This is a genomic window from Polaromonas sp. AER18D-145 (assembly GCF_002379095.1).
Taxonomy (GTDB): domain Bacteria; phylum Pseudomonadota; class Gammaproteobacteria; order Burkholderiales; family Burkholderiaceae_C; genus Polaromonas.
Window position 1 is genome coordinate 1 of sequence record NZ_NBZV01000001.1, and the last position, 224,765, is coordinate 224,765.

Genomic DNA, 224,765 nt, shown 5'->3' on the forward strand with positions numbered 1-224,765 from the left:
AGCGAAGAACTTGGATGCATTCATGATGAAATTTCCTTGGAAGAGTGAATAAACATGTCCGGGCATGGCGGGCTCATTGATCCCGTCTGTCCAGCCTCGGTGAGTCGTTTATTGGTTGCGGCTCATCGATGTATGAACTTTACTGTTGCCTCAAACAAAGAAAAATAGCCAATCCATCAATTGCTAATTGCTGTTCATGGAACAATAAGGGCTTGAATTACTGGTAATTACCCTATGGACCGACTCTTATCCATGCGCGCCTTCCAGCAAGTCGTGGACGACGGCGGATTTGCCGCTGCCGCCAGGACGCTGGACATGTCGCCGGCGGTGATGACCCGCCTGATCACGGATCTGGAGCGGCATCTGGGCGCCCGCCTGCTGCAGCGCACCACCCGCAAACTGTCGCTGACCGAGGCCGGGCAGTCCTACCTGCAGCGGGTGCGCCACATCCTCAACGACGTGGACCAGGCCGAGGCTTCGACGCGCCAGCAGACCGACGAACTGGCCGGCTTGCTGCGTATTCACACCCAGCCCGTGATGGCGGTGCACATCATTGCGCCCCTGGTGGCCGAGTTTCGCCGCCGTTATCCCAAGGTGGTGCTGGACATCACGGTGGACTCCCCGCTGGTGCCGCCAATTGAGGATTACGACCTCACGATTCTGGGCGCCGGCCGGCTGTACGACGCCAACGTGGTGGCGCGGCCGGTGATTGTTTCAGAGGGCCTCCTGTGCGCGTCACCGCGCTACCTGCGCAGTGCCGGCACGCCGCGCCAGCCGGCAGACCTGAAGAACCACGCCCTGCTCAGGCTCAGCCAGGCCGGGATCCGCCAGCGCGAATGGCAGCTGATCAACCCCGAGGAGGAGGACCGCGAAGTGGCCGTGGAGGTCAAGCCCGTCATGATGGCCAACCACAGCGACACCTTGCTGCGGGCCACGCTGGACGGCACCGGCATCAGCGCGCAGCCGCTGGACCTGGTCGCCAATTACCTGCGCGACGGGCAGCTGCGGCGCGTGCTGGCACCTTGGATCACCGGCCGTTTCACCCTGTACGCGGCCCTTCCCAGCCGCAAATACGTGCCGGCGCGGGCCCGGGTGTTCATGGAGTTCCTGATCGAGCAGACCCGGCTGAAAGCCGCCGAGGCCGAGCGCACCTGGCCTTCCAGGGGCGAAGGCAAGGCGAGTGAGCCCGCCGCCTAAACGGGCGCGCCGGGCATGGCAAAGTGGTTTTGCCGCCAGGCTTCAAACACCGTGACGGCCACGGCGTTGGACAGGTTCAGGCTGCGCTGGCCGACCCGCATGGGCAGTTTCAGGCGCTGCGCCGGTGCAAACAGCTCACGCAACTCGGGGGCCAGACCCCGGGTTTCCGAGCCGAACACCAGCCAGTCGCCCGGCGCGAAAACGGCGTCGTGCACCAGCCTTGTACCGCGGGTCGTGAGGGCAAACATTCTTTGCGGGTCGGGCTGCTCGGTGGCCAGAAAAGCGGGCCAGTCGGCATGGCGTTTGAGCTCGGCGTACTCGTGGTAGTCCAGCCCGGCGCGGCGCATGTGCTTGTCGTCCATCGAAAAACCCAGCGGCTCCACCAGGTGCAGGCGGCAGCCGGTGTTGGCCGCCAACCGGATCACATTGCCGGTGTTGGGAGGAATTTCGGGCTCGACCAGAACGATATTGAACATCACCTGATTGTCGCCGCCTGGCGCTTGGGGCACCCTCGCGGGCACACTCTCCGGGGTGCTCTTCCTTCAAGCAGGGGCCGCGGAACCGGCTTGGCCGGGCCGCAGGCGCAGCGTCCCCCTCGGGGCTGGTGCCTGCGGCTCCGAACCTGCTTGAGCAGGTTTGGACAGGCATCAGAAGCGAAGCCTCTGGCGAGCGGCGGCCTGCAAGGTGCAGGGCGCTACACGCAGTGAGCAACCGTGGGGGCACATCATTCGGTGCGTGCAACCACGAGGCCGCTGACGCCGGCGGCGCCAGCATCGCGCAGGGCTTGCGCGGCGGCAAACAGGGACGCCCCGCTGGTCATCACATCATCGATCAGCAGCACGTGGCGGCCTGCCAATTCACCTGCGCGCAGGGGATCGACGACAAATGCGCCCTTGACGTTTTGCAGCCGCGCTTCGCGTTTGAGCTGGGACTGGGGTGGCGTGTTCCTGATACGCAGCAGCAGCCGCGCGTCTGGGTGTGCGGCCGTGCCGCTTTGGCCGGCCAGTGCCTTGGCCAGTTCCCAGGACTGGTTGAAGCCGCGTGTCTGCAGGCGTTCGGCCGACAGGGGCATGGGCAGCAGCCAGTCACCGGACTGCAGGGCTGCCAGCCGTCCCGCAAGGCCGGGTGTCCGCAGAAGCAGGCCGGCAAACACCGCGGCCCAGGCCGGGTCCTGGCCGAATTTGTAGACGGCCATCAGTTTCGACCAGGGATAGGCGTAACTCACGGCGGCAAAACACGCGTCCAGTGGCGGCGGCTGCCGCATGCAGGTGGCGCATTGGGTCTGACCGCTGACCAGACTGATGGCGCAGGTGCTGCAGCGCGCCGCCGGCTGGCCGAAGCGCGCGATGCAGGCCGCGCAGACACGGCACGCCGGCCAGCTGTGGCACACCGCGCACTGGCTGGCCAGATTTTGCAGTGTCAGGAAAGCCGGGGTGGTCAGGCGCAGCGACATCGTGTCAATATACTCGTCGCTCTGCCTGCTTGATTCCTTCCATGTCCCTCTGATGCCCAACGACCGCCCACCCACCCTGGATCCGATGGCTGTTGCCCGCTGGCAACGCGTGGCACCGGCGTCATCGCCCTGGCTGCATGAGGAAGTGGCGCAGCGCATGCTGGACCGGCTGCAATGGATCAAGCTCCAGCCGCAGGCCTGGGCTCACTGGGGGGCGATGCGCGGCGGCATGCAGGCGCATCGGCAACTCGCCGGCCGTTATCCGGATGCCGAGTGTTTCGTGGTAGAAGCCCAGCAGGAGCTTGCGCAGGCAGCTATAAAAAATATAGCGAAATCCTGGTGGAATCCGAAGCGCTGGGCAGGGCCGGCCGTGCATGTTGAGGCCCCGCCGCCGGCTGGGGTGGACATGCTCTGGGCCAACATGGCGCTGCATGAGGCCGCCGATCCGCAGGACCTGCTGGCGCAGTGGCATCGGGCACTGAAGGTCGGGGGCTTTTTGATGTTTTCCTGCCTGGGCCCAGACAGCGCGCGCGAGTTGCGCGAGCTCTACCGGGCGCTGGGCTGGCCGCCGGCCGGCCACGAACTGACCGACATGCACGACTGGGGTGACATGCTGGTGCAAACCGGTTTTGCCGAACCCGTGATGGACATGGAGCGCATCACGCTGACCTACGAGACACCGCAACGCCTGCTGCAGGAGTTGCGCGAGCTGGGCCGCAACTTCCATCCCGCGCGTTTTACCGGCCTGCGTGGACGCGCCTGGAAGGCGCGTCTGTTGCAGGCGCTCGAGCGTTTGCCGCGCCAGAGCGACGGCCGGCTGATGCTGACCTTCGAGGTCATTTATGGTCATGCCCTCAAGGCTCAGCCCAAAGTCAGGGTCAGCCCCATGAGTGCGGTGTCGGTGCAGGACATGCGCGCCATGTTGCAGGGCTCGCGTGGCATTTCCTGAGGCCTGCGGGACGCAGGCAGAACAGTCGGGACTGGCCCTTGTGGCGGCTTTGTGCAAAACAATCCCGGCTACAATCCAGACTCGAATTTTTAGCTATCCTACACAGCTGGCGGCCGAAAGTGCTTGATCAGCGTCAAAGTTGTTTCGTGTTGCTCACCACCCCGTCATTCCGATTTGCCAAGGCGCCCGGCCAGAGCGGTCAGGGGCGGCAGGCTGTCCAGTGGCTGCTCAAGCGCAACTGTTCCGTGACACCAGCGCAACTGGTGTGGCTGTATGTCTCGCTGTGTGTGGTCTCGCTGGGCATTGCCGGATTTTTCTGGGTGCAGGGTGCCACGATGGTGATGCCGTTCGCGTGGCTGGAGCTGGTGGTGGTGGGCGCGGCATTCCGGGTGTATGCCCGCCATGCGACGGATGGTGAACGCATCGTCCTGCAAGGCGGCCAGCTGGTGGTGGAGCTCGAGAGTGCGGGGCGTCTTGAGCGGGCGGAGTTCAACCGCGAATGGGTTCGTGTCGAGCCCAAAAACGGAGATGGCTCGCTGATCGAGGTATCGGGTCAGGGGCGTTCGGTCAGGGTGGGGCGGCATGTGCGTCCGGAGCTGCGGCCGGCATTGGCCCGGGAGATCCGTCACGCATTGCGTGGGTGTTGAGTTGGCCCGGACGACAGCGCGCCAGGCCGGGGCTGTCCGGACGGTGTCAGGCTGTCTTTATAATCAGTCGGTAATTGAGGCATTAAAAGTGATCACGATGAACGTACGCACAACAACAGGGTCAGGCATGAAGCACGCAGTCGAAGTTTTGAAGTCCCTGATCCTGCAAGCCGGCCGCAAGCTGGCTGCTGTCACGGCCCTGTCAGTCGCCTGGCTGAGCACAGCGGCCTACGCGGTCAACGACCTGCCTGGCGGCCCGGCCGTCAACCAGCTCAACCTGCACCCGGCCGTGACCAAGATCGCGCAAGAGCAGCACTGGCTGCACTGGTTCATGATGATCATCTGCCTGGTCATCTTCCTGGCCGTGTTCGGCGTGATGTTCTATTCCATCTGGAAGCACCGCAAGTCCGTCGGCCACAAATCGGCCAATTTCCACGAGTCCGCCACGGTGGAGATCATCTGGACCATTGTTCCCTTTGTGATCGTGATCCTGATGGCCCTGCCGGCCACCAAGGTGCTGGTGGCGATGAAGGACACTACCAGCGCCGACCTGACCATCAAGGCCACCGGCATGCAGTGGAAATGGGGCTATGACTACCTCAAGGGCGAGGGCGAAGGCATCGGTTTCGTCTCGTCGCTGGACAGCACGCAGCGCGAAATGTCCAACAATGGTGGTCCGAAAAAGGGTGAGGCGCCGGATGACTACCTGCTCAAGGTGGACAACCCGCTCGTGGTGCCTGTCGACCGGAAAATCCGCATCATCACCACCGCCAACGACGTGATCCACGCTTTCATGGTGCCAGCCTTCGGCATCAAGCAGGACGCGATCCCCGGTTTTGTGCGCGACACCTGGTTCCGTGCCGAAAAGACCGGCGATTTCTACGGCCAGTGCGCCGAGCTGTGCGGCAAAGAACACGCCTACATGCCCATCCATGTGAAGGTGCTCTCGGCCGAGGACTACAGCAAGTGGGTTGGCATCAAGGTCAAGGAGGCCGCTGCCAAGGCCGATGATCCTGCCAAGGTGTGGGCGCTGCCTGAGCTCAAGGCCCGCGGCGAAAAAGTCTATGCGGCCAATTGTGCGGCCTGCCACCAGGCCAACGGCAAGGGCGCCGGCCCGATCAAGCCGCTGGATGGTTCCGCCATCGTGGTCGATGCCGATCACGGCAAACAGATCCAGGTCCTGCTCAACGGTGCCGCCGGCGGTGCGATGCCGTCGTGGAAAGCCTTGAGCGATACCGATCTGGCGGCGGTGGCCACCTACACCAAGAACAGCTGGTCCAACCAGACCGGCCAGCTGGTGCAGCCCGCTGCAGTGCTGGCCGCGCGCAAATAAGCCGATTTACTCCCGCAGATTCTCAAGCAGCCGGCGACCCCCGGTCCGCCGCAAAGACAAAGCTACAGGCACAAGCCACCAAAGGAAGCCAAGATGAGTGCAGTTCTAGACCATCACGATCACGCGCATGACGACCACGACCATGCCCCGACGGGCTGGCGTCGCTGGGTATTCGCGACCAACCACAAGGACATCGGCACGCTGTACCTGCTGTTCAGCTTCACGATGCTGATGTTTGGCGGTGTGCTGGCGCTGGGCATCCGGGCCGAGCTGTTCCAGCCCGGCCTGCAGCTGGTCAACCCCGAACTGTTCAACCAGCTCACGACCATGCATGGCCTGATCATGGTGTTCGGCGCCATCATGCCGGCCTTTGTCGGTTTTGCGAACTGGATGATTCCGCTGCAGATCGGCGCGGCCGACATGGCGTTTGCCCGCATGAACAACTTCAGCTTCTGGCTGCTGATTCCTGCCGGTCTGATGATCGTGGGTTCCTTTTTTATGCCCGGTGGCGCTCCGGCAGGTGGCTGGACGCTGTATGCGCCGCTGTCGCTGCAAATGGGCCCGTCCATGGACGCCGGCATTTTTGCCCTGCACATCCTGGGCGCCTCGTCCATCATGGGTTCGATCAACATCATCGTGACCATTCTGAACATGCGCGCACCCGGCATGACGCTGATGAAGATGCCGATGTTCTGCTGGACCTGGCTGATCACCGCCTACTTGCTGATTGCCGTGATGCCCGTGCTGGCCGGCGCGATCACCATGACGCTGACCGACCGCCATTTCGGCACCAGCTTCTTCAATCCCGCCGGCGGCGGCGATCCGGTGATGTTCCAGCACATCTTCTGGTTCTTCGGCCACCCCGAGGTCTACATCATGATCTTGCCGGCTTTCGGCATCGTCAGCCAGATCATCCCGGCGTTTGCGCGCAAGCGCCTGTTCGGCTACGCCTCCATGGTGTACGCCACGGGTTCCATCGCCATCCTGAGTTTTGTCGTGTGGGCGCACCACATGTTCACCACCGGCATGCCGGTGACCGGCCAGCTGTTCTTCATGTATTCGACCATGCTGATTGCCGTGCCGACCGGCGTGAAGATCTTCAACTGGATCGCGACGATGTGGAAGGGCTCCATGACCTTCGAGACGCCGATGCTGTTTGCCGTCGGCTTCATCTTCGTCTTCACCATGGGCGGCTTCACCGGCCTGATCCTGGCGGTGGCGCCGATTGACATCCAGGTGCAGGACACCTACTACGTGGTGGCGCACTTCCACTACGTTCTCGTGGCGGGTTCGCTGTACGCGCTGTTTGCCGGCTACTACTACTGGTCGCCCAAGTGGACCGGCGTGATGTACAACGAGAAGCGCGGCAAGATCCATTTCTGGTGGTCGCTGATCTCCTTCAATGTCACCTTCTTCCCGATGCACTTCCTGGGCCTGGCCGGCATGCCGCGCCGTTACGCCGACTACCCGATGCAGTTTGCCGACTTCAACGCGATTGCCAGCGTGGGTGCCTTCTTCTTCGGCTTTGCCCAGGTTTATTTCTTCCTCTTTGTGGTCCTGCCCACCATGCGCGGCAAGGGTGAAAAAGCACCCCAGCGGCCCTGGAACGACCCGGACGGCGCAGGCGCTGAAGGTCTCGAGTGGGAAGTGGCATCGCCCGCGCCTTTCCATACCTTTGAGACACCGCCTCGCCTGGACGCCACAGCGACCAAGGTGATCGGCTACTGATCCGTTCGAAGCAACAAGCCGCGCGTCATGACACCTGAACAGAAAAAGCACAACCTGCGGCTGGGGCTGATCCTCGCCTCGATCGCGGTGGTGTTTTTCCTCGGCTTCATGGCCAAGCTGGTCTTTTTCGGCAAAGGCTGACGCATGGGCCTGAAGCGCGAAAATTTCAGAATGGTCGGCAAGCTGGGCGTGATTGTGCTTGGCATGTTTGCCTTCGGTTATGCGCTGGTGCCGATTTACAAGGCCATCTGCGAGATGACCGGCATCAACATCCTGGCGTTGGGCGACCGGCAGATTCCCGGCGCGACGCCAAAGTTGTCGGCCAACACGCAGGTCGACACCAGCCGCAGCATCACGGTCGAGTTTGACGCGAACGCACGCGGTCCCTGGATGTTCAAGCCGGCGCAGCGTTCGCTGCAGGTGCATCCGGGCGAATTGATGACGGTGATGTACGAGTTCCAGAATGTGCAGAACCGCACGATGTCGGCGCAGGCGATTCCGAGCTACGCGCCAGTGCAGGCCGGCGCGCATTTCAACAAGCTCGAATGCTTCTGCTTCAGCCAGTACACGCTGGCGCCGGGCGAGAAAAAGCAGTGGCCGGTGGTGTTTGTGATTGACCCCAAGTTGTCCAAGGATGTGACCACCATCACGCTGTCGTACACGTTTTTTGAAGTCGGCGGAAAAACCCCGGCCGCTCCGGCAGCAGTGCCTGTTGCCGCCGTGGATCTGGCGCGGCCCGCGCGTGAGCCCGGCGTATGACCACGCCGGTCACCCAGCGCAAAGGCTCCATCTGGCGCACCATCAAGGCGGTGAGCTGGTCGTTTGTCGGGCTGCGTAGCCGGGGTGACTACGAGAAGGATGTGCAGCAGCTCAACCCGGTCCACATCGTTGTGGTTGGCCTGGTCGGGGTGCTTGTTTTTGTCGGCGGCCTGATTCTTCTGGCCACCTGGGTGGTGGGCAAATAGACCGCAGGGTGCCCGCCAGGCCTTGATTATTGAATTTGAGAATTTAGCGAAACAGGAGTTGGAAATGTCTTCAGCAGCACATGCAGGAACCCCGTATTACTTCGTCCCGGCGCCTTCGGCTTATCCGGTGATGGCGGCCATCGGCCTGTTTTTCCTCTTTTTAGGCGCGGGGCAGTGGATCAACGGCTCCGGCTGGGGTGCGTACTCGCTCGCGTTCGGCCTGGCCTGGTGGCTGGGCGTGCTGTTTTTCTGGTTTCGTGCCGCAGTCAGCGAAAGCGAGGGCGGGCTTTACGGCCACAAGATCGACCTGTCCTACCGTTGGAGCATGAGCTGGTTCATTTTCTCGGAAGTGATGTTCTTCGGGGCTTTCTTCACAGCCTTGTGGTGGGCGCGCGTGCACTCCGTGCCTGCGCTGGGCAGTCTGGAAAATGCCTTGCTCTGGCCCGATTTCAAGGCGGTCTGGCCCAGCGTTGCCGCCGGCATGACCGGGTCACCGGCCGACATCATTGAGCCCTTCACGACCATGGGACCCTTCTGGCTGCCCACCATCAACACGGCCTTGCTGCTGAGCTCCGGTGTCACGTTGACCATCGCCCACCATGCGCTGCGTGAAAACCACCGCGGCAAGACGATTGCATTCATGTGGATGACCGTGCTGCTCGGCATCATCTTCCTGTGTGTGCAGGGCTACGAGTACTTTCATGCTTACTCCGATCTGAACCTGAAACTCTCGTCCGGCGTGTACGGTTCGACCTTTTTCATGTTGACAGGCTTTCACGGCTTTCACGTGTTTGTCGGCATGCTGATGCTGCTGTTCATCACGCTGCGCCTGCAAAAAGGGCATTTCACGGCAGACCGCCACTTCGGTTTTGAAGGTGCGGCCTGGTACTGGCACTTTGTGGACGTGGTCTGGCTGGGCCTGTACATCCTCGTTTACTGGCTCTAGAACGCAGGAGCTGCAGCAGGCATTCTTGCCGGGCAGCTTTTGTTTGCCGCGCGCCCTCAGCGGCGAGCACATGAAAGGCCGCTCACGCGGCCTTTGTTCTTTTTTGTTTCTTTTTTATTTGCCCGCCGCAATGCCGGTGGGCTGGATGTAGCCCATTTTCCAGGCGATCAGGATGCAGACAAACAGCACAATTGAAAAGCCGACGCGAAAGGCCAGCGCGCGTGCCATGTTGCCGCTTTTGGCTTTGCTGCCGCTGCCGCCTTTCAACATGAAGAACAGCGCGGATCCGAGGCTGGCGAGGATGGCCAAAAATGCAATGGCGACGAGGTAATTCATGAACCGGATTATCCGCGCATGAGGCCCCCCCTGCCGAGCGTCCGCTTTTGGGTCGTGACCCTGGCCGCCCTGCTGATGGCGGGCCTGACCTTTTCGCTGGGCCAGTGGCAATGGCGCCGCGCCACCGACAAGATCGCGCTGCAGGCTGCGATTGATGCCCAGAACAGGCTCCCTGCCCTGGACAACCGGGCATTGCTGGCGACCAGGGACTTGGCGACGGTGCTGCACCGGCAGGCGTTGCTGCACGGTGTCTGGCAGGAGGCGCACACGGTGTACCTGGACAACCGTCCGATGGGCGGCAAGTCCGGTTTTTGGGTGGTGACGCCGCTGGCGCTGGAAGGCGGGCGGCCATGGATCCTGGTGCAACGCGGCTGGGTGCCGCGCGACTTCAATGACCGCACCCGCCTGCCTGCTGTGCCAACGCCGTCCGGACTGGTCAGCGTGGCTGGCCGCATGGCCCCGCCGCCGTCCAAGCTATATGAATTCGCTGGCGAGACAGGCGGACGCATCCGGCAAAATATCGATGTCGCCGCCTTTGGCGCGGAAATCGGCCAACCCCTGATGGCCGTGTCATTGCTGCAGACCGGTGCCGCCAGTGAAGGCCTGCTGCGCGACTGGCCGGCACCCACCGTGGGTGTTGACAAGCATTATGGTTATGCCTTCCAGTGGTTTGGCCTGTGCGCCCTGGTCGTGGGCCTGTTTGTCTGGTTCCAGCTGATTTCCCCGCGCCGCAAAAAGCGGCATTTACCGCGTCCCCAATCCTGAACGGCGATTTCCAAAGTGCAACCTTCACAGCCCGATCTTTCCCCGTCCCCGACAGGCCCAGCCGGGCCGGGCGCTCAGGACCAGCCCCTGGGTCTGACCGTCCATGCCATGCCGCAGCTCGACGCGGCCGCGGCCGCACGCGCGCCCGATACCCGGGCGGGGCGCTGGAAAATGCTGGCCGTCCTGCTGATCTGCGCCGCGCCGGTGATTGCGTCCTACTTCACCTATTACGTGATCCGTCCGGAAGGCCGGCGCAACTATGGCGAGCTGATCGACCCGCAGCGCCCGTTGCCGGCCCTGGCCGCTGTGGCACCTGATGGCAGCCGCATCGAGCTGCCCGCGCTCAAGGGCCAGTGGCTGCTGCTCAGCGTGGCCGGCGGTGCCTGCGACACGACATGCCAGGAACACCTGTATTTCCAGCGCCAGCTGCGCGAATCCCTGGGCCGTGAAAAGGCCAGGCTGGACCGCGTCTGGCTGGTCAGCGACGACGCGGCCATTCCCGACACCCTGAAAACGGCGCTGCTCGGTTCCACCGTGCTGCGTGTGTCCGGCCTGGACCAGTGGCTGCAGGCCGCGCCCGGGCAGCGTTTGCAGGACCACCTGTATGTGGTGGACCCGCTCGGCAACTGGATGATGCGTTTTCCGGCGAACATGGATGCGGCCGGCGCCGCCAAAGCCAAACGCGACCTCGAACGCCTGCTGCGCGCATCCGCCTCGTGGGACAAGGAAGGCAGGTAATGGCCCCCACGTTCGCGCACTTCGTGTCGCTCTCTGCCCCCCGAGGGGGCCGCTGCGCCTGCTGGCCGGCGGAGCCGGACCCGCGGCCCCTGCTGGCCTGAAAACCCGCAATAACCAGCTCCTGTTAAACATGGACACGCAAGACCTCTACAACCTCAGCCCGGCGCTGCGGCTCATGGGCATGGGCCTGGTGTTGGCCCTGGGCCCGCTGGCCTGGGTCTGGCTGCGCAACAAGAACCAGCCGATGGCGCGGCGCCTGCGGGTGCTCACGCTGGTCACGCTGTTTCTGACCTTTGACCTGGTGCTGTTTGGTGCCTTCACGCGCCTGACCGACTCGGGCCTGGGCTGCCCCGACTGGCCGGGCTGTTACGGCCACGCCAGCCCGGTCGGTGCGCAACAGCCGATCAGCGCCGCGCAGGCAGCCATGCCCAGCGGGCCGGTCACGCATGGCAAGGCCTGGATAGAAATGATTCACCGTTACCTCGCGACCGGGGTCGGGGTGCTGATCCTGACGCTCGCTGTCGCCACCTGGCTGAGCCGCCGAAAGGGGCAGGGCACCGGGCGCATCCTGTCGCCCTGGTGGCCGATGCTGACCTTGGTCTGGGTCTGCGTGCAGGGCGCTTTTGGCGCACTGACCGTCACCATGAAACTGTTCCCGCTGATCGTCACCCTGCACCTGCTGGGCGGCCTGGTCCTGCTGGCCCTGCTGCGCGCCCAGGCCGTGCGTTATGCGCAGGCCCAAGGCGAAACCCTGCCGGTGCCCCTGCCTGCCGCCACGTGGCTGCTGCTGGCCGTGACCTTTGCCCTGTTGTGGGTCCAGATCGCGCTCGGCGGCTGGGTCAGCACCAACTACGCGGTGCTGGCCTGCACCGATTTTCCCGCCTGCCAGGCCAGCTTCTGGCCGCCGATGGACTTCCGGGAAGGTTTTACGCTGTGGCGCGCACTCGGTGCAGGGCTGGACGGTGACAACATCAGCTTCCAGGCGCTGACGGCGATTCACTATGTGCACCGGCTGACGGCCTATGTTGTTTTTGCTGCCCTGCTGTGGCTGGCCAGTCGCCTGCGGCAGATTTCTGCCATGCGTTCCCATGCCCTCTGGATCAGCGGACTGGCCCTGTGGCAGTTTGCCACCGGCCTGAGCAACGTCGTGCTGGGCTGGCCGCTGGTGGCGGCGGTGTCTCACACGGGCGGCGCGGCCGCCCTGGTGGTGGTGCTGACGGGCGCCATTTTTTCGAGCTACCGCACCCCTGAGTTGGCAAGTGCGTCAAAATTGAGGGCTTCCAGCCTATGAATCCCGCCGACTCCTCCGCCTCCGTGGCGGTCGCCCCTTTTGTGCCCTCCAAGTTTGCGCAGTTTTACGCGTTGACCAAGCCGCGCGTGGTGCAGCTGATTGTGTTCTGCGCGCTGATCGGCATGGTGCTGGCCGTTCCCGGCGTGCCCAGCTGGGCCGATGTGAGGTTGGCGCTGGTGGCCAGTGCCGGCATCTGGCTGGTGGCCGGTGCCGCAGCGGCCTTCAACTGCCTGGTCGAGCAGCAGATTGACGCCAAAATGAAACGCACCGCCTGGCGTGCCACCGCCAAGGGGCAGATCAGCAATCCGCTGACGCTGGCTTTTTCGGCGGCGCTGTGTGCGCTGGGCTCGTGGATCCTCTACGTCTGGGTCAACCCGCTGACGATGTGGCTGACCTTTGCGACCTTTGTTGGTTACGCGGTGGTTTACACCGTGATCCTCAAGCCGCTGACGCCGCAGAACATCGTGATTGGCGGGGCCTCGGGGGCGATGCCGCCGGTGCTCGGCTGGGCCGCCATGACCGGCGCCGTGAGCCCCGAAGCCCTGATCCTTTTCCTGATCATCTTCCTGTGGACACCGCCGCACTTCTGGGCGCTGGCGCTGTACCGCGTGGAGGACTACCGCAAGTCCGGCCTGCCCATGCTGCCGGTCACCCATGGCAACGAGTTCACGCGCCTGCAGGTGTTTCTGTACACGCTGGTGCTGTTTGCGGCCTGCCTGATGCCCTTTGTCTTCCAGATGAGCGGCTGGCTTTACCTAGTGGTGGCGATTGGCCTGAGTCTCGGCTTCAGCTGGTACGGCTGGCGCCTGTGGCGCAATTACTCCGATGCCCTGGCGCGCAAGACCTTCCGGTTTTCGCTGATCCACCTGTCTGTCTTGTTTGCAGCCCTGCTGCTGGACCATTACCTCGTATGAGCACCTTCCCCGCTTCTCTCGGCAAACGAAATACTATTAAATTAATAGCTGGAGGCGCTTTTTTGGCGGGCGCTGTGGGCCTTTTAAGCGCATGCTCCGGGGAAAAGAAGCCGCAGTTCACCAGCATCGACATCACCGGCGCCGACTATGCACGCGACTTTGCCCTGACCGACCACAACGGCCAGGCGCGCCGCATCAAGGACTTCCAGGGCAAGGTGGTGGTCATCTTTTTTGGTTTCACCCAGTGCCCGGACGTGTGCCCGACTTCCATGGCCGAGCTCGCCGAGATCAAGAAAATGCTGGGTGTCGACGGCGCACGGCTGCAGGGCCTGTTCGTCACGCTGGACCCCGAGCGCGACACGCAGCAGGTGCTCAAGGCCTACATGGGCAACTTTGACCCGACCTTCCTGGCGCTGCGCCCCGACCTTGACAAGCTGCCGCAGCTGGCCAAGGACTTCAAGATCTTTTACAAGAAGGTCGATGGCAAGACGCCCGGCAGCTACACGCTGGACCACTCGGCCGGCAGCTACATCTTCGATCCGCAGGGCCGAGTGCGCCTGTACAGCCGCTACGGCACCGGCGCGGCGCCGCTGGCTGCGGACATTCGCCTGCTGCTGCTGGGAAGCTGAAGCGCCGCCCGGCTCCGGCAGAGGGGCAAAAAAAAGCCTGCAGACGATGGTCGAATGCAGGCTTTGGCAATCGCCGCTTGCGCAGCGTTGCAGTCAAGGTATCAGGCACGGTCAGGCATAAGCGGCCAAGACCTTTTTCATTTTTTTCATCGCCGCCACTTCAATCTGGCGAATGCGTTCGGCGCTGACCTTGTACTCGGCCGCCAGGTCATGCAGCGTCATGCCGCCCGAGCCGTCGTCGTTGACCTTGAGCCAGCGCTCCTCGACGATGCGGCGCGACCGGTCGTCCAGGCCTTCCAGCGCAGTGGCGATACCGTCGCTGGCCAGATGGTCACGTTGACGCGACTCCATAAGCTGGGTTGGTTCCTGCGTGGCATCGGAGAGGTAGGCAATCGGACCGTAGGCCTCTTCACCGTCGTCGCTCGGGCTCGGGTCCAGCAACACGTCGCCGCCGGACATGCGCTGCTCCATCTCGATGACTTCCTCGCGCTTGACGTTCAGCGTTTTGGCCATCGAATCAATCTGGCCTTCGGTCAGCGTGTCGCGGTGCGTCGCCACATCGGCGTCGTCCTTGAAGCCCTGTTTCATCGAGCGCAGGTTGAAAAACAGCTTGCGCTGGGCCTTGGTCGTGGCGACCTTGACCATGCGCCAGTTTTTCAGGATGTACTCGTGCATTTCGGCCTTGATCCAGTGCAGCGCGTAGCTGACCAAGCGCACGCCCTGGTCCGGATCGAACCGTTTGACCGCCTTCATCAGGCCGATGTTGCCTTCCTGGATCAGGTCGGCATGGGGCAGGCCATAACCGAGGTATTTGCGCGAAGTGGCCACCACCAGCCGAAGATGGGACAGCACCAGCTTTCCGGCCGCGTCCAGATCGTTCTCGTCCTTCAGTTTCCGGGCAAATTCCTGCTCCTGCTCCAGCGTGAGCATGGGCAGGCGGTTCACCGCCGAAATGTAGGCATCCAGGTTGCCCAGCGGTGGCAGCAGCGACCACGGATTGGCAGGCGCCAACTGTGTTGTCGCGGGGGCCACTTGAGGGGACAGAGCGTAGGACATAGGGTAAAACTCCTTTATAGAAGTAATATTAGCACTCCATTGGATAGAGTGCTAAGCAATAGGTTCAATGGTTTTAATAGGGCAAGGCTAATAAGTAATAACCCTAGTTTGTGTCCTATTTTCCGCTTTAGTTCAACCGGTTTTGTAGGCCAAGGTGCAGTGAGCGCGGCGTCCAAAGGCACTGGTTCGCCAGTGCGTGCAGCTATCCTTGGGGTTGAAACAGGGCCGGGCGGGTAGGGGCCGGCTGCACCGAAATTGAGGCATCAAATCGGCCGCCAGCCCAATACGGGCAAGAGACGAAAGCTATTGTTTGGATAGCAAAATGGAGCCGGAGCATGGCTCCGAAAGAGGCAGAAGGGGACTGACGGCGGTTCAGGCCCCGGGCGTGACCACCCGGACCAGGGGCGCATCGGCCAGCCAGGCCTGCAGGCACTCGGTCACCCCGCCGGCAAAACGCTGGAACACGGGTTCGGTGACAAAACCCAGGTGCGGGGTCAGCAGCACATTGGGCAACTGGCGCAGCGGGTCGTCCAGCGGCAACGGCTCCACATCAAACACATCGAGGGCGGCAAAGCCAGGCCGGCCGCTTTTCAGGGCCTGAACCAGGGCGGGTGTGTCGATTAGTTCCGAGCGGGAGGTGTTGACCAGCAGGCTGCCGGGCTGCATCAGGCCCAGGCGCTGGGCATTCATCAGGTGCCGGGTCGCTGCCACCACGACCAGGTGCAGGCTGACCACGCGGGATGTCGCCAGCAGCTCTTCCAGCGGCAGGAAGGCCACACCCTGCGCGGCCGCCCGTTCGGCCGTCATGCGCGGGCTCCAGGTCACCACATCCATGCCCAAGGCCTTGCCGACCCGGGCCACACGCCCGCCGATCTCGCCCAGGCCAATCAGGCCCAGACGCTGCCCGACCAGGGTGCCGGGCAGGGGGCCGGCCGTGTCGCTGCGCCATTGGCCGGCCTGAAGGCGTGCAGCATGGCTGCCCAGTTGCTTGGTGGCGGCAAGAATGGCGGTCCAGGTGAGTTCGCAGGTGCTGTCTTTCGAGGGCCCGAACTCGGTGCAACTGACCGGAATGTGGCGGGCCGCCAGCGCCGCGAGGTCCAGCTTCGCATTGCGCGTGCCGGTGAACACCAGGTAGCGCAGTTTCGGCAACTGGGCCAGCAGTTCGGCTGTGAACGGCGTGCGGTCGCGCATCAGCACAACCGCATCGGCGTCTTTCAGCGCATCGACCAGCGCCGTGCCGCTCAGAGGTTCATGGTGGATGGTGACTTCCGCGCGGGCGTCAATACCGCGCCAGTCGGCCAAGCGGCGCAGGGCCCGTTCGCTGTCGTCGAGAACGACGACGCGGGGTTGGCCGCTACTCATGGCCGTGCCAGCGCGGTCAGCGCGCGGATGTCGCCGGCACCACCGACCGCCCAGCAGGCTTCGATCAGGGCCGCGGTCTGGGTGGCGCCCAGCACGGCGTCCGACATGCCCCGGAACTTGGCGTCCAGCATGGCGTCGGTCATCGGGTTCTGCAGCGAGCCGATCGCGTGTTCGACAAACACATGGACGCGGCGACCGTCGGTCAGCACCGCCGTCACGTCAGCGCTGGCTTCGTCGATCGAGTCATCGACGGTGGCCACGACCTTGCGGCGCAGCGCCACCATGTCGGCGCGGTTCACCACCTCATCGGAAAACTCTTCCTCGGCCGCGCGGCCGAAGGTGAGTCCGGCGGCACAGCCGTGGTACACGCTGAACTTGGCCTGCAGGCCATCGACCGGTTCCTTCTTGCCGGTCAGTTCCAGCACCAGCGAGTGCACCTTGAGTTCGATGCGTTCGACCTGCGCCGGCGTGACACCCTGCGCCCGCAACTGGGCGCAGGCATCGATGCTGGGGTGGATCACGATGCCGCAGGCAAAGGGCTTGTAGCTGTTGAACGAGATTTCGAAGCGCTGGCCCAGCTCGCCGGTGATCTCGTTCCAGTCGTTTTTGGTGGAAACGGTCTGCATCATGCCGCGCGGTGCTTCCAGGGCTTTCGGGCTGGCGGTGTAGCCGTGCTGGGCCAGCAGGGCCGACATCAGGCCGGCACGCGCGGCGGCGCCGGGGTGGAAAGGTTTGGTCATGGTGCCGAACTGCTCGCGCATGCCGACCGGCTGCGAGGCGGCGATGCCCAGCGCCATCGCGGTTTTCTGCGTGTCGAGCTTGAGCAGGCGGGCGCAGGCCGCCGCCGCGCCCAGCGTGCCGGTGGAGCCGGTGATGTGCCAGCCGCGGTCGTAATGCTCGGGGTACATCGCATTGCCGACCCGGCAGGACACGTCGATGCCCAGCACCAGCGCGTCGATCACGTCGCGCCCCGACGCGCCCAGCTGTTCGGCCAGGGCCAGCACGGCGGAGGCGACCGGGCCGGCCGGGTGGATGATGGTTTTCAGGTGGGTGTCGTCGAAATCGAAGGTGTGCGAGGTGATGCCGTTGACCAGTGCGGCGCTGGCCATGTCGACTTTTTCCTTGCGGCCCAGCACGCTGGCCTGCGCCGCGGGCTGCAGCATCTGCACGGCCGCCAGCGCGGCATCGGCGGCTTCGTGGTGGGCCGCGCCGACCGCGCAGCCCAGCCAGTTCATGAAGGTGCGGTGTGCTTCGTGGTCGACGGCAGCGCTCCAGCCGCCGGCCAGGTAGCCGGGATGGGTGGCGACATGGCGGGCCAGGATTTGCGTGACGGACGGGGCGTTGTGGTCGGCGGCGACCTGGGTATTGCGGGCCATGGGATCTTTCGGCAGGGGCGTGCCAGGGGTTGATGAATGCTATGAAAAAAGGAGCTGCTTGCGCCCGTATAACAAGGGCTGCAAGCACTTTTTATATATAAATCAGCTGTCGAGCTGGATGCCGCGCTCGCGCGCCAGTTTGGTCCAGCGTGCAATATCGGTGCGAATGAACTCGCCGAACTGCTCGGGCGTCATGACCAGGGGTTCGATCGCTTCGACCGACAGTTTCTCGCGCAGGTCGGGCGCCCGCAGCACGGTGGCCAGGGTTTCGTTGAGCTGTTTGACAATCGGCGCCGGGATGCCGGCCGGGCCGACTACGCCGTACCACTGCTGCGCGTCAAACCCCTTGAAGCCGGACTCGTCGAGCGTGGGCAGGTCCTTGAATTGCGGGTGGCGCTGCAGGCCGGTCACGGCCAGCGGCCGCACGCGGCCGGAGCGGATGTGCGGTACCGCGGCGGCCAGGCCGGGGAACATGGCCTGGGTCTGCCCACCGATCAGGTCGGTGAACGCCGGCGCGATGCCGCGGTAGGGAATATGCACCATGAAAGAGTTGAGCTGCTGCTTGAACAGCTCCATGGTCAGGTGGGTCAGCGAGCCGGCGCCGGCCGAGCCGTAACTGACCTTGCCGGGGTTCTTCTTGAGGTAGTCGACGAACTCCCGGAGGTTGGTAACCGGCAGCGCGGCATTGACCACCAGCACATTGGGCGTGCCGCCAATCATGCCGATCGGTGTGAAGTCCTTGACGGCGTCGTAAGGCAGCTTGCGGGTGGCGGGGCTGGTGCCGTGGGTCGCGACGTAGCCCTGCATCAGGGTGTAGCCGTCGGGTGCGGCACGGGCCGTGGCCTGGCAGGCAATCACACCGCCACCGCCGCTCTGGTTGTCAACAATGAAACTCTGCTTGAGCACGCTGCCCCAGCGTTCTGTCAGGGTGCGGCCCACCATGTCGCTGCCGCCGCCGGCGGACACCGGCACGATGTAGCGTATGGGTTTGGCCGGAAAACCGGTCTGGGCCAGCAGCAGCCCGGGGGCGCCGAGGAGGGCGGGGGCGGCTTGCAGCAGGGTGCGTCGTTTCATGGTGTGGTCTCCTGAAAAGTTGTTTGAGTGGTCTGAATCGTTGGAAGTGATGCGGGGGGCTCAGGCCGGGGCCGGGGAGGCTTGCAGCAGGCGCTCGTAGGCATCGCCCACGTGGTGGGCCATCAGCGCTTCGCAGCGCTGCGGGTCGCCCCGGCGCAAAGCCGCAACGATGTCCCTGTGTTCGGTGATCGAGGCCTGCATGCCGATATCGTGCGAGAGGTTTTTCAGGCGCGACAGGTGGAGCTTCTGCACGATGCCGCGGTAGGTTTCCGTCAGGGTCTGGTTGCCGCCGGCTTCGACAATGGCCCAGTGAAAACGCAGGTTTTCACCGTAGTAGCGCTGCACCTCGTGCTGCGCGGCGGCCTCCTGCATGGCGGCCACGGAAGCGTCGAGCACCGCCAGCAGCGCCGCCTGGCGGTCCACCGGCAACTGCGCTGCCTGGCGCCCGGCAAAACCGTCGAGCAGGCCGCGCATCTGGTACAGGTCGCGGATCTCGGGGGCATCGAGCTGGCGCACAAACACGCCCGAATGTTTGCGTGCCACGACCAGCCCGGAGCTTTCGAGTTCGCGCAGGGCTTCACGCACCGGCACGCGCGACACGCCCAGGCGGGCTGCCACATCGGGTTCGTTGATGCGTTGCCCGGGCACCAGCACCCCCTTGAGGATCAGCGCCAGCATGTCGCCCTTCACGAGCTTGGCCAGCGATGTGTCGCGCACGTCGTTGAAGCGGTCGGCAGAAGATTCGGCAAGCCAGGGCAGCATGGTTTTTCCGTTTTGGAACGAGGTTATATCGTATACGAAAGCTGGAAAGACCAATCAACCGGTCGGGAACAGTGGCCGGGCAAGGCGAAGAACAGGGGGGAGGAGGCGCAGCTTGCTGTGCTGGTGGCCGGTGCCGGCCGGGTTCAGGGCAGGCGCTTGTCGCCGCGAATCTCGCGCACCTCGACGTCCACCACGTCTGCCTCGCGCGCCGCGGCGCCGGGCTTGGTGGCGCCCGGCCAGGCGGGCTGGGACGAGAAGCGCTGGAAGCGGCCAAACACGACCGGTTTGGGTTTCTGGCCGGTGATCAGCGAGCGCAGCAGGCCCAGCGCCAGCAGGACGAGGCCGGCCAGCATCAGGCTGACCGCGAAAATCGCGGCGAAGGTCCACAGGACCAGGCGCAGGAAAAAGGACAGGACGCGGCTGAGGAAGCTGGGCACGTGAGGGTTTCCCGTAAGAGTCAGATTAATTTATATGCGGGCAGATGCCGCCGCTTCAAGCCGGGTTAAACGGGGTTAAACGGGGTTAAACGGGGTTAAGCGGGGTAGAAGCTACCAGCGGATGCCGAGTTTGCCAAACAGCTTGCTCAGCACGAACAGCGGGCCCACCCAGAGGTACTGGATGTCTTCGAAAAACGAAGGCTTTTTGCCTTCGAGCTTGTGGCCGACAAACTGCAAAATCCAGGCGCCGACAAAAATTGCCAGCGACAACGGCAGCACACGCTCGCCCATGGCATGCACCAGCGCCAGCAGGATGGCCGACCAGAGCATCATGGTGCCCAGAAAAACCAGCGACAGCCGCAGGTAATAAACCATGCTGGCGGCGACAAAAAGATAGGCGACCCAGGGGTGCAGCGCAAACATCATGCCGAGCAGGCTCAGCATGATGAGTGGGATCGCAATGAAGTGGATGAGCTCGTTTTTCGGGTGCAGGTGGCTTTCGCCGTAGTGGGCGAGCAGGCGGTCCACCTGGCGCGGACCTGCGGATGTGTCGGGTGTGGTGCTGGGGTTCATGTGGCCTCCGGTGCCGCGGTCGAAAAGCCGCCGGCTAGCAGGTCACTGTAAGGGATCCCTGCGGTTTGCGAAAGCAGGGGAATTACTGCATTTTCGCCAGCCGGTGCAGCTGTTCGTCCAGCGCATCGGGAATCGCCAGCCCCGACTGCCCGGCTTGCTGTTCCAGGGCGATTCTGCGCGCGCCAGCCAGGCGCACACCGTCGTCCACCAGCATTTCCGTGATCAGTGTTTCCATGCGTTCGTAATAAACGTCCTGGCCGGCCAGCGCGCCCGGGTTGATTACGACAAAGGCCTGGCCGAGGCGCGGCGCATTGCCCTCATCGACAAAAAACGAGGACGCTTCAAAGCCGAACTGCGCGCCGAGCAGGGCCGTGACCAGCAGCTCGACGATCAGCGCCAGCATGGCGCCCTTGGGGCTGCTGGCAGCGCCCAGCGGCAGCATGGAGCCCGCCAGGCCGGCTTTCGGGTCGGTGGTGGGCTGCCCCTGGCTGTCCAGCGCCCAGCCCAGCGGGATGGCCTGGCCCTCGCGGGCCGCCACCATCAGCTTGCCGCGTGCGACTTCGCTGAGGGACAGGTCGATCATCAGCGGGTCGGCGCTGCGCCGCGGAAAAACCGCTGCGACCGGGTTGGTGCCGAAGATGGCGTGTTTGCCGCCGGCCGCAGGCATGGCGGCCGGCGAGTTGGCAAAAGCCAGCCCGACCAGGCCGGCGTCTGCCACCGCACGCAGATGATCGACCAGCACACCGCAGTGGTGGCTGTTGGTCACGCCGGCGAAGCTCACACCCAGCGTGCGGACGGTGGCGATTGCGGTGGAGACGGCCAGATCGCAGGCCGGAAACGCCAGGCCTTGGCCGGCATCAACCAGCACGGCCGCGCCCTGGTGGCGCGTCACCCTGGCCACGGCGTTGCCGTCGGCCCGGCCGTTGCGCAAGTGGGTCGCGTACTGCGCCACGCGGATCAGGCCATGCGAGGCCAGGCCTTGTGCCTCGGCACGCACCAGCGCTTTCGCGGTGCTGGCCGCCATGGCCTGGCCCGCGCCGGCATGGCGCAGCGCCTGCACGGCAAGGCGGGTGGCTTCTTCGATGGACAGGTGGGCCATGGTTTCAGGTTCTTTCCGCTGATGGGGAGCGATGCACGCCGGCGCAACCGGCAGGTGGGAGATGCAGCGCCGGCAGGCTCAGGCCAACAGGGCCTGCGAAAATTCCCGGGCGTTGAAGGTTTCGAGGTCTTCGAGTTTTTCGCCGACACCGATGAAATAAACCGGCACCGGCCGCAGGCCGGGCGAGGTTTTGGCGCGCTCGCGCGACCACAGCGCAATGGCGGCCAGCACGCCGCCTTTGGCCGTGCCGTCGAGTTTGGTCACGATCAGGCCGGTCAGCTGCAGGGTCTCGTCGAAGGCCTTGACCTGGCTCAGCGCGTTCTGCCCGGTGTTGCCGTCTATGACAAGAAGTATTTCGTGGGGCGCCGTGGCGTCCGCCTTGCTGACGACACGTTTGATCTTGCGCAGCTCTTCCATCAGGTGCAGCTGGGTCGGCAGGCGTCCGGCGGTGTCCACCAGCACCACGTCCTTGCCGCGTGCCTTGCCGGCGCTGACCGCATCGAAACTCACGGCGGCCGGGTCGCCGCCTTCCTGGCTGACGATCTCCACCATGTTCCGGTTGGCCCAGGCTTCGAGCTGCTCCCGCGCGGCGGCACGGAAGGTGTCGGCCGCGGCCAGCAGCACCGACGCGCCTTCGTTGGCCAAGTGATGCGTGAGTTTGCCGATCGAGGTCGTCTTGCCCGCACCATTGACACCGGCCACCATGATGACCGTGGGTTTGTACTCGCCGATCACCAGTGGCTGCTCCAGCGGCTTGAGCAGTTGGGTGAGCGCCTCGGTCAGGATGTTCTTCACGGCCACCGGATGGGTGACGCCGCTGTCTTTCACGCGTCGCTTGACTTCATCGAGCAGGTAGGCGGTGGCGCCGGTGCCGGCGTCGGCCATCAGCAGGGCTGACTCCAGGTCTTCGTAGAGCGCGTCGTCAATGCGGTTGCCGGTGAACACGCCGGAAATGCTGGCGCCGGTCTTGTGCAGGCCCGAGCGCAGCTTGCTGACCCAGTGCTCGCGGCTCGCCGGCACCGCGCCGGGCAGCGGAATGTCGATGGGCGTGACCAGCGCGCTGCCGATCAGGCCGCCGCTGGGCAGCGCCGGCGCGGCTGCAGCCGGCGCCGCAGCGGGTGCCGCACCGCCGGACAGGGCAGGGGGTGATGCCGCTGCCGGCGCGGCTTCAGCGGGGGCAGGGGGCTTTTTTTTCTTGAAGAAACTGAACATTGGTTGTGCTTTGGAGTCACACTATTCTATGAAACACACCACACAGGATTTCATGGGCATGTTTATCCGGTTTCCGGCACCCTCGCGCAACACCCTTCTCCCCCTTGTTTCCCTGCTCTTCAGCTTCTTGCTGACCAGTCCCTCGGGGGCTCAGACCGCTTCCCCCAGCACCCCTGTCACACCCGTCACCCAGTTCCAGCTGGCCAATGGCCTCACGGTCATTGTCAAGACCGACCGGCGCGCACCCACCGCGGCCCACATGCTCTGGGTGCGGGTCGGCTCCATGGACGAGGTCGATGGCGCCACCGGCGTGGCCCATGTACTGGAACACATGATGTTCAAGGGCACACCCAGCCTGAGGCCGGGTGAATTTTCACGCCGTGTCGCGGCGCTCGGCGGCCGCGAAAACGCGTTCACTTCCCGGGATGCCACCGGTTATTACCAGCAAATTCCCTCGAACAAGCTCGAAGAGGTGATGCGCCTGGAGGCCGACCGGTTTGCCCGCAACCAGTGGGCCGACGAGGAGTTCACCAGGGAACTCGAGGTCGTCAAGGAAGAACGCCGCCTGCGCACCGAAGACTCGCCGCGCGCGCTGATGCACGAAGCCGCCAACGCCATGACCTTCGTGGCGTCGCCTTACCGGCGCCCCGTGGTGGGCTGGATGAGCGACCTCGAGGCCATGACGCCCGACGATGCCCGCGCGTTCTACCGGCGCTGGTACGTGCCGGCCAATGCGGCCGTGGTGATTGCCGGCGATGTGGATGTGGCGCAGGTGCGGCGGCTGGCGGAAAAATACTATGGCGCCGCGGCTGCCCGTCCGGTGCCGCCGCGCAAACCGCGCATCGAGCCGGTGCAGACCGGCCTGCGCAGGATGGACTTCAAGGCACCGGCCAGCCAGGCCTATGTGAGCCTGTCCTACAAGGTGCCGGGTTTGCAGTCGCCGGCGGACACCGCGCAGGGCACGGGGGATGCCTTCAACCGCGATGCGCTGGCGCTGACGGTGCTGTCTGCCGTGCTCGACGGTTACAGCGGCGCGCGGCTGGAGCGTGCCCTGACCCAGGGTGACAACCGGCTCGCCGACAGTGCCGGCGCGTCCAACGGCTTGATGGGTCGCGGTCCGCAGGTCTTTGTGCTCGATGGGGTGCCGGCCGCCGGAAAAACCGCTGACCAGGTGGCCGACGCCCTGCGCCAGCAGGTGGCGCTGATTGCCCGCGAAGGCGTCAGCGAGGCCGAACTCAAACGTGTCAAGACGCAGTGGGTGGCCAGCGAAACCTACAAACTCGATGCGCTGTTCAGCCAGGCCCGCGGGCTGGGCGCCTACTGGGTCAACGGCCTGCCGCTCGACACCGACGAGCGCCTGATCAGCCAGCTGCGCAGCATCAGCAGCGCCGAAGTGCAGGCCGCGGCGGCGCGTTATTTCAGTGACGACCAGCTGACCCTGGCCAACCTGCTGCCGCAGCCGCCCGATCCGGGACGCGCCAAACGTGTGCCTGCCGCGGGGCTGCGGCATTGAGCGCGGTCCGCCCGCGCCGGGCCTGTTCGTTCACCCTGTTTTCTCCGGGAACCTCTGTGTCAAATGCTATCAAAAAAAGAGCTGTTGGCGCCCTGTTGATGGGGGCTGCAGCCATTTTTTATCCCATGTTTTCATGGGCCACGATTCCGATACAGCACTGGACGCAGCCCGGCGGCGCCAGGGTCTACCTGGTCGAAAGCCCGGCCATCGCCATGGTCGATGTGCAGCTGGACTTCGATGCCGGCAGCCGGCGTGTCGCGGCCGACCAGGCCGGTCTGGCCGGCATCACCGCGTCGCTGCTCTCCAAGGGTGTGGTGGCACGCGGCGGCGAGCCTGCGCTCGATGAAAATGCGCTGGGCGAAGCCTGGGCCGATCTTGGTGCGCAGTTCGGCGCATCGGCGGGCTCCGACCGCTTCAGCTTTTCACTGCGCAGCCTGACCGAGCCGGAGCTGCTGAGCCAGGCCGTGCGGCTGGCCGCGCGCCAGATCGCCGAGCCCTCGTTTCCGGACCCGGTGTGGCAACGCGACCGCCAGCGCATGCTGGCCCAGCTCAAGGAGGCCTACACCCGGCCCGCCTACCGGGTGGCCCGTGCTTTTTCCGAAGCGGTATACGGCAGCCATCCCTACGGCCATGAAACCAGCGAAGCCAGCCTGGCGCGCATCAGCGTGGCCGACATGCGGGTTTTTCATGCGCGCTACATCACGCCCTGCCATGCCCGGGTCAGCATCGTGGGGGCCGTGACACGCGCGCAGGCCGACACGCTGGTGACGGGGCTGCTCGCGCGCCTGCCACAACGCGACTGTGCGGCAGCGCCGCCGCTGCCGGCGGTGGCCGAGGTGGCACCGCTGGAGCGCGCGCAGCTGATCACCATCCCGTTTGACTCGGCGCAGGCGCATGTGCTGATGGGCCAGCCCGGCTACAAGCGCAATGACCCTGATTTTTATGCCCTCACCTTGGGCAACTATGTGCTGGGCGGCGGCGGGTTCGTCTCGCGGCTGACCGAGGAGGTGCGCGAAAAACGCGGCCTCAGCTACAGCGTCTCCAGTTATTTTTCGCCGGGCCGCCATGCCGGTGCGTTCACGGTGGGCCTGCAGACCCGGCCCGACCAGGCCGCGCAGGCCACCGCGGTCGCCCGTGAGGTGATTGCGAAGTTTGTCGCCGAGGGCCCAACGCAGGCCGAACTCCAGGCCGCCAAAGACAACCTGATTGGCGGCTTCCCGCTGCTGATCGACAGCAACCGCAAACTGCTCGGCAACCTTTCCAATATCGCCTGGAACGATTTGCCGCTCGATTACCTCGACACCTGGACCGACCGGATCGCCAAAGTCAGCGTGGCGGAGGTCAAGGCCGCGTTTGCGCGCAAGCTGCAGCCTGAAAAAATGGTCACTGTTATCCTTGGTTCTACGCCATGAAATACACCCCAGCCTCCGACAACAAACCCCCCAAAACTGCCGCCCCGCGCCCGAAATCGGGCAAGGTGGTGGGCCGCAAGTCCGTGCCGCCGGGCGAAATCCGCATCATTGGCGGGCAGTACAAACGCACCAAGCTGCCGGTGGCCAACAAGCCCGGCCTGCGCCCGACGCCCGACCGTGTGCGCGAGACCCTGTTCAACTGGCTGGGCCAGGACCTGACCGGCTGGCGCTGCATCGACGTGTTTGCCGGCACCGGCGTGCTGGGCTTTGAAGCCGCCTCGCGCGGCGCTGCCGAGGTGCTGCTGTGCGAGCAGGATGCCGGCCTGGTGGACCAGCTCAAGGCACTGCAGGCCAGGCTGCACGCCGACATGGTGCGGGTCGAGCGCGGAGACGGCGTCGCCGTCCTCAGGCGGGCATCACCGGCCAGCATGCAACTGGTGTTCCTGGACCCGCCGTTTGACTCGCCTCTGTTCGAGCCCGCGCTCAAGGCGGCGGCGCAGGTGGTGGCCGACCCCGGTTATGTCTACCTCGAGGCACCGCAGGCCTGGACCGACGAGGCATTGGCCGACTACGGCCTGCAACTGCACCGTAGCGGCAAGGCCGGCGCGGTCCACTTTCACTTGCTGGTTCGCAAGGGCGTTTCGCCGGAAGGCGCGTAGCCCTGCAAGCGGCAGGGGCACGCGGCCCCACGGTCAGGCGGGCATAATTGCCGCATGGCGACAAGCACCCCGAGTTCCCGTGTGGCGGTTTATTCCGGCACCTTTGACCCCTTCACCCTCGGGCACCAGGATATCGTGCGCCGCGCGGCCGGGCTGTTTGACCGGCTCATCATCGGTGTGGCGGTAGCGCACCACAAGAAAACGCTGTTCAGCCTGGATGCGCGCCTGCAGCAGGTGCGCGAGGAAACGCAGGGCATGGCCAACGTCAGCGTCCTGCCTTTCGACGGCCTGATCATGGATTTTTGCGCGGCCCAGCAGGCGGTGGCCGTGGTGCGCGGCGTGCGCAACCTCACCGATTTTGACTACGAAGCGCAGATGGCCGCGATGAACCGCAAGCTGCGGCCCCAGGTGGAAACCGTGTTTTTGCTGCCGGACGCGCCGTTGCAATGCATCAGCGGCACCCTGGTGCGCGAGATCAGCAAGCTCGGCGGCGATGTCGGCCAGATGGTCAGTTCCAATGTCGCCATCGCCCTGCAGCAGGCGCAGAAGGAGGGCTGACCATGGCCTTGCTGATCACCGACGAGTGCATCAACTGCGACGTGTGCGAACCCGAATGCCCGAATCAGGCGATTTACCTGGGCAAGGAAATCTACGAAATCGACCCCAAGCGCTGCACGGAGTGCGTCGGCCATTTCGATGAGCCGCAGTGTGTGCAGGTGTGCCCGGTGGCGTGTATTCCCGTCAACCCGGCCTTCATCGAAGACCGTGAAACGCTCTGGCAAAAGTACCAGCGGCTGCAGGCGGAGCAGCCTGTGGCGGCGGTGGAATCGCGTTCTTCATAGTCTTTTGGTCTGTAGCCCTTATGTAACGGGCGCAAGAAGCTATTGAATTAATAGCAAAGTCTCCCTCGACTTTGTCATCCTGGACTTGATCCGGATCTGTGTGGACGTTCCTTCAGGCACCGTTCGGGCTGAGCTTGTCGAAGTTTTTTTCAATCCTTTTAGTTCGCTCATGTTTGTTGGCCGGGGGTTGCCCGGCGGCAACTCACTTTTCTTTTGCGTCGCCAAAAGAAAAGTAAGCAAAAGAAAAGGCGACCCGATGGTCTGGGTCCTTCCGCTTCGCTCCAGGCAGCCTGCGGTGCTCGCCGAAAGCGGGGTCGAGCTCGAACTCGCCTTCGGCTCAAACAATCGCTCGCCCTGATCCGCTTTCAGCTGCGCTCCTCGGCCCAGCCCGACGGGTGGGGGAACAAATGCGAGTTCGGGTGCAGGGAGACCTGACGCGCGTAGCGCGTCAGGTCAGCCTCAAGCGGCCGTGATGTTTGCACGCGAGCGCAGCACACGCGGCCAAATGAAGTCCCCCTCCATCGCCCAGCGGGGCGAGGGCAGGGGCTAGTGCAGTGTTGCATGCTTGATGGAACGAATAAAAGCGATGGATTTTGGGTCAGGGCAAGGCGCAAACCACAGCGATACCCTGGGTATCGCGCGGATTTGCAACGCCGCCATGGCGCAAAAGACGCGGTTTTATGTTCCAGATAGCGTGCAACACTGCACTAGGGGTGGGAGTGGGGAGTCCGCCCTACTGTCCAGAACGGACTACAGACGCAGCGTGACGCTCCTAATCGTTTACGGAGTCGTCAGCCTCGGGTTTGCGCGGCGGCTTGGGCCGAGGCGGCGCGCTGGTGTGGATCAGCATGGTGGCTTTTTCCATCTCGCCAGCCAGCAAGTCGGGCACGGCCTTGAGCGCGCGCGCGATGCTGTCCTCGATCGCCGCGCGGTGTTCCTGGGACGGTTTTTTCAGCACCCAGTTGATGACTTCGGACTTCACGCCCGGGTGGCCCACACCGATGCGCAGGCGCCAGTAGTCGCCCGTGCCCAGCTGGGCATGGATGTCGCGCAGGCCGTTGTGCCCGGCGTGGCTGCCGCCGAACTTGAGCTTGGCATGGCCGGGGACGATGTCGAGTTCGTCGTGGGCCACCAGGATCTCTTCGGGGGCGATCTTGAAAAAACGTGCCAGCGCCGCCACCGATTTGCCCGACAGGTTCATGAAGGTCATTGGCTCGAGCAGCCAGACGGTCTGGCCCTTGATGGTGGTGCGGGCGACGCGGCCGTGGTAGTTTTTGTCGAGGGCCAGGCTCAGCTTGAGTTCGCGCGCCAGCGCCTCGGTCCACCAGAAACCGGCGTTGTGGCGGGTTGCCTCGTATTCAGGGCCGGGGTTTCCCAAGCCTACAAAAAGTTTGATCATGCGGTGTGATGAGAGGGGAAAGCGGTCTGCAGGTGGGGCCCGCCACCGGATTATGGGTGCAGCAAGACCTTCGCCCAAGAAAAACGGCCCTTGACCTCCGGGGAGGACAAGGGCCGCTGGCCTTTTCAGGCCGATGCCGTCATGAATTACTTCTTGGCAGCAGGCTTGGCAGCGTCAGCCTTGACGCCGGCTTTGGCTTCCTTGGCGGCAGCGGCCTTGGCGGCCTTGGGATCCACAGGCACAGCTGCGGCAGCGGCTGCTGCGGCATCGGCTTCAGCTTCTTCCGAAACGGCAGAAACCGACACCAGCACCGGGTTGTCCAAGCCGCCTTTGGCGACAAACTTCACGCCTTTTGGCAGCGTGATGTCCTTGACGTGCAGCGAAGTGCCTTTCTTCAGGCCGCTCAGATCGACGGCGATGAATTCAGGCAGGTCTTTGGGCAGGCAGGAAATGCTCAGCTCGGTCAGCACGTGGTTGACCAGGCAGTTTTCGGCCTTGACCGCGGGAGACTCTTCCTGGCCGCTGTAGTGCAGTGGCACTTTCATGGTCAGGCGGGTCTTCGCGTCGACGCGCTGGAAGTCGATGTGCAGGATCAGTTGCTTGAACGGGTGCATCTGCAGATCGCGCAGCAAGACCTTTTGTGTCTTGCCGCCCAGTTCCATCTCGAGGACGGAAGCGTGGAAAGCTTCTTTCTTGATGGCGTGCCACAGTGCGTTGTGATCGAGTTCGATCAGCGACGGTTCACCGGTGCCACCGTAAACGATACCGGGCGTGCGGCCCGTGATGCGGAGACGGCGGCTCGCACCCGTACCCTGCTTGGCGCGCTCAAAAGCGACGAATTTCATAATCTTCTCCAAAAGAGGTGGGCCGCGACCAGCTCACCCCGACATAAAAAAGCTGCACGAATGCAGCCGGCTTTTTGCTCCGGATCAGAACAGGTTGTCCTGGTCCGAGAACAAACTCATGACCGACTCACCGTTGGCGATGCGCTGGATTGTCTCGGCAATCAGCGGTGCCACGGAGAGCTGGCGAATTTTCTTGCAGTCCTGCGCGGCCTGGCTCAGCGGAATGGTGTTGGTGATCACCACTTCGTCGAGGGCTTCGCCCTGCGCAATGCGTTCAATCGCGGGGCCCGAAAAAATCGGGTGCGTGCAATAGGCATACACCTTTTTGGCGCCGCGCTCCTTGAGCACCTCGGCGGCCTTGACCAGCGTGCCGGCCGTGTCGATCATGTCGTCCATGATGACGCAGTTGCGCCCGTCGATGTCGCCGATCACGTGCATGACTTCCGACACATTGGCCTTGGGCCGGCGCTTGTCGATGATGGCCATGTCGCAACCCAGCTGTTTGGCCAGGGCGCGGGCACGCACCACGCCGCCGACGTCGGGCGACACCACCATCAGGTCGTTGTAGTTTTTCTGGCGCAGGTCGCCCAGCAGCACGGGCGAGGCGTAGATGTTGTCCACCGGGATGTCGAAAAAACCCTGGATCTGGTCGGCATGCAGGTCCATGGTCAGCACGCGCGAGACGCCGACGGCCTGCAGCATGTTGGCCACCACCTTGGCGCTGATGGGCACGCGCGCCGAACGCGGGCGACGGTCCTGCCGGGCGTAGCCGAAGTAAGGGATCACCGCGGAAATGCGCTCGGCCGAGGCGCGCTTGAGCGCATCGACCATGATCAGCAGTTCCATCAGGTTTTCATTGGTCGGTGCGCAGGTGGACTGCACCACAAACACGTCACGCGCCCGCACATTCTGCTGGATCTCGACCGTCACTTCCCCGTCTGAGAAACGCCCCACATGGGCGGCTCCCAGCGAAATGCCCAGATGCTGGGCGATCTCGGATGCCATGGCCGGATTGGCATTGCCCGTGAAAAGCATGAAGTCGGAGTGGTGCGGTTGCATGTGTGGCCCAGCGGGTGTCTAGGAGGGGGAACGTTGCCGAATGGATAAAAGCAATAAACGCACTGAAAACACGGACGCCCTGTGTCCGTCCCATGTCAATGCGGCTTCTGGCCATTTCCTGCCCGGCCAATTCAGCGTCTGAATTGCGCAGGCATCGCCTTCACCGGAGACACTCAACAGTCAGCGAGCACGGCCCCCGTTGTCGGGTGGCCTAAAAACACGGGCCCCCATGGGACCCGAAAATTTTGGCAGGGGTGGAAGGATTCGAACCTGCGAATGCCGGAATCAAAATCCGGTGCCTTAACCAACTTGGCGACACCCCTACACAGGTAGATTGTCGGAGCTGAAAACTGTCAAAGACAGATGTCAGGGAACCGGCAACCAACCCTTTAATCGTTGTTTCTGGAAACACATTCCATGGCCCTTATCTTACCAACCGGCCAGAGGATGTGCATCCAGGTTGCTGCACTTGCGGACCTGCCAGTCGCCCGGGGCGACCGCAAGTTCCATCTCGTGCGGCATATGCGCAAATACAGCACTTCCCGAGCCAGTCATGCGGCCTTGCAAATGCTGCATGGAGAGCCAATCGAGGGATTGGCCAACCTGCGGACACAAGGCCTGCGCGACTGGCTGCAAGTCGTTATGGCCGAATTCGTAAACAGAGCCATTTGCGTTTGCAGCAAAGCCTCGGATTGTAGCAGTTTCTGTATCGCGTTTGAGCCCGGGCGAGCGGAAAATGGCGTCGGTCGGCAGCCCGGCGGCGGGTTTGACCACGACAAAACGGGCGGCGGGCAGGGTCAGCGGCGTGATTTTTTCACCCACACCTTCCACCCAGGCATGGCCGCCGCTGAGGAAAAACGGCACGTCGGCACCGAGGCCGAGGGCGATGGCCTGCAGTTGTTCCGCTGGCAGCCTGACGCCCCACAGGCGTTGCAGCGCCAGCAGGCAACTGGCTGCATCGGACGAGCCGCCGCCCATGCCGGCCTGCGACGGAATACGTTTTTCCAGCCCGATGTGCACACCCAGCGGGGTGCCGATAGCGCTTTGCAGCGCCCGCGCGGCACGCACCACCAGGTCTTCGGCGGGAAGGGCCTCGCTGGCCTCGCTGCCAAGGTCGGTGCGCGTGATCTGGCCATCCTGGCGCAGCTCGAAATGCAGGGTGTCACACCAGTCGATCAGCATGAACACCGACTGCAGCAGGTGGTAGCCGTCGGGACGGCGCCCGGTGATGTGCAGAAACAGGTTGAGTTTGGCCGGCGCCGCGACATCGTAGATCGCCTTCAGCGGCGGGGCCGAAGCAGGGTGCGGCCGTCCGGCTTGCATCAGGGCGCCACCAGCACGATACGCAGGTCGGAGCGCGGTTGCGGCATCGTCCGGCTGGCCGAAATCCGGCCCTCGGCCTGTTGCGAAAGATCGGCATTCCAGCCGTCCGCGGCGGTGTTTTTGCCGTCCAGCCAGTCAAACAGCGCGGGCAGCGGCACGGCTGCGCCGGTGGCTTTTTCAATCAGTTCGTCGACGGTGGCAAAGCGCTGGATCTGGTTGCCGGAATCGAGCACGGCCTCCTGCGGCGACCAGCGCAGTACGGCCAGACTGTTGCCCAGCGGGCTGTTCAGCGTCAGTTCGCCCTGCGTGGGGTTGCCCTTGAGTTCGAAGCCGGCAAAAAAGGCCTGGGGCGGCTCGCTTTGCACCTGCAGGCTGATGCGGCCTGCCCAGAACGAAATTTTGGCGTCATTCGGGCCGACCGCCCTGGGCGGGCTGGCGCAGCCGGCCATGAAAGCTGTCGCCATCAGCAGGCCTGCCAGCAGGGCGGCGCGCCGGCGCAAGGGGGTGAACGTGACGGTCATGGCGGTTTACAGCCTGACCCGGAGGCGTTTGAGGGTCTCCAGCAGCGTCTCGTTCTCGGCGTTGAGCAGCATGCCTTCCTTCCAGATGGACAGGGCCCTGTCGCGCTGACCCAGGCTCCAGAGGACCTCGCCGAAATGTGCGGCGATCTCGGCGTCTGGCTTGGCCTTGTAGGCGGCTTCAAAAATGGTCAGGGCTTCGGCCTTGTTGCCCAGGCGGAACTCCACCCAGCCCAGGCTGTCCTTGATGAAGGGGTCCTCGGGTGCGTACTCCAGTGCCTTGAGGATCAGCTGTTTGGCCTCGGGCAGGCGCACGTTGCGATCGGCCAGCGAGTAACCCAGCGCGTTGTAGGCGTGGTGGTAGTCGGGCTTGCGCTCCACCACCTGGCGCAGCAGGCGTTCCATTTCCGGCAGGGCATCGAGCTTCTCGGCCATCATGGCCTGGTCGTAGAGAAGTTCGGGTTCGTCCGGGAATTGCGTGACGGCCTGCGCCAGCAACTCGTAAGCGCTACGGTATTCCTTCTGCTCGCGCAGCAGGTTGATCTCGGCCATCAGCTTGATGCGTTTGTCATCGGGGTTGCGTTCGGGCAATTTCCGGATCATCTGGCGGGCCTCGTTGAGTTTGCCTTGCCGGGCCAGCAGCGAAGCCCGGCGCACCTGCGCCTGGACCAGTTCCTGCGCATCGGGGATCTTGGCGATCCAGCTTTCCGCTGCGGCGAAATCCCGGTGTTTTTCTGCAATCTGCGCGAGCGACAGGTAAGCCTGGGACAGGCCGCGGCTGGTCTGTGGCTGGGCTTCACCCTGGCCGGCCAGTTCGAGATAACGCAGCAGCGACGTCTGCGCTGCCGCCAGCTGGTTGTCCTGCAACTGCAGGGAACCCAGCACCAGCCAGCCTTCGGGGTAGTCGGGTTTGTCGCGCGTGACCAGCTGCAACTGCGCGCTGGCTTCGGCATAACGCTGGACATCGAGCAGGACGCGGGCATAGGCCATGCGGATTTCGGGCGCGGTCTTGGGGTTGCCCGCCAGGTTTTTCTGGACCAGGGCCTCGGCACGCGGCAGTTTGGGATCCATCAGTTCCAGTGCCAGCAAGGTCGGCCCTTCAGCCGCGGGGTCGATGGCCTGCCCACGTTCGGCAGCCTCCAGCGCGCCGGGCAGTTCGCCGGCGGCCAGCCGCATGCGCCCGACGGCGGTCCAGGCGGCTGCGCCTGTGGCGGGGGCCTTGAGCTCGTCGGCCAGCGCTTGCTCAAGCACGCTGGCGGCGAGTTTTTTGTCGCCGACACGCGCAAAAAACCGTGGCAGGTTGGTGATGGCCTGCGGGTGTTCGGGCTGGGGCGTGAGCTTCACTTCATTTTTCAGCGGCTCCGTGGTCTCGGTGATGCGGTTCAGTGCCAGCAGGATTTGCAGCACATAGCGGTTGGCTTCGCGCGAGGCCGGCTGGGCCTGGCGCCAGGCCTGCGCTGCCTGCAGCGCTGCGTCGCCCGAGCGCGATTGCAGGGCAATGTCGGCTGCGCGCTGGTACAGCTGGGCGTCGTTGGTTTTGCGGGCAGCGTCCAGCATCAGTGAAAAGCCGGTCGGGGCATCACCTTCCCGGGCCGTGAGTTCACCGAGCAGCACCTGGTAGAACAGCTCCCCGTCCAGGCTGGAGGGTACGGGGGCGAGGTCCTGGGCCGCGGCCGGCGCCTCAGGCTGGGCAGCGGGTGGCAGGGCCGGAGCAGGCTGGGCGGTCTGGGCCCACAGCACCGGAACCACCAGGCAAAGTGCACTGAAAACGCTGATAAGTTGTTTCATCGGACCATGATAATTGAAGCCCTGCGCCCATGTAGGCGTGTTCCCTGATTGACCCGAGTTGCCCATGCCTGAATTGCCTGAAGTCGAAGTCACCCGCCTGAGTTTTGCCAGCCGCATTGCCGGCGCAAAAATACTGGACCTGCAGATGGGCAAGCCGCTGCGCTGGCCCCTGGGCTGCGATGCTGCGCACCTGACCGGGCGCACCGTGCTGGAGGTCCGTCGGCGCGGCAAATACCTGCTGCTCGACACCACCGGCGGCCTGCTGCTAATCCATCTGGGCATGTCCGGCAGCCTGGGATTCGGGGCGGACTTGCCGCCGCCCGGCAAACACGACCATTTCGACATGCGCACCACGGCAGGCACCTTGCGGCTGCACGACCCGCGCCGCTTTGGTGCCGTGGTGTACGCGCCAGCCGAGCACGACGCTGCTGCGCAGAAGCTTCTGGGCCGGCTGGGCGTGGAACCGCTGACGGACGCGTTCGACGCTCTGGCCTTTTACCGCGCGCTGCAAGGCAGGCAGACGGCGATCAAGCAGGTGCTGCTGGCTGGCGAGATCGTTGTCGGTGTCGGCAACATCTATGCCTCGGAAGCGCTGTTCATGGCCGGCATCCGTCCGACCGTGCGGGCGGGGCGGCTGAGCAAGCCCCGCGCCGCCAGGCTGCATGCGGCGATCCGCAGCGTGTTGTCGCAAGCGCTTGCAAAAGGCGGCAGCACCCTGAAGGATTTTTCCAACGCCATGGGCGAGAGCGGCTACTTCCAGCTCGAAACCATGGTTTACGACCGGGCCGGCCTTCCCTGCAAGCTGTGTGCGGCGCCGATCCGCATGCTCCGGCAGGGGCAGCGTTCCACTTTTTACTGTGTCAACTGCCAGAAACCCTGAACACCCGTCCCGCCCGGGGCTGACCGTTTCCGGTGGGCGATGCTATATTGATTGATCTATGTCCACGGCGCACCATGTCTTTTAACGAACAATTTGACCAGCACGGCGCCTGGCGGCGCGCGTTTGCCTTGCGCCTCAAGCTTTTGTCCGAATGGATGAAGGGCCACGATCTGCTCAATGCCGCCGTGGAAGAGCGCCTGCTCCGGCTGGAGTCGCAGGTGCGCTCGGACAAGGTCATGGTGGCCTTTGTTGCCGAATTTTCGCGCGGCAAGTCCGAGCTGATCAATGCGATCTTTTTCGCCGGTTACGGCCGGCGTATCATGCCGGCCAGTGCCGGCCGCACCACCATGTGCCCGACCGAGCTGGGTTACGACGCGGACGCGCCGCCCTGCCTGCGCCTGTTGCCCATCGAGACCCGGCTCAAGCCGCAGGCCTTGATGGAGTGGCGCATGGTTCCCGAGAAATGGATACGGGTCGACCTCGATGTGAACGACCCGGTCAAGCTCTCGAAGGCGCTCGAAAAGGTGGCCGAAGTCCGTCATGTCACGCAGGACGAGGCGCGCGCGCTGGGCTTCTGGCATGACGACGCGCCGCAGGACAATCCGCGGGTCAATGCCGCCGGTCTGGTCGAGGTGCCCAAGTGGCGCCATGCGCTGATCAATATCGCCCACCCGCTGCTCAAGCAGGGGCTGGTGATTCTGGATACCCCGGGGCTCAACGCCATCGGCGCCGAGCCGGAACTCACGGTGAGCCTGATTCCGCAGGCCCACGCCGTGGTCTTTATCCTGGCGGCCGACACCGGCGTGACCAAATCCGACCTGGCCATCTGGCGTGAACACCTGATCACCGAGGGCGACGACAACGATGCCCGCCTGGTGGTGCTCAACAAGATAGACACCCTGTGGGACGCCCTGAGCTCGCCCGCGCAGATCCAGGCCCAGATCGACCGCCAGCGTGCAAGCTCGGCGGAGATTCTCGGGCTGCCGGTGGCCCAGGTCATTCCCGTCTCGGCCCAGAAAGGCCTGGTCGCCAAGGTCACAGGCGATGACAAGCTGCTGCAGGCCAGTTGCCTGCCCGGGCTGGAGCTGGCCCTGGCGCAGGGCGTGATGGGGCAGCGGCAGAAAATACTCCGCTCTGCGGTGGCCGCCGGCATTGTCGAGCTGCGTGCCGAGGCCGGCCGCGTCATCCACATCCGTCGCCGCGACCTGGCCGAGCAGATGATCGAGCTGCGCGGTCTGCGCGGCAAGAACGACTCGGTCATCAAACACATGCGTTCACGCATCGAGCAGGAGCAGGTCGAATTCAACGCCAGCGGCGCCAAGATACAGGCCGTGCGTTCCATCCACCTGAAACTGCTCAGGGAAGTGTTCCACCTGCTGGGCACACCGACCCTCAAGACGGAACTGGCCGAACTGACCCACGCACTCAAGCAGCCAGGCATCAAGCTGGGCGTCAAGAAAGCCTATGGCCAGACCTTTGCGCGGCTGCGCGAAGGACTGCAGAAAGCCCAGACCACCAGCGCTGACATCCAGCGCATGCTGGGCGGATCGTTCAAGCAGCTCAATGCCGAGTTCGGCTTTTCCCTGCAGGCGCCCAAAGAGCCCGAAATGAACCGTTTCCTGGTGGACCTGGAGCAGATCGAGCGCAGCCACCTGCAATACCTGGGCGTGGCCAACATCCTCAAGCTGGCGCAGCCGGATTTTTCCGAACGGCTGGTGCGGGCCCTGGCCACGCGCCTGCGCGTGGTCTACGAGACCGCGCTGGGTGAGGTCGAGCTGTGGAACAAGTCGGCCGCCTCGCAGCTCGATGCCCAGCTCAAGGAACGCCGGCGCAACTTCAGCCGCCGCATCGAGGCGATCGAACGCATCCAGCAGGCCGCCACCGGCCTGGACGAACGCATTGCTGAAATTGCCGTTCATGAACGCGCGCTCGATGAACTGGACGGCAAGCTCGACGAACTGACGAACCAGCTCGTGCATGCACCGGCGAGTCCGCATGACCCGGCTCTGGCGGCCCCGGCCGCAGCAATGATCCAGGCCGCCTGAGCGCGGGCATGGCCCTGACCTCCACGCCCGGCGCCGGTGTGCCCCCGCTGCTTTCCGGGGCGACCGAAACCGGTTTGCAGGCGGCGGCACTGGGGAGCCGGTTTTCCACGCAGGTCGTGCGCTGGCAGAAAAGCCACGGACGCCACAGCCTGCCCTGGCAAAACACGCGTGACCCTTACCGCGTCTGGCTGTCCGAGATCATGCTGCAGCAAACGCAGGTGGCCACGGTGCTTGATTACTACGCCCGCTTCCTGGCGCGGTTTCCGGCGGTGGCCGATCTGGCCGCTTCAGCGCAGGACGATGTGCTGGGTTTGTGGAGCGGGTTGGGTTATTACAGCCGGGCCAGAAACCTGCACCGCTGCGCGCAGGACGTCGTGTGCCTGCACGGCGGAGAGTTTCCGCAGACGGCGGAGTTGTTGCAAACCCTGCCGGGCATCGGGCCTTCGACCGCAGCGGCCATCGCCTCTTTCTGTTTTTCGGAGCGGGTGGCCATCCTGGACGGCAACGTCAAGCGGGTGCTGACCCGGGTCACCGCGTTTTCCGGCGATCTGGCCTCCAGCGCGCAGGAGCGCAAGCTGTGGGCCATCGCCACCGAGCTGCTGCCGCGCCGCCAGCTGCCCGAAACCATGCCGCGGTACACCCAGGGCCTGATGGATCTGGGCGCCACGATTTGCACGACACGCCAGCCCGCCTGCCTGCTGTGCCCGGTGCAGGGCATGTGCCGGGGCTTGGCCGGCGGCACGCCGGAAAGTTTCCCGGTCAAGACCCGCAAGCTCAAGCGCAGCGCGCAGTCGCTCGCGCTGCTGTGGGCAGAAAAAGCCGACGGCAGCGTGTGGCTGGAGCGCCGTGCTGCGCCCGGCATCTGGGGCGGTCTTTATTGTTTTCCGGTGTTCGGCAGCGAAGGGGATTTGCTGGCGGCCTTGCCCGCGTCCCTGCAGCCCCGCCTGACGGCGATCCAGCCCTTTGTGCATGTGCTGACCCACAAGGACCTGCGCCTGTCGCCCATGGTGCTGGCGCTGTCGGCCCGGGAGGCCAGCACCACCTGGCTCCCCGGCACCGGTGCCTGGTTTGCGCGCGATGCCTGGGAAGCCCTGGGACTGCCTGCACCGGTCAGAAAGTTGCTTGCGCAGCGCGCGGCCTGATTCCCCGTGGTTTGTGATGAAAAAGGCCTCCAGCCCTTGAGGGACGGTCGCAGGCAGCTATCAAAAAAAGAGTAAACCGGCCTGCGACGGCCAGGCTCACGGGGCGGCGTCGAGTTCCCGGTGGCGTTTGAGGGTGACCCAGTGCGGGCCGAAGGCCTGCGCCAGCTGCTCGACCAGGTACACCGAGCGGTGCTGGCCGCCGGTGCAGCCGATCGCCACCGTCACATAGCTGCGGTGGTCGCGGGCCAGCGCCTGCAGCCAGTGGCCGATGAACTGCTCGATGTGGCGGAACATGTCGCCCACCTCGGGGTGGCCTTGCAGGTAGCTCACCACCGCTTCGTCCTTGCCGGTCAGGCGGCGCAATTCCGGTTCGTAGTGCGGATTGGGCAACATGCGCACATCAAACACATAGTCGGCGTCGACGGGCACGCCGCGCTTGAAGGCAAACGATTCAAACACCAGGGTCAGCTGGGTGGCCGGTGAGGAAATCAGCGCCTTCACATAACCCTGCAGCTGGGACGGCCGGATCATGCTGGTGTCGATGACATGGGCATGCTCGCGCAACTCGCCGAGCAGCTCGCGCTCCTCGCCAATCGCATCGACCAGGGCCCGCTGCTGGTCCAGGTCGTTGCGCCGCGACAGCGGGTGCATGCGCCGGGTTTCCGAAAAGCGCCGCACCAGCGTGTCGGTGCTGGCGTCGAGAAACACCGATTGCACCGCCACGCCCTCTTCCCTCATTTGCGCCAGTTGCAGCGGCACCAGCGGCAGCGAGGTGGCGCTGCGCACGTCCATCGCGATCGCCACCTTGCTGGCGCCGTGCTGCTTTTCAAGCGCGACAAAAGGCAGCAGCAGCTCGGGCGGCAGGTTGTCCACGCAGTAGTAGCCTGCGTCTTCCAGGGCATGCAGTGCGATGGATTTACCGGAACCGGACATGCCGGTGATCAGCACCATGTCCATATCCGGGGCCGGATCCGGCGCGGGGTCGGCGGCGGCGTTCATTGGCCCAGCATCTCCTTGGCGTGGGCCAGTGTGGTGCCGGAGAGCTTTTCGCCGCCCAGCATGCGGGCCACCTCGGCCACCCGCTGCTCGCTGTGGACCAGCTCGACGGTGCTCACGGTCTGGCCCTTGTCCGGGCGTTTGGCCACCATCAGGTGATGGTCGGCACAGGCCGCGACCTGGGGCAGGTGGGTGACGGCCATGACCTGCCGGTCCTTGCCGAGCTGCTTCATCAGGCGGCCCACGGTTTCGGCCACGGCGCCGCCGACGCCGGAATCCACTTCGTCAAAAATCAGGGTTTGCGCCTGCCCGAGCTGGCTAGTGGTGACGGCAATGGCCAGCGCAATGCGCGACAACTCGCCGCCGGAGGCGACCTTGCCGACCGGCCGCGGCGTGCTGCCGCTGTGGCCGGCGACCAGAAATTCTGCCTGCTCCAGGCCGTGCTGCGCGGGCTGCTCCAGCTTGCCCAGGGCCACTTCAAACTTGCCGCCTTGCATGCCCAGGCCCTGCATCGCCTGGGTGATGGCCTTGGCCAGCAGGGGCGCGGCCTTGCTGCGCGCTTTCGACACCTGGCGTGCTGCGTCCAGGTAGGCGGCCTGGGCCAGTTGTTCGGCTTTTTCCAGGCCCACGAGGTCGGCTGCCGCATCGAGTTTTTGCAGCTCGCTGCGCCAGGCGGCCAGCAGTTCCGGCAACTCGGCCGGCGTGCGTTTGTAGCGGCGTGCCAGGCTGACCCACAGCGACAGGCGCTCATCGAGTTCGGCGAGCCGCTGCGGCTCCAGCTCGGCGTGCCGGGCGTAGCCATGCAGCGAATGCACGGCATCTTCAACCTGCGCCAGGGCACTGCCCAAAACCTCGGTCAGCCCTTTGAATTCGGGCTCGATGTGCTCCTGATTCTGTAGCGCTGTGAGCGCGCGGGCCAGCAGGGCAGTGGCGTTGTCGTCGGACTCCTGCAGCGCATCGACCGCCGTCTGCACCGCGTCGCGCAAGGCCTGCACATTGGACAGCCGGCTGTGTTGGGTGTTGAGTTCTTCCCACTCGTGCTCGCCCGGAGCCAGCTTGTCGAGCTCGCCGATCTGCCAGGCCAGGCGTTCGCGCTCGCGCTGCAGGCTGTCCTGCGCCTCACGCGCGTCAAGCAGGGCCTTGTGGGCGCTGCGCCAGGCCTGCCACGGTTGCGCCAGGGCCTGGGCCGGCACGCCGGCGTAGGCATCGAGCAGGCCGCGCACTGCATCGGGTCGGGTCAGGCTTTGCCAGGCATGCTGGCCGTGGATATCGACCAGCAGGTCGGCGATCTCGCGCAGCTGGGTGGCCGTGGCCGGGCTGCCGTTGATCCAGGCCCGGCTTTTGCCCTGGGCATCGATCGTGCGGCGCAGCAGCAAGTCGTCTTCGGCGGCAAAGCCGGCCTGGTCCAGCCAGGGACCCAGCTGGGCCGGCGCGTCAAAGGTGGCACTGATCTCGCAGCGCTGGGCGCCCTCGCGCACCACACCGGCGTCGGCGCGTGCGCCCAGGGCCAGTTGCAGGGCGTCGATCAGGATGGACTTGCCGGCGCCGGTCTCGCCGGTGAGGACGGTGAAACCGCTGTCCAGATCCAGCGCGAGTTCGCGCACGATGACAAAGTCGCGCAGGGCGATGTTTTTAAGACTCATACCGCACCTTCATTCCAGTGAAGTTTTTTGCGCAGGGTGTCGAAGTAGCTCCAGCCCTTGGGGTGCAAAAAGCGCATCTGGTACTCCGAACGCCTGACGCTGATACGGTCGCCGTGCAGCAGGCTGGCCAGCGACTGCATGTCGAAATTGGCGCTGGCATCGCGGCCCGCGACAATTTCCACGGTGACCTCGCCCGTGTCAGGCAGTACGATGGGCCGGTTCGACAGCGTGTGCGGCGCAATCGGCACCATGACCCAGCCGGAAATCGAGGGGTGCAGCAGCGGGCCGCCGGCCGACAGCGCGTAGGCCGTGGAGCCGGTTGGCGTGGCGATGATCAGTCCGTCGGCGCGCTGGTTGGCCACAAAACGGCCATCGACTTCGACCCGCAGTTCGACCATGCCCGAAGTGGCCCCCCGGTTGACCACCACATCGTTCATCGCGGTGGCGCTGAAGACGCAGCGGCCGTCGCGAACCACCTTGGCCTGCATCATCCAGCGCCGGTCTTCGTCATATTCGCCGCGCAGCATGGGCTCGAGCGCCGTCTGGAAATCCTCGAAGGCGATGTCGGTGATGAAGCCCAGGCGGCCCTGGTTGATGCCGACCAGCGGCACACCGAACTGGGCCAGCTGCCGTCCTATGCCCAGCATGGTGCCGTCGCCCCCGACCACCAGTGCCAGGTCGCAATGCGCACCGACGCCGGCCACATCGAGGACCGGGTACTGCGTCAGGCCGGTGTTGCTGGCCGTGTCTTTTTCCAGCGTGACCTCGCAACCCTGCGCGTGCAGAAAGTGGGCAATCTCCTCCAGCGCGGAGCGTGAACCCTGTGCGTGGTACTTCCCGATCAGGGCGACGTGACGAAATTGCGACTTCATCGCCAAATTACATCACAACATTCTTGCCAAGCTTCGTAGAATGGCTTCATGCTTGATGAACGTGCCCGACTGTTGTTAAAAGCGCTTGTGGAGCGCTACATCGCCGACGGTCAACCGGTCGGCTCGCGCACCTTGTCCAAGGCCTCTGGGCTGGACCTGTCGCCGGCGACCATACGCAATGTCATGAGCGACCTGGAGGACCTGGGCCTGATCGTCAGCCCGCACACCTCGGCCGGCCGCATCCCGACTGCTCGCGGCTACCGCCTGTTTGTCGACACCATGCTGACCATGCAGCGCGACCAGTATTCGTCGCTCGGCGCGCTGGGTACACCCCGCCTGGCACCGGACCAGCCGCAGAAGGTCTTCAGCAACGCCGCCAATATCCTGTCGGACCTGTCGCAGTTTGTCGGTGTCGTGATGGCCCCGCGCCGCACGTCCGTGTTCCGCCACATCGAATTTTTGCGCCTGTCCGAAAAACGCATCCTGGTCATCATCGTCTCGCCCGACGGCGATGTGCAGAACCGGGTCATCTTCACCGAGACCGACTACACCCAGAGCCAGCTCATCGAAGCGGCCAACTTCCTCAATTCGCACTACGCCGGCATGGCGATCGAGGAAGTGCGCGAGCGGCTGGGCAGCGAGGTCGAGGCCCTGCGCGGCGAGATCGCCAGCCTGATGCAGGCGGCGGTGCAGGTCAGCACCGAAGCGATCGAGTCGCGCGACGAGGTGGTGATCTCGGGCGAGCGCAACCTGCTGGCGGTCAGCGATTTTTCCAGCGACATGGGCAACCTGCGCAAGCTGTTCGACCTGTTCGAGCAGAAAGCCCAGCTCATGCGCCTGCTCGACGTGTCCAGTCGGGCCGAGGGCGTGCGCATCTACATTGGCGGCGAAAGCCAGGTCGTGCCCTACCAGGAGCTGTCCATCGTGACCGCACCCTACGAGGTGGACGGGAAGGTCGTGGGCACCCTGGGTGTGATCGGGCCCATGCGCATGCCCTATGAAAAAATGATCCAGATCGTCGACATCACCGCCAAGATGGTCAGTAGTGCACTGAGCCACAGCAAGTAGGGCCGGTACAATCTGCATTGGCGACGTGGGGCGTTAGCTCAGTTGGTTAGAGCAGAGGACTCATAATCCTTTGGTCGAGTGTTCAAATCACTCACGCCCTACCACCCACTTTTCATTCAAATCTCTGCCTCAGCGTCCGGTTTCGGGCTCTGGGGCGTTGTTGTTTCTGGGTTCTGGAAAACTGAAATTTGTGGCGGCTCGGTAAGCCCCCGACCGTCACAATGCGCCTCACCCCTTGGACATTAGCGCGAGCAGTAGTCCCAGCCCCACCAACAAGGCTGCTTTGTTGGTCTCGTCTTTGCGCGCAGGAACATCGACGCCGCTGATCTCAAGTTGCTTGGCCAGATCGTCTGCATCCTTGATGATTTTGTGCGGATCACAGTTGAGTTGAATAGCGATCAGCCTTATGGGCGAAAAAAATGCGCAGAAAATGGCGCTTTAGATAAAGAGGTTTCTGTGAATCACCCCGTTGCCCACGCCAAACTCATCGCTACTTACAGGAGGGCGGAGGCAGATGCCGCTCACAAGTTCGGATTGATCAAGGCTGTTGCAACCAAGGGACCCAAGGCGATTCAGGCAGCAGTCGAAACGGCGGCAAAGGCAGCAAAACGCAGGGATTCCTATGCGAGAAAGCTTGCTGAGCTGGGAGTGAACCTCAAGGATTGACCGACGTCACAGCCTGCCATCGTGGCTCAAGTAGAAAAGCCACCAGCGCTGGCAAAAAGATCAATTACGGCCATGATGTCTTCAGAAACAGGAAACCCGCCAGGCGGGCGGCGTGGGTTGCGGATAATTGGTGTTTAGAAAGAAAACTTCATGGAACAAGAAGAACCAGAGCCGATCGAGGAATACGTCCCCGGCGTAGCAAGCGGCCGGCACTACATGGTCAGGCTGTGCCACTTCCCTGACGGTCCTTGGTATATCGAAGTCATTCATGTTGAATCGCTGCCGCCGTTGCATGGCAGCGACAGGACCTGGCCCACGCGTGATGAAGCCGTTCAGGCGGCTGATAAGCTGGTTGCAGACTTGGGGCACTGATCTGAGAGCAAAGTATCAGTCTCCTTTGGTCGATTGTTCAAATCACTCACGCCCTACCACCCAATTAGTAGGCTATAATTCGAGGCTTAGCGGCTGTAGCTCAGTTGGATAGAGTACTTGGCTACGAACCAAGGGGTCGTGGGTTCAATTCCTGCCAGCCGCACCAAACGTCAAGCCCTGGAACCGCAAGGTTCCAGGGCTTTTTCGTTACGATGTCCTGATATGGACACGTTTTGACTGCCTCAGTCCCTCATGAGCAAAGCCTTCACCAAAGAAACCGACGCGGACGACGATGACGAGTTGTCGCTGCCGCCTTTGCCTGCGGGCGGCAAAAACTACATCACGCCCGAGGGTTACGCCCGGCTCAAGGCCGAGCTGCTGGACCTGATCGACAACGAGCGTCCCAAGGTGGTGGAGGTGGTGCACTGGGCCGCCAGCAACGGCGACCGCTCCGAAAACGGCGATTACCACTACGGCAAGAAGCGGCTGCGCGAGATCGACCGGCGCATCCGGTTTTTGACCAAGCGGCTTGAAATCGCCGAAATTTCCGACCCTGCCGTGCACCATGGCAGTGACCAGGTGTTTTTTGGCGCCACCGTCAGCTACATCGACAGCAGCGGATCCGGGCAGACGGTGACCATCCTGGGTATTGACGAGGCGGAAAGTGCGCGCAATCAAGTCAGCTGGATCTCACCGATTGCCCGTGCGCTGCTCAAGGCGCGGATCGGCGACGAGGTGAAACTGGCAACCCCGGGCGGACTCAAGGACATCGAGGTGATGCAGGTCAGTTATCCGGCGCCAGAGGCCACCGGCGCGCAGCACCGGACATGAGGTAAACCGCCCCGGGGCCGCTCAGACGCCTGGTTTGGCGCGCTGGACCCGTAAAACCGACGGCGTGCGCTTGACGCTGCGCATGACGGACGCCAGGTGGATGCGGTCACGCACGGCCACATCAAAGCGCAGGTCGGTCGCATCCTGCGCCGGATCCTGCCCCATGTCCACATGGGTGATCTCGGCCTCAGCGGCGGCCAGCGCCGAAGCCACGCGGGCGAGCACGCCTTTGCCATTGGTGACCGTGACCAGCAGGCCGGTTTCAAAGGTACGGGTGGGTTCGTCCGACCAATCGACCGCAATGAAGCGCTCGCTGTCGCGGTGCTGCAGCTTTTTGGCGACGGCGCAGTCGTCCGTGTGGACCACCAGCCCTTCGCCGCGGCCCAGATAACCCACGATGGCGTCGCCCGGAATGGGGCGGCAACACGCGGCAAACTTCACCGAGGCGCCTTCGCTGCCGTCCAGCACCAGGGCACCCTGCGAAATCGACTCGTGCGCGGTGTAACGCTCGCGGCTCATCAGCAAGGGGTCCGGTTTTTCGCCGGTTTCAGCCAGCAGGGTGACGATGCGCTTGGCGATCATGCTGGCGATCCGTTTGCCCAGCCCGATATCGGTGAGCAACTCCGCGCGTGTGCGGTTGCCGCTGAAGCGCAGGATCTTGTCCCAGGTGGCATGGTAGGCGTCGTCGTCTTCGGACAACCGGTCGCTGTCTATGCCCTCGGCCCGCAGGGCTTGTGCCAGCATTTTCTCGCCCAGGTCCTGCGACTCGCTCAGGGCCATGGTTTTGAGGTGATGGCGAATCTTCGATCGGGCTTTGCCGGTACGCACAAAGCCCAGCCAGGCGGGGTTGGGGCTGGAGACCGACGCGGTGATGATCTCGATGACGTCACCGTTGTGCAGCTCCGAGCGCAGCGGAACCTGTTCGCCGTTGACCTTGGCGGCCACGGCGCGGTGCCCCACGTCGCTGTGAATGGCGTAGGCAAAATCGACAATGGTTGCGCCGCGCGGCATGGCCATGATCTGGCTTTTCGGCGTGAACACATACACGGCGTCGGGAAACAGGTCGATCTTGACGTGGTCCCAGAATTCGGCGGCATCGCGGGTTTCGTGCTGGATGTCGAGCAGGGACTGCAGCCACTGGGTGCCCAGCCGCTGCGAAGCATCGCTGTCCGGGTCGGTGGCCTTGTAGAGCCAGTGTGCGGCAACGCCGGATTCAGCCACGATGTGCATGGCCTCGGTGCGCATCTGGAATTCGATGTTGGTGCCGAAGGGGCCGACCAGCGTGGTGTGCAGCGACTGGTAGCCATTGACCTTGGGAATCGCGATGTAGTCCTTGAACTTGCCCGGCAGCGGTTTGTAGAGCTGGTGCAGCACGCCCATGGCGGTGTAGCAGGCCGTGACGCTGGCGACAATGATGCGAAAGCCGTAGATGTCCGTCACCTGGGCAAACGACAGGTGTTTTTCGTCCATCTTGCGGTAGATCGAATAGAGCGCTTTTTCGCGCCCGTAGATATGCACCTGGATGCCGGCGCTGGCAAACGCTGCTTCCACTTCGGACTGAACCCGCTTGATCAAATCGCGCCGGCGGCCCCGGGCGCGGGCCAGGGCCTTGGTCAACGTGGCGTAGCGCCAGGGGTACAGGTGCTGGAAGGCCAGGTCCTGCAGCTCGCGGTAGGTTGCGTTCAGGCCCAGGCGGTGCGCAATCGGCGCATAGATGTCCAGGGTCTCGCGCGAGATGCGGTTCCACTTGCTGCGCGGCACGTCGCTGAGCGTGCGCATGTTGTGGCTGCGGTCGGCCAGCTTGATCAGGATGACGCGCACGTCGCGGGCCATCGCCAGCAGCATCTTGCGGAACGATTCGGCCTGGTTTTCCTCGCGGGTGTTGAACTCCAGCTTTTCCAGCTTGGTCAGGCCGTCCACCAGTTCCGCGACCGGCGCGCCAAAACGCTCGATCAGCTCCGGCTTGGTGACGCCGCAGTCCTCGATCGCATCGTGCAGCAGGGCGGCCATCAGGGCCTGCGCGTCCAGCTTCCATTCGGCGCACTGCTGCGCCACGGCGATCGGATGGGTGATGTAGGGCAGGCCGCCGTTGCGTATCTGGCCCAGATGCGCTTCATCGGCAAAGCGGTAGGCGGTCCGGACGTTGTTGACGTCCTCGGCGCTCATGTAGTCCAGCTTGGCCGTGAGCGCAGCAAAACTCGCCGCAGCTGCGTTGGCGGCAGCCGGGGTGGACTTGACGGTTGCGATGGGGAAATCCAGGGCGCTCATGCCTTAAATGTATCGTGGTGCCGATAAAACGTGCAAAAAGCGGGCATTACACGACGTCGGGAAAACAAAAAAGCACCGCAGGCGGTGCTTTTTGGAGGAGAGGGCGGGCGTCTCAGCTGGGGACTTTTTTCAGCATTTCGAGGCCGATTTTGCCTTCGGCAATTTCGCGCAAGGCGGTCACGCCAGGCTTGTTCTTGCTCTCGATTTTGGGGGCATGGCCCTGGCTGAGCATGCGCGCGCGGTAGGTCGCGGCCAGAACGAGCTGGAAGCGGTTGGGGATTTTTTCCAGGCAGTCTTCAACAGTGATGCGGGCCATGATGATCTCCGGGTTAAATGCAATAGGGGGAATGAAGCAGCAGCAGGTCAGGCAATGTGCAGGGCCTGGAAGGTCTCGGCGCGGGCACGTCTTTGGGCTGCAAACTTGAGCCGCTGGGCATGAACAATGGTTTTCAGATCGAAAACGGCTCGTTCAAATAACTCGTTGATTATAACGAAATCGAATTCGTGGGCCTGGGCCATCTCGACGGCTGCGTTTTTAAGCCGCAATTCGATCACTTCCGGCGTATCCTCGCCGCGCCGCTCCAGCCGCGAGCGCAACTCTTCCCAGCTGGGCGGCAGGATGAAGATCAGCACCGCGTTGTTGAAAATACGCTTGATGTTGATCGCGCCCTGAAAATCGATTTCCAGGATGACGTCGGCACCGGTCGCCACGCGTTCCTCGATCGTCTGCCGCGAGGTGCCGTAGCGGTGGCCATGCACATGCGCCCACTCCAGGAAGGAGTCCCGCAACACCATGCCGTCAAACTCCTCGGGCGAAATGAAGAAGTATTCGCGGCCGTGTTTCTCCTGCCCGCGCGGCGGCCGGGTGGTGTGCGACACCGCCGGCTGCACCCGCGCATCGAGCTCCATCAGGGCCTTGACCAGGCTGGATTTTCCGGCCCCACTGGGCGCGGCGACAACAAACAGGTTTCCGGGGTAATCCATCAGTGATCCTTTGTTCTGAGCACGCGGCCGCTGCGAAGGGCCGCCCCGAGCAAGGCCAGTCCCCTCGGGGGGCAGCGACCCACACGAAGTGGGGGAGCGTGGGGGCCCTGTTTCATTCGATGTTCTGGACCTGCTCGCGGATCTGCTCGATCAGCACCTTCATGTCCACCGAGACATGGGTGAGTTCCAGCGACCCGGATTTGGAGCCCAGCGTGTTGGCTTCACGGTGCAGCTCCTGGATCAGGAAGTCGAGCCGTTTGCCGACTTCGCCGCCAGCGGCCAGCAGCCGGTCGATTTCGTCCAGATGGGACGACAGCCGCGTGATCTCCTCCGCCACATCAATGCGTATCGCAAAGGAGGTGGCTTCCGTCAGGGCCCGGTCCTGTGCCGCTTCGGGCAGGGTGCTGCCGCCGCCCAACGCCATGGCTTCCTGCCAGCGCTCCATGAAACGGATTTTTTGCTGCTCGACCAGCTTGGGCACCATGGGCACGGCCGAGGCTGCCAGCGCCCGCAACTGGGCCGTGCGGTCCAGCAGCATCTGCGCCAGCCGGGCGCCTTCACGCTCCCGGGCCGCCAGCAGGTCCTTCAGGGCTTTTTTGGACAGCTTGAGCAACTCGTCACTGTAGTCGTGGGTGGTTTTGTCTTCGCCGCTTGCCAGTCGCAGCACATCGGCCACACTCAGGGCCGCGGCGTGGGGCAGCCAGGATTTCACCGTGTCTTCCAGCGAGCCCAGTCGCTGCAGCGTGCTGGCCGCCGGGGCGCGCAGGCTGCTGCCGGAGCTGCTCTCCAGCGAGACACGCATTTCTATCTTGCCGCGCTTGAGCTTGCCGGTCAGCAGTTCGCGCAGGGCAGGTTCGGTCTGGCGCAGCTCATCGGGCAGGCGGAATGCCAGATCCAGAAAGCGGCTGTTGACCGAACGTATCTCCACGCCCAAGCGTGCGCTGGCGTCCGTCCCGGCGTCCGTTTCCGGGGTATTTCGCGCAGGGGTGGATTGGACGGCTGCATAGCCTGTCATGCTGTAAACTGACATTTAGTAATACGCTTTTGTAGAGAAACAGGACTTGGTGATCCCGTCACCTTGCTTAATCCCGAATTATGTCAAAGGTCAAGCCCGCGCCACTTCCACCCGATACCGTCATTGGTGGCTACCGCGTGGTGCGCAAGCTGTCGGCTGGCGGGTTTGGGGTAGTTTACTTGGCTGTTGACAATGAGGGCCAGCAGGTCGCCATCAAGGAGTACCTGCCGTCCTCGCTGGCCAGCCGCCCGCCGGGCGAGTTGCTGCCCCAGGTGCAGCCCGAAAAGCTGTCGCTGTACCGGCTGGGACTGAAAAGTTTCTTCGAGGAAGGCCGTTCGCTGGCCCAGATCTCGCACGCGTCCGTGGTGAGCGTGCTCAATTTCTTCCGCGAAAATGAAACCGTCTACATGGTGATGAACTACCTGGAGGGCGGCACCCTGCAGGATTTCATCATCACCGCACGCGAGCTCAAGAAACAGAAGGTGTTTCGCGAGTCGACCATCCGCTCACTGTTTGACGAGATCCTGCGCGGGCTGCGCATCGTGCACCAGCACAAGATGCTGCACCTGGACATCAAGCCGGCCAACATCTTCGTGACCGATGACAACAAGGCCGTGATGATCGACTTTGGCGCCGCCCGCGAGGTGCTGAGCAAGGAAGGCAATTTCATCCGGCCCATGTACACCCCGGGGTTTGCTGCGCCCGAGATGTACCGGCGTGATTCGTCGATGGGGCCGTGGACCGACATTTACGCGATCGGCGCCTGCATTTACGCAACCATGCAGGGGTACCCGCCCAACGACGCGCCGCAACGCCTGGAAAAAGACCGTCTGTCGCTTGCACTCTCCCGTTTGCGCGGCGTGTATTCAGACAACCTCATTGAAGTGGTTGAATGGTGCATGTCACTCGATCCCTTGTCGCGACCGCAATCGGTTTTTGCCCTGCAGAAAGAGCTCAGCCGCGAGGGTGAGCGGCGCTACACCAAGCTGACCGTCGGCGAAAAAATGCGGCTGCAGTTTGACAACATGGTGTCAGACACCAAGAAAACCGCGCGCAAGGCCACTGGCTTTGCGACGAAATTCAAATGAAATTCTCGGTCTTTCAGGTCAGTCGCAAGGGCGGTCGCGAGAAAAACGAAGACCGCATGGGGTATTGCTACACCCGCGAGTCAGGCCTGTTTGTGCTGGCCGACGGCATGGGCGGCCACCCCGAAGGTGAGGTCGCGGCCCAGCTGGCGCTGCAGACCATTTCTGCGCTGTATCAGAAGGAAGCCCGGCCGCTGGTCAGGGACACCACCGACTTCCTCTCGTCGGCCCTGATGGCGGCGCACCACCAGATCATCCGTTATGCCAGCGAAAAAGGCATGCTCGATACACCGCGGACCACGGTGGTGGCGGCCATCCTGCAGGGCTCGGGCGCGACCTGGGCCCATTGCGGCGACTCGCGGCTCTACGTGGTGCGTGACGGCGAACTGCTGACCCGCACGCGCGACCACTCCTATCTGGAGCAGCAAAACGCTGGCATCATCAAATTCGAGCGCCTGAACCGCAACATCCTGTTCACCTGCCTGGGCTCCCCTTCCAAGCCGGTGTTTGACATCGCCGGCCCGGTGGTCCTGCAGCAGGGTGACAAACTGATGCTCTGTTCCGATGGCCTGTGGGGCACGCTGACCGACGCCGAAATTGTGCGCCACATGGCTGGCAACAGCGTGTCTGACGCTGTGCCCGACATGGTTGAACATGCGCTGCGCAATGGCGGCGAGCACAGCGATAACGTCACGGTGCTGGCCATGGAGTGGGAAACGCCCGACGCTTTCGAATCGACGCGCGGCGTCTCGACCGACAGCATCATGGATGGCGTATTTGCATCGACCATCCAGGCCGGCGTGCTCGACTCCAGCGTCGAAGACCTTGACGATGCAGCGATCGAACGCTCCATCGCCGAAATCAACGAGGCGATACGCCGCTCGGCGGCAAAAAAGGCCTGATTTTCCAGCCTGGCCGCCATGGGCCCAGGTGCTGTCTTGGGCCTGACTTTTCCCTTTCTTTCTTTTCTGTTTCCCGGGCGTAGTGACGCCAGAAAGCCCTGACCATGAGTTCATTTTCGCGAAGCAGCGCCCGTGCCGCCGACCAGTTGCGCCCGGTGCGCATCACCCGTGCCTACACCGCCTATGCGGAAGGCTCGGTCCTGATCGAGTTTGGCGCGACGCGCGTGTTGTGCACCGCCTCGGTCGAGGAAAAAGTGCCGGGCCACAAAAAAGGCAGCGGCGAGGGCTGGGTCACCGCCGAATACGGCATGCTGCCGCGCGCCACCCACACCCGCAGCGACCGCGAGGCCGCGCGCGGCAAGCAGAGCGGGCGCACGCAGGAAATCCAGCGCCTGATCGGCCGATCCATGCGCGCGGTGTTTGACCTGAAAAAACTCGGCGAACGCACCATTCACCTCGACTGCGACGTGATCCAGGCCGACGGCGGCACACGCACCGCCAGCATCACCGGCGCCTTTGTCGCGGCGCAGGACGCCGTCAACAAGCTGCTGGCCGAAGGCAAGCTCAAGGAAACGCCGATCATCGGGCACGTGGCCGCCATTTCCGTCGGCATCGTGCAGGGCACGCCCTTGCTCGACCTCGAATACATTGAAGACGTGAGCTGCGATACCGACATGAATGTGGTGATGACCGGCGCCGGCCATTACGTTGAAGTGCAGGGCACCGCCGAAGGCGCGGCCTTTTCGCGCCAGGAAATGGACGCACTGCTGCTGCTGGCTGAAAAAGGCATCAGCGAGCTGGTCGCGCTGCAACAGCAGTCGCTCCTGAATTGATAGCTGCTTGCGCGTGTATTGATTGGGCTGAGGCCATATTTTGTTTATGAAAATCGTACTTGCATCGAACAACCACGGAAAACTGGCCGAACTCCAGGCCATGCTGGCGCCGCTGGGCGTGACGCTGGTGAAGCAGTCCGACCTGGGCATCCCGGAGGCCGAGGAACCTTTTCGAACCTTTGTCGAAAACGCCCTGGCCAAGGCGCGTCACGCGTCGCGCCTGAGCGGCCTGCCGGCGCTGGCCGACGACGCCGGCCTGTGTGTCGATGCCTTTGGCGGCCTGCCGGGCGTGGACACGGCTTTTTACGCCACGCAGTTTGGCTACGACAAAGGCGACGACAACAATGTGCGCGCCCTGCTCGAGCAGATGGCGGGCATGGACCAGCGCCGTGCCGCGCTGGTCAGCACCCTGGTGGCGCTGCGGTCTGCCGACGACCCCGAGCCTCTGATTGCGGTGGGCCGGGTCAGCGGCGAGATCGCCCGCGAGCCGGTGGGCAGCAACGGTTTTGGTTTTGACCCGGTGATGTACATTCCGGCCTTCGGCAAGACCTTTGCGCAATTGCCGGTCGAGGTGAAAAACGCCAACAGCCACCGCGGCATGGCGGCACGCCAGATGATGGACCTGATGCGCGAGCTCTGGTTGTGAGCGCTTTCGCTTTCTTCTTATGACCTTCCCCATTCCTGTTGTCAGCGCGTCGCCCTTGGAGGAAACCGGGGCGGGGCTCAAGGACATCCAGCACTACATGCGCGACGGCACGCTGCAGCTGAGCGCCTTGCCGCCGCTGTCGCTGTATGTGCACCTGCCCTGGTGCCTGAAAAAATGCCCCTACTGCGATTTCAATTCGCACGAGGCGCAGGGCGAACTGCCCGAGCAGCGTTACCTCGACGCGCTGATGGCCGACCTCGAAGCCTCGCTGCCGCTGATCTGGGGCCGCACGGTGCACAGCATCTTCATTGGCGGCGGCACGCCCAGCCTGTTTTCGCCGCAAGCCATTGACCGCCTGCTGGGCGACATCCGCGCGCGGCTGCGGCTGGAGCCGGACTGCGAAATCACGCTCGAAGCCAACCCCGGCACGTTTGAGAAACACCGCTTCAAGGCCTTTCGCAGCGCCGGGGTCACGCGGCTGTCTGTTGGTGTGCAGAGCTTTGACGACAGGCACCTGAAAGCCCTGGGCCGCGTGCATGACCGCGCCCAGGCACTTGCCGCGGTCGAAGAGGCCGCGCAGGCCTTTGACACCTTCAACCTCGACATCATGTACGCGCTGCCGGGCCAGACGCTGGAGAACCTGGAGCAGGACATGCGGCAGGCGCTGGCGCTGCAGCCGCCGCATATCTCGATTTACCACCTGACGGTTGAACCGAACACCTACTTCGCCAAGTACCCGCCAGCGCTTCCGGAAGAAGACGACGCCTACGCCATGCTGGACCGCATCACCGAACTGACCGGCGTGGCGGGCATGGACCGGTACGAAGTGTCGGCTTACGCCCGGCCCGGCCACCGCTGCCTGCACAACCTGAACTACTGGAAGTTCGGCGACTATCTCGGCATAGGTGCTGGCGCCCACAGCAAACTCAGTTTTGCGCACCGCGTGGTGCGCCAGGTGCGCTTTCGGGAGCCCAGGCTCTACATGGACAAGGCGTTCGCCGGCACGCCCGTGGCGCAGGACACCGAGGTCAGCCGCGCCGACCTGCCGTTTGAGTTCATGCTTAACGTCCTGCGCCTGCGAGAGGGCTTCAAGCTGCAGGACTTTGCAGAAAAAACCGGCTTGCCGTTGACGGCGATCCAGGCCGGGCTGGACGAGGCCGAACGCAAGGGCCTGATCGAGCGCGACTTTGCGCGTGTCAAGCCGACCGAGCACGGCTTTGACTTCCTGAACGATTTGCAGATGCTCTTTCTCGGACCCGAACAGTAAAAACCGCAGCCGCCTTGTGGTCGGCGCCCAGATTTGACGGAAGCGATGTCCCCGAGGAGGGGGCATGGCAGGCAGGGATGCGCACCGAAAGACATTTGCCCAAGCATCCCTTGCGCATCTAGAGCTGTTGTTTTTTTGAAAAATGACGATAGTTGGTGTCATCTTCCTACAAATTGACGATTGAAGACAGATCACATTTGCGGTTGATTTCACTCTTGGTCTGACTCGAATTTGTCAAAAAACGAGCCCGGCCACCAATAAATCATCGGCTCTTTTTTTACAACCTGTCTCAACCTTTTAGGACGACATCATGACAGCATCAAAATTCCCCGCAGCCAGGCGCGGACTAGGGCTTATCGCTCTGGCGGTACTGGCAACTGTTTCCAGCTCCGGCGCCTTTGCGCAAGACGAGACCACCGGTCCGTATATTGGCGGCAACATCGGTCGCACCCGCGCCGACTTTAACAACGATTCCATCAACCAAACTCTGGCCGGTCAGGGCTTGAGGGCTACTTCCGCGACTGAAGACAACAGCGGCACCGGCTACAAGCTGTTCGGCGGCTACCAGCTCAACCGTAATTTTGCGGTGGAAGGTGGTTATTTTGATTTGGGTAAGTCTAGCTACACGGTTAACGCCAACCGAATTGTCGATAACGCAGCCGGCACCTTCAACGGTGAAACTCGCGTTCGCGGCCTGAACCTCGATCTGGTGGGCATGCTGCCGGTGTCGGATCGCTTTTCCGTCTTCGGTCGCGTTGGTGCGGCTTATGCACAAAGCAGGGCCAGCTTCAACAGCACCGGCGCCGTACCAGTGAACACTTCCAACACGCGTAAGAACGACACCAACCTCAAAGTCGGTGTTGGTATGCAGTACGCCATCACGCAAGCGTTGGCTGTGCGTGCCGAACTGGAACGCTACCGCATCAATGACCCGGTCAGGAACCGCGGCCACATCGACATGGCCTCAGTTGGCCTGGTCTACCGTTTTGGCCCCAAAGCCCAGACCCCTGTTGCGCAAGCTTACGTGCCAGCAGCCGTTGTCGCGCCTGCACCAGCTCCGGTGTATGTCGCGCCACCGCCACCGCCGCCTGCTCCTGTTGTCGTCGCGCCAGCCGCCGCGCCAATGCCCGCCTACGAGCCGCCAGTCCGTCCGGCTAAACAGGGTCGCAACTAAAGTCAGCTGTGGGGGTTACGGGGTTAAAAACTTCCGCGCCCCCCCTTGCTTGACCTGATACGGCGGAATGGTCCGCTGATTCAGCAATCGGCAAAGAGACAGCACGAACGAGACCCACACGACCCCTGCGGTTGTGTGGGTCCTCTGTCAAGGCATGGCGGGACAGGGTTACCATGAAAATGCCCTGACGTGTCAGGGTCAAGCCTGCATAATGCGACGATAAAGCCTGCCGTGACAGGTTACCGTCTCGCGCACAGGAACACCACGATGCCAACTCAGATAAATAGAGATGAACGCAGGTTTTGGGCTGAGCTGCCGCGAGCCAGCTTTACACGCTCGGTTGCCGTCTTTCTGGCCCGAGGCGTCCTTCTCGGCGCAGTCACGGTCAGCGCACTGATACTTCCAGCCGCGGCCGCGGCCGCACCGAACGCACCTTCCTTGAGCGCGCCAGACCCCGCCGCAGCCCCGCGTGACCATGGCAGCGCCTCGGCAGCCGTCGAACCGCAGGTCGCGCCCGCTCAGCTTGTCAGGTTGGCCAACTTTGGCCAGGAAATGTCATCGCCGGAGTCCCGGAAATTGGCCGAGTGGGTGGTCGACTCAGCCGACAACGGCAAGTTGCCCTTCATGATCATCGACAAGGTGCAGGCTCGTGTGTTCATGTTCGATGCACAGGGACAGCTTCGAGGCGCTGCTAACGCGCTGTTGGGGCTGGCCGTGGGTGATGACTCCGTTCCCGGTATTGGCCAGCGCAAGCTTTCGAGCATTCGTCCGGCGGAGCGCACCACGCCTGCCGGTCGTTTCGTGGCTTCACTGGACCGGGATATCCACGGCCAGGAGGTTCTCTGGGTGGACTACGACAGTGCCCTTTCGCTGCACCGGGTCGTGACGGGTCAGCCCAAGGAGCGCCGGGCCGAGCGCCTGGCCACACCGAGTCCACTGGACAACCGCATTTCCTTTGGCTGCATCAATGTGCCGGTCAAGTTCTACGAAAACGTGGTGAGCCCGTCGTTCACCGGGACAAATGGCATCGTCTATATCCTGCCGGAAACCCGCTCGGCCCGCGAAGTTTTCGGCTCGTACGATGTTCAGGATTCTTCGCGCAAACAAGCCGCGGCCAAGGTGGCTCCGGCAGCTGACGCCAGCGCCAGATAATCCCGCATTCGAGCGTCGCAGGGGCATTTCCCAACTCTGCAGGCGACCTTTCCAAGATCACAGGATGTTGGGTTGGCTCGCTAGCTGAAAAGCTGCATGAAGATGCCAGGCACTGGATGGCCATTGCGGCAATTGAGGCCGAGGCAGATAGTCCGCCTCGGGACAAATTCATCAAGTCGATAGGGGACTGGCGGAAGCGGTGAGATTCGAACTCACGAAAGGTTTCCCTTTGCCGGTTTTCAAGACCGGTGCAATCGACCACTCTGCCACGCTTCCAGTTGGGGTATTTTAGCCTCGCCTTCTTGCCGGACGGGGAAGGGTGAGAAAACTCTCTTTCAGGCGCTCTGCAGCATGCCCCTGCTTTCGATAAACGCCACCACCTCCGCCAAGCCCGTGTTGGTCTTCAGGTTGGTCATGACAAAAGGCTTCAAGCCTTTGGCCGTGGTGCGCATGCGGATGGTGTCGGCTTCCATCACGGCCAGGTCGGCGCCCACGTAGGGCGCCAGGTCGGTTTTGTTGATCACGAACAGATCGCTTTTGGTGATGCCCGGGCCGCCCTTGCGCGGGATTTTCTCGCCGGCGGCGACGTCGATCACGTAAATCGTCAGGTCGCTGAGTTCGGGGCTGAAGGTCGCGGCCAAGTTGTCGCCGCCGGACTCGACAAACACCACGTCGGCATCGGGAAAGTCTTCCAGCATGCGGTCGATGGCTTCGAGATTGATCGACGCATCTTCGCGGATGGCGGTGTGCGGGCAGCCGCCGGTTTCCACGCCCATGATGCGTTCGGCGTCCAGCGCGCCGCTGACGGTCAGGATGCGCTGGTCTTCCTTGGTGTAGATGTCGTTGGTGATGGCCACCAGGTCGTACTTGTCCTTCATGGCCTTGCACAGCATTTCCAGCAGGGTGGTTTTGCCGGAGCCGACGGGGCCGCCTATGCCCACGCGCAGCGGTGGCAGTTTCTTGGTGCGATTGGCGATGTGGTGCAGACTCATGGTGCCCCCACGTTTGCCGCCAAGGCGGCTGCACTGCCCCCCGAGGGGGCGTGATCTTGCTTGAAGCGGTTCTGCGTTGCAATCATGATCGGAATAACCTTGAGTATTGGGTTTCGTGTTGCGATGAAAGAATCGCCAGCATGGGCGAAAAGGCCTGGCGTTCGTGGTCTTCAAGCGCCATGGCCGTGGTGATGGCCGCCGGGATTTCTGCGGCCAGCCGTGCCAGGATGCGCTGGCCGGCGCTCTGGCCCAGCGGCACCGATTTGAGCGCGGCCTGCATCATGTTTTCGGCCCAACCGAAGGCATAGGCCGTCAAACAGTCGGACACTCCGGCGGTCAGCGGCGAAGCGGCCAGCGCAAAGGTGACGGGGTAGGTCGGTGGCAACTTCGCGCAGGCGTCGATATCTGCGTTGCTGACGCTGTGGTGGTTGCGCAGCCACTCGAGCAGCGAGCGGCCCATCTGCTCTGCCTGCGCCCGCAGCTCGCTGGTTTCGCGGGTCTGCAGCACCCAGTCGTTGAGGGCCTTCACCTGGTCGAGCGCGCCGCTGCGCCAGGCCGGAATCGCCTGTGCGATCACGGCCAGGTCGCCGCGCGCCAGACTCAGGTGCAACTGGTCGCTGAGCCAGTCCGATGCTATGCTTTCTGTAGCTACTCCCGACCGTTCCACGCCGGCTTCCAGCCCTTCTGAGTAGGAGAATCCGCCGACGGGCAGGGCCGGGGAGGCCAGCCAGATCAACTGCAGCAGGCTGGCGGCCGGCAGGGGCTGGGCCGTCGCGTTCAATGGCTGTGCGGCTTGTGTGGGTGGATCTGGATCGCGACCGGCTGCACTTCGTGGTGCGTGTGCTCATGGCCGTGATCGTGCCCATGCTTGCAGTCAGGACCGTGCACGTGCGGCGCGGGTGCCGCCACCGGCGCGTGCGCGTGGGAATGGCCGCCCTCGTGTGCATGGCCATGGCCGCCGGCGCTGTAGGCGCCGCCTTCGGGCTCGAAGGACTCGCTGACTTCGTTGACGATCAAATGCATGGAGCGCAGCATGTCGGCCAGCACATGGTCGGGTTCTATCTTCAGGTGGTCGGGCTTGAGTTCAATCGGCACATGGCGGTTACCAAGATGGTAGGCCGCGCGCGTCAGGTCGAACGGTGAGCCGTGGGTTGCACAAGCGGTGATGCGCAGCACGGTCTGCGGCGCGGAAATGACCTTCACCATGGACCCGTCTTCGGCAATCAGCACATCACCGCCGCGCACCAGCGTGCCGCGCGGCAAGAAGATGCCGAGCTGGCGGCCCAGCGAGTCGGTGGCCTCGAAGCGGCTTTTCTGGCGGATGTCCCAGTCGAGTTCGACCGTGGCCGCGCGCTTGAGCAGCACGGGTGCCAGGCCGGCGCCCTGCGGCATGATTTTGGAAACCTGAAGCATGGAGAAAATTCAGTTCAGAAAAGAAAGTAGCGTTGTGTCATTGGCAGGCTGACGGCTGGTTCGCAGGTGAGCAACTGGCCGTCCGCGCGCACCGAGTAGGTCTGTGCATCGACCTCCATTTTCGGCGCGTAGTCATTGTGGATCATGTGCCGCTTTTGCACGCCGCGTATGTTTTTCACGGCAGCCAGGTTCTTGGCCAGGCCGAAACGTTCCTTGATGCCGCCGGCCAAACCGGCCTGCGAGACAAAGGTCAGCGAGCCCTTGGCAATCGCGCCGCCGAAACCGCCGAACATCGGGCGGTAGTGCACCGGCTGCGGTGTCGGGATGGAGGCATTCGGGTCGCCCATGGGGGCCATGGCAATAAAGCCGCCTTTCAGGATCAGCGCCGGCTTGATGCCGAAGAAGGCCGGCTTCCAGACCACCAGGTCGGCCCATTTGCCGACTTCGATCGAGCCGACTTCGTGTGCGATGCCGTGGGCGATCGCCGGATTGATGGTGTATTTGCTGATGTAGCGTTTGGCGCGGTAGTTGTCACACCGAGGGCTATGGTCTGCCGTACTCGGCAGGCCACCAATCGCTTCCCTCTCCCCCCGGGAGAGGGAAAGAGGGTGAGGGCTGGCAGGGGGCGAAAGGTGGCCGCGCTGCAGCTTCATCTTGTGCGCGGTCTGCCAGGTGCGGATGATGACTTCGCCGACGCGGCCCATGGCCTGGCTGTCGCTGCTCATCATGCTGATCGCGCCCAGGTCGTGCAGCACGTCTTCGGCGGCAATCGTTTCCTTGCGGATGCGGCTTTCGGCAAAAGCCAGGTCCTCGGCAATCGCCGGGTCCAGGTGGTGGCAGACCATCAGCATGTCCACATGTTCGTCCAGCGTGTTGACGGTGTAGGGCATGGTCGGGTTGGTCGAGGACGGCAGGAAGTTCTGCTCGCCGACCACCTTCAGAATGTCGGGTGCATGGCCGCCGCCCGCGCCTTCGGTATGGAAGGCGCAAAGTGTTCGGCCCTTGGTGGCGGCAATGGTGTTCTCGACAAAACCGCTTTCATTGAGCGTGTCGCTGTGGATGGCCACCTGCGTGTCGGTCTCATCCGCCACATCCAGGCAGTTGCTGATCGCGGCCGGCGTGGTGCCCCAGTCCTCGTGCAGCTTCAGGCCGATCACGCCGGCATCGATCTGCTCGTGCAGGGCGGCCGGCAGGCTGGCGTTGCCCTTGCCGAGAAAACCGAGGTTCATCGGGAAGGCGTCGGCGGCCTGCAACATGCGTTCGATGTTCCATGGGCCGGGTGTGCAGGTGGTGGCAAAGGTGCCGGTGGCCGGCCCGGTGCCGCCGCCCAGCATGGTGGTCACGCCCGAGGTCAGCGCTTCCTCGATCTGTTGCGGGCAAATGAAGTGGATGTGCGAGTCGATGCCGCCGGCGGTGACGATCAAACCTTCGCAACTGATGATCTCGGTGCCGGGGCCGATGATCATGTCCACGCCGGGCTGGGTGTCGGGGTTGCCGGCCTTGCCGATGGCGGCGATGCGCCCGCCCTTGAGACCGATGTCGGCCTTGACGATGCCCCAGTGGTCGATGATCAGCGCGTTGGTCATCACGCAGTCCATCGCCCCTTCTGCACGCGTTTTCTGCGACTGCGCCATGCCGTCTCGAATGGTCTTGCCGCCACCGAATTTGACTTCCTCGCCGTAACTGCCGGCGCGCAGCGTGTAGTCGGCCTCGACCTCGATCATCAAATCGGTGTCGGACAGGCGCAGGCGGTCGCCCACGGTGGGGCCGAACATTTCTGCGTAAGCGCGTCTGCCAATCGTTGCCATCAACGGACTCCCGTAGGGCCGCCCCAAGGGAGGCCAGCGCCCCCTCGGGGGGCAGTGAATACACAAAGTGATGAACGTGGGGGCATCAAACTTTTCCCTGTACCAGGCCGCGAAAGCCGTAAATTTTTCGTTCACCGGCGAAGTCCACCAGCTCCACCGTGCGTTGTTGTCCGGGCTCGAAACGCACGGCGGTGCCGGAGGCGATGTTGAGCCGCATGCCCTGCGCGGCGGCGCGATCAAAAGCCAGCGCGCCGTTGGTTTCGGCAAAGTGGTAGTGCGAGCCGACCTGGATGGGCCGGTCGGCGCTGTTTTGCACCACCACGGTCAGGGTACGGCGCCCGGTATTGAGTGCGTGGTCGGGGCCGTCGGTTATCAGTTCGCCGGGGATCATGAAAACTCCTCTTTTTCAGGCGAAGCTGCCGAGCAGGGCCAGGCCAAAAATGGCGACGCCGGCGCCGGCCAGGCGCGGCACCCAGACGCTGGCATGGCGCAAGGCCCAGCCTGCAGCCACCCCGGCAGCGTGCAGCAGCGCGGTGGCGGCCAGCATGCCGGCCACGACCGGCAGGGCATTCGCATCCCCGGCCAGCTCATAACCATGGGCCAGGCCGTGGAAAACGGCAAACACGCCGACCAGGGCCGCGGCGGCGATGCCGGGAACGCGCCAGCGCGTCAGCACCAGCAGGCCGATCACCAGCAGCGAGCTCGCGATCATCGGTTCGACGGCCTGCAATTGCACGCCCTGCAGGCCGAGGAAGGCGCCGGCCAGCAGCATGGCGGAAAAACCGAGCGGCGCCCACAGCAGATCGGGCCAGGCACGGCGCGCGGCCAGCGCGCTCCACAGGCCCACCGCGACCATGGCCGCCAGGTGGTCCAGGCCGGTCAGCGGATGCAGGAAACCGCTCATGAAGGCGCTGGCGTGGCCGTGCGCGGCCTCGCCGACTTCAGTGCCAGTATGGGCGCTAGCCACCGCCGACAGGGCGCAAGCAGCTATCAAAAAAAGAGCGTTTTTGGCTTTGATGGACATGGTGTTGTTCTCGGGTGGGCTTAAACAATCGGCTGGTGCACGGTGACCAGCTTGGTCCCGTCGGGGAAGGTGGCTTCGACCTGGATGTCGGGGATCAGCTCGGGGATGCCGTCCATCACGTCGGCACGGGTCAAAATCGTCCGGCCTTCGCTCATGAGCTGGGCCACGGTTTTGCCGTCGCGTGCACCTTCCATCACGGCGGCGCTGATCAGCGCGACGGCTTCCGGGTAGTTCAGTTTCAGGCCGCGGGCCTGGCGCCTCTCGGCCAGCAGCGCGGCCGTGAAGATCAGCAGCTTGTCTTTTTCTCTGGGGGTCAGTTCCATGGGTTCTCCGGGGTCGGCTGCAGCAGTGGACGCTCTGCCGGGGTGCAAGAATGGTGCCACAGGAACAAGGCGTGCAGCGCTGGTTTTCCCTCTGTGGCATGGAATCTGCACTTGATGAGGCTCCGCCTTATGACGTATTGACACCCCATGGACGCCACTGCCACGCCGCCGCCCCTGCCGACCCAGGTGGTGCCCCCGTGGGCGCCTGCCGTGCCTGCGCAGGCGGAGCCCGAGGCGCCGGTGCAGCGCATCATCAAGGTCAGGCGTGACTACAACAGCTGGGTCGCCAGCGAAACCATGGAAGACTACGCGCTGCGCTTCACGCCGCAGCGCTTTCGCCGATGGTCCGAGTGGCGGGTCGCCAACACCGCGTTTGGTGCGGCCTCCTTCCTGATCCTGGAAGCGGTGGGTGCCACCTTGCTGGTGAAGTACGGCTTCACCAACGCTTTCTGGGCCATCGTCGCCACCGGCCTCATCATTTTTATGGCTGGCCTGCCGATCAGCGTTTATGCCGCCCGCTACGGGGTCGACATGGACCTGCTAACGCGCGGCGCGGGTTTCGGCTACATCGGCTCGACCCTGACCTCGCTGATCTACGCGTCGTTCACCTTCATCTTTTTTGCGCTGGAGGCGGCGGTCATGGCCTATGCGCTGGAGCTGGCACTGGGTATTCCGCCGAGTTGGGGTTACCTGATTTGCGCGCTGGTGGTGATCCCTCTGGTCACCCACGGGGTGTCGGCCATCAGCCGGCTGCAGGTCTGGACGCAGCCGCTCTGGCTGATCATGCTGGTGGTGCCGTTTGTGTATGTTTTGGTGCGTGATCCAGGCGCCTTCGCCGGAATAACGCACTACAAAGGTGAAAAAGGCACGAGTTCAGGGTTTGATCTGCACTTGTTTGGTGCTGCATTGACTGTGGGTATCGCGCTGATCACACAAATGGGCGAGCAGGCCGACTACCTGCGTTTCATGCCGGTGCGCACGGCGGCCAACCGTCGCCGCTGGTGGGCCGGCGTGCTGGCTGGCGGGCCGGGCTGGGTGTTGCTGGGCGTGGTCAAGATGCTGGGCGGCGCCTTTCTGGCCTATCTGGCGATCCAGCACATGGTGCCGCTGGAGCGCGCGGTGGACCCCAACCAGATGTACCTGGCGGCCTATGAATACGTGTTTCCGCATTACGGCTGGGCCGTGGCCGCCACCGCGCTGTTCGTGGTGATCTCGCAGCTCAAGATCAATGTCACCAATGCTTATGCGGGATCACTCGCCTGGTCCAACTTCTTCTCGCGTCTGACGCACAGCCACCCGGGGCGTGTGGTCTGGGTGGTGTTCAACACGCTGATCGCCTTCATGCTGATGGAGATGAATGTGTTCCAGGCGCTCGGCGATGTATTGGGCCTGTATTCCAACATCGCGATTGCCTGGATGATGGCGGTGGTGGCCGACCTCGTCATCAACAAACCGCTGGGCCTGTCGCCCAAAGGCATCGAGTTCAAGCGCGCGCACCTCTACGACATCAACCCGGTCGGCGTGGGGGCGATGGCGCTGGCCTCGCTGCTGTCGGTGAGCGCCCACCTGGGCCTGTTCGGCCCGCTGGCCCAGGCTTTTTCTGCGGTCATTGCGCTGGGCACGGCTTTCATCACCTCGCCGCTGATTGCCTGGGTCACGAAAGGGCGCTATTACATTGCCCGCCAGGGCGAGGCGCCCGCGACCGATGCCCAGGGCAATTACAAGCCCTATGCGCTCAAGCGCTGCGTGATCTGCGAGCGCGACTACGAAGGCCCGGACATGGCGCATTGCCCGGCCTACCAGGGGCCCATCTGTTCGCTTTGCTGCACGCTGGACGCGCGTTGCGGCGATTTGTGCAAACCGCAGGCCAGCCTGTCGGCGCAATGGTCGGCCACCCTGCGCTGGCTGCTGCCGCGTCGCATCTGGCCGTACCTGGACACCGGGCTCGGGCACTTCCTGCTGCTGATGCTGGTGATCGTGCCACTGCTGGCCAGTGTGTTCGGCCTGCTCTACCACCAGGAAATGCGCGCCCTGCTGGACCTGCAGGCCGCCTCCGAATCGGCGCTGCGCTCCGGCTTCCTGAAGGCCTACATGGCGCTGCTGGTGATCGCCGGGCTGGTGGCCTGGTGGCTGGTGCTGGCGCACAAGAGCCGGCAAGTGGCGCAGGAAGAGTCGAACCGCCAGACCCACCTGCTGATGAAGGAAATCGAGTCGCACCGCCAGACCGACGAGGCGCTGCAGCAGGCCAAACGTGTGGCCGACCTGGCCAACCAAGCCAAGAGCCGCTACATCAGCGCGATCAGCCACGAGCTGCGCACGCCGCTCAACAGCATTCTCGGTTACGCCCAGCTCATGGGGGAAGACACGTCGATTCCGCTGCACCGCCAGCAGGCGGTCGGCGTCATCAAGCGCGGCGGCGAACACCTGCTCTCGCTGATCGAGGGCACGCTGGACATCGCGCGCATCGAAAGCGGCAAACTCACGCTCAACGTCAGGCCCATGCACTTCACCGACTTTGTGCAGGAGATGACCGGCATGTTCGAACTTGAGGCCCAGGCCAAGGGCCTGTCCTTTCACTTCGAGTCCGAAGGCACGCTGCCGGTGGTGGTGCGCGCCGACGAAAAACGTGTGCGGCAGATCCTGATCAACCTGCTGGGCAACGCCGTCAAGTTCACGGCCCGGGGGCGCATCAACCTGCGGCTGAAATACGCGCGCGAGATGGCCAGCATCGAGATCGAGGACACCGGCCCCGGCCTGTCGGCGCAGGAGATCGAGCGCATTTTTGAACCCTTCACGCGGGCGGCCACACCGGGTCCCGCGGCGCCCGGCGCGGGCCTGGGCCTGACGATTGCCAAGATGCTGACCGACCTGATGGGCGGCGAACTCACGGTGGCCAGCACGCCCGATGTCGGCTCGGTGTTTCGCGTCAAGCTGTTCTTGCCCGAGGTGCGGCTGGCGCCCGGTGCCGCGCTGCCGGCGCCATCGTCGCGCGCGCTTAAGGCGCGTAACGGCTATGCGGGCCCGCGCCGGCGCGTGCTGGTGGTGGACAACGAGGAGGCCGACCGCGAGCTGCTGGTCAATGTGCTGCAGCCGCTGGGCTTCGAGATACGCACGGCCGCCAGCGGCCACGACTGCCTGGACCTGCTGGCCGCCGGCTACCGGCCCGAGGCTATCCTGATGGACCTGGCCATGCCCGGCATCGACGGCTGGGAGACCCTGCGCCGCGTGCGTGCGGCGGGCCATGCCGATATTCACCTGGCCATTGTGTCGGCCAACGCCTTTGACAAGGGGCTGGACAACGATGTGGGCATTCGCCTGGAAGACTTCATCCTCAAGCCGGTGCGCCACAGTGAGTTGATCGACTGGCTGGAGCGGCGCCTGGCGCTGGTCTGGCTGGAAGCGCCGCCGCAGACCCCGGCCGCACCGGCACCGGCTGGGCTGCCGCGCATCTACCCGCCCGCGGCGCAGCTCGACGCCTTGCGCGAGGTGGTCAACCTCGGCTATTTTCGCGGCATCATGAATACCCTGGACGAGATCGAAAAATCACAGCCGCAAAGCGCGGGGTTTGCCGCCGAGATGCGCGGCCTGGCCCGCCAGTTCCAGTTTGAAACCATGAGCCAGCAGCTCAGCCAGGTGCCCACATGAACGACCGCACACTCGCGCACACGCTGGACCGCGCCAACAGCGACGTGGTGCTGATCGTCGACGACGTGCCCGACAACCTGTCGGTGCTGCACGACGCGCTCGATGAATCGGGCTACACCGTGCTGGTGGCCACACACGGCGAAGCCGCCTTGCAGCGCGCCGCCCAGGCGCTGCCTGACATCGTGCTGCTCGACGCGATGATGCCGGGCATGGATGGTTTCGAAGTGGCCAAACGCCTGAAGGCCGACGCCCGCACGGCGCACATTCCCATCATCTTCATGACCGGGCTGACCGAGACCGAATACCTGGTCGCCGCGCTGGAATCGGGCGGTGTCGACTACGTGACCAAACCCATCAAGCCCAAGGAGGTGCTGGCGCGCATCGGTGTGCACCTGCAGAGCGCGCGCGAGAAGCGCCAGGCGCGCAACGCCCTGGACGCCTTTGGCTACGCCACCATCACGGTGCGCGCCAGCGACGGCAAGCTGATGTGGCAGACACCGCTGGCGCGCGAGCTGCTGCAGCAGTACTACGGAACCAGCGCGCCACAGACGCCTGAGGCCGTGCTGACCTGGCTGCGCCGCAACCTGGCCGATGCCGAGCGGCAGATCGAGCCGCCGCGCCTCGTGTGTGAGAGCGCTGCCTCGGTTGCGCGCCGGCTGACCTTTCGCCTGCACCAGCAGACTGGCGACGACGACTGGCTGATCATCATGCGTGAGGAGTCGGACGACACGGTCATCCAGGCCATGAGCCTGAGCTTCAAACTCACGGCGCGCGAAGCCGAGGTGCTGTACTGGGTGGTCAAGGGCAAGATCAACCGTGATATCGGCGACATCCTGGGCACCAGCCCGATGACGGTGAAAAAACACCTGGAGCGGGTGTTTGCCAAACTCGGGGTCGAAACCCGCACGGCGGCGGCCGGCATGGCCATGAGCCGGATCCGGCTGCTGCACCCGCAGTTTGAAGACTGAATCGCCCCCACGGTCGTTCACTGCGTGTAACTCCCTGCCCCCCCGAGGGGGCCGCTGCGCCTGCGGCCCGGCGAAGCCGGTTCCGCGGCCCCTGCTTGAAATGGGGCTTTCACGCTTGTCTGCGTGTACTGCGCAGCCCTTGGGCTGGCTTTGTGCACGCAGGCGTGGTAACGGTTACAATAAGTGATTCGGTAAAGCTTCAGCTTTTTACATCGAAGCCCCCTTACCACGCGGCTTCCTTCTCAAATGCGGCGCTTCCAAGAGCCCGAATTCACAGTGTTTTCAGTGCCCCCTACAGCGCTGAACCCTCTCAAACACTGTTCCATTTCCGGCGAGCACCTCCCCAACGGTGCCCACGCAAGGCTCAACCAGCCAGTCCTTTTTTGTAAAGCCTGGCGGTCAGGACCCGAACACGCGCGGGCTTGCTTGCAAGCCGTTATTTCCTTATTTATCAAGCCGGGAAAAATACCCGGCACGGATTTTATGAACATCGATCACACCAACATCGCGGTGGGCAAGTACCTTGTCTCGCCGCTCGCCAAACCGCAGGGCGAAGGCCTTTACGCGGCGTCGGTCTCCATCCGCTCCGGACGCGGCAGTGCCACGCACGACCGCGTGCTGCGTTTCAGCGGGCTTTTTGACAGCGCGGCGGCTGCCGTGCATTACGCGACGGAACACGCCCTGGGCTGGATTCACGAGCGCACGTCGCCGGTTTGCGCCTGACAGGCTCTGCCCCATCGCCTGCACCACAGATTTTTTTCAAATTCGCAAGGAGTTTTCATCATGGCCAAAGAAGAACTGATTGAAATGCACGGACTGGTCAACGAAGTGCTGCCGGACTCGCGCTTTCGCGTGACGCTGGACAACGGCCACAAGCTGGTGGCCTACACCTCCGGCAAGATGCGCAAGAACCACATCCGCATTCTGGCGGGCGACCAGGTGTCGCTGGAACTGTCGCCTTACGACCTGAGCAAGGGCCGCATCACGTTCCGGCACATTGCCGGCCGCGGCCCAGGCCCTTCGCGCAGCCACTAAGTTTTTTTAAATCATATTGGCCGCCAGCCCTTGAGGGATGGGCGCCAATAGCTATTTTATTGATAGCAATCAAAAGCCGGCTCAAGGCCGGGGCGCGTTGTCCGCAGACGTCGGCGGCCGCGCCATCCATGCGAACATCGACGAGCGCATCGCTTCCTCAACCGTCATTGCTATCGGTTGCACCCATTCGACAGGCACAAAGACGGTGTAGCCGCCAATCATGTAGCCCATCGGCAGATACACCGCCACACGTTCCCCCGGCAAAAAGCCCGCGGGCAGATCCGCAAAACTGCGGCGCGTGATCAACCCCACAATTTCGAGCCCGTTGTCCGGCATGCGCAGGATCACCACGCTTTGTTCGCCCTGCTTGCCCGTGGGTGAAAAGTAGTCGGCAAAACTCTTGAGCGACGAGTAAATGCTTTTGACAACCGGCAGGTTGGTGAACGGCAGCTCGACAAACAGCAGCGCCTTGCGCACGCGCGGGTTGGACACCAGGTAGCCAATCAGCACAATGCCCAGCATGCCGACCACCAGCCCCATGCCCGGAATGTAGAAGTCGCCGAACAGCGGCCGCAGGATCCACAGCGCCACAGTCTCCATCCATGCCAGCATGACGAAGAGCAGGTACAGGGTCAGGGCCAGTGGCAGGATGGTGATCAGCCCGCGGAAGAAATATTTGGAGAGCTTTTTCATGGTGGCTTCAAAAAAAGGAAAGTCTGGCCGGGCAGGGTGGTGAGCAAGGCCCCAATATACCGAAGCTCTGCGGCATGTGTCCCGCGCCCGGCTGTGGTGTTCAACGCGGCAATGTAGGTCTGGCCCTACCTTTGTTGGGGTTCGCTTCCGGCACTCGCGCCTGCGAGAGGTGTTTATCTTTGGGTCTCGTACTTAACAAGGAGAAATCACATGCCCATCATTGCCTGGTTACTCGGTGTGCCGATCAGCGTCATCCTCCTCTTGATGTTGTTCGGCGTTTTTTAAATCCGGGAGGCACCTCATGTTTCGTAAACTGCTTGTTTTCGCCATCACCTCCGGTCTGGCGGCCAGGCTTTATCGCCGCTATGCCAGCAGGCGCAACCTGCCTGTGACTCCGCTCAGGCAAGCGGCGACGCGGCGCCGGCGCGCTGGCGTTCAGAGCGATCAGGTCTGAGGCCTTGCTCCGACTTGGCTGGTCGAGTCGGGGCAGGTCTCGCCTGGCATTCCGCTGCAGGCCGGCGATCACTCCATCTTTGACACGGGCCCAAAGCAGGCCTTGAGTGAGGCCTTTTCGCATACCAGCATCTTGTCGCGCTGCGGGTTGAACTGGATGTAGCGGGTGATCTGTTCACCCGGTCCGTCCAGCAGCGCCCCGGAGCAGTCTCTCTTGTCGTTTTGCCGGACCACGGTTTCCACCAGCTTGTAGAAACCGCTGGCGTCGGCCAGCTTCGCGACCTCGTATGTTTTTTCGGCCACTTCCTGTCCGCTGGTGCTGAGCACCGTGCGGTTGCTGCGGTACCGCCACGTCTCGGTGCAACTGCCGCCGAACAGCGACCAGGACCAGGTGCCTGTCAGGGGGTGGGCGTTCGCCGGTGCGGGTTCGCCGGCAGCCTGCAGCAGGGGAGCGGTTATCAGCAGGCAGGCAATGAAAAACAGTTTTAGCAATCGGGACTTCCTCAGAGGCAAGGGATGGGTGGGGCGAAATAGCCAATGCTACTCCCTGGCAGCCTGGCCCCGTTCACCCGGGCGCCGGCCGGACAGCCCGCGCCGCCACGGAGGGGGCGTGGCTATAGTCGGGGATGTTCACGTTGAAGGAAATTCCATGAAAAAGTCCACACCGTGCGTCCTGTCCGCGTTGTTGCTCGGCATCTTTTCACCCGTCCAGGCGCAGGGCATTGGCGAGGTGGATACCGTGTTCAAGCTCATCGGGCCCGATCACAAGATAGTGGTCGATGCCCACGATGACCCCAAGGTCAGGGGTGTGACCTGCTACGTTTCGCGGGCCAAAACCGGCGGCATCAAGGGGGCCGTGGGTTTGGCCGAGGACAAGTCGGAGGCCTCCATTGATTGCCGCCAGGTGGGGCCGGTTTCGTTTGTCAAATCGCTGCCGCAGCAGGAAGAGGTTTTCAGCGAGAGGATATCGCTGGTCTTCAAGAAGATACGGATTGTGCGCATGGTCGATGTTGCCCGCAACACCCTGGTGTACCTGACGTACTCGGACCGGGTGATTGAAGGCTCGCCGCAAAACAGCGTCGCGGCGGTTCCCGTTGATCGCGCGATGAAGATTCCGCTGCAGCCTTGATGCAGGAGCTGCGGGAAGGGCTTTTCCGCGAAGTCTGCGGAGGCCTTTGCGCGGCGTGGCCGACACACACCACGGACTTATCCCTATTTCAAATCCCCCGCGGAGGCGCACACTCTCCTGCACGGCTGGCACACAGCCCGCAATACGCCCAAACCTTGTAATGAAAGGCGCAGACAAGGCATGAGGAAAAACTCTGTTCGTGAACCAATGGTTATCCGGTCGGACCGGCGGCGCGGGGGAGCACCAGCTTGCCTGCAGCAGGCTGCTGGCCACCCGAAGGCTCCAGCGTGAAGGGTAACGAAGACCTCGCCGAAGAAAACCGTCGCCTGAAGGCGCGGCTGCTTGAACTTGAAAGCGCCCACGACTTGCTTGATCGGGCGCTTGCCGAACAAAAGCGCGAGGCCGATTTGCTCAGGAGCGGCGCGCAGGGATTGCGCGATCTGGCCACGATATCGGCGGACTGGTACTGGGAGCAGGATGCGGAGCATCGCTTCGTCAGGTTTTCCGGCGAGCAGGCGGCCATCGAGCTCGATATCGAACGGGACAGCCACATTGGCAAGCGCCGTTGGGAGCTTGCCGGTGCGGTGCCTCTCAGCGGGTCCTGGGAAGCGCACCGCGCCTTGCTGGATGCCCATCAGCCGTTCCGGAATTTCGAATACATGCGCAAGCTCGGCGACGAACTGCCGCACTACCTGTCGGTCAGCGGCATCCCGGTCTTCGACGACCAGAACCGCTTCCTCGGTTATCGGGGGACGGTGCATGACATCAGCGCGATCAAGCGCTCGGAGGAAGCCGAGCGGCAAGCCGCGGGTTTCCTCGATGAAGTGGTTGACAACCTGCCGATCGCCCTGCAACTGAAGTCCGTGCAGGACGGGTTCCGGATTGTGGGCTGGAACAAGGCGGCCGAGGCCTTGTACGGGGTGACCCGCGAAGAGGCGATGGGCCGCACGGTGCACGCCCTCTGGCCGAAAGAGGACGCAGACCGCATGCACGCCGCCGACCTGGAGCTGGTCGCGGCAGGCGTCATGCAGGACTTGCCCGATCGCCTGGCCGCGACAAAACACCGCGGCGCCATCCGAGTTCACATGCGCAAGGTCCCGCTGAAGGACGCCAGTGGCGCCGTCACCCATGTCCTGGTCACCAGCGGGGATGTCACCGGACGTCTGGCCGCCGAGGCCCGCCTGCGCGACAGCCAGGAACGTTTTCGCAGCCTGACCCAGCTTTCCTCCGACTGGTACTGGGAGCTGGACGACCAGTTCCGCTTCACCCGGATGTCCAGCGGCGCGGCCCGCTTTGGCAGGCTTCCAGCCGGCTTGGGGGACCAGGCCCAGATCAGCGACTACATCGGCCGGACGCGCTGGGACATCGACGACAGCCCACGCAACAAGGCGGCGGCCTGGGCGGTGCATCGCGCGCAGCTGGAAAACCATGAAACCTTCCGCGACTTTGAATACGAGCGCGTGGACCTGGACGGCAAGCGCATCTTTTTCTGCATCAGCGGCGAGCCCGTGTTTGACATGGACGGGAAATTTACGGGCTACCGCGGCGTGGGCACCGACATCACTGCGCGCAAACAGACCGAAGCAGCGCTTGTAGCCAGTGAGGCACGCTTTCGCAGCGTGGTCGGTGCGCTGGCAGAAGGTGTCGTCATGCGTGATGCCGAGGGGCGAATCATCGACTGCAATGCCAGTGCCGAGCGCATTCTTGGCCTGACCCTGGCCCAGATGCGAGGGGAGACGCTACTCGGGCCGACATGGCAGACGCTGCGCGAAGACGGATCGTTGATGGCCGAGGATGAACGGCCCAGTGTGGTGGCCAGGCGCACGGGCTTGCCGCAGTCGAACGTGGTGGTTTGTTACCGCAAGCCCGATGGCAGTGATCTGTGGGCACTGATCAATGTGAGGCCGTTGTTTGACAGTGCCGGCGACGCCCCGTCCGGGTTTGTCAGCACCATCACCGACATCAGCAAGCGCAAGCGCGCCGAGATGGAAATTGTCCGGCTCAACGTCGACCTGGAAAACCGGGTCTCGCGCAGGACAGCCCAGCTGGAAGTGGCCAACACGGAACTGGAGGCTTTCTCCTATTCCGTGGCGCACGACCTGCGTTCCCCACTGAGTTCCATCGACGGCTACTGTGCCTTGCTGCAAAAGGCGGTGTCGCCGCAGGCTGACGAACGCGCGATCCATTACCTGAGCCGGATACGCGGCGGTGTGCGGCGCATGGGTGAACTGACCGACGGGCTGCTGCTGCTTGCCAAGCTGTCGCGCACCAGCCTGAACTGGGAGACCGTGGACCTCGGTGCCGAGGCGGCCCGGGTCGTCGCACAATTGTCGGAGACCGAGCCCGGCCGCGACGTTCAGGTGACCGTCGAGCCCGGCATGCTGGCCCGGGCGGACGTCTCGCTGATCCGGCAGGTTCTTGAGAACCTGATCAGTAACGCCTGGAAGTTCAGTGCGAAAAAGACCCGCACGGAGATCGTGGTCGGCAGGGAAACCGTTGCCGACCAGCCGCCGGTGTATTTTGTCCGGGACAAGGGCGCGGGATTCGACATGGCTTACGCCGACAAGCTGTTCGGCACTTTCCAGCGCCTGCATTCTCCGGAAGAGTTTGCCGGCAGCGGCATCGGCCTGGCCACGGTCAAGCGCATCATCATTCGTCACGGCGGGCGGATCTGGGCAAGTTCCGTGTTGGGTGAGGGCAGCACGTTTTACTTCACGCTCGGAAGCGACCAGGGCAATGCCTTGCCGGGGGAAGATGTTTCCGCAGAAGACGCGGGCATTGCGCTGGCCCTTCCCCGCTCACGCCATCTGTTCAGGGACACCGGCCAGGCGGCCCGGGATACGGCGGGTTCACTGATCAGCAGTGACAACGATATCTTCTCCGCCGGCGACCAGCAGTTCAGCAGTGCTTTCGAACATGCGGCGATCGGCATGGCGCTGATTGCCGTCGATTCGCGCCGGATCAAGGTCAACAGCGCCTTCTGCCAGATGCTCGGTTACTCCGAGGCCGAGATGCTGGCCCGCACCGTTCAAGACATCACCCATCCTGAGGACGTCGAATGGGATCTGCTGCAGCGAAAAAGGGCGCTGGCCGGCGAGATTGAAACCTACCAGTGGGAAAAGCGTTATCTCCACAAGTCCGGGCGTATTGTCTGGGCCTATCTGACGTGTTCGCTGGTGCGCGACCCCGATCGCAAGCCGCTGCACTTCATTTCCCAGGTGCAGGACATCACCGAGAGAAAAGAGGCCGAACGCACCCTGCGCGAGAGCGAAGAGCGCTTTCGCGCCCTGACCGAGCTGTCGTCCGACTGGTTCTGGGAGCAGGATGCGAACTTCCGCTTCGTGCGGATTTCCGCTGAAGGGCGCCGCACCCACACGGCGGCGTTCAAGGGTGACAAGTCCATCGGGAAAACGCGCTGGGAACTGCCTTATGTACACATGGACGACAGCATCTGGGCCGCACACAGGGCTCAACTGGAAAGGCACGAAGTTTTTCGTGATTTTGAAGTCACGCGGCTCGACACCCAGGGGAAGATCCGCCATGTCTCCATCAGCGGTGTTCCCGTTTTCGACGCCTCCGGCCGCTTCACCGGTTACCGCGGCACCGGCCGCGACACCACCGAGATGCACCGCGTCAGCAACGCGCTGCGCGCCAGCGAGATGCAGTTGCGCGAGATCACGGACACTGTGCCGGCCCTGATCGCCTATGTCGACAAGGCGCAGTGCTTTCGCTTTCACAACCGGGCCTATGAAGAAGGCTTCGGCCTGTCGCATGCGCAGATCGACGGCAAGACCCTGCTCGAGGTCATGGGTGAGGAGTTTTACCAGGTCGTGCGCGCCCGGGTCGACGAGGTCCTGTCGGGTTACCCGGTGGTCTACGAGCGCACCCAGAAGACCGCGCGCGGCGACTACCGCGACTACGTGGTGAATTATTTTCCACGTTACGGCGACGGCAAGGAAGAAGGTGAGGTCATCGGGTTTTATTCGCTGGCGACCGACGTGACCGAGCTCAAGCGCATCGACCGCATGAAAAGCGAGTTTGTCTCCACGGTCAGTCACGAGCTGCGCACGCCGCTCACCTCCATCCGCGGTTCGCTGGGTCTGATCTCCGGCGGCGTGGCCGGCGAGTTGCCGGCGTCCGTCAAGACCCTGGTGGACATTGCCAGGAACAACTGCGAGCGGCTGATCCGTCTGATCAACGACATCCTGGACATCGAAAAAATCGAGTCCGGCAAGATGCGCCTGGACTTGCAGGTGGTTGATCTCCAGCCCTTGCTGGCACAGGTGCTGGCGGCCAACGAAGGTTTTGGGGCGGCGCAGAACGTCAGTCTGAGCCTGGATTTCCCGGAGGGTGAGCTGCGGGTCCAGGTGGACAGCGACCGCCTGGCCCAGGTTGTGACCAACCTGCTGTCCAATGCGGTGAAATTTTCACCGCCGGGCGGGATGGTGGAGGTCCATGTCAAACGCGCCGGCCTCGGCGTGCGGGTGGAAGTGCGTGACCACGGGCCGGGTATTCCGGAAGAATTCCGCAAGCGCATTTTCCAGAAATTCTCCCAGGCGGATTCGTCCGACACGCGCCAGAAGGGCGGCACCGGGCTGGGCCTGAATATTTCCAGGGCGATTGTCGAACGCCTCGGCGGCAGCGTGGGTTTTGACAGCAAAGCCGGCATGGGCTCCACCTTTTTCTTTGAACTGCCCGAATGGAAAGAGGCAGCGCCGCGCCTTCCAGCCCAGGCCCGGGTCTTCACCCGGCCCTGCGTGCTGATCTGCGAAGACGACCGGGACATTGCCCGCCTGATCGCGATGATGCTCGACAAGGGCGGCTTTGACAGCGACATGGTTTACAGCGCCTCCGAGGCGATGGCCCATCTGGCGGCCAACCGGTATGCCGCGATGACGCTGGACCTCAAGCTGCCCGACCAGGATGGCATCTCGCTGATCCGTACCCTGCGCAGCCAGGACGGCACGCGTGATCTGCCCATTGTGGTGGTGTCAGCCATGGCCGGGGAGGGCCAGATCCAGTTCAACAACCAGCCGCTGACGGTGTCTGGCTGGCTCGAAAAGCCGATTGATGAAAACCTGTTGATCCGCAGTCTGCGCCATGCGATGGACGGCATGGCCGAGGGCAAGCCCCGCATCCTGCATGTGGAGGACGATCTGGATATCCAGCGCATCACGGCAGCGATCGTGCAGGACTTCGCCACCTTTGAATTTGCCGCCACGCTGCAGGAAGCCCGCGCGTGCCTGCTGGCGCATACCTACGACCTGGTCCTGCTCGATCTGACCCTGCCCGGTGAATCAGGCTGGGATCTGCTGGCCGACATCGAAGCGCTGGAGCGGCCGCCGCCGGTTGTGGTTTTCTCGGCCAGCGAGGTGGACCGTGCCCAGGGAACCCGGGCCGCTGCCGTGCTGGTCAAGGCGCAAACCTCGAACGATGAGCTGCTGCAGACGCTGCAGCGGGTGCTCAGCCAGACGCGCTGATCGAAGGAAGGTGGAGGGGCGCCTTCAGGCGGCGGGCCTGCTGCAGCAGCAAGCCCGCCTCAGGGCGTTTACATCCGGCCCAGATCCTGAATGGCGTCCACCACCATGCTGGTGCCCACGGCGATCAGCAGAATGTCGCTGGCCACGCGCACGTACTTGTGGCCGGAAGGGGGGGTGCCCAGCTGGATCAGCACGGAATTGGGCACCGGGTAAAACACCACATCACGCGGCAGCGGCTGGCCCATGGCCCATTTTTTGGCCTGGCCCGGAGGCATGCAGCCATTGTTTTTCTTTGCCAGGCCGGGAGGGCAGCGACCTGCCTTGTACTGCTTGCCGTAGTACTCGCGGATTACCACGCGCTGCTGGTCACCGAAGTAGGCGCCGACCCGGACATCCTGTTGCGCGGGGCGGGCCTGCTGGGCGCCCTTGTTGTTGCCGTTGCCCTTGTCGCCGCGGTCGGCCTTGTCCGACTTGCCGCCGGAACGTTCGTTTTGCTCCTGCTTTCCGCCTTTGCCCTGGCCGGCCCATTCGGGTTTCTGGGCCCATGCCGTGCCTGCCGCGACGGCAAACACCAGAACCAGAGGGAGTGTGCGCATGTGGGAAAGTGGGTTCAGTTTCATGATGTGACCTTGGTGGGTTGCAATCGGCCGGGCCCGGGCCCGGTGCTTGGTTGACTACTTTATAACGCGTCAGCCCTTGATTTCGTTGTCCTTTTGGCCGAAGCGTGACCTTCCGGCGACGTTGTCCTACAGCCCGACCGGGCCGTCTGTCGCGCGAGGCGCGCCGAGTCGCTCCCTGCGGTTTACAGCTTGGCCCAATCGGAATAGCTGACCAGGGCCGGGCGCGGCGCATGGCCCAGCAGCCGATGCAGCGCGACGCACAGGCTGCTGAGATCGTCCCCCTTGTTGATCACAAGCGCTGCGCCCTCGTCGTAGGCCCGGGCTTCGAGGGCACTGTCCATGTAGCCGGAAATGATGATGACGGGCAGATCGGTCCGCAGCAGCTTGACCTGCTTGAGAAGGTCTATCCCCGTGTGAGTCTGCAGCCGGTAGTCGGTCACCAGCACATCACAGCCGAAAGGGTCGGCCTGCAGGGCAGCCAGCGCCTGCCGGGCGCTTTCGTGACAGGTGACGCGAAAGCCCGTCTGGGGCAGCGTGTCGCTGACCAGCGCCCGCATGGCTTCATAGTCGTCTACATAGACGACATGGGGCGTTTCCTTGCCAGCGTCTGTACCGGCTGCGGTTTCCAGCGGCACGGCGGCCGGCAGGTAGATGTCGAAGGCTGTGCCGCGACCGGCCTCGGGCGACACGTTGATCATGCCCTGGTGCCGCTCAATGATGTCGCGCACCTCCGGCAGCGGCAGGCGGCGTGCGCTGGCAGGCCTCTCGTCGGTCTGCGCAGGCGCAGGCACAAGCGTGTGGAAGGGGCCGGTGGCCGCCCGGCTGCTGTTGCTGATGACCAGCCGTGCGTAACGCCGGGGTGGCAGGCCGCCCTGCAGCTTGTCGGCGTCGGGGTCAAGCACCACGTCATCCAGCAGCACCTCGGTCATCTCCACAACGATCTGTGTTGCCAGGCCCACCATCGACTGCCACGCGACGATACAGGCGCTCAGCAGGGCGTGCTCCAGCCGGTCGGCGTGTGCGCGCAGCCAGGGGTCTTCATGGGAGAGTTCCAGCGCCAGTTCGACTTCGCGGGGAAGCAGGGCGCGAAAGCGGTGCAGGGCCCGCAACACGATGGGCTCCAGCTTCTGATTGAGCGTTTCTTCGGCGTGCGGAGCGTCAGACGGCATGGATTTCTTTCCGCGGCAGGGGTCGGCAAGCGCGCTGGTGCGGCGTTGTGCGCGACGGGGAAAGACTAGGTCTTTTGGCCTAGGGCGTCAATGAGGCTTGTGGCGGCGGGTACGCCGCAGGCCGCGGAACGTGATGCCAAAAACGGCTGCAGCCCAATACAGGTAATCAGTAAGTGCTATCAATAAAATAGCGTTCTCGCAGTGGTCCCCTGTCAGCGGCTTTTGGCCTGGTTCAACGCGCTTTCGAACTCCTGATGCGACAGGGCGCGGTCCTTGTTCGTGTCGGCTTCATCAAAGTGCCTGGCCACGCCGCGAAAGCCGGAGGCCTCTTCGCGGCTGATCTTGCCGTCCTTGTTGGTGTCCATGAAGCTGAATGCCCGCGCGATGTCCCCGGAGGTGTATCTGGGGTCGGTAGCGGCCGAGGCCGTCGAGACCGCGGAGGCGGACGATGCGGAATCTGCCTGAACCGCTGGCGGTGGGGTTGGCGCTGCGGTGGCCGGCTGGGCGTGTGCCACGGGCGCCAGCAGCGCCGCTGCGGTGGCGAGGGCGAAGAGGATACGGGTTGGGGTACGGGATGCGCCCCGTGAGGCGGTGGTCAAAGTCATCGGTGTCCTGACGGTAGTGGCAAACATGAGCTCCATTGAACGCCAATCGACGTGTCGGCGCCAGCAAGGTTGCACGGTGTTGCGTGACTTTACATCGCAGAAGGAGCGGGACACATTTCTTTGCGCTGACCAGGCGGTTCGGGTTGCCCGCTGACAGCAACTGTCCGGCCTGTCCCACAGGCTGCAAACCTCTGGACTGGCGAGCGAGCCGTTCGATGGAGGCGATCATCAGTCAGAGCGTCACCGCGCAAACGGAAACCGGCCTTCCCGGTGCCATCTGTGTGGCAGGCGGCACTCATTCACCCAGCCAGGAACCGTGAACCCATGAACCTCCCCAACGCAGCGAAATCCACCACGCTTGAAGACAAGACCTTCCTGCTTCTGCTGCTGGCCGTCTCGGTGGCCTTCCTCTGGATACTCTGGCCGTTTTACGGCGCGGTGTTCTGGGGCGCGGTGCTGGCCATCATGTTCAAGCCGCTGTACCTGCGCGTGCTCAGGACCATGCCAGCCAGGCGCGTTGGTGCCGCGCTGCTCACACTGCTGATCATCCTGGTGGCGGTCATCCTGCCGGTGGGCATTGTGACCGGGCTGCTGATCCAGGAAGGCGGCAGCGTCTACCAGCGCATGCAGTCGGGTGAACTCAGTGTGGCGCGGTACTTCCAGCAGGTCTACGAGGTCCTGCCGGCCTGGATCACCAGTCTGCTCGACCGCTTCGGCATGAACAACTTCGGGCTGGTGCAGCAGCGGATCACCGAAGGGCTGACCAAGGGCAGCCAGTTTTTCGCCACGCAGGCGCTGAACATCGGTCAAGGCACCTTCGATTTTTTCGTCAGTTTTTTTGTCATGCTCTACCTGCTGTTCTTCCTGCTGCTCGACGGCTCGGCCCTGGTCATGCGCATCAAGGATGCCGTGCCGCTCAATGAGGATGTCAAGCGCAAGCTGTCGGCCAAGTTCACCACTGTCATTCGCGCCACGGTCAAGGGCAACATCGTGGTGGCCCTGATCCAGGGCGCGCTGGGCGGCCTGATCCTGTGGGTGTTGGGCGTGCATGCGCCGGTGCTGTGGGGCACGCTGATGGCCTTTTTGTCGCTGCTGCCGGCTGTCGGGGCCGCCATGGTGTGGCTGCCTGTCGCGATTTATTTCCTGGCGACGGGGGCCATCGTCAAGGGTGTGGTCCTGATCGCCTTCGGCGTGCTGGTGATCGGCCTGGTCGACAACATTCTTCGCCCGGTGCTGGTCGGCAAAGACACGCGGATGCCTGACTACGTGGTGCTGGTGTCCACGCTGGGCGGCATGGCGCTGTTTGGCCTGAACGGCTTTGTCATCGGCCCCGCAATCGCGGCGATGTTCATGGCGGCCTGGGGTCTGTTCGCCCGGGCGCGGCAGGCGGAGGATCCGGAGTCGCCCGAGGCACCTTGACGTCAGCCTGGCGGCAGCCCTGACGAAAAATTCGCAGGGTCAGGTGCCCGGAAATGCCCGAACCACCCTCAACGGGGAAGCACCTTGTAGGCCCGGCCATCCGCTGCGGAGCCCGAGCTTTCTCCCTGAACAATCAGCGGCGCAAACACGCGAATCTCGGTTGTGACCGGTACGGTGAATTGGGTTTCCAGCGTGGATTTTCCGTTTCCCTTCGTGATCACCTTGACATCCTGCCCGAGCTCCGAACTGTCGGCAGCCAGAACGAGAAGCTTGATCGTTCCCGATGCCGAGGTCAGGACATAACCGACGTCGACCTTCAGCCTGACTTGCTGACCCGGGTGAAGGACCTGGCTTGTGTCGGGTGAGATGGATGTGATTTGCGCCAAGGAACCGAAGGGCGGCTTGTTGGCGGGTTGCCCCGTGGACTGGCAACCGGGTAAAAAACTGGAAACAGCAATCGCCGCAAACAGTGAGGGTGAAAATTTGATGCGCATTGTTCCATCCTGAACCGGATGAAGATAAATGTCAAAGGAAGTGGGGGTGCCTGGCAAATGGAAAGGAGAAACACCCGTTCCAGCGTGGCTGCTGTCGATGCCTGGGCCGCCCTGTCAGGGAAGGCCAGGCCGGCGCCGGGAGAAGGGCCCCAGCTCCTGCGCCGCAATGGGCTTCAGCCTCCCTGAACCACGTTTGGCAGCGAACCGGCACTCGTTGTGATCCTCGCCTGCATACGCCACCCGGCGTATTCCCCAATCCTTTTCCGGTCCCCAGAATCGCTTCATCGCTTCGTAAAAACCTCCGTCTGGCGGTTGGGCGAGGCGAAACGCGAACTACCTACCAACCGGAGAAGCACACATGCAACGTCGTTTTACCCTCAAGGCGCTGAGCGCCGCCGTCGCCCTGGCGGGCCTCTCTGTCCTGCCAGCCCATGCCCAGTCGGGCGGCACCATCAAGGTGGGCATTCTGCACAGCCTGTCGGGCACCATGGCCATTTCGGAAACCGTGTTGAAAGACACGGTGCTGATGGCGATTGACGAAATCAACGCCAAGGGCGGCGTGCTGGGCAAGAAGCTCGAGCCGGTGATTGTGGACCCGGCTTCCAATTGGCCGCTGTTTGCCGAAAAAACCAAGCAGCTGCTCGGCCAGGACAAGGTCTCGGTGATCTTCGGCTGCTGGACCTCGGTGTCGCGCAAGTCGGTGCTGCCCGTCGTCGAGGAAATGAACGGCCTGTTGTTCTACCCCGTGCAGTACGAAGGCGAAGAGCTGTCCAAGAATGTGTTTTACACCGGCGCCGCGCCCAACCAGCAAGCCATTCCTGCCGTGGACTACCTGATGAGCAAGGCCGGCGGCGGCGCCAAGCGCTGGGTACTGCTGGGCACCGACTATGTCTACCCGCGCACCACCAACAAGATTTTGCGCGCCTACCTGAAGAGCAAGGGTGTGAAGGACAGCGACATCGACGAGAAATACACGCCGTTTGGCCACTCCGACTACCAGACCATCGTGGCTGACGTGAAGAAGTTTTCGGCCGGCGGCAAAACGGCGGTGGTCTCCACCATCAACGGTGACTCCAACGTGCCTTTCTACAAGGAACTCGGCAACGCCGGCCTGAAGGCCAAGGACGTGCCGGTCGTGGCCTTCTCCGTGGGTGAAGAAGAGTTGCGCGGCGTGGACACGAAACCGCTGGTGGGCCACCTGGCTGCCTGGAACTACTTCCAGTCGATCAAGAGCCCGGCCAACACCGAGTTCATCAAGAAGTGGTCGGACTACGCCAAGGCCAAGGGCATTGCCGGCCACAAGGACAAGCCTTTGACCAACGACCCGATGGAGGCCACCTACATCGGCATCAACATGTGGAAACAGGCGGTCGAGAAAGCCAAGTCCACCGACACCGACAAGGTCATTGCCGCCATGGCAGGCCAGACCTTCAAGGCTCCGTCGGGCATCGTCTCCAAGATGGACGAGAAGAACCACCACCTGCACAAGTCGGTGTTTATCGGTGAGATCAAGGCCGACGGCCAGTTCAATGTGGTGTGGAAGACGCCCGGCCCGGTGAAAGCCAAGCCGTGGAGCCCGTACATCGAAGGCAACGACAAGAAGCCTGACGAGCCAGCCAAGGTGGCTTCCAAGTAAGGTCGCCGCCGCAGGTTTTGGGCCTGCGGTGCGAGCCGCACCTGGTTTTGCAGAACAGGTGCGGCTTTTTGTGGTCTGGCCCACTTCTTGCACTACTCCGGTGCATGGTTTTCAAGGAAGTTGCAGCCTGGGCACAACGCCAAGCAAGTACCGGCTGGCTGCTGTGCCCAACCTACAGGTTCTTCTCATGATGATTCGCACATTCCTTCTGTCTGCTACGTTTTTTATAGCTACCGGCGCCCATGCCTTGAGCGCGGACGAGGTCAAAGGCATGGCACTTGGCGAGACCGAGGCGCGCGCCGAGGCGCTGAACAAGGCCGCTGCCAACCCCGACGACAAAACCGCCGCTTTCATCCAGGCGCTGGCCGACGATGCGGTCAAGACCGCGGACGACCAGGTGTTTGTGATCAAGGACGACAAGGGTTACGACCCCATCACTGGCGCCGAACTGACGGTGCCCGCCGACGCCGAAGACGTGATCAACAACAACATGATGCGCGGCGAGCTCGATACCGCGCTGGCCGCGCTCAAGCTGTTTTCCAAAGACGAGAAGGTGCGCGCCGACGCCATCAAGACACTGGCCAGCGGCAGCGACGAGTCGCGCCTGCCGCTGATCGAAAAAGCGTTTGCCGCCGAGACCGTGCCGGCATTGAAAAACCAGCTGGAGATGGTGCGTGCCACCATTCTTTTGAGTAGCAGCGACAAGGCCAAACGACTGGACGCCGCCGCCCGACTGTCCGGCAGCAACAACCCGATCAGCAAGACCGTGCTGATCGCACGCCTGGCGGAAGAGGACGACGCCGAGGTCAAGAGCGCGCTGCAGGCTTCGCTGCGGAAGGTCGAGTCCGCGCTGGCCTGGGGCGACAAGCTGGGTGCGGTGTTCAGCGGCATCAGCCTGGGCAGCATTTTGCTGCTGGTGGCGCTGGGCCTGGCCATCACCTACGGCTTGATGGGCGTCATCAACATGGCGCACGGTGAGCTGATGATGATTGGCGCCTACGCCACCTACGTGGTGCAGGGCTTGTTCCAGAAGTATTTGCCCGGCCTGTTCGACTGGTATCTGCTGGCGGCGGTGCCGGTGGCCTTCATGGCCTCGGCACTGATGGGCGCGGCGCTGGAGCGCGGCGTGATCCGTTTCCTGTACGGCCGGCCGCTGGAAACCCTGCTGGCCACCTGGGGCATCAGCCTGATGCTGCAGCAACTGGTGCGCTCGATTTTCGGCGCGCAAAACGTCGGTGTTGAAAACCCGGTGTGGATGAGCGGCGGCGTGCAGGTGCTCGGCAATTTGTCGCTGCCCTACAACCGCCTCGTCATCATCGGCTTTGCAATTGCGGTGCTGCTGGGCATGGCCTGGCTGATCAGCAAAACGCGGCTGGGCCTGTTTGTGCGCGGCGTCACACAGAACCGCCCGATCGCCTCCTGCATGGGCGTGAACACGGCGCGGGTGGACACCTATGCGTTTGCGCTGGGCTCGGGCATTGCGGGCCTGGCCGGCTGTGCGCTGAGCCAGGTCGGCAATGTCGGCCCGGACCTGGGCCAGGGCTACATCGTTGATGCCTTCATGGTGGTGGTGCTGGGCGGCGTGGGCCAGTTGGCCGGCAGCGTCTATGCAGCCATGGGCCTGGGCATCCTGAACAAATTCCTCGAAGGCTGGACCGGCGCGGTGCTGGCCAAGATAGCGGTGCTGGTGCTCATCATCATCTTCATCCAGAAGCGGCCGCAGGGTATCTTTGCGATGAAGGGCCGCTCAGCGGAAGCATGACATGACCCCATCCATACCTTCGATCACTCTTCCGGCCAAGGGCCCCTTGCTCACGCGCGCTGGCTGGAGCGCCTTCATCGTGTCGCTGCTCCTGGTTTGCGCGCTGGCGCCGGTGCTGAACCTGATGGTGCCCGAGACCAGCATGTTCCACATGAGCACCTACGCCGTAGCGCTGCTCGGCAAGATCATGTGTTACGCCATCGTGGCGCTGGCCATGGACCTGATCTGGGGCTACACCGGCATTTTGTCGCTGGGGCATGGCCTGTTCTTTGCGCTGGGCGGCTACGCCATGGGCATGTACCTGATGCGCCAGATCGGCCGCGACGGCAACTACAAAAGCGACTTGCCTGACTTCATGGTGTTTCTCGACTGGAAAGCGTTGCCCTGGCATTGGACCTTCAGCGACAGCTTTGTCGCCACGCTGTTCCTGATCGTGCTGGTGCCTGGCGTGGTGGCCTTCGTGTTTGGCTACTTTGCCTTCCGCTCGCGCATCAAGGGTGTGTATTTTTCCATCATCACGCAGGCCATGACGTTTGCCGCCATGCTGCTGTTTTTCCGCAATGAAACCGGCTTCGGCGGCAACAACGGGTTCACCGACTTCAAGCGTATCCTGGATACACCGATTGCCACACCCACCATGCGCATGGGGCTCTTTGTGATCACCGGCCTGACCCTGCTCGGCTTCTTCCTGTTTGCCAAGTGGCTGGTGCGCAGCAAGTTTGGCCGGGTGCTGCAGGCGATTCGCGATGCCGAGACCCGTGTGATGTTCTCGGGCTACAACCCGATCGGCTACAAGCTGACCATCTGGACCCTGTCGGCCGTGATGTGCGGCATTGCCGGCGCCCTGTATGTGCCGCAGGTCGGCATCATCAACCCGAGCGAAATGAGCCCGGCCAACTCGATCGAGATGGCAATCTGGGCGGCGGTCGGCGGGCGTGCCACCTTGATTGGCCCCATTCTCGGCGCCTTCATCGTCAACGGCGCCAAGAGCTGGCTCACGGTGGCCTATCCCGAGTACTGGCTGTATTTCCTCGGCATGCTGTTCATCGCGGTCACGCTGTTCCTGCCCAATGGGGTGGTGGGACTGGTCAAAAAACTCCGGAAAGGTGGTGAGAAATGAGCGACGCCGGGCCGCCCCAAGGCGCGAAGGCCCCCGCGGGGGGCAGCGTATTACGCGAAGCGAAAAGCGTGGGGGCCAAGTCATGACGCCAGATCTTCTGGAGCAGGGTGCCGCACGCATTGAAAAACGCCGCGCCGTACTGGAGGCCGGCAAGTCCAACACCGAATCGGGCGGGCGCAACGCCAGCACAGGCCGTGTTGCCACGCCCGGCGAGGTGGACGTGACGCACGGCCGTATTCTTTACCTCGAAGACGTGAGCGTGAGTTTCGATGGTTTCAAGGCCATCAACAAACTCTCGCTCGACATCGCGCCCGGCGAGCTGCGCTGCATCATCGGTCCCAACGGCGCGGGCAAGACGACGATGATGGACATCATCACCGGCAAGACCCGGCCCGACGAAGGCACGGTGTTTTTCGGCAGCACGATTGACCTGCTGCGCCACACCGAGCCGCAGATTGCCCAGCTTGGCATTGGCCGCAAGTTCCAGAAGCCCACGGTGTTCGAGCAGCTCACGGTTTTTGAAAACCTCGAGCTTGCGCTCAAGACCAACAAGGGCGTGAAGTCGTCGATGTTCTTTCGGCTCGACTCCGCGCAAAGCGACCGCCTGGCCGAGATCCTGGTGACGATTCACCTGGCCGACAGTGTGGGCCGCATGGCCGGAAATTTGAGCCACGGGCAAAAGCAGTGGCTGGAGATCGGCATGCTGCTGATGCAGGACCCGAAACTGCTGCTGCTCGACGAGCCGGTGGCAGGCATGACTGATGAGGAGACTGCACGTACCGCCGAGCTCTTCCTGACCTTGAAGGGCAAACATTCGCTGATGGTGGTGGAACACGACATGAGTTTCATCCGGACGATTTCGGAGATCGTCACGGTTTTGTGTGACGGTTCGGTGCTCGCGCAGGGGACGCTGGACCAGGTGCAGGCGGATGAACGGGTGATTGAGGTGTACCTTGGACGTTGAATTCCTGTCTGTTCGGGCTGAGCCTGTCGAAGCCTGTACAAGCTTGCGCTACGGTGGGACCTCCTGCAAGCCGGGTCTCGCCCCGGCGGGCGAGGCACTTTTCTTTGCGTCGCCAAAGAAAAGTACCCAAAAGAAAGGCGACCCGATGGTCTGGGTCCCCTGCGCTTCGCTTCGGGGCAACCTGCGGTGCGCGACAAAAGCGGGGTCTCGCTCGAACTCGCCTGCGGCTCAGACAATCGCGAGCCCTGATCCGCTTTTGCCTGCGCTCCTCGGCCCAGCCCGACGGGTGGGGGAAACGAATACAAATGCGGATGCGGGGAGGCGAGGACGCGCTTTGCGCGTCCTCGCCGGAGCCCGATTCCCTACCCGAATCCGAACCCGCTCTCGACCCCACCACCCTTCTGGCTGCGCCGAGGAGCGCAGGGCCAGACGGATCAGGACGGGCGATTGTCTGAGCGAAGCGAGTTCGAGCCCGGCCCCGGCTGGATCGAGCACCGCAGGTTGCCCCCGTAGCGCCAGCGAAGGGGGACGCAGACAGCAGGGTCGCCTTTTCTTTGCTTACTTTCTTTTGGCGACGCAAAAGAAAGTGAGTAGCCGCCGGGCTACCCCCGGCCAGCAGGTGCAGGCGAACCCACGGACCTTCGGGAAAGCCACGCATCTGACGAGAGACACACCATGCTGACAGTCAAAAACATCAACCAGTACTACGGCGGTTCCCACATCCTGCGCGACGTGAGCCTGCAGGCCCACCTCGGGAAGGTCACCGTGCTGCTAGGCCGCAACGGCGTCGGCAAGACCACGCTGCTCAAGTCGCTGATGGGCCTGGTGCCGATCAAGACCGGCACCATTGAATTCGACGGCAAGCCCATTCAGAACGCCACGCCTTACGAACGCGCCCGCGCCGGCATCGGCTTTGTGCCGCAAGGCCGCGAGATCTTCGCCCGCCTGACGGTGGAAGAAAACTTGCGCATGGGACTGGCTTACAAAAGCGCAAGCACACCGATTCCGGCCGAGCTGTACGAGCTGTTTCCGGTGCTCAAGCAGATGCTGAACCGCCGTGGCGGCGACCTCTCGGGCGGGCAGCAGCAGCAGCTGGCGATTGCGCGCGCACTGGCGGCCAAGCCCAAGCTGCTGATCCTGGACGAGCCGACCGAGGGCATCCAGCCCAGCATCATCAAGGACATCGGCCGTGTGATCCGCATGCTGGCCGACCGCGGAGACATGGTGATCCTGCTGGTCGAGCAGTACTACGACTTTGCGCAGGATCTGGCCGACGACTACCTGGTGATGGAACGTGGCGAGTTCATCGCGCGCGGTTTGGGCAAAGACATGCAGGCCAACGGCGTGCGGCAGCTGGTGTCCATTTAACAATTAGTTGTCTGTCATGCCGGACTCGATCCGGCATCCATGCCCGATGAACCACTGTCGAGAGTGTGCCTGCATGGATTGCGGGTCAAGCCCGCCATGACAAACGCGATACTCACTTCGACCGGAAAATAATCTCTTTCATGCGCTGGAGTTTGGGCGACACCACCGGCACCGTCAGCATGGTGCTGGCAATCGCCATCAACAGCAGGGCGGTGAAGGTTTCGTTGGTGATGATGCCTTTGTCCAGCAGGATGTTGACAAAGATGATCATGATCAGCGCCTTGGTTTGCAGCAGCCAGCCGATGATGGCGCTTTCGCCCGGCGCCCACTTGAGCACCTTGCCGGCGATGTGGACGCCGATCAGCTTGCCGGCCACCGAGGCCACCAGCAGTACCGCTGCGGCGATGAACACGGCTTCACCGCCCACCGACCAGTTGGTACGCAGGCCGGTGCTCAGGAAAAACACCGGCATCATCACCAGCAGCACGTGGTGGCGCAGCAGGTCCATGTGTTCCTGGTTGAACCACTCGCCGTCCATGACCGCGCCCGCCAGGAAGGCGCCCACCATGTAGTGCAGGCCGGCCCAGTCCGCACCAAAGGCGCAGATGATGAGCCAGATGAGTCCCGCGTACCAGCGGTCGCGTTCCGGCAGCCAGACCATGAGTTTGCGAAACGCATAAGCGAGGATGGCAAAGGCGGCCAGGAAACCGGCTTGCCGGCCGACACGCTCCCAGTCCATCAGGATCAGCGCGAGTACGCCCCAGATCGCGATGTCGTCCAGGCTGGCGTAACGCAGGATGCGCTGGCCGATGGGCTGGCGCAGGATCGCGAGCTTTTCCATCAGCAAAATCAGGATGGGCAGGGCCGTGACGGCGCAGGCCATGCCCACGCCCATGACAAACTGCCAGCGCATGCCTTGCGGGCCGACCCAGCCCTCGTACATCAGCATGCCGGCGGCGGCCGCGCAGCCGAACAGCAGCGGGGTACCCAGCGCCAGGCCGGCGGTGATGGTGCTCTCACGCCGGTGCGCCCAGGCTTTTTTCAGGTCGAGCTCGATGCCGGCGATCCAGACAAACACCATCACCGCCCACCAGGCGATGCCGTTGAGCGACTGCACGACAGGCGCGCTGAACACGAAGGCGTAGTAGTCGGGGTAGAGCTTGCCCAGGATGCCGGGCCCGAGCAGGATGCCGGCAATGATCTGCACCACCACCAGCGGCGCGTAGTAGTCGGTCTTGAAGACCCGCCAGATCAGGTAGGGCACCGTAAAGATGATCGCCATGGCGATCAGGTAGATCTCGGTCGTGGTCATGGCGGCAGGCATGGCTTTCCCCGTGTTGTTGTTGTTGTTGCTGGATGCGTGCACCGGGCGCGCCGTGCCTGACCCGAACGCGGCAACGTGGGGGCTTGCGCGTCAGGTCCGGAATGACAAGTTTAGCGGCGCGTTGCCTGGTACAGCGGCATCACCGTTGGCAGCAAGGCCTGGATCTGCTGCACGCGGCTGCTGTCGCTGGGGTGGCTGCTCAGGAAGTCGGCGCCTCCACCGGTGCTGCCTGCACTGGCCATTTTTTGCCACAGGCTCACGCCGGCCTGGGGGTTGTAGCCGGCGCGTGCCGTCAACTCCAGGCCGATGCGGTCAGCCTCGCTTTCGTGCGAACGGCTGAAGCGCGTGGCCACCAGCGCTTCGTAGGCGGCTTCCGTGATCTGTGAGGTGCCCCCACCCAGACCCAGCAACTGGGTGCCGATGCCGATGGCGGTCTGTGCGGCGGCGGCCTGGGACACCTGTTCGCGCGAGTGCTCACGCAGGGCATGGGCGATTTCGTGGCCCATCACCACGGCAATTTCGTCGTCACTGAGGTTGAGTCTGGAAACCAGGCCGGTGTAGAACATGATTTTTCCGCCAGGCATGCAAAAGGCGTTGAGCTGGTCGCTGGTGATCAGGTTGACTTCCCACTGCCAGCGCGGTGCGTCGGCGCGGAACACCGCCGTTTGCGGTGCTATGCGGGCGGCCACGGCGCGCACGCGGGCCAGCATGGTCGCATTGGTGTTGAGCGTGCCCTTGGCGCTGGCGTCGGCCTTGAGCTTGGCGTAACTTTGGGCCGCCATCTGGTCCAGTTCCGCGGACGACACCAGCAGGAGCTGCGAACGCGAGGCACCGACGGTACCGCCTTCGGTGGTGCTGGCGCATCCGGTGAACAGCAGGGAAACGGCCACCAGGGCAGGGGTCAGAAAGGTTTTCATGAGCGTCTCGCAGATCAAGGTTGTCAGGGGGGCAATGCCGACCCCGATTTTGCGCCGCTGGCGCCCACACCCGGTAGGACGGCCCGCAAACATGGTGTAGGCCGCAGGCGGCAGATGCAGCCTGACGATCAGGCCGACCAGATGCGCGGGCTGGGCGCGTCTTTTTCCCAGAAGTGCTGGCGCCAGACCTTCCAGACCTGCTTGAGCAGGACCATGGCCGGCTCCACCAGTGGCGCCAATACCCGAACCACCACCACCTGCGCATCGGGGCTGGTCGCGCCTGCGGCGGCGCTCAGCGGATGCGCCTCCAGCACCTGCCGCGCCAGATCCAGTGCCAGTTGCCGGCGCTGGCGTTCGAGCTTGCTGCCGGCGGTAAAAAACAAGGTGGCGATGCAGCGTTGACCGGCCAGGCCCAGGGGGCTGTTCATCAGCAGCAGGTCGTCGGCCCGGATGCGTGCGCGTTCCAGCCAGACGCCGGGCAACTCGATGTGCTGGCAAAAGCTGCCTTGCGCAAAGGGCTGGTTGGCGCTGGGCAGGCCCAGCGCGGTGATGTCCCAGCCCATCAGTTCGGCCCCGGGCGCCAGATCGAGCGTCAGGTGGTTTTCGGCCAGGCAGCCGCTGTAGCAAAGGGCTTCCATGGGCAGCCACTCGGCGCGGGCACCGGCTTCCAGGCGCAGGCGCGTGCGCTGCAGGGCGGTTTCGCCCGCCGACCGGTAAAAGCGCGTGGCACCGGGGGTGGTGATCAGGCCGTGGCTGCCGGCCGCAGCCGTGACCGCGATGTCCAGCGTATCGCCGCCCACCAGGCCACCCGGTGGATGCACCAGCACGTTGTGGCACACGGCGTCGCCTTCGGGGTACAGGCTTTGCAGAATGCGCAGCGGGCCGTCATGGCGGAAGTGGGCGACGGTCTTGCCGGCCTGCAAGGTGTAGTCGAGAGAGAGCGTTGCGTTCCAGGCCATCGGTGGAGTTTAACCTTTAGCCTGCGGTGATCCTGTCACGAAATTGCTATTGATTTAGTAGCTTGTTGCGCCCGTGTTTATTGGGGCTTGGCTACTATTTGCATAAATTTTTGCAGGCTTGCAAGCGACCCTCAAGGCGACCCTCGCCCCAGCTTTGATAGGCTGGCGGCCGAGGCGTCAAGGCTGAACCGGCGTTCAGGCCAGCGCGACTTGTTTGAGGTCGCTGGCTTCTTTCACCCGTTCAGCCAGGTGCGCCAGCGCTTCCTGCACCTGATCGACCAGGATCAGGCACAGGTCGCCCGGCTCCAGTCGGGCCAGCGCGGTGTCGATGGCCAGGAACTCGCCCCGGATTTCCTCGATGTGGGTGGTGCGGCTGGCGCCCAGCAGGCCGTCGCGCAGCAGGCCCATAACCTCGCCGTCGGCGCGGCCGCGCTGGGCGGCATCCTGGTAGAGCAGCACATCGTCGAAAGCGTGGCCGAGAATGATGGTCTGGTCGCGGATGTCGTTGTCCCGGCGGTCGCCCGCGCCGCTGATGACCACGCTGCGGCGTTTGGCCGGCATCGCTTCCACGGCGCTTACCAGCGCGCGCATGGCGTCGGGGTTGTGGCCGTAGTCGGCAATCACGGTGGCGCCGCGGTAGTCCATCACGTTGAAGCGGCCGGGTGCGTTGTGCGCATCGTTGACAAAACTGGCGAGCCCGCTTTTGAGGGTTTCCCAGGTCACGCCGACGGCCCAGGCGGCGGCCAGTGCCGCCATGACGTTTTCGACCTGGAAGCCGATGCTGCCGTTGCGCGTCAGCGGAATGCTGTTCAGCGGCACACGTTCGCGCCACGCGCCTTCGGCCGCGACCAGCGCGTTGCCGTCGACGTAGACCGTGCGTTTGCCCTGGGCGCGGTGGGTGGCCATCAGGGGGTGGTGCCGGTCGGTGGCGAAAAAGATCACGTTGCCCGGGCAGGTGGGCGCCATGGCCGCAACGATGGGGTCGGCCGCGTTGAGCACGGCGTAACCGGTCGGTGCGACGTTCTGCACGATCACGCGCTTGAGCACCGCCAGGTCTTCGACCGTGGTGATGTAGTTCAGGCCGAGGTGGTCGCCGGTACCGATGTTGGTGACAACGGCCACCTGGCAGCGGTCAAAGCCCAGGCCTTCGCGCAGCACACCGCCGCGCGCCACTTCAAACACCGCGGCGTCCACGTCGGGGTGCATCAGCACGTTGCGCGCGCTTTTCGGGCCGCTGCAGTCGCCGCTGTCGGTCTGGCGGCCGTTGACATAAACGCCGTCGGTGTTGGTCATGCCGCAGCGCAGGCCGCTGGCGGTCAGCAGATGGGAGATCAGGCGGGTAACGGTGGTCTTGCCGTTGGTGCCGGTCACGGCCACCACCGGCACGCGGCCGTCATCGCCCGGCGCAAACAGCTCGTTGATCATCGCGTCGCCAACGGCGCGGCCCTTGCCGTAGGACGGCGACAGGTGCATGCGCAGGCCGGGCGCGGCGTTGACTTCGACCACGCCGCCGTTTTGCGCTTCGAGCGGACGCAGCACGCTTTCGCAGACCACGTCCACGCCGCAGATATGCAGGCCCACCATCTGCGCGGCGGCCACGGCACGTGCCGCGACCTCGGGGTGCACGTCGCCGGTCACGTCGGTGGCGGTGCCGCCGGTGCTGAGGTTGGCGTTGTTGCGCAGGATCACGCGGCGGCCGCGCGCCGGAATCGATTCCGGGGTGAGGTCTTGCGCGAACAGGCGGGCCACGGCAATGTCGTCAAAACGGATCTTGGTCAGCGAGGTGGCATGGCCTTCGCCGCGGCGCGGGTCCTGGTTGACGATGTCGACCAGTTCGCGCACGGTGTGCAGGCCATCGCCCAGCACCTGCGGGGGCTCGCGCCGCGAGGCGGCCACCAGCTTGTTGCCGACGACCAGCAGGCGGAAGTCGTTGCCGGGCAGGAATTTTTCCACCATGACGGTGCCGTGTTCGGCCGCTGCACGGAAGGCGATCTCGAGGTGGTCGCGGTCCACGATGTTGACCGTGACGCCCTTGCCCTGGTTGCCGTCCTGCGGTTTGAGCACCACCGGCAGGCCAATCTGCAAGGCGGCGACCCAGGCTTCGTCAGGGTCGGCGACGGGCCGGCCCATGGGCACCGGCACACCGGCGGCGAGCAGCAGCTTTTTGGTCAAATCCTTGTCCTGGGCAATCGATTCGGACACCGCACTCGTGGCATCGAGCTCGGCGGCCTGAATGCGGCGCTGGCGCGAGCCCCAGCCGAACTGCACCAGGCTGCCCTTGGTCAGGCGCTTGTACGGAATGCCGCGGGCGACGGCCGCGTCCACAATGGCGCCGGTGCTGGGTCCGATGCGTTCGTCCTCGTCGAGGTCGCGCAACCGGGCAATCGCGGCTTCCATATCGAAGCTGGTTTCATTGAGTGCGGCGTGGATCAGCGCCTGGGCCAGCTCCAGCGCCAGCCGGCCGACCGCTTCTTCGCTGTATTCGACCACGGTCTGGTAAACGCCATCCTCGAGCGTGGTGGCGGTATGGCTGAAGGTCACGGGGCAACCGGCCTGGGCCTGCAAGGCCAGTGCCGCCGATTCCAGCACATGGGCCAGCGACACGGGGCCAATATAAGCACTCGGACGCAACGCGCCTATCGCGGGAAACAGTGAACGCACGCGCGGCTCAAAGCCGGGCAGGGCGTCGATGGCGCACTCGGCCTGCGTGCAGGTGATGACGGCCTCGAGCGCCGTATGGCGGCTCCAGAGGTTGGGGCCGCGCAGCGCACGGATGCGGGTAACTTTCATCGGCGTGTCTTTCCGGGCTGGGGGTCACGGGAGGGACGTTTTGCGAGGGCGCCGGTGTTCATGAGGCGACCTTTTCTTCCCGGGTGGAACGCTCGGCGGCCGTTTCCAGGTTGAAGGCTTCGATACCGGCACCGATCAGGTTGAGCGGGATGTCGAGCGCCCACGCCACTGAAATGGCAGCGAGCAGGCTGTCTTCGGCAGTAGGGACATGCCGGCCCTGCCAGACGGCCAGCTTGTCCAGCCCGGGCAAGAAGGCTTCGCTGGCGCCGGTGGCGAGCACGACCTGGCCCTGACGCATGAAAACCGCCCGACCGCCGCCGTCCAGGTGGATGGCGATGGCGGGCAAACCCGGGTCGGCGGCGTAAAAGATCACCTCGCCGTCACACAGGCGGGCCATCTCGACGATGACCGGATCGGCGGCATTGAGCACGGCCACACCGTCGGACAGCACGACATCGACTTGCGAGCGCATGACCTTGAACATCTGCTCTTCGCCTGCCACATCGAATTCGCCCAGCGCCCCGGCGCCCTCGAGGTCGGTGACCACCCCGACCTGGCAGCGGTCATAGGCCAGGCCGCTGCGCAAAATGGTGGCTGCCCCGTTTTCAAAGACGGCGGCCTGCACGGCACGGTTGATCAGCAGGCGCTGGCCGGCCTCCCAGTGTGTGCAGTCGCTGGCGTCCAGGCAGCGCCCGTCGAGGTACAGGCCGTCGCGACAGGCCAGACCGGTGTGCCGCCCTGACAGCTGCAGCAGCCAGGCCACCAGCCGCGCCACATGGTGCGTGCCGGCCGAACCGGCCACGCCAACCACGGGAATGCGGCCGCTGTGCGTGCCTTCGGGTGCCTCGGGAAACAGGTGGTCGCAGATGGCACGGCCGACCGGCCGCGGCGCACCTTCGGCCGGCTTGAGGTGCATCAGCAACCCGGGGCCGGCGTTGACTTCCACAATGGCGCCGCCCTGGGCATGCAGGGGTCTGGAGATGTCTTGCGCCACGACATCCACGCCGGCGATGTCCAGACCGACGACGCGGGCGGCCAGCGAGACGATATGGTCGACGTCGGGGTGAACCTCGTCGGTACAGTCAATCGCAACATTGCCGTTGCGCTGGATCAGCACCTGGCGCCCGGCCTCCGGCACCGAGGCGGGGCTCAGGCCCTGGCGTTGCAGGTCCAGCAGGATGGCTTCGTCCTTGTCGAGTTCGATCAGGCCGAGCGGGAAGTCTTCAGTGGCCCCGCGCCGCGGGTTGGTGTTGAGCTGCGCCTCGACCAGTTCGGCCACGCTGGCGCGGCCGTCGCCGCGGACCGTCGCGGTGTCGCCGCGTGCAGCGGCGACCACCCGGCCGCCCACGACCAGCAGCCGGTGTTCGTGGCCGCGCACAAAACGCTCGACCATCACTTCGCTGCCCTGCGGCGCTGCCACCTGGAAAGCCGCTTCAACCTGTTCGCGGGTGGTGAGGTCCAGCGACACGCCGCGGCCATGGTTGCCGTCGGTTGGCTTGACCACCACCGGCAGGCCGATTTCCTGCGCGGCCTCCCAGGCGGCTTCGGCGCTGTCGACGATTTCGCCTTCGGGCACGGGCACGCCGCAGGAAGCCAGCAGGCTTTTGGTCAGGTCCTTGTCGCCGGCGATGCCTTCGGCGATCGCGCTGGTGAGTTCGGTCTCGGCCGTCCAGATGCGGCGCTGGCTGGCGCCGTAGCCGAGCTGCACAAGGTTGCCGTCGTTCAGGCGGATGTGCGGGATGCGGCGCTCGGTGGCGGCAGCAACGATGGAGGCCGTGCTGGGGCCTAGGTAACATTCGTCGACCTTGTCACGCACGCGGCCGACGGCCGCCTGCAGTTCGGCGTCACTGAAAGCCTCGCTGTTAACGGCGGCCATCAGCAGGCGGTGGCCCTCGGCCAGCGCGCTGCGTGCCACCTGCTCGTCGCGCGCGCGGACCACCATGCGGTAAATGCCGCGCTGCGAGGTGCTGCGGGTCTGGCCGAAACCGGTGGGCATGCCCGCCAGGTTCAGCAGTTCGATGACGACATGCTCCAGCACGTGGCCGGCCCAGGTGCCTTCGTAGAGCCGCTGGATGAAGCCGCCGCGCTCGCCGACGCCGCAGTGGTGCTCCAGCAGGGCCGGCAGCAGCGCAACCAGGCGGTCGCTGAAACCCGGCAACAGATTGGAAGGGAAGTCTTCCAGGGTGCCGAGGTCCATCCAGACTTCCAGCACAGAGCGGTAAGTCCAGATGTTGGGGCCGCGCAGGTAATTGATGCGCAGAAGCTGGATGTCGTCCTGTTTGCTCATGTTTTTCTGGATTCGGTCAACCGGCCGGGCCGGGGCAACGTTCATTTCTGGATAAGCGCCCACAACGGGCGTTTCTGTTTGTTCGGGCAGGTTTTCCGGTCCGGTGGCCGAATCTTGCATCTGCCGGCGCGGATTGGGCGAAAATCCCTGATTTGCCCCCACTGTTTCGGGGGCTCCGGTTTCTACGGCTTCCACATCACAATGCAACATTCCCATCCGGTCGACGCCTCCAGCGAGGCTGGTTCAGCGCAGACAGACCTGCGCGCACAACTCGCAAACCATGAGAACGTGTTATGTACGGTGCTGGTTGACCTGAATCAACAACTTCGTTTTTCCCGGGGTTTGCTGGCACTGACCGACCACCGCCTGATGGCCCGCGACCCGGAAACCGGCCTGTGGGCCAGCTGGCCGTTGCGCCCGGCGGATGCCTCCGGCCAGTTGCCACCCCTGTCCCTGCGTCATTTCGACCATGCCGGTGTCGGCACGCTGGAACTTCACCAGGGGGGGCAGCGCCTGGCCAGCTGGCGGTTTACGCTGGCGGTCAATGTGCAGGCGCTGCGGCTGCTGCGCCTGTTTGAGCAGCAATTGGCGCCCGGTGCCGCTGCCGCCGGCGACGACATGGCCCTGTGCCCTTTTTGCGATACGGTGCTGCCGCCGGACAGCGAAGAATGCCCGACCTGCGCCCGCGAACTGCACACGCCGCCGTCGACCTGGGTCTTGCTGCGCCTGTGGCGCTTCGCCCGGCCTTACCAGTGGCAGCTGCTTTCCGGGTTTCTGTTGACCCTGGCCTCCACCGCCGCCACTCTGGTGCCGCCCTACCTGACGATTCCGCTGATGGACGACATCCTGATCCCGTTCCAGAACGGCCAGCAGATCGAGACCTGGAAGGTGCTGGCCATCCTGGGCGGCCTGCTGGCGGCGGCGCTGCTCGGCTGGGCGCTGAACTGGGCGCGCACCTATTTGCTGGCGCTGGTGTCCGAGCGCATAGGCGCCGACCTGCGCACGGCCACGTTTGACCACCTGCTGGAGCTGTCGCTGGACTATTTCGGCGGCAAACGCACCGGCGACCTGATGAGCCGCATCGGCTCGGAAACCGACCGCATCAATGTGTTCCTGTCGCTGCACGCGCTCGACTTTGCGACCGATGTGCTGATGATCGTGATGACCGCCGCCATCCTGTTTTCGATCAACCCCTGGCTGGCGCTGGTCACCCTGTTGCCGCTGCCGTTCATCGCCTGGATGATCCACACAGTGCGCGACCGCCTGCGCACCGGGTTTGAAAAAATCGACCGGGTCTGGTCCGAAGTGACCAATGTGCTGGCCGACACCATTCCCGGCATCCGCGTGGTCAAGGCCTTTGCCCAGGAAAAGCGCGAAGCCCAGCGTTTTCGCGACGCCAACCGGCACAACCTGCTGGTTAACGACAAGCTCAACAAGGTCTGGTCGCTGTTCACGCCGACGGTCTCGCTGCTGACCGAAATCGGCCTCCTGGTGGTCTGGGCCTTCGGCATCTGGCTGGTGTCCAAACAGCAGATCACGGTCGGTGTGCTGACCGCCTTCATCGCCTACATTGGCCGTTTTTACACCCGGCTGGACTCCATGAGCCGCATTGTTTCGGTTACGCAAAAAGCGGCGGCCGGCGCCAAGCGCATTTTTGACATCCTCGACCACGTCTCCAACGTGCCGGAGCCGGCCAACCCGGTGCCCATGGCGCCCATGCAGGGCCGCATCGAGATGAGCGGACTGGGCTTTCGTTACGGCAACCGCGCGGTGATACGCGGCCTGGACCTGACCATCCAGCCGGGCGAGATGATCGGTCTGGTCGGTCACAGCGGCTCCGGCAAAAGCACCCTGGTCAACCTGATCTGCCGCTTTTACGACGTGACCGACGGCAGCATCAATGTGGACGGCACCGACATCCGGCGGTTCACAGTGGCCGACTACCGGCGCAACATCGGCCTGGTGTTGCAGGAGCCTTTCCTGTTTTTTGGCACCATCGCCGAAAACATCGCTTACGGCAAGCCCGGCGCCAGCCGCGCCGAAATCGTGGCCGCGGCCCGTGCCGCCCATGCGCACGAGTTCATCCTGCGCCTGCCGCAGGGTTACGACTCGCTGGTTGGCGAGCGCGGCCAGGGCCTGTCGGGTGGCGAGCGCCAGCGCATCTCGATTGCGCGCGCGCTGCTGATCGACCCGCGCATCCTGATTCTCGACGAGGCCACCTCGTCCGTGGACACCGAGACCGAGCAGGAAATCCAGAAGGCGCTGGACAACCTGGTGCAGGGCCGTACGACGATTGCGATTGCGCACCGCCTGTCCACCCTGCGCAAGGCCGACCGGCTGGTGGTGATGGACCGCGGCCAGGTGGTCGAGGTCGGACCGCACGACGACCTCATGGCGAAGCAGGGCGCCTACTGGCGGCTTTACGAAGCCCAGGCGCGCCAGGTCGACAGCGAGGGGAATGTCGATGCCGAGGAAGGCCGCATCGCCCTGGCGACCTCGCAGGTGACCCATACCGCCCAGCACAACGGCCATGTCTGAAGGATTCCCCATGACTTCCGCTCCAAGAGCCGCCGCGACCCCAGCCGCCTTCCAGCTGGAGCGGCACGCCTCGGGCCAGCTGCTGCTGGTTGCAGAGAACGGCGAGCAGCATCTGGGCGTGGTGCCGGTGCGCGCTTTCCCGATTGCCGCGCCCGATGAAGGCATTTCCCTGATCAGCAGCGAGGGCCATGAACTGGTCTGGCTGGAGCGGCTGGATGATTTGCCGCTGCCGCAGCGCAGCCTGCTGGAGGAAGAACTCGCGCTGCGCGACTTTGTGCCCGAGATCACGCGACTTATCAGCGTGTCGAGCTTCGGCACACCCAGCACCTGGGTCGTGGAAACCGACCGCGGCGACACCTCGTTTGTGCTCAAGGGCGAGGAAGACATCCGCCGCCTGAACCGCGAGTCGCTGCTGATTGCCGCCGGCCATGGCGTGCATTTCAGCGTGAAGGACATGGGGGCGCTGGACCGGGCCTCACGGCGGCTGCTCGAACGGTTTCTCTGACCTCTATCGCTTGGCGCGGGTGGTTTCCCTGTCGGCCGGCCCCGGGATGGTGCTGGCGGGGTCCTCCGGCGTCACCAGCGAGCCCGCAGCGGCGCCGCCCAGTGCGCCAGCCACCCCACCCACGGTGCCGCCGACCAGTACACCGACCGGGCCAGCCAATGCGGCGCCAACGGCTGCGCCGGTAGCCGCACCGGCTATCACACCACCGCCCATCAATACCGAACTGGATTCGCGGTCGGACTCTGCCGCCGTGATGGGAATCTGTGCCGCAGGTTCAGGATCCTGCGACGGAATGCCGTGGCCGGGCAGCGCTTGCTCGGCAAGGTCCTTGTCTGCGGGTTCGGCGTCAAGCGGCCCGGTGGCAGGGGTGGTGGATGGTGACATGTGTCTCTCCTTGGAAGTTGACTGACGAGGGAAGGGGCGCGACAAGCGCTACCACTCCGTTGTAAACCCGGCACCTCCACCGGGTGCAGTCTGGCAGGCCGCAACCCTGTCAGACAATGTCCTTGGCGGCGGAAAGCCTCACGCGCCGATCAAAAACCTTGCGGCTGTGGGGGCATTCTGGGCGTTTGTGGCGTGCCTGCAAGCCGGGTCTCGCCCCGGCGGGCGAGGGACTTTTCTTTGCTTCTCGCCAAAAGAAAGTAAGGAAAAGAAAGGCGACCCGATGGGCTGGGTCCCCTGCGCTGCGCTCCGGGGCAACCTGCGGTGCTTGCCGTTAGCGGGGGCTAGCTCGAACTCGCCTTCGGCTCAGACAATCGCTCGCCCTGATCCACTTTCGGCTGCGCTCCTCGGCCCAGCCCGACGGGTGGGGGGAAGTGGAGCGGGAACGGATGCGGATTCGGGGAGACGATGACGCGCTTTGCGCGTCATCGTCGGAGTACGGGACCGTCATGTTTGCACGCGATAGCAACCCACGCGGCCAAATGAAGTCCCCCTCCATCGCCCAGCGGGGCGAGGGAGGGGTTAGGGGTGGGAGTGGGGAGTCGCTCCTACTGTCCAGGGCGAACCGGGGACGCAGCGTGATGCTACTGATTCAGTAGCTGTTGACGCCGGTGCGATAAGGGCTGGAGGCCGATTTCATGCAAGAAAGCGGCCGATTTCCCCCTGCAGAGCCTTAGCCGCCCTGCGAACCGCGGTGCGCCCACGCAGTCGTGTGCTTCTCGATGTAGCTGAACAGCTCGTACATGATCATCGCCATGGCACCGATCACAACCAACCCGGCAAAAGCCAGCGCCATGCGCTGCTGTGAGCCGGCGCTGAGCATCAGGTAGCCGATGCCCGAGTCGCCGGCGGTCATTTCGGCCAGCACGGTGCCGACAAAGGCCAGCGTGATCGCGATCTTGAGCGAGCCGTAGAAGTAGGGCATGGAGCGCGGCAGGCCGACCTTGACCAGCACGTCCCAGCGTTTGGCGCCCAGCACGCGCAGCACGTCTTCCAGCTCGGGCTCCAACGTGGCCAGCCCGGTGGCCATGTTCACGGTGATCGGGAAGAAGGAAATCAGGAAGGCGGTCAGGATGCCGGGGCCGACGCCGATGCCGAACCAGACGATCAGGATGGGAACAATCGCCGCTTTGGGCACGGCATTAAAGGCGACCAGCAGCGGGTAGACCGCGGCATAGGCCAGGCGCGAGGAGCCGACCAGAAAGCCCAGCATCACGCCGACCACGATGGACAGGCCGAAGCCGACCATGGTGACCCAGAAGGTTTTCCACGCCGCCTGCGCGATCGGGCCGGCGAACTCGGCCATGGACTGGGCGATCGCCAGCGGGGCTGGAAAGATGTATTCAGCGATGCCGAACACCATGACCACCGCTTGCCAAAGCGCCAGGATGACCAGCAGCAGCACAAACGGGGACCAGCGTTCAATCTGTTTTTTACTCATGATCAGTGGCCTTCCACGGTTGCCGCCGGGTTGATGACGGGGGTGCGGATGGCGCCGATGTGGCTGCGTAGCTCGTGCACGATGTCGCCGAAGGCCTGGGTGTAGGTCACCTCGAGGTCGCGCGGGCGCGGCAGGTCGATCTCGCGTTTGACGACAAAACGCCCCGGGCTTTTGCTCATCACATACACGGTGTCGGCCAGGAAGACCGACTCGCGCAGGTCGTGCGTGACCAGGATGACGTTGAAACGCTGCTCGGTCCAGAGGTCGCGCAGGATGCACCACAACTCCTCGCGCGTGAACGCGTCGAGCGCGCCGAAGGGCTCGTCGAGCAGCAGCATCTTGGGTTCGTGGATCAGCGCGCGGCAAATGCTCACGCGCTGCTGCATGCCGCCCGACAGTTGCCACGGGAACTTGTCCTCGTAACCACCCAGGCCGACTTTTTGCAGCAGCTTGCGTGCGCGCTCCTCGAATTCCTTGCGTTTGGACTTGAACTGGCTGCGGAAAGGCTCGACGATCTCCAGCGGCAGCAGCACGTTGGCCACCGTGGTTCGCCAGGGCAGCAGCGAGGGCGCCTGGAAAGCCATGCCGGAAATCTTCAGCGGGCCGGTGACCGGCTGGCCGTCGATCGTGATGCGGCCTTTCGACGGCATTTTCAGGCCGGTGGTCAGCTTCATGAAGGTGGACTTGCCGCAGCCCGAGGGCCCGACGATGGCAATGAACTCGCCCTCGCGCACCTTGAGGTCGATCGCTTCCACGGCGAAGTGGTTCTGCGCCAGCAACTCGTCGTTGTAGGCGAGCCAGACGTCGCTGAAGTCAACAAAATGGCCGTCGGGAGGTACTTGCATGGATCTATGGATTTTGTGAGTCGCTCGGGACGTTCAGGACAACGGCCGGCATTTCAGGGAAAGGCCGGCCGTGTCGTTCAGGTGTCTGCCGGCGCGGGTCGCCGGCGGGCGCCGTATGTCGCAGTTACGCAGTTACGCAGTTACTTCTTCGCGGCGGGCAGGACGTTGAGCTCGGCCGCCGTGGGCAGGAAGGAGCCGTTCCACACGCTGTCGGCATTGACACGTGTCTTGGTGTTGAAGGCGTCCGACACCTGAGAGGCCATCAGCGTCAGGCGCGGGCCCTTGACCTGGCCGAACCCTTCGGCACGTGCGTCGGGGCTGTTGATGACGGTGTCGATGGCCAGCTGCAGGCGGCGTGTTTCGAGCGCGGTGTTGATGATGCCGTCGCGTGCCTTGACGTCTTCAATGGCGGCCGCCGGCTTGGCGATGACTTCCTTCACGCCCTTGGTGAAGGCCAGCAGGAAGGCCTTCACGGCGGCGGGGTTCTCCCTGATCATTTTCGGCGAGGCAATGATCACGTTGCCGTACAGCTTGACGCCGTTGTCGGCGTAAGGCAGCACCACCACGTCCTCGGCTTTCACGCCGCGCGCTTCGAGGTTGAGCAGCGAAGTGAAGGTGAAGCCGGTGATGGCATCGACATCGCCCCGAACCAGCATGGTTTCACGCAATGGCGGGTCCATGGCGGTCCACTGCACGCCACTGATGCCGTTGGCCTTGGCAAAAATCGGGAAGGCGCGGCGGCCGGCGTCAAACACCGGGGCACCGAGTTTTTTGCCGTTCAGGTCGGCCACGGTCTTGATGCCGGACTTTTTCAGCGCCATCACCGAAGCCGGCGTGTTGTTGTAGACCATCATCACCGCGACCGGCTTGTTGGCGGCATCCGGGTTGTTGGCGTGAAATTCCATCAGGGCGGCCAGGTCGGCAAAACCCATGTCGTAGCTGCCCGAAGCGACGCGCGTAACCGTGCCACCCGAGCCGTTGCCGGCGTCAATCGTCACGTCGAGTTTGGCGGCCTTGAAATAACCTTTGGCCGCAGGGGTCAGAAACAGCGCGGCGGGGCCTTCAAAACGCCAGTCCAGCTGGAACTTGACGGGTGTGTTCTGGGCGTAGGCATGGCTACCCACGGCCGCGGCTGCAGTGACGGCCAGGGCTGCGAAGGTCTTGATGAAAGCGCGTTTTGTCATGGATGCTCCGGAGAAGGTTGGGGATGTATCACGTCAAGCAAGAAAAATGCCCGGCCAGTGTCTGGAGGCACCCTGTGCATCCCTGATTGTGGGTCTCGGGTGCACGGCGCAGCCATCGGGATATCCCCTGAACCAGCCCGCACCGTGCAAATAGGGGATGGCTGCCGGCGGCAGGGGGTCATGGCAGGGGCGCCAGCAGTTCAAGTAGCGTGCGCGCAATCACCTTGGTCGCGCCGCGCAGGTCGTCGAGGACCAGGTGTTCGTCGGCGCGTTTGGCGTTGGACTCGAGCACCGTGCGTGGCCCGGCGCCGTAAATCACGCCCGGTATGCCGGCCTCGGCGTACAGGCGCACATCGGTGTACAGCGGTGTGCCCATGGCCGGGATGGGCTCACCGAAGACCGCCTGTCCATGTTTCTGGATCGCGTCGACCAGCGGCTGGTTGCCCGGCAGCGGCTTGAGTGCGTTGGCCAGCAGCAGGCGCTTGATTTCGACGCGGACACCTTCGCACTCCTTGGCGGCATCATTGATCACCGTGCGGATCGCGCGTTCCACTTCAAACGGTTTTTCCTCGGGAATCATGCGGCGGTCCAGCTTGAACATCACCTTGCCCGGCACGACGTTGGTGTTGGTGCCACCCTCAATGCGGCCGACATTCAGGTAGGGATGGTTGATGCCCTCGACCTTGGAGCTGACCTTCTGGTACAGCGTGTTCTGCGCATACAGCGCATTGAGGATGTGCACGGCGGCCTGCAGTGCATCCACGCCGGTGTCGGGGATGGCGGCATGGGCCATCTTGCCGTGCACCGTGACTTCCATCTGCAGGCAGCCGTTGTGGGCGGTGACCACTTCATGGCTGAAACCCGCGGCGATCAGCAGGTCCGGCCGGGTGAGCTTGTTCTTGAGCAGCCAGCCGGGACCCATCTCCCCGCCGAACTCCTCGTCGTAAGTGAAATGCAGTTCCACGCTGCCGTGCAGCGGGATGCCCAGCGCCTCCAGCGCCCGCACGGCAAACGTGTAAGTGGCGAAATCGGACTTGCTGACGGCCGAGGCCCGGCCGTAGATCCTGCCGTCCACAACCTTGCCGCCATAGGGTTCCTGGGTCCAGCCCTCACCGGGCGGCACCACATCGCCGTGGGCGTTCAGGGCAATGGTCCTGCCTTCGCCGTAACGGCGGCGCACGATCAGGTTGGTCAGGGACTCCAGGCCATAGGCCTTGACCTCCACCGGCGCGATCTTGTGTTTTTCCGCTTCAAAACCGAAAGCGTGGAGCAGCTCGGCGGTGCGTTCGGCATGCGGGGCATTGTTGCCGGGCGGCGTGGGCGTGGGCACGCGGATCAGTTCCTGCAGAAAGCGCACTTCCTCGTCGAAGTGGGCGTCCACCCAGGCATCCAGTTTTTCGTCATCAGTCATGGCTGGAGCCGCCCAATTGGTACAGGAGGTGCTGGAAAGCCTGGACGGCCAAGTCGATGTCGTCGCTGGTTGTGCTTTCCAGCGGGTTGTGGCTGATGCCGGAGTTCTGGCCGCGCACAAACAACATGGCCTGCGGCATCACCTCATGGAGCTTCATCGCGTCATGGCCCGCGCCGCTTGGCATGCGGTAAAGCGGAACGCCCAGGCTGTCCACCGCTTTTTCCCAGCGCTGTTGCCAGTCCGGGGCACTTGGCGCTGCAGCGGCGCGCATGGTTTGTTCGGTGGTGTGGTGGACGCCGCGGCGTTCGCAGATGGTTTTCAGTTCGGCCAGCACATCGGCCACCATCGCGTCGCGCTGTGCATCGTTGGGCGCGCGCAGGTCCAGCGTGAACTGGCAACGGCCGGGCACCACGTTGGTCGAGCCGCCGGGCACCGTCCAGATGCCGATGGTGCCGACCGAGTCGCCGTCGCGGGCCGCGCGCTGCTCCACATACAGCGCGAGTTCAGCCACAGCCAGCGCCGCGTCGCGCCGGCGGTTCATGGGGGTGGTGCCCGCATGGCTGGCCATGCCGGTGACCTCGCAGGTGTAACGCACACCGCCGTTGATGGAGGTGACGATGCCCAGCGGGATGTCGAGTTCGTTGAGTACCGGGCCCTGCTCGATATGCACCTCGACAAACCCCAGGTAGTCGGCCGGCTTGCGCTGCAGTGCGCGGATGGCCTCCAGCGTGGCCGGCAGGCCGGCGTGTTGCATGGCCTCGCGCATGCCGATGCCGTCGGCATCCTTCTGGTCCAGCCAGGCCTGGTTGAACTGGCCGATCAGCGCGCCGGAGCCGAGAAAAGTGGCCTTGTAACGCTGGCCTTCCTCTTCGGCAAAAGCAATCACTTCAAAGTCGAAAGGCAGTCGCTTGCCCGCGCGCGACAGCTCGGCCACGCAGGCCACGGGTACAAAAATGCCGAGGCGTCCGTCGTACTTGCCGCCGTTGCGCACGGTGTCGTAGTGCGAGCCGGTCATGAGTGTTTTCACTCCCTCTCCCGCCGGGAGAGGGTGGGGGTGAGGGCGCGCCTTGTAGCGGCCCACGACGTTGCCGACCGCGTCCACGCTCACCTCGTCGAAGCCGCTGTCCCGCATGGTCTGTTCAATCAGCCGGGCGGCGGCGCGGTGCGCGTCGGTCAGGTAGGTGACCGTGAGTTGGCCTTTTTCCAGGTAGCCCGGGTCGCTGAAAACGCCGAGTTTTTCCTGCCAGTCCCAGACCTGGTTGCCCAGGCGGGGCGCCACGCCAAATCTGTCGTTGAGCCGCAACTCGGCGATGCGGTGGATGTTGCGCAGGGCTTCAGCGAGCTCGAAGTCGGGGTGGTTGGCCAGCCGCTGCTCAAAGGCGGCGATGATCTCCTGCCGGCTCAGGCCGGTGCCGCGCGGGCCGCGCGCGGCGAGGATGAAGGGAAAGCCGAACCGCGTGCTGTAGGCGGTGTTGAGCGCCTGGAGGCGCGCGAACTCGTCGGGCGTGCAGTCCGTCAGGCCGGCCTTGCCCTGTTCGTTGGTCGACTCGGCCGTCAGCGCCCGGCTCACCATGGCCTTGCCGGCCAGCTCGGGATGGGCGCGGATCAGCGTGAGCTGGGCCTCGCGGCCGGCTTCGCGGACGATGCCGGCCATCAGGTGTTTGAGGTGTGCCAGCGACCGGAAAGGGCGGTGGGCCAGCGCGGCTTCGGCGATCCACGGGGAATGTTCATAGAGGCCAGCCAGCCAGGCCGCGGTTTCAGGGGCCGGTGCGGTGTTCAGTTGTTCAAGGGTCAGGGACGTGGTCATGGTCTTGGTCATTCTTTGAAGGGGTGGACTTGCTGCCAGTGGCGAGCAATGTCGATGCGGCGGCAGATCCAGACATGCTCGTGCTGCTGGACGTGGTCGAGGAATTTCTGCAGCGCCACGATGCGGCCGGGCCGGCCCAGCAGGCGGCAGTGCATGCCGACGCTGAGCATCTTGGGCGCGTTCAGGCCATTCGGGTCACCCTCGGCATACAGCGCATCGAAGCTGTCACGCAGGTAGGTGAAAAAGTCGTCGCCCTGCGAGAAGCCCTGGGGCAGTGCAAAACGCATGTCGTTGGTGTCCAGTGTGTAGGGCACCACCAGCCGCGGCACCACGGCGCCGTCGGTGCGCGCCACCTTCATCCACAGCGGCAGGTCGTCGCCGTAGTAGTCGCTGTCGTAGGCCAGTTGGCCGTCGTCGGCGACCAAGCGCCGCGTGCGCGGGCTGTCCCGGCCGGTGTACCAGCCCAGCGGCCGCTGGCCGGTCATCTGCGTGATGATGTCCAGGCCCAGGCGCATGTGTTCGCGCTCGACCACTTCGTCCACACCCTGGTAGTTGATCCAGCGCAGGCCGTGGCAGGCGATTTCGTGGCCCAGCGCGACGAAGGCGGCGGTCAGCTCGGGGTGGCGCTGCAGGGCCATGCTGACGCCGAACACGGTCAGCGGCAGCTGGCGTTTTTCAAACTCGCGCAGCAGGCGCCAGACGCCGGCCCGCGAGCCGTACTCGTAAATGCCTTCCATGCTCAGGTGGCGTTCGGGGTAGCTGGGCGGGTTGGCCATCTCGGAGAGAAACTGTTCGGAGCCGGCGTCGCCATGCAGCACGGAGTTTTCGCCGCCTTCCTCGTAGTTCAGCACAAACTGCACAGCGATGCGGGCACCGCCGGGCCATTGCGCGTGCGGCGGTGTGCGGCCGTAGCCAACCAGATCCCTGGGGTAAGACAGGGCCCCCACGCTTTCCACTTCGTGTGATGCGCTGCCCCCCCGGGGGGCTAATTTTCCTTGGGACGGCCCTGCGGGAAATTGGTCCGGCTTGACGGCAGATTTGTTCATGACAGTGCCATGGCGATGTCGTTGATCTGCACCTTGCGGTCGAAGGCCAGGCTTTGTTCGACATGCAGCAAATGTTCGGTCATCAACTCGACGGCTCGCGTTGCGTCGCGGGCCGCCAGCGCTTTGACGATTTCCACGTGCTCGTGCTGGGAGTGCTGCGCGGCGCCGGTGCGCTGGTACATCAGCGTGATGAGGGAGCTGCGCGAGATCAAGTCACGCAGGATCTGGGCCAGTACCTCGTTGCCCATCAGTTCGGCCATGCGAACATGAAAGTCGCCTAGCAGTTCGATGCGCCTGGCCGCGTCCTGGTCGTCCATGGCCGCTTTTTCGTTGGCCAGATGGTCTTTCAGTGTCCGGATTTGCGCCGGCGTCACCTGCTTGACGAAGGCCCGCGTCATTTCGGCCTCCAGCATGCGGCGCACCGCGAACACCTGGCGCGCTTCTTCTACCGTGGGGGCCGCAACAAAGGCGCCGCGCGCCGGTTCCATGCGGATCAGCTGGTTTTGCGAGAGCTGAAACAGTGCCTGGCGGACCAGCGTACGCGATACGCCAAAGTGATCGGCCAGCTTTTGTTCGGCCAGTTTGGTACCGGGGTGCAGCCGGTGCTCCACAATGGCCCTGGTCAGGGCTTCAACAATAGAGCTGGTTGTGGACGATTCCATGGCGCAAATGATAGTCGGAAAGCCCAAAAGTGTATACACTTTCAGTAGACCATCGGACTGACCGATGCACCGCAAACAAGGAATTGACATGGGCCTGAGCACACATGTGCTGGACACCATGCACGGCACGCCAGCGGCCGGCATGTCCGTCCAGCTGTACACCACCGATGGCGACCAGGCCACGCTGGTGAAATCGTTCCACCTGAACAGCGACGGTCGCAACCCCGACGGTCTGCTCTATGACACCAGCAGCCTCCAGCGCGGCACGTACCGACTGGTGTTCGACGTGGCGGGATATTTCCGTGCGCGCGGCGTGACGCTGCCGGAACCGAATTTCCTGAACCGGGTGAGCCTGGACTTCGGCGTGGCCGACACCAGCCAGCATTACCACGTGCCGCTGCTGGTCAGCCCCTGGAGTTATTCCACTTACCGCGGGTCCTGAAACCGCCCATGCGGAGAGAACTGCGGGAGGTTTTAGTCAAGCAGGGGCCGCGGATCTGGCTTTGCCAGTCCGCAGGCGTAGCGCCCCCTCGGGGGGCAGCGCAGTACACGCAGTGACAAGCGTGGGGGCTTAATTCTGCCCTTCGGTCAGCGTATCAAGCTGGAATTTTCCGCTTTTGTGCCAGAGCCAGGTGTCGGTGTAGACGACCTTGCCAATCCGCACCGGCGCCGGAAAAGGCGATGCGGCCTTGATCATGCGTTCGATCTCGGCAATCACTTCAGGCGCATGGCGCGGTGCCCGCATCCAGTCGAGGCGGGTCACGGTGCCGGCCTGGTTGATTTCCACGTTCAGCACACCGATCGCGTACAGCAGGGGCGGCATTCTCCCCTTGAAGATCCGGTCGGTGTGCAGTCCGTAAAGATGGCTGGCGCCGCTTTGGCGGTAGGCGCGGGCGTTCGGTGCCGCCGAACTGCGGGCCGAGCCAGCCTGGCTCGCGACCGGGCCGACCACGTTGGGCGTTGCGTTCGCCTCAGACGGGCCCGGTTCTGGCTGCGGTGGCGCAGACTTGCAGGCCGAGACGATGGCTCCGGCGGCGGTCGAAAGCAGTGCCATGAGCCAGAAGCGACGATGGGTGGAGGATGCAGGCATATGTATCCTTGTGTTGTTGTCAGGCGGTTACGGCTGCTATTGTGCAGTCGGCCCGGGCGCCGGTTATGTAACAAAAACCTGCTGCCGCGAGGCTGAATTATGCGTTCTGCGGACCCTGACCAGGGGCCGTGTATCAGAGGGTTTCTACCGTGAGTCAGCTCAAGGATTTGTTTTTGGCCCGGCTGGCGCTGGAGCCGGCCGTGCTGGTCGAGGTGAGCGCCACCGAAGGCTCGGTGCCGCGCGAGGCCGGGACCTGGATGGCGGTTTTTGCCGGCATGGCGGTTGGCACCATAGGCGGCGGCCATCTGGAATACGAAGCGATGGCGAGAGCGCGTGCGCGCCTGCAGGGGTTGCCGGGTGAGGCGTCCACCCGCTTTGTGCTCGGCCCGTCGCTGGGGCAATGCTGCGGCGGGGTGGTCCATCTGCGCTTTGAACCGGTCGGGCCCGACGACGTGCCGGGGCTGCGCCGCCGGCTGGATACAAATTTACAGCCTGTTGCGCTTTTTGGGGGCGGACATGTGGGTTTTGCGCTGATTCAGGTGCTCGCGCGCCTGCCGTTTGCACTGAGCTGGATCGACAGCCGCGACGGCATTTTCCCGGAGGTGGTGCCGGACGACGTGGTGTGCGAACATTCCGACCCGGTGCAACGCGCGGTGACCGGCCTGGCGCCGCAGTCGCGCGTGCTGATCATGAGTTTCAGCCACGCCGAGGACCTCGACATCGTGGCCGAATGCCTGAGGCGCCAGCGCGAGCGGGGCGACCTGCCTTACATCGGCCTGATCGGCAGCAAAACCAAATGGGCGACCTTCCGCCACCGGCTGGAGGCGCGCGGTTTCAGCGCTGAAGAACTGGCGCACGTGACCTGTCCGATCGGCCTGCCCGGCATCACCGGCAAGGAGCCGGAAGTGATTGCCGTGTCCGTCGCGGCACAGTTGTTGTTGTTGCACCGGGCGTAGTTCGCATACACTTTTGCGATCCGGTCGCAGCGGAGCGGGATGGCTTGCAAGCCTGTCCTTGTTCGTGACCTTTTGTCTGCTTACAGTGCCCGCGGTGGTAAGCAGCTTCCAATCATGGCAGGCCTTGCCTGCCCCATTGAGGTCATCGGATGGAAAGTTATCTTCTCGACTGGGCCAACCTGCTGCTGCGCTGGGTCCACGTCATCACCGCCATCGCCTGGGTCGGCTCCTCGTTTTATTTTGTCTTTCTCGATTCCAGCCTGACGCCGCCGGTCGATGAAGACTTGAAGAAACAGGGCGTCAGCGGCGAACTGTGGGCCGTGCACGGCGGCGGTTTCTACCACCCGGTCAAGTTTGCGGTCAAGCCACCCACGCTGCCTGGCCACCTGCACTGGTTTTACTGGGAGAGCTACAGCACCTGGCTCACCGGTTTTGCGCTGTTCACCGTTTCCTACCTCTGGAACGCCGGCACCTACCTGGTCGACAAATCGCTGATGGACTGGTCGCCCGGCGCCGCCATCGGCGTGGCGCTGTCTTTTTTTGTGGTGTTCTGGATGGTTTACGACGGCATCTGCCAGCTGTTTGGTAAACGCAAAAACGGGGATGCCATCGTCGGCGCGCTGGTGCTGGTGCTTGTGTGTGTGGCGTCCTGGCTGGCCTGCCACTGGTTTGCCGGGCGTGCCGCGTTTCTGCTGGTGGGCGCCATGATCGCCACCGCGATGAGCGCCAATGTGTTTTTCTGGATCATCCCCGGCCAGCGCAAGGTGATCGCCAGCATCAAGGCCGGCGAGGCTGTGGACCCGGTGCACGGCCAGCGCGGCAAACAGCGCAGCGTGCACAACACCTACTTCACCTTGCCGGTGCTGTTTGCGATGCTGAGCAACCACTACAGCTTCACCTGGGGCCACCCGCAGAACTGGCTGATGCTGATTCTCATGATGCTGGCCGGCGCGCTGATCCGCCAGTTTTTTGTCATGCGCCACGGCTACAAGCTGGGCCGCAACGGCAACCCGCTGCCCTATGCGCTGGTCGGGGTGGTCCTGATCCTCGGCGCCATCGTCTGGATGAAGCCGCCGCCGCAACCGGCCAGCGCCGGATTTGCTACTGATTCGATAGCTGGTGGCGCAGTATTGTCGGGGGCTACAGGCCAAAATGGCTATATGAATCTGCAAAAAGTGCTGGAGCAGCGCTGCTACCTGTGCCACGGCGCGCAGGTGCAGATGAAAAACGTCCGCCTCGACTCGCCGGCGCTGCTCAGGCAGCATGCGCAGGCGGTGTACCAGCAGGTGGTGGTCAGCAAAACCATGCCGATGAACAACGCCACCGGCATCACCGAGGCGGAACGGGCCCTGGTCCGGCAATGGTTCGAAGCCGGCGCGCCTACACCCTGAGAGCGCCCTGACCACGCCTTTTACCAGCGGGTGACCAGGCCCGCGGCCCGTGTGGACGATTTCTCGAAGTGGCCCGCCAGGTAGTCCACAAAGGCGCGCACGCGTGCCGACACCTGATGGCGCTGCGGCCAGACCGCATGAATGTCGGCCGGCGGAGTCTGGTAGTTCTCCAGCACCTGGCGCAACCGGCCGCTGCGCAGGTAGCGCGCGACATCCCACTCGGCGCGCATCACGATGCCGTGGCCGGCCAGCGCCCAGTTGACGGCAATCTCGCCGTCGCTGGTGCTCAGGTTGCCGCGCACCTTCACGGTTTCCATGCGTTTGCCCGATTCCAGTCGCCAGATGCCGTAGGCCTCATCGCCCTGGCGGATGCCGATGCAGTTGTGCTGGGTCAGGTCGTGCGGCACCTTGGGTGTGCCGTGTCTGGCCAGGTAGGCGGGGGCCGCACACAGCAGGCGCCGGTTCGGGGCCAGCTTGCGGGCGATCACGCGCGCATCGGGCGGCTCGCCGAAGCGCACACACACATCAAAGGCGTCCTCGCTGGCCGGCGGCGGGTTGACCGTGAGCTGCAGCTGGACCTGCATGTCCGGGTGCTGTTTCACGAAACTGGAGATCAGCGGGGCGATGTGGCTGCGCCCAAAACCCAGCGTGGCATTCACGCGCAGCAGGCCCTTGGGCACCGCCACCGCGCTGGAAACCAGTTGCTCCATGTCGGCGATCTCGGCCAGGATGCGCCGCGCATGGCTGAGGTAGATCTCGCCTTCGGGCGTGGGGCTGATGCGGCGTGTGGTCCGGTTCAGCAGCTGCACCCCCAGCCGCGCTTCCATGAGCGCCAGGCGTTTGCTGATGGCCGGTGTGGTCACGTCGAGCTCGCGCGCCGTGGCCGAGAAGCTGCCGCTGCGCGCCAGCAGGCTGAAAAACGCCATCTCGGAAGGGGCAGAGGCCGGTGTGCTCATTATTAACTCAAAGTAAACAATGCAATAACTTTAAGGCGTTCTGTTGAATCGGGCAAGCGCTAGAGTTCATCCTTGTTGGTCAATGATTTCAAGGACATGTCATGAAGGTTTACAAAATTGCCTGCATCCCGGGCGACGGCATTGGCAAGGAAGTGGTCCCGGCCGGCCAGCAGGTGCTGCAGGCCCTGGCCGCCACGCAGAATTTCGGCTTCGCTTTCTCGTCTTTTGGCTGGGGCGGCGACTGGTTCCGTGAACACGGGGTGATGATGCCCGACGACGGCCTGGACGCCCTGCGCGGCCAGGACGCCATCCTGTTCGGCTCGGCGGGTGACCCGCATATTCCCGACCACATCACGCTGTGGGGCCTGCGCCTGAAGATCTGCCAGGGCTTCGACCAGTACGCCAATGTGCGGCCCACGCGCATCCTGCCCGGCATCGACGCACCACTCAAGCGCTGCACGCCGGCGCAACTCGACTGGGTCATCGTGCGCGAGAACTCCGAGGGCGAATATTCCGGCGTCGGCGGGCGTGCCCACCAGGGCCATCCGATCGAGGTGGCCACCGATGTGTCGATGATGACGCGCGCCGGCGTCGAGCGCATCATGCGTTACGCCTTCAAGCTCGCGCAGTCGCGTCCGCGCAAGCTGCTGACCGTGGTCACCAAGTCCAATGCCCAGCGCCACGCCATGGTGATGTGGGACGAGATCGCGCTGCAGATCAGCAAGGAGTTCCCGGACGTGACCTGGGACAAGGAACTGGTGGACGCCTGCACCGCACGCATGGTCAATCGCCCGGCCTCGCTGGACACGATTGTGGCGACCAACCTGCACGCCGACATCCTGAGCGACCTGGCCGCCGCGCTGGCCGGCAGCCTGGGCATTGCGCCCACCGGCAACATCGACCCCGAGCGCCGCTACCCCTCGATGTTCGAGCCCATCCACGGCTCGGCCTTCGACATCATGGGCAAGGGCCTGGCCAATCCGGTCGGCACGTTCTGGAGCTGCGTCATGCTGCTCGAGCACCTCGGTGAAAACATCGCGGCGCAGCAGCTGATGCAGGCCATCGAGGCCGTCACCGCCAACCCGGCGCTGCACACGCGCGACCTGGGCGGCAACGCCACCACCGCACAGGTCACCGCCGCCGTGTGTGCGCTGCTCGCCCAGGGCGGCACGCAGCAGGCGCGCGCGGCCTGAAACTTTTTCCCCGTGGCATTCCATAAAACAAGGAGACAGCAGCATGAAAGTTGACATCAGACAATGGATAGGTATCGCCTGCCTGGCCGCAGCGCCCGCCGTCATGGCGCAGGCCGCTTCGACGGGCTCAGGACAGGCTTGCCCGGACAAGAACCTGCAGTACTGGCAGGCTTTTCCGCCCGGCGGCGAGTCGGACCTGTCGGCGCGTCACCAGCAGATGGTGCTGAAAAAGAAGTGCGCGGCGATTGAGACCATCATCCAGTACAAGGCCGGTGCCGGCGGCGCGCTGATGTGGTCGCAGATGAACACCCTGCCCGGCGACGGGCTCAACATCGTGGGTGTGAACCTGCCGCACATCGTGTTCCAGCCCATCGAGGGCCTGGTGCAATACAAGACGCAGGACATCACGCCGGTGTTCTGGTTCCACTACACGCCCGACATCCTGGTGGTGCCCGAGCAGAGCCCGATCAAGAATTTCGCGGACTTCATCAAGGCGGCCAAGGCCAACCCCGGCAAGCTGAGTTTGGGCGGCTCTGGCCAGAACTCGGCCAACCATGCAGCGCATGAGCGCTTCAACGCGGCGTTTGGCGTCAAGACCATCTATGTGCCGTTCAAGGGCACGGGCGACATGGCCACCTCGGTCATGGGCGCACAGGTCGACGGTGCGATGACCTACACCGCGTTTGCCATCAACAACAAGACCCGTATCCGCCCGCTGGCGGTGGCCATGGACAAGCGTCATCCGCTGATGCCGGATGTGCCGACTTTCAAGGAGCTCGGTGTGGACTGGGTGGACGGTGCCTACCGCGGCATCGGTGTGCCCCGCAGCACGCCGCCCGAGACCCGCAAGAAGATTTCGGACATGTGGGCGGCCCTGAACAATGACCCGGAGATGAAGGAGCTTGCCGCCAAAAGCGGTTTCGAGCTGGTCAACGTGGGGGTGGACCAGATGGACGCGTTCATGAAGGAAAAAACGCGGCTGTACACCGAAAGCGCACAGCGTCTGGGTCTGGGCAAGAAGTAGCCTGGCGCCGCCCATGCACCGGTGAGGGCACCGGTGCATGGGCCGTTTCGGGCGGTTGAAAGGCGGGGTACACGCGGGTTACCAGCAGGTGGCGGCGTCACAATAGCGGACAGGAGATATTGAATGACTGCACCCCATCCTGCCACCCACCCGCGCCAGTTCCTCGAGCATCTTTACCAGGCCGCGGTCACGCGCGCCATGCCGCTGCACAACACGGCCGCCTGCCTGCCGCCACCGCCCAAGGGCAGAACCGTTGTCATCGGCGCCGGCAAGGCCGGTGGCTCGATGGCGCAGGCCGTTGAAGCGCTGTGGCCGGCGGACGCCCCGCTCGAAGGCCTGGTCGTCACGCGTTACCACCACATTCCGCCGCGGCCCGAAGGTCTGCCGCAGCGCATCGAGATGGTCGAGGCCGCCCATCCGGTGCCCGACGCGGCCGGCCTGGCCGCTTCGCAGCGCATTCTGGCCATGGTGCAAGGCCTGACCCGGGACGACCTCGTGTTGTGCCTGATCTCCGGCGGCGGCTCGGCCTTGCTCACGCTGCCGGCCGAAGGCTTGAGCCTGGAAGACAAGCAGCGCATCAACAAGGCACTGCTCAACAGCGGCGCCAACATCGGCGAGATGAACTGCGTGCGCAAACACCTCTCGCGCATCAAGGGCGGGCGCCTGGCCGCGGCCTGCGCGCCGGCGCGCGTGGTCACGCTGACCATCAGCGATGTGCCGGGCGACGACCCGTCCATCATTGCCAGCGGCCCGACCGTGCCCGACGCCAGCAGCTGCGCCGACGCGCTGGCCATCCTGAAACGTTACGGCATCGACGTGCCGGCGGACGTGTTGTCGCGGCTGGAAAGCGGGGCGCTGGAAACCCCCAAGCCCGGCACCCCGGCGTTTGACGGCCACGAGGTCCACATGATGGCCACGCCCCAGCAGTCGCTCGAGGCCGCCGCGGCCGCTGCGCATGCGGCGGGGCTTCAGGCCTACATCCTCAGCGACGAAATGGAAGGCGAGTCGCGCGAGGTCGGCAAGGTGCATGCGGCGCTGGCGCGTGCGGTGGCGCTCAGGAGCCAACCTTTCAGCAAACCCTGTGTGATCCTGAGCGGCGGCGAAACCACCGTGACGATCCGACCGCTGCAAGCGGGGGCGGCCAAAGGCCGCGGCGGACGGGCCGGCGAGTTCTGCCTGGGCCTGGCGCTCGCGCTGCAGGGCCAGCGCGGCGTGTACGCGCTGGCGGCGGACACCGATGGCATCGACGGGGTGGAAGACAACGCCGGCGCCTTTGTGGCGCCCGACACCCTGACGCGCGCTGTGGCGCAGGGCATGAAGATCAACGGCTTCCTGGACCGCAACGACGCCTATGGCTACTTCGAGCCGCTGGGCGATCTGGTGATCACCGGACCCACCTACACCAATGTCAATGACTTTCGCGCGCTATTGATTTTGTAGCTGCTGAAGACCATCCAGCAAGGGATGAAAGCCATTTTTATGCAAAGTCATTCGCAGAGGGCGCGGATCTCCGGCGGAATCGGCAGGGCGCGTATGGCTTCCGGGTTGTCGGCCCGGCGGCCGGCGAAGATGCGCACCTCCTCGCACTCCATGATGGCCTCTGTACCGCGCATGATGCGGTAACGCTGCACAAAACTTTTCTCGCGCCATTCGGGGATCGAGGTGTGGATGTCCAGCGTGTCGCCGTAGGTGGCGGTGCGGAGGAAACGCGAATGCGTGTCCACCAGCGGCGTACCGAGCACGCCCAGCGTTTTTTCGGTCTCCTGCCAGGACGGCACACCGCACTGTACAAAAAAATTCCGCGAGGCGGCGTCTATCCAGCGGAAGAAATTGGGAAACCACACAATGCGCGCCGGGTCGCAATCGCCGAATTCAACGCGGATGGTGTGGGTGATCTGTTTGCTCATGGATTCATTATGTTGTCAGGCCACGGCCCGTTCGCCCTGAGCTTGTCGAAGGGGGGCTTCGACAGGCTCAGCCCGAACGGTGGGTGTGAGCTACCGTGGGGGCTCAATCGCCTTTTATATTCCGTGCCCGGATCAGCGCGCCGAAACGTGTGCCGTCAATGGCGGCGCGCATGTTGAAGTCGGACGGCGACATCGGGGCCGGAATGCCGCCTATCGCCATGATGCGGTCTTTCACCGGCTGCGTGGCGAGGATCTTGTTGATCTCCTGGTTCAGCCGGGTCACGACGGCCGGCGGTGTACCGGCTGGCGCATAAAAGCCGAACCAGGTGTCGGCGTCGAAGTTTTTCAAACCGGCCTCGTCGAGGGTGGGCACATCCGGAAACAGGGGCGAGCGTTTGGCGCTGCCCACGGCCAGCAGCTTGAGTTTGCCGGCCTTCACATGCTGCAGGCCGATGCCCGGGTCGAACATGAAGTCGAGCTGGCCGCCCAGCAGGTCCTGCATCGCCGGTGCTGCGCCGCGGTACGGCACGTGCACCGCAAAGCTGTTGGTCTGCGCCTTCAGCATCTCGGCCGCCAGGTGCGGCGAGCTGCCGTTGCCCGGTGAACCGAACGACAGCTTGCCGGGGTTGGCCTTCATGTAGGCCAGGAATTCCTTCACGTTGTTGACCGGCAGCGAGGGTTTGACTTCCAGGAACACCAGCACGCGCGCCGCGGCTGCCACCGGCATCAGGTCCTTGGCCGGGTTGAAGGACATCTTCGGGTACAGGTGCGGGTTGACCGACACCATGCCGCCCGAGCTCATGAGCAGGGTGTAACCGTCGGCAGGCGCTTTGGCCACGGCTTCACCGCCGATGTTGCCGTTGGCGCCACCGCGGTTTTCCACCACCACCGGCTGGCCCAGGGCTTCGGCAAGCGGCGTTCCGATGGCGCGTGCCAGCTGGTCGGCCGCGCCGCCGGGCGGGAAGTTGACGATGACCCTGACCGGCTTGGCCGGCCAGGCCTGTCCTGAGCCTGACGAAGCGGTCTGCGCCTGTGCTGCGGAAAAAAGGCTGCTGGCGATCAGCGCCAGTGCCAGCAGGGTGCGGCGGCCGGGTTGGAAGAATGGGCTCATGGTTTGTCTCCTCTTGGGGTTCAGGTTTCCGGGTTTCGAAAAGCGCGCGTCAGGGTGTCCTGGCGGCACGCGGCTTGCGGTGTGGGTTGTCGACCCATCTGATCGGTTGTGCTTTCACCGGGCGCGCCGGTGCGCCATGGCTCACCAGCGCCTGGTCCAGCGCCTTGCCGGCTTCGTCCGCCAGCGCGGCCTCGCGCGCCTGGGCAATGGCCGCGGCGCGTGATTCGTTCGATGCGAAGGACGCGCCGGTCGCCAGGTGCTCCAGTACATGCATGAGGTTGTCCTTGCCGCGTTCGTTGGTGCTGCCGTAACCCTTGATCAGGCGGCCGCACAGCGCGATTTCGTGGCCCAGCTGCCAGTGTGCCCGCGTGCCGCGCACGACGCCGTCCAGCCACTGGGTGATCAGCGCCTGCTCGGTAGCAAAGCGGCTGCCGCGCACGCGCAGCCACTTCAGGCTGGCCAGCAGGCGCAGCGAGAGCATGCCGAAGACCGAGTGCGTGCCGACCTTGAGCGGCAGGGCCCACGGCGCCTTGCCGCGCGCCACGCGCTGGCGGTCCCAGCGCGTCACACGCGCGGCCAGGCCCGCCGGCAGCAGGGCCGCGAATTCCGCGGCGCCGGGTTTGAAGTGGTCATAGACCTGCAGCAGGTCACCGGCGCCCGCCTTGACCTCGCCGTGCACGCGTTGCCAGCGGCTGGCGCTGCTTTTCAGGTCGGCGACGCGCACGATGTCGTCAAACGCCATCCACAGCGCCAGCCAGCGCGCCATCTCACGCGTGGTGGCGTAGCCCTGCGCCGCCGCCGGATCCGCCTGCACCTCGGCGGCCAGTACCTCGCGCAGGCGGTGGACATAGAGGTCGGCGTAGTCGCGGCCCTGGTACTCCAGCATGCGTGCGTGGCCCAGGGCCAGCATGTCATGCACCTGCGGCGGAAAGTTTGAAGCCAAATCGGCCTCCAGCCCTTTAGGGACGGGCGCAAACAGCTCCTCTTCTGATAGCAAACCGGTGACCAGCGCCGTCTGCGCGCGTTGCGTGCCTACCTGTTCAAAGGCCTGGGCGAAGCCACGCAGGCTGGCTTCGGCGCCCTTGCCACCGTGCCGGATCACGCTTTCATACGCCTGGCGCGCGAAAGGCAGCAGGCCGCTGCCGGCGATGGCGCCCAGCATCACGGCGCTGACCACGGTGCCGCTGGTTTTGGCCATCTCGCCCATGTCGAACACATGGTGCTCGCGGCTTTGCGCACGCACCACCTCCAGCAGCGGCGCGCTGTCGGTGCGGCCGTCGCCCGGCTCCATGCGTTCGGCGGTGGTGAAGGTGCGGCTGCTGGAACTGATGACCAGTGTGCGCAGCGGTGAACTCATGCCGTTGCCGATCTGGCGCGCGGTTTCCAGCAGCTCGGACGACACGATGCCGTCCAGGGCGCCGGGCACCGGGTTCAGGCTGAACACCGGGCGTTTGCCCTGCAGTTCGGCCAGCGGCACCGGGAACACTTCGAGGTAATAGGTGGTCGCGCCGGTGCGCTGGGCCACGCCGGGAATCGACGTGCTTTGCGCCGCGTATCCGCTGGCCAGTGCGATGTCCACCAGCCATTCGGTCAACACGCCGCCGCCTTCGCCGCCGAGCGCGCAGATCAACAGGGTGATGGGTTTTTGTTGGTTCATGGTCATCACGCTGTCTGCATGGCACGTACCAGCGCCCCGCGCACGCTGCCCAGCAGGCGTTCGTGCCACTTCGGGTTCTGGATCACTTCGGCGCGGTAAAACGAGGGGCACAGGGTCGCCGCATGCGCGTTGGCGCCGCACAGGCCGCAGCCGACGCAGCCGTCAATCACCGTGGCCACCGGGTCCACCTTGAGCGGATCCGGGTTGTCCTTGAGCGTCAGCGTCGGGCAGCCCGACAGGCGGATGCACGCGTGGTCGCCGTTGCAGATGTCTTCGTCGACACCGTATTTGACGCGTACCACGCGTTTGCCTTTTTTGAGCAGGCCGGCCAGCCAGGGCTTGATGCGGCGCTGGCGCTCGAGCTGGCATTCGCCCTCGGCAATGATGACCTTCAGGCCGTTGAAGTCGGTCGTGAAAGCCTCGTTGAGGGTCTGGCGCATCTCCTCGACATGGTAGGTGTGCACCGTGCGCAGCCACTGGATGCCCAGGCCCTGCAGGGTGTTTTCAATCGTCTTGTTGGTGTCGGTCAGGCTTTGCAGCTTGTCGCTGGCGTTGAACTTGGCGTCATCACTGGGCGTGGAGATGATGTCCTGTGTGCCGGTGGCCGAGGTGTAGCCATTCTTGAAGATCAGCAGCACCGCGTCGTCGCTATTGAACAGCGCCGACTGCACGCCGGTCAGCAGGCCGTTGTGCCAGAAACCGCCGTCACCCATGATGGACAAGGTGCGGCGCGCCATCATGGGCGAGACGCCGGCGCGGCTGGCCAGGCTCATGCCGTAACCCAGAATCGAATGACCGAAGGAAAACGGCGCGAAGGTGCCGAAGGCGTGGCAGCCGATGTCGGCCGCAATGTGCACCGGCCCGACGTCCTGCTGCGCCAGCTTGAGCGCCGAGAACACCGGCCGCTCCGGGCAGCCAATGCAGAACCCGGGCGGACGTACCGGCAGCGGCTGATTCAGCTGCGCCTCGATCTCGCGGCCCACCGCGCTGCGGCGCTCGGCATTGCCCTGGAGCCAGGCCTTGGCCAGTTCCAGACTCCCTCTCCCCGTGGGAGAGGGTTGGGGTGAGGGCTGGTGCGCGGCTCCCTCACCCCCGCCCTCTCCCAGAGGGAGCAAATACTTCTCGACGAAGTGCACGAGCCCCTGCGCCACCACCTCCACCGAATATTCACCGCCCGAGGGCAGCATGTCCTTGCCGTGCAGCGGCGTGTTGATGTCGCGGCGGCGCAGAAAGGTGGCGATTTCCTGCTCGATGTATTCGGGCTGGCCTTCCTCGACCACCAGCAGCGCGCGTTTGCCCAGCGCAAATTCGGCCACCTGCTCGGGCACCAGCGGGTAGGTCACGTTGAGCACGAGAATGGGAATGTCGGTCTGGCCAAACGCGTCACACAGGCCGAACTGTTGCAGCGCGCGGATCAGCGCGTTGTAGATGCCGCCCTGCACGATGATGCCCAGGTCCTTCCGCGGCCCGTCCATCAGTTCGTTGAGTTGCTGCTCGATGATGTAGCGGCGCGCGGCCGGGATGCGTTCCTCGAACTTGAGTTTTTCGTGGCGGAAGGTGACCGGCGGGTGCGCGAGTTTGGCGTAGTCGAAGGCCGCGGGTTCTTCCATCAGCTGGCGCGTCGAGATCGCCGGCGGGCGGTTGTCCTTGCATTCGAAACTGCCGCGCACATGGCAGGCGCGAATGCGCAGCTCCAGTATGGCCGGCATGTTCGAGGTTTCGGACAGGCGAAAACCGTGCTCGACCATCTCCACCATCTTGCCGAGGTCGGGCCGCGGGTCCAGCAGGCACATGGAGGACTTGAGCGCATAGGCATGGGTGCGCTCCTGGATCACGCTGGCGCCTTCGCCATAGTCTTCGCCGACGACGATCAGCGCGCCGCCGGTGACGCCGGGCGAGGAGAGATTGGACAGCGCATCGGCGGCGACGTTGGTGCCAACAATGGACTTCCAGGTCACCGCGCCGCGCAGCGGGTAGTGGATAGACGCGCCCAGCATGGCGGCGGCCGAGGCTTCGTTGGAACAGGCTTCGACGTGTACGCCGAGCTCGTCCATGTAGGGCTTGGCCTGCACCATGACGTCGAGCAGGTGCGACACCGGCGCGCCCTGGTAGCCGCCCACATAGGCCACACCGGACTGGAGCAGTGCCTTGGTGATCGCGAGGATGCCCTCGCCGTGGAAAGTTTCGCCCGCGCCCATGCGCAGCGACTCGATTTCCTTGCTGAATGAAACTTCCAAGGCTGTCTCCGGGTTTTATTTTCGTGGGAAGCAGCGAGTTTGGGCCCCATTCGACTATCCATCAATAAAATAACGAGACTATCTGGTATTCATTCAATGCATATAAAAGACATCGACCTGAACCTGCTGCGGCTGTTTGACGCGGTCTACCGCACTCGCAACGTCAGCCGCGCGGCCGAGTTGATGGACCTGACGCAGCCGGCCGCCAGCCAGGGCCTGACGCGGCTGCGCCTGCTGATCAAGGACCCGCTGTTCGTGCGTGCCGGCGGCGGCGTGCAGCCCACCCCCAAGGCCGACAGGCTGGCCGACGCGGTGCGCAGCGCGCTCGCCACGCTGGAGCAGGCGCTCAATGAATCGGCCCTGTTTGAACCGCTGCTCTCGCGCAAGGTGTTCCGCATCCACATGAGCGACATCGGCGAGGGCCGCTTCCTGCCCGAGCTGATGGCGGCGCTGCGCGAGCTGGCACCCGGGGTGCGCATTGAAACCTCACCGCGGGCCAGCAACGACATCGCCCCGGCGCTGGACAACGGGCGCATCGACTTTGCGTTCGGCTTTTTGCCGGCGGTGAAAGACACGCAGCGGGTGCAACTGCTCAAGGACCGCTACATCGTGCTGCTGCGCGAAGGCCACCCTTTTGCGCGGCGCCGGCGCCGCGGCCAGGCGCTGCTCGACGCCCTGCAGCAGCTGGAGTTTGTGGCGGTGCGTACACACTCCGACACCTTGCGCATCCTGCAGATGCTGCAGCTCGAAGAGCGCCTGCGGCTGACGACCGAACACTTCATGGTGCTGCCGTCCATCGTCAAGGCCACCGACCTGGCGGTCGTGATGCCGCGCAACATCGCCAACATTTTCGCGGCCGGTGGCGGCTACACCGTCATCGAGCCGCCGTTTCCGCTGCGCGACTTCACGGTGTCCCTGCACTGGAGCAAACGCTTCGAGGCGGACCCCGGCAACCGCTGGCTACGTGGGGTGATTGAAGAGCTGTTCCGCGAAAAAACCTAAAGGGTCTTTCCTGCCACCCTGTGCCAGAAATTCACGGCCGCCGGAGGCAGCGCGGTATTGCTGCGAAACAGCCGGATGTCGAGCGCTATGGACCACTCGGGGCCGCCGGCGGCGACCAGGCGCCCGCTGGCCAAGTCCTCGGCGATCAGGCTGAGCGGCAACCAGGCCACGCCACGCCCGTCGAGTGCCATGGTCTTGAGCACCGAGGCCAGGTGGGCGGTGAACACCGGCTCGCTGCGGGGTTTTTCAAGCGCGCCGCTGCGCAGCGCGCGCACGATGCGGCCCAGCCCGGACTCGCTGCTGTACGCGAGGATGGGTGCGCGTTTGCCGCTGGCCGACAGCAGGTGTTGGGGCTTGCCGTTTTTCCCCGGGCTGGAGACCGGCACCAGGGTGTCGCCGCCCACCTTCACCGAGCGGTGGCTCGCCGGGTCCAGCCGGCCCGGCACCTGCTCATGCCAGTGACACAGCAGGAACTGGATGCGCCCCTGCAGCATCAGGGCCTCGCACTGCTGCATCACGTCCGAGACGAGTTGTATCGGGCCCATCGGCGAGCCGGACTCCAGTCCGCGCAGCCAGGTCGGCAGGAAGGTGAAGGACAGCGCGTGGGTGGACGCAAAGCGCAGGGTGGCGGAACTGGCGTCGGCCACCGCCCGCGCCTCGTCGGGCACGCGGGCCACGCGCGCGAGGATGTCCTGCGCCACCGACTGGAACCACTGCCCGGTCTCCGTCAGCGTGACGGGGTGGGTGCTGCGGTCGAACAGCGCCACGCCCAGCCATTCTTCGAGCGCCCGCACGCGGCGGCTGAAGGCCGGCTGCGTCATGTGGCGGTCACTGGCAGCGCGCGAGAAATTGCCCGAGCTGGCCAGCGCCAGGAAATCCTCAAGCCAGGTCAGGTTCATGGGCGGTGCTTTGCGGGCATGGAACAAGAAAAAACCGGCATTGGACGCCGGGGCGGGAGGCGCCGATGATAGCCCCATCACCCACCCACTGCGAAGCTGGGCCTGTTCACACTATTTATGCAAGATGCGTTGCGAGTCAAAAAGGCCATGCGCGAGGCGCAAAATGCAGCCGGGCTGGCGCCCGGCAAGGCTTTGCAACGCTGCGCATGGCCTTTTTGGCCGCAACCCGAAGGGAACGTGGTTAAAACAGCACCACTCGTCGTTGCACTCCTAGCCCAGCCGCCCAGGCTGAGCGTCGTCGCGCGCCTAGATTGGCGCTGTTTTAACCACGTTCGCACTTGTATAAATAGTGTGAACAGGCCCTAGCCCATGAAGATCATCGATATCCGCGAAGTCACCCAGCCCATCAAGTCCGACATCCGCAACGCCTACATCGACTTCTCGAAGATGACGCTGAGCCTGGTGGCCGTGGTCACCGACGTCATCCGTGACGGCAAGCCGGTCATCGGTTACGGCTTCAACTCCAACGGGCGTTACGGCCAGGGCGGGCTGATCCGCGAGCGTTTTGCGCCGCGCATCCTGGAAGCCGCGCCGGACAGCCTGCTCGCCGAAAGCGGCAACAACCTCGACCCGCACAAGGTCTGGGCCGCGATGATGACCAATGAAAAGCCGGGCGGGCACGGCGAACGTTCGGTCGCCGTCGGCACCATCGACATGGCCGTCTGGGACGCCGTGGCCAAGATTGAAGGTGTGCCGCTGTACCAGCTGCTGGCCGAACGGTATGGCGACGGCACGCCGAAGCGCAAGGTGTTCGTTTACGCCGCGGGCGGTTACTACTACCCGGGCAAGGACGACGCCAAGCTGATGATGGAGATGCGCAGCTACCTGGACCGCGGTTATGCGGTGGTGAAGATGAAGATAGGCGGCGCGTCGCTGGCCGACGACTGCCGGCGCATCGAGGCGGTGCTGGGCATGCTGGCGCCGGGGCAGAAGCTGGCGGTCGATGCCAACGGCCGCTTCGACCTGAAGACCGCGATCGCGTATGCCAAAGCCCTGTCGCACTACGACCTGTTCTGGTACGAGGAAGCCGGTGACCCGCTGGACTACGCCTTGCAGGCCGAGCTGGCGCAGCACTACGACAAGCCCATGGCCACCGGCGAGAACCTGTTTTCCATGCAGGACGCGCGCAACCTGATCCGCTACGGCGGCATGCGCCCGGACCGCGACTGGTTGCAGTTCGATTGCGCGCTCAGCTACGGCCTGGTCGAATACCTGCGCACGCTGGACATGCTCAAGGAACATGGCTGGTCGCCCACACGCTGCATTCCGCACGGCGGCCACCAGATGTCGCTGGCGATTGCGGCCGGCCTGGGCCTGGGCGGCAACGAGTCCTACCCGGACCTGTTCCAGCCCTATGGCGGCTTCCCCGACGGTGTCAAGGTCGAGAACAGCTACGTCACGCTGCCTGAGTTGCCGGGCATTGGCTTCGAGGGCAAGGCCGACCTGTACGCAGTGATGAAAGAGCTGGCGCCTTGATCTCAATTCGTCAGGCGGCCTGCACTTGCCCCGGCTTTTCAGAGTCAGGAGTTTTCCGTCAGTGGCTGCATTGTGAATTTGAAGCCCAAAGCGTGCATCACCTTGAACAGCGTATCGCTGTTGGGGGCCCGGTCACCTGAAAGGCTTTTGTAGAGGCTTTCCCGCGAGAGCCCCGTGTCCTTGGCGAGCTGGGTCATGCCCCGGGCTCGAGCGATGTCGCCCAGTGCCGCCGCCAGCAGAGCAGGGTCTCCGTCTTCCAGCACTACTTGTAAATAGACCTCAATGTCTTGCTCGCTGTTGAGGTAGTTCTGCATGTCGAATGGACGAGTTTTTGCCTTGTTCATCACAACTCCTTGGCCAACTTTCTGGCCCGTTCAATATCGCGTGCCTGACTTGATTTGTCGCCACCGCCCAACATGAGGATCAGTGCACCCGATCGCTCGACGTAGTACATGCGCCATCCGGGTCCAAAAAACTCTCTCATTTCAAAAACGTTGTCACCAACGGCTTTCACATCGCCCAAGTTACCCAAAGTCACCTTACGCAAGCGCACCTGTAAGCGCTTCTGCGTCGTGGCGTCTTTCAGCCCGGCCAGCCAATCGCTGAACTCTTCGGTTTCGACAACGCTGTACATCGATGAATTGTATCCTTTTGGCTACAATTCGCAAGCTCCTGACTGTTCTAGCCTTGGAGTGCCCGCAGCACATGTTCGGCCGTCGCCGGTGCCACCAGGCTCACCGCACCCGGCCGGGCCGCTGCCACCGCTTCCTTCAGCGCCTCCAGCACGCTGATCGCCAGCATGAAAGGCGGCTCGCCGACGGCCTTGCTGCCGAACACGTTGTCCTCGCGATTCGGCTCGGGCCAAAGATCAATTTTGAAGTGTTCGGGGATGTCGCCAGTCGCCGGGATCTTGTAGGTGCTGGGCGCGTGGGTGCTCAGCAAACCTTTGTCGTTCCACACCAGCTGTTCGGTGGTCAGCCAGCCCATGCCCTGCACAAAACCGCCTTCGATCTGGCCGATGTCGATGGCCGGGTTGATGCTGGTGCCGACGTCGTGCAGGATGTCGACCTTGAGCACGCGGCTTTCACCTGTGAGCGTGTCGATGGCGACCTCGCTGCAGGCGGCGCCGTAGGCGAAGTAATAAAACGGCCGGCCGGTCAGCGTGGTCTTGTCGTAGTGGATTTTCGGCGTGCGATAGAAGCCGTCGCTCCAGAGCTGGATGCGGTTGGCGTAAGCCATGCGCACCACTTCCGGGAAAGGCCGGCTGGCCTTGGGCGACATGATCGCGCCGCCGGCGAAAGACACGGCGCCGGCGCCGCAGCCGTCCAGCCCGGCCACAAACTGCGCCAGGTTGTCACGCACATGGCGCGCGGCATACTGCGCGGCGCGGGCGTTGAGGTCGGTGCCGGCCGAGGCGGCGGTAGCCGAGGCGTTCGGTATCTTGCTGGTGTCGCTGGCGGTGGCCAGCACGTCTTCGAAGGCCACGCCGAGTTCGTCGGCAACAATTTGCGCCACCTTGGTGTTCAGGCCCTGGCCCATCTCGGTGCCGCCGTGGTTGACCTGCACGCTGCCATCGGTGTAGACATGCACCAGCGCGCCGGCCTGGTTGAACAAGGTGGCGGTGAAGGAAATGCCGAACTTGACCGGTGTGATCGCGATGCCGCGCTTGATCACCGGGCTCTTGGCGTTCCATGTCGAAATGGCCTTGCGCCGTCTCCGGTACTGCGCGGACAGCTCCAGTTTTGATAGCAGGGGGTCGAGGATGTTGTCTTCGACCTTCATCTGGTAGTGGGTGGTGTTCCTGTCGTCCACACCATAGAGGTTGCGCTTGCGCACATCGAGCGGGTCCAGGCCCAGATGCCGCGCGATGTCGCCGAGAATGGTTTCGATCAGCACCATACCCTGCGGCCCGCCGAAGCCGCGAAACGCCGTGTGGCTTTGCGTGTTGGTCTTGCAGCGGTAAGAGGCGATCTCCACGTCTTCGAGAAAATAGGCGTTGTCGGTATGGAAAATCGCTCGGTCGGCCACCGGGCCGCTCAAATCGGCGCTGAAGCCGCAGTTGGCCGCCATCATGAGTTTGAGGCCGTGCAGGCGGCCCGTGTCGTCGAAACCCACGCTGTAGTCGTAGGCAAAGGGGTGGCGCTTGCCGGTGACCATGAAGTCGTCGTCGCGGTCCAGCCGCAGCTTGATCGGGCACTTGAGTTTGTTCGCGGCGATCGCGGCCCACACGGCCAGGTGCCCGGCCTGCGTTTCCTTGCCGCCAAAGCCGCCGCCCATGCGCCGGCATTCGACACGCACCGCATGGTTGCTGATGCCCAGCGCATGCGAGACCCAGTGCTGCACCTCGCCCGGGTGCTGGGTGCTCGAATACACCAGCCACTGGTTTTGCTCCTGCGGCAGCACGTAGGCGATCTGGCCTTCGAGGTAGAAGTGCTCTTGGCCGCCGACCTCGAGCTGGCCGGAAAGCAGGTGCGGTGCCGAGGCCAGCGCCTGCGCCGCGTCGCCGCGTTTCACAAACACCGGCGGCAACACATAGTTTTCAGCTTTCAGCGCATCGCGCACCTTCAGGATGGCCGGCAGTTCCTCGATCTCGAGGCTTACCTTGCGCGCCGCCCTGCGCGCCTGCATCACCGAGCTTGCGACCACCAGGCCGATAACCTGGCCGATGTGCTCGACGGTGTCGGTCGCAAACACCGGTTCGTCATGCACAAAAGTGGCCAGCAGCGGGTCGCCCGGAATGTCACCGGCCAGGACCACGTCACGCACGCCGGGCATGGCCAGCGCGGCGGCGGCATCCACACCGAGCAGCCGGCCGTGGGCGACGGTCGAGAGGATGGGCGCCGCGTACAGGGTGCCGCGCGCCTCCAGGATGTCGTCCACATAGGTCGCGGCACCGGCCACCTGCGCGCGCGCGCTTTCGTGTTTGTGCGAGTGGCCGGCGGCGCCGCGGGCCGGTTTGGTCGCTGCGGCGGGAGCCGCCACGGGCGGCAGGGTGACCACGGGCACGGTCGGGTTGTCGGCGCGGGTGACCGGGCCTTCGTTGTGGTTCTTTTCCCGGGCGTTCATGACGATTCCTCCACCAGGACAAAGGATTCCAGGTTGATCTGCTGCAGGCCCTGGCTCTCCAGCCAGAAGCGCTGCAGCAGATTGCCCAGCACTTCGCTGCGGTAGGCGCCGGACGCGCGCATGTCGGAGATCGGCGAAAACTCGGTGCGCAGGGTGGTGATGGCCTGCCGCACGGTTTCCTGTGACCAGGGGCGGCCGGTGAGTGCGGCTTCGGTGTGCGAAGCGCGCACCGGCGTGGCGGCGACACCGCCCGCGCCTACCGAGGCTTTCACCACCTTGCCGTCGTTTATCTGCAGGTTCAGTGCGAGGCAAACGGCCGAGATGTCGTCGTCGTAACGTTTGGAGATTTTGTAAACCCGCAGCAACTCCTGCCCCTCACCCCAGCCCTCTCCCCAAAGGGGCGAGGGAGCAGGAGCGCCTGGTTTTTCTCCCTCTCCCGCCGGGAGAGGGCTGGGGTGAGGGCGCACCGGCCGGGGCACCTTGACCCAGGCCAGCACCTCGTCTTTGGCCATCACATTCTTGCGGTAGCCGGTGTAGAGACTTTCCAGCGGCAGCTCGCGGTGGCCGCGCACACTCATCAGCACGACATTCGCCCCCAGTGCAATCAGCAGCGGCATCGAGTCGCCAATCGGCGAACCGTTGGCCACGTTGCCGCCCAGGGTGCCGGCGTTGCGCACCGGCAGGCCGGCAAAGCGATGGGCAAAGGCCTGCAGTTGCGGCCGGTCGGCCACCAGCGCGGCAAAGGCGTCGCTGAGCGTGACGGCCGCGCCGATGGCGACGTGGTGCTCGTCATGCTCGACCCGCCGGAGTTCTTCCACCCGCGTGACGTCCAGTACCTGGCCGAACTGCATGTGCATTTTGGTCACCCAGAGTCCGACGTCGGTGCAGCCCGCGACGAGCTGGGCGTCGGGGTGGGCGGCGCGGGCGGCCAGAAGTTCAGCCAGCGTCTGCGGCGCGTTATAAGAAAAATCGGCCTCCAGTCCTTGCCGGGTCTGCGCAAGCAGCTCCAATTTTGATAGCAATTCGGCCTCGTTGACCTGCACGGCGGGCAAGGCCGCCATCTGCTGCGCAGCGTCAAAAATCGGCCGGTAACCGGTGCAGCGGCACAGGTTGCCCGACAGGTCCTGCTGCGCCAGCTCGCGCGTGATGGCCTGGCCTTTGCTTACATGATTCTGGTACATGCCGAACAGGCTCATGACAAAACCGGGGGTGCAGAAGCCGCATTGGGAGCCATGACACTGCACCATCGCCTCCTGCGCCGGGTGCAGCGTGCCGTCGGCGGCGGCCAGGTCTTCCACCGTCCACAGCGCCTGGCCGTCCACCGAATGCGCCAGCTTGATGCAGCTGTTGACCGCCCGGTAACGGATGCGTCCGCCGTCGGCCTCGCCGACCACCACGGTGCAGGCGCCGCAGTCGCCCTCGCCGCAGCCTTCCTTGGTGCCGGTGCACCCCAGGTCCTCGCGCAGCACCTCCAGCAGCGTGCGGCTGGGTGGTACATTGGCGAGCGCGACCACCTCGCCACCCCGGATGAATTGAACGGTTTTAAGAGGCGATTGAATGTCCATATTTACTAGGGTAAACCCAATCGCGCGATGCGGGTATATCCATCGCCATATCAAGCCGATGCACAAAAAGGTATGAAAGACCAGGCCTTATTCGACAAGATAGACCTCCATCTCATAAGGGTCTTGAACACCGTGCTGACCGAACGCAGCGTTTCGCGCGCCGCCATCCGCCTGGGAATGTACCAACCCGCCGTCAGCGCCGCGCTCAAGCGCCTGCGCGAACTGGCGGGTGATCCGCTGCTGGTGCGTTCGGGCGCCGGCATGGTGCCCACCGACGCCGGCCTGCGCATGATCGACCCCTCGGCGCGTATTCTCCGGGCGGCCGAGGTGCTGTTCAGCGATGCACGCGGCTTTGACCCGGCCACCGCCACCAGCACCTTCAGCCTGGCCTGCAGCGACTACATGGACCCGCTGTTTTTGCCGCAGCTCGTGGCGCAGATCAAGAACCTGGCGCCGCTGTGCCATGTGGACATTCACCCGCTGTCGGGCGAGTCGGACTACCGCACGCGGCTGGCGCAGGGCGAGGTCGACATCGTGGTCGGCAACTGGCCGGCGCCGCCCGACGACCTGCACATGGCGCGCCTGTTTGGCGACGAGGTGGTGTGCCTGGTGGCCAAAGACCACCCGGCGGCACGCCGCGGCTGGGACAGCGCGAGCTGGCTGGCCGCCGAACACGTGGCGCCGACGCCCACCCACCCGGGCGCCAAGGGCGTGATTGATGAGCACCTGGACAAGCTGGGCCTGCAGCGCAACATCACGGTGCGCTGCCCGCATTTCGGCCTGATTCCCGCCATGGTGGCCTCCAGCCTGCTGGTGCTGACCACCGGCCGCCAGTACTGCGAGCGTTACACAGGGGCACTGCCGCTGAAGATCCTGCCTTGCCCGGTAGACTTCCCCCGCATGATGTATTACCAGCTCTGGCATGAGCGCACCCATGCCTCGGCGTCGGCCAAATGGCTGCGCGACCGTGTCAAGACGGTGGCTGCGGCGCTACGAAAAGAATAGCTGCTTGCGCTTGATGCACAAGGGCTAGAGCCTTAAAACATATAAAAACCAAGAGACAATGTCCGCTTCCACCGTCCCTCCAGACCCGCCTTCCTCTGCCGCGCCGCGCCTGCGGCTCACCGGCATCACCAAGGCCTACCCGGCGGTGGTCGCCAACAGCGATGTCTCGCTGTCGGTGTTGCCCGGCGAGATTCACGCGGTGCTCGGCGAAAACGGCGCCGGCAAATCGACGTTGATGAAAATCATCTACGGCGCGGTCAAGCCCGACGCCGGCCGGGTCGAGGTCGACGGCCGCAGCGTGGTGATCCGCAACCCGCAGGAGGCGCGGGCGCTGGGCATCGCCATGGTGTTCCAGCACTTCAGCCTGTTCGACACGCTGACCGTCGCTGAAAACGTCTGGCTCGGCCTGGGCAAAAGCCTGAGCCTGGCCGAGGTGTCGCGCCGCATCATCGCCACCACGCAGGAATACGGCCTGCAGCTCGAACCCACGCGGCCGGTGCACACGCTGGGTGTTGGCGAGCGCCAGCGCGTGGAAATTGTCCGTTCGCTGCTGACCGACCCGAAACTCCTGATTCTTGACGAGCCGACCTCGGTGCTGACGCCGCAGGCGGTGGACAACCTGTTTGTCACCTTGCGCCAGCTGGCCGCGCGCGGCTGCAGCATTTTGTACATCAGCCACAAGCTGCACGAGATCCGCGCGCTGTGCACAGCCTGCACGGTGCTGCGCGGCGGCAAGGTCACCGGCGTCTGTGATCCGCGCCAGGAGTCCAACGCCTCGCTGAGCCGACTGATGATTGGCGCCGAGCCGCCGGCACTGGAGCACCGCGAGCAGCCCGCCGGCGCCGTGGTGCTGGAAGTGCGCGACCTGAGCCTGGCGCGGGAAGACCAGTTTGGCGTGGACCTGCAGCACATTGCACTGACGGTGCGCGCCGGCGAGGTGGTCGGCATTGCCGGCGTCTCGGGCAACGGCCAGAAGGAGCTGCTGTATGCGCTGTCGGGTGAAGACATCCGTTCGGCGGGCGACAGCATCCAGGTTGCGGGGCAGGGCGTGGGCCGGCTCGGCCCCATGCAGCGCCGTGCGCGCGGCCTGCATTTCCTGCCGGAAGAGCGGCTGGGGCGCGGCGCCGTGCCGACGCTGAGCCTGGCGCACAACCTGCTGCTCACGCGAAGCGATGCCGTGGGCCGCGGCGGCTGGCTGCGGCTCGGTGCCCTGCAGGCGCAGGCGGCCGGCATCATCCAGCGCTACCAGGTCAAGGCTGGCGGCCCGCAGGCGGCGGCGCAGTCGCTGTCGGGAGGCAACCTGCAGAAATTCCTGGTCGGCCGCGAGATCGAGGCCCAACCCACCCTGCTGATTGTTTCGCAGCCGACCTGGGGTGTGGACGTGGGCGCCTCGGCGCAAATCCGCGGCGAACTGCTCAAGCTGCGCGACAACGGCTGCGCGGTGCTGGTGGTCAGCGAAGAGCTCGAAGAACTGTTCGACATCTGCGACCGCCTCTACGTGATGGCCAAGGGGCAGATCTCGCCGGCCCTGCCGCGCGCCGACGCGACGGTGGCGCTGGTCGGGCAGTGGATGAGCGGATTGTGGAACGAAGCCTCAGTGCGAACGGAAAATTCATCGGGGGCCAGCCATGCTCAAGCTTGAAGCCCGGCCGCAGCCCTCGCGATGGTGGAGCCTGGGCTCGCCGCTGCTGGCGTTGCTGATCACGGTGGTGATCGGCGTGTTGCTGTTTGCCGCGCTGGGCAAGGACCCGGTGCGCGGCCTGCAGATCTTTTTCTGGGAACCGGTCAAGTCGCCGTATGCGCTGAGCGAGCTGATGGTCAAGGCGACACCGCTGCTGATCATTGCGCTGGGCCTGGCCGTGTGTTTTCGCTCCAACGTCTGGAACATCGGCGCCGAGGGCCAGTTTGTCATCGGCGCGGTGGCGGCCGGCGGCGTGGCGCTGCTGGCCGACAAAACCACCGGGCCCTGGATCGTGCCGGCCATCATCGCGGCTGGTGTTTTGGGCGGCATGGCCTGGGCCGGCATCACGGCGCTGCTGCGTGACCGCTTCAACGCCAATGAAATCCTGGTCAGCCTGATGCTGGTTTATGTGGCCGACATGGTGCTCAGCTACCTGGTGTTCGGCCCCTGGAAAGACCCGCAGGGCTATAACTTTCCGCAGACCAAAACCTTCGAGGCGGTGACGCAGATCCCGCGGCTGATGCAGGGCTCGCGGGTCAGCATCGGCCTGTTGATTGGTCTGGCCGGCGCGCTGGCCTTGTGGCTTTTCCTGTTTCGCACCCGCGCCGGTTTTGCCCAGCAGGTGGGCGGCCTGGCGCCCGCCGCGGCGCGTTACGCCGGCTTTTCGTCGCGCAAGGCCTTGTGGGTGGCGCTGCTGACCTCGGGTGGGGCGGCCGGGCTGGCCGGCGCGCTGGAGGTGGCCGGCCCGATTGGCCAGCTCACGCCTTATGTGCCGGCTGGTTACGGCTTTGCCGCGATCATCGTGGCCTTTGTCGGGCGGCTGCACCCGGCCGGCATGGTGTTTTCAGCGATCCTGATGAGCATGTTCTACATCGGCGGCGAACTGGCCCAGTCGCGCCTGGGCCTGCCCAAGTCGCTGACCGGGGTGTTCCAGGGCCTCTTGCTGTTCAGCCTGCTGGCCTGCGACACGCTGATTGCCTACCGCGTGCGCTGGACGGGCCGCGTCAAACCCGTCATGAAAGGCGCCCGCTGATGGACTCCTACGCCTTGCTGCTGGCGGCGACCCTGAGCGCCGGCACCGTGCTGGCGATTGCTTCGCTGGGCCTGCTGATCAATGAAAAAGCCGGCATCGTCAATTTGGGCGCCGAAGGCATGATGTTGTGCGCCGCGATTGCCGGCTTTGCCGCCGTGGTGCACAGCGGCAACATCTGGCTCGGTTTTGCCGCCGGCATGGCGGCCGGTGCCTTGCTCGCCGCCATCTTCGGCGCGCTGGTGATCTGGCTCAACACCAACCAGTACGCGACCGGGCTCGCGCTGAGCCTGTTTGGTGCGGGTTTCTCGGCCTTTGCCGGCATCAAGTACGTGCAGGAGAAGCTCCCCGAGCAGGGCCAGTACGCCTTGCCCTGGCTCGGCGACCTGCCTTTTGTCGGGCCGGCGCTGTTTCGTCAGCACCCCATGGTCTACCTGGCCATGGTGCTCACGGCCGGGCTGATCTGGTTTTTGTACCGCACCCGCGCCGGTCTGGTGCTGCGCTCGGTCGGTGAGAGCCCGGAGTCGGCGCACGCACTTGGCTACCCGGTGCGGCGCATCCGCCTGGCGGCCGTGGTGGCCGGTGGCGCGCTGTGCGGTCTGGCCGGTGCCTATGTCTCGGTGGTCTACACGCCGCTGTGGGTCGAAGGCATGATTGCCGGCAAGGGCTGGATTGCGCTGGCCCTGACCACCTTTGCCACCTGGCGCCCGGCACGGGTGTTGCTTGGTGCTTACCTGTTCGGCGGCGTGACCATGCTGCAGTTTCACCTGCAGGGGCTGGGCGTGGATGTGCCGCCCCAGTTCCTGACCATGCTGCCCTACCTGGCGACCATCGTGGTGCTGGTGCTGATCTCGCGCAACCCGCGCTGGATCAGGCTGAACATGCCGACTTCGATTGGAAAGCCTTTCTACCCCGGTTCATGATGTTCCCGGCCCATAATCTGGGGTTTGCCACCTCGCCCACCGTTAACCGCAACCGTCGTTACAGGAGATGACATGACTGACCTACAAAAACGCTCACTGCTCAAGCTGGCTGCCCTTTCGGCAGTCGCTTCCGCCGCCCTCATCGGGTGCGGCAAGAAGGAAGAGGTCGCACCTGCACCGGCGCCCGCGCCTGTGGCCGCACCGGCGCCGGCCAAGGTGGAACCTTTGAAGATTGCCTTTGCCTACATCGGACCCGTCGGCGACGGCGGCTGGACCTTTGCGCACGACAACGGCCGCAAGGCGATCGAGAAGGAATTTGGCGACAAGGTGGTCACCAGCTTCGTCGAAAAAGTCCCCGAGTCGGCCGATGCCGAACGCGTGATCCGCGACATGGCCAGCCAGGGCAACAAGCTGATCTTCGGCACGACCTTCGGCTACATGGAACCCATGCTCAAGGTGGCTGCCGACTTCAAGGACGTCAAGTTCGAACATGCCACCGGCTACAAGACCGCGGACAACCTGCGTACCTATGACAGCCGCACCTACGAAGGCGCCTACATGGCCGGCGTGATCGCCGGCAAGATGAGCAAGACCGGCACGCTGGGCGTGGTCGGCTCGGTGCCGATTCCCGAGGTGGTGCGCAACATCAACAGCTTCACGCTGGGCGCGCAGTCGGTCAACCCCAAGGTCAAGACCAAGGTGGTCTGGGTCAACGAGTGGTTCAACCCGCCGAAGGAAACCGAAGCGGCCACCGCGCTGATCAACGGCGGCGCCGACGTCCTGTTCCAGAACACCGACTCGTCGGCCGTGCTGCAGACCGCCGAGAAGATGAACAAGCGCGCTTTCGGCTGGGATTCGGACATGACCGCCTACGGCCCCAAGGCCCACCTCGGTTCGGCCGTGATCAACTGGGGCCCGTACTACATCAAGGCCACGCGCGACGCGCTTGAAGGCAAGTGGGCGACCGGCCAGGCCTGGTGGGGCGTGAAGGAGGGCGCCATCGACATGGTGTCGATTGCCGCTGACGTGCCCGATGACACCAAGAAACGCATCGACGAGATCAAGGCAGGCCTCAAGGATGGCAGCTTCTCGATCTGGAAAGGCCCCATCATGGACAACACCGGCAAGGAACTGGTGGCCAAGGACGCCGTGGCCGACGACAAGTTTCTCGGTGGCCTGAAGTCTTACGTCAAGGGCGTGGAAGGCAAAGTCCCGGGCAACTGATGCCTTGCTCCCTCTCCCTCTCCCCAGGGAGAGGGCAGGGGTGAGGGTCCCAGCTGCCTTTAGGCAGCTTTTTTCGTTTCTGGAGCCGACATGAATTCCGTCCGACCTGTCTCCCCCGAGAGATTGCCCGAGCTGCTGCGCCTGATGCCCAAGGCCGAGCTGCACATCCACATCGAAGGCTCGCTCGAGCCCGAGTTGATTTTTGCGCTTGCGCAGCGCAACGGTATCCAGCTGCCGTACGCCAGCGTGGACGAACTGCGCAGTGCCTACGCGTTTACCAACCTGCAGAGCTTCCTGGACATCTATTACGCCGGCGCCAGCGTGCTGATCACCGAGCAGGATTTCTACGACATGACACGGGCCTACCTGCTGCGGGCCGCGCAGGACAACGTGATCCACACCGAAATATTCTTTGACCCGCAGACCCACACGGCGCGCGGGATCAGCATGGAAACCGTGATCAAGGGCCTGCACCGCGCCTGTGTCGATGCGCAGGCCGAACTGGGCATCAGCGCCGCGCTGATCCTGTGTTTCCTGCGCCACCTCAGCGAAGAAGAAGCTTTCGAGACGCTGGAGCAGGCGCTGCCTTGGCGCGACCTGATCATCGGCGTGGGGCTGGACTCCGGCGAGGTCGGCAACCCGCCCGAAAAGTTTGCCCGTGTGTTTGCGCGCTGCCGCGAACTCGGGCTGCACCTGGTGGCCCATGCGGGCGAGGAGGGCCCGCCGGCATACATCTGGACGGCCCTGGACTTGCTCAAGGTCGAACGCATCGACCATGGCGTGCAGTCGGCCAAAGACCCGTCGCTGATGCAGCGCCTGGCCAAAGACCGCATCGCCCTGACGGTGTGCCCGCTGTCCAACCTCAAGCTGTGTGTGTTCCCGGACTTGGCCCGTCACAACCTGCGCCAGTTGCTCGATGCCGGGCTGGCCGCGACCGTCAACTCCGACGACCCGGCCTATTTCGGCGGCTACATGAACGAGAATTTCACGCAGACCTTTGGGGCCACCGGCATGGAGGCGCAGCATGCCTGGACGCTGGCGCGCAACAGTTTCGACGCCAGCTTCGCCGAGGCAGCGGCCAAACGCGGCCACATGGAGCGGCTGGCCGCCTGTTTCGAGAATTTTCGCTAGGCCTGTTAACAGGCCCTGGCCCCCGGGCGCTTGCAGCTCAGGACTTGGCGTCCCGGTTGACCCAGGGGCTGGCCGGTTCGCTGGAGGCGGCCGGGTTTTCCGGCAGACCCACCACGGTCCTGACCGCGCGCATCAGCGCGTCGGCCTCGAAAGGTTTGGTGACATAACCGTCGGCGCCGCCGGCCAGGCCCTTGATCACGGACTCGCGTGTGGCCTTGCCGGTCAGCATGATGACCGGGACGTTTTTCAGGGCCGGGTGCTGGCGCAGCCGAAGCAGGATGTCAAAACCGTCGGCGTCGGGCAGCATCACGTCGAGGAGAATCAGGTCGGGAATCGGGGGCTTGCGGAATTCGGCCACCACTTCCGCGCGGTTGCCCGCCAGCCGGACCTGGAAGCCTTCGAAGGAGAGATAGGTCTGGATGAACTTGGCGAGCATGGGCTCGTCGTCCACCACGATGGCCGACAGCATCTCTCCGGGCGCCAGCTTGCGGGCTGGTCCGCGGCCGCGCGCGATGCTGACGTAATAGCCGGCCTTCTTGAGGGAAACGGCGCCCGAGTCGGCCTCGGCCTCGGCATTGGACAGGGCGAACTGGTTGAGCTGGATGTTGAACTGTTCGGTAAAGGGATCGGCCTCTGCCTGCGCCAGCAGCCCGCGCTGCAGCAGGCTCTGGAAGGTGTCCGAGAACGTCTCGGCGGCGACGGCTGGCATGCCCGCCTTGATTTGGGCGAAGCTCAGGATGCCGTCGATGCGGATCAGCAGCTCAATTTCCGCGGGCGGCAGTGTGGTCGCACCGCTCCGCAGTTCCTGCTGGCCCTTGGAGGTGAGTTGGTAAACGTCGCTGTCCCGCATAGTCGCTGGCTTTCCTGGTTGTCGCTCCGGCTGCCCGGCGAAAGGGCTCTGTTTCCCGGTTGATTATCGTCGTTTCGGGGCGGGTGGGCGCCGTCGGTGTGCTACCGTGCGTGCAGGACGGTTCGCCGCATTGCGGCAGGATACCTTCCATCGCCTGAGCAGCACCCATGAAACGCCTGATCACCGTCCTTGCCCTGATGAGCCTGAGTGTCGGCGCTGCCGCGCAATGGACGCCGGTCATGATCGATCCGGTGGTGGTCACCTACATCGACCGCACCACCCTGCGCGGCAAGGGCGGCATGGTCAGGATGTGGTGGCTGATGGATTACCAGCTGGTGCAGATCACCGACGAAAAGGGCTATTTCTCGCGTCTGCACCACAGCGAATTCGACTGCAAGGGCCAGCGCATGCGCCTGCTCTCGGTGGCGCTGCTGTCCGAACGCATGGGCCACGGCCAGGCAGTGTTCAAGGATCCGTTGCCGCGCAAATGGGAGGCCGTGCGGGACGGCTCCTTCCAGGACGCGTTGTGGGACATTGCCTGTATTGCTTACTAGCCCCATGGATATGGAGCCCCCACGGTCGTTCGCTTCGCGTAACTCCCTGCCCCCGAGGGGGCCGCTGCGCCTGCGGACTGGCAGAGCCAGATCCGCGGCCCTGCTGGTAAAGAGCGTTATCGGAGGCTGGACAATCGACCCGCTAAAATAGCGCTTCACCCGCGTGCTGTCCCGGCGCGCTGGTGTTTTTGTTTTTCCGGGGCCATGTAGAGGACCACCATGTACAAAAACCTCGCTGCCGCGCTCGCGGCCGCCTGTTTTATTTCGCCCGTTTTTTCCCAAGCTGCGGCGCCTGCGAAGGAGCCCCTGAAGATCGGCTTCGTTTATGTGGCGCCGCTGACCGACGCCGGCTGGGTGCGCCAGCATGACGACGCCCGCAAGGCCGTCGAGGCGGCGCTCGGCGACCGGGTCAAAACCACCTATGTCGAAAACGTCCCCGAAGGCGCCGATGCCGAGCGCGTGATCCGCGACCTGGCCAGCCAGGGCCACCGGCTCATCTTCACGCCCAGCTTTGGCTACATGGAGCCGACGCTGAGGGTGGCGAAGGACTTTCCGGACGTGAAATTCGAGTCCATCACCGGTTACAAGACCGCGCCGAACGTGGCGGTGGCCAATGCACGTTATTACGAAGGCCGCTACCTGGCCGGGATTGCCGCGGGCCGGATGGCCAGCAGCGCCGGTTACGTCGCGGGTTTTGCCATTCCCGAGGTGATCCAGGGCATCAACGCCTTCACGCTGGGCATGCGTTCGGTCAATCCGCGGGCGAGCGTCAAGGTGGTCTGGCTGGGCGCGTGGTTTGATCCGCCGCGCGAACGCGAAGCGGCGATGACGCTGTTCAACCAGGGCGTGGAAGTGATCGCTTTTCATACCGGCTCCACCGCCGTGATGGCTGCGGCGCAGGAGCGCGGCAAGCTCGCCATTGCCTACCATTCGGACATGCGCAAGGTGGCGCCCGATGCGCAACTGCTGGCGGTGACGCACCAGTGGGGCGACTACTACACCCGCCGTGCCCGTGCCGTGCTGGACGGCAGCTGGAAAAGCGGCGCGGTGTGGGGCGGTGTGAAGGACGGCATGATTCGCGTTGACAGCTTTGGCCCCAAAGTGCCGAAAAAAGTGGTTGACGAAGTGCTGGCGCGGCAGAAGGACATTACTGCCGGCAAGCTGCATCCATTCCGGGCGCGCACGGCGCTGCTGGACAACGAGGGCCGCGAAGTGCTGGCGGCGGGCAAGACGCTCACGGACGAGCAGATCCTGGCCATGAACTTCCTGGTGCAGGGCGTGGTGGGCAAGCTGGCGAAAACACCATGAGTTACCAGGTCAAGGAGATTTTCTACACGCTGCAGGGCGAGGGCGCCAACGCGGGCCGCCCCGCGGTGTTTTGCCGCTTCGCCGGCTGCAACCTGTGGTCCGGTCGTGAACAGGACCGGGCTGCAGCGGTCTGCCGGTTTTGCGATACCGACTTTGTAGGCACCGACGGAACGCTGGGCGGAAAGTTTGCAGATGCTGATGCACTTGCCCGGCAGATCGAAGCGCTGTGGCCGACCGGTGCCGGGCACCGCATGGTGGTGCTGACCGGCGGCGAGCCGCTGCTGCAGCTCGATGCGGCGCTGATCGCAGCCCTGCATGCACGCGGCTTCATGCTTGCCGTCGAAACCAATGGAACCATTGCCGCCCCCGCCGGCATCGACTGGCTGTGCGTGAGCCCCAAGGCCGGCGCGCCCTGGGTCCAGCGCGAGGGCCAGGAGCTCAAGCTGGTGTGGCCGCAGGCCGGCTTTGACCTGGCGGAGCTGGAAGCAGCCAACTTCACGCAGCGCTATCTGCAACCAATGGACAACCCCCAACGCAACGACAACACCCAGGCCTGCATTGCCCTGTGCATGCAGCGCCCCGCCTGGCGGCTGAGCCTGCAGACCCACAAGATCACGGGTATCCGATGAACTACACCATCAGTCAGAAGTTTTTCTTCGATGCGGCGCACACGCTCAAGCGCGAGATCGAAGCCGACAGCAGCCGGCGCGTGCATGGCCATACCTACAACGCCGAAGTCTTCCTGAGCGGCCCGCCCGATCCCCGGTCCGGGATGGTGATGGATCTGGGCAGGGTGCGGAGCGAACTCGAGCAGCTGCGGCAGATGCTGGACCATCGCCTGCTCGACGATGTGGCGGGCCTCGGTCCAGCCACGCTGGAAAACCTGTGCCGTTTCATCGCCGGCCAGCTGCAGCCGCGCCTGCCGGCCTTGAGCTCGGTGCGTGTGTGGCGCGAGTCGGTGGGTGACGGCTGCATGCTGAGCCTATAGTCCTTATCGGATCCGGCTTATAGGCCGGGCGGGCCGCTGAAGTATTCTTGCAGCCATGAAAGCCTATCGCGCCTCCATTTTCTACTTTGCCGGGCCGGCGCAAGCCGTGCTGGAGACCGATGGCCTGCTGGTGGTCGGCCCCGACGCCGGTGGCCGGCAGGTCGTGCAGGCTGTGGGCAGCTACAGCGCACTGGCGCCACGCTTTTCCGGTCTGGACATCACCCACCTGCCGGGCCGCATCATCGCGCCCGGTTTTGTGGACATGCACATTCACTACCCGCAGCTCGACGTGATCGGGTCACCCGCCGAAGGCCTGTTGCCGTGGCTGGAGAACTACACCTTTCCGCATGAAAAGCGCTTCTCCGCCCCCACCTACAGTGCCGAGGCAGCTACATTTTTTATAGCAGAATTGCTGCGCCACGGGGTCACGACGGCGCTGGCCTTTGCCACCTCGCACCCGGAATCGGTGGATGCACTGCTCGGCGAGGCGCAGCGGCAAAGCCTGCGCATGATTGCCGGCAAGGTGTTGATGGACCAGAACGCGCCGGACGGCGTGCGTGATGAAACCGAACAAAGCCTGCTCGACACCGAGGCGCTGATCACGCGCTGGCACGGCGTGGACCGGATCGGTTACGCGATCACGCCGCGTTTTGTTCCCAGTTGCAGCGAAGCGCAGCTGCGCGGCGCCGGCGAGCTGGCCGCTCGATACGCCGATGTCTGGATCCAGTCGCATGTGGCCGAGAACAAGGACGAGATCGCCTGGGTGCGCGAACTGTACCCGCAGGCGCGCAGCTACCTCAGCGTGTACGAACAGTTCGGCCTGCTGCGTCCGCGCGCCGTGTACGCCCACTGCATCCACATCGATGACGAGGACCGCGCGTTGCTGCGGGCCACCGGCACGGCCGCGGCCGTCAGCCCGACCAGCAACCTGTTTCTCGGCAGCGGCTTTTTTGACTACGCCGCCGCCGACCGCGCGGGTTTTCTGTACGGACTGGCCAGCGACGTGGGCGGCGGCACCAGCTTCAGCCCCTTTCACACCATGCTCGCCGCGTATTACGTGGGCCGGGAAGGGCAGACCAAGCCCGGTGTGTCGCTCAAGCCGCAGCAGTTGTGGTGGCAGCACACCGCAGGCGCGGCGCGGGCGCTGGGCCTGGAAGGCGTGGTGGGCAACCTGCTGCCCGGCTGCGAGGCCGACTTTCTCGTGCTCAACCCGCGGGCGACCCCGCTGCTGGCGCGCAAGACGGCGCAGGCCGGCAGCTTGGACGAGCTGCTGTTTGCGCTGATCGTGCTGGGCGACGACCGCGTGGTCGAACAAACCGTGATTTCGCAGGCTGCCAGCGCCGGGTAGCCGGACCGTGGAGGATGTACGGTCTGATCGGCCGTCGTCCCTTTAACTACGGGCGCAAGCAGCTATCAAATAGATAGTAAATCCGATGGCGGCCTGGCCCTGCCACAGCATGCCTACAATTGGCGGCAAAGCAAGGAACCTTCCGAATGAGCATCAAAAGCGACAAATGGATACGCCGCATGGCCGAGACCACCGGCATGATCGAACCCTTCGAGCCGGGCCAGATCCGCGAAAGCGAAGGCAGGAAGATCATCAGCTACGGCACCAGCAGCTACGGCTACGACATCCGCTGTGCGCCCGAGTTCAAGGTGTTCACCAACATCCACAGCACGGTGGTCGATCCGAAAAACTTCGATGAAAAGAGTTTTGTCGACTTCCACGGCGACAGCTGCATCATCCCGCCCAACAGCTTTGCGCTGGCCCGCACGCTGGAGTACTTCCGCATCCCACGCAACGTGCTGACCATCTGCCTGGGCAAAAGCACCTACGCGCGCTGCGGCATCATCGTCAATGTCACGCCGTTCGAACCCGAATGGGAAGGGTATGTGACGCTGGAGTTCTCCAACACCACGCCGCTGCCCGCCAGGATTTACGCCGGTGAAGGCTGCGCGCAGGTGCTGTTTTTCGAGAGCGATCCCGACGACGTCTGTGAAGTCAGCTACAAGGACCGCGGTGGGAAGTACCAGGGCCAGGTCGGGGTGACGCTGCCCAAGGCTTAGCTTGGTACGAGGCGCCATTGCGAGGCCAGCTCAGGCATCATCATTGACCATAACAAAGGCACGGCCTATACCTATCCGATGTGGACGCAGGTGGTGATGGAAAAACTTCTCACGTTTGACCGAAGGGCCGACGTTGAAGGCCAGCCAAACCGAGGGGTTGAGATGACCCCGCCGGTGGCTGTCAAACAGGAAGCGAGGAGGCGCTTGCTTCAATGAAAAAAAGCTGACGCTGTCAGCTTTTTTTATTTTTTCTGGCGGCGCGTTATGGCCTGGCCTGCTGCAGGCTATTTGACCAGCAGTACCGGAATTTCCGAATCGGTGACCACGCGCTGGGCCACGCTGCCCATGACGGCGCGGCCGAGGATGCCGTGGCCGTGCGTGCCCATGACAATCATGTGGGCCTTTTCGCGCTTGGCGACGCGCGTCACTTCAGCCGCTGGTGGTCCGGCGACCCAGAGCGTGCGGTAGTTCAGCTTGTGCCGCTTGAGGAAACGCTCGATGGGGTCCAGCACTTTCTTGGCCTCGTCCTCGTAGTAGGCGTTGACGGTGCTCGCGCCCACCATGCCTTTGACGCGCGGAGGAACGGGCGGCTGGACGTTGAGCACCACCACTTCATCCTCGGGGCCGGCCAGGCTTTCGTGCGTGACGAGAAAAGCCAGGGCTTTTTTGGTGTATTTGCTGCCGTCAGCGGCGAACAGGACTTTCATTATTTCTCCTTGTGCTGGATAAACCGATTTTACGAATCCAGTTTAGCGCAACACCAGCACGGGAACGCTGCTGTGTGTCAGCACATGCTGGGTTTCGCTGCCCAGCAGCACGCGTTTGATGCCCTTGCGGCCATGCGAGGCCATGACGATGAGGTCGCATTTGTGTTTTTTCGCGGCCGAGATGATGGACTCGGCCACCAGGTCGGAACGCGCGATGACGGCTTTGGCCTTCAGGCCTTCGCCCTGCGCCAGCAGCTGCACCGCATCCACCACGGCTTGGCCCTTGTCGGCCCATTGCTTCTCGGTGCGGGCCACGTCCTGCGTAGAAATCGTGATGCCGCCTTCGAAATAGCTGACCGGGTACCGCGGCACCACATACAGCGCGACCAGTTCGGCCTCCACGACGCCGGCCAGATCAATGGCGCTGCGCACGGCTTTTTTCGAGAGTGTGGAACCATCGGTGGCGACGAGGATGCGTTTGTACATGGCGGGGTCTCCTGAGGTTGATGCGAGGCTTGCAGCTTAGGCTGGCGATTGTCCGGCGCGCTTGATCCATGTCAAGCGGGCGCTACCGGCGGGCGGTAGGCTTGCCCCATGCACACTGCCACCCGCGATACCGGCGCCGCGCGACAGGCCATGCGCTGGTCCGCTCTGGATGAGCGCGCCGAATGGGAGGGCTTCAGCCGGCCGCTGCCTGGTCGCGCGGACCTGTGGGAGTCCTACCTCGCGATCGAGGGCATGCATTGCGCGGCCTGCTCGCTCACGGTAGAGGAGGTGCTGCAAAAGCTCCCCGGCGTGGACAACGTGCAGGTCAATGGCGCCAGCGCGGTGGCCCGCGTCGCCTGGTCGCCCGGGCAGGGCCGGCCCTCGGCCTGGTTGGCCGCGCTGCAGCGGGCCGGTTACGGTGCGTTGCCCGCCGGCGACATGCTGGCTGCGGCGCCGCGCATCCAGGCCCAGCGCATGATGCTCTGGCGCTGGCTGGTGGCAGGCTTTTGCATGATGCAGGTCATGATGTACGCCTTTCCGGCCTACATCGCCGAGCCGGGCGATATCTCGCCGGAGGCCCAGGGCCTGTTGCGCTGGGCGTCCTGGGTGTTGACGCTGCCGGTCGTGCTGTTTTCCTGCTGGCCGTTTTTTTCTTCAGCCCTGCGTGACCTGCGCAACCGGCGTATCGGCATGGACGTGCCGGTGGCACTGGGCATCCTGATTGCGTTCGGTGCCAGCTCAGCCGCCACCTTTGACCCGGCTTCGCGCTGGGGCGCAGAGGTCTGGTATGACTCGGTCACCATGTTTGTGTTTTTCCTGCTCTCCGGGCGCCTGCTGGAGCAGCGCCTGCGTGACCGCACCGCCGGCTCGCTCGAGGCGCTGATGCGCAGCCTGCCCGATGGCGTGGAGCGGCAGGGGGCGGACGGCACCTTCGAGCGTGTGGCCGTGCGCCGTCTTGTGCCGGGTGACCTGATCCGCCTGCTGCCCGGTGACGTGATTCCGGCCGACGGCACGGTGACGGCCGGCGAGAGCCAGGTCGATGAAGCGCTGCTCACCGGCGAGTCCACGCCGCTGCAACGCCGCGTCGGCAGCGCGGTCATTGCCGGCAGCCATAACCTGAGCGGCATGCTGCTGGTGCGGGTGGAACGCGCAGGCAGCGAGACCCGTTATGCCGGCATGGTGGCGCTGATGGAACAGGCTTCGGTGCAGAAGCCGCGCCTGGCGCGAATCGCCGACCGCATCGCCGGGCCTTTTGTACTGCTGGTTTTGCTGGCCAGTGCTGCCGCGGCGCTCTGGTGGTGGCCGACCGACCCGGTGCATGCGATCAGCGTGGCCGTGGCGGTGCTGATCGTGACCTGTCCCTGCGCGCTCTCGCTGGCCACGCCGGCCGCGACACTGGCCGCTGCCGGCGCCCTGGCGCGGCGGGGTGTGCTGGTGCGTCGGCTGGAGGCGCTGGAGAGTTGCGCCATGGTGGATACGGTGGTGTTCGACAAGACCGGCACGCTGACCGAAGACCGCATCGCGGTGACCGTCGGCCGCACCCGCGAGGGCACCACGGCCGCGCAGGCATTGTTGCTGGCGGCTGCGCTGGCGCAGCATTCCCTGCATCCTCTGTCGCGTGCCATGGTTCAGGCGGCGGGCACCGTGACGGGGTCTGCTGTGGATGTCACCGAAGTTTCCGGCCAGGGTTTGCAGGGCCATGTCGCCGCCGACACTGGCGGGAAGCCGCGCGTCATGCGTCTCGGGTCGGCCGCGTTTTGCGGGGCGTCGCCAGATGTCCAGGCCGCGGGCGGCCCGCAGGTGCATTTGTCGGATGAGCAAGGCTGGCTCGCCAGTTTTGAGATGGACGAGGCCTTGCGGCCCGACGCCAGGCCGGCGGTGGGGGCGCTGCACGCCTTGGGCCTGCAGGTGCAACTGCTTTCCGGCGACCTGCTGGCCGCCGTCACGCGCCTGGCTGCGCGTGCGGGCATTGACAAGGCGTATGGACAGCGCACGCCCGAAGGCAAGCTGGCCCATGTGCGCGAGTTGCAGCAGCAGGGCCGGCGTGTTGCCATGGTTGGCGACGGCATGAACGACGGGCCGGTGCTGGCCTGTGCCGATGTGTCGGTCGCCATGGGCCAGGCCGTACCGCTCGCGCAGGCCAAATCCGACTTTATCGTGCTGGGGGGGCAGCTGGCTGCGGTGTCTGCATTGCTGCAGCATGCGCGCCGTACCCGCACCATCGTGCGCCAGAACCTGCTGTGGGCGGCCCTGTACAACGCCGTGTGTGTGCCCCTGGCCATCCTCGGCTTCATGCCACCCTGGCTGGCCGGACTGGGCATGGCCGCCAGTTCGCTGCTGGTTGTACTCAATTCGGCCCGGCTGGCCCGCCTGCCGGGATAACAGGATGACTCCATGGATATTCTTTTTTTGCTGATTCCCCTGTCGGTCGGACTGGCGCTGCTAATTATTGTTGCGTTGGCCTGGGCCGTCTGGCGCGGCCAGTTTGACTCCGTGGACGCCGAGGGTGAGCGCATTCTTCGATCGGATTGACTTGCATCAAGCGCCGCGGTCATGCCAAAAGAGACACTACTTACATATTGACAATAGGTGACTCATGAACGAACCACAAGCTCGCGCTGCTTGCTACCACGACACGGTAGTGCGGCAGTTTTCCCTGATGGCCGTGGTCTGGGGCGTCGTCGGCATGCTGGTCGGCGTCATCATCGCCTCCCAACTTGCCTGGCCCGAACTCAACTTCGGCATCCCCTGGCTCAGCTATGGCCGCTTGCGGCCGCTGCATACCAATGCGGTGATTTTTGCATTCGGCGGTTGCGGCCTGTTCGCCACCAGCTATTACGTGGTGCAGCGCACCTGCAGCGTGCCGCTGTTCGCCCCCAAACTGGCCGCGTTCACTTTCTGGGGCTGGCAGCTTGTCATTGTGGCGGCAGCAATCAGTCTGCCTTTGGGTTACACCTCAGGCAAGGAGTACGCCGAACTGGAATGGCCCATCGACATCCTGATCACGCTGGTGTGGGTGTCCTACGCCATTGTCTTCTTCGGCACCATTGGCATCCGCAAGGTGCGCCACATCTACGTGGCCAACTGGTTTTTTGGTGCCTTCATCCTTGCCATTGCCCTGCTGCATGTGGTCAACAGCGCCGAGGTGCCTTATAGCTGGATGAAGTCCTACTCCGCCTACGCCGGGGTGCAGGATGCAATGATTCAGTGGTGGTATGGCCACAACGCAGTGGGCTTCTTCCTGACCACCGGCTTTCTGGGCATGATGTACTACTTCATTCCCAAGCAGGCCGAGCGGCCGGTTTACAGCTACCGCCTGTCCATCGTCCACTTCTGGGCGCTGATTTTCACCTATATGTGGGCCGGCCCGCACCACCTGCACTACACGGCGTTGCCGGACTGGACCCAGTCGGTTGGCATGGTGTTCTCGCTGATTCTGCTGGCGCCCAGCTGGGGCGGCATGATCAACGGCATCATGACCCTCTCGGGTGCCTGGCACAAGCTGCGCGACGACCCGATCCTGCGCTTCATGATCGTGTCGCTGTCCTTCTACGGCATGAGCACCTTCGAAGGGCCCATGATGTCCATCAAGACTGTCAATGCCCTGAGCCATTACACGGACTGGACCATCGGCCATGTGCACTCCGGCGCTCTTGGCTGGGTCGGGCTGATCACGATGGGCTCCTTGTATTACCTGATTCCGCGCATGTTCGGCCAGAAGCAAATGTATTCGGTCAAGGCGATCGAGGTGCACTTCTGGACCGCCACCATTGGTATCGTGTTTTATATCGCCGCGATGTGGATCGCCGGTGTGATGCAGGGTCTGATGTGGCGCGCCCTCAATGCCGACGGCACGCTGACCTACACCTTCGTCGAATCGGTCAAGGCGACCTATCCCTTCTACGTCGTTCGGGTGTTTGGCGGCCTGCTGTACCTGTTCGGCATGGTGGTGATGGCCTGGAACACCTGGATGACCGTGGCCAATGGCCGCTCCGTCACCGTGGCCGTGCCAGCGCCGCAAGCCGCCTGAGGAAACATACATGAGCGATAGCAAAAACACCACCCCCGGCTTCTCGCACGAGAAGGTTGAAACCAACAACTTCCTGATGATCGTGCTGATCGTGCTGGTTATCGCCGTCGGCGGCCTGGTCGAGATCGTGCCGCTGTTCTTCCAGAAGTCCACCACCGAGCCTGTCACCGGCGTCAAGCCCTACAACACGCTGCAACTGGCCGGACGCGATGTCTACATCCGCGAGGGTTGCTACAACTGCCACTCGCAGATGATCCGGCCCTTCCGCGCCGAGACGCTGCGTTATGGCCACTATTCGGTGGCTGGCGAATTCGTCTACGACCACCCCTTCCAGTGGGGCAGCAAACGGACCGGGCCTGACCTGCACCGCGTGGGCGGCAAGTACAGCGACGAATGGCACCGTATCCACCTGAACAACCCGCGCGATCTGGTTCCCGAATCCAACATGCCCGCCTATCCATGGCTGGAGAAGAACCTGGTTGATGCCGCCGACATGGCGCCGCGCATGCGGGCACTGCGTGTGGTGGGCGTGCCCTACACCGACGCCGAGATCGCCAAGTCTGCCGATGACGTCAAGGGAAAAACCGAAATGGACGCCCTGGTCGCCTATCTGCAAGGCATGGGCCTGGCCCTGACCAACAACTTCGCCGGCAAGACCGTTGCGGGCAGCGCGGCCACCGCGGCGCCCGGCGCATCGCCCCCGCCGGCTGCACCTGCAGCACCCGCTGCCAACTGACAGGAACCATGCCAATGGACATCACCACCCTGCGTATCCTGGCCACGCTGGCCAGCTTCGCCACCTTTCTGGGCATTGCCTGGTGGGCCTATGCCCGCCACAACCGTGACCGCTTCGATGAAGCTGCGCGCATCCCGTTTGAGCAGGATTGATCATGAGCGATTTCACCGGTAATTTCTGGTCGGCCTATGTGGCCGTCCTCACCCTGGTAAGCATCTTTGCCTGCCTGTTGTTGCTCTGGATCACGGCGCGCAAGAAGGTCACCCCCAGCGCCGACAACACCACGGGCCACGTCTGGGACGAGGACCTGCGTGAAATGAACAACCCCATGCCGCGCTGGTGGATGTGGCTGTTTGTGCTGACCATCATTTTTGCCCTGGGTTATCTGGTGGCCTATCCCGGCCTGGGCAGCTACAAGGGTGAACTGGGCTGGACCACCCACGGCGAATATACCGACGAGGTCGAAAAGGCCAACAAGGAACTGGCGCCACTGTATGCGCAGTTCACCGCGAAACCGGCCGAGGTGCTGGCTGGCGACCCGGCGGCCATGGCAGTCGGCGAGCGTCTGTTCATGAACAACTGCGCCCAGTGCCACGGTTCGGACGCACGTGGCAGCAAGAGTTTCCCCAATCTGACCGATGGCGACTGGCTGCACGGCGGTGCGCCTGCCAAGCTTGTCGAGACCATCACGCTAGGCCGGCAGGGCAACATGCCGCCCATGGCCGCGGCCGTGGGTACGCCCGACGACGTGAAGAACGTGGCCCATTACGTGCTCAGCCTGTCCGGCAGTCCGCACGACTCGCTGCGTTCCCAGCTCGGCAAGGCCAAGTTCACGGCTTGTGCAGCCTGTCATGGCATGGACGGCAAGGGCAACCAGGCCCTGGGTGCGCCCAACCTCACCGACGATATCTGGCTGCACGGCTGGGGTGAACAGGCGATCGTCAGCGTGGTCAACAACGGCAAGGTCAACGCCATGCCTGGCCAGGCGGGCAAGCTGACCGAAGCGCAGATTCATGTGCTGTCAGCCTACGTCTGGGGCCTGTCCAACAAGACCGCGACGCTCGCGAACGCGCGCCCCTGACAACCGAAAGAGTTCATCCCGTGCAGGAATCCCCGGTCCGCAAGATCATCCCCATTGTTCCCGAGGAAGAGGTCTCGCTGTACGAGGCGCAGAAAAAGCTGTACCCGCGCTCGGTGACCGGGCTGTTCGCCCGCTGGCGCTGGTTTTTCGTGTTCCTGACACAGCTGGTGTTTTATGGCCTGCCTTGGCTGGAATGGGGCCAGCGGCAGGCCGTGTTGTTCGACCTCGGGGCACGTCGCTTCTACCTGTTCGGCGTCGTGCTGTATCCGCAGGACTTCATTTATCTGACAGGTCTGCTGGTGATCAGCGCGCTGTCTCTGTTCCTGTTCACGGCGGTGGCGGGCCGGCTGTGGTGCGGGTTCACCTGCCCCCAGACCGTCTACACCGAGATTTTCCTTTGGATCGAACGCAAGGTCGAGGGTGACCGCAGCGCGCGCATGCGGCTGGATGCGGAGCCGGCTTCGGCGCGCAAACTGTTGAAAAAGGGGACCAAGCACTTCCTGTGGATTGCCCTGTCGCTATGGACCGGCTTCACCTTCGTTGGCTACTTCACGCCGATCCAGACTTTGTGGGCCGAGGCGTTCACGCTGTCGTTCGGTCCCTGGGAATGGTTCTGGGTGAACTTCTACGCCATTGCCACTTACGGCAACGCCGGTTTCCTGCGCGAGCAGGTCTGTAAATACATGTGCCCCTACGCGCGCTTCCAGAGCGCCATGTTTGACCGCGACACGCTGATCGTGAGTTATGACGCGGCTCGCGGCGAGCCGCGCGGCGCCCGCTCGCGCAAGGCCGACCTGTCCACCCTGGCGTTGGGGGCCTGTGTGGATTGCACCCTGTGCGTGCAGGTCTGCCCCACCGGCATCGACATCCGCGAGGGACTGCAGTACGAATGCATCGGCTGCGCCGCCTGTGTCGACGTGTGCGACACCGTGATGGACAAGATGAATTACCCGCGCGGCCTGATCCGCTTCAGCACCCAGAACGCCATGGCTGGCCAGTGGAGCAAGTCTCAGCTGTGGCGCAGGGTGCGGCGTCCGCGCGTGCTGGTCTACAGTGCGATCCTGGTGGCGCTTTGCGTCGGCCTCTTGTGGAGCCTGCTTGAGCGTACGCCGCTGAAAGTGGATGTGGTGAGGGATCGCGCAGCGCTATCGCGCATCGTGGCCGGCGGCAAGCTGGAGAATGTGTATCGGCTGCAGATCATGAATGCCACCGAGCAGCCGCAGCGGTACCGCATCACTGCGTCCGGCCTGGAAGGCCTGGCGCTGGCTTCGGAGTCCGAAGTCGATATCGGCCCTGCCGAATCGCGCTGGGTGCCGGTGCGGTTGCAGATCGGCTACGGGTCGGCTGCGCCCGGATCGCACGCGATCGAGTTCAATGTCGGTGACGTTGCAGGCGAGAGCCATGTGAGCGAGAAGTCGATTTTCCTTGTCCCACGATGATGGAGAGCAACATGAAGGAAAACAGCATGAGTATTGCCCAGGCACCGCAAGCGGCACCCGCGCCTTGGTGGAAATTCGGCTATGTCTGGCTGGTGATTGCGGGTCCCGCTGTCGTGGTGGTGGCCGGCTTTGCCACGCTCTGGCTTGCCCTGGCCAACCCGGAATCACTGGTGGCCGAGGACTATTACCGGCAAGGCATGGAGATCAACAAAACGCTCGCCGCAGAGAGGGAAAAATCCCTCATGCCGGCCGTGCAGGGTCGCAACCATGCAGCCACGCCGCCTGCTGCCACGCCGGCGCCGGCCGGACAGCGCTGAACCACCCTAAAGACGGAGACAGCCATGTGGAACCAGAAACTGATGTGGATCGCGTGGCCCGCGTTCCTGGGTGCTTGCGCGCTTGAGCTGCTTGTCTTTGCGGTGGTCGATCCGGGTGACCTGCACTGGTCTGGCCAGCCGCTGGGCCTTTCGCGGCAGGGCGTGTACACCGTGGCTTTTTTTATATTCTGGATGGTGTGCCTGGTGTCGAGTGCATTGACCGCTTTGCTGGGCATGTCATCCGCCGAGGTCAACCGTTGTCCCATCCCCACAGGCGATCGCCCGGACAGTTGCCGCCCGCGCTAACCCGGATACGGGGTAGCCTGGCGCATTTCAGAACGGCATGGTCATGAGCACCCTGTTCAAGGATCGCGCTGAAGCCGGTCGTGCATTGTCCGGCCATCTGCTGGCGTATGCGGGACGCGACGATGTCGTCGTGCTGGCCCTGGCACGTGGCGGCGTACCGGTTGCGTGGGAAGTGGCCCGGGCGCTGGTTGCTGAACTGGACTTGCTGGTTGTGCGAAAGCTGGGGGTGCCGAGCCGGCCCGACCTGGCCCTGGGCGCCATTGCCAGCGGTGGCGCAAGGTACATCGATCCAAAAGTGCTGGCTGCCAGCGGCCTGAGTCCACAGCAGCTCGAAGAGATCATCGCCACCGAGAGCCGTGAGCTGGCGCGCAGCGACGCGTTGTATCGCGGGTCACGGAAAGCTGCACGCATCGAAGGTCGCACGGTCATTGTGGTGGACGACGGCGTGGCCACCGGGGCCTCGATGTGTGCCGCGCTGATGACATTGCGAGCGTCCAAGCCAGCGTGGATTGTGGTGGCCGTGCCGGTTGCGCCCCCTGGTGCGCAGGAATGGATCGGGACCGCGGCTGATGAGTTTGTCTGCGCCCTGAGTCCGCCGGATTTCTGCGGTGTCGGAAACTGTTACAGCGACTTCGGACCGGTGGGCGACGAGAAAGTACGGATGCTACTGGCCGCGTCCTGAGGACGCGCTGCCAACCCAGCCAGGTATTTTTGCCCGCTCAGTGGTCGGCTGGCTTGCTCTCCGTCTCCGAGCGGATCACCAGCACCGGCACCGGGGCGAGCCGGATGACCTGTTCGGCACCGCTGCCCAGCAACATGCGCCCGACGCCGCGTCGGCCATGGGTACCGACGACCACCAGGTCGGCTTTCCATTGCCTGGCGGCCTCGGCTACGGCCTCGGCGAGACGCTCCCCCAGATTGTCGAAAAGCACCGTGTCGGCCTCCACGCCAGCGGCTTGGGCGATGGCCATGGCGTCATTGAGAATCTGCATCCCGGAGTCGCGCATGATCCGGGTCAGATCACCCGAATAGCCGCCAAACTGCTCATAACCGGTCAGGTAGGTCAGTTCTTCCAGCACATGGACAAGCCGCACCCGGCCACCGGCATCCCTGGCGAGCTGTAACGCCGCTGTCAGGGCCTTGTTGGAGGTATCGCTCCCGTCGACGGGAACAAGTATCCGTTGGTACATGATCGACTCCTTGAAAGATGCTGTGAAGTGGGGCTCAGTGTGTAGCGGGGTCGGGGGAAAACCCTTGATATGAGTCAACGGCGTTTGATCCGGGAACTGGGTACGGGGGATATTGCCAGTTTGGTCTAAAGTTATCACTACCCGGTTTCGGGGTAAAAAACGAATACTTTTGGTCATTGCTACACTGAGGCATGGATTTTTCTCCTATCGGTCGCCTGGACACAGCCTCACTGGCTGACAACCCCGGCAGCGCAGCGGCGCTGCTGGCGGGGGTGCTGGACTCGGCCATGGATGCCATCATCACGGTGGATGAGCAGCAAAAGATCATTCTTTACAACCGGGCGGCCGAAAAAATCTTCGGATGGCCGCAGCAGGAGGTCATGCACCAGTCCCTGCAGAGGTTGATTCCCGACCGTTTCAGGCAAGGGCATGCCGGGCATGTCGAACGATTCGGAACCACCGGCGTTACATCGCGGCGCATGGGTACGCGCAACGTGGTTTATGGCCTGCGCGCCAACGGGGAGGAGTTTCCCCTGGACGCGTCGATTTCGCAGTTGGATACGCCGGACGGGAAGCTGTTCACGGTGATCCTGCGCGACATCACCGGCCGGTTGCTGGCGGAAGAAGAACACGCGCGGCTCGCGGCCCTGCTGGACTCCGCCATGGACGGGATCATCACCGTGGATGACAAGCAGCACATCGTGATGTACAACCGCGCGGCTGAAAAAATCTTCGGCTGGCCGAGCGGACAAGCCCTGGGCCAGCCTCTGGCCGAACTCATCCCCGAACGCTTTCGCGCCGGTCACGGTGAACACATCCGCCGGTTTTCGGCAACCGGGGTCACATCCCGACGCATGGGCGACGGCTCCGTGATTTACGGCTTGCGCGCCAGCGGGGAGGAATTCCCGATGGACGCCTCGATCTCGCAGCTCGACACGGCCGACGGAAAACTCTACACCGTGATCCTGCGCGATGTGACCGAGCGGGTCCGGGCCCAGGAGGAGCGAAGTGCCTTTGCGGCTGCGTTGAATGCCGCGCGTGAGGAAGAAAAAACCCGGGTGGCCCGTGAGTTGCATGACGAGTTGGCGCAGTCGCTGACGGCGCTGAAGATGGACACCATCTGGGTGCGCGACAGCATCCGCGCGGCGCCTGACCTTGCTGCGGCCAAGCTGACGGACATGCTGGCGATGGTGGACGGCATGGTGGCTTCCACGCGCCGTATCGCGGCGGACCTGCGGCCGCTGTTGCTGGACGACCTGGGCCTGCTGGCTGCCATCGAGTGGCTGGTCCACAGCTTCAGCCAGCGCACAGGCGTGGCTTGCACCCTCTCGGCTGCTGAAGACCTGGAGCTGCAGGAGCCTTATGCCACGGCCGTTTTTCGCATTGTCCAGGAGGCGCTGGCCAACGTCGCCAAACACGCCGGGGCGACCGAAGTCGCCGTGGTCATCGGCAGCCTGCCGGGCGAGATCACGCTGTCGGTGCGCGACAACGGCAGGGGCTTTGTGACCGGGATGCCGCGCAAGCCGCAGTCGCTGGGGTTGATGGGTTTGCGTGAGCGGGCGCAACTGCTCAACGGACGCGTCAGCATCGACAGTGCGCCCGGACAGGGCGCGCGCGTTGGCGTGACCATTCCGCTGCCCGAAGCGGAGGCCGCCCCGTGATCAGGATCGTGATTGCCGACGACCACGCCATTGTTCGCGAAGGTCTCAAACGCATCGTCTCCTCCGCGGATGACCTGCAGGTGGTGGCTGAGGCGGCCAACGGGACCGAAGTCATGCAGCGCGTGCGTGAGTCCGAGTTTGATGTGCTGGTGCTGGACCTGTCCATGCCGGGCCGCAGCGGCATGGAACTGATCAAGCTGGTACGCAGTGAAAAACCGAAAGTGCGGATTCTTGTGCTCAGCATGCACCAGGAACTTCAGTATGCCGTGCGCGCCATCAAGTCCGGCGCCAGCGGCTACCTGACCAAGGAGAGCGCGCCGGGACAACTGGAGCAGGCCATCCGCAAGATCGCTGCCGGCGGCGCCTTCATCAGCGCCGAAGTCGCCGAGCAGCTCGCCTTGAGTGCCATGCCGGGCGGAACCTCGGCGCCGCACGAGTCGCTGTCGAACCGCGAATTCGAGGTGTTCCGCCTGATTGCTGCCGGTGTTTCCGTGACGGACATTGCCACGCGCCTGAAACTTTCGGTCAAGACCATCAGCACCCACAAGGCTAATCTGATGCAGAAAATGGGCCTGCACAACCAGAGCGAGCTGATCCGTTATGCCATCAAGCACGGGGTGTCGGAGCCGCTGGAGCCCTGAGTCTGCTCATGACCGGCGCTTGACCTTCGTCAAGCTGCTGCCGGCGCCTGTCCCCTAAGGTGGCGGGATCGCAATGACCAAGGAGCCGGCCCATGAAAACGACCCTCACGCAGCTGCTCGTTCATCTGGACGCTTCGCCTCAGGCCGCGCAACGCCTTGAGGCGGCGTGCCGCATCGGTCAGTCCCACGGTGCGGCCGTGACCGGCCTTTACGCCGTGACACCCAGTTTCGTGGCGTTGCCCTTCGCGCCCGAGGTCGGTCCGGGCGTGGCGTCGGCCTTGCGCGAGATTGATGACGAGTTGCGCACGCGCGCCCGTGCAGCGTTCGACCGCGTGCTGGCACAGCCCGGCATGCAGGCCGCTTGGGCCGAAGTGGATGACGACCCCATCATCGGCGTCTTTGTCCAGCAGGCCCTGTACGCGGACCTGCTGGTGCTCGGTCAGCACGATCCGGCCAGCACACCGGCGACCGGTGTGCCGGTCGATTTTGCCGAGTCCGTGATGGTTGCCAGCGGCAAACCGGCCCTGATCCTGCCCTACATCGGTGTGTCATCGTCCATCGGGGACACCGTGGTGCTTGCCTGGAAACCGACGCGCGAGGCGGCGCGGGCGGTCAGCGCTGCGCTGCCCCTGCTGCAGCGGGCCAGGCGCGTGCATGTCCTTTCCTGGTCAGGCGCGGACGAGGCGGTGAGCGGCCAGCGGCTGGACCTGGACAGTTATCTCAAACTGCACGGCGTGGAGACGACCTGGCACCGCGAGACAGGGGAGCCCGAGTTGCTCGGTGAGTTGCTGCTGTCGCGTGCCTTCGACCTCGAGGCCGACCTGCTGGTGATGGGCTGCTACGGCCACAGCCGCGCGCGGGAGTGGGTGCTGGGCGGCACCTCCCGCACGGTGTTGCAGTCCATGACCCTGCCGGTGCTCATGGCGCACTGACGGAGCGGGCACGGCAGGACGCTTGGGGCCGGCGGTAACCGGGGCACTTTTGCGCTCGGATTATTCCTAGACGGGGTAGGAGCGCGGGTCTTCTGAATCCAGACTACTCCGAGGCGTGCATTCAGCCGCTGCCTATGGCCGCAAGGCCCGGGTCCGGCCACAGTAGGGCCATGCGTTCCCGCCAAGCCCCTCTCAAAGTTTTTATCGTTGATGACTCCGTCCTGATCCGGGACCGCGTCACCGCCATGCTCGAAGCCAGCGCGATGAGCGTCGTGGGACGGGCCGCCACGCCGCAGGATGCCATCGACGGCATCCTGGAGGCGTCGCCCGATGTGGTGGTGCTGGACGTCCAGCTCGACGGCGGCTCCGGCCTGCAGGTTCTGCGCGCCGTCCGCCAGGCCGCACCGGACATCGCCTTTGTGGTGTTCAGCAGCAATTCCGGCCCGGCCTACCGTAAACGTTACTTCGGGGAGGGCGCCGAAGCTTTTCTCGACAAAAGCACCGAATTTGATCAGCTCGTGCAGACCGTGGCGAAGGCCTCCCGGTATGTCGCGTGCTGACGCCTGAGTCACCCAAGGAGGATTCCATGTCTACAGCCACCCTCGAAGCCGTCGTCGCCCCCATCCGCATTGTTTCCCCGCAAGCCGCTCCCGCATCCGCATCGGTCGCGCCCCTCATGACGCATTGCTCCACATGCCACCTGCGCGACCTGTGCCTGCCTTGCGGCATGACGGGCAGCGACGTGGAGCGGCTGGACAGCCTGATGTTCAGCCGGCGCAAGGTGAAAGCGGCCCAGACGCTGTACCGTGAAGGGGACCGTTTCCAGTTCATCTATGCCGTGCGCAGCGGCACCTTCAAGTCCAGCCTCACGCTGGCCGATGGCCGTGAACAGGTGGGCGGGTTTTACATGGCTGGTGAACTGATGGGCTTGGACGGCGTCGCCAATGGCGCCCATGCCAGCAGCACCACCGCGCTGGAAGACACCGAAGTCTGTGCCATTCCCTTTGCCCATTTCGCCGAAGTGGCGGCCGGCAACCCGGGCATGCAGCACGTGGTCACCCGCTTGATGAGCCGCGAGATCGTGCGTGAGCACAGTCTCATGGTGTTGCTGGGCAGCATGAATGCCGAGGAGAGGCTGGCGGCATTTCTGCTGAACCTGTCGCAGCGCATGAAGGCGCGCGGCTATTCGGCCAGCGAGTTCCATCTGCGGATGTCGCGTGCCGAGATCGGCAGCTATCTCGGCATGACCCTTGAAACGGTGAGCCGGACCTTTTCGGCCTTCCAGCAGCAGCGCCTGCTCGAGGTGGACAAGCGCCACATCCGCATCACCGACCTGGACGGGCTGACCCGGGCTTTCGAGACGCGCGTGCACTGAACGCGTGTTGAGCGGCGGGCCCTGTCATGAAGTACAAGGACTACTACGCCGCGCTGGGTGTGCCGCGTGATGCGGACACCGAGCAGATCAAGAAGGCCTACCGCAAGCTCGCGCGCCAGCACCATCCCGACGTGTCCAAGGCGCCCGATGCCGAGGCCCGCTTCAAGGAAGCGGGGGAGGCGTATGCGACGCTGAAAGACCCCGAAAAACGTGCGGCCTACGACCAGTTGGGCCGCCGCCCTGCCGGGGAGGAGTTTGCGCCGCCGCCGCAGTGGCGCCACGACTTCGGCGCGGACGGCCAGGGATTTGAGGGCGTTGATCTGGCCGACCTGCTGGCCGCCATGGGGCGCGGGCGCACGCCGTCCCGGGGACCGGTGCCGATGCGCGGCCGGGACTATGAAACCAGCGTCCGCATCCCCCTGGAAGACGCGCACCATGGAGCCAGTGTCAAGCTCGATCTGACCGATGAGGAAGGCGGACGCACGCTGGAAGTCACCATTCCTGCTGGGGTGACCGAAGGTCAGAAGCTGCGGCTGCGCAGCAGGGGCGGGAAGGGTCGCAACGGCGGGACCGATGGCGACATTTACCTTCACATCACGCTCGCGCCGCACCGGGTGTTTCGGGCCGACCACCACGACCTGTATTTTGATCTGGCGTTGGCGCCCTGGGAAGCAGCGCTGGGCGCCGACGTGGAGGTACCAACGCTGGACGGCCTGGTGCTGCTCACCGTGCCGCCGGGGACCCATTCGGGTCGCAAGCTGCGCCTGCGGGGACGGGGCCTGGCCGATGGCCACAGCGGCCGCGGCGACCTGTACGCCACCGTGCGCATCGACGTGCCCGCCAACCTGACCGAGCGGGAGCGCGAGCTTTTCGGGGAACTGGCAAAGGCCTCGCGTTTCAACCCGCGCGCGCCTGCAGGCAAGGAGAAGTCTCATGGAACAACAACTGCTTGAGGTCGCATGGCTCGACGCGCGCGAGGCCGTGACTCTGGCTGAACTCGCGCAAATCTGCGCCATGACTGTGGCCGAGCTCGACGAACTGATGGACTATGGCGCCCTGGTGCCGATGGAGGAGGTCCGGCAGGAGCGCCTGTTCAGCGCCGAATGTGCGATGCCACTGCGCACGGCCGGCAAGCTGCGCCAGGATTTCGACCTGGACCTGTTCACGGTTGGGCTCCTGCTGGGCTACCTGAACCGTATCGAGGCGCTGGAGAGGCAGGTCCGGTCCTTGCAGGCGCACCTGCCCGGCAACATGCCTGTGGAGCGGCGGTAGCATCAGCTGACATCAGCGCCCTTTTTGCCGGGAACGCTGCAGAACTGGTCGTAAAGTACTTTCATCACGTCCAGCGCCTGCGGGCTGTCGATGCGGTAATAAATGGCCTTGCCGTCACGGCGTGTACTGACCAGGCCCTCGTCGCGCAACACGCCCAACTGCTGTGACAGGGTGGGCTGCAGGATGCCGACGGATTCCTCGAGTTCACCCACACGCATCTCGCCCTGTGCCAGCTGGCACAGCAAGAGCAGGCGATCCGGATTGGAAAGCACTTTCATCAGACGGCAGGCAGCATCGGCAGAACTGCGCAGGCTGCCGAGATCCATCACAGTGTCTGCGGGCATGGGGTGCACTCCTTTTGATTTGCAACAATGATATTATATTGACAAATATAATGTTTGTAAATAGAATGTCAAAATTGAAATTGAATAAGCAGGAGCGTAGAACATGACACCCATCATCACAAGCTTTTTTGATCCTGATACCTGGACTGTCAGCCATGTGGTCTACGAGAAGACGGGGGCAGCCTGCGCCATCATTGATTCCGTCCTTGACTACGACCCTAAGTCCGGGCGTACCCGCACTGCCTCGGCCGACAAGCTGGTGGCGTTTGTGCGTGCCCAGAACCTGCAAGTGGCGTGGATCCTGGAAACCCATGCCCACGCCGACCACCTGTCGGCGGCACACTACCTGCGCGGGAAGCTGGGCGGAAAAATCGCCATCGGGGCGGCCATCACGCAAGTGCAGACCACCTTCAAGCGCATCTTCAACCTCGAGCCCGGGTTCCAGACCGACGGCCGCCAGTTCGACCGCCTGCTGCAGGACGGTGAAATCCTGGCGATCGGTGCGCTCCAGGTCAGGGCCCTGTCGGTGCCTGGCCATACCCCGGCCTGCATGGCCTACCTCATCGGCGATGCCGTGTTTGTGGGCGATACCTTGTTCATGCCCGATGTCGGCACGGCGCGTTGCGACTTTCCCGGCGGGAACGCCTCCGCCCTGTACCGGTCGGTGCGCAGGCTGCTGAGCCTGCCGCCTGAAACCCGCCTGTTCATGTGCCACGACTACCCACCCGAGGGCCGGTCCCCCGTCTGGGAAACCACGGTCGCCGAGCAGCGTGCCAAAAACATCCATGTCCATGACGGTGTGAGCGAGGACGAGTTCGTGAAGATGCGCACCGCCCGGGACGCCACGCTAGCCATGCCCACCTTGATCCTGCCGTCGGTGCAGGTCAATATCCGCTCCGGCGAGATGCCGCCTGCCGAGGACAACGGGGTGTCTTATCTCAAGATTCCGCTCAATGCGCTGTGATCGGGTGCCGGTTTTTCATCCGAGGCGGAGCGGCGCCTTGCCGGAAAAGCAACGGGAGATTGATATGAAGCAAGTGCATAAACAGCCTCTGAACCGAATATTGAAAAACAGGTTGCGGGTCCGGACGGCGACGCTCAGCAGCCACGGGCATGAAAAAGGACAGATGATGAAAAAATTGCAGTTCCCCGTTTTTCAGGCCTTGGCCTTGGGGCTGGGCCTGGCGCTCAGCGCCGGTTCGGCGCGCGCCGTCACAGCCGTCGAGGTGCCGGTAGTACAGATCCGGGCGAAGGCGGTGCCCACGGGCTTCGAGCTCGACGGCGTGGTCCAGCCGGTGCAGCAAAGCACCTTGTCGGCGCAGGCGTCGGGACGTGTGGCGTCCCTGCTGGTGAAGGCGGGTGACCGCGTTCGTGCCGGGCAGTTGCTGGCCACCATTGATGATCGCGAGACCCAGACCGGCGTCCAGCGCAGCCAGGCGCAGGTGGCGCAGGCCGAGGCCGAGTTGCGCAATGCGCGGGCCAACGCCGAGCGCTCGCGGGAGTTGCAGGCCATGGGTTTTGTCAGCAAGGCCGCCCTCGACACCGCCAACACGCAGCTCAACGCCGCGCAGGCCGGACGCGACCAGGCCGCCGCCGGCTCCCGCCAGTCGGCATTGGCGCAGGGCTTCACGCGTGTGACCGCTCCATATGACGGCTGGGTGTTGCAGACCCTGAGCGAAGCGGGCGACCTGGCCATGCCGGGCACGCCCCTGCTGACGCTTTATGCGCCGCTGCCCTTGCGCGCCGTGGTGCAGGTACCGGCGTCGCTGGGCGACATCGCCCGGTCGGCCAGCCGGGTGGAAATCCAGGGCCCGGCCGGCAAGGCCGGGCCGCAGTGGCTGGTGCCGGTGGCGCGCAGCGTGTTGCCCTCGGCGGACCCGGTATCGCAGACCGTCGAGTGGCGGCTGGAGCTGCCGACCGCCGGCGCGGAGGGCTTGGTGCCCGGCCAGCAGGTGCGTGTGCGTTTTGTCGGCGGCGCGTCCGAGCGCAAGGTGGTGCCGGCCTCGGCCGTGGTCCGGCGCGGTGAGTTGACCGCGGTGTATGTCGTTGCCGGGCAGGGTTTTGCGCTCAGGGCGGTGCGGCTGGGCCCCGACCATGGCGCGGCCGGCGTGGAGGTGCTGGCGGGCCTGACCGCCGGTGACAGCGTGGCGCTGGACCCGGTGCGCGCCGGCCTCTCCGGTGCCCGTCCGCAAACCGCTGCGCGCTGAGGTGGCCATGAACGATCCCACCTCTTCCGGTCCCACCCGCCTCGGAGCCTCAGGCCGCATGGCGGCGGCCTTCCAGTCCAATGCCATCACCCCGCTGCTGGCACTGATGGCTCTGCTGCTGGGCCTCTTTGCCGTGCTGGTCACGCCGCGCGAGGAGGAGCCGCAGATCAACGTGACCATGGCCAACGTGCTTATCCCGTTTCCCGGGGCCAGCAGCGAAAACGTGCAGAACATGGTGGCCCGGCCCGCAGAGCAGGTGCTCAGCCAGATTGCCGATATCGAACACACCTACTCGGTGGCCCGGCCCGGCCTGGCCGTGCTGACCGTGCAATTCAAGGTGGGCGTGCCGCGCACCGAGGCGCTGGTGCGCCTGTACGACGTGCTCAACGCCAACCAGGACTGGCTGCCGCGTGACCTGGGCACACTCGCACCCATCGTCAAGCCCAAGGGCATCGACGACGTGCCGGTGCTGGCCGTCACGCTCTGGAGCGGCGACGCGCTGGCCGCCAACGATCTCGAACGGGTGGCGCGCACCCTGGAGATGGAGCTCAAACGCGTGCCGGGCGCGCGTGAGGTGCAGACCATAGGCGGCCCGGGCCGGGCCGTGCATGTGTGGCTGGACCCGGTGCGCCTGCGTGAACGCGGGGTCGATGTGCTGGGGCTCAAGCAGACGCTGGCCGCTGCCAATTTCGGCATGCCTTCGGGTTCGGTGCTGGACCCTTCGGGCCCGACCCCGCAGATGCTCAGCGTGGAGACCGGCGAGTTTCTCTCCTCCGCGGAGGAGATCGGTTCCCTGGTGGTTGGTGTCAGCAACGGCAAGCCGGTTTATCTGAGCGAGGTGGCCCGCATCGAGGCCGGTGCCCAGTTGCCGCAGCGTTATGTGTGGTTCACGCCGGGCGCGGCCGTGACGCAGGCCGGCCCGACGGCCACAGCGCCACCGGCTGCGGGGCAGGTTTATCCGGCGGTGACGCTGACCGTGACCAAGAAGCCCGGTGAAAACGCCGTGGATGTGGCGCGTGCCGCCAATGCCCGTCTGGAAGAGCTGCGCAACACGGTGATCCCCGCCAACATCCAGACCACCGTCACGCGTGACTATGGCGAGACTGCCGCGGAAAAAGCCAACAAGCTGATCCAGAAGCTGGCCTTTGCCACGGGCTCGGTGATTTTGCTGGTGGGTTTTGCCCTCGGCCGACGCGAGGCCGTGATTGTCGGCGCGGCCGTGATCCTGACGCTGATGGCCACGCTGTTTGCCAGCTGGGCCTGGGGCTTCACGCTGAACCGCGTGTCGCTGTTTGCACTGATTTTTTCCATCGGCATCCTGGTGGACGATGCAATTGTGGTGGTGGAGAACATCCACCGCCACCAGCAGCTCTTTCCGGAGAAGTCGCTGGCCGACATCATTCCCGGTGCGGTCGACGAGGTCGGTGGGCCGACCATCCTGGCGACCCTCACGGTGATCGCCGCGCTGCTGCCCATGGCTTTTGTGAGCGGCCTGATGGGCCCCTACATGAGCCCGATCCCGATCAACTCCAGCCTCGGCATGGCGATCTCGCTGGCCATTGCCTTCACGGTCACGCCCTGGCTGGCGCTCAAGCTCATGAAGTCGCATGGTCCGGGGCACGGCCATGAAGCCGCGGCTACACCTGGCGGGCTGGGCCCCAAGCTGCAACGCTTTTTCACACGCATCCTCACGCCGCTGCTCGACAGCGCGCGCAAGCGCTGGCTGCTGCTGGCCGGCATCCTGGTGGCCTTGCTGCTGTCGGTCGGGCTGACCATGGTGCAGTGGGTGGTGCTCAAGATGCTGCCCTTTGACAACAAGAGCGAGTTCCAGGTGGTGGTGGACATGCCAGCCGGCACGCCGCTGGAAAACACCGCGGCCGCCCTGCACGAGCTGGGCGCTTTTCTGGCGCAGCAGCCCGAAGTGCGCGACCTGCAGGGGTATGCCGGCACCGCCAGCCCGATCACCTTCAACGGCCTGGTGCGCCAGTACTACCTGCGTGCCGAGGCCGAGCAGGGGGACCTGCAGGTCAACCTGGTGGACAAGGCACACCGCAGCGACAAGAGCCACGTGATTGCCCAGCGCCTGCGTCCGGAGCTGGAAAAAATCGGCGCGCGTCATCAGGCCCGGGTCAAGGTGGTGGAAGTGCCACCCGGCCCGCCGGTCATGAGCCCGCTGGTGGCCGAGGTCTACGGCCCGGACGAAGCCGGCCGCCAGGCGCTGGCCCGGCGCATTGCCGCCGCCTTTGCGGCCACGCCCGACATCGTGGGCATCGACACCTCGCTCAAGGAGGACGCGCCGCGCGCCCACCTCACGGTGCGGCGCCAGCGCGCCGAGTCGCTGGGCATTCCGGTGGCGGCGATTGCGCAGACGGTGCAGGGCGCGCTTTCTGGCGCGGATGCCGCCTACATGCACGATGGCCAGTCCAAGAACCCGGTGCCGGTTCGCCTGCAGTTGCCGCTGGACAGCCAGGTGGGGCTCGATGCCCTGCTGGCCCTGCCCATGAAAGCCGCGAACGGCCGCATGGTGCCCTTGTCCGAGCTGGTTCAGGTGGAGCGGGGCGTGGTCAACAAGCCGCTGTTCACCAAGGACCTGCAACCGGTCAGCTATGTGTTCGGCGACATGGCCGGCAAGCTCGACTCGCCGCTGTACGGCCTGTTCGGCATCCGGCCCAAGCTGGCGCAGGCGGCGCTGCCCAACACCGGGGAACTGGGTGAATACTGGATCAGCCAGCCCTCCGATCCCTACCGCCAGTACGCGGTCAAGTGGGACGGCGAATCGCAGATCACCTATGAGACTTTCCGCGACATGGGCACCGCCTACGGTGTGGGCCTGATCCTGATCTACCTGCTGGTGGTGGCGCAGTTCAAGAGTTACCTCGCGCCGCTGGTGATCATGGCACCCATTCCGCTGACCATCATCGGCGTGATGCCGGGGCACGCGCTGCTCAATGCCCAGTTCACGGCCACCAGCATGATAGGCATGATCGCGCTGGCGGGCATCATCGTGCGCAACTCCATCCTGCTGGTGGACTTCATCGAGCTGCAGGTCGCGCAGGGCATGGCCTTCAAGGAGGCCGTGGTGAGCTCGGCCGCGGTGCGCGCCCAGCCGATTGCGCTGACCGGCCTGGCCGCCATGATTGGCGCCTTTTTCATCCTGGACGATCCCATCTTCAACGGCCTGGCCATTGCGCTGATCTTCGGCATCCTGGTGTCCACGCTGCTGACGCTGGTGGTCATTCCGGTTCTCTATTTCGCGCTGTACCAGCATCGGGTGGCCCCGCCTGCCGCGCGCATTGAAGCCTGAGTGACGGACTGTTTCTTCAACCCGAACCAAGGAGACATGACATGGCCAAGATCATCATCATGGGCGCTGGCATAGGTGGCATGCCGGCTGCCTACGACATGCGGGAGCTGCTGCCGCCCGAGCACCAGATCACGGTGGTCAGCGCGGTGGATTACTTCCAGTTCGTGCCCTCCAACCCCTGGGTGGCGGTGGGCTGGCGCAAGCGGGACGACATCGTGCTGAAGATCGCCCCCCTGCTGGAGCGCAAGGGCATTGCCTTTGTGCCCAAGGCCGTCACCACCATCGACGCCGAGGCCAGGCGCCTGACGCTCGAAGGCGGCGACAGCCTGGACTACGACTACCTGGTGATCACCACCGGGCCCAAGCTCAGCTTCGACGAGGTTCCCGGCGCCGGCCCCCACGGCGGGCACACCCATTCCGTGTGCACCGTGGGACATGCCGAGGCATTCTGGGCGGAGTACCAGGAGTTCCTCAAGAACCCCGGCCCGGTCGTCATCGGCGCCATGCCGATGGCCAGCTGCTTCGGGCCGGCCTACGAATTTGCCTTCATCCTCGACGCCGATCTGCGCAAGCGCAAGCTGCGCCACCTGGTGCCCATCACCTTCGTGACCAGCGAGCCCTACATCGGCCACCTGGGCCTGGGCGGTGTCGGCGACAGCAAGTCCATGATGGAGTCGGAGATGCGTGGCCACGACATGAAGTGGATCACCAACGCCAAGACCACACGTGTCGAGGACGGGAAAATGTTTGTCACCCAGGTCGATGACCTCGGCAATGTGTACAAGGAGCATGAAGTCCCGTTCAAGCTGTCCATGATGCTGCCGGCCTTCAAGGGTGTGGACGCGGTGGCAGCGGTGCCGGGGCTGTGCAACCCGCGCGGTTTTGTGCTGATCGACGAACACCAGCGCAGCAAGGCCTGGCCCAACATCTTTGCGGCCGGCGTCTGCGTGGCCATCCCGCCGGTGGAGGTCACGCCCGTGCCGACGGGCGCGCCCAAGACCGGTTACATGATCGAAACCATGGTGACCGCGATCACCCACAACATCGCCGACGAGATTGCCGGCCGGCCGGTGCAGGCCAAGGCCACCTGGAACGCGATCTGCCTGGCCGACATGGGCGACACCGGGGCCGCCTTTGTGGCCCTGCCGCAGATACCACCGCGCAACGTGAACTGGTTCAAGAAGGGCAAATGGGTGCACCTGGCCAAAATCGCGTTCGAGAAGTATTTCATCCGCAAGATGAAAACCGGCAACACGGAGCCGGTGTATGAGAAGTACGTGCTCAAGCTCTTGGGCATCGTGCGCCTGAAATAGAAACAACCTTTTTTAACTCCCTGGAGAATTTCATGACTGTCGAACGTTACATCCGCATTATTGCCGGCCTGTTCATCCTGGTGTCCCTCGCGCTCGGCGTTGAAGGCAGCCCGCTGTTTGTGAGCAAGTGGGCCCTGGCCTTCACCGCCTTTGTGGGCTTCAACCTGTTCCAGTTCGGGTTTACCAACGTGTGCCCGCTCGGCTTCATCCTCAAGAAGCTGGGCGTGCCCGAGTCCAGGTTTTCTTGCGGTACCTGATCCTGTTCATCTTCAACCCGGAGGCGCCATGAGCGACACCCTCGTCCAGGTCAGCCTGGTGCAGCAGCACGACTACCGCTTTGACATCCAGTTTGGCGGGGCCATTCCGGTGCTGACCGGTGATGAACCGGCGCCACTGGGGACCGGGCTCGGGCCCTCGCCGGTGCAGCTGCTCAGCGCCGCCGTCGGCAACTGCCTGAGCGATTCGCTGCTGTTTGCGCTGCGCAAGTTCAAGCAGGCCCCGGAGCCGATGCGCTGCGACATCACCTCGCAGGTGGGCCGCAACCCGGAAGGACGCCTGCGTGTGCTGGGCATGACCGCGCAGTTGACGCTGGGCGTGCCGGCGGCCTCGCTGCAGCACCTGGACCGCGTGCTCGAGCAGTTCGAGGCGTTCTGCACCGTCACCCAGAGTGTGGGGCAGGGCATTCCGATCACCATCGAAATTTCTGACAGCACCGGCCAGCGCCTGAAATAAGCCGTGCCAATCCGCGACGCTCTCCATGTTCAAGTCCATGAATTCCTCATGAAAACAGGCTCCAGCCCTTGTCAGGAAAGCGCAAGCAGCTATCAAAACGGTAGTATCGGGGCATGACTTCCAGCCTGTCTTCCTCTGTTGCTCCTCTCCCCGCGTCCTTCGCGTTGTTGCCGCCCGACGATGCGCAGCGAGCCGTGCTGCACAACGAGCTGCATGCGCGGCCGTCGGCTCGCGTGCGGCTGCCGGCACTCATCATTTATGTGGCGGTGCTCAACGCCGGCGTGACCCGCGAGCAGGAGTGTGAACACCTGCGCCGCTTGCCGGGCCAGCAGGATTTGCCGCTGGACAACCTGAACGGCAACTTCCTGAGTCTGCGCTGCGAGGGTTACCTCGTCCAGTGGGAGCGGCACACCGAGTTCACGCGTTACGCCATCGTGCAGCCGCTGCCCGCCAGCGCGCTGCTCGGCGCTGCGGAGCCACCCTTGCTGGCTGCCCCGGTGGTCGCGCCGGGCTGGCTGCCCGGCATTCCCGGGAAAACGGTGGCCGCCATCCAGCTGGCCATGGTGCATGGCGATCTTTCCGGCGAGGGGACCCTGATGGCACAGGCGCTGGCCTGGTTCGGAGGCCGTGCCGCGGTGGCTTCGCAGCTGGGCAACGGACACTCGTGGGCGCTGACCGCATTTCACCTGGGCGCCGACGGCTTCGAGCGCATGCTGGTGATCGCCCCGCCAGTCATGACCGACATGCGTGCCGGCCGCATCTCCCAGCGCCTGCTGGAACTCGAAACCTACCGCCTGATGGCCCTGCGCGGCCTGCCCGTGGCCAAGGCGCTGGGCCCCATGCTGGCCGAGGCCGAGGGGCAACTGGCCGACATCACGGCGCGGCTCGAAAACAAGTCGGCCTCCGACCAGGAGCTGCTGGACACCCTGGTGTCGCTGGCGGCCCGGGTGGAGCGCGCTACGGCCGAACATAGCTACCGCTTCTCGGCCACGCGGGCCTACAGCGCGCTGGTCGGCCAGCGCATCGCGGAGCTGCGCGAGAAACCCATTTCCGGCACCCAGCTCCTGGGTGAATTCATGCAGCGCCGCCTGTCGCCGGCCATGGCCACGGTAGAGGCCACGGCGCAGCGGCTGGCGTCGCTGTCCGAGCGGGTGTCGCGCACCAGCGCGTTGCTGCGCACCCGGGTGGACATCGCCACCGAGGTGCAGAACCAGCAACTGCTGGAAAAGCTCACGCGCGGGCAGGAACTGCAACTGCGCCTGCAATCCACGGTGGAGGGCTTGTCGATTGCGGCCATCTCGTATTACGTGGTGAGCCTGCTGCTGTATGTGGGCAAGGCGTTCAAGGCCGCCGGTGCGCCCGTCAACCCGGAGATCGCCGCCGGCGCCCTGATCCCGCTGGTGTTGTGGGGCGTGTGGCGCACCACGCGCCGCATCCACGAAAAAATCCGCGCGCCATGAACTTCCCGGTGTCCGGCGCACGCGCCGGATGCAGGCTACCCAACCTGTTGCACATCCAATTCGTCACCTTGTTACCAGGAGTTCCCATGAAAACCGCCCATGATCTCGTCGCCGCTGCCAAGACACGCGTCCAGGAAGTCGCCGTATCCGACGCTGAAATCTCCCTGCGCGATGCCGACGTGCTGGTGGATGTGCGCGAAGCCGACGAATACGCCGCCGGCCACATTGCCGGCGCGGTCCTCGTCCCGCGCGGCCTGCTCGAGTTCAAGTTCAGCGGCACCCCGGCGCTGCAACCGCGCGACCTGAAGATCGTGTTGTACTGCAAGACCAGCGGCCGCGCCGCCCTGTGCGGTGCCGCCCTGCATGAGATGGGTTACCTGAACGTGCAGTCGATTGCCGGCGGCTTCGATGGCTGGGTGGCGGCCGGCAAGCCGGTGGTCAAGCCGGAGGCACCGTCCTTTGAATGATGCCCTGCACGTTTGCCTGCGTGGCCGACAGCGGCTGCAGGGAGTCTGGCCATGAGGTGGCTGGACCGCATTCCACTGGTCTGGCTGATCGTCCTGGCACTCTGGATGGCCGTGGCGCCGATCACGCCCGAGCCACACCTGATTGAAAAATTGCGGATGCTGGGTCAGGGCACGCTGTCCCGACCCCTGGACATCTTCGACCTGTTCATTCACGCCATGCCCCTGGTGCTGCTGGTGCTGCGGCTCTGGCGCCGGGTGATGGCCGCACGCGCCGGGGAGCGCTGAGCCTGCAGGCCTTGGGCCTGAGTTTGGGTTTGGGTTTGGGTTTGGGTTTGGGTTTGGGTTTGGGCGCCGACTGGGTGCGGGCGGACTGATTCGGTCAAAACCGGCTCTAGTCATCGCCGGTATTGCGTCAATAGCTATCAAAACAGGAGCGTTGGGGGCGCGCTGCAGGCCCTCGCCGCGCCTTCAGGGGACGGCAGCCGGAAACCCGACCGTCTGCGACAGCAGGACTTGCTGGTCGTGGCTCAGGCCCAGCGCGTCGGCGATGGCCGTGCGGTCTATCCAGGCGCGTATCACCGTGGCCAAGCCGCTGCTGGCCGCAAACAGGTAGACGTTTTGCGTGATGGCGCCGGCGGCGACATGGGCGTAGGCTTCGCGCTGTGCGGCCGGCACCAGCGACATGCGCGGGTGGTTGGCGACGTAGACCAGGTCCATGGGCGCCTCATCGACAAAGTCCTGGTAACCGGTCACACGCCGCAGGTCGGCGCCGGCGACCAGCTGCAGTTGATGTCCGGCGGCGTCGTAGCGGTAGGCGCCTTCCGGCAAGGCCACATAAATGTCGATTTCCTGCGCGTTGAGCGCCGAGGGTGCGGTGCGCCCGCCATCGGACCGGTTCACACCGCAGGCGGCCCAGAGCAGGCCGGACAGCAGTGCCAGTGGCAGCGGGTCTGGCTTGTAGTCGCGGCGCGACTGGCGTTGGGCCAGGGCCTGCATCAGCGGCAGCCCGGCCTGCCGGTCGGGCGGCGGCAGGCTGATCAGGGCCGCTGCGTTGCCGAGGGCCGGTTGCGGCCGCAATTTGCCCATCATGCCGAGGGCGAGCTTGGTCAAGGTGGTCATGGCGTTCCTCCTTGTTTCCGGTTCTGCCTAGACCGCTTTGGTCATGTAGCCCATCCAGGGCCAGTAGGTCAGCGCGAAGACAACCAGCAGCCCCATGGCGGCCAGCGTGATCACCAGGCCGGTGCGCACGAAGTCACGCGCATCGAAGGTGTCCGTGCCATAGGCGATCATGTTCTGCGGCGCGTTGACCGGCAGGATGAAGCCGAAACTCACCACGAACTGCAGCAGCATGGTCATGCCGATCACGTTGATGCCCGGCGTCTGCACGGCCGTCAGCACGCTGATGATGATGGGGATCATGGTCGAGGCCAGTGCCGTGGCGCTGGCAAAGCCGAGATGGATCACGATCAGGAACAGCGACAGCAGCATCAGGATCGCAAAGGCGCTGGCCTGCTGCAGCCCCAGATGCTGGACGATCAGGTTGGCCAGCCAGCCGGCCGCGTTGGTTTTCAGCAGGGCGGTGCCCACGCTGATGCCGACGGCAAACAGGATCACCGTGCCCCAGGGGAAGGCGCGCTGCGACTCCTTCCAGTCCATCACACCCAGGCGTGGCACCAGCATCAGGGCGATGGCCGCGATGGTGGTCGACGAGGTGTCGAAGTTGTGCAGTACTTTTTCGGTGGCCCAGAACCCCAGCAGCACCAGCACGATGGCCAGCAGTTTCCACTGCCGCAGCGTCATCGGCCCGATCGCTTCGAGCTGTTGCCGGATGGTGGCCTGGCCGCCCGCGATTTCCTTCATCTCCGGTTTCATCAGGCGGGTCATGATGAAATAAACCGCCACGCTCAGCACGGCCGAAAACGGCGCACCGGCAATGAACCACTCGGTCCAGCTGATGCTGGTGCCGAACTGCTTCTCGATGAAGCCGATGGCCACCATGTTTTGCGCCGCCGCGGTCTTGATGCCGATGTTCCAGACGCTGGCGGTTTGCGCCGCGGTGATCACCAGCAGGCCGGCAAAGCGGCTGCGCCTGTCGACCTTGAAGGCCAGGATGAAACCCATCATGATGGGAACCAGGCAGGCCACCCGCGCCGTGGTGCTGGGCACGATGAAGGACAGCAGGAAACCCGTGACCATGGCACCGATCACGATGTGGTTGGTGCCCGCGTCCACCTTGGACAGAACCTTCAGCGCGATGCGCCTGTCCAGCCCGGTGGCGGACATCGCCGCGGCAATGAAGCAGGCCGCCGCCACCAGCGCCACGGCACTGTTGGAGAAGCCGGACAGGGCCAGGCCGAGCGCTGCACCGGTGCCCATGTCGGGGCCGGCCGGCTTGGCTGCGTCGGGCGCGTAGGCCAGCAGAAAGATCATGAGTGCGCCTATGACCACCGAGCTCACGGCGTAGTCGAGCGCCTCGGTCATCCAGACGATCACGGCAAAGGCCAGGATGGCCAGCATGACCTGACCGGCGGCGGGCAGGCCCTGCAGGGCCGGCATCCAGACGATGGCCAGCAGGGCCGCCAGCGCGGCGAGCAGGCCGACCCGCTTGACGATGTCGCTGCCGGGGTTGCCGGGCGCGGGGGCGATGGGTGGCGCCATGGGTGCAGGGTTCATCGGGGTCTTTCTTGGGTGGATGGGAGTGGTTGGGTTGGCCATGCATGCCTTATTGAGTGCGTTGTCCGAGCCGGCGCAGTTTGGCCAGCCAGCGGCTGCCGTCGTTCGCCTTGAAATCGCCGACCATGCCAATCAGTGTGGTGTGGACCGGGGCGATGCCGACGAAGCCCAGGATGTTGCGCTCCAGCGACTTGACGCTGTGGGCGCGGAAATACCAGCGGTACACCAGCGCCGGCATGCCCATGGTTACCACCACACGGGCCGATCGGCCTGCCAGCCCTTTTTTTGTGAAGGTCGCGCGGCCCGCTTCGTGTTCAAAAGCAAAGCCGGGCCTGGCCACCTGTTCCAGGAATCCCTTGAGCAGGGCCGGCATGTCGCCCAGCCAGAGCGGAAAGATCAGCACGATGTGTTCGGCCCAGCGGATGTCGGCCTGCGCCTGCTGCAAGCCGGCGGGCAGCGTGTCTTCCTCCCAGGCCTGCTGGCTGTGCAGCAGCGGGAAATCGAGTTCGGCGACCTGGATGCAGCGCACGGCGTGCCCGGCTTCTTCCGCGCCCGCGGCGTACGCGGCCGCCAGCGCGTGGCACAGGTGGGGCACGGTGCTGTCGGGATGGCCCTGGATCAGGACAATGCGTTTTGCCGTCATTTTTTGGCATCCTTGCTGGCTGCGCTGAGTTGGCGCACGGCGCGGGCCAGCAGCGGGGCCATGCGTATCGCGTTGGAAGGGTGCGTGATGGTGTCGCAGGTCAGCACACGCGTGACGCCTGCTTCGAGCAGCTGGCGCTGGGCCTCGGCATCGAAGAGCGCATGCACGCCTATGCACAGCGGCGCGCCCAGACCGGCCTTGTTCAGGAGCCGCGTGGCGGCCAGCATGGTTTGCCCCGTGGAAATGATGTCATCGAGCAGCACCGGTGTCCGTTCCGGCCAGCGTTCGCGGCCGGCCAGCCGGATCCCCACATCGCGGTCGCCCCGCCGTGTCTTGGCCAGCACGGTCCAGGGCGCGCCCGCCAGGCCTGCCACTTCGGCAACCCATTGTTCGCTTTCCTGGTCGGGTCCGATCAGCCAGGGCGCGTCCACGTGGCTGCGCAGCCAGCGCGCAATCAGCGGCGCGGCCGGGATGACCTGCGTACGGATGCTGTACACCTCGCCCAGGCTGCGGATGCGGTGCAGGTGCGGATCCACGGTGACCAGAAAGTCGAGCGAAGCAGACAGCAGCCGGGCGTAGCTGCGTGAGGTCACCGCCTCGCCAGGCTTGAATCGTTTGTCTTGCCGCATGTAGGCCAGGTAGGGCGCGACCAGTCCGACCTGCCGGGCGCCCAGTTCGCGCGCCGCGTCGGCGGCAAAAATCAGCGGCAGGGTCTTGCCATCGGGCTGGTCCAGGCTGCCGGCCAGCACCACGCAGCGGCCCTTGACCGGCGCGTCGATACGCACGCCTGTTTCGCCGTCGGGAAACCGGTGCAGTTGCAGGCTGGCGCAGTCGCAGCGCAGGCGGCTGGCGAGGCCGGCCGCAAGCTGCTCACCACCGGGGAGGGCCAGGACCAGCATCAGGCCTCTTCCATCACATGCACCGCTTCAGCCTGGGTGGTGGCGTACTCCAGGGCGTAGGCGAGTTCGCCCGGCGTTGCCGCATGCAGCGTGAACAGCGGCTGGCCGCGCTCGACCACCGTGCCGAGCTGCACATTCATGTCGATGCCCGCACACGCCGCCGAAGGCGCGCCGGCGAGTTTGGCGATGCGTGCCAGGCGCCGGTTGTCGATGGCGATCACGGTGCCGCCATGCCGGGCCCGCACCGCTTGCTGGTGGGTGGCCACGGGTGGCTCGCGCAAGCCGCCCTGTGCCTCGCAGATTTCCTGAAATTTCTGCCAGGCGCGGCCGTCCTCCAGCACCGCGGTGGCCTGGGCCAGGCCGGCCCCGGCGGGCGCCGCGCCGCCGAACTCGAGAATCTGCCCGGCCAGCTGCAGCGCACGCAGCGCCAGGTCGGCCGGAGCCCGCGTTTCGCGGCGCAACACGGCCAGCACGTCGCGCGCCTCCAGCGCGGGGCCGATGCCGCGGCCCACGGGAGCCACGCCGTCGGTTTGCACCACCCGTACCTGCATGCCCAGCGCCTGGCCGACCTGTTCAAGCTGCTGCCCCAGCAGGTTGGCCGCATGCGCGCTGCGCACCTTGGCCGTCAGCCCGACCGGCATGTCGATCAACACATGGGTGGCGCCGGCCGCGGTCTTCTTGGACAGGACCGAGGCGACGAGCTGTCCCTGGCTGTCCAGGTCCAGCGGGCGCTCCACGCGGATCAGGATGTCGTCTGCGGGGCTGAGCCGCACGGCACCGCCCCAGACAATGCAGCCGCCGGTGCGGTCGACCACGCGCCGGATCTGCGCCACGTCGAGGTCCACCGGCGCCAGCGTCTCCATGGTGTCGGCGGTGCCGGCCGGCGAGGTGATGGCGCGCGATGAGGTCTTGGGCATGCGCAGCCCGCAGGCCGCGATGATGGGCACGATGATCATGGTGGTGCGGTTGCCGGGCAGCCCGCCCACGCAATGTTTGTCCATGACGAGGCCCTCGCCCCAATGTATGCGCTCGCCGACGTTGACCATGGCGCGGGTCAGCGCGATGGTCTCGCCCATGTCCAGATGGTCGCCGGCACAGGCGGTGACGAAGGCCGCGAGCTGCAGGTCCGAGTAACGCCCGGCCGCCACGTCCACGATCACCGCGTCGATGGCCGTCTGGTCGAGGCGGCGGCCGTAAACCTTGGCGCGTACATGGCTCAGCGATTCGAGCGGTGCGGGATGGTGCAGCGAAATTTCTTCCCCCGGCTGCGCATGAAGAAGGCGCCAGGCCGCTTCGGACAGGCCGGCCTCGTCGGACGAGAGGAAGTCTCCGGTCACCACATTGAGCGTGGCCACGATGGTGCGGCCATTGAGCCGCAGTTCCACGCGCGACCGCGCCTCGAAGCCTTCCGAGTGGCAGATGGGGCAGTCGCGGTGCATGTAGAGCACCGGTTCCTGGTAGGTGTCGATGCCCAGTCTGCGCAGGCGCAGCCGGTTGACAGTAGGAGGAGCAGGGGGCGGTGTTGCTTGCATGGGAATCCTTCGCGCCACTGTAGGCAAGGCGGGTATCGCTGGCCTTGATAAAACGCAAGTCCGGCTTCCGGCTTGACGGGCACGGCAGCCTTAACCAGGCGGGACGCACTCCTCGGCGTTCAGCAGCGCCCGCTCAAGGCGGTGGCGCAGGGCATCCGCCCAGGCACCGGCATCCACGTCGTGCCCCAGGCAGGCGGCTGCACTGACCGTGACCGATGCCAGCGTGCCGGCTTCTTCGCGCGGACGGCGCAGGGCAGCGCACAGCAAGTGCCAGGGCGGCGTCGACACCAGTGTGCCGGCGGCCAGCAGGACGGCGCGTTGCCGCCAGGTCTGGGTGATGCCGACCATCTTCCGGTCGCCGACCATCACTTCCCCCGGTCCCCGTCCTGCAAAACACGCCCAGTGCCCGACGGTGGGCCCGTCGCAGAGGCGGGTGTCCGTGATGCCCTGCGCCTGCAGCCATGCCTGGTGCACCTGGCCGAACCAGCGCGCCGCGGCAACAGGGCCCCGACCCGCCAGCACATGGCCCGGCGGTAGCCGGACGGCGGCGCGCAACAGCCACGGTCCCGTCAGCACGGCACCGCCGCCGCCCGAGCGCCGGCGCAACGGCAGCACGGGATCGGTGGGCAGGTTGCGCTGGGCGCGCCCGAGCACGATGGCCGGAAGGCCGCCCGTGCACACCCAAACCTTTGCCGATCGGCCCACCGCTCAGGCGGGTTTCAGCACAGCCAGCGGCTGGCCACGGCCAAAGGTCTCGCCGGTCGGTACGAGAATACGCTCGACAACGCCGGCGACAGGCGCCGCGATATCCATGCTGCTCTTGACCAGAATCACGCGTGCCACCGGCTGCCCGGCCTGAACCTGCGCACCCTCGGGCACCAGCCATTGGTCCAGCAGCGCCTGCACCTGCGCATCCACGCCTTCCCAGGCTTCATCCTTGAGCGTGATGTTCATGGGCAAAGCACTCATGCTGCTGCCTTCATCCGTGCGCCGATCAGACTGCGACAGGCGTCCACCAGCCGCTCGACGGACGGGATCACGGCCTGCTCGAGCGGCCGGCTGTAGGGAATCGGCACGCCGGGCACGCCCAAGCGCCGGATGGGCGCCTTCAGCACCACCCCGTCGAGTCGTTCCGCGACCAGCGCCGCAATCTCGCCGGACAGGCCGAAGTTCAGGTAGTCTTCGTCGGCTACCAGCAGGCGGCCGGTTTTGGCCACCGAACGGATGACGGTATCGACGTCCAGCGGCACCAAGGTGCGCAGGTCGATGACTTCGACGTCCACCCCCTGGGCCTGCAATGTCTGCGCCGCAAGAAGTGCTTTTTGCACCATCTGGCTGATCGTCACGATGGTCAGGTCCTTGCCCTCGCGCACCACCGCGGCCTGGCCGAAGGGCAGGGCGTAGGCCTCGGCGGGCACCGTGGTCGTTGCGCCTTCGTAGTACTGCATCCAGGGCAGCCCCATCAGGCCCTTGTGCAAAAAGACCATCACGGGGCTGTCGTCGCGGATGGCCTGGGTCATCAGGCCCTTGGCGTCGTAAGCGTTGGAGGGCACCACCACCTTGAGCCCGGGCACATGCGCGAACACCGAGTACAGGCATTGCGAGTGCTGGGCCGCGTCGCCGTAGCCGCCGCCTATGGCGGTCATCAGCACCACCGGCAGCTTGAGTGAGCCGCCCGACATGTAGATGTTCTTGGCCAGGTGGTTGTAGATCTGGTCCATGCAGACACCGAAAAAATCGACGAACATCAGCTCGGCGATCGGACGCATGCCTTCGGCGGCCGCGCCCGTTGCCGCGCCTATGAAGGCAGTCTCGGAAATCGGTGTATCCATGATGCGCTCCGGCCCGAAGCGGTCCAGCAGGCCGCCGGTGGCGCTGAAGATGCCGCCGTAGCGACCGATGTCTTCGCCCAGCACGAAGACCTTCTGATCACGTTCCATTTCCTGGCCTATGGCCTCGGCCACCGCCTGGGCCATGGTGAGTTTGCGTTCTGCAGTCATCTTGCATCTCCTTGGGTCGGTCAGGCAAACAGGTGTTCGGTCGCTTCTGCGACTGGCGGGTAGGCGCTTTCGCGCGCGAAGGTGAAGGCCGCTGCCACGCGCGCCTCGGCGCGTGCAGCGATGGCGGCGGCCTGTGCATCGTCAAGCAGGCCGCGCCGGCGCAGTTCGCTGCCCAAGGCAGGGATGGGGTCGTTCTTGCGCAGCTCGGCGACCTCCCCCTTGGGCCGGTAGACCTCGGCGTCGCCCTGGAAATGGCCCATGTAGCGGTCGGTTTTGACCTCGATCAGCGTGGGCCCGCCGCCCTCGCGTGCGCGCCGCACCGCCAGCGCGGCTGCATCATGCACCGCGATGGCATCGTTGCGGTCGACGGCGATACCCTCCATGCCATAGGCGGCTGCGCGGGTGGCGTTGGACACCACCGAGGTGGCCTGCGCCTTGGGTACCGAGATGGCATAGCGGTTGTCCTCGCAGACAAAAATCGCTGGCAGTTTCCATAGCGACGCGAGGTTGAGCGATTCGTGAAAGGCGCCCTGATTGGCGGCGCCTTCGCCGAAGAAAGCCACCGCCACGGCTCGCGTGCCGAGTTTTTTGGCTGCCAGCGCCGCGCCGCAAGCCGGCGGCAGGCTGGCGCCGACGATGCCGCTGCAACTGAAACGGCGCGCCGGATCGAACAGGTGCATGTGGCCGCCCTTGCCGCGGCCGAGGCCGGTGACCTTGCCGAAAATCTCGGCCGTCATGCGATCGAGCGGAACACCTTTGGCAATCGCGAAGTGATGCGGCCGGTGTGTGCCGACCACAGTGTCTGCATCGGTGAGGTGGGCACAGACGCCGACGGCAACGGGTTCCTGTCCGGCCGCCAGGTGCATCTCGCCGGGAACCGGTCCCGATGCGATGTCGAAGGCCAGGCCCTTCTGGATCTGTGGCGGCAGCTTGCCCTCCAGGTACACCTGCGCCATTGTTTCCTCATAGCGGCGGATGACCAGCATTGTCTCGTACATCCACAGCAGTCGTTCGGTAGTTGCTTCCATTGTGTTCGTCTCCTCGGTGGGTTGAAACGCCGGATTCACTCTAGTAGCCGACGGCAGGTGCGTCTTGATGAATCGCAAGGAAAAGCCAGCGGTCCAGCGCCGATGCGCAGTTCGCCAGTTGCGCTTAAGCCAAAAGTAATAGAAAGAAGCGGGCGTCCGCAGGGTGCTTGGGGATCGCGCAAGCGCACCGGTGCTCACCGGTGGAGGATCACGCAGGTTTGTCCGGTGCCATGGGCTGCACAAAAGAAAGCTCTTCCTCCGACAGTGGTTCGACGACTTCGCGCAAGTGTTCAAGCACGGCAACGTTGGCCTCCGAGGCATCGCCGCGACGGGCCAGCAGGCGTTCACGCAGCACGGGCAGGGGGGCTTCGCAGTGCACGATGGAAAACGGCACACCAAGGTCTTGTGCCAATGCGTGTGCCTGATCCCGTTCGATGCGGCGCGGGAAAGCGGCATCGAGGATCACCGGGTACCCTGCCTGCAGTGCCGTGCGCGCCAGGCCGAACAGCTGCGCATAAGTGCGCGCGGTGGTGTCCGCGCCATACAGGTCCAGCCCCCGGGCCTGCGAATCCTCCAGCATGCCCAGGCCGTACAAACGCTTGCGTTCCACGTCCGAGCGCAGCCGGATCGCGCCTTCCTGCTCGAGAAGGCGCTGGGAGACGTAGGTTTTGCCCGACCCCGGCAGGCCGTGCATGATGGACAGCCGGGCCTTGGCCGGCTGGGCCCAGGCCAGCGCTGTCGCCAGGTAGCGGCGGGCCGCTTTGCTGCCGCCGCTGCGCAGGTGCTCCACCTGGGCGCGGACCAGTGCCCGGTAAACGACGGAAAAACGCAGTGCAGGCAGGCCGGCATGGTCGCCTGTCCGGTCCAGCCAGGCATTGAGAAAGCGGAAGCACAAGACCTGTCGCTGGTGGGAAGCGAGGTCCATCACCACGAAGGCCGCATCGTCGAGCACGTCGATCCAGCGCAGTGCCGGGTCGAACTCGATGCAATCGAAGGCTGCGACATGCTCGTCAAGACGCACCACGTTGGCCAGGTGCAGGTCACCATGGCATTCGCGCACATGACCGGCCGCCTGGCGGGATGTCCACAAGGGCGCCAGTGCGTCGGCCTCCGCCGTTAACCAGGTTTGCAGCGCCGACAGCGCGGCGTCGCCGGCCAATGGCCGGGCACCTTCGAGCGCAGCCAGCGCGATACGGCGGCGCTGGTCGGCGCTGGAAAAACCATCCCTGGCAGCCGCGCGCGGCGCGCTCTCATGGAAATCGGCCAGCAGCGCGGCCAGCTGATCCACGTCCTTGTTGTCCAGGGTGCCGGCGGCGATTCTTTCGCTGAACAGCGCCCCCGGGGGAAAGCGGCGCATGCGCACCGCGTATTCCAGCACCGGCCCGGCACCGTCGATGTCGGGCGAGGCAGGCGTCCCGGTGATGTCTGTGACGCCCAGGTACAGCCCAGGCGCCAGCCGCCGGTTGAGCCGGACCTCTTCCTCGCAGAAATGGCGCCGGGCCTGCAGGCTGCTGTAGTCGACGAAGGGCAGGTGCACGGGCTTCTTGATCTTGTACGCGGTGTCTGCGGCCAGCAGCACCCACGAAATATGGGTCTCGATCAGTTCCGCGCCCAAGGCGCCAGCCAGTGTGGTGACCAGGGCGCGGGCGGAGTTCAGGGCAGCGTCAAGCATTGGCATCGTGCGCGCAGGTTAAGCCGTCCCGGTGGCGGCGGGCTTGATGTCCGTCAAGCAGTTCCGGGTCGCCGGTGCCGGGCTTTCTCCCGGCCCCATCTCGCAGCGGTTTGATGCACCTCAACGTCCACGCCCCGTTGCTGCCTATAGTTTTCCAACCACCCCCAGAGGAGAGACTGATGGACAGAATCCTTGTCGTCTTTTATTCCTACACCGGCACCTCACGTCGCCTGGTGCAGTTGCTGTGCAGTCAGCTCGATTGGCCCTCGGGCGAAATTGTGGAGGAGCGAACCCGTTCCGGCGCGTCCGGGACGCTGCGCTGTGTGGCCGATTCGTTGCTGCGGCGCCAGCCGCGCATCCGTTACCAGGGGCCGGATCCCAAGGAGTTCGGGACGGTGGTGTTGGTCTCTCCGATCTGGGCTTATCGCCTGGCCTCGCCGATGCGCAGTTTTGTGGCCGACCGGCGCGATGACTTGCAGCAGGTGGGCGTGGTGTCGGTGATGGGCGGCAGCGGCGCACCGAATGCCGTGGCCGAAATCGCGCACCTGCTGGGCCGTGCCCCCCTGCTGGTGACCGCATTCACCACGCGTGAGGTTGACGACGGCAGTTACGCCGGCCGTCTGGAGGCCTTCGGCCATGCCTTGCAGGCGGCCAGCAGGCAGGCCAGCCCGGTGCGTCCCGCCAGTTGGTCGCCTCTGGCCGGTTGACGCCTGGCGTAACGGTCGCCGCGACACGGCGTCAGGGCGTGCGGACGTGGACCTTGCTGCCGTCGCGGATGGTGGCGGGAGGGTAAACAATCACGGTCTGTCCCTCGGTCAGGCCGCTGCGCAACCAGGCCTCGTTGTTGTTGCGTGCGCCTACCTCGACCGGCTGCAGCCGGGCATGACGACCGTCCAGCCGGTAGGCCGCCATGCCCTTGCCATGAGGAAACAGCGCCCCCAGGGGTGCCAGCACGGCCTGCTCGATACTGGCCGTGACAATCCGGACCGACACCCGGAAGCCGTCGCCCATGCTGCGCCAGGCTTCGGGCGGGTTGCTGACGTCGATCAGCACGTTGACGCGCTGTTCTTCCACCCCCAGCGCCGAGACCTTGGTGAAAGCGGCCGGTTCCACCCGGCGCACCAAGCCCTCGACGGGCGGCCCGCCCCAGCGTTCGATCACCACGCGGCGCCCGGCCGTGGCCTGCATGGCGTCGGTGGTCAGCAGTTCGCTGATCACCTCCATCTGGAGGGGATCGCCAATGTCGAGCAGGGCGGCACCCGCGGCAATGTTGGCCTCGCTGGGCTGCGGCACGCGCAGCACCACCCCGCTGACCGGCGAACGCACGCTCAGCGGCCGGGTGCTGCTGCTGCCGGCAGCGGCCGGTTGCAGCGCCGCCGCGGCCTGGGCCTTTTCCTGCACCGCCATTTCACGCTCCGCGTCCGCCACCTCCAGTTCACGACGGGCGCCTGACTGGGCCAGCCGGACCGCATCGAGTCGCGAGGCCGACAGGAATCCTTCACCGGCCAGTTTCTCGGTACGCTCCTTTTCCAGCTGAGCCTCCTGCAGGGAAATTCTGGCGCGTGCCACGCGGGCCGAGGCGCGCTCCACCCCGGCAGCGGCCGCTTTCAGCCGCGCCGTCGCTTCGCGCGCACTGCGTTCATCAACCATCGACGACATGACCGGCGTCAGCACGGCCACGACATCGCCGGCGGCCACGCTGTCGCCCTCGCGCAGCACCATGCGTGCCACACGTGCGGCCACCGGCGCCGAGACGGTGTAGCGGTCCTTCAGCCGGGTGCGTCCATCCTCCTCGATGGACTGCTCGAAATGATCCTGTTTGACCGTCGCGGTTTCAACTTCCACGGGTCGCGGCGAAAAGGCCCAGACCAGCGCCGCAAGCACGGCGGCGCCCGCCGCGATCCAGAGCCAGGTTGTTTTCTTCAGTTTCAGCACATTCATTTCCCTGTTTCCCTATTCCCTTGTTTTGAGCGCAGCCACCATGTCCAGCCGGTCGATCCGCCGTCGCACCACCAAGGCGCTGGCCACGCCGGCGGCGACCACGCAGATGGCCGCCCAGGCATAGGTCCGCGGCTGGATGACCACTGGAAACTGGAACTGGTCAGATTTGAGCAGTTCCGCGACCAGATGCACAAGGCCCCAGCCCATCAGCATGCCCAGCGGCAAGGCAATGGCGATGCTGATGGCCAGTTCGCCGAGCAGCAAGACCGAGACTTCGGCGCGTGTGAAGCCCAGCACCCGCAGGCTGGCCAGCTCCCAGGTGCGTTCGGACAATGCGATACGCGCATTGTTGTACACCACACCCACGGCGATGACGCTCGCAAACAAAGTGAGAATGGTGCTCATTAGACGGATATTGCGTGCGCTGACTTCCTGCATGTTGCGCAGCAGGTTGGCTTTGCTGAAGGTGCCGGCCACGCGTGGCAGGCCCTGGCTGGCGGCCAGGAAGGCGGCTTCGCTGCCGCGCTGCAGTGCCACCGCGTATTGCGAGGCTACGTCGCCTTCGCGCATCAGCCGGTTCAGCGCGCGGCGCTCCATGTAGGCGTTCAGTCCCATCATTTCCTGTGCGGTGGCTGCCAGTGTCAGCTGCAGCGTCTCGCGGCGTCCTTCGAGCACTTCGGTACGCACCGTGTCACCCACACGCAGGCCCAGTTTGCTGGCCAGGCGGTCGGTCATCACCAGGCCGCCGTCGGGCAGGGGCACTTCCCGTCCATGGATGTCGACGATGCGCCGCAGCTCGGGGTTTTCTGCATAACCCTGGATGAGACCCCGCTCGCTGACCGGGCCGTTGACGAAACGCACCGGAACGTCGCGGGTTGCCTCCACCCCGATGACCCCGGGCATGCGTGCCACCTCATAGCGGGCCTCGTTGCCAATTGGGTCGCTCATCCACAGGATCACGTCGCTGCGCATGGCCAGGTTGAACTGGGTGTCCACAATATGGTCGATCGCGTCGCGTATGAAATTGCCCATCACCACGATGGCCACGGCTGCTGCCACGCCGGCAATGGACAGTCCGGTGCGCAGCGGTCGGCGCTCCATGTTGCGCAGGATCATCTGCAAGGCCGGCTTGACCCCCTTGACGCCCAGGCGCTCCAGCAGCGTGCGCCGGAAGTGCCCCGGTGCGGGCGGGCGCATGGCCTCGGCCGGTGCCAGGCGCACCGTGGCGCCGATGGCACTGAGCGTGCCGAGCACGGCTGTCGCCAGCGTCAGGCCTGCACCCACCATCAACAGCGATGGCGCAAGGTGGTGCTCGAACGTCGGAAAGTAGAAAAAATCAGCATACAGCCGCGTCAAGGCGGCGCCCAGCCAGTCGCCGAGCCAGATGCCCAGCATGAGCCCCAGGATGACGATCACCAGCACCAGCTTGAGGTAGTGCGCGCCTATGCTGCGATTGGGGTAGCCCAACGCCTTCAGGGCAGCGATCTGTTCCCGCTGTGTGGACACCAGCCGTGAGACCACCACATGCAAAAGGAAGGCTGCCACGCCAAGAAAGATGGAAGGCAGCACCGTGCCCAGCACCTGCTGCTCCTTGATTTCGGCGTCGAGCATGGCATGTGAGATCTGGTCCTCGCGGCCATAGGCTTCTCCTGCGCCGTAACGTGCCAGCAGCCGGCTCATGCGGGCAATCACGTCGCGCTGCGATGCCTCCGGCGCGAGCTTGATACTCACGCGGTTGAAGGCGCCCTGCATGTCGTAGGCCGCGGCCAGGGTGTCGCGGTCCATCCAGAACACCCCGAAGCCGCGCTGGTCGGGGCTGCCGCCCAAGCCGGCAAAAATATACTCTGGCGACAACGCAATGCCAGCGATCAGGAGGGTGCGCTGTTTCCCGTTGATCAGCGCGGTGAAGATGTCGCCCGGCTTCACGCCGCGCGATGTCGCAAAGCCCGCCGAAACCAGTACCTCGATGCGGCCGTCGCTACGTGCGACGGAGGAGAGCGCAGCCTTGTCAAGTGCCCGGCCGCGCGAGACAGTCACCTGGTTCATGCGCGGCAGCTGCTTGCGATCCACGCCGATCAGCTGGCCGAGAATGGGGTCGCTCACACCCGGAAGCCCGATGCGCACCACCTGCTCGATCGTGGTCTGCACGTCGGCCACGCCGGGCACCTGCCGCAGTGTTTCGACCAGGGCATTCGGCGCGCGTTTGACCGTGGCGAACACGTCGGCGAAGCGCGCCTGGGCATAAAACCGCTCACGCGCCAGGTCCAGCGAGTCCACCGCACTCAGGCTGGTGATGAAGCCGCCAATGCCGCTGGCCACCACCAGCGCGATGGTCAGGCCCTGGCTCCAGAGCAGGCGCAGGTCCCTCAGCAACTTCCGGTCCAGCGCTTTCATGGTTTCACCATGACAATTCTGCGGGGGTCAGGCGCCGCGAAGGAACTTCAATGCTGGCAATGCGCCCGTCCGCCAGCCGGATGACGCGATCGGCCATACCGGCGATGGCGGCGTTGTGGGTGATGACAATGGCCGTGGTGCCCAGCTCCTGGTTGATGCGGGCGATGACTTCGAGCACCAGTTTGCCGGTGGCATAGTCCAGCGCGCCGGTGGGCTCGTCGCACAACAGCAACTGCGGGCGCTTGACGATGGCTCGTGCAATGGCCACGCGCTGCTGCTCGCCGCCAGACAGCTGGGAAGGGAAGTGGTCCTGCCGGGGTGTCAGTGCCACCAGCGCCAGCGCTTCGTCCACCGGCATGGGGTTGCTGGCAATGTCGGTGACCAGTGCCACGTTCTCGCGCACGGTCAGGCTGGGAATGAGGTTGTAGAACTGGAACACGAAGCCAACGTGTTCACGCCGGTAACGCGTCAACTCCTCATCGGGCGCATCGGTCAGGCGGTGGTCCAGGAACTCCACCTCGCCGGTGCTTGGCCGGTCCAGTCCGCCCAAAATATTCAGCAGTGTGGACTTGCCACTGCCCGAGGCGCCCAGCAGCACCAGAAATTCACCCGCCCGCACCTCGAGATCCACGTCGCGCAAGGCGTGCACGGCAGTTTCACCGCTGCCATAGGTCTTGGACAGCGACCGGATGCGCAACACCGGGACGTCCGGCTGCTGCGCCGTGGTCATGCGTACAAGGCCTATTGAACCGCTATTTTCTTGCTCGCTGCCGAGGCCTTTTTAGGCAGCTCCAGGCTCAGGACACCGTCGGCGTACTTGGCCTGTACCTTGCCGTCGTCCACGTCCTGGGCCAGGCTGAAGGTGCGCGAGATATTGCCCCAGTAGCGCTCGCTGCGCAGGACCTTGCCACCATTGCCCTTGGTCTCTTTTTCACGATTGATTTCGGCGTCAATCTGCACCACGTTGCCGTCGATGCGCACGTTGATATCTTCTTTTTTGACACCGGGGATGTCGGCCTTGACCTGGTAGGCGTCGTCCTTCTCCGAGACATCGATGCGCATTTTGAGCGCCGGGGTCTCCGTTTCGAAAACTGCGGGGGAGAAGAAGCGGCGCATGGCCGACTCGAAGGAGTCGGTGAAGGTGGGATCCAGGACACGAAGATCGCTCATGATTGACTCTCCTTGAATGATTGTAAAAATGATGAAAGGAATGTGCCTTCCAGGTCAGGCACCGACTTCGAGTTTGTCCACGACGCGCGAAACACCGCGTGCCGAGAACGCGGCACCGACAGCCGCCTCGCGCTCCGCCAGCGAATGCACTTTTCCCCAGAGGGTGACGACGCTGCCTTCCACCTCCACGGTGATGTGTTTGGCCTCCCGCGCGGCCTGTCGCGTCAGGGCGGCAGTGATCTGGGCACCGACGTCCTTGCTGCTTGCGCGGGACTTGATGGTGATGCGGTTGGACAGGCCGCGCACGCCGGCCAGCGGCCGCACACACTGTTCGGCGCAGGCCAGCTGGTAGCTCCAGTCGACTTCGCCGGTGAGGGTGACCCGCCCGTTTTCGACGAGGACCTGGATCTTCTCGTCCGGCACCAGGGAGTTCAGCTGCAGGGCCGTGGCCGCTGCCTGCGCGATGTCGGAATCGCTGCGCTTGTGTTCAGCGGCCAGCCTGACGTCGAGTTCCACCGCGATGCCACGCACGCCTGCCACGCGGTGCACAGCCCGTTCCACCGCATGCTTTTCGGCATAGCTGTCGAGGTGGCCGGTCAGGGTCACCACACCGTCCCTGACCGCCACACCGATGCCGGTGGCATTGACGGCAGGATCCCACGCGAGCTCGTCAATGACGTCGGACTTGATGTGGGCATCCGTTTTCATGGAACTCTCCTGACTGTTGAGGGGATCTGAACGCGGCGGCATGGCGCTGCCAATGCGCTCAATTTATTCTTCTTTGCGCGGCGTGCATTGACATTGCTCAAGTCGATGCGGAACCCGGCTTCCTGTCTCAGGGCAGCAGAACCGCGGCGCCCTGGATCTGCCCTTCGCGCAAAGCCTGCACCGCTGTGTTGGCGTCCCGCAGGGAAAAAGTTTGCACATGGGTCTGCAGCGAGATGCCGGCCACGGTCCGGAAAAAGGCTTCGCCATCTTCGCGCGTGAGGTTGGCGACCGACCGGAGTACGCGCTCACCCCAGAGCAGGCCGTAGTCAAAAGCCGGAATGGTGCTCATGTGGATGCCGGCGCAAACCACGGTTCCGCCCTTGCGTGTGGCTGTCAGCGCGGCGGGCACCAGCGCGCCGACCGGGGCAAAAATCAGCGCCGCGTCCAGCCGTGCGGGCGGTGTCTCGTCCGAACCTCCGGCCCAGGCGGCGCCCAGGCTGCGGGCGAACGCTTGCCCCGCCGTGTCGCCCGGCCGGGTGAAGGCATGGACTTCCTGTCCCTGCGCCACAGCGATCTGGCAGACGATGTGGGCTGCCGCGCCGAAACCGTACAGACCCAGCCGGCGCGGCAGGGCCTCGCCCGCCATGCGCCAGGCGCGAAAGCCGATCAGGCCGGCGCAGAGCAGCGGCGCGGCATGGGCGTCGTCGTAGCGGTCGGGTAGGGCAAAGCAGAAGCGCTCGTCTGCGGCGGCGTATTCGGCAAAGCCGCCGTCCCGGTCATAACCCGTGAATACCGGCTCGTCGCACAGGTTTTCTCGGGCCATGGCGCAGAACGGGCATTCACCGCAGGCCCTGCCCAGCCAGGGAATGCCGATGCGCTGGCCGAGCGCAAAACGCCGCGCCTGGGGACCGTTGGCGGTCACCTGCCCCACCACCTCATGCCCCGGCACCAGGTTTGCGCGCCGGGCCGGCAACTCACCGTCGATGATGTGTAAATCGGTGCGGCATACGCCACAGGCCAGCACGCGGACCACCACCTCCCAGCCAATTGCCTGCGGCACAGGTTTCGACGCGGGCTGCAGTTTTGCACTCGAGGGATCGACCGTCATCGCGAACATGGCATCGGGCAGCATCCGGGCATGTTACGCAGCTGGCGAGGCCGTGGGCCGGGATTGAGGGGTTTCGTTGACCTTGCGCAAAGGCCGGGTGACGCTGGTACGGGACGATTCTGCTTTTGACTGACTGGCCGCATAGTGGCGCCGGAATTTTTCATGGCACTTTCCGATCCCCGCCCGCACGGGCACACACCGGCTCCGATGGACCTTCCGCTCAAGCTCGGGTTGGCCAGATTCACGCACGGCGTCTCCCCGGCCTCGGTCGCCGGGGCGTATGCCGACTGGTTCACGCACCTGCTGGTGTCGCCTTCCCGGCAGGCCGAATTGCTGGCCGACGCCCTGCGCAAGGGCCTGCTGTGGACGCAGTATGCGCCGCAGGCCTGGCGGGGCGACTGTGTGCGCTGCGTGGAGCCGGCCCCCCAGGACAAGCGCTTCTCGCCGCAGGAATGGAACCTGCTGCCGTTCAGCGCCATGGCCCAGGCCTTTCTGCTGCAGGACCAGTGGTGGAACGGGGCCATGACAGGCGTGCGCGGCGTTTCCCGACACCATGAAGACGTGGCAGCATTCACCACACGCCAGTGGCTGGACATGTGGTCGCCCTCGAACTTTCCGATGTCCAACCCCCAGGTGCTGAAAGAAACCCTGGCCACGGGCGGGGCCAACCTGGCCAATGGTTTTGCCAACTGGTCGCGCGACGCCATGGCGGTGCTGACGGAGGGCAAGCCACGCGGCGTGGAGGCTTTTCTCCCGGGAAAAGGGGTAGCGCTGACTCCGGGCAAGGTGGTCTTCAGCAACCGCCTGATCGAACTGATCCAGTACGAGCCGGCCACGGCCAAGGTCGATGCCGAACCGGTACTGATCGTGCCCTCGTGGATCATGAAGTACTACATCCTTGACTTGACACCGGCCGATTCGCTGGTTCGTTACCTGGTGGACCAGGGCCACAGCGTTTTCATGGTTTCCTGGAAAAATCCGGACAGCCAGGACCGGGACCTGGGGCTCGACGATTACCTGGAACTCGGGGCCATGGCCGCGCTGAAGGCGGTCGGCGAACTGCGGCCCGGCGCCGGCATTCACGCGGCGGGTTATTGCCTGGGCGGCACTCTGCTGGCCATGGCGGCTGCGGCCTTGGGCGCCCGGCCGCGCAACCCGCTGAAAACCGTGTCCCTGCTGGCCGCGCAGGTTGATTTTCACGAGCCTGGCGAGTTGGGGCTGTTCATCGACGAGAGCCAGATCGCGTTTCTGGAAGACCTGATGGCGGGAAGCGGCTATCTCGATGGCCGACAGATGGCGGGTGCCTTTGCCCTGATCAATTCCAAGGACCTGGTGTGGTCCAAACTCGTGCATGAATACCTGATGGGCGCGCAGACACCGATGACGGCGCTGCGCGCCTGGAACGCCGACGCCACGCGCATGCCCGCGCGCATGCACAGCGAGTACCTGCGCCGGCTATACCTGCACAACGACCTGGCAGAGGGGCGCTACATGGCAGGCGGCCGCGCCATCTCGCTGGCCGACATCAAGGTGCCGCTGTTTGTGGTGGCCACCGAGCGCGACCATGTGTCGCCATGGACCTCGGTCTACAAGATTCACCGCCTGACGCGTGCGCCTGTGAGTTTTGTGCTGACCTCGGGGGGGCACAACGTCGGCATCGTCAATCCGCCGTCCGGCACCGCGGCCCATCCCCAGGCCAGTTACCGCGTCGCCACCCATGCGGAAGGCAAGGCGCCTGCAGATCCGCAGGCCTGGCTGCATGGTGCGCCGCCGGTCACCGGCTCCTGGTGGCCGTGCTGGCACGCCTGGCTGCATGAACAATCAACGGGGCAGACCAAGGCTGTGCCGCTTGCCGGCCTGCGTTCGGCGGGCCGGTTGTCCGCCGCACCCGGCACCTACGTTCACCAAGGGTAAGGCGCGGCTTTTTGCACCCCTGTCCGAGGCACGGTCAGCGGGCGACGTGTGTCAGGCACGGGTTTGTGGCGCCGTGGCGGCGGGCTTTGGCGCAAAAAAGCCATTGCCCGAAGCGATCGCCACCTGAAAGCTTTCCATGGCCGATTTCAATGCGCCGCCCTGTTCGCTGTCGAGCAGGTGGGTGGCGCTGGCCATCATTTCGACCTGCGACTGCAGCGCCGCGGCCGTGATCTGTTGCCAGTACTGGGTGGCACCCTGCAAGTCAAAACTCAGCAGATCCGACTGGATGGCCAGCAGGTCGGCCGGCTCACAGTTTCCATGCAGCTTTTGCGCCGCCGCCTGGTGACGCAGGGAAGCCTCGTGGGCCGCCTGATGCTGGATGGCCCGCATGGCTTCGCTGCCGCGCAACAGGGCGCAAGCCGCATCGGTGGCGACGGCCAGTTGCTGGCGGCCGAGGTCGGCCAGAAAGCTGGCGGGGGTGGTGCCCATACCCGTGCTTTCGCGGGACGGGACGGGGAGGGGTGTTTTTGCACGCATGGGGTTCCTTTCGGGTGGGGACGGTTTCCGGTTCAGCGCCGCATCGCCATGGGACGCTCATGCTCATGAATGGCCTGGCATGTGGTGCACAGGGCCGCGGCGGGCCGGGCCGCGAGGCGCCGCAGATCGATCGCTTCGCCGCAGTCCAGGCAATGGCCGAAGCTCTGGTCGGCCAGGCGGCGGCGCGCCGCCAGCACTTCCTCAAGCTCAAGCACCGCGTGCCCCGCCTTGGCCTCATCGACCGTGGCCAGGGCCTGTTCCATGGCGACATCCTTGAAATCCATCACACGGTGCTGCCCGGTGCCACCGGCCTCATGGGGCTGCTCGGCGGTGGCGCGCAGGAGGGCACGCAGTTCGGTTTCGCGCTGCGCCAGAATCTGGCTGAAGCGCGGCATCAGGGTGCGGTCGTATGTTTCCATGGAGAACCTTGTGCTGGCGTGACCATTCTGTGGGCCACCCGGCACCCGGGTCTTTGATCTGGAGCAACTGAGGGTGCTGCCCGGGCGCTAATCTTCCAGCATGGGGTATGTTGGAACCCCTGTTCCAAGGAAATTCATGAGCGTACGCAATCTCGAGACCCTGTTCCGCCCCGCTTCTGTGGCCCTGATAGGCGCCTCCGACCGGGAGGGCAGCCTGGGTGCCGTGGTCCTGCGCAATCTCAGGGCGGACGGGTTTCAGGGGCCGGTCTGGCCGGTCAACCGCCGGCATACCCAGGTGGGTGGTGGCCCGGCCTGGCCCGATGTCGAGTCGCTGCCGCAGGCGCCGGACCTGGCCATCATCTGCACGCCGGCCGAGACGGTGCCCGACCTGATCACCGCCCTGGGCCGCAAGGGCACGCGTGCCGCCATTGTGTTGTCGGCCGGGCTCAAGCAGGCCGCGCGCTCGGGCGGGCCCACGCTGGAGCAGGCCATGCTGGATGCGGCGCGGCCCTGGCTGCTGCGCATCCTCGGGCCCAACTGCATCGGGGCGCTGGTGCCGGGGATAGGGCTCAATGCCAGTTTTGCACCCGGCAACGCCTTGCCCGGCAAGCTGGCCTTTGTGACGCAATCGGGCGCGCTGGCGACCGCCATGCTGGACTGGGCCAACAGCCGCGGCATCGGTTTTTCTCATTTCATCTCGCTGGGCGACAGCGCCGACGTGGACTTCGGCGACGTCATCGACTACCTGGCCAGCGATCCCGGAACGCGGGCCATCCTGATGTACATGGAGTCGGTCAAGACCGCGCGCAAGTTCATGTCGGCGGCGCGCGCCGCCGCGCGCAACAAGCCGGTGATTGTTGTCAAGGCCGGTCGTGCGCCTGATGGTGCCCGGGCGGCAGCCTCGCACACCGGTGCGCTGGCCGGCTCCGATGTGGTGTTCGATGCCGCCGTCCGGCGCGCCGGCATGTTGCGCGTGGACACGCTGGAGGCGCTGTTCGATGCCGCCGAAACCCTGACCCATGTGAAGGGCTGGCAAGGCGAGCGGCTGGCGGTACTGACCAACGGCGGCGGTGCCGGCGTGCTGGCCGCCGATGCACTGGCGCTGGGCGGCGGCACACTGGCGGTGCTGGGTGCGGGGGCGCTGGAGGCGCTCAACCAGTGCCTGCCGCCCACCTGGTCGCATGGCAACCCGATCGACATCGTCGGCGACGCTCCTGTCAGCCGTTATGCGGACAGCCTGCGGGTCTTGCTGGCAGCGCCCGAGGTCGACGGTGTGCTGTTCATCCATGCCCCCACGGCGATTGTTCCTGCCGACCGGATTGCAGCGGCCTGTCTGCCGCTGATCCAGGCGGCAGCCAAGCCCGTGCTGACCTGCTGGCTGGGTGGTGCGGCGGTGGCGCTGGCGCGGCGGGACAGCGCCAGCGCCGGCATTGCCAGCTACAACACACCGGAACGCGCGGCGGCGGCGTGGCTGCAACTGGCGACCTATGCACGCAATCAGCAGGCGCTGCAGCAGCTTCCCACGTCCGTGCTGGAGGACTTCACGCCGGACCGGCAACTGGCCCAATCGCTGCTCGAGGAGGCGCTGCAGGAAGGCCGCGAGTGGCTCGCTGATGCGCAGGCCCAGGCACTGCTGCGGGCCTACGGCATCCCCACGGTGGAGACCGTCAGGACCCGCGATGTCGAGGAGGCGATCGCCGTGGCCAACCGCATCGGTTACCCCGTGGCCCTGAAGATCGTGTCGCCCCAGGTCATCCACAAGTCCGACGTCGGCGGCGTGGCGCTGAACCTGGTCTCTGCGGAAGAACTCAGGCGCGCGGCCGAGAAGATGCTGCGGCAGGTGATCGGGCTGCTGCCACAGGCGCAGATACTCGGTTTCACCGTGCAGGCGATGGCCGACCGCCCCGGGGCGCACGAGTTGATTGTGGGCATTGCCTCGGACCCCGTGTTCGGGCCGGTGATGCTTCTCGGCGAGGGCGGCGTTGCCGTCGAACTGCACAAGAACCATGTGGTGGCGCTGCCGCCGCTCAATACCCGCCTGGCGCAGGACATGCTCGCCGGCAGCCGGCTGTCGCTCCTGCTGGCGGGTTACCGTGGGCGCCCGCCCGCCGATGAGGCCGCGCTGCTGGCCACGCTGCTGAAGGTCTCGCAGATGGCCTGCGACCTGGCCTGGCTGGCCGAACTCGACATCAACCCCCTGCTGGTCGACGAACACGGCGTGCTGGCGCTCGATGCGCGGGTGCGGTTGCGCCAGGTCCCGGCGGGCGAGCGCAGCCGGCTGGCCATCCGTCCCTACCCGCTGGCGCTGGAAGAACATGTTCAGGTCAAGGGCCAGGACGTGCTGCTGCGCCCGATTCGCCCCGAGGATGGCCAGCGACTGATGGCCTTTTATGCCGGGGCGTCGCCCGCCGACATGCGCTTGCGTTTTTTCATGACGCGGCGCGAGGTGCCGCATTCCGAGCTGGCACGTTACAGCCAGATCGACTATGACCGCGAGATGACCTTTGTGGCGATGGTGCCGCAGGCGGGCGGCGAACCGGTCATGGTGGGCGAAGCGCGGGCCGTTTGCGACCCTGACAACCTGCAGGCGGAATTTGCCATCCAGGTGGCCACGGACTGGCAGGGGCGTGGCCTGGGGCGCCAGCTGATGGACAAGCTGATTCGCTACCTGCGCGAGCGCGGCACGGCCGAGGTCGTGGGGCAGTGCCTGCCGGAGAACGTGGGCATGGCCGCCCTGGCGCGCCAGACCGGCTTCGACGTGTCCACCGCAAGCGCGCAGGAAACCGTGGCGATGCGTCTGTCGCTGCGCTGAAAAATCTTTGACCGGGGAGAAAAAATTGTCCGCTTACCATCAGATTCTTGTTCCCTTCGACGGCAGCCCGACTTCGGACAAGGCGCTCGATGAAGCCATCCGCCTGGCCGGGCTGACCGGCGCGCGGCTGCGGCTGCTCCATGTGGTGGACGAGCTGAGCTACGTCAACGGCTTCAAGACGGCGATGAATTACACCAATGAAATCGTTCCCCTGATGCAGGCAGCTGGCGAGAAACTGCTGGCGCTCGGCCGGCAAAAGGGCGTGGATCAGGGCGTGGACACCGACAGTGTGCTGATTGTGGGCGGGCCAGGCCGCATCTGCGAACATGTGGCCGAGCAGGCCAGGAGCGCGGAGGCGGACCTGATTGTGGTCGGTTCGCACGGGCGGCGCGGCATAGGCCGTGTCCTGATGGGCAGCGACGCCGAGCAGATCGTGCGGACCGCCCCGGTTCCGGTGCTGGTGGTGCGCGGGTCCGAGGATGCTGCCCGCTAGTTACAGCCCTGCTGGTTGACGATGGACTGCAGGGCGTCGGTGTCGAGGATGCGCACATGGCGCTGGCGGACATCGATGACACCGTCGTCGGCAAACTTCGAGAAGGTGCGGCTCACGGTTTCCAGCTTCATCCCGAGGTAACTGCCGATCTCCTCGCGTGTCATGCGCAGGACCAGCTCCGACCCCGAGAACCCCCGTGCGTGCAGCCGCTGCACCAGGTTCAGCAGGAAGGCTGCCACGCGTTCTTCGGCCCGCATGCTGCCCAGCAGCAGCATCACACCGTGTTCGCGCACGATCTCGCGGCTCATGATGCGGTGCACATGGTGTTGCAGGGCATTGATCTCGCGCGAGAGCTCACTGATGCGATTGAAAGGCATGACGCAGACCTCGGCATCTTCGAGCGCGACGGCATCGCAGGTATGGCGGTCGTTGACAATGCCGTCCAGGCCGATGACCTCGCCAGCCATCTGGAAGCCGGTGACCTGGTCGCGGCCGTCCCCGGAGGTGACACAGGTCTTGAAAAAGCCGGTGCGAATGGCAAACAGCGATTCGAAAGGCTCGCCGTTGCGAAACAGGGTGGCGCCGCGTTTGACCTTGCGGCGAACGGCCACGACCTCGTCGATGCGTGCGAGCTCTTGTGGGCTCAGGCCCACCGGCATGCACAGTTCGCGCAGGTTGCAGTTCGAGCACGCCACCTTGATGGTTTTTTCATCGATAAACGGGGTTTCCGGGGCAGTCGCTACCAGATCCGCGGTGGTCGTACGTACGGGGATTTCCTTCATGGGAGAGCCTTTTATGATCTTGATCAAATTGTCCGGGTCCCCGCCCCGGCGCCTTTGATCCATGTCAAGCGCTCGGGGGGGCGGACGCGGCACAGTCGGTTACCTCCACGAGAAACATGTCATGACCAATGTATCGCCCGAACTGCTCCAACGATTCGACGTTCCGGGGCCGCGGTATACATCCTACCCAACGGCCGATCGTTTCGTAGAAGCCTTCACTGCAACTGACTATGGCCAGGCCCTGGCCCAGCGCCGCACGGGCCCGGCCGGGTTGACCATGCCGCTGTCGCTGTATGTCCATATTCCGTTCTGTGAATCGCTTTGTTATTACTGCGCCTGCAACAAGATCATCACCAAGCACCACAACCGTGCCGTCAGCTATTTGCGCTACCTGAGCCGCGAGATCGACCTGCACACGGCCCAGCTCGGCCCGGGCCAGACGGTCACGCAACTGCATCTGGGCGGAGGCTCGCCGACCTTTCTGTCCGACGATGAGTTGAGAGAGCTCATGGCCATGCTGCGGCGCAGCTTCACGATGGTGCCCGGCGGCGAATACTCCATCGAGATCGATCCGCGCACGGTGGATGGTTCACGCCTGCGCGCCCTGGCCGACATGGGTTTCAACCGCCTGAGTTTTGGCGTGCAGGATTTCGATCCCGATGTCCAGAAGGCCGTGCACCGCATCCAGCCGTTTGAGCAGGTCAGCGAACTGATGGTCCAGGCACGCGAAGTGGGGTTCGACTCCATCAATGTCGACCTGATCTACGGCCTGCCGCGCCAGACGCCCGAGTCCTTTGCACGCACGCTGGCCCAGGTGGCGCAGTTGAAGCCCGACCGCATTGCGCTGTATGCCTATGCGCACCTGCCCGAACGTTTCAAGCCGCAGCGGCGCATTGTCTCCGCGGACTTGCCCGGCGCTGCGGCCAAGGTGGCCATGCTGTCACAGTCACTCGCTGCCTTCATGGCTGCGGGCTACGTCTACATCGGCATGGACCACTTTGCACTGCCCAACGACGCGCTGGCCGTGGCCAAGCGCCAGGGCCGGCTGCATCGCAACTTCCAGGGCTACAGCACCCAGCCCGACTGCGACCTCATCGGCCTGGGCGTCTCGGCCATCGGACGCATCGGTGCGACCTACAGCCAGAACGCCAAGACGATGGAAGAGTATTGCGACCATCTCGACCAAAACCGCCTGCCGGTGGTGCGCGGACTGGCGCTCAGCCGCGACGACCTGGCGCGCCGGGCCGTGATCATGGCGCTGATGTGCCAGGGCCAGGTGATTTTCGAGTCGATCGAGCTGGCCTGGCTGCTGGACTTCCGCAGCTATTTTGCGGCCGAGCTGGAACAGCTGCGCAGTCTGGCCGATGAGGGGCTGGTGCTGCTCGACGAATCGGGCATCCAGGTCACGGCGCAGGGCTGGTTCTTCGTGCGTGCGGTGGCCATGGTGTTCGACCGCTACCTGCAGGCCGACCGCAACCGCGCGAGGTTCTCGCGCATCATCTGAACGGGTTTCTGCCATGTCCACCACATTGGCCGTGACGGCCCTGATGATGGGGCTGGCCGGCGGCCCGCATTGCGCTGCCATGTGCGGCGCTGCCTGCGCGGGCATTTCGCGCCTGGGTCCGCGCCAGGGCTCCGGCTCGTCGTCGCGTTCGCTCTGGAGCTTTCAGGCCGGGCGTCTGGCGGGTTATTCGCTGGCCGGCGCTGCTGCCGCGCTGGCCGTGCAGAGCCTGGCCTGGCTGACCACGAATACCGCGGCGCTACGCCCGGTCTGGACGCTGTTTCACCTGGCTGTGCTGCTCTGGGGGCTGATGCTGCTGTCCCAGGCGCGCCAGCCCGCATGGGTCAGCGATGCCGGCCGCGCCGTCTGGTCACGCATCCGGCCGCTGGCCGCGGCGCGTGGCGGCATCTTCGCCACCGGTGCGCTGTGGTCCTTCATGCCCTGCGGCCTGCTTTATTCGGCGCTGCTGGTGGCTTCGCTCAGTGGCGGGCCGCTGGAGGGCGCGTTGTCGATGGCGCTGTTCGCTGCCGGCAGCAGCGTGTCGCTGATGCTCGTGCCGCTGCTGTACGACAAGCTGCAGGGCCGCGGTAACAAGCTCAAGCAGGACTGGGGCACGCGCGCGGCCGGTGGCTTGCTGATCCTCGCGGCGGCCTGGGCGCTCTGGGCGGATGCCTTTCACCGCTTTGCCGAGTGGTGCGGCCTGGCCTGAGCTCCGGCCCTAGGAGCCTGTCGGACTTGGGGTCGTCGGCTGCAAATCGACCGCAGCGGTCCATTTTTCACCGGCTTTTTGCCCCATAGCTCGACTATGGGCCTGCAAATCCGGCAAAAACTGTCCTCGCTGGGGCCGATTTTCGCTTTCGACGCCCCAAGCCCGACAGGCTCCCAGCCTGCATTGGCGGCGTTAGCGGAGAGTGACCGTTTCGAGGTAGAACGGCATGTGAACGTTCCAGTGCAGCTCGCGCTCGATGTGCTGGCGCATCGCGTCCGCAGCAGCGGGTTCGCCGTGCGTGATGAAGGTCTGTTTGGGTGGCGCCTTGAACCCCTTGAGCCAGTTCACAATTTCGGCGGCGTCGGCATGGGCCGACAGGTCGTCCAGCATGGCCACCTCGGCCCGGACGGGAACGTCCTCGCCGAAGATTCGTACCGTTGGTGCACCCCCTGCGATCGAGGCACCGCGTGTGCCGCCGGCCTGAAAGCCGGCGAACAAAATGGTGTTGCGTTTGTCGGGCGCAAAGGCCTTGAGGTGATGCACCACGCGCCCGCCCGTGGCCATGCCACTGGCGGCGACGATCACCATCGGGCCATGGCGCGCATTGAGCAGCCGCGATTCTTCCGGCGTTTGCACGACATGCGCGGCGTGCGCCAGCGCATCACATTCGGCGGCCGTCAGCCGCAGTTCCGATTTGTGTTTCAGGTACACCTGCATGGCGCTGGCCGCCATGGGGCTGTTGAGGTACACGGGAATGTCGTGGATCACGCCCTGGGCCTTGAGCAGCTGGATGCAGTGCAGCAGGCTCTGGGCCCGGCCCACGGCGAAGGCCGGGATCACCACCACGCCGCCGCGGGCGGCGGTGCGGTTGATCACCTTGCCCAGTTCCAGCAGCGGGTCCGAGTTCTTGTGCGGTCGGTCGCCATAGGTGGATTCCACCACCAGGTAATCGGCCCCATCCATCTGCACGGGGGGCTTGAGCACCAGGTCGTTGGGCCGGCCGATGTCTCCGGAAAACAGGATGGAGCGTGATCCGTCATCCAGCCTGACAAACGACGAGCCGGCCATGTGGCCCGAGGGCGTCATGCGCGCGTGCAGGCCTGGTGCGGGTTGCCAGTCCGTGTCATAGGGAACGGGGTGAAACAGCTTGAGGCACTGCAGCGCGTCGTCGCGCGTGTACAGCGGCAGCGCCTCCTTGTGTTTGGACAGTTTGTGGCGGTTGGTGTACTCGGCTTCTTCTTCCTGCAGATGGCCTGAATCGGGAAGCAGGATGCGGCACAGGTCGTAGGTGGCGGGTGTGCAGAACACCTTGCCGCGAAACCCCTCGCGCGCCAGCAGGGGCAGGTAGCCGCTGTGGTCAATGTGGGCGTGCGTCAGGATCACCGCGTCGATCGATGACGGCTTCACCGGCGGCGGCGCCCAGTTGCGCAGGCGCAGCAGCTTGTAGCCCTGGAACAGGCCGCAATCGACCAGCACTCTGGACTTGTCGTGCTGAAGCAGGTATTTCGAACCGGTGACGGTGTCGGTCGCGCCGAGGAATTGAAGTTTCATGGCGTCAGTCTAGAAAGGGCGGTGGAGCGTCTCCTTGCGGTGGATCAACCGGGGTGGATGTGACGACAGGCGCTTCTACCGCGCAAGGGCCGTCCGCGCGGCTGCCAGGTCCCAGCCGGCCCAGCCGCAGCTCTTGAAAAGCACCAGCCCTGCCGGCCTCGGCGTGTCATGGGCCAGCACGTCCGCGAGTGTTGCAAAGCGGCTCACATCCAGACCGGCCTGCAGCAGATCGCCTGCTTCATGGCTTGCATCGGCGGTGTCCACAAACACCGCGCCCTGCTGTGCAAAGTGACGGCAAAGGTCGGGGCCAAGCTCCACCATCCGCGGCGTGAAGGCGCCTACCGCGCTGATGAACGCATCCCGGCGCGGCAGGCTGTCGAGCACCACGCCATGCGCCGGCGTGCAGGTGACCGCCAGCGGGCAGTCGGCCAGCGCGGCGTTGGCGTCCTGCACCACACGGGCCCGCAGGCCCCGTGCGTGCGCGTGCTGCACCAGGGCCTGCGCACTGGCCGCGCTGCGCGAGGCGATCAGGACTTCGCGGACCTGCAGGACTTCGGCAAACGCGTCGAGGTGGGCCTTGCCCTGCACCCCTGCGCCCACAACCAGCAGCGGCCCGTGGGTGTTGGGGGCCAGCCGCTGCGCCGCCAGCAGGGACACCGCCGCGGTACGCCGCGCCGTCACCGTCGGGCCGTCCAGCACCAGCCGGCGTTCCCCGCTGGCAATGTCAAACACCACCACATCACCCTGGATCGTGGCTCGCGTGGTTCCGGCATTGGCCGGCGTGAAGGTGATCAGTTTGGTCATGGCCACCCGGCCGTCCGAGGCCGGCATCACAAACAGGCTGCCACCGCCAGCCAGGGGCTGCACCAGACGCTGCGGAACCTGCACCGAGGCATCACCCAGCAGGCGCACGATTTCTTCCAGCAGGGCGGGGTAGGGCAGGCGGGCCGCGGTCTGCGCGGCGCTCAGCAGGATGGGCGAATCGGTCATGGCTGGATGGTAAGCCAGCCTGCGCATGGCCCTGCCGGAGGGAGTGGTGCAGGGCCGGTCAGAGCGTGTTCACGGGAAGCGGTTTTATCCTACATCGGCACGGGCAAAGCCCCGCGATGAATGTCCGGGGCACGTTCATAACATCGAAACAGCCGCAACGAGGAGTTTGTTTCATGTTTTCCACCCATATGCCCCAAGTCAATACCATCCCCCGTGAATACCTTTATCTGGGAGCCGGGGTGGTGCTGATTGCCAGCCTGCTGGCGGCCGTGGCCATGGTGGCCGGTGGTGAAGTCAAAAAGGCCCAGGCACGTGACGCCATGCTGGCCTCCCAGCAGACCGCCGTGGCTTATTGTGTGGAAACCCTGCGCGGTGCGGCCCTCAGCAATTGCGTGCGGCATGCCCGAGCCGACATGTACAACGACGGCGCGAAGTCCACCTTGGCCGGCAATGATCCGGCTGGTGCTGTGATGGCCGGGGGCCAGGCCAGGGCGCCCGCGGACAACATGGGCATGATGCCGGTTTCCTTCGGCGCTGTCCGGTAAGTCCGGCGCTGTTTTTCCGGCGGATTCCGCTATTTCCGGCAGGCACCTGTTTCCGGTGCAGAGGGTGGTTTGAAGAAGGGGGCGCCGGCAGCGGTTAGCATTCCCTGCATGAAGTTATCCCGCCTGTTTCAGCCCCGCAATCCCCTGTTCTGGATGGCCATGGCGCTCAATGCCCTGTCGGCCGCGCTGGCCTGGATTGTTCACAACCGGGTGCTGGACACCTGGGCCACCCTGATCGTCGGCGGTTTCGCCCTCAGCAACGCGCTGATCGGCAGCTGGCTGGTCTGGCGGCTGTTGCGGGACGAGCCAGCGCCAAAACAAATCAACTGATCGCTCCCGCGCCCTGCGCAATATCGCGCTGCGTGGTTAGAGCCGCACGCACGGTCACACGCAGCCCGCGTACCACGTCCTCCAGCGCCATGTGGGGCTGGCCCTGGCCGGGCAGGAAAGGCACGTGGACAAAGCCGCCGCGTGTGCGTTTGAAGCCGCGCCGCGTGGCCAGCAGGTGCATGAGTCCGTAAAACACATGGTTGCAGACAAAGGTGCCGGCGGTCTGCGAGACCTCGGCGGCAAGGCCTTCTTTTTGCAGCGCCTGCAGCATGGCCTTGATGGGCAGCGTGCTGAAATACGCCGCCGGCCCGCCGGCGACAACGGGCGTGTCCACCGGCTGCACGGCGGCATTGTCGGCAATACGTGCGTCGTTCACATTGATGGCCACACGCTCCAGCGAGAGGGCTGCGCGTCCGCCGGCCTGACCGACACAGAGGACCAGCGCCGGCTTGTGCGTGCGCAGCAGTCGCCCCAGTTCGGCCAGCGAGGCTTCAAACACGGTCGGCAATTGAGCGGCCACCACCTGATGGCAGCCGATGCGCCGGCCGTGCAGCGCCTGGACCGCCAGCCAGCTCGGGTTCAGGGTGTCGCCGCCGAAGGCGTCAAAACCGGTCAGCAGGATGCGCGGCAGGGGCGGGGAGGTCGTGGGGCGAGGCATGCCGCCATTGTGAAGCAGGCCGGTCTGCATAATTTCCCGGCACTGCCACGGGGGCCGTGCAAGACGCCTATTTCCTGATCAGTGCGCCGGTTTCCCGGTCGAAGCGGACCTGGCGCACCTGCCCGTTCTGGCCGGGGAAACCGTCCAGCGCCGCGCGCACCAGGTAGGGCATGACGGCAGGCAGCGCAGCGTTGCCTTCATACACCACGCGGGATTCGAACACCGCGCGTGGCTGCCCCGGCGGGCCGCTGCGGGTATCGAGCAGGCGCAGGTTGAGCTGGCTGAACTGCACGGTGTAGGGCACGACCCGGTCGCCCACATAGGTCGGACCAAAACGGCTGGGCGCCCAGAAGCCCGGGAAATACTGGCCGGCGGCGTTGCGGCGCGGCGGGTAAAACACCAGGGGGTCTTCATACACGGGCTGCAGGTAGGTTCTTTGCTGGGTCTGGCTGACCGTGCTCAGTTCGGCCAGCAGGCGCGCGGGCTCGCCCGCGGCGGCAGGCCGCAGGCCCAGTTTTTCCAGTTCCAGCTGCGCATAGCGTTCATAGGTGGCCTGTTCCAGCTCCTGGGGCGCGCCCCAGCGGTTGGGCGGCGGCTTGATGAAACTGAAGCTGCTGCCGGCGGCGTCAGTGGGCCACTGGTTGAAGCTGGTGACCTGTGTCACCAGCGGGCTCGCGCAGGCGCTCAGCAACACGGCTGACAGCAGGACGGGAAAAATACGCGCACGTGCAAGAAGTCTGTTCATGCTCAATGGGATGCTGCGACGAACAAAATGTTCCGTCTCGGGATTGAAAGCTCAAGTAAAGTAGTCCGCACAGTTTGCGCCGCCTCTGCGGCGCCGACGCCAACGAAAGTAAATCATGAAATGGGAAGGCAACCGCGAATCCGACAACGTCGAGGACCGCCGTAGCGGAGGAGGAGGGGGCGGGTTGCTGGGTGGCCGGAGCATCGGCATCGGCACGATTGTCGTGGCACTGGTAGGTGGCTGGATCTTCGGCATCAATCCGATGACCATTTTGAGCCTGCTGAGCGGCGGCGGCACCCCTACGGCGCAGGTGCAGCAAGGCCCCGCCCAGCGCCCTCCGGCGGACGACCGCATGGCCAGTTTTGTGTCCACCGTGCTGGCCGACACCGAAGACGTCTGGAAAGTCGTGTTCACCCAGGGCGGCAGCACTTACCAGGAGCCGCGGCTGGTGCTGTTTCGCGGTGCCACCGCCACGGCCTGCGGCCAGGGGCAGGCGGCCATGGGGCCTTTTTATTGCCCGGCCGACCAGAAGGTCTACATCGACCTCGGTTTTTACGAAACCCTGCAGAAAAAGCTGGGTGCGCCCGGCGACTTTGCCCAGGCTTATGTGATTGCACACGAGGTCGGCCACCATGTGCAGAACCAGCTCGGCATCACCGGCAAGATGGAGCAGATGCGTGGTCGTGTCAGCAAGACCGAATACAACGCCATGAGCGTGCGGCTGGAGTTGCAGGCCGACTGCTTTGCCGGCTTGTGGGCGCACCATGCGCAGCGCGCCCGTGCCATCCTGGAAAAGGGCGACGTCGAGGAGGCCATGAATGCCGCCGCAAAAATCGGCGACGACGCGCTGCAGAGCGGAAGCGGCGGCGCCATCGTGCCCGAGAGTTTCACCCACGGCAGCAGTGCCCAGCGCGCGCGCTGGTTCAACAACGGCTTGCAGCAGGGCAATGTCAAGGCCTGCGACACCTTCTCCGCCCGGAATTTATAGAAAAAAGGCTTCCGGCCCCCGTCCTGTCTACGCAAGCAGCTATTAAATGAATAGCAAACAGGCGGCGGAAAACCAGCCATCCGCAGGCCCGGCCGGGCGGTGGGCCGGCGGAAATGCCTTGATCGCCCAAAGTGCGACAATAGCAGGCTAAATGACATCCTCTTTTTCGAACCTTTCGCTGGCAGAACCGCTGGCCCGCGCCGTAGCCGAAATGGGCTACGAAACCATGACCCCCATCCAGGAGCAGGCCATTCCGGTCGTTCTCCAGGGCAAGGACGTGATGGGCGCCGCCCAGACCGGCACCGGCAAAACCGCCGCTTTCGCCTTGCCGCTGCTGCAGCGCATGATGAAACACGACAACGCGTCCACCTCGCCGGCGCGTCACCCGGTGCGCGCCCTGGTCCTGCTGCCGACCCGCGAGCTTGCCGTCCAGGTGGCCGAGCAGGTCAGGCTCTACGCCAAGTACACCAACCTGCGCAGCACGGTGGTGTTCGGCGGCATGGACATGAAGCCGCAGACGCTGGAACTCAAAAAAGGCGTGGAGGTGCTGGTGGCCACACCGGGCCGCCTGCTGGACCACATCGAAGCCAAGAACACCGTGCTTAACCAGGTGGAATACGTGGTGCTCGACGAGGCCGACCGCATGCTGGACATCGGCTTTCTGCCCGACCTGCAGCGCATCCTGAGCTACCTGCCCAAGCAGCGCATCACCCTGCTGTTTTCGGCCACCTTCTCGCCCGAGATCAAGCGCCTGGCGTCCAGCTACCTGCAGGACCCGGTGACGATCGAGGTGGCGCGTTCCAACGCCACGGCGTCCACGGTGGAGCAGCATTTCTACGCCGTCAGTGCCGACGACAAGCGCCGCGCACTGCACCAGGTGCTCAAAACCCGCGGCATCAAGCAGGCCTTTGTGTTTGTCAACAGCAAGCTCGGTTGCGCACGCCTGGCCCGCTCCCTGGAGCGCGAAGGCCTGAAAACCACCGCCCTGCACGGCGACAAAAGCCAGGACGAGCGGCTGAAGGCACTCGAGGCTTTCAAAAGCGGCGAAGTTGATTTGCTGGTGTGTACCGATGTGGCCGCGCGCGGCCTGGACATCAAGGACGTGCCGGCGGTGTTCAACTTCGACGTGCCTTTCAACGCGGAAGACTATGTGCACCGCATTGGCCGCACTGGCCGCGCCGGCGCCTCGGGCCTGGCGGTGAGTTTTGCGGCCGCCAGCGACCAGCGCCTGGTCACCGACATCGAAAAACTCATCAAGACCAAGATCGAGCTCGAACCCATGGAGTTCGACGAAGACCAGCCGCGCATCAAGGAGCAGGGCCGCATCAACGACGGCCGGCGCATGTACCGCGACAGCGGCGACCAGCCTGTGCGCGAAGCGGCCGAAGCCCCGCGCGACAGGCCGGAGCGCCGTGAACGCCGCGAGGCGCCGCCGCAACGCCAGTCGGCCTCGCGCGACCCCTTCTTTGACAAGCCTTACGAATCCAGCCTGCCGGCCGAAGCGCAGCCGGCCTGGGAAGCGGCCGCCAAGGGCGGCGCCTCACGCGGCGTGTCGGCCAACATCAAGCCGAAGAAAAAGGTTGCTGCACTGTTCAAGACAGGCAGCTGAGGCGGCGGGCCCGCCGGCAGTCGGCCGGGGCCTACCGTTTCCCGCGCAGGCGTCTGATGGTTTTGCGCAGCCAGCCACGCTAAGCTGAGGCCATGATGCCCTCGTACGCTGGCCTGCGCCGCGCCTACCAACGTTCTTCCTTTCCCACCCTGTTCCGTCCGGTGGGTCGCGCCGTCGACCTGTGGATGAACGCGGACGGCCTGCGCATGAGCGCCGCCATGTCTTTCTACGGCATTCTCAGCCTCGCGCCTCTGCTGGTGCTGCTGGTGGCCGTGCTGGGCTGGTGGCTCGACCGCAGCTACATCGAAAGCAGCCTGATCCGGGAGATAGGCGGCGTGATCGGCGAGCAGGGCGCGCAGATGATCAAGCAGGCGCTCGCCAGCGCGCAGGAGCCGTCGGAGGGGCTGCTGGCCTCGGGGATCGCGTTTGTGTTGCTGCTGTCGGGTGCCACCGGCGTGTTTGCCGAACTGCAGGACGCCTTCGAACGGCTCTGGCGCCAGGACACCGGCGTGCCGCCGCAGCAGAAGTGGTGGTACAGCGCGTCGCTGCGCGTGCGCGGCATTGCCTACATCCTGGCCTTCGGTTTTCTGCTGCTGGTCTCGCTGGCGATCTCGGCCATCCTGCGCTTTCTGACCACCTGGGCCGGCATCTACATGCCGCTCGAAAGTATTGCGGTGGCGATCAACGAGCTGGTCTCCATGGGTTTTTCCGCGGGGCTGTTCGTCGCGTTGATGCGCATGAGCGCCGGGCCCAAACCTTCGCTGCGTTACCTGGTGATGGGCGGCATCGCTGGCGGCATTTTGTTTGCGCTGGGCAAGTACCTGATGGCGATTTACCTGTCGACCGCGGCCGTGGTGTCGGCCTACGGCGCGGCCGGCTCGCTGGTGGTGCTGCTGATGTGGATCTACTTCTCGTCGGCGGTGCTGCTGCTCTCGGCCAGTGTGGCGCGCGCCCTGTCCGACGAGGCGGCGCTCAGGAAGGCCGTCCCGGCCCCCGCCTGAGCGGTTGACGGGCTGCTGGCATGCTATTTTATTGATAGCTGTTGGCGCAGGTGTTTGTTGGGCTGGAGGCCTGAAGCCCTTGAATGTCCGGCCGCGTTCAGTCCGGCGCCTGAACTTGCGGACAGGGCACGCGGATCAACTCGAACTGACCGGGCCTGCTGCCCAGCCGCGCCGCGCTCAGGCAACCGCCCCAGACACAGCCGGTGTCCAGCGGCAGGGTGTTGTCCAGCAGGCCGGCCCCGCTGGCCACGGTGTCGGCGCCCAGCGTGGACCAGTGGCCGAAGGCGACGGGCAGACCGGCGGTTTTCCGGCCGGGGACTTCAAACCACGGCAGGTAACCGGGGGGCGCCGTCTGCGTGCTGCCGGTGGTGGCAAATTCCATGGCGCCGTCGGTCGTGCAAAAACGCATGCGTGTCAGGGCATTGACAATCACGCGCAGCCGCTCGGCACCGGCGAGCGTGTCCTGCCACTGGTTGGGCGTGTTGCCGTACATCGCTTTCAAAAAACCTGCCAGGTCGGGGCCGCGCAATGCCTGCTCCACTTCGCCGGCCAGCGCCATGGTTTGTGCGGCGCTCCATTGCGGCAGCACGCCGGCGTGCACCATGAGCCAGCCGTGTTCAAGCATGGCCATGCGGCGGTGCCGCAGCCAGTCGAGCAGGGGGTCGCAGTCGGGCGCGTCCAGCACCTGCTGCACGGTGTCGCTGCGGTGTGGTTTGCGCAGCCCGTGGCGGATGCCGAGCAGGTTCAGGTCGTGGTTGCCCAGCAGGCACTGCGCCGCATCGCCCAGGCCGGACAGGCTGCGCAGCACGCCCAGCGAGTCCGGGCCGCGGTTGACCAGGTCGCCCAGGATGTAGAGGGTGTCGCGGCTGGGGGAGAAATCCACGCTGCGCAGCAGGCGCTGCAGCGGCTCGTTGCAACCCTGCAGGTCGCCAATCAAGTAAAGTGCCATGTGTTCATTCTGCCTCTGGATCCATGGATTTCATCCTCATCGCCTTTTTGACCCTGCTCAACGGCATTTTTGCCATGTCCGAGATGGCGCTGTCGGCAAGCCGCAAGGCCAGGCTCACCGCCCTGGCCGAGTCGGGTGACAAGGGCGCGCAGGGCGCGCTGTCGCTGCTCGATAACCCGACGCAGTTTCTCTCGTCGGTGCAGGTCGGCATCACCTCCATCGGCATGCTCAACGGCATCATCGGCGAGGCGGCCTTCAGCAGCGGGCTCTCGGCGTGGATACAGACTTTCGGCGCCTCGCCCCGTGCGGCAGACATCACGGCCACGGCACTGGTGGTGACCATCATCACCTACATCACCATTGTGTTTGGCGAACTGGTGCCCAAGCGCATCGGCCAGCTTTACCCCGAGACGGTGGCGCGCCTGGTCTCGCGCCCCATGATGTGGGTGGCCACTGCCGCCAAGCCTTTTGTGCGGCTGCTGTCCTTCAGTACCCACAGCGTGCTCAAGCTGCTGCGTGTTGACACCGCCGGCGACCGCACCGTGACCGACGAGGAAATCGCCGCCAGCCTGGAAGAGGGCGTGGACGCGGGGCTGATCGAGGAACACGAGCACCAGATGGTGCAGAACGTCTTTCTGCTCGACGACCGGCTGCTCACCTCGCTGATGCTGCCGCGCTCGGACATCGAGTGGCTGGACGCCGGCGACACCGTGGCGCAGGCCATCGTCAAGGCCGGCGCGACCGGGCACTCGTGGTACCCGGTGTGCCGCGGCAGCCTCGACGACGTCGTGGGTGTGGTCAACGTGGCCAAACTGCTGGCCCTGCGCGGCCAGATCCAGCCCGTCGGCGAGGAGACCGGCACCGGCACCACACCGACGCTGGCCGATCGTATTGACACCTACGCGATTCCGGCCATGTTTGTACCCGAAACGCTGACCGGCATGGAGCTGCTCGAACAGTTTCGCACCCAGTCCACCCGCATGGTCTTTGTGGTCGACGAATACGGCGTGGTGCAGGGCCTGATGACCCCCATGGACATGCTGGAAGCCATCACCGGCGAGCTGCAGCCCGGCGCGCAGGTGGACGCCTGGGCCACGCGCCGCGCCGACGGCAGCTGGCTGATCGACGGCGTGATGCCGGTGTCCGAACTCAAGGCCCGGCTCGACATCCGGGAGCTGCCCGACGAGGACAGGGGCCGCTACAACACCGTGGCCGGCCTGCTGCAAAGCGTGTCGGGGCGCCTGCTGGGCACCGGCGATCTGGTTGACGCCGCGGGCTGGCGTTTTGAGGTGCTGGACCTGGACGGCAAACGCATCGACAAGGTGCTGGTCAGCCAGATTGCCGGGCAGCCGGCAGAACCGGCCTAGTGCCGAGGCTGCTCATTCAAGCGCCTGAAATCCATGTTTTCGGCCTCCAGCCCAATCAGGACGGGCGCAGGCAGCTACTGATTCAATAGTATTTCGGCTTGCTGGCGCTGCCGCCGGCGCCACCCGGACGGCGGGTAAAGACGTGAGGGCGGTGCCCGCTGTTGCGAAGGACGCGGTATCCTTGTTGGCATAACCCACCGGAACAAGACACCCCGGCCGCGTTCGCCGGGCATTCTTCATGAACCCTTCACACCGCCCATTGCGCACCCTGCGAGGCCGGCCCCGGCACGGCCTGACTGATGAATAACGCCGTGTGGTTCTTGCTGGTGGGCGGCCTGCTGCTGGTGATGGGCCTGACCTACACCGTCCTCAAGCGTTCACCGGTCACGGCCGCCATCATTTACCTGGCCGTGGGGCTGCTGGTGGGGCCCAGCGCGCTCAACCTGCTGCACTTCAATCCGCTCAAGGAGTCGGCCCTGCTGGAGGTGCTGACCGAGGGGGCCGTGCTGATCTCCCTGTTTTCTGCCGGCGTCAAGATGCCGGTGCCCTTCAGCTTCACCCGCTGGCGCGCGCCGATTCTGCTGGCCACCGTGTCCATGACGCTCACCGTCGCCATGGTGGCGGCCTTTGCTTTCTACGTGCTGGGCCTGCCGCTGGGCGCCGGCGTGCTGCTGGGCGCGATTCTGGCGCCGACCGACCCGGTGCTCGCCACCGACGTGCAGATCCGCCACCCGGGCGACCGCGACCAGCTGCGTTTTACCCTGACCTGCGAGGCGGGCATGAACGACGGCAGCGCCTTCCCCTTTGTGATGCTGGGGCTCGGCTTGCTGGGCCTGCACGAACTCGGCGACTTCGGCCTGCGCTGGGTCCTGGTGGATGTGGTGTGGGCCACGCTGGCCGCAATCCTGATCGGTGGCGTGGCCGGCATTGCGCTGGCCCGCCTGGGCTGGAAATTCCGGCGTGCGCCGCACAAGCACGAGTTGCTGGACGACTTCCTGGGCTTGGGGCTGATCGGCGTGGTGTACGGCTTGACCGTCATGGTGCACGCCTGGGGTTTTCTGGCCGTCTTTTTTGCCGCCGTGGCGCTGCGCCAGACCGAACTGAAGCTGGCGAGGAACGCACCCAAATCCGCCGCCGGCGCCACCGAAACCGCCGGCACCGGCGCGCCGGCCAGTGCCGGGTCCGCCGCCGATCCGGACTCCTTGCACACCGTCAGCGAAGGCTCGCTGGTCTTCAAGGAACACCTGGAGCGGCTGTCGGAACTGATGCTGGTGCTGCTGGTCGGCGGCTCGCTGTTCCTGACCTCCTGGAGCTGGCCGGCGGTGGGGTTGGCGCTGTTCCTGTTTCTGGTGGCGCGCCCGCTCAGTGTGCTGGCCAGCCTGTTGTTCACGCCGACGCCCTGGCGCATTCGCGGCATGACGGCCTGGTTCGGCGTGCGCGGCATCGGCTCGCTGTATTACCTGATGTACGCCATTCAGCACCAGCTGCCCGAGAGCCTGGCCCTGCAGATGATCCAGATGACCCTGGTGGTGGTGGCGCTGTCCATCCTGCTTCATGGGGTCAGCGTCAAGCCCATGATGGGCTACTTCTGGCGACGCAGCAAACAGACGCCGGTGCCCTGAGGCTGGCCTGCTTTTTTTCATGCGAACGGGTGACACGGCGCCCGGTGCAGGCAGAACGTCCCGTCCCCGCCAGGGGGCAAGGGCCGCCCGCCGCGCCTGCCAGCGGGCCGCAGCGTTAAGCTGCCCGCCATGGATTCGCTGACCCAGATTGCACTTGGTTCGGCCGTGAGCGTGGCCGTCATGGGCCGGCGCACCGCCGTGTGGAAGGCCGCGTTGTGGGGCGCGGTGGCCGGCACGCTGCCGGACCTGGACGCCTTCATCGACCACGGCAATGCCATCCTCAACATGACGCTGCACCGCGCCGAAAGCCACGCGCTGTTCTACCTCACGCTGGCCGCGCCGCCGCTGGCCTGGCTGGTCTCGCGCCTGCACGGCGAGGCTGCGCTGTTCAAACGCTGGTGGCTGGCGCTCTGGCTGGCGCTCATCACCCACCCGCTGCTCGACGCCATGACGGTGTACGGCACCCAGCTGCTGCTGCCGTTCACCAGCTACCCGTTCGGCGTGGGCAGCGTGTTCATCATCGACCCGCTCTACACCGTGCCGCTGATGGTTGGCGTGGTGGCCGCGCTGCGCTTCAAAAGCACCCGCGGCCTGCGCTGGAACGCGGCGGCGCTGGCGATGAGCACGCTTTACCTCGGCTGGAGCGTGCTGGCGCAGCAGCAGGCCACCGGGGTGGCGCGCAGCTCGCTGCAGGTTGAGGGCATCACCGCCAACGCGCTGCTGGTGACGCCCGCGCCCTTCAACACGCTGCTGTGGCGCCTGGTGGCCACCACCCCCACGCAGTATTTTGAAGGCCACTATTCGCTGGTCGACAGTTCACCGCGCATCACCTGGACCGCGCATGACCGCGGCGCCGACCTGATCACCCTGCACGGCCAGGACCCGCCGGTGGCGCGCATCGCCGCCTTCAGCCACGGCTTTTTCCGCCTGTCGGAATCGGGTGGCCGCCTGTTTGTCACCGACCTGCGCATGGGCCAGGAGCCGGCCTACACCTTCCACTTCGACCTCGGCACCGCCGCAGCCCGCGCCGCGCAAAGCCATGTGCCCACACTCAAGGGCGCGCGGCCCGATGTGGCGACGGCCTTGCCCTGGCTGTGGCGGCGCATGTGGGGCGACCCGCTGCCGCCGCCGCGGTGAGGGCCGGTGGGTGTACTGTCTTTTGCTACTGTTTCGATAGCTGTTTCCGTAGGTTTTGATTGGGCTGGTGCCCGATTTGGCTTGTTGATTTTTTCGCGATTCATGGCGCTCCACCGTTCGGGCTGAGCTTGTCGAAGCCTGTCCTGCGCTTGGGCAAGAACAAGCCGCACCAGGCCCCTGTTAAAATCCATCCCGGGTGTCAGCGCATTCGCGCCAGGGCAGGTATGCGTCGGTCGGGCCGCCACGCGGAGTACCTGCGCCCATGCCTTCGACCCCTGAAACCATCCAGGTGATTGCCGCCGCCATTTTTGCCGTGGCCCTGCTGCACACCTTCGCCGCCAAACAGTTCGAGCGGCTGTCGCATCGCTACCCCCGCCACGCCGGGCTCTTTCACCTTCTGGGCGAAGTGGAAGTGGTCTTCGGCTTCTGGGCCATCGTGCTGGTACTCAGCATGGCGCTGCTGGTCGGCGGTGGCGACGCGCTGGCGTATGCCGAGTCGCGCAACTACACCGAGCCGCTGTTCGTCTTCGTGGTGATGGTCATCGCGGCGTCACGGCCTGTCTTACGGGCGGTGATGGCCTCGGTCAACACCTTGGCGCGCCATGTGCCCCTGCCCACCCCGATTGCCACCGCTTGGCTGGGCCTGGCCGCGGTTCCCCTGCTCGGATCGCTGATCACCGAACCCGCGGCCATGACCATCGCGGCCCTGATGCTGGCGCCGCAGATCTTCCGCACGGCTGTGCCGGAAGGCGTCAAGTACTTCGCGCTCGGCGTGTTGTTTGTCAACGTGTCGATCGGCGGCACGCTGACCGCTTATGCGGCCCCGCCCGTGCTCATGGTGGCCGCCGCCTGGCAATGGGACAGCGCCTTCATGGCGGCCAACTTCGGCTGGAAGGCGGCCATTGCGGTGGTGATCAATGCCACGGCCGCCACCTTTGTGATGCGCCGGCACCTGCGCACACCGCCTGCGCCCAGGGGCGGGGAAGCGCGCATGCCGCTGTCGGTGGTCGCCGTGCACATCGTCCTGCTTGCCGCGGTGGTGTTGATGGCGCATCACCCGGTCGCCTTCCTCGCGATCTTTCTGCTGTTCCTCGGTTTCACGCAAGCTTATGAACGGCACCAGAGCCCGCTGATCATCAAGGAAGCGCTGCTGGTGGGCTTCTTCCTCGCCGGGCTGGTGGTGCTGGGCGGCATGCAGGCCTGGTGGCTGCAGCCCATTGTGGCCAGCCTGCAGCCACTGGCGCTGTTCATGGGCTCGCTGGGCCTGACCGCCATCACCGACAACGCGGCGCTGACCTACCTGGGCTCGCTGATCGCCGGCATCTCCGATGAGTCCAAGTACATGCTGGTGGCGGGCGCGGTGGCCGGCGGCGGCCTCACCGTGATCGCCAACGCGCCGAATCCGGCCGGCGTGGCCCTGCTCAAACGCGGCTTCGCCGACGAAACCGTGGGCGCCGGCGGGCTGCTGCTCGGCGCCTTGGGGCCTACCGCGGTGGCTGCGGCGGCTTTTCTGTTTCTGTAGCCGGGCAGGGCGGGTGGTGCCGGTTGCTAACTTATTGATAGCTGCTTGCGCCCGTCGGATAAGGGCTGGAAGTTGATTTTGTTCGCAAGGTCAGTGGAGAAGTCCGTTCCAGGGCCACGTAGAGATCAAAGCTCTAAATGCCGAGGCCCCCGTCGGGATTGGAGGTTCTCGTCAGTCGGTAGTTTATAAACTACAATTACAACCGATGATCGAGATCAAACAAACGGAGACATTCCGCTCATGGGAGGCGCGGCTGAGGGATCGCCGGGCTCGCACCCTCATCGCCGCCCGGGTGATGCGTCTGGCCGAAGGTTTGCCTGGCGATGTTGCGCCCGTCGGTGAAGGGGTCAGCGAACTCAGGATTCATCACGGTCCCGGCTACCGGATCTATTTCCAGAAGCGCGGGAATGTCCTTGTCGTGTTGCTGTGTGGTGGCGACAAGGGCTCCCAGGCACGCGACATTGCGATGGCAAAGAAACTGGCTCAAGAATGGAGTGAACAAGATGGCTGAGAAACTGACGACCTACGATCCTGCAGCCGCGCTGGTCAACGACGAAGAAATTGCCTTCTTCATGGCCGACGCACTGGAAACCGGCGACGCCGCCTACATCGCCAAGGCATTGGGCATTGTTGCCCGCGCCAAAGGCATGACTCAAATTGCAGGTCAGACCGGTCTGTCTCGCGAGCAGCTTTACCGTTCTTTCAGCGAGAACGGTAACCCCACCTTGAAGACGACGCTGGCGGTCATGAAAGCGCTGGGCATTGAGCTGACGGCCAAAGTTTCGATGCAGGCTTAGGTTTGCGCGGATTCGCGACTGCTTCCTTTACCTTGGCGTGACCAAGAGATAGTTGTGCTGCACGCTGCTACCTGAGATGCCGATAAAGCAGTCGAAGCTACCATGATCAGAACCCGGCGAACTTGAATGCCCTCGGGAAGCGTGGTAGATCGCCATGAGTGGCGATGCGGACTTGCCACCTGTTTCTTGATACCCATTTCGCCTTGGAAGGATCACGCCAAATGCCGATTGAGTTCTTTCAAGTCGATGATGGCACCCTTATCAGACAGAGTTTCGATTCACCGACCGTCTACCTGGATCATTGGGCTATTCGATTTTTTTCGGAAAATATTGTCTCCCAAGATCGATTAGTGAATGCTCTCATGTCTACAGGTGGGACGCTATTACTATCCAACATTTCATTCGCAGAGTTCGCTGGGCCTATAGATCCCGGTCATAGCCGAGACGCTGGCGCCTTCGTGGAGCGGCTACTACCAAACATCTACTTCACAGACTTTGCTTTCGACAAGATTTTGGAAAGGGAGCGATTGGAAGCCAATAACGAGAGACGATTCTGGCCTTCCGCCGATGTAAGGCAACTCAAACTCTTCGCTGAGTGCGCACTAGATGGGGCGTTGAACGTAGGTATTAAGCGGCTCTTTGAGATGGCCTACCTTAGTGGGGTCGCTGTTGGAAATTTAAGTGAAAGTCTCATCAACATTATTCGGGAAGCCCTTGAGACGGCTCGCAACGACCCGGCTCACGTTCGTAAAGCGAAGAATTTAGCGCTTAGCGATGGACGCCCCAGAACCACGATGATTATGGGAGAGCTGATGCGTGGATTCAATCTTGATGGAAACTCATCGTTTTCAAATAACGATGTGATGGATTTCTTGCATGCTGTAATGCCGGTGAACTCCTGCGATTACGTATTGCTGGATGGTCCCTGGGTGGATCGCGTCAACAAAATGAGTCAGCGTATGGCCAAAGCAGGAATGACTATGCCCATAGCCAAGTGCTTTTCGAAGGGAAAAAACGGGGGAATTGAAGCGTTTCTTGCCAGCCTTGAAACATTTACTTCACCGGAGTCCAGAGCGGTAGCGTGACATGGATCACTTGCAATACCGGTCGTATGGCGACCATAACTAGCCAGCGGTTACGTACTGACTACGTGAAAAAGCCTCTGTTCCTTGCGAAACAGAGGCTTTCATTGGTGCCGGAGAGATGAATCGAACACCCGACCTTCTCATTACGAATGAGCTGCTCTACCGACTGAGCTACACCGGCGTTTTCCTGAATTCAGCCTGCGATTATAGCTTGGCGTGGTAGGCGGTGACGCGCTCGACTTCGTTCTTCGAACCCAGGATCACGCTGACACGCTCGTGCAGCTTGCCGGGCTGGATGTCCAGGATGCGCTGGTGGCCGTTGGTGGCGGCACCGCCGGCCTGCTCGATCAGCCAGCTCATGGGGTTGGCTTCGTACATCAGGCGCAGCTTGCCGGCTTTTTCGGGCTCGCGTTTGTCCCAGGGGTACATGAAGATGCCGCCGCGGCACAAAATGCGGTGCACGTCGGCCACCATGGCGGCCACCCAGCGCATGTTGAAGTCCTTGCCGCGCGGGCCGTCTTTGCCGGCCAGCAGTTCGTCCACGTAGCGTTTCACCGGCTCGTCCCAGTGCCGCATGTTGCTCATGTTGATGGCGAACTCTTTCGTGTCTTCGGGGATCTGCACGTTTTCCTCGATCAGCACGAACGAGCCCTGTTCGCGGTCCAGCGTGAACATGGCGACGCCGTCGCCCACCGTCAGCACCAGCGTGGTCTGCGGGCCGTAGATGCAGTAGCCCGCGGCCACCTGCTTGTTGCCGGCCTGCAGGAAGTCGGCTTCGTCCACACCGCGGTCGTCTTCGGGCATTTTCAGCACGCTGAAGATGGTGCCAATGCTGACGTTGATGTCGATGTTGCTGGAGCCGTCGAGCGGGTCGAACAGCAGCAGGTATTCACCCTTGGGGTAACGGTTGGGCACCACGTAGATGGTGTCCATTTCCTCGGACGCCATGCCGGCGAGGTGGCCGCCCCATTCGTTGGCTTCGATCAACACTTCGTTGGCGATGATGTCGAGCTTTTTCTGCACCTCGCCCTGCACGTTCTCGCTGCCGGCCGTGCCCAGCGCGCCGCCCAGCGCGCCTTTGTTGACGGCCTGGCTGATGCTTTTGCAGGCGCGGGCCACCACCTCCAGCAGCAGGCGCAGCTGCGAGGGAATGTGGCCGTCGATGCGCTGCTGCTCGATCAGGTAACGCGTGAGAGATACTTTTGAAGACATCGTGAAGCTCCTCGGTTTGTCATCCCGGACCTGATCCGGGATCCATGGATTGCGGATCGAGTCCGCAATGACAGGTTGTTGGTTAATCTGCCAAGGCGCGCGTGACGACCTCGTGCGTGTCCTTGCTCAGGTCGGTGCGGGCAGCGACACGGGCAATCGCTTCGCGCGCGGCGCTGCGGTAGGGTTCGGCCAGCTTGCTCCAGCGGTCCAGCGCGCGCGCCAGGCGGGCTGCCACCTGCGGGTTGATCACGTCGAGCTCAATCACGCGTTCACTCCAGAACACGTAGCCCGCCGCATCGGTGCGATGGAACGCGGCCGGGTTGCCCTGGCAGTAGGTGCTGACGACGCTGCGCGCGCGGTTCGGGTTGCGCAGGCTGAAGTCGGCGTGTTTCATGAGCTGTTTCACGGCCGGCAGGATGTTGCCGCCGCGGTCCGGCGCGCTGGTCTGCAGGCTGAACCATTTGTCGATGACCAGCGCCTCGTCCTTGAACATGGCATGGAAGCGCTGCAGCGCCTCGGCGGCCAGCGGGTGACCGCTGGACACCAGGGCGGCCAGCGCGTTGAAGCGGTCGGTCATGTTGCCGGCGTCCTTGAAACGCTGGTAGGTCTTGCCGGGCCATTCTTCCGATCGTCCTGAGCCCGTCGAAGGGCTGGCGACCGCGGCCAGGCACAGCTGCGTCAGCGCCATGCCGGCCAGGGCGCGGCGGCCCGAGGACAGCGGGTCGGGCGTGTAGGCGCCGGTGTCGTGGTTGGCCTCGTATGCAGCTTCCCAGTCGGCCTGCAGCGCGGTGGCCAGCTGCAGGCGCATGGCTTCGCGCACCGCGTGGATGCGCTGCGGGTCCACCACGTCGAGCTGCTCGGCCATGTAGGTTTCCGACGGCAGGGTCAGCACCAGGTCCTTGAAGGCGGCGTCCAGCGCCGGGTCGCGCAGCACGCTGCGCATGGCGTCGATATAAGCGTCATTCAGGGGCTCGGCGCCCACCGGATAAGCGGAAGCAGCTATTGATTTAATAGCGCTTCGCACCGCCAGGCGTTGCCCGGCCTCCCAACGGTTGAAGGGGTCGCTGTCGTGGGCCAGCAGGTGCAGCAGCTGCGCGTCGCTGTAGTCGAACTCCAGCACCACCGGCGCGCTGAAGCCGCGTAGGATGGACGGCACGGGTTCGACGTCCACGTTGACAAAACGCAGGGTCTCGCTGGCCCCGGTCAGCACAAAGGTGCGCGGGCCGGCCACGGCAGCAAGCTCGCCTTCCAGCTGCAGCGGCAAGTCGGCACCGTCGGTGCCGAGCAGGCCCAGGCCCACGGGAATCACAAAGGGCTCCTTGGCCGACTGGCCGGGCGTGGGGGCGCAGCTTTGCGCCAGCGTCAGGGTGTAGCTGCGCGCGGCGGCGTCGTACACCCCTTCGGCATGCACGCGCGGCGTGCCGGCCTGGCTGTACCAGCGCTTGAACTGCGGCAGCAGGCGCGCCAGATCGGAGGCGGGATTGGCGTCGGCAATGGCTTGCGCAAAGTCGTCGCAGGTCACGGCCTGGCCGTCGTGGCGCTCGAAGTAAAGCTTCATGCCCTTGGCAAAACCGTCGCGACCCACGAGTGTCTGCATCATGCGGACGACTTCGGCGCCTTTTTCGTAAATGGTGACGGTGTAGAAGTTGCTGATCTCGATGTAGCTGTCAGGCCGCACCGGGTGCGACATCGGGCCGGCGTCTTCGGGGAACTGCGCGGTGCGCAGCACACGCACGTCTTCAATGCGCTTGACGGCGCGGGCCGAGGCCTCGCCGCACAGGTCCTGGCTGAATTCCTGGTCGCGGAACACCGTCAGGCCTTCCTTGAGGCTCAACTGGAACCAGTCGCGGCAGGTGATGCGGTTGCCGGTCCAGTTGTGGAAGTACTCGTGGCCGACCACGCTTTCGATGTTCGAATAGTCGGTGTCGGTCGCGGTGGCCTGGTTCGCCAGCACGTACTTGGTGTTGAAGATGTTCAGGCCCTTGTTTTCCATGGCGCCCATGTTGAAGTCGCTGGTCGCGACAATCATGAAACGTTCCAGGTCCAGCGAGAGGCCAAAGCGCGCTTCGTCCCAGGCCACCGAATGCATCAGCGAGGTCATCGCGTGTTCGGTCTTGTCCAGGTCGCCGGGGCGCACATACACCTGCAGCAGGTGGTCAACCCCGGCGCGCGAGGTGATGCGCTGCTCGCGCGCGACCAGCTGGCCGGCCACCAGGGCAAACAGGTAGGCGGGTTTCTTGTGCGGGTCCACCCACTTCGCAAAGTGGCGGCCGCCCTCGAGTTCGCCCTGCTCGACCAGGTTGCCGTTGGACAGCAGCACCGGGTACCTGGCCTTGTCGGCGCGCAGGGTCACGGTGTAGCTGGCCATCACGTCGGGACGGTCCAGGAAGTAGGTGATGCGGCGAAAGCCCTCGGCCTCGCACTGGGTGAAAAAAGAGTCGTTGCTGACGTACAGGCCCATCAGCTTGGTGTTTTTGGCCGGCGCGCAGGTGGTGAAAATTTCCAGCTCGAAGGGCTCGGGGCCCAGTGGCAGGTTTTCCAGCAACAGTTTGTCGCCGTCCATCTTGAACGAGGTGCCTTGGCCGTTGACCAGCACACGCGCCAGGTTGAGTTCCTCGCCGTCGAGTTTCAGGGGCTGGGCCGGCACGTCGGCATTGCGCCGCAGCGTCATCTTGTTGAGTACACGCGTCTTGGCCGGGTCCAGGTCAAAACATAGGTCGACGGTGTCGATCCAGTAGGCGGGGGCAACGTAGTCTGCACGGTGGATGGCCGTGGCTTGTCCTTCACGCAGCATGGTGGGTTCCTGAAAAGTGGGGGTAATGGGCTGAGTCGCCGCCGGGCCGCCCCAAGGCGACTGCGGCCCCCTCGGGGGGCAGGGAAGTACACGAAGTGACGAGCGTGGAGGTCATGTCACACGCCCTGCTTGAGCGAAGCTTCGATGAACGGGTCGAGGTCGCCGTCGAGCACCTTCTGGGTGGCCGAGGTTTCGTAGTTGGTGCGCAGGTCCTTGATGCGGCTCTGGTCCAGCACGTAGCTGCGAATCTGGTGGCCCCAGCCCACGTCGGTCTTGGTGTCTTCCAGCTTCTGCTGGGCTTCCTGCTGCTTCCTCAGCTCGAAGTCGTACAGGCGCGAACGCAGGCGTTTCCAGGCCACGTCGCGGTTGCCGTGCTGCGAGCGGCCGTCCTGGCACTGCACCACGATGCCGGTTGGCAGGTGGGTCAGGCGCACGGCCGAGTCGGTCTTGTTGATGTGCTGGCCGCCAGCGCCCGAGGCGCGGAAGGTGTCGACCCGAACGTCGGACGGGTTGATCTCGATCTCGATCGAGTCGTCGATCTCGGGGTAGACAAACACCGAGGCAAACGAGGTGTGGCGCCCGCCCGACGAGTCGAACGGCGACTTGCGCACCAGGCGGTGCACGCCGGTTTCGGTGCGCAGCAGGCCGAAGGCGTATTCGCCCTCGATCTTGATGGTGGCGCCCTTGATGCCGGCCGTGTCGCCGGCGGTCTCGTCCTCGATCTGCGTCTTGAAGCCCTTGCGCTCGGCGTACTTGAGGTACTGGCGCAGCAGCATGCTGGCCCAGTCGCAGGCTTCGGTGCCGCCGGCGCCGGCCTGGATGTCCAGGAAGGCGTTGAGCGGGTCGGCCGGGTTGTTGAACATCCGGCGGAATTCCATCTTCTCGACTTCCACCGCCACCTTGGCGGCGTCTTCTTCAATGGCCAGCATGCCGGCGTCGTCGCCTTCGGCCTTGGACATCTCGAAGAGTTCGGTGTTGTCGGCCAGCTCGGAGCTCAGGCGGTCGATCACATGGACCACGTCCTCCAGCGACTTCTTTTCCCTGCCGAGTTCCTGGGCCCGCTTGGGGTTGTCCCAGACTTTCGGGTCTTCCAGCGCGGCGTTGACTTCGCTTAATTTACGTTCTTTGGCAGGGTAGTCAAAGATACCCCCGAAGCTCGTTGACCCGGTTGCTCAGGTCTGCGAGCTGGTTGCCGATGATATTGATGTGTTCTGCGTCCATGGGGAAGTCCTGTCCTGGTGTCTGGGGGTCAATCCGGCATTTTCTCATGCTCCGGACCGCGGACACGCAAAAAAAGGCCATGCCCGGCGGACACCCGGTGGCTGCGCCAGCCGGCCCGGGATCAGGCCGCCGGCGGGGCCGGAGGCGTCAGGGGCAGGGTGACGGTGAACACGGCGCCCTCGCCCGGGCGGCTTTCCACGCTGATGCTGCCGCCGTGCGCTTGCACGAGCTGGCGGGTGATGAACAGGCCCAGGCCGAGCCCGCCGGTGCCGTCGTCGCTGGCGACACGGGAGAACTGCTCGAAAATGCGCAGCTGGTCAGTCGCGGAAATGCCCCGGCCCTGGTCGCGCACGGAAATGCACGCACTCTGGGGCAGCAGGCGCAGGCTGACCGCCACCGGTTTGCCATCGCCATAACGCAGCGCGTTGGTCAGCAGGTTGATCACCACCTGCTCGATCCTGAACTCGTCCCACAGGGCGGTGACCGGCTGGCCGGCATCGAGGGTGATGGGGCTGCCGGCCGCCGCGGCCTGGTTGGAGAGGTTGTCCACCACACGCGCCAGCAGGGCCGACAGTTCGACCTCCACCGGCCTTATGGACAGCGCGTTGCTGCGGATGCGTGTGACGTCCATCATGTCGTCGATCAGGCGCATCATGGCTTCGATCTGGCGCTTGTCGCGCGCCACCATGGCGTTCAGGTAGGGGGCATCGAAAACGTCGGTGCGCCCCCGGTCCAGCTGCATCTTGCGCAACTGCGCCTCGAGAAACAGGGTGTTGAGCGGCGTGCGCAACTCATGCGCCACCATGGACATGAAGTCGTCGCGCATGCGGATGGACGCCTGCAGTTCCCCCTGGGTGGCATGCAGTTTCTGCAGCAGCACGTCCTGCTCCTGCCGGATGGTCTCCAGCACCTGGACCTGCCGGCGGGTTTCATGGCGCTGGCGGTAAAGCTCGACAAAGACATTGACCTTGCTTCTGACGGCCTCCATGTCCAGCGGCTTGTAGAGAAAGTCCACCGCGCCGGTTCCGTAACCCTTGAAGGCGTAGTTGGACTCCTTGCCGGCGGCGCTGACAAAGACGATAGGGATGTGCCGGGTCTTTTCGGTGCCGCGCATCAGTTCGGCCAGCTCGAAGCCGTTCATGCCGGGCATCTGTACGTCGAGGATGGCGAGCGCGAAATCGTGCTCGAGCAGCTGGTCCAGCGCCTCTTCGCCGCTGGAGGCCTGGAAAATGGTGCGGTCGTCCTGCCGGATCAGCGCGTTCAGTGCCAGCAGGTTCTCGGGCAGATCATCGACGATCAGGATGTTGGTGGTGTTGCTCATGGTGCGGGCCTGTCCAGTGTGTGAAGCAGGCTGCGGATGCCGTCCAGCGGGAGAATGAAGTCAGGGGGCATGGTGCGGATGGCGGCTTCGGGCATGGTGACGGCCAGCGCCTCGGCCGGATCCTGCACGATCGTCAGCCCGCCCAGCTGCCTGATCCGTGCCAGTCCGGCGGCACCGTCGGCATTGGCCCCGGTGAGCAAAATGCCGACCAGGCCGGCGCCGTAGGCGTCGGCGGCAGACTCCATCAGCACGTCGATTGAAGGACGGGAGTAATGCACCGGTTCTTCAACGCTCAATGAAAAAGTGCGGTCTTTTTCCACCGACAGGTGGTAGCCCGGGCTCGCGAAATACAGCGTTCCCGGCGCAATGCTTTCCTTGTCGTCCGCCTCGCGCACCGGCCGCTGCAGCTTGTGGCGGAAAATGTCGGCGAGCTGGCTGGGCCTGTCCTCCGACAGATGCAGTACCGCCACGATGGGCAGCTGGAAACTTCGCGGCAGATCCGACAGCAAGGCCATCAGCGCCTGCACGCCGCCGGCCGAAGCGCCGATGACGACCGCTTGCGCCACATGCCCCGCGCTGGTTGTGGGCGCGCTCATGGGCTTGTGTCCGCCATGATTTTTCGGAACAGCCGCTCGGGCTTGTCCAGCACTTCAAAACGCGTGGCATAGGCCGAGAATTCGATGCTTTCCTTGCTGCCCAGACCCAGGAAGCCGCGGTGGCTCAGCGATTCGTGAAACAGGCCCAGCGCGCGATTTTGCAGCGTCTTGTTGAAATAGATCAGCACGTTGCGGCACAGGATCAGCTGGGTCTCTGAAAACACGCTGTCCGTGGCCAGGCTGTGGTCGGCGAAGGTGATGCTGTCGCGCAGGGTCTGGTCAAAAATGGCCGCATCGTAGGCGGCGGTGTAGTAGTCGCTGAAGGCCCGCTGGCCGCCGGCCTTGCGGTAGTTCGTTGCGTGACTCTGGATCCTGCTCAGGGAAAAAATGCCCTTGCGGGCCTTGTCCAGCGACTGCGGGTTGATGTCGGTCGCATAAATCAGGGAGCGCTCGAGCAGGCCTTCTTCCTTGAGCAGGATGGCCAGCGAATACACCTCTTCACCGGTGCTGCAGCCGGCAATCCAGATCTTCAGCGAAGGATAGGTCTGCAGCACGGGCATGACCTGCTGGCGCAGCGCCAGGAAAAACGTGGGGTCGCGGAACATCTCGCTGACCGGAATCGTCAGGAACTGCAGCAACTGCATGAACAGCGTCGGGTCCTTCAGCAACGCCGCCTGCAGCGCCGGGACCGTGGGGCATTCAAAGTGGGCCAGGGCCTGCAGCAACCGGCGCTTTTGCGATGTCCCCGAATAGTCGCGGAAATCGTAGCTGTATTTGCTGTAAATCGACTCCATCAGCAGGCGCACTTCGGCATCACTGATGCTGGTGACCGGATGGCTCGTCGGGTGGTGGAGCGGTCCCGGGTGCCCGGTTCTTTTCGGCATGCTCAGACGCGTTCCAGGCTGGGCATCCACACGCGAAGCAGCGCAAACAGGCGGTCCAGGTCAATCGGCTTGGCGAGGTAATCGTTGGTGCCGGCTTTCAGGCATTGCTCCTGGTCGTCCTTCATGGCCTTGGCGGTGACGGCAATGATGGGCAGGTTCTCAAAGCGCGGGTCCTTGCGGATGCGGCGTGTGGCTTCCAGGCCGTCCATGCCCGGCATCATGACGTCCATCAGCACCAGGTCGATGTCCGGAACCTCGTCGAGCTTGCTGATGGCTTCAAACCCGTTGCGGCCGATCTCGACCACCAGGCCCTTTTGCTCGAGTGCGCTGGTCAGTGCAAAGATGTTGCGTGCATCGTCATCGACCAGCAGGATCTTGCGGCCTTCAAAGACCCGGTCCCGGCTGCGCGCTGCCTTGAGCATGGTCTGCCGGTCTGCCGACAGCTCTGACTCGACCTTGTGCAGGAAGAGTGTGACTTCATCGAGCAGGCGCTCGGGAGAACGGGCGCCCTTGAGGATGATGGAGCGCGAGTACTTGAGCAGGTCGGCTTCCTCCTGACGGGTCAGGCTGCGACCGGTATAGACGATCACCGGCGGAAAGGAGGTGATCTCCCCGGCCGACATGCGCTGGAGCAGCTCATAGCCCTGGATGTCGGGCAGCTTCAGGTCGATGATCATGCAGTCGAAAATGGTGGTGGCCAGCAGCGCCAGCGCTTCCTTGCCGGTTTCCACGGCCGTGATTTCCACGTCGGCATCGCCGATGAGCCGCGTCACGCTGGCCCGCTGCAGTGCATCGTCTTCAACCAGCAGCACACGCTTGACCTTCTGCGTCAGCTTGTCCTCAATTTTCTTGAATACCGACTTGAGCTGCTCCCGGGTGGCCGGCTTGAGGGCATAACCGATGGCGCCCATCTGCAGGGCCGACTCACGGTGGTCATGGCCGGAGACCACATGCACCGGAATGTGCCGCGTGCGCGGGTTGTCTTTCAGCCGCTGCAGCACCGACAGGCCCGAGCCGTCGGGCAGACCCATGTCCAGCAGGATGGCCGCCGGCAGGAACTGGCCGGCCAGTGCGATCCCGTCTTCAGCGCCGTGTGCCACCAGGCAGTTGTATTGCAGCTCATGGGCCAGGTCGTACAGGATCTGCGCGAAAGGCACGTCGTCCTCGATCACCAGCGCCAGACGTGCTTCCAGCGCTTTGTGCCTGTCGTCGGGGAAGGCCGGTGTGGCCACCGGTGCCACCCTGGCCGGCGCAGCACCGGATGGCGGCGCGGGCGACGCTGCCGGCGGGGACGCTGCTGCGCCATGCGACTCCTGCGCCTGGTACCAGTGCAGGGGCAACCGCAGGGTGAAGCAGCTGCCCTGGCCCTCGCGGCTTTCCACCGTGATGGAGCCACCCAGCAAATTGCTGAGGTCGCGCGAAATCGACAGTCCCAGTCCTGTTCCGCCATAACGCCGGCTGGTGGTGCCGTCGGCCTGGTGAAAGGCGTCGAAAATGATCTGCTGCTGGTCGGGGCGAATGCCTATGCCGGAGTCCTGCACTGCAAAAGTCACCAGATCGCCAGGCTGCTGCGAAACCGTGAGGCTGACCTTGCCGGCTTCCGTGAACTTGATGGCGTTGGAGAGCAGGTTCTTCAGGATCTGCTCCACACGCTGCCGGTCGCTCACCAGCATGACGGGGGTACCCGGCTGGATGTTGACTTCAAAGTGCAGCCGCTTCTGGCCGGCCATCGGTTCAAAGGTGTTTTTCAGGGAATCGACCAGTTTGCCAAGGACGATTTCTTCGGGCGAAAGTTCGAGTTTTCCGGCTTCGACCTTGGAAATATCCAGAATGTCGTTGATCAGGTTCAGCAGGTCGTTGCCGGCCGAGTAAATCGACTGCGCAAACTTGACCTGTTCATCGTCGAGGTTGCCCCGGATGTTGTCTGCCAGCAGCTTGGCCAGAATCAGCGAGCTGTTGAGCGGCGTGCGCAACTCATGCGACATGTTGGCCAGAAACTCGGACTTGTAGCGGCTGGCGCGGCTCAGTTCCTCGGCGCGTTCTTCAAGCTGGGTTTGTGCCAGGTTGAGCGCCACGTTTTTCTGGTCCAGCGACAGGGCCAGCTCCGACAGCTGTTCGTTGGTCTGTTCCAGCTCGGCCTGCTGGTTTTCAAGGTTGACCTGGTACTCCTTGAGCACGCGCGACTTCTCCTCGAGCTCTTCATTGACGGTGCGCAGTTCCTGCTGCTGGGTCTGGAGGTCCTCGTTGAGCCGCTGGCTTTCCGACAGCACGTCCTGGAGCTGGCGACGGTACAGCGCCGCGTGAACGGAGTTGCCGATGTTGTTGGCAATCATGTTGACGAATTCCAGGTCACGCGCGCCCAGCGCACGCAAAAACCCGAGCTCGACCACGCCGTTGACCAGTCCGTCGTTGTGGACGGGCACCACCAGCACGTGGCGCGGTGCGCCCCGGCCCAGGCCCGAGGTGACCTTGAGGTAGCCTTCGGGCAGGTCGTCGAGCTGCAACACCCGGTTTTCAAGCGCCGCCTGCCCGACCAGGCCTTCGGCGCTGTAAAACGTCTGTGTCGTTCCTTCGCTGCTGGCACTGAAACCGTAGGCGGCCACACGCCGCAAGTTGCCGTTGTCTTCGCGGACGTACAGTGCCGCCACCGCCGCATCCAGATAACGCGCGACGAACTCCAGCACGCTGCGCCCCAGCGATTCCAGTGCCTGCTGGCCGATGGTGTGTTCGGCCAGCTGCCGCTGTCCGGTGCGCAGCCAGAGCTGCTGGTCCAGCAGCAATGCCGTGGCAGCCTGCTTTTGCTCCGCCGCGCCATAGGAGTCCGACAGGCGTTGCAGTTTACGGTGGCCCAGGAGCGCCAGCAAGCCGCTCATCCCCAGGCTGAACAGAAGGTAAGCCGCCATGCCCCAGGCCGTGTTGCTTCTGGCCTGGGCGTTGCGCTCCTGCAGCAGGCGCTCTTCGATGCTGATGAACTCGGCAAACTCGCGCCGGATTTCATCGGTCAGGCTTTTGCCCCCTGCGGAACGGACCGGCGCCTGGTAGTCGAGGTCTTTGCGCCTGAGATCGACAATGTTTTGCGCAAATTCGTTCCACTGCGTCTGCAGCGCGGCGATGCGCCTGAGCCGGCTGACCTGCGACTGGTTGTCGCGGACCAGTCCGGCCAGCGTCGCGGTTTCGGCGGCAATCCGGGGCTTGCCGATTTCAAAAGGCTGCAGCAGGGGTTCTTCGCCGGTGACCAGGTAGCCGTACATGCTGGCTTCCATGTCGGCGCCCAGTTTGGCGACCTGGTTGGCGTTGCTGATCGCCCGTTCTGTCAGTTCGACCCCGCCCAGGGCCGATAGCAGGTAAAAGATGAGGGTGACAAAAACGGCGGCGCTGAACGCGCCCACACCCAGCGGCAGGCTGATGTTTCGCGTCAGAACGCGGCGGAAGTTTTCCTGGCTGTCAGGAGTTGGCTCGGTCATGGTGGTCCCCGCGCCAAGCGCTGCAAAACCTCGAGTATGCGCCCTGGCCGGAATTTCCTATGTGCGCTGCCGAACTTAAGAACAAGTTCTAAGCCAGGAATCCCTCCATCAGCCTGGCCAGTTGCTCCGGCTGGTCGTGGTGCAGCATGTGGCCGGCGTCCTCGATCACTGCGGTGGTGACCTGCGGCACGGACTGCAGCCGCTCGTGGTACTGGGCCAGGGTGTATTTGCCTTCCCACCACTTGCCCAGGGAGTCGTCGGATGCTTCGACCGCCAGCGTGGGCGCGCTGATACGCTGGTAAATCTCCAGCACCTCGTCGACCCGGTAGAGCTGGGCGTTGGTGACCTTGTGGGCCGCGTCGCCCAGGATGCGCCACTGGCCCTGGACGTCGGGCGCGGCCCAGTGGCGGGCCAGCCAGTCGGCCTTGTCCTGGGTCAGCCGGGGGTTGGTCCGCATCAGGCGCCTGGCCACGCCGTCTACGTCGTTGTAGGGCTTGAGGGCCATTTCGCCCTTGTGCAGGCTTTTGAGCTCGTCCATCCATTTGGCGAAGCGGCCGGGTGCCTGGCTGGGCTTGGTCGCGGGCATGCCGAAGCCTTCGAGGTTGACCAGTTTGCGGATGCGTTCGGGCCGCACGCCGGCGTAGAGCATGGCCACGTTGCCCCCCATGCTGTGGCCGACTAGGTCCACCGGCTGGCCGGGTGCATAGTGATCGAGCAGGAAATCAAGGTCGGCGAGGTAGTCGGGGAACCAGAAGTTGTCGGCCCCCGCGCTGCCGGTCTGGCCATAACCGCGCCAGTCGGGCGCGATGATGGTGCGGCCCTGTACAAAGGCAGCGGTCAGCGCATCAACAACAAACTGGTAGGACGCGGCCACGTCCATCCAGCCATGCACCAGCACCAGGGGCGGCAGGCTGCTTTGGGCCTCGCCCCAGTGAAGCACGTGGTAGTTGATGCCGCGTATAGGGACATACTCGCTGCGGGAAAGACGTTTTTCTTTGTACATTGATGCCCATCATAAGGAGACCCGATTTGAAGCGCAGTCAAGACAGGGACATGGCCGCCGCGCCGCAGCCCGACCATTACGCCGCCCTGCACCAGGGCTTTCGCTGGCAGGTGGACGAACACTTCAACATCTCCGACGTCTGCTGCCGGCGCTGGGCGGCCGGCAGTGGTAAAAGCGCTCCCAAAAGAGTAGCTATCCGCGCCCACCAGACGGGGGCTGCAACCTCTTTTTATACCTATTCGCAGCTGCAGCAGGCCGCCGACGCGCTGAGCCATGTGCTGGTGCAACTGGGCGTGCAGCGCGGCGACCGGGTCGCCATCGTGATGCCGCAGCGTTTCGAAACCGCCGCGGCTTACATGGCGGTGTTCCAGATGGGCGCGGTGGCCATGCCGCTGTCCATGCTGTTTGGCCCCGAGGCCCTCGAGTACCGCCTGCAGGACAGCGACGCGGTGCTGGCCATCTGCGACGAAAACTCGATAACCAGCGTCAACGCCATCCGCAGTCGCTGCCCGGCCCTGCGCACGGTCATCGCGGCCGGCGCGGCGGCCGGCCAGGGCGACGTGGACTACGAACCCGCCCTGGCAGCGCAGCAACGAACTTTCACCGCGGTGAAAACCAAGGCCGACGACGCGGCCATCCTGATCTATACCAGCGGCACGACCGGCCCGCCCAAGGGCGCGCTGCTGGCGCACCGCGCGTTGATCGGTAATTTGCCGGGGTTTGTCTGCAGCCAGAACTGGTTTGGTTTTGACGGCAAGACCAATGCCCGCTCCGATGCGGTGTTCTGGAGCCCGGCGGACTGGGCCTGGACCGGCGGGCTGATGGACGCCTTGTTGCCGACGCTGTATTTCGGCCGGCCCATCGTCGCCTTCAACGGCCGCTTCAGCCCCGAGCTGGCCTTCACGCTGATGGCGCAGCAGGGCGTGACGCACACCTTTCTGTTCCCGACCGCGCTCAAAGCCATGATGAAGGCCTACCCGCACCCGCGCCGGCAGTTCAAACTGAAGCTGCAGGCGATGATGAGCGCGGGCGAAGCGGTTGGCGACGCGGTGTTTGCGTACTGCCGCGACGAGCTCGGCGTACTTGTCAACGAGATGTTCGGGCAGACCGAGATCAACTACGTGGTGGGCAACTGCTCGGCCCTGTGGCCGGCCCGGCCCGGCAGCATGGGCAAAGGCTATCCGGGCCACCGTGTGGCGGTGATTGATGACGAGGGCAGGGAGTGCGCCGTCGGCGTGCCCGGCGACGTGTCGGTCAACCGGTTTGACATCCACGGCGATCCCGACCCGATCTTCTTTCTCGGCTACTGGAAAAAGGAAGCCGCCACGCAGGCCAAGTTCAGCGGTGACTGGTGCCGCACCGGCGACCTGGCCACACGCGACGAGGACGGCTACCTCTGGTACGAGGGCCGGGCCGACGACGTGTTCAAGGCAGCCGGCTACCGCATCGGCCCGGGCGAGATCGAGAACTGCCTGGTCAAGCACCCGGCGGTGGCCAATGCCGCAGTGGTGCCCAAGCCCGACCGCGAACGCGGCGCCGTGGTCAAGGCCTTCATTGTGCTTGCTCCTGATTTTGTAGCTGCTCGCGCAGATAGAGCGGGAGCTGAGGGCCAATTTGACCTCCAACTGACGGCTGAGCTGCAGGCCCACGTCAAGGGCCTGCTGGCGCCCTACGAATACCCCAAGGAGATCGAGTTCATCGATGCGCTGCCGATGACGACCACCGGCAAGGTGCAGCGGCGTGTGCTCAGGCTGCAGGAGGAAGAACGTT

At 64.5% G+C, this 224,765-nt stretch carries 213 protein-coding genes and 5 tRNA genes (1 of these 218 running past the window's edge); 116 read left to right on the top strand and 102 right to left on the bottom strand.

The features are described 5' to 3' along the window. Window positions 1-234 precede the first annotated feature (234 nt). The gene (locus B7G52_RS00005; RefSeq protein WP_096695409.1) at window positions 235-1,197 is read left to right on the top strand and encodes a LysR family transcriptional regulator; all 963 of its coding nucleotides are present in this window, start codon (window positions 235-237) and stop codon (window positions 1,195-1,197) included. Here B7G52_RS00005 and B7G52_RS00010 read toward each other — a convergent pair. Together B7G52_RS00010 and B7G52_RS00015 are read right to left on the bottom strand one after the other, a co-directional pair. Next, window positions 1,194-1,673 carry a tRNA (cytidine(34)-2'-O)-methyltransferase gene (locus tag B7G52_RS00010; protein WP_096695637.1) on the bottom strand — a complete coding sequence of 160 codons (480 nt, stop codon included), beginning with the start codon at window positions 1,671-1,673 and terminating at the stop codon, window positions 1,194-1,196. The genes B7G52_RS00005 and B7G52_RS00010 overlap by 4 nt on opposite strands. A gap of 248 nt (window positions 1,674-1,921) precedes the next feature. Beyond that, the gene (locus tag B7G52_RS00015; protein WP_096695410.1) at window positions 1,922-2,650 is read right to left on the bottom strand and encodes a ComF family protein; all 729 of its coding nucleotides are present in this window, start codon (window positions 2,648-2,650) and stop codon (window positions 1,922-1,924) included. Window positions 2,651-2,702: 52 nt separating this feature from the next. On the opposite strand from B7G52_RS00015, the gene B7G52_RS00020 reads away from it, so the two are divergent. The 8 genes from B7G52_RS00020 to B7G52_RS00050 all read left to right on the top strand — a co-directional run bounded on the left by B7G52_RS00020 (window position 2,703) and on the right by B7G52_RS00050 (window position 9,218). After that, the gene (locus B7G52_RS00020; protein WP_096695411.1) at window positions 2,703-3,599 is read left to right on the top strand and encodes a methyltransferase domain-containing protein; all 897 of its coding nucleotides are present in this window, start codon (window positions 2,703-2,705) and stop codon (window positions 3,597-3,599) included. A gap of 146 nt (window positions 3,600-3,745) precedes the next feature. Then, window positions 3,746-4,246 carry a DUF2244 domain-containing protein gene (locus B7G52_RS00025; protein ID WP_096695412.1) on the top strand — a complete coding sequence of 167 codons (501 nt, stop codon included), beginning with the start codon at window positions 3,746-3,748 and terminating at the stop codon, window positions 4,244-4,246. A gap of 127 nt (window positions 4,247-4,373) precedes the next feature. Next, window positions 4,374-5,579: a cytochrome c oxidase subunit II gene (gene coxB, locus B7G52_RS00030; RefSeq protein WP_096695413.1), complete on the top strand. Its 1,206-nt coding sequence runs from the start codon at window positions 4,374-4,376 to the stop codon at window positions 5,577-5,579. Window positions 5,580-5,672: 93 nt separating this feature from the next. After that, window positions 5,673-7,307 carry a cytochrome c oxidase subunit I gene (gene ctaD / locus B7G52_RS00035; protein WP_096695414.1) on the top strand — a complete coding sequence of 545 codons (1,635 nt, stop codon included), beginning with the start codon at window positions 5,673-5,675 and terminating at the stop codon, window positions 7,305-7,307. Between the two features lie 27 nt (window positions 7,308-7,334). Next, complete coding sequence (locus B7G52_RS23900) at window positions 7,335-7,448, top strand: cytochrome oxidase small assembly protein (RefSeq protein ID WP_240523255.1); 114 nt, start codon at window positions 7,335-7,337, stop codon at window positions 7,446-7,448. Between the two features lie 3 nt (window positions 7,449-7,451). Continuing rightward, the gene (locus B7G52_RS00040; protein ID WP_096695415.1) at window positions 7,452-8,066 is read left to right on the top strand and encodes a cytochrome c oxidase assembly protein; all 615 of its coding nucleotides are present in this window, start codon (window positions 7,452-7,454) and stop codon (window positions 8,064-8,066) included. After that, complete coding sequence (locus B7G52_RS00045; protein WP_096695416.1) at window positions 8,063-8,272, top strand: DUF2970 domain-containing protein; 210 nt, start codon at window positions 8,063-8,065, stop codon at window positions 8,270-8,272. Before B7G52_RS00040 ends, B7G52_RS00045 begins: the two co-directional genes overlap by 4 nt. A 64-nt stretch (window positions 8,273-8,336) precedes the next feature. Next, window positions 8,337-9,218 carry a cytochrome c oxidase subunit 3 gene (locus B7G52_RS00050; protein ID WP_096695417.1) on the top strand — a complete coding sequence of 294 codons (882 nt, stop codon included), beginning with the start codon at window positions 8,337-8,339 and terminating at the stop codon, window positions 9,216-9,218. 114 nt (window positions 9,219-9,332) lie between these two features. Here the strand turns inward: B7G52_RS00050 and B7G52_RS00055 are convergent, their stop codons facing one another. Continuing rightward, complete coding sequence (locus tag B7G52_RS00055; protein ID WP_096666720.1) at window positions 9,333-9,554, bottom strand: twin transmembrane helix small protein; 222 nt, start codon at window positions 9,552-9,554, stop codon at window positions 9,333-9,335. An 18-nt stretch (window positions 9,555-9,572) separates the two neighbouring features. Here B7G52_RS00055 and B7G52_RS00060 point away from each other — a divergent pair, with 18 nt between their 5' ends. From B7G52_RS00060 to B7G52_RS00080, 5 genes are all read left to right on the top strand, one after another. Further along, window positions 9,573-10,319 (top strand): SURF1 family protein, encoded by a 747-nt coding sequence (locus B7G52_RS00060; protein ID WP_096695418.1) that lies wholly within the window; start codon window positions 9,573-9,575, stop codon window positions 10,317-10,319. Window positions 10,320-10,427: 108 nt separating this feature from the next. Beyond that, the gene (locus B7G52_RS00065; RefSeq protein WP_096695419.1) at window positions 10,428-11,057 is read left to right on the top strand and encodes a hypothetical protein; all 630 of its coding nucleotides are present in this window, start codon (window positions 10,428-10,430) and stop codon (window positions 11,055-11,057) included. 130 nt (window positions 11,058-11,187) lie between these two features. Beyond that, on the top strand, window positions 11,188-12,348 hold the full coding sequence (locus tag B7G52_RS00070) for a heme A synthase (RefSeq protein WP_096695420.1): 1,161 nt from the start codon (window positions 11,188-11,190) through the stop codon (window positions 12,346-12,348). Then, window positions 12,345-13,262: a heme o synthase gene (cyoE, locus tag B7G52_RS00075; RefSeq protein ID WP_096695421.1), complete on the top strand. Its 918-nt coding sequence runs from the start codon at window positions 12,345-12,347 to the stop codon at window positions 13,260-13,262. Before B7G52_RS00070 ends, cyoE begins: the two co-directional genes overlap by 4 nt. Continuing rightward, window positions 13,259-13,891: an SCO family protein gene (locus B7G52_RS00080; protein WP_096695422.1), complete on the top strand. Its 633-nt coding sequence runs from the start codon at window positions 13,259-13,261 to the stop codon at window positions 13,889-13,891. The genes cyoE and B7G52_RS00080 overlap by 4 nt, the downstream gene beginning before the upstream one ends. A 111-nt stretch (window positions 13,892-14,002) precedes the next feature. Here B7G52_RS00080 and rpoH read toward each other — a convergent pair whose 3' ends face one another. From rpoH to ftsY, 9 genes are all read right to left on the bottom strand, one after another. Further along, complete coding sequence (gene rpoH / locus B7G52_RS00085; RefSeq protein WP_096695423.1) at window positions 14,003-14,947, bottom strand: RNA polymerase sigma factor RpoH; 945 nt, start codon at window positions 14,945-14,947, stop codon at window positions 14,003-14,005. A gap of 372 nt (window positions 14,948-15,319) precedes the next feature. Beyond that, the gene (locus tag B7G52_RS00090) at window positions 15,320-16,309 is read right to left on the bottom strand and encodes a D-2-hydroxyacid dehydrogenase family protein (protein WP_096695424.1); all 990 of its coding nucleotides are present in this window, start codon (window positions 16,307-16,309) and stop codon (window positions 15,320-15,322) included. Further along, window positions 16,306-17,685, bottom strand: coding sequence for an MmgE/PrpD family protein (locus tag B7G52_RS00095; protein ID WP_096695425.1), 1,380 nt, complete (start codon window positions 17,683-17,685; stop codon window positions 16,306-16,308). Before B7G52_RS00095 ends, B7G52_RS00090 begins: the two co-directional genes overlap by 4 nt. Window positions 17,686-17,787: 102 nt before the next feature. Then, on the bottom strand, window positions 17,788-18,759 hold the full coding sequence (locus tag B7G52_RS00100; protein ID WP_096695426.1) for a tripartite tricarboxylate transporter substrate binding protein: 972 nt from the start codon (window positions 18,757-18,759) through the stop codon (window positions 17,788-17,790). 60 nt (window positions 18,760-18,819) lie between these two features. Continuing rightward, window positions 18,820-19,521, bottom strand: coding sequence for a GntR family transcriptional regulator (locus tag B7G52_RS00105; protein ID WP_096695427.1), 702 nt, complete (start codon window positions 19,519-19,521; stop codon window positions 18,820-18,822). A gap of 143 nt (window positions 19,522-19,664) precedes the next feature. Then, window positions 19,665-19,958, bottom strand: coding sequence for a hypothetical protein (locus B7G52_RS00110; protein WP_096695428.1), 294 nt, complete (start codon window positions 19,956-19,958; stop codon window positions 19,665-19,667). Between the two features lie 111 nt (window positions 19,959-20,069). Beyond that, window positions 20,070-20,531, bottom strand: a complete 462-nt coding sequence (locus tag B7G52_RS00115) for a DUF962 domain-containing protein (RefSeq protein ID WP_096695429.1) — start codon at window positions 20,529-20,531, stop codon at window positions 20,070-20,072. An 82-nt stretch (window positions 20,532-20,613) separates the two neighbouring features. Beyond that, window positions 20,614-21,630, bottom strand: coding sequence for an Ldh family oxidoreductase (locus tag B7G52_RS00120; RefSeq protein WP_096695430.1), 1,017 nt, complete (start codon window positions 21,628-21,630; stop codon window positions 20,614-20,616). A gap of 78 nt (window positions 21,631-21,708) precedes the next feature. Continuing rightward, window positions 21,709-22,842, bottom strand: a complete 1,134-nt coding sequence (ftsY, locus tag B7G52_RS00125; RefSeq protein ID WP_096695431.1) for a signal recognition particle-docking protein FtsY — start codon at window positions 22,840-22,842, stop codon at window positions 21,709-21,711. Between the two features lie 52 nt (window positions 22,843-22,894). Here ftsY and B7G52_RS00130 point away from each other — a divergent pair, with 52 nt between their 5' ends. The 6 genes from B7G52_RS00130 to B7G52_RS23185 all read left to right on the top strand — a co-directional run bounded on the left by B7G52_RS00130 (window position 22,895) and on the right by B7G52_RS23185 (window position 27,626). Further along, window positions 22,895-24,355 carry a M16 family metallopeptidase gene (locus B7G52_RS00130; protein WP_371328984.1) on the top strand — a complete coding sequence of 487 codons (1,461 nt, stop codon included), beginning with the start codon at window positions 22,895-22,897 and terminating at the stop codon, window positions 24,353-24,355. A gap of 98 nt (window positions 24,356-24,453) precedes the next feature. Next, a complete protein-coding gene (locus B7G52_RS00135) occupies window positions 24,454-25,767 on the top strand; it encodes a pitrilysin family protein (RefSeq protein WP_096695432.1) in 1,314 nt (437 codons plus the stop codon). Continuing rightward, window positions 25,764-26,426: a 16S rRNA (guanine(966)-N(2))-methyltransferase RsmD gene (gene rsmD / locus B7G52_RS00140; RefSeq protein ID WP_096695433.1), complete on the top strand. Its 663-nt coding sequence runs from the start codon at window positions 25,764-25,766 to the stop codon at window positions 26,424-26,426. The genes B7G52_RS00135 and rsmD overlap by 4 nt, the downstream gene beginning before the upstream one ends. 54 nt (window positions 26,427-26,480) lie before the next feature. After that, window positions 26,481-26,984 (top strand): pantetheine-phosphate adenylyltransferase, encoded by a 504-nt coding sequence (coaD, locus tag B7G52_RS00145; protein WP_096695434.1) that lies wholly within the window; start codon window positions 26,481-26,483, stop codon window positions 26,982-26,984. Between the two features lie 2 nt (window positions 26,985-26,986). Continuing rightward, window positions 26,987-27,268 (top strand): YfhL family 4Fe-4S dicluster ferredoxin, encoded by a 282-nt coding sequence (locus B7G52_RS00150; RefSeq protein WP_096695435.1) that lies wholly within the window; start codon window positions 26,987-26,989, stop codon window positions 27,266-27,268. Window positions 27,269-27,368: 100 nt separating this feature from the next. Then, window positions 27,369-27,626: a hypothetical protein gene (locus tag B7G52_RS23185; protein WP_141397359.1), complete on the top strand. Its 258-nt coding sequence runs from the start codon at window positions 27,369-27,371 to the stop codon at window positions 27,624-27,626. A gap of 414 nt (window positions 27,627-28,040) precedes the next feature. Here the strand turns inward: B7G52_RS23185 and pth are convergent, their stop codons facing one another. From pth to B7G52_RS00185, 7 genes are all read right to left on the bottom strand, one after another. Then, window positions 28,041-28,667 (bottom strand): aminoacyl-tRNA hydrolase, encoded by a 627-nt coding sequence (gene pth / locus B7G52_RS00155; protein ID WP_096695436.1) that lies wholly within the window; start codon window positions 28,665-28,667, stop codon window positions 28,041-28,043. Between the two features lie 146 nt (window positions 28,668-28,813). Continuing rightward, complete coding sequence (locus tag B7G52_RS00160; protein ID WP_096695437.1) at window positions 28,814-29,512, bottom strand: 50S ribosomal protein L25/general stress protein Ctc; 699 nt, start codon at window positions 29,510-29,512, stop codon at window positions 28,814-28,816. An 84-nt stretch (window positions 29,513-29,596) separates the two neighbouring features. Continuing rightward, complete coding sequence (locus tag B7G52_RS00165) at window positions 29,597-30,571, bottom strand: ribose-phosphate pyrophosphokinase (protein ID WP_096662895.1); 975 nt, start codon at window positions 30,569-30,571, stop codon at window positions 29,597-29,599. Between the two features lie 246 nt (window positions 30,572-30,817). Continuing rightward, window positions 30,818-30,894 (bottom strand) — tRNA-Gln (locus tag B7G52_RS00170). 106 nt (window positions 30,895-31,000) lie between these two features. Then, the gene (gene ispE, locus B7G52_RS00175) at window positions 31,001-31,855 is read right to left on the bottom strand and encodes a 4-(cytidine 5'-diphospho)-2-C-methyl-D-erythritol kinase (protein WP_096695639.1); all 855 of its coding nucleotides are present in this window, start codon (window positions 31,853-31,855) and stop codon (window positions 31,001-31,003) included. Window positions 31,856-31,893: 38 nt separating this feature from the next. Continuing rightward, window positions 31,894-32,415: a lipoprotein insertase outer membrane protein LolB gene (locus tag B7G52_RS00180; RefSeq protein WP_096695438.1), complete on the bottom strand. Its 522-nt coding sequence runs from the start codon at window positions 32,413-32,415 to the stop codon at window positions 31,894-31,896. Window positions 32,416-32,421: 6 nt separating this feature from the next. After that, window positions 32,422-34,200, bottom strand: a complete 1,779-nt coding sequence (locus B7G52_RS00185) for a tetratricopeptide repeat protein (RefSeq protein WP_096695439.1) — start codon at window positions 34,198-34,200, stop codon at window positions 32,422-32,424. A 64-nt stretch (window positions 34,201-34,264) separates the two neighbouring features. On the opposite strand from B7G52_RS00185, the gene mutM reads away from it, so the two are divergent. The 3 genes from mutM to mutY all read left to right on the top strand — a co-directional run bounded on the left by mutM (window position 34,265) and on the right by mutY (window position 38,267). Further along, the gene (gene mutM, locus B7G52_RS00190; RefSeq protein ID WP_096662904.1) at window positions 34,265-35,080 is read left to right on the top strand and encodes a bifunctional DNA-formamidopyrimidine glycosylase/DNA-(apurinic or apyrimidinic site) lyase; all 816 of its coding nucleotides are present in this window, start codon (window positions 34,265-34,267) and stop codon (window positions 35,078-35,080) included. A 74-nt stretch (window positions 35,081-35,154) separates the two neighbouring features. Continuing rightward, on the top strand, window positions 35,155-37,125 hold the full coding sequence (locus B7G52_RS00195; protein ID WP_096695440.1) for a dynamin family protein: 1,971 nt from the start codon (window positions 35,155-35,157) through the stop codon (window positions 37,123-37,125). 8 nt (window positions 37,126-37,133) lie between these two features. Further along, window positions 37,134-38,267: an A/G-specific adenine glycosylase gene (mutY, locus tag B7G52_RS00200; protein WP_096695441.1), complete on the top strand. Its 1,134-nt coding sequence runs from the start codon at window positions 37,134-37,136 to the stop codon at window positions 38,265-38,267. A 96-nt stretch (window positions 38,268-38,363) separates the two neighbouring features. Here mutY and rapZ read toward each other — a convergent pair whose 3' ends face one another. The 3 genes from rapZ to B7G52_RS00215 are packed head-to-tail and all read right to left on the bottom strand — an operon-like array spanning window position 38,364 to window position 41,778. Next, window positions 38,364-39,266, bottom strand: coding sequence for an RNase adapter RapZ (gene rapZ / locus B7G52_RS00205; RefSeq protein WP_240523257.1), 903 nt, complete (start codon window positions 39,264-39,266; stop codon window positions 38,364-38,366). Then, the gene (recN, locus tag B7G52_RS00210) at window positions 39,263-40,906 is read right to left on the bottom strand and encodes a DNA repair protein RecN (protein ID WP_096695442.1); all 1,644 of its coding nucleotides are present in this window, start codon (window positions 40,904-40,906) and stop codon (window positions 39,263-39,265) included. Before recN ends, rapZ begins: the two co-directional genes overlap by 4 nt. Then, window positions 40,903-41,778 carry an NAD kinase gene (locus tag B7G52_RS00215; RefSeq protein ID WP_096695443.1) on the bottom strand — a complete coding sequence of 292 codons (876 nt, stop codon included), beginning with the start codon at window positions 41,776-41,778 and terminating at the stop codon, window positions 40,903-40,905. The genes recN and B7G52_RS00215 overlap by 4 nt, the downstream gene beginning before the upstream one ends. A 48-nt stretch (window positions 41,779-41,826) precedes the next feature. Here B7G52_RS00215 and hrcA point away from each other — a divergent pair, with 48 nt between their 5' ends. The 6 genes from hrcA to greB all read left to right on the top strand — a co-directional run bounded on the left by hrcA (window position 41,827) and on the right by greB (window position 44,715). After that, complete coding sequence (gene hrcA, locus B7G52_RS00220; RefSeq protein ID WP_096695444.1) at window positions 41,827-42,846, top strand: heat-inducible transcriptional repressor HrcA; 1,020 nt, start codon at window positions 41,827-41,829, stop codon at window positions 42,844-42,846. 27 nt (window positions 42,847-42,873) lie between these two features. Beyond that, window positions 42,874-42,950: transfer RNA gene (locus B7G52_RS00225), tRNA-Ile, on the top strand. Window positions 42,951-43,179: 229 nt separating this feature from the next. Then, entirely contained in the window at window positions 43,180-43,512 is a 333-nt protein-coding gene (locus B7G52_RS23905; RefSeq protein ID WP_240523258.1) for a hypothetical protein, read from the top strand. A gap of 150 nt (window positions 43,513-43,662) precedes the next feature. Beyond that, entirely contained in the window at window positions 43,663-43,884 is a 222-nt protein-coding gene (locus tag B7G52_RS00235; RefSeq protein WP_096695445.1) for a hypothetical protein, read from the top strand. An 89-nt stretch (window positions 43,885-43,973) separates the two neighbouring features. Next, window positions 43,974-44,050: transfer RNA gene (locus B7G52_RS00240), tRNA-Arg, on the top strand. 86 nt (window positions 44,051-44,136) lie between these two features. Next, the gene (gene greB, locus B7G52_RS00245; protein WP_096695446.1) at window positions 44,137-44,715 is read left to right on the top strand and encodes a transcription elongation factor GreB; all 579 of its coding nucleotides are present in this window, start codon (window positions 44,137-44,139) and stop codon (window positions 44,713-44,715) included. Window positions 44,716-44,736: 21 nt separating this feature from the next. Here greB and B7G52_RS00250 read toward each other — a convergent pair whose 3' ends face one another. The 4 genes from B7G52_RS00250 to B7G52_RS00265 form a co-directional block, all read right to left on the bottom strand. Beyond that, window positions 44,737-46,983: a bifunctional (p)ppGpp synthetase/guanosine-3',5'-bis(diphosphate) 3'-pyrophosphohydrolase gene (locus B7G52_RS00250; RefSeq protein WP_096695447.1), complete on the bottom strand. Its 2,247-nt coding sequence runs from the start codon at window positions 46,981-46,983 to the stop codon at window positions 44,737-44,739. A 112-nt stretch (window positions 46,984-47,095) separates the two neighbouring features. After that, window positions 47,096-47,299 (bottom strand): DNA-directed RNA polymerase subunit omega, encoded by a 204-nt coding sequence (gene rpoZ, locus B7G52_RS00255; protein ID WP_096662930.1) that lies wholly within the window; start codon window positions 47,297-47,299, stop codon window positions 47,096-47,098. Window positions 47,300-47,346: 47 nt separating this feature from the next. After that, window positions 47,347-47,967 (bottom strand): guanylate kinase, encoded by a 621-nt coding sequence (gmk, locus tag B7G52_RS00260; protein WP_096662934.1) that lies wholly within the window; start codon window positions 47,965-47,967, stop codon window positions 47,347-47,349. A 112-nt stretch (window positions 47,968-48,079) separates the two neighbouring features. Continuing rightward, the gene (locus B7G52_RS00265; protein ID WP_096695448.1) at window positions 48,080-48,997 is read right to left on the bottom strand and encodes a YicC/YloC family endoribonuclease; all 918 of its coding nucleotides are present in this window, start codon (window positions 48,995-48,997) and stop codon (window positions 48,080-48,082) included. A 65-nt stretch (window positions 48,998-49,062) separates the two neighbouring features. Between B7G52_RS00265 and B7G52_RS00270 the strand changes: the two genes are divergently transcribed. From B7G52_RS00270 to B7G52_RS00300, 7 genes are all read left to right on the top strand, one after another. Then, a complete protein-coding gene (locus tag B7G52_RS00270; RefSeq protein WP_077592949.1) occupies window positions 49,063-50,070 on the top strand; it encodes a serine/threonine-protein kinase in 1,008 nt (335 codons plus the stop codon). After that, window positions 50,067-50,969 carry a PP2C family serine/threonine-protein phosphatase gene (locus B7G52_RS00275; RefSeq protein ID WP_096695449.1) on the top strand — a complete coding sequence of 301 codons (903 nt, stop codon included), beginning with the start codon at window positions 50,067-50,069 and terminating at the stop codon, window positions 50,967-50,969. Before B7G52_RS00270 ends, B7G52_RS00275 begins: the two co-directional genes overlap by 4 nt. Before the next feature lie 104 nt (window positions 50,970-51,073). Beyond that, window positions 51,074-51,802, top strand: a complete 729-nt coding sequence (gene rph, locus B7G52_RS00280) for a ribonuclease PH (protein WP_096695450.1) — start codon at window positions 51,074-51,076, stop codon at window positions 51,800-51,802. Window positions 51,803-51,848: 46 nt separating this feature from the next. Beyond that, window positions 51,849-52,448 (top strand): RdgB/HAM1 family non-canonical purine NTP pyrophosphatase, encoded by a 600-nt coding sequence (gene rdgB, locus B7G52_RS00285; protein WP_096695451.1) that lies wholly within the window; start codon window positions 51,849-51,851, stop codon window positions 52,446-52,448. Between the two features lie 19 nt (window positions 52,449-52,467). Beyond that, window positions 52,468-53,715: a radical SAM family heme chaperone HemW gene (hemW, locus tag B7G52_RS00290; protein ID WP_096695452.1), complete on the top strand. Its 1,248-nt coding sequence runs from the start codon at window positions 52,468-52,470 to the stop codon at window positions 53,713-53,715. 310 nt (window positions 53,716-54,025) lie between these two features. Continuing rightward, window positions 54,026-54,889: an outer membrane beta-barrel protein gene (locus B7G52_RS00295; protein WP_096695453.1), complete on the top strand. Its 864-nt coding sequence runs from the start codon at window positions 54,026-54,028 to the stop codon at window positions 54,887-54,889. A gap of 438 nt (window positions 54,890-55,327) precedes the next feature. Then, window positions 55,328-56,041: a hypothetical protein gene (locus B7G52_RS00300; RefSeq protein WP_205853008.1), complete on the top strand. Its 714-nt coding sequence runs from the start codon at window positions 55,328-55,330 to the stop codon at window positions 56,039-56,041. Window positions 56,042-56,229: 188 nt separating this feature from the next. Here B7G52_RS00300 and B7G52_RS00305 read toward each other — a convergent pair. From B7G52_RS00305 to B7G52_RS00340, 8 genes are all read right to left on the bottom strand, one after another. After that, window positions 56,230-56,317 (bottom strand) — tRNA-Ser (locus tag B7G52_RS00305). A 59-nt stretch (window positions 56,318-56,376) separates the two neighbouring features. Beyond that, window positions 56,377-57,033: an urease accessory protein UreG gene (gene ureG / locus B7G52_RS00310; RefSeq protein ID WP_096695454.1), complete on the bottom strand. Its 657-nt coding sequence runs from the start codon at window positions 57,031-57,033 to the stop codon at window positions 56,377-56,379. 82 nt (window positions 57,034-57,115) lie between these two features. After that, a complete protein-coding gene (locus B7G52_RS00315) occupies window positions 57,116-57,814 on the bottom strand; it encodes an urease accessory protein UreF (RefSeq protein WP_096695455.1) in 699 nt (232 codons plus the stop codon). Then, entirely contained in the window at window positions 57,811-58,446 is a 636-nt protein-coding gene (ureE, locus tag B7G52_RS00320) for an urease accessory protein UreE (protein WP_096695456.1), read from the bottom strand. The genes B7G52_RS00315 and ureE overlap by 4 nt, the downstream gene beginning before the upstream one ends. Before the next feature lie 14 nt (window positions 58,447-58,460). After that, window positions 58,461-60,254 carry an urease subunit alpha gene (locus B7G52_RS00325; protein ID WP_096695457.1) on the bottom strand — a complete coding sequence of 598 codons (1,794 nt, stop codon included), beginning with the start codon at window positions 60,252-60,254 and terminating at the stop codon, window positions 58,461-58,463. Window positions 60,255-60,339: 85 nt separating this feature from the next. Next, complete coding sequence (locus B7G52_RS00330) at window positions 60,340-60,645, bottom strand: urease subunit beta (protein WP_096695458.1); 306 nt, start codon at window positions 60,643-60,645, stop codon at window positions 60,340-60,342. Window positions 60,646-60,660: 15 nt separating this feature from the next. Next, window positions 60,661-61,278, bottom strand: a complete 618-nt coding sequence (locus tag B7G52_RS00335; protein ID WP_096695459.1) for a HupE/UreJ family protein — start codon at window positions 61,276-61,278, stop codon at window positions 60,661-60,663. Between the two features lie 20 nt (window positions 61,279-61,298). Then, window positions 61,299-61,601, bottom strand: a complete 303-nt coding sequence (locus B7G52_RS00340) for an urease subunit gamma (protein ID WP_077592967.1) — start codon at window positions 61,599-61,601, stop codon at window positions 61,299-61,301. 147 nt (window positions 61,602-61,748) lie between these two features. Here B7G52_RS00340 and B7G52_RS00345 point away from each other — a divergent pair, with 147 nt between their 5' ends. From B7G52_RS00345 to infA, 4 genes are all read left to right on the top strand, one after another. After that, the gene (locus B7G52_RS00345; protein WP_096695460.1) at window positions 61,749-65,246 is read left to right on the top strand and encodes an ATP-binding protein; all 3,498 of its coding nucleotides are present in this window, start codon (window positions 61,749-61,751) and stop codon (window positions 65,244-65,246) included. Further along, entirely contained in the window at window positions 65,243-66,214 is a 972-nt protein-coding gene (locus tag B7G52_RS00350; RefSeq protein WP_096695461.1) for a response regulator transcription factor, read from the top strand. Before B7G52_RS00345 ends, B7G52_RS00350 begins: the two co-directional genes overlap by 4 nt. Before the next feature lie 483 nt (window positions 66,215-66,697). Beyond that, window positions 66,698-66,937, top strand: coding sequence for a hypothetical protein (locus B7G52_RS00355; RefSeq protein WP_096695462.1), 240 nt, complete (start codon window positions 66,698-66,700; stop codon window positions 66,935-66,937). A 60-nt stretch (window positions 66,938-66,997) separates the two neighbouring features. Further along, window positions 66,998-67,249, top strand: a complete 252-nt coding sequence (gene infA, locus B7G52_RS00360; RefSeq protein WP_096662987.1) for a translation initiation factor IF-1 — start codon at window positions 66,998-67,000, stop codon at window positions 67,247-67,249. An 81-nt stretch (window positions 67,250-67,330) separates the two neighbouring features. On the opposite strand, the gene B7G52_RS00365 is transcribed toward infA, so the two are convergent. Further along, window positions 67,331-67,942, bottom strand: a complete 612-nt coding sequence (locus B7G52_RS00365; RefSeq protein WP_096695463.1) for a DUF502 domain-containing protein — start codon at window positions 67,940-67,942, stop codon at window positions 67,331-67,333. A 301-nt stretch (window positions 67,943-68,243) separates the two neighbouring features. Between B7G52_RS00365 and B7G52_RS23505 the strand changes: the two genes are divergently transcribed. Continuing rightward, the gene (locus B7G52_RS23505) at window positions 68,244-68,396 is read left to right on the top strand and encodes a hypothetical protein (protein ID WP_170954641.1); all 153 of its coding nucleotides are present in this window, start codon (window positions 68,244-68,246) and stop codon (window positions 68,394-68,396) included. A 68-nt stretch (window positions 68,397-68,464) separates the two neighbouring features. Here the strand turns inward: B7G52_RS23505 and B7G52_RS00370 are convergent, their stop codons facing one another. Next, entirely contained in the window at window positions 68,465-68,887 is a 423-nt protein-coding gene (locus B7G52_RS00370; RefSeq protein ID WP_096695464.1) for a hypothetical protein, read from the bottom strand. A gap of 157 nt (window positions 68,888-69,044) precedes the next feature. Between B7G52_RS00370 and B7G52_RS00375 the strand changes: the two genes are divergently transcribed. Further along, window positions 69,045-69,524: a CreA family protein gene (locus tag B7G52_RS00375; protein ID WP_096695465.1), complete on the top strand. Its 480-nt coding sequence runs from the start codon at window positions 69,045-69,047 to the stop codon at window positions 69,522-69,524. A 248-nt stretch (window positions 69,525-69,772) separates the two neighbouring features. Further along, window positions 69,773-75,004: a PAS domain S-box protein gene (locus B7G52_RS00380; protein ID WP_141397360.1), complete on the top strand. Its 5,232-nt coding sequence runs from the start codon at window positions 69,773-69,775 to the stop codon at window positions 75,002-75,004. 68 nt (window positions 75,005-75,072) lie between these two features. On the opposite strand, the gene B7G52_RS00385 is transcribed toward B7G52_RS00380, so the two are convergent. From B7G52_RS00385 to B7G52_RS00395, 3 genes are all read right to left on the bottom strand, one after another. After that, a complete protein-coding gene (locus B7G52_RS00385; protein WP_240523259.1) occupies window positions 75,073-75,600 on the bottom strand; it encodes a DUF1236 domain-containing protein in 528 nt (175 codons plus the stop codon). A gap of 206 nt (window positions 75,601-75,806) precedes the next feature. Continuing rightward, complete coding sequence (locus B7G52_RS00390; protein WP_096695468.1) at window positions 75,807-76,793, bottom strand: response regulator; 987 nt, start codon at window positions 76,791-76,793, stop codon at window positions 75,807-75,809. Window positions 76,794-77,005: 212 nt separating this feature from the next. Then, window positions 77,006-77,398 carry an EF-hand domain-containing protein gene (locus tag B7G52_RS00395; RefSeq protein WP_170954642.1) on the bottom strand — a complete coding sequence of 131 codons (393 nt, stop codon included), beginning with the start codon at window positions 77,396-77,398 and terminating at the stop codon, window positions 77,006-77,008. Between the two features lie 324 nt (window positions 77,399-77,722). Here B7G52_RS00395 and B7G52_RS00400 point away from each other — a divergent pair, with 324 nt between their 5' ends. Then, on the top strand, window positions 77,723-78,817 hold the full coding sequence (locus B7G52_RS00400; RefSeq protein ID WP_096695470.1) for an AI-2E family transporter: 1,095 nt from the start codon (window positions 77,723-77,725) through the stop codon (window positions 78,815-78,817). Between the two features lie 68 nt (window positions 78,818-78,885). Here B7G52_RS00400 and B7G52_RS00405 read toward each other — a convergent pair whose 3' ends face one another. Further along, window positions 78,886-79,311, bottom strand: coding sequence for a hypothetical protein (locus B7G52_RS00405; protein ID WP_096695471.1), 426 nt, complete (start codon window positions 79,309-79,311; stop codon window positions 78,886-78,888). Window positions 79,312-79,669: 358 nt separating this feature from the next. Between B7G52_RS00405 and urtA the strand changes: the two genes are divergently transcribed. The 5 genes from urtA (at window position 79,670) to urtE (ending at window position 86,161) form a co-directional block, all read left to right on the top strand. After that, window positions 79,670-80,947 (top strand): urea ABC transporter substrate-binding protein, encoded by a 1,278-nt coding sequence (gene urtA, locus B7G52_RS00410; protein ID WP_096663017.1) that lies wholly within the window; start codon window positions 79,670-79,672, stop codon window positions 80,945-80,947. 187 nt (window positions 80,948-81,134) lie between these two features. Continuing rightward, entirely contained in the window at window positions 81,135-82,709 is a 1,575-nt protein-coding gene (urtB, locus tag B7G52_RS00415; protein WP_096695472.1) for an urea ABC transporter permease subunit UrtB, read from the top strand. A gap of 1 nt (window position 82,710) precedes the next feature. Beyond that, the gene (urtC, locus tag B7G52_RS00420; RefSeq protein WP_096695473.1) at window positions 82,711-83,829 is read left to right on the top strand and encodes an urea ABC transporter permease subunit UrtC; all 1,119 of its coding nucleotides are present in this window, start codon (window positions 82,711-82,713) and stop codon (window positions 83,827-83,829) included. A gap of 82 nt (window positions 83,830-83,911) precedes the next feature. Next, window positions 83,912-84,793, top strand: coding sequence for an urea ABC transporter ATP-binding protein UrtD (urtD, locus tag B7G52_RS00425; protein ID WP_096695474.1), 882 nt, complete (start codon window positions 83,912-83,914; stop codon window positions 84,791-84,793). Window positions 84,794-85,468: 675 nt separating this feature from the next. Further along, a complete protein-coding gene (gene urtE, locus B7G52_RS00430; protein ID WP_096695475.1) occupies window positions 85,469-86,161 on the top strand; it encodes an urea ABC transporter ATP-binding subunit UrtE in 693 nt (230 codons plus the stop codon). A 112-nt stretch (window positions 86,162-86,273) separates the two neighbouring features. On the opposite strand, the gene B7G52_RS00435 is transcribed toward urtE, so the two are convergent. From B7G52_RS00435 to cphA (B7G52_RS00455), 5 genes are all read right to left on the bottom strand, one after another. After that, on the bottom strand, window positions 86,274-87,485 hold the full coding sequence (locus B7G52_RS00435; protein WP_240523260.1) for a cation:proton antiporter: 1,212 nt from the start codon (window positions 87,483-87,485) through the stop codon (window positions 86,274-86,276). 110 nt (window positions 87,486-87,595) lie between these two features. Further along, window positions 87,596-88,402, bottom strand: a complete 807-nt coding sequence (locus B7G52_RS00440; RefSeq protein ID WP_096695643.1) for a M48 family metallopeptidase — start codon at window positions 88,400-88,402, stop codon at window positions 87,596-87,598. Between the two features lie 128 nt (window positions 88,403-88,530). Continuing rightward, complete coding sequence (locus B7G52_RS00445) at window positions 88,531-89,361, bottom strand: urease accessory protein UreD (RefSeq protein ID WP_096695476.1); 831 nt, start codon at window positions 89,359-89,361, stop codon at window positions 88,531-88,533. A gap of 195 nt (window positions 89,362-89,556) precedes the next feature. Continuing rightward, a complete protein-coding gene (gene cphA, locus B7G52_RS00450; RefSeq protein ID WP_096695477.1) occupies window positions 89,557-92,151 on the bottom strand; it encodes a cyanophycin synthetase in 2,595 nt (864 codons plus the stop codon). A 58-nt stretch (window positions 92,152-92,209) separates the two neighbouring features. Then, window positions 92,210-94,438 (bottom strand): cyanophycin synthetase, encoded by a 2,229-nt coding sequence (gene cphA / locus B7G52_RS00455; protein ID WP_096695644.1) that lies wholly within the window; start codon window positions 94,436-94,438, stop codon window positions 92,210-92,212. A 201-nt stretch (window positions 94,439-94,639) separates the two neighbouring features. Between cphA (B7G52_RS00455) and B7G52_RS00460 the strand changes: the two genes are divergently transcribed. Both B7G52_RS00460 and B7G52_RS00465 read left to right on the top strand, forming a co-directional pair. Next, on the top strand, window positions 94,640-96,976 hold the full coding sequence (locus B7G52_RS00460) for an ABC transporter ATP-binding protein (protein WP_096695478.1): 2,337 nt from the start codon (window positions 94,640-94,642) through the stop codon (window positions 96,974-96,976). 10 nt (window positions 96,977-96,986) lie between these two features. Continuing rightward, the gene (locus B7G52_RS00465; RefSeq protein WP_096695479.1) at window positions 96,987-97,481 is read left to right on the top strand and encodes a DUF1854 domain-containing protein; all 495 of its coding nucleotides are present in this window, start codon (window positions 96,987-96,989) and stop codon (window positions 97,479-97,481) included. Between the two features lie 3 nt (window positions 97,482-97,484). Here B7G52_RS00465 and B7G52_RS00470 read toward each other — a convergent pair whose 3' ends face one another. The 8 genes from B7G52_RS00470 to B7G52_RS00510 all read right to left on the bottom strand — a co-directional run bounded on the left by B7G52_RS00470 (window position 97,485) and on the right by B7G52_RS00510 (window position 106,318). Next, window positions 97,485-97,865 carry a bacteriocin gene (locus B7G52_RS00470; protein WP_096695480.1) on the bottom strand — a complete coding sequence of 127 codons (381 nt, stop codon included), beginning with the start codon at window positions 97,863-97,865 and terminating at the stop codon, window positions 97,485-97,487. Window positions 97,866-98,595: 730 nt separating this feature from the next. Then, on the bottom strand, window positions 98,596-99,363 hold the full coding sequence (locus tag B7G52_RS00480; RefSeq protein WP_096695482.1) for an ABC transporter permease: 768 nt from the start codon (window positions 99,361-99,363) through the stop codon (window positions 98,596-98,598). A 2-nt stretch (window positions 99,364-99,365) separates the two neighbouring features. After that, window positions 99,366-100,208: an ABC transporter ATP-binding protein gene (locus B7G52_RS00485; protein ID WP_096695483.1), complete on the bottom strand. Its 843-nt coding sequence runs from the start codon at window positions 100,206-100,208 to the stop codon at window positions 99,366-99,368. Window positions 100,209-100,348: 140 nt separating this feature from the next. Continuing rightward, window positions 100,349-101,392, bottom strand: a complete 1,044-nt coding sequence (locus B7G52_RS00490) for an ABC transporter substrate-binding protein (RefSeq protein WP_096695484.1) — start codon at window positions 101,390-101,392, stop codon at window positions 100,349-100,351. 178 nt (window positions 101,393-101,570) lie between these two features. Continuing rightward, the gene (locus B7G52_RS00495; protein WP_096695485.1) at window positions 101,571-102,803 is read right to left on the bottom strand and encodes an ArgE/DapE family deacylase; all 1,233 of its coding nucleotides are present in this window, start codon (window positions 102,801-102,803) and stop codon (window positions 101,571-101,573) included. Beyond that, window positions 102,796-104,622, bottom strand: coding sequence for a 2-oxo-4-hydroxy-4-carboxy-5-ureidoimidazoline decarboxylase (gene uraD, locus B7G52_RS00500; RefSeq protein ID WP_240523261.1), 1,827 nt, complete (start codon window positions 104,620-104,622; stop codon window positions 102,796-102,798). Before uraD ends, B7G52_RS00495 begins: the two co-directional genes overlap by 8 nt. Next, a complete protein-coding gene (puuE, locus tag B7G52_RS00505) occupies window positions 104,619-105,557 on the bottom strand; it encodes an allantoinase PuuE (RefSeq protein ID WP_240523262.1) in 939 nt (312 codons plus the stop codon). Before puuE ends, uraD begins: the two co-directional genes overlap by 4 nt. 95 nt (window positions 105,558-105,652) lie before the next feature. Further along, complete coding sequence (locus B7G52_RS00510; RefSeq protein ID WP_170954643.1) at window positions 105,653-106,318, bottom strand: GntR family transcriptional regulator; 666 nt, start codon at window positions 106,316-106,318, stop codon at window positions 105,653-105,655. 88 nt (window positions 106,319-106,406) lie between these two features. On the opposite strand from B7G52_RS00510, the gene uraH reads away from it, so the two are divergent. After that, window positions 106,407-106,760, top strand: coding sequence for a hydroxyisourate hydrolase (gene uraH / locus B7G52_RS00515; protein ID WP_096695487.1), 354 nt, complete (start codon window positions 106,407-106,409; stop codon window positions 106,758-106,760). Between the two features lie 129 nt (window positions 106,761-106,889). Here the strand turns inward: uraH and B7G52_RS00520 are convergent, their stop codons facing one another. Next, complete coding sequence (locus tag B7G52_RS00520) at window positions 106,890-107,408, bottom strand: hypothetical protein (protein WP_240523263.1); 519 nt, start codon at window positions 107,406-107,408, stop codon at window positions 106,890-106,892. Between the two features lie 149 nt (window positions 107,409-107,557). Between B7G52_RS00520 and xdhC the strand changes: the two genes are divergently transcribed. Both xdhC and B7G52_RS00530 read left to right on the top strand, forming a co-directional pair. Further along, window positions 107,558-108,364 (top strand): xanthine dehydrogenase accessory protein XdhC, encoded by an 807-nt coding sequence (gene xdhC / locus B7G52_RS00525; RefSeq protein WP_096695489.1) that lies wholly within the window; start codon window positions 107,558-107,560, stop codon window positions 108,362-108,364. Between the two features lie 149 nt (window positions 108,365-108,513). Then, a complete protein-coding gene (locus B7G52_RS00530) occupies window positions 108,514-109,755 on the top strand; it encodes a urate hydroxylase PuuD (protein ID WP_096695490.1) in 1,242 nt (413 codons plus the stop codon). 20 nt (window positions 109,756-109,775) lie between these two features. Here B7G52_RS00530 and B7G52_RS00535 read toward each other — a convergent pair whose 3' ends face one another. After that, window positions 109,776-110,711 (bottom strand): LysR family transcriptional regulator, encoded by a 936-nt coding sequence (locus B7G52_RS00535; RefSeq protein ID WP_096695491.1) that lies wholly within the window; start codon window positions 110,709-110,711, stop codon window positions 109,776-109,778. 101 nt (window positions 110,712-110,812) lie between these two features. On the opposite strand from B7G52_RS00535, the gene B7G52_RS00540 reads away from it, so the two are divergent. The 3 genes from B7G52_RS00540 (at window position 110,813) to B7G52_RS00550 (ending at window position 114,368) form a co-directional block, all read left to right on the top strand. Further along, window positions 110,813-111,904, top strand: coding sequence for a tartrate dehydrogenase (locus B7G52_RS00540; RefSeq protein ID WP_096695492.1), 1,092 nt, complete (start codon window positions 110,813-110,815; stop codon window positions 111,902-111,904). 43 nt (window positions 111,905-111,947) lie between these two features. Beyond that, entirely contained in the window at window positions 111,948-112,928 is a 981-nt protein-coding gene (locus tag B7G52_RS00545) for a tripartite tricarboxylate transporter substrate binding protein (RefSeq protein ID WP_096695493.1), read from the top strand. 123 nt (window positions 112,929-113,051) lie between these two features. Further along, on the top strand, window positions 113,052-114,368 hold the full coding sequence (locus B7G52_RS00550) for a glycerate kinase (protein ID WP_096695494.1): 1,317 nt from the start codon (window positions 113,052-113,054) through the stop codon (window positions 114,366-114,368). A 47-nt stretch (window positions 114,369-114,415) separates the two neighbouring features. On the opposite strand, the gene B7G52_RS00555 is transcribed toward B7G52_RS00550, so the two are convergent. The 4 genes from B7G52_RS00555 to B7G52_RS00570 all read right to left on the bottom strand — a co-directional run bounded on the left by B7G52_RS00555 (window position 114,416) and on the right by B7G52_RS00570 (window position 119,840). After that, complete coding sequence (locus tag B7G52_RS00555) at window positions 114,416-114,835, bottom strand: thioesterase family protein (RefSeq protein WP_096695495.1); 420 nt, start codon at window positions 114,833-114,835, stop codon at window positions 114,416-114,418. A gap of 103 nt (window positions 114,836-114,938) precedes the next feature. Next, window positions 114,939-115,946, bottom strand: coding sequence for a tripartite tricarboxylate transporter substrate binding protein (locus B7G52_RS00560; protein WP_096695496.1), 1,008 nt, complete (start codon window positions 115,944-115,946; stop codon window positions 114,939-114,941). A gap of 49 nt (window positions 115,947-115,995) precedes the next feature. Continuing rightward, window positions 115,996-117,603, bottom strand: coding sequence for an indolepyruvate oxidoreductase subunit beta family protein (locus B7G52_RS00565; protein ID WP_096695647.1), 1,608 nt, complete (start codon window positions 117,601-117,603; stop codon window positions 115,996-115,998). 5 nt (window positions 117,604-117,608) lie between these two features. Beyond that, window positions 117,609-119,840, bottom strand: coding sequence for an indolepyruvate ferredoxin oxidoreductase subunit alpha (locus B7G52_RS00570; RefSeq protein ID WP_096695497.1), 2,232 nt, complete (start codon window positions 119,838-119,840; stop codon window positions 117,609-117,611). 96 nt (window positions 119,841-119,936) lie between these two features. Here B7G52_RS00570 and B7G52_RS00575 point away from each other — a divergent pair, with 96 nt between their 5' ends. After that, complete coding sequence (locus B7G52_RS00575; protein WP_170954644.1) at window positions 119,937-120,842, top strand: LysR family transcriptional regulator; 906 nt, start codon at window positions 119,937-119,939, stop codon at window positions 120,840-120,842. Here the strand turns inward: B7G52_RS00575 and B7G52_RS00580 are convergent. Then, the gene (locus B7G52_RS00580) at window positions 120,839-121,741 is read right to left on the bottom strand and encodes a LysR family transcriptional regulator (RefSeq protein WP_096695649.1); all 903 of its coding nucleotides are present in this window, start codon (window positions 121,739-121,741) and stop codon (window positions 120,839-120,841) included. The two genes, B7G52_RS00575 and B7G52_RS00580, sit on opposite strands and share 4 nt — an antisense overlap. A gap of 369 nt (window positions 121,742-122,110) precedes the next feature. Here B7G52_RS00580 and B7G52_RS00585 point away from each other — a divergent pair, with 369 nt between their 5' ends. Continuing rightward, window positions 122,111-123,277 carry a mandelate racemase/muconate lactonizing enzyme family protein gene (locus tag B7G52_RS00585; RefSeq protein ID WP_096695498.1) on the top strand — a complete coding sequence of 389 codons (1,167 nt, stop codon included), beginning with the start codon at window positions 122,111-122,113 and terminating at the stop codon, window positions 123,275-123,277. A gap of 44 nt (window positions 123,278-123,321) precedes the next feature. On the opposite strand, the gene B7G52_RS00590 is transcribed toward B7G52_RS00585, so the two are convergent. The 4 genes from B7G52_RS00590 to B7G52_RS00605 are packed head-to-tail and all read right to left on the bottom strand — an operon-like array spanning window position 123,322 to window position 127,908. Beyond that, the gene (locus B7G52_RS00590) at window positions 123,322-123,621 is read right to left on the bottom strand and encodes an addiction module antidote protein (RefSeq protein ID WP_096695499.1); all 300 of its coding nucleotides are present in this window, start codon (window positions 123,619-123,621) and stop codon (window positions 123,322-123,324) included. Then, window positions 123,621-123,911 carry a type II toxin-antitoxin system RelE/ParE family toxin gene (locus B7G52_RS00595; protein ID WP_096695500.1) on the bottom strand — a complete coding sequence of 97 codons (291 nt, stop codon included), beginning with the start codon at window positions 123,909-123,911 and terminating at the stop codon, window positions 123,621-123,623. The genes B7G52_RS00590 and B7G52_RS00595 overlap by 1 nt, the downstream gene beginning before the upstream one ends. Before the next feature lie 47 nt (window positions 123,912-123,958). Next, complete coding sequence (gene xdhB / locus B7G52_RS00600) at window positions 123,959-126,343, bottom strand: xanthine dehydrogenase molybdopterin binding subunit (RefSeq protein ID WP_096695501.1); 2,385 nt, start codon at window positions 126,341-126,343, stop codon at window positions 123,959-123,961. Beyond that, on the bottom strand, window positions 126,340-127,908 hold the full coding sequence (locus tag B7G52_RS00605; protein ID WP_096695502.1) for a xanthine dehydrogenase small subunit: 1,569 nt from the start codon (window positions 127,906-127,908) through the stop codon (window positions 126,340-126,342). The genes xdhB and B7G52_RS00605 overlap by 4 nt, the downstream gene beginning before the upstream one ends. A gap of 72 nt (window positions 127,909-127,980) precedes the next feature. Between B7G52_RS00605 and B7G52_RS00610 the strand changes: the two genes are divergently transcribed. The 6 genes from B7G52_RS00610 (at window position 127,981) to B7G52_RS00635 (ending at window position 134,902) form a co-directional block, all read left to right on the top strand. Then, complete coding sequence (locus B7G52_RS00610) at window positions 127,981-128,913, top strand: LysR family transcriptional regulator (protein ID WP_096695503.1); 933 nt, start codon at window positions 127,981-127,983, stop codon at window positions 128,911-128,913. A gap of 58 nt (window positions 128,914-128,971) precedes the next feature. Beyond that, a complete protein-coding gene (locus tag B7G52_RS00615) occupies window positions 128,972-130,555 on the top strand; it encodes an ABC transporter ATP-binding protein (protein WP_096695504.1) in 1,584 nt (527 codons plus the stop codon). Then, complete coding sequence (locus tag B7G52_RS00620) at window positions 130,542-131,627, top strand: ABC transporter permease (protein ID WP_096695505.1); 1,086 nt, start codon at window positions 130,542-130,544, stop codon at window positions 131,625-131,627. The genes B7G52_RS00615 and B7G52_RS00620 overlap by 14 nt, the downstream gene beginning before the upstream one ends. After that, complete coding sequence (locus B7G52_RS00625) at window positions 131,627-132,547, top strand: ABC transporter permease (RefSeq protein WP_096695506.1); 921 nt, start codon at window positions 131,627-131,629, stop codon at window positions 132,545-132,547. Before B7G52_RS00620 ends, B7G52_RS00625 begins: the two co-directional genes overlap by 1 nt. A gap of 72 nt (window positions 132,548-132,619) precedes the next feature. Then, the gene (locus B7G52_RS00630; RefSeq protein ID WP_096695507.1) at window positions 132,620-133,771 is read left to right on the top strand and encodes a BMP family ABC transporter substrate-binding protein; all 1,152 of its coding nucleotides are present in this window, start codon (window positions 132,620-132,622) and stop codon (window positions 133,769-133,771) included. A 90-nt stretch (window positions 133,772-133,861) separates the two neighbouring features. Next, window positions 133,862-134,902, top strand: coding sequence for an adenosine deaminase (locus B7G52_RS00635; protein ID WP_096695508.1), 1,041 nt, complete (start codon window positions 133,862-133,864; stop codon window positions 134,900-134,902). 37 nt (window positions 134,903-134,939) lie between these two features. Here B7G52_RS00635 and B7G52_RS00640 read toward each other — a convergent pair whose 3' ends face one another. After that, window positions 134,940-135,752, bottom strand: a complete 813-nt coding sequence (locus tag B7G52_RS00640) for a response regulator transcription factor (protein WP_096695509.1) — start codon at window positions 135,750-135,752, stop codon at window positions 134,940-134,942. 167 nt (window positions 135,753-135,919) lie between these two features. Between B7G52_RS00640 and B7G52_RS00645 the strand changes: the two genes are divergently transcribed. The 6 genes from B7G52_RS00645 to dcd all read left to right on the top strand — a co-directional run bounded on the left by B7G52_RS00645 (window position 135,920) and on the right by dcd (window position 140,669). Further along, a complete protein-coding gene (locus B7G52_RS00645; RefSeq protein WP_096695510.1) occupies window positions 135,920-136,306 on the top strand; it encodes a surface-adhesin E family protein in 387 nt (128 codons plus the stop codon). A gap of 219 nt (window positions 136,307-136,525) precedes the next feature. Continuing rightward, the gene (locus tag B7G52_RS00650) at window positions 136,526-137,614 is read left to right on the top strand and encodes a BMP family ABC transporter substrate-binding protein (RefSeq protein ID WP_096695511.1); all 1,089 of its coding nucleotides are present in this window, start codon (window positions 136,526-136,528) and stop codon (window positions 137,612-137,614) included. After that, on the top strand, window positions 137,611-138,243 hold the full coding sequence (queE, locus tag B7G52_RS00655) for a 7-carboxy-7-deazaguanine synthase (protein WP_096695512.1): 633 nt from the start codon (window positions 137,611-137,613) through the stop codon (window positions 138,241-138,243). Before B7G52_RS00650 ends, queE begins: the two co-directional genes overlap by 4 nt. Then, on the top strand, window positions 138,240-138,602 hold the full coding sequence (locus tag B7G52_RS00660; RefSeq protein ID WP_096695513.1) for a 6-carboxytetrahydropterin synthase: 363 nt from the start codon (window positions 138,240-138,242) through the stop codon (window positions 138,600-138,602). Before queE ends, B7G52_RS00660 begins: the two co-directional genes overlap by 4 nt. A gap of 55 nt (window positions 138,603-138,657) precedes the next feature. Beyond that, a complete protein-coding gene (gene guaD / locus B7G52_RS00665) occupies window positions 138,658-139,950 on the top strand; it encodes a guanine deaminase (RefSeq protein ID WP_096695514.1) in 1,293 nt (430 codons plus the stop codon). A gap of 146 nt (window positions 139,951-140,096) precedes the next feature. Beyond that, window positions 140,097-140,669 (top strand): dCTP deaminase, encoded by a 573-nt coding sequence (dcd, locus tag B7G52_RS00670; protein WP_096663150.1) that lies wholly within the window; start codon window positions 140,097-140,099, stop codon window positions 140,667-140,669. Between the two features lie 284 nt (window positions 140,670-140,953). Here the strand turns inward: dcd and B7G52_RS00675 are convergent, their stop codons facing one another. Together B7G52_RS00675 and B7G52_RS00680 are read right to left on the bottom strand one after the other, a co-directional pair. Next, complete coding sequence (locus tag B7G52_RS00675) at window positions 140,954-141,376, bottom strand: universal stress protein (RefSeq protein WP_096695515.1); 423 nt, start codon at window positions 141,374-141,376, stop codon at window positions 140,954-140,956. A 42-nt stretch (window positions 141,377-141,418) separates the two neighbouring features. After that, window positions 141,419-141,862: a universal stress protein gene (locus tag B7G52_RS00680; RefSeq protein ID WP_096695516.1), complete on the bottom strand. Its 444-nt coding sequence runs from the start codon at window positions 141,860-141,862 to the stop codon at window positions 141,419-141,421. A 108-nt stretch (window positions 141,863-141,970) separates the two neighbouring features. Between B7G52_RS00680 and B7G52_RS00685 the strand changes: the two genes are divergently transcribed. The 10 genes from B7G52_RS00685 to B7G52_RS00730 all read left to right on the top strand — a co-directional run bounded on the left by B7G52_RS00685 (window position 141,971) and on the right by B7G52_RS00730 (window position 150,453). After that, window positions 141,971-144,244 carry a cation-translocating P-type ATPase gene (locus tag B7G52_RS00685; protein ID WP_170954645.1) on the top strand — a complete coding sequence of 758 codons (2,274 nt, stop codon included), beginning with the start codon at window positions 141,971-141,973 and terminating at the stop codon, window positions 144,242-144,244. A gap of 12 nt (window positions 144,245-144,256) precedes the next feature. Further along, complete coding sequence (gene ccoS / locus B7G52_RS00690) at window positions 144,257-144,394, top strand: cbb3-type cytochrome oxidase assembly protein CcoS (protein ID WP_096663165.1); 138 nt, start codon at window positions 144,257-144,259, stop codon at window positions 144,392-144,394. A gap of 64 nt (window positions 144,395-144,458) precedes the next feature. Beyond that, window positions 144,459-145,892: a cytochrome-c oxidase, cbb3-type subunit I gene (ccoN, locus tag B7G52_RS00695; protein WP_096695517.1), complete on the top strand. Its 1,434-nt coding sequence runs from the start codon at window positions 144,459-144,461 to the stop codon at window positions 145,890-145,892. A gap of 10 nt (window positions 145,893-145,902) precedes the next feature. Then, on the top strand, window positions 145,903-146,628 hold the full coding sequence (gene ccoO / locus B7G52_RS00700) for a cytochrome-c oxidase, cbb3-type subunit II (protein WP_096695518.1): 726 nt from the start codon (window positions 145,903-145,905) through the stop codon (window positions 146,626-146,628). Window positions 146,629-146,642: 14 nt separating this feature from the next. Beyond that, window positions 146,643-146,780 (top strand): CcoQ/FixQ family Cbb3-type cytochrome c oxidase assembly chaperone, encoded by a 138-nt coding sequence (locus tag B7G52_RS00705; protein ID WP_096663174.1) that lies wholly within the window; start codon window positions 146,643-146,645, stop codon window positions 146,778-146,780. Between the two features lie 2 nt (window positions 146,781-146,782). Then, window positions 146,783-147,709 (top strand): cytochrome-c oxidase, cbb3-type subunit III, encoded by a 927-nt coding sequence (gene ccoP, locus B7G52_RS00710; protein ID WP_096695519.1) that lies wholly within the window; start codon window positions 146,783-146,785, stop codon window positions 147,707-147,709. 20 nt (window positions 147,710-147,729) lie between these two features. Next, window positions 147,730-149,148 carry a cytochrome c oxidase accessory protein CcoG gene (gene ccoG / locus B7G52_RS00715; protein ID WP_096695520.1) on the top strand — a complete coding sequence of 473 codons (1,419 nt, stop codon included), beginning with the start codon at window positions 147,730-147,732 and terminating at the stop codon, window positions 149,146-149,148. Window positions 149,149-149,174: 26 nt separating this feature from the next. Then, window positions 149,175-149,465 (top strand): FixH family protein, encoded by a 291-nt coding sequence (locus B7G52_RS00720; protein WP_240523264.1) that lies wholly within the window; start codon window positions 149,175-149,177, stop codon window positions 149,463-149,465. Between the two features lie 24 nt (window positions 149,466-149,489). Further along, window positions 149,490-149,771: a hypothetical protein gene (locus B7G52_RS00725; RefSeq protein WP_096695521.1), complete on the top strand. Its 282-nt coding sequence runs from the start codon at window positions 149,490-149,492 to the stop codon at window positions 149,769-149,771. A gap of 37 nt (window positions 149,772-149,808) precedes the next feature. Continuing rightward, window positions 149,809-150,453, top strand: coding sequence for a phosphoribosyltransferase (locus tag B7G52_RS00730; protein ID WP_371328983.1), 645 nt, complete (start codon window positions 149,809-149,811; stop codon window positions 150,451-150,453). 37 nt (window positions 150,454-150,490) lie between these two features. On the opposite strand, the gene B7G52_RS00735 is transcribed toward B7G52_RS00730, so the two are convergent. Then, the gene (locus B7G52_RS00735; RefSeq protein WP_096695522.1) at window positions 150,491-150,961 is read right to left on the bottom strand and encodes a universal stress protein; all 471 of its coding nucleotides are present in this window, start codon (window positions 150,959-150,961) and stop codon (window positions 150,491-150,493) included. A 191-nt stretch (window positions 150,962-151,152) separates the two neighbouring features. On the opposite strand from B7G52_RS00735, the gene B7G52_RS00740 reads away from it, so the two are divergent. The 7 genes from B7G52_RS00740 (at window position 151,153) to B7G52_RS00770 (ending at window position 156,842) form a co-directional block, all read left to right on the top strand. After that, complete coding sequence (locus B7G52_RS00740) at window positions 151,153-152,622, top strand: PAS domain-containing sensor histidine kinase (protein ID WP_096695523.1); 1,470 nt, start codon at window positions 151,153-151,155, stop codon at window positions 152,620-152,622. Further along, window positions 152,619-153,263, top strand: a complete 645-nt coding sequence (locus tag B7G52_RS00745; RefSeq protein WP_096695524.1) for a response regulator transcription factor — start codon at window positions 152,619-152,621, stop codon at window positions 153,261-153,263. Before B7G52_RS00740 ends, B7G52_RS00745 begins: the two co-directional genes overlap by 4 nt. 92 nt (window positions 153,264-153,355) lie before the next feature. Then, window positions 153,356-154,195 (top strand): universal stress protein, encoded by an 840-nt coding sequence (locus B7G52_RS00750; protein WP_096695525.1) that lies wholly within the window; start codon window positions 153,356-153,358, stop codon window positions 154,193-154,195. Between the two features lie 170 nt (window positions 154,196-154,365). Beyond that, entirely contained in the window at window positions 154,366-154,755 is a 390-nt protein-coding gene (locus B7G52_RS00755) for a response regulator transcription factor (protein ID WP_096695526.1), read from the top strand. 26 nt (window positions 154,756-154,781) lie between these two features. Continuing rightward, window positions 154,782-155,570 (top strand): fumarate/nitrate reduction transcriptional regulator Fnr, encoded by a 789-nt coding sequence (fnr, locus tag B7G52_RS00760; RefSeq protein WP_096695653.1) that lies wholly within the window; start codon window positions 154,782-154,784, stop codon window positions 155,568-155,570. A 26-nt stretch (window positions 155,571-155,596) separates the two neighbouring features. Further along, on the top strand, window positions 155,597-156,523 hold the full coding sequence (locus B7G52_RS00765) for a DnaJ C-terminal domain-containing protein (protein WP_096695527.1): 927 nt from the start codon (window positions 155,597-155,599) through the stop codon (window positions 156,521-156,523). Then, window positions 156,504-156,842, top strand: coding sequence for a chaperone modulator CbpM (locus B7G52_RS00770; protein WP_096695528.1), 339 nt, complete (start codon window positions 156,504-156,506; stop codon window positions 156,840-156,842). Before B7G52_RS00765 ends, B7G52_RS00770 begins: the two co-directional genes overlap by 20 nt. 2 nt (window positions 156,843-156,844) lie before the next feature. On the opposite strand, the gene B7G52_RS00775 is transcribed toward B7G52_RS00770, so the two are convergent. Next, window positions 156,845-157,186, bottom strand: a complete 342-nt coding sequence (locus B7G52_RS00775) for a helix-turn-helix transcriptional regulator (RefSeq protein ID WP_096695529.1) — start codon at window positions 157,184-157,186, stop codon at window positions 156,845-156,847. 103 nt (window positions 157,187-157,289) lie between these two features. Between B7G52_RS00775 and B7G52_RS00780 the strand changes: the two genes are divergently transcribed. The 9 genes from B7G52_RS00780 (at window position 157,290) to B7G52_RS00820 (ending at window position 166,954) form a co-directional block, all read left to right on the top strand. Next, complete coding sequence (locus B7G52_RS00780) at window positions 157,290-158,150, top strand: MBL fold metallo-hydrolase (protein WP_096695530.1); 861 nt, start codon at window positions 157,290-157,292, stop codon at window positions 158,148-158,150. 163 nt (window positions 158,151-158,313) lie between these two features. Beyond that, window positions 158,314-159,393, top strand: coding sequence for an efflux RND transporter periplasmic adaptor subunit (locus B7G52_RS00785; RefSeq protein WP_240523265.1), 1,080 nt, complete (start codon window positions 158,314-158,316; stop codon window positions 159,391-159,393). A 7-nt stretch (window positions 159,394-159,400) separates the two neighbouring features. After that, the gene (locus B7G52_RS00790) at window positions 159,401-162,697 is read left to right on the top strand and encodes an efflux RND transporter permease subunit (protein ID WP_096695655.1); all 3,297 of its coding nucleotides are present in this window, start codon (window positions 159,401-159,403) and stop codon (window positions 162,695-162,697) included. 41 nt (window positions 162,698-162,738) lie between these two features. Further along, entirely contained in the window at window positions 162,739-164,010 is a 1,272-nt protein-coding gene (locus B7G52_RS00795; RefSeq protein ID WP_096695531.1) for an NAD(P)/FAD-dependent oxidoreductase, read from the top strand. Window positions 164,011-164,042: 32 nt separating this feature from the next. Next, window positions 164,043-164,267 carry a DUF2892 domain-containing protein gene (locus tag B7G52_RS00800; RefSeq protein WP_096695532.1) on the top strand — a complete coding sequence of 75 codons (225 nt, stop codon included), beginning with the start codon at window positions 164,043-164,045 and terminating at the stop codon, window positions 164,265-164,267. Window positions 164,268-164,295: 28 nt separating this feature from the next. Next, window positions 164,296-164,742: an OsmC family protein gene (locus B7G52_RS00805; protein ID WP_096695533.1), complete on the top strand. Its 447-nt coding sequence runs from the start codon at window positions 164,296-164,298 to the stop codon at window positions 164,740-164,742. A 113-nt stretch (window positions 164,743-164,855) separates the two neighbouring features. Continuing rightward, window positions 164,856-166,202, top strand: coding sequence for a DUF3422 family protein (locus tag B7G52_RS00810; protein WP_096695534.1), 1,347 nt, complete (start codon window positions 164,856-164,858; stop codon window positions 166,200-166,202). Window positions 166,203-166,288: 86 nt separating this feature from the next. Then, window positions 166,289-166,669, top strand: a complete 381-nt coding sequence (locus B7G52_RS00815; protein ID WP_096695535.1) for a rhodanese-like domain-containing protein — start codon at window positions 166,289-166,291, stop codon at window positions 166,667-166,669. A gap of 51 nt (window positions 166,670-166,720) precedes the next feature. Further along, a complete protein-coding gene (locus tag B7G52_RS00820; RefSeq protein ID WP_096695536.1) occupies window positions 166,721-166,954 on the top strand; it encodes a hypothetical protein in 234 nt (77 codons plus the stop codon). 183 nt (window positions 166,955-167,137) lie between these two features. Here the strand turns inward: B7G52_RS00820 and B7G52_RS00825 are convergent, their stop codons facing one another. The 10 genes from B7G52_RS00825 to B7G52_RS00870 form a co-directional block, all read right to left on the bottom strand. After that, the gene (locus B7G52_RS00825) at window positions 167,138-167,788 is read right to left on the bottom strand and encodes a SagB/ThcOx family dehydrogenase (protein ID WP_096695537.1); all 651 of its coding nucleotides are present in this window, start codon (window positions 167,786-167,788) and stop codon (window positions 167,138-167,140) included. Between the two features lie 27 nt (window positions 167,789-167,815). After that, window positions 167,816-169,342, bottom strand: a complete 1,527-nt coding sequence (locus B7G52_RS00830; protein WP_240523266.1) for a DASS family sodium-coupled anion symporter — start codon at window positions 169,340-169,342, stop codon at window positions 167,816-167,818. 49 nt (window positions 169,343-169,391) lie between these two features. Further along, complete coding sequence (locus tag B7G52_RS00835) at window positions 169,392-169,985, bottom strand: NAD(P)H-dependent oxidoreductase (RefSeq protein ID WP_096695539.1); 594 nt, start codon at window positions 169,983-169,985, stop codon at window positions 169,392-169,394. Continuing rightward, window positions 169,982-170,884, bottom strand: a complete 903-nt coding sequence (locus B7G52_RS00840; RefSeq protein WP_096695540.1) for a ribose-phosphate pyrophosphokinase — start codon at window positions 170,882-170,884, stop codon at window positions 169,982-169,984. Before B7G52_RS00840 ends, B7G52_RS00835 begins: the two co-directional genes overlap by 4 nt. Then, on the bottom strand, window positions 170,884-172,416 hold the full coding sequence (locus B7G52_RS00845) for a thymidine phosphorylase family protein (protein ID WP_096695541.1): 1,533 nt from the start codon (window positions 172,414-172,416) through the stop codon (window positions 170,884-170,886). The genes B7G52_RS00840 and B7G52_RS00845 overlap by 1 nt, the downstream gene beginning before the upstream one ends. A gap of 90 nt (window positions 172,417-172,506) precedes the next feature. Beyond that, window positions 172,507-173,121, bottom strand: coding sequence for a hypothetical protein (locus tag B7G52_RS00850; protein WP_141397361.1), 615 nt, complete (start codon window positions 173,119-173,121; stop codon window positions 172,507-172,509). 3 nt (window positions 173,122-173,124) lie between these two features. Beyond that, window positions 173,125-173,385: a lipoyl domain-containing protein gene (locus B7G52_RS00855; protein WP_170954646.1), complete on the bottom strand. Its 261-nt coding sequence runs from the start codon at window positions 173,383-173,385 to the stop codon at window positions 173,125-173,127. After that, the gene (locus B7G52_RS00860; RefSeq protein ID WP_096695543.1) at window positions 173,382-174,416 is read right to left on the bottom strand and encodes an alpha-ketoacid dehydrogenase subunit beta; all 1,035 of its coding nucleotides are present in this window, start codon (window positions 174,414-174,416) and stop codon (window positions 173,382-173,384) included. Before B7G52_RS00860 ends, B7G52_RS00855 begins: the two co-directional genes overlap by 4 nt. 20 nt (window positions 174,417-174,436) lie before the next feature. Then, window positions 174,437-175,444, bottom strand: a complete 1,008-nt coding sequence (locus B7G52_RS00865; protein WP_096695544.1) for a thiamine pyrophosphate-dependent dehydrogenase E1 component subunit alpha — start codon at window positions 175,442-175,444, stop codon at window positions 174,437-174,439. 208 nt (window positions 175,445-175,652) lie between these two features. Beyond that, complete coding sequence (locus B7G52_RS00870; protein WP_096695545.1) at window positions 175,653-177,122, bottom strand: bifunctional aminoglycoside phosphotransferase/ATP-binding protein; 1,470 nt, start codon at window positions 177,120-177,122, stop codon at window positions 175,653-175,655. A 173-nt stretch (window positions 177,123-177,295) separates the two neighbouring features. Here B7G52_RS00870 and B7G52_RS00875 point away from each other — a divergent pair, with 173 nt between their 5' ends. After that, the gene (locus B7G52_RS00875) at window positions 177,296-177,823 is read left to right on the top strand and encodes a flavodoxin (protein WP_096695546.1); all 528 of its coding nucleotides are present in this window, start codon (window positions 177,296-177,298) and stop codon (window positions 177,821-177,823) included. 31 nt (window positions 177,824-177,854) lie between these two features. Here the strand turns inward: B7G52_RS00875 and B7G52_RS00880 are convergent, their stop codons facing one another. The 6 genes from B7G52_RS00880 to B7G52_RS00905 form a co-directional block, all read right to left on the bottom strand. Beyond that, on the bottom strand, window positions 177,855-179,057 hold the full coding sequence (locus B7G52_RS00880) for an efflux RND transporter periplasmic adaptor subunit (protein ID WP_096695547.1): 1,203 nt from the start codon (window positions 179,055-179,057) through the stop codon (window positions 177,855-177,857). 12 nt (window positions 179,058-179,069) lie between these two features. Beyond that, a complete protein-coding gene (locus B7G52_RS00885) occupies window positions 179,070-181,451 on the bottom strand; it encodes an ABC transporter permease (RefSeq protein ID WP_096695548.1) in 2,382 nt (793 codons plus the stop codon). 4 nt (window positions 181,452-181,455) lie between these two features. Beyond that, a complete protein-coding gene (locus B7G52_RS00890; RefSeq protein ID WP_096695549.1) occupies window positions 181,456-182,181 on the bottom strand; it encodes an ABC transporter ATP-binding protein in 726 nt (241 codons plus the stop codon). Between the two features lie 11 nt (window positions 182,182-182,192). Then, complete coding sequence (locus tag B7G52_RS00895; RefSeq protein ID WP_096695550.1) at window positions 182,193-182,621, bottom strand: Hsp20/alpha crystallin family protein; 429 nt, start codon at window positions 182,619-182,621, stop codon at window positions 182,193-182,195. Between the two features lie 54 nt (window positions 182,622-182,675). After that, on the bottom strand, window positions 182,676-183,329 hold the full coding sequence (locus tag B7G52_RS00900; protein ID WP_096695551.1) for a BON domain-containing protein: 654 nt from the start codon (window positions 183,327-183,329) through the stop codon (window positions 182,676-182,678). Between the two features lie 127 nt (window positions 183,330-183,456). Further along, a complete protein-coding gene (locus tag B7G52_RS00905) occupies window positions 183,457-184,446 on the bottom strand; it encodes a zinc-dependent alcohol dehydrogenase family protein (RefSeq protein ID WP_096695657.1) in 990 nt (329 codons plus the stop codon). A 153-nt stretch (window positions 184,447-184,599) separates the two neighbouring features. On the opposite strand from B7G52_RS00905, the gene B7G52_RS00910 reads away from it, so the two are divergent. Continuing rightward, the gene (locus B7G52_RS00910) at window positions 184,600-186,351 is read left to right on the top strand and encodes an alpha/beta hydrolase (RefSeq protein ID WP_096695658.1); all 1,752 of its coding nucleotides are present in this window, start codon (window positions 184,600-184,602) and stop codon (window positions 186,349-186,351) included. A gap of 51 nt (window positions 186,352-186,402) precedes the next feature. Here B7G52_RS00910 and B7G52_RS00915 read toward each other — a convergent pair whose 3' ends face one another. Together B7G52_RS00915 and B7G52_RS00920 are read right to left on the bottom strand one after the other, a co-directional pair. Then, window positions 186,403-186,840: a phasin family protein gene (locus B7G52_RS00915; protein ID WP_170954647.1), complete on the bottom strand. Its 438-nt coding sequence runs from the start codon at window positions 186,838-186,840 to the stop codon at window positions 186,403-186,405. A gap of 80 nt (window positions 186,841-186,920) precedes the next feature. After that, entirely contained in the window at window positions 186,921-187,307 is a 387-nt protein-coding gene (locus B7G52_RS00920; RefSeq protein WP_096695553.1) for a TraR/DksA C4-type zinc finger protein, read from the bottom strand. A gap of 136 nt (window positions 187,308-187,443) precedes the next feature. Between B7G52_RS00920 and B7G52_RS00925 the strand changes: the two genes are divergently transcribed. Both B7G52_RS00925 and B7G52_RS00930 read left to right on the top strand, forming a co-directional pair. Beyond that, window positions 187,444-190,119, top strand: coding sequence for a bifunctional acetate--CoA ligase family protein/GNAT family N-acetyltransferase (locus tag B7G52_RS00925; protein ID WP_096695554.1), 2,676 nt, complete (start codon window positions 187,444-187,446; stop codon window positions 190,117-190,119). A gap of 25 nt (window positions 190,120-190,144) precedes the next feature. After that, on the top strand, window positions 190,145-190,612 hold the full coding sequence (locus B7G52_RS00930) for a universal stress protein (RefSeq protein WP_096695659.1): 468 nt from the start codon (window positions 190,145-190,147) through the stop codon (window positions 190,610-190,612). On the opposite strand, the gene B7G52_RS00935 is transcribed toward B7G52_RS00930, so the two are convergent. Then, window positions 190,609-191,328: a helix-turn-helix domain-containing protein gene (locus B7G52_RS00935; RefSeq protein WP_096695660.1), complete on the bottom strand. Its 720-nt coding sequence runs from the start codon at window positions 191,326-191,328 to the stop codon at window positions 190,609-190,611. The genes B7G52_RS00930 and B7G52_RS00935 overlap by 4 nt on opposite strands. 187 nt (window positions 191,329-191,515) lie before the next feature. On the opposite strand from B7G52_RS00935, the gene hemN reads away from it, so the two are divergent. After that, window positions 191,516-192,898, top strand: a complete 1,383-nt coding sequence (hemN, locus tag B7G52_RS00940) for an oxygen-independent coproporphyrinogen III oxidase (RefSeq protein WP_096695555.1) — start codon at window positions 191,516-191,518, stop codon at window positions 192,896-192,898. Between the two features lie 13 nt (window positions 192,899-192,911). Next, complete coding sequence (locus B7G52_RS00945) at window positions 192,912-193,604, top strand: sulfite exporter TauE/SafE family protein (RefSeq protein ID WP_096695556.1); 693 nt, start codon at window positions 192,912-192,914, stop codon at window positions 193,602-193,604. A 192-nt stretch (window positions 193,605-193,796) separates the two neighbouring features. Here the strand turns inward: B7G52_RS00945 and B7G52_RS00950 are convergent, their stop codons facing one another. Then, a complete protein-coding gene (locus B7G52_RS00950) occupies window positions 193,797-195,155 on the bottom strand; it encodes an MBL fold metallo-hydrolase RNA specificity domain-containing protein (protein WP_096695557.1) in 1,359 nt (452 codons plus the stop codon). A 75-nt stretch (window positions 195,156-195,230) separates the two neighbouring features. Then, window positions 195,231-196,145: a delta(1)-pyrroline-2-carboxylate reductase family protein gene (locus B7G52_RS00955; protein WP_096695662.1), complete on the bottom strand. Its 915-nt coding sequence runs from the start codon at window positions 196,143-196,145 to the stop codon at window positions 195,231-195,233. A gap of 173 nt (window positions 196,146-196,318) precedes the next feature. Here B7G52_RS00955 and B7G52_RS00960 point away from each other — a divergent pair, with 173 nt between their 5' ends. Both B7G52_RS00960 and B7G52_RS00965 read left to right on the top strand, forming a co-directional pair. Further along, a complete protein-coding gene (locus B7G52_RS00960) occupies window positions 196,319-196,690 on the top strand; it encodes a hypothetical protein (protein ID WP_141397362.1) in 372 nt (123 codons plus the stop codon). A gap of 108 nt (window positions 196,691-196,798) precedes the next feature. Beyond that, on the top strand, window positions 196,799-197,020 hold the full coding sequence (locus B7G52_RS00965; protein WP_096695559.1) for a hypothetical protein: 222 nt from the start codon (window positions 196,799-196,801) through the stop codon (window positions 197,018-197,020). On the opposite strand, the gene pcp is transcribed toward B7G52_RS00965, so the two are convergent. Together pcp and B7G52_RS00975 are read right to left on the bottom strand one after the other, a co-directional pair. Continuing rightward, a complete protein-coding gene (gene pcp / locus B7G52_RS00970; protein WP_205853011.1) occupies window positions 197,013-197,651 on the bottom strand; it encodes a pyroglutamyl-peptidase I in 639 nt (212 codons plus the stop codon). The genes B7G52_RS00965 and pcp overlap by 8 nt on opposite strands. Before the next feature lie 94 nt (window positions 197,652-197,745). Then, window positions 197,746-198,423: a DUF4136 domain-containing protein gene (locus tag B7G52_RS00975; protein ID WP_096695560.1), complete on the bottom strand. Its 678-nt coding sequence runs from the start codon at window positions 198,421-198,423 to the stop codon at window positions 197,746-197,748. Between the two features lie 115 nt (window positions 198,424-198,538). Between B7G52_RS00975 and B7G52_RS00980 the strand changes: the two genes are divergently transcribed. The 3 genes from B7G52_RS00980 (at window position 198,539) to B7G52_RS00990 (ending at window position 202,021) form a co-directional block, all read left to right on the top strand. Next, the gene (locus B7G52_RS00980; RefSeq protein WP_096695561.1) at window positions 198,539-199,411 is read left to right on the top strand and encodes a neutral zinc metallopeptidase; all 873 of its coding nucleotides are present in this window, start codon (window positions 198,539-198,541) and stop codon (window positions 199,409-199,411) included. A 151-nt stretch (window positions 199,412-199,562) separates the two neighbouring features. Continuing rightward, the gene (locus B7G52_RS00985; protein ID WP_096695562.1) at window positions 199,563-201,020 is read left to right on the top strand and encodes a DEAD/DEAH box helicase; all 1,458 of its coding nucleotides are present in this window, start codon (window positions 199,563-199,565) and stop codon (window positions 201,018-201,020) included. Window positions 201,021-201,115: 95 nt separating this feature from the next. Next, entirely contained in the window at window positions 201,116-202,021 is a 906-nt protein-coding gene (locus B7G52_RS00990; protein ID WP_096695665.1) for a YihY/virulence factor BrkB family protein, read from the top strand. Window positions 202,022-202,118: 97 nt separating this feature from the next. On the opposite strand, the gene B7G52_RS00995 is transcribed toward B7G52_RS00990, so the two are convergent. Next, window positions 202,119-202,970 (bottom strand): symmetrical bis(5'-nucleosyl)-tetraphosphatase, encoded by an 852-nt coding sequence (locus B7G52_RS00995; protein ID WP_096695563.1) that lies wholly within the window; start codon window positions 202,968-202,970, stop codon window positions 202,119-202,121. A gap of 23 nt (window positions 202,971-202,993) precedes the next feature. Here B7G52_RS00995 and B7G52_RS01000 point away from each other — a divergent pair, with 23 nt between their 5' ends. The 7 genes from B7G52_RS01000 to B7G52_RS01030 all read left to right on the top strand — a co-directional run bounded on the left by B7G52_RS01000 (window position 202,994) and on the right by B7G52_RS01030 (window position 210,500). Beyond that, the gene (locus B7G52_RS01000; protein ID WP_096695564.1) at window positions 202,994-204,337 is read left to right on the top strand and encodes a hemolysin family protein; all 1,344 of its coding nucleotides are present in this window, start codon (window positions 202,994-202,996) and stop codon (window positions 204,335-204,337) included. Window positions 204,338-204,636: 299 nt separating this feature from the next. Then, window positions 204,637-205,959 (top strand): sodium:proton antiporter, encoded by a 1,323-nt coding sequence (locus tag B7G52_RS01005; RefSeq protein ID WP_096695565.1) that lies wholly within the window; start codon window positions 204,637-204,639, stop codon window positions 205,957-205,959. A gap of 129 nt (window positions 205,960-206,088) precedes the next feature. Next, on the top strand, window positions 206,089-207,096 hold the full coding sequence (locus tag B7G52_RS01010; protein ID WP_096695566.1) for a metal-dependent hydrolase: 1,008 nt from the start codon (window positions 206,089-206,091) through the stop codon (window positions 207,094-207,096). 262 nt (window positions 207,097-207,358) lie between these two features. Then, window positions 207,359-208,618 carry a putative Na+/H+ antiporter gene (locus tag B7G52_RS01015; protein ID WP_096695567.1) on the top strand — a complete coding sequence of 420 codons (1,260 nt, stop codon included), beginning with the start codon at window positions 207,359-207,361 and terminating at the stop codon, window positions 208,616-208,618. A gap of 205 nt (window positions 208,619-208,823) precedes the next feature. Continuing rightward, on the top strand, window positions 208,824-209,129 hold the full coding sequence (locus B7G52_RS01020) for a type II toxin-antitoxin system RelE/ParE family toxin (RefSeq protein ID WP_096695568.1): 306 nt from the start codon (window positions 208,824-208,826) through the stop codon (window positions 209,127-209,129). Next, window positions 209,122-209,415, top strand: coding sequence for an addiction module antidote protein (locus tag B7G52_RS01025; protein WP_096695569.1), 294 nt, complete (start codon window positions 209,122-209,124; stop codon window positions 209,413-209,415). The genes B7G52_RS01020 and B7G52_RS01025 overlap by 8 nt, the downstream gene beginning before the upstream one ends. A gap of 221 nt (window positions 209,416-209,636) precedes the next feature. Then, complete coding sequence (locus B7G52_RS01030; protein ID WP_141397363.1) at window positions 209,637-210,500, top strand: hypothetical protein; 864 nt, start codon at window positions 209,637-209,639, stop codon at window positions 210,498-210,500. 105 nt (window positions 210,501-210,605) lie between these two features. On the opposite strand, the gene B7G52_RS01035 is transcribed toward B7G52_RS01030, so the two are convergent. From B7G52_RS01035 to B7G52_RS01075, 9 genes are all read right to left on the bottom strand, one after another. Next, window positions 210,606-210,681 (bottom strand) — tRNA-Thr (locus B7G52_RS01035). 23 nt (window positions 210,682-210,704) lie between these two features. Further along, complete coding sequence (locus B7G52_RS01040) at window positions 210,705-211,712, bottom strand: class 1 fructose-bisphosphatase (RefSeq protein WP_096695571.1); 1,008 nt, start codon at window positions 211,710-211,712, stop codon at window positions 210,705-210,707. Between the two features lie 82 nt (window positions 211,713-211,794). Continuing rightward, complete coding sequence (pepN, locus tag B7G52_RS01045; RefSeq protein WP_096695572.1) at window positions 211,795-214,506, bottom strand: aminopeptidase N; 2,712 nt, start codon at window positions 214,504-214,506, stop codon at window positions 211,795-211,797. A gap of 116 nt (window positions 214,507-214,622) precedes the next feature. Next, window positions 214,623-215,727 (bottom strand): peptide chain release factor 2 gene (gene prfB / locus B7G52_RS01050; RefSeq protein WP_096663365.1). Its coding sequence is split into 2 segments (ribosomal slippage): window positions 214,623-215,645 and window positions 215,647-215,727, totalling 1,104 coding nucleotides; the frame shifts between segments, so codons are not numbered across the junction. 121 nt (window positions 215,728-215,848) lie between these two features. Next, window positions 215,849-217,048, bottom strand: coding sequence for a hybrid sensor histidine kinase/response regulator (locus tag B7G52_RS01055; protein WP_096695573.1), 1,200 nt, complete (start codon window positions 217,046-217,048; stop codon window positions 215,849-215,851). Next, window positions 217,045-217,644: a chemotaxis protein CheB gene (locus tag B7G52_RS01060; protein ID WP_096695574.1), complete on the bottom strand. Its 600-nt coding sequence runs from the start codon at window positions 217,642-217,644 to the stop codon at window positions 217,045-217,047. Before B7G52_RS01060 ends, B7G52_RS01055 begins: the two co-directional genes overlap by 4 nt. Continuing rightward, on the bottom strand, window positions 217,641-218,528 hold the full coding sequence (locus B7G52_RS01065) for a protein-glutamate O-methyltransferase CheR (protein WP_096695575.1): 888 nt from the start codon (window positions 218,526-218,528) through the stop codon (window positions 217,641-217,643). Before B7G52_RS01065 ends, B7G52_RS01060 begins: the two co-directional genes overlap by 4 nt. A gap of 2 nt (window positions 218,529-218,530) precedes the next feature. Next, window positions 218,531-221,992, bottom strand: coding sequence for a response regulator (locus B7G52_RS01070; RefSeq protein WP_096695576.1), 3,462 nt, complete (start codon window positions 221,990-221,992; stop codon window positions 218,531-218,533). Window positions 221,993-222,080: 88 nt separating this feature from the next. Beyond that, entirely contained in the window at window positions 222,081-222,995 is a 915-nt protein-coding gene (locus B7G52_RS01075; RefSeq protein ID WP_096695577.1) for an alpha/beta fold hydrolase, read from the bottom strand. A 50-nt stretch (window positions 222,996-223,045) separates the two neighbouring features. On the opposite strand from B7G52_RS01075, the gene B7G52_RS01080 reads away from it, so the two are divergent. Next, window positions 223,046-224,765 carry the 5' portion of an acyl-CoA synthetase gene (locus B7G52_RS01080; RefSeq protein WP_096695578.1) on the top strand. It continues 26 nt past the right edge of the window, so the window shows 1,720 of its 1,746 coding nt (coding positions 1-1,720); the start codon lies at window positions 223,046-223,048; its stop codon lies beyond the right edge, outside the window.

Bases quoted from the DNA above. Each gene is read 5' to 3' on its own strand.
- B7G52_RS00860 (WP_096695543.1), bottom strand. From the start codon at position 174,416: ATGACTGCAGAACGCAAACTCACCATGGCCCAGGCGGTGGCCGAGGCC.
- B7G52_RS00080 (WP_096695422.1), top strand. From the start codon at position 13,259: ATGAGCACCTTCCCCGCTTCTCTCGGCAAACGAAATACTATTAAATTA.
- coxB (WP_096695413.1), top strand. From the start codon at position 4,374: ATGAAGCACGCAGTCGAAGTTTTGAAGTCCCTGATCCTGCAAGCCGGC.
- B7G52_RS00275 (WP_096695449.1), top strand. From the start codon at position 50,067: ATGAAATTCTCGGTCTTTCAGGTCAGTCGCAAGGGCGGTCGCGAGAAA.
- B7G52_RS00730 (WP_371328983.1), top strand. From the start codon at position 149,809: ATGGTCATGAGCACCCTGTTCAAGGATCGCGCTGAAGCCGGTCGTGCA.
- B7G52_RS00355 (WP_096695462.1), top strand. From the start codon at position 66,698: ATGAACATCGATCACACCAACATCGCGGTGGGCAAGTACCTTGTCTCG.
- B7G52_RS00130 (WP_371328984.1), top strand. From the start codon at position 22,895: ATGGGCATGTTTATCCGGTTTCCGGCACCCTCGCGCAACACCCTTCTC.
- ureE (WP_096695456.1), bottom strand. From the start codon at position 58,446: ATGCTTCAGGTTTCCAAAATCATGCCGCAGGGCGCCGGCCTGGCACCC.
- urtE (WP_096695475.1), top strand. From the start codon at position 85,469: ATGCTGACAGTCAAAAACATCAACCAGTACTACGGCGGTTCCCACATC.
- B7G52_RS00945 (WP_096695556.1), top strand. From the start codon at position 192,912: ATGTCCACCACATTGGCCGTGACGGCCCTGATGATGGGGCTGGCCGGC.
- B7G52_RS00765 (WP_096695527.1), top strand. From the start codon at position 155,597: ATGAAGTACAAGGACTACTACGCCGCGCTGGGTGTGCCGCGTGATGCG.
- B7G52_RS00680 (WP_096695516.1), bottom strand. From the start codon at position 141,862: ATGTACAAACGCATCCTCGTCGCCACCGATGGTTCCACACTCTCGAAA.
- B7G52_RS00165 (WP_096662895.1), bottom strand. From the start codon at position 30,571: ATGCAACCGCACCACTCCGACTTCATGCTTTTCACGGGCAATGCCAAT.
- B7G52_RS00810 (WP_096695534.1), top strand. From the start codon at position 164,856: ATGACTTCCAGCCTGTCTTCCTCTGTTGCTCCTCTCCCCGCGTCCTTC.
- B7G52_RS00440 (WP_096695643.1), bottom strand. From the start codon at position 88,402: ATGAAAACCTTTCTGACCCCTGCCCTGGTGGCCGTTTCCCTGCTGTTC.
- B7G52_RS00910 (WP_096695658.1), top strand. From the start codon at position 184,600: ATGGCACTTTCCGATCCCCGCCCGCACGGGCACACACCGGCTCCGATG.
- mutY (WP_096695441.1), top strand. From the start codon at position 37,134: ATGGCCCTGACCTCCACGCCCGGCGCCGGTGTGCCCCCGCTGCTTTCC.
- B7G52_RS00580 (WP_096695649.1), bottom strand. From the start codon at position 121,741: ATGAACCTGACCTGGCTTGAGGATTTCCTGGCGCTGGCCAGCTCGGGC.
- B7G52_RS00875 (WP_096695546.1), top strand. From the start codon at position 177,296: ATGGACAGAATCCTTGTCGTCTTTTATTCCTACACCGGCACCTCACGT.
- B7G52_RS00635 (WP_096695508.1), top strand. From the start codon at position 133,862: ATGAATTCCGTCCGACCTGTCTCCCCCGAGAGATTGCCCGAGCTGCTG.
- B7G52_RS00470 (WP_096695480.1), bottom strand. From the start codon at position 97,865: ATGTCACCATCCACCACCCCTGCCACCGGGCCGCTTGACGCCGAACCC.
- B7G52_RS00905 (WP_096695657.1), bottom strand. From the start codon at position 184,446: ATGTTCGCGATGACGGTCGATCCCTCGAGTGCAAAACTGCAGCCCGCG.
- B7G52_RS00215 (WP_096695443.1), bottom strand. From the start codon at position 41,778: ATGAAGTCGCAATTTCGTCACGTCGCCCTGATCGGGAAGTACCACGCA.
- urtD (WP_096695474.1), top strand. From the start codon at position 83,912: ATGACGCCAGATCTTCTGGAGCAGGGTGCCGCACGCATTGAAAAACGC.
- B7G52_RS00540 (WP_096695492.1), top strand. From the start codon at position 110,813: ATGAAGGTTTACAAAATTGCCTGCATCCCGGGCGACGGCATTGGCAAG.
- B7G52_RS00070 (WP_096695420.1), top strand. From the start codon at position 11,188: ATGGACACGCAAGACCTCTACAACCTCAGCCCGGCGCTGCGGCTCATG.
- B7G52_RS00055 (WP_096666720.1), bottom strand. From the start codon at position 9,554: ATGAATTACCTCGTCGCCATTGCATTTTTGGCCATCCTCGCCAGCCTC.
- B7G52_RS00640 (WP_096695509.1), bottom strand. From the start codon at position 135,752: ATGCGGGACAGCGACGTTTACCAACTCACCTCCAAGGGCCAGCAGGAA.
- B7G52_RS00270 (WP_077592949.1), top strand. From the start codon at position 49,063: ATGTCAAAGGTCAAGCCCGCGCCACTTCCACCCGATACCGTCATTGGT.
- B7G52_RS00825 (WP_096695537.1), bottom strand. From the start codon at position 167,788: ATGACCACCTTGACCAAGCTCGCCCTCGGCATGATGGGCAAATTGCGG.
- guaD (WP_096695514.1), top strand. From the start codon at position 138,658: ATGAAAGCCTATCGCGCCTCCATTTTCTACTTTGCCGGGCCGGCGCAA.
- B7G52_RS00060 (WP_096695418.1), top strand. From the start codon at position 9,573: ATGAGGCCCCCCCTGCCGAGCGTCCGCTTTTGGGTCGTGACCCTGGCC.
- ftsY (WP_096695431.1), bottom strand. From the start codon at position 22,842: ATGTTCAGTTTCTTCAAGAAAAAAAAGCCCCCTGCCCCCGCTGAAGCC.
- coaD (WP_096695434.1), top strand. From the start codon at position 26,481: ATGGCGACAAGCACCCCGAGTTCCCGTGTGGCGGTTTATTCCGGCACC.
- B7G52_RS00895 (WP_096695550.1), bottom strand. From the start codon at position 182,621: ATGAGCGATCTTCGTGTCCTGGATCCCACCTTCACCGACTCCTTCGAG.
- B7G52_RS00295 (WP_096695453.1), top strand. From the start codon at position 54,026: ATGACAGCATCAAAATTCCCCGCAGCCAGGCGCGGACTAGGGCTTATC.
- B7G52_RS00585 (WP_096695498.1), top strand. From the start codon at position 122,111: ATGAAGATCATCGATATCCGCGAAGTCACCCAGCCCATCAAGTCCGAC.
- B7G52_RS00625 (WP_096695506.1), top strand. From the start codon at position 131,627: ATGGACTCCTACGCCTTGCTGCTGGCGGCGACCCTGAGCGCCGGCACC.
- B7G52_RS00185 (WP_096695439.1), bottom strand. From the start codon at position 34,200: ATGAAACAACTTATCAGCGTTTTCAGTGCACTTTGCCTGGTGGTTCCG.
- B7G52_RS00980 (WP_096695561.1), top strand. From the start codon at position 198,539: ATGAAATGGGAAGGCAACCGCGAATCCGACAACGTCGAGGACCGCCGT.
- queE (WP_096695512.1), top strand. From the start codon at position 137,611: ATGAGTTACCAGGTCAAGGAGATTTTCTACACGCTGCAGGGCGAGGGC.
- B7G52_RS00815 (WP_096695535.1), top strand. From the start codon at position 166,289: ATGAAAACCGCCCATGATCTCGTCGCCGCTGCCAAGACACGCGTCCAG.
- B7G52_RS00495 (WP_096695485.1), bottom strand. From the start codon at position 102,803: ATGACTGATGACGAAAAACTGGATGCCTGGGTGGACGCCCACTTCGAC.
- rsmD (WP_096695433.1), top strand. From the start codon at position 25,764: ATGAAATACACCCCAGCCTCCGACAACAAACCCCCCAAAACTGCCGCC.
- B7G52_RS01040 (WP_096695571.1), bottom strand. From the start codon at position 211,712: ATGTCTTCAAAAGTATCTCTCACGCGTTACCTGATCGAGCAGCAGCGC.
- ccoS (WP_096663165.1), top strand. From the start codon at position 144,257: ATGGATATTCTTTTTTTGCTGATTCCCCTGTCGGTCGGACTGGCGCTG.
- B7G52_RS00725 (WP_096695521.1), top strand. From the start codon at position 149,490: ATGTGGAACCAGAAACTGATGTGGATCGCGTGGCCCGCGTTCCTGGGT.
- B7G52_RS00885 (WP_096695548.1), bottom strand. From the start codon at position 181,451: ATGAAAGCGCTGGACCGGAAGTTGCTGAGGGACCTGCGCCTGCTCTGG.
- B7G52_RS00180 (WP_096695438.1), bottom strand. From the start codon at position 32,415: ATGACCGTCACGTTCACCCCCTTGCGCCGGCGCGCCGCCCTGCTGGCA.
- B7G52_RS00090 (WP_096695424.1), bottom strand. From the start codon at position 16,309: ATGAGTAGCGGCCAACCCCGCGTCGTCGTTCTCGACGACAGCGAACGG.
- B7G52_RS00265 (WP_096695448.1), bottom strand. From the start codon at position 48,997: ATGTCAGTTTACAGCATGACAGGCTATGCAGCCGTCCAATCCACCCCT.
- B7G52_RS00485 (WP_096695483.1), bottom strand. From the start codon at position 100,208: ATGCAAGTACCTCCCGACGGCCATTTTGTTGACTTCAGCGACGTCTGG.
- B7G52_RS00755 (WP_096695526.1), top strand. From the start codon at position 154,366: ATGCGTTCCCGCCAAGCCCCTCTCAAAGTTTTTATCGTTGATGACTCC.
- urtB (WP_096695472.1), top strand. From the start codon at position 81,135: ATGATGATTCGCACATTCCTTCTGTCTGCTACGTTTTTTATAGCTACC.
- B7G52_RS00020 (WP_096695411.1), top strand. From the start codon at position 2,703: ATGCCCAACGACCGCCCACCCACCCTGGATCCGATGGCTGTTGCCCGC.
- B7G52_RS00490 (WP_096695484.1), bottom strand. From the start codon at position 101,392: ATGACAAAACGCGCTTTCATCAAGACCTTCGCAGCCCTGGCCGTCACT.
- uraD (WP_240523261.1), bottom strand. From the start codon at position 104,622: ATGACCAAGACCATGACCACGTCCCTGACCCTTGAACAACTGAACACC.
- B7G52_RS00530 (WP_096695490.1), top strand. From the start codon at position 108,514: ATGGAAAGTTATCTTCTCGACTGGGCCAACCTGCTGCTGCGCTGGGTC.
- B7G52_RS00705 (WP_096663174.1), top strand. From the start codon at position 146,643: ATGGACATCACCACCCTGCGTATCCTGGCCACGCTGGCCAGCTTCGCC.
- B7G52_RS01005 (WP_096695565.1), top strand. From the start codon at position 204,637: ATGAATAACGCCGTGTGGTTCTTGCTGGTGGGCGGCCTGCTGCTGGTG.
- B7G52_RS00770 (WP_096695528.1), top strand. From the start codon at position 156,504: ATGGAACAACAACTGCTTGAGGTCGCATGGCTCGACGCGCGCGAGGCC.
- B7G52_RS00550 (WP_096695494.1), top strand. From the start codon at position 113,052: ATGACTGCACCCCATCCTGCCACCCACCCGCGCCAGTTCCTCGAGCAT.
- B7G52_RS00480 (WP_096695482.1), bottom strand. From the start codon at position 99,363: ATGAGTAAAAAACAGATTGAACGCTGGTCCCCGTTTGTGCTGCTGCTG.
- hemW (WP_096695452.1), top strand. From the start codon at position 52,468: ATGACCTTCCCCATTCCTGTTGTCAGCGCGTCGCCCTTGGAGGAAACC.
- rph (WP_096695450.1), top strand. From the start codon at position 51,074: ATGAGTTCATTTTCGCGAAGCAGCGCCCGTGCCGCCGACCAGTTGCGC.
- B7G52_RS23900 (WP_240523255.1), top strand. From the start codon at position 7,335: ATGACACCTGAACAGAAAAAGCACAACCTGCGGCTGGGGCTGATCCTC.
- B7G52_RS00595 (WP_096695500.1), bottom strand. From the start codon at position 123,911: ATGTACAGCGTTGTCGAAACCGAAGAGTTCAGCGATTGGCTGGCCGGG.
- B7G52_RS01010 (WP_096695566.1), top strand. From the start codon at position 206,089: ATGGATTCGCTGACCCAGATTGCACTTGGTTCGGCCGTGAGCGTGGCC.
- B7G52_RS00335 (WP_096695459.1), bottom strand. From the start codon at position 61,278: ATGTCCATCAAAGCCAAAAACGCTCTTTTTTTGATAGCTGCTTGCGCC.
- urtC (WP_096695473.1), top strand. From the start codon at position 82,711: ATGACCCCATCCATACCTTCGATCACTCTTCCGGCCAAGGGCCCCTTG.
- B7G52_RS00590 (WP_096695499.1), bottom strand. From the start codon at position 123,621: ATGAACAAGGCAAAAACTCGTCCATTCGACATGCAGAACTACCTCAAC.
- B7G52_RS00395 (WP_170954642.1), bottom strand. From the start codon at position 77,398: ATGACTTTGACCACCGCCTCACGGGGCGCATCCCGTACCCCAACCCGT.
- B7G52_RS00990 (WP_096695665.1), top strand. From the start codon at position 201,116: ATGCCCTCGTACGCTGGCCTGCGCCGCGCCTACCAACGTTCTTCCTTT.
- B7G52_RS00800 (WP_096695532.1), top strand. From the start codon at position 164,043: ATGACTGTCGAACGTTACATCCGCATTATTGCCGGCCTGTTCATCCTG.
- B7G52_RS00925 (WP_096695554.1), top strand. From the start codon at position 187,444: ATGAGCGTACGCAATCTCGAGACCCTGTTCCGCCCCGCTTCTGTGGCC.
- B7G52_RS00985 (WP_096695562.1), top strand. From the start codon at position 199,563: ATGACATCCTCTTTTTCGAACCTTTCGCTGGCAGAACCGCTGGCCCGC.
- B7G52_RS00340 (WP_077592967.1), bottom strand. From the start codon at position 61,601: ATGGAACTGACCCCCAGAGAAAAAGACAAGCTGCTGATCTTCACGGCC.
- rpoZ (WP_096662930.1), bottom strand. From the start codon at position 47,299: ATGGCCCGCATCACTGTTGAAGACTGCCTGGAAAAAATCCCCAACCGC.
- B7G52_RS00045 (WP_096695416.1), top strand. From the start codon at position 8,063: ATGACCACGCCGGTCACCCAGCGCAAAGGCTCCATCTGGCGCACCATC.
- B7G52_RS01060 (WP_096695574.1), bottom strand. From the start codon at position 217,644: ATGAGCGCGCCCACAACCAGCGCGGGGCATGTGGCGCAAGCGGTCGTC.
- B7G52_RS00880 (WP_096695547.1), bottom strand. From the start codon at position 179,057: ATGAATGTGCTGAAACTGAAGAAAACAACCTGGCTCTGGATCGCGGCG.
- rpoH (WP_096695423.1), bottom strand. From the start codon at position 14,947: ATGTCCTACGCTCTGTCCCCTCAAGTGGCCCCCGCGACAACACAGTTG.
- uraH (WP_096695487.1), top strand. From the start codon at position 106,407: ATGGGCCTGAGCACACATGTGCTGGACACCATGCACGGCACGCCAGCG.
- B7G52_RS00845 (WP_096695541.1), bottom strand. From the start codon at position 172,416: ATGCAAGCAACACCGCCCCCTGCTCCTCCTACTGTCAACCGGCTGCGC.
- B7G52_RS00920 (WP_096695553.1), bottom strand. From the start codon at position 187,307: ATGGAAACATACGACCGCACCCTGATGCCGCGCTTCAGCCAGATTCTG.
- ccoO (WP_096695518.1), top strand. From the start codon at position 145,903: ATGAGCGATAGCAAAAACACCACCCCCGGCTTCTCGCACGAGAAGGTT.
- B7G52_RS00780 (WP_096695530.1), top strand. From the start codon at position 157,290: ATGACACCCATCATCACAAGCTTTTTTGATCCTGATACCTGGACTGTC.
- cphA (WP_096695477.1), bottom strand. From the start codon at position 92,151: ATGAAAGTTACCCGCATCCGTGCGCTGCGCGGCCCCAACCTCTGGAGC.
- B7G52_RS00015 (WP_096695410.1), bottom strand. From the start codon at position 2,650: ATGTCGCTGCGCCTGACCACCCCGGCTTTCCTGACACTGCAAAATCTG.
- B7G52_RS00995 (WP_096695563.1), bottom strand. From the start codon at position 202,970: ATGGCACTTTACTTGATTGGCGACCTGCAGGGTTGCAACGAGCCGCTG.
- recN (WP_096695442.1), bottom strand. From the start codon at position 40,906: ATGAGTCTTAAAAACATCGCCCTGCGCGACTTTGTCATCGTGCGCGAA.
- cyoE (WP_096695421.1), top strand. From the start codon at position 12,345: ATGAATCCCGCCGACTCCTCCGCCTCCGTGGCGGTCGCCCCTTTTGTG.
- B7G52_RS00465 (WP_096695479.1), top strand. From the start codon at position 96,987: ATGACTTCCGCTCCAAGAGCCGCCGCGACCCCAGCCGCCTTCCAGCTG.
- ccoP (WP_096695519.1), top strand. From the start codon at position 146,783: ATGAGCGATTTCACCGGTAATTTCTGGTCGGCCTATGTGGCCGTCCTC.
- B7G52_RS23505 (WP_170954641.1), top strand. From the start codon at position 68,244: ATGTTTCGTAAACTGCTTGTTTTCGCCATCACCTCCGGTCTGGCGGCC.
- B7G52_RS00575 (WP_170954644.1), top strand. From the start codon at position 119,937: ATGCATATAAAAGACATCGACCTGAACCTGCTGCGGCTGTTTGACGCG.
- B7G52_RS00040 (WP_096695415.1), top strand. From the start codon at position 7,452: ATGGGCCTGAAGCGCGAAAATTTCAGAATGGTCGGCAAGCTGGGCGTG.
- B7G52_RS00235 (WP_096695445.1), top strand. From the start codon at position 43,663: ATGGAACAAGAAGAACCAGAGCCGATCGAGGAATACGTCCCCGGCGTA.
- B7G52_RS00150 (WP_096695435.1), top strand. From the start codon at position 26,987: ATGGCCTTGCTGATCACCGACGAGTGCATCAACTGCGACGTGTGCGAA.
- pth (WP_096695436.1), bottom strand. From the start codon at position 28,667: ATGATCAAACTTTTTGTAGGCTTGGGAAACCCCGGCCCTGAATACGAG.
- B7G52_RS00775 (WP_096695529.1), bottom strand. From the start codon at position 157,186: ATGCCCGCAGACACTGTGATGGATCTCGGCAGCCTGCGCAGTTCTGCC.
- B7G52_RS00400 (WP_096695470.1), top strand. From the start codon at position 77,723: ATGAACCTCCCCAACGCAGCGAAATCCACCACGCTTGAAGACAAGACC.
- greB (WP_096695446.1), top strand. From the start codon at position 44,137: ATGAGCAAAGCCTTCACCAAAGAAACCGACGCGGACGACGATGACGAG.
- B7G52_RS00965 (WP_096695559.1), top strand. From the start codon at position 196,799: ATGAAGTTATCCCGCCTGTTTCAGCCCCGCAATCCCCTGTTCTGGATG.
- ctaD (WP_096695414.1), top strand. From the start codon at position 5,673: ATGAGTGCAGTTCTAGACCATCACGATCACGCGCATGACGACCACGAC.
- B7G52_RS00620 (WP_096695505.1), top strand. From the start codon at position 130,542: ATGCTCAAGCTTGAAGCCCGGCCGCAGCCCTCGCGATGGTGGAGCCTG.
- B7G52_RS00830 (WP_240523266.1), bottom strand. From the start codon at position 169,342: ATGAACCCTGCACCCATGGCGCCACCCATCGCCCCCGCGCCCGGCAAC.
- B7G52_RS00790 (WP_096695655.1), top strand. From the start codon at position 159,401: ATGAACGATCCCACCTCTTCCGGTCCCACCCGCCTCGGAGCCTCAGGC.
- urtA (WP_096663017.1), top strand. From the start codon at position 79,670: ATGCAACGTCGTTTTACCCTCAAGGCGCTGAGCGCCGCCGTCGCCCTG.
- B7G52_RS00520 (WP_240523263.1), bottom strand. From the start codon at position 107,408: ATGCCTGCATCCTCCACCCATCGTCGCTTCTGGCTCATGGCACTGCTT.
- B7G52_RS00115 (WP_096695429.1), bottom strand. From the start codon at position 20,531: ATGAACCCCAGCACCACACCCGACACATCCGCAGGTCCGCGCCAGGTG.
- B7G52_RS00095 (WP_096695425.1), bottom strand. From the start codon at position 17,685: ATGGCCCGCAATACCCAGGTCGCCGCCGACCACAACGCCCCGTCCGTC.
- B7G52_RS00785 (WP_240523265.1), top strand. From the start codon at position 158,314: ATGATGAAAAAATTGCAGTTCCCCGTTTTTCAGGCCTTGGCCTTGGGG.
- B7G52_RS00685 (WP_170954645.1), top strand. From the start codon at position 141,971: ATGCACACTGCCACCCGCGATACCGGCGCCGCGCGACAGGCCATGCGC.
- B7G52_RS00795 (WP_096695531.1), top strand. From the start codon at position 162,739: ATGGCCAAGATCATCATCATGGGCGCTGGCATAGGTGGCATGCCGGCT.
- rapZ (WP_240523257.1), bottom strand. From the start codon at position 39,266: ATGAACGCCGCCGCCGACCCCGCGCCGGATCCGGCCCCGGATATGGAC.
- hemN (WP_096695555.1), top strand. From the start codon at position 191,516: ATGACCAATGTATCGCCCGAACTGCTCCAACGATTCGACGTTCCGGGG.
- B7G52_RS00650 (WP_096695511.1), top strand. From the start codon at position 136,526: ATGTACAAAAACCTCGCTGCCGCGCTCGCGGCCGCCTGTTTTATTTCG.
- B7G52_RS00005 (WP_096695409.1), top strand. From the start codon at position 235: ATGGACCGACTCTTATCCATGCGCGCCTTCCAGCAAGTCGTGGACGAC.
- B7G52_RS01015 (WP_096695567.1), top strand. From the start codon at position 207,359: ATGCCTTCGACCCCTGAAACCATCCAGGTGATTGCCGCCGCCATTTTT.
- B7G52_RS00750 (WP_096695525.1), top strand. From the start codon at position 153,356: ATGAAAACGACCCTCACGCAGCTGCTCGTTCATCTGGACGCTTCGCCT.
- gmk (WP_096662934.1), bottom strand. From the start codon at position 47,967: ATGGATTACCCCGGAAACCTGTTTGTTGTCGCCGCGCCCAGTGGGGCC.
- B7G52_RS01000 (WP_096695564.1), top strand. From the start codon at position 202,994: ATGGATTTCATCCTCATCGCCTTTTTGACCCTGCTCAACGGCATTTTT.
- hrcA (WP_096695444.1), top strand. From the start codon at position 41,827: ATGCTTGATGAACGTGCCCGACTGTTGTTAAAAGCGCTTGTGGAGCGC.
- B7G52_RS00445 (WP_096695476.1), bottom strand. From the start codon at position 89,361: ATGGCCTGGAACGCAACGCTCTCTCTCGACTACACCTTGCAGGCCGGC.
- B7G52_RS00840 (WP_096695540.1), bottom strand. From the start codon at position 170,884: ATGCTGGTCCTGGCCCTCCCCGGTGGTGAGCAGCTTGCGGCCGGCCTC.
- B7G52_RS00950 (WP_096695557.1), bottom strand. From the start codon at position 195,155: ATGAAACTTCAATTCCTCGGCGCGACCGACACCGTCACCGGTTCGAAA.
- fnr (WP_096695653.1), top strand. From the start codon at position 154,782: ATGTCTACAGCCACCCTCGAAGCCGTCGTCGCCCCCATCCGCATTGTT.
- B7G52_RS00820 (WP_096695536.1), top strand. From the start codon at position 166,721: ATGAGGTGGCTGGACCGCATTCCACTGGTCTGGCTGATCGTCCTGGCA.
- B7G52_RS00955 (WP_096695662.1), bottom strand. From the start codon at position 196,145: ATGACCGATTCGCCCATCCTGCTGAGCGCCGCGCAGACCGCGGCCCGC.
- B7G52_RS01065 (WP_096695575.1), bottom strand. From the start codon at position 218,528: ATGCCGAAAAGAACCGGGCACCCGGGACCGCTCCACCACCCGACGAGC.
- B7G52_RS00915 (WP_170954647.1), bottom strand. From the start codon at position 186,840: ATGGGCACCACCCCCGCCAGCTTTCTGGCCGACCTCGGCCGCCAGCAA.
- B7G52_RS01020 (WP_096695568.1), top strand. From the start codon at position 208,824: ATGATCGAGATCAAACAAACGGAGACATTCCGCTCATGGGAGGCGCGG.
- B7G52_RS00740 (WP_096695523.1), top strand. From the start codon at position 151,153: ATGGATTTTTCTCCTATCGGTCGCCTGGACACAGCCTCACTGGCTGAC.
- B7G52_RS01030 (WP_141397363.1), top strand. From the start codon at position 209,637: ATGCCGATTGAGTTCTTTCAAGTCGATGATGGCACCCTTATCAGACAG.
- B7G52_RS00660 (WP_096695513.1), top strand. From the start codon at position 138,240: ATGAACTACACCATCAGTCAGAAGTTTTTCTTCGATGCGGCGCACACG.
- B7G52_RS00645 (WP_096695510.1), top strand. From the start codon at position 135,920: ATGAAACGCCTGATCACCGTCCTTGCCCTGATGAGCCTGAGTGTCGGC.
- B7G52_RS00675 (WP_096695515.1), bottom strand. From the start codon at position 141,376: ATGAAAGTCCTGTTCGCCGCTGACGGCAGCAAATACACCAAAAAAGCC.
- B7G52_RS00405 (WP_096695471.1), bottom strand. From the start codon at position 79,311: ATGCGCATCAAATTTTCACCCTCACTGTTTGCGGCGATTGCTGTTTCC.
- B7G52_RS00330 (WP_096695458.1), bottom strand. From the start codon at position 60,645: ATGATCCCCGGCGAACTGATAACCGACGGCCCCGACCACGCACTCAAT.
- B7G52_RS00375 (WP_096695465.1), top strand. From the start codon at position 69,045: ATGAAAAAGTCCACACCGTGCGTCCTGTCCGCGTTGTTGCTCGGCATC.
- B7G52_RS00545 (WP_096695493.1), top strand. From the start codon at position 111,948: ATGAAAGTTGACATCAGACAATGGATAGGTATCGCCTGCCTGGCCGCA.
- B7G52_RS00565 (WP_096695647.1), bottom strand. From the start codon at position 117,603: ATGAACCAACAAAAACCCATCACCCTGTTGATCTGCGCGCTCGGCGGC.
- xdhB (WP_096695501.1), bottom strand. From the start codon at position 126,343: ATGAACGCCCGGGAAAAGAACCACAACGAAGGCCCGGTCACCCGCGCC.
- B7G52_RS00510 (WP_170954643.1), bottom strand. From the start codon at position 106,318: ATGGAATCGTCCACAACCAGCTCTATTGTTGAAGCCCTGACCAGGGCC.
- infA (WP_096662987.1), top strand. From the start codon at position 66,998: ATGGCCAAAGAAGAACTGATTGAAATGCACGGACTGGTCAACGAAGTG.
- B7G52_RS00345 (WP_096695460.1), top strand. From the start codon at position 61,749: ATGGACGCCACTGCCACGCCGCCGCCCCTGCCGACCCAGGTGGTGCCC.
- rdgB (WP_096695451.1), top strand. From the start codon at position 51,849: ATGAAAATCGTACTTGCATCGAACAACCACGGAAAACTGGCCGAACTC.
- cphA (WP_096695644.1), bottom strand. From the start codon at position 94,438: ATGAGCAAACAGGACGACATCCAGCTTCTGCGCATCAATTACCTGCGC.
- B7G52_RS00890 (WP_096695549.1), bottom strand. From the start codon at position 182,181: ATGACCACGGCGCAGCAGCCGGACGTCCCGGTGTTGCGCATCCGGTCG.
- B7G52_RS00065 (WP_096695419.1), top strand. From the start codon at position 10,428: ATGCCGCAGCTCGACGCGGCCGCGGCCGCACGCGCGCCCGATACCCGG.
- B7G52_RS00435 (WP_240523260.1), bottom strand. From the start codon at position 87,485: ATGCCTGCCGCCATGACCACGACCGAGATCTACCTGATCGCCATGGCG.
- B7G52_RS00805 (WP_096695533.1), top strand. From the start codon at position 164,296: ATGAGCGACACCCTCGTCCAGGTCAGCCTGGTGCAGCAGCACGACTAC.
- B7G52_RS00050 (WP_096695417.1), top strand. From the start codon at position 8,337: ATGTCTTCAGCAGCACATGCAGGAACCCCGTATTACTTCGTCCCGGCG.
- B7G52_RS00605 (WP_096695502.1), bottom strand. From the start codon at position 127,908: ATGGACATTCAATCGCCTCTTAAAACCGTTCAATTCATCCGGGGTGGC.
- mutM (WP_096662904.1), top strand. From the start codon at position 34,265: ATGCCTGAATTGCCTGAAGTCGAAGTCACCCGCCTGAGTTTTGCCAGC.
- B7G52_RS00385 (WP_240523259.1), bottom strand. From the start codon at position 75,600: ATGCGCACACTCCCTCTGGTTCTGGTGTTTGCCGTCGCGGCAGGCACG.
- B7G52_RS01075 (WP_096695577.1), bottom strand. From the start codon at position 222,995: ATGTACAAAGAAAAACGTCTTTCCCGCAGCGAGTATGTCCCTATACGC.
- B7G52_RS00555 (WP_096695495.1), bottom strand. From the start codon at position 114,835: ATGAGCAAACAGATCACCCACACCATCCGCGTTGAATTCGGCGATTGC.
- B7G52_RS00720 (WP_240523264.1), top strand. From the start codon at position 149,175: ATGAGTATTGCCCAGGCACCGCAAGCGGCACCCGCGCCTTGGTGGAAA.
- B7G52_RS00960 (WP_141397362.1), top strand. From the start codon at position 196,319: ATGTTTTCCACCCATATGCCCCAAGTCAATACCATCCCCCGTGAATAC.
- B7G52_RS00250 (WP_096695447.1), bottom strand. From the start codon at position 46,983: ATGAGCGCCCTGGATTTCCCCATCGCAACCGTCAAGTCCACCCCGGCT.
- B7G52_RS00900 (WP_096695551.1), bottom strand. From the start codon at position 183,329: ATGAAAACGGATGCCCACATCAAGTCCGACGTCATTGACGAGCTCGCG.
- B7G52_RS00615 (WP_096695504.1), top strand. From the start codon at position 128,972: ATGTCCGCTTCCACCGTCCCTCCAGACCCGCCTTCCTCTGCCGCGCCG.
- B7G52_RS01070 (WP_096695576.1), bottom strand. From the start codon at position 221,992: ATGACCGAGCCAACTCCTGACAGCCAGGAAAACTTCCGCCGCGTTCTG.
- B7G52_RS00610 (WP_096695503.1), top strand. From the start codon at position 127,981: ATGAAAGACCAGGCCTTATTCGACAAGATAGACCTCCATCTCATAAGG.
- dcd (WP_096663150.1), top strand. From the start codon at position 140,097: ATGAGCATCAAAAGCGACAAATGGATACGCCGCATGGCCGAGACCACC.
- B7G52_RS00350 (WP_096695461.1), top strand. From the start codon at position 65,243: ATGAACGACCGCACACTCGCGCACACGCTGGACCGCGCCAACAGCGAC.
- B7G52_RS00560 (WP_096695496.1), bottom strand. From the start codon at position 115,946: ATGAGCCCATTCTTCCAACCCGGCCGCCGCACCCTGCTGGCACTGGCG.
- B7G52_RS00855 (WP_170954646.1), bottom strand. From the start codon at position 173,385: ATGAGTGCTTTGCCCATGAACATCACGCTCAAGGATGAAGCCTGGGAA.
- B7G52_RS01025 (WP_096695569.1), top strand. From the start codon at position 209,122: ATGGCTGAGAAACTGACGACCTACGATCCTGCAGCCGCGCTGGTCAAC.
- pepN (WP_096695572.1), bottom strand. From the start codon at position 214,506: ATGCTGCGTGAAGGACAAGCCACGGCCATCCACCGTGCAGACTACGTT.
- B7G52_RS00100 (WP_096695426.1), bottom strand. From the start codon at position 18,759: ATGAAACGACGCACCCTGCTGCAAGCCGCCCCCGCCCTCCTCGGCGCC.
- B7G52_RS00120 (WP_096695430.1), bottom strand. From the start codon at position 21,630: ATGGCCCACCTGTCCATCGAAGAAGCCACCCGCCTTGCCGTGCAGGCG.
- B7G52_RS00010 (WP_096695637.1), bottom strand. From the start codon at position 1,673: ATGTTCAATATCGTTCTGGTCGAGCCCGAAATTCCTCCCAACACCGGC.
- B7G52_RS00835 (WP_096695539.1), bottom strand. From the start codon at position 169,985: ATGACGGCAAAACGCATTGTCCTGATCCAGGGCCATCCCGACAGCACC.
- ureG (WP_096695454.1), bottom strand. From the start codon at position 57,033: ATGAGTCTGCACCACATCGCCAATCGCACCAAGAAACTGCCACCGCTG.
- B7G52_RS00195 (WP_096695440.1), top strand. From the start codon at position 35,155: ATGTCTTTTAACGAACAATTTGACCAGCACGGCGCCTGGCGGCGCGCG.
- B7G52_RS00975 (WP_096695560.1), bottom strand. From the start codon at position 198,423: ATGAACAGACTTCTTGCACGTGCGCGTATTTTTCCCGTCCTGCTGTCA.
- B7G52_RS00735 (WP_096695522.1), bottom strand. From the start codon at position 150,961: ATGTACCAACGGATACTTGTTCCCGTCGACGGGAGCGATACCTCCAAC.
- B7G52_RS00390 (WP_096695468.1), bottom strand. From the start codon at position 76,793: ATGCCGTCTGACGCTCCGCACGCCGAAGAAACGCTCAATCAGAAGCTG.
- B7G52_RS00865 (WP_096695544.1), bottom strand. From the start codon at position 175,444: ATGGAAGCAACTACCGAACGACTGCTGTGGATGTACGAGACAATGCTG.
- B7G52_RS01055 (WP_096695573.1), bottom strand. From the start codon at position 217,048: ATGAGCAACACCACCAACATCCTGATCGTCGATGATCTGCCCGAGAAC.
- B7G52_RS00105 (WP_096695427.1), bottom strand. From the start codon at position 19,521: ATGCTGCCCTGGCTTGCCGAATCTTCTGCCGACCGCTTCAACGACGTG.
- B7G52_RS00460 (WP_096695478.1), top strand. From the start codon at position 94,640: ATGCAACATTCCCATCCGGTCGACGCCTCCAGCGAGGCTGGTTCAGCG.
- B7G52_RS00160 (WP_096695437.1), bottom strand. From the start codon at position 29,512: ATGAAATTCGTCGCTTTTGAGCGCGCCAAGCAGGGTACGGGTGCGAGC.
- B7G52_RS00535 (WP_096695491.1), bottom strand. From the start codon at position 110,711: ATGAGCACACCGGCCTCTGCCCCTTCCGAGATGGCGTTTTTCAGCCTG.
- B7G52_RS00630 (WP_096695507.1), top strand. From the start codon at position 132,620: ATGACTGACCTACAAAAACGCTCACTGCTCAAGCTGGCTGCCCTTTCG.
- B7G52_RS00135 (WP_096695432.1), top strand. From the start codon at position 24,454: ATGGGGGCTGCAGCCATTTTTTATCCCATGTTTTCATGGGCCACGATT.
- B7G52_RS00325 (WP_096695457.1), bottom strand. From the start codon at position 60,254: ATGGCAACGATTGGCAGACGCGCTTACGCAGAAATGTTCGGCCCCACC.
- B7G52_RS00365 (WP_096695463.1), bottom strand. From the start codon at position 67,942: ATGAAAAAGCTCTCCAAATATTTCTTCCGCGGGCTGATCACCATCCTG.
- B7G52_RS00870 (WP_096695545.1), bottom strand. From the start codon at position 177,122: ATGCCAATGCTTGACGCTGCCCTGAACTCCGCCCGCGCCCTGGTCACC.
- ccoN (WP_096695517.1), top strand. From the start codon at position 144,459: ATGAACGAACCACAAGCTCGCGCTGCTTGCTACCACGACACGGTAGTG.